The organism is Streptomyces sp. NPDC037083 (assembly GCF_055606485.1).
Map to the genome: position 1 here is coordinate 57,672 of NZ_JBVJSQ010000012.1, position 228,494 is coordinate 286,165.

The following is a 228,494-nucleotide window of genomic DNA, read 5'->3' on the forward strand; positions in this document are numbered from 1 at the left end:
CAGAAGGTCGTGGTCACTCTCTTTGACGACATCGACGGCTCGGAAGCGGCGGAAACGATCGCCTTCGGGCTGGACGGCAAGTCGTACGAGATCGACCTGAATGAAGCCAATGCCAAGAAACTGCGTAAGGCGCTCGCGCCCTACGTGGACGCCGGCCGCAAGCGGTCGAGGTCCGGCAAGGCGTACAAGCAGACGGAGGTCGCACCCGACCCGGCGGCGGTCCGCGCGTGGGCCCAGGCCAACAAGATGGAGGTGCCGGCCCGCGGCCGCATCCCCAAGAAGGTCTACGAGGCGTTCGCCGAAGCCCAGTGAGCAGCGTTGCGTGAACCGCGCCCGTCGGCCCGTTCCGGGCCGGCCCGTGGGCCGACGGCCGGTCACGCGCCCCTCGAACGAGTCGACTTGCGCTGCACCCCTCCCGGTCGGCTAGAGTCTGGAGCACGCCGAGGGGCACGGCCGAAAGGCCCAGCTCACGGAGTACACGCGGGTGTAGTTCAGTAGTAGAACATCCCCCTTCCAGGGGGAAGGCGCAGTGTGCAATTCCTGTCACCCGCTCTGCACCGCCGATCTGACCAGTCCTCTGGATCAGGTAGGCTGGTGCTCGCGCCGATCGGTGAGAGCCGGTCGGAGGCAATGCGGACGTAGCTCAGTTGGTAGAGCGCAACCTTGCCAAGGTTGAGGTCGCGAGTTCGAGCCTCGTCGTCCGCTCGGGAATCAGACCCCGGTCCACTGGACCGGGGTCTTTTCGTGCGCCCGCACAGCGGTGGGGGCCGCACGGCATCGTCTGACATTTGTCACACGCACACGTGACACCTCGCACTGCCGACGGCCTCCGTCCCCGGGGAGCCTGGAGGCATGGACACGAAAGAACACGTGATCGAGGTCACCGACCTCCGGCGTGTGTACGGGGGCGGGTTCGAAGCGGTCCGTGGAATCTCCTTCCACGTCGGCCGCGGTGAGATCTTCGCGCTGCTCGGCACCAACGGCGCCGGAAAGACCTCGACCGTCGAGCTGCTGGAAGGGCTCGCGCGGCCCGACGGCGGACGGGTCGCGGTGCTCGGCCACGACCCGTACACCGAGCGGGCCGCCGTACGGCCGCGCACCGGCGTGATGCTCCAGGAGGGCGGCTTCCCCTCCGAGCTGACCGTCGCCGAGACCGCGCAGATGTGGGCCGGCTGCGTCAGCGGGGCCCGTCCGGTCGGGGAGGCGCTGGCGCTCGTCGGGCTCACCGGGCGGACCGGCGTCCGGGTCAAGCAGCTGTCCGGCGGCGAGCGGCGACGCCTCGACCTGGCGCTCGCGGTGCTCGGCGACCCCGAGGTGCTGTTCCTGGACGAGCCGTCGACCGGCCTGGACGCCGAGGGCCGGCGGGACACCTGGGACCTGGTGCGCGCCCTGCGCGACGCGGGCACCACGGTGCTGCTGACCACCCACTACCTGGAGGAGGCCGAGAACCTCGCCGACCGGCTGGCCATCCTGCACCAGGGCCGCATCGCCGCCACCGGGACGCCCGCCCAGGTCACGGCCGCCCAGCCGTCCCGGATCGCCTTCGAACTGCCCGAGGGGTACTTCGTGGGCGACCTGCCGCCGCTGGGAGAGCTCGGCGTGTGCGGCCACGAGGTCGACGGCCGTGTCGTACGGCTGCGCACGCGGGAGTTGCAGCGGGCGGCGACCGTACTGCTGGTGTGGGCCGAGCGGGCCGGGGTCGAGCTGCGCGGACTCGACGTGCGGTCGGCCTCGTTGGAGGAGGCGTTCCTGGGGATCGCCCGGGCGGCGTCGGACAGCGACAGGACCGAGGGGGTCGCGGCATGAGCGGGGCGACGGCGAAGGACACGGCCGGCCGTACGGCCACCGGGACGGTCACGACTCCGGTGAGCCGGATGGCCGCGCTCGCCCGGGCGGAACTGACGCTGCTCGGCCGCAGCAGGAGCTCGCTCCTCACGGCCGTGTTCGTACCGCTGGTGCTGCCGGTCAGCCTGGGCCTGGTGGTCGACGACATGGGCGTGGAGGACGTCGGCCTCAGCGTCGGCCTGGTGCTGATGCCCGCCGGGATCGGCTTCTCCCTGCTGTTCGGGGTGTACTCGGCGCTGTCGGCCATCTACACCGCCCGGCGCGAGGAGTTGGTGCTCAAACGGCTGCGCACCGGCGAGCTGCGGGACGGCGAGATCCTCGGCGGTGCGGCGCTGCCCGTCCTCGCCACGGGGCTGGCGCAGTCACTCGTGCTGATCGTCGGCTCCACCGTCCTGCTCGACGTACCGGCCCCGAAGGCGCCTCATCTCGCCGTGCTGGGACTGCTGTCGGGCCTCGTGATGTGCGCGGCGTTCGCGGCGGTCACGGCGTCGGCGACCCGGACCGTGGAGAGCGCGCAGGTCACCACGATGCCGCTGGTGCTCGTGTCGATGGTCGGCTCCGGAGTGACCGTCCCCCTGGAAATGCTGCCCGACCGGCTCGCCTCCGTCTGCGAACTGCTGCCCCTGTCCCCGGTGATCACCCTGGTACGCGGCGGCTGGACCGGGAGCCTGTCGGCGTACGAGGCCCTGGGCGCCGTGGCGACCGCACTGGCCTGGACCGTGCTCGCGGTGTTTGCTGTACGGCGGTGGTTCCGGTGGGAGCCGAGGCGCTGACATACACGGAGCGCCGGGGGTACGGGGAAACGGGGGGCGTGCGGATGCGCAGGCCGTGGGGCTGGTGGCGGCGGAAGAGCACGCCCGCGAAGGTCGAGACGTACACACGGTGGTCGTTCCACTTCTTCGCCGTGGCCGAGTTCATGGCGGTGGGCCTGCCGTTCACCGGCGGGCACGGGGCCGGGCTCGGGCCGTTGCTGCCGGTGCTGGCGCTCGCGCACTGCACGCTCGGTGCGGTGACGGCGTCACGGGCGCTGGACTGGACCCGCGGGCGCCGGCCGCAGCCGGTCCGGCTGCTGTGGAGCCTGGCCGCGGTCACCGCGGCCGTGGCCGTCGTCGCGGTCTGGATCGCGGAGCGCGGCCCGGACCACGAGGACGTCGCCGCCGCCGCGGGCGGGGTCTTCGGAACCGTCCTCGTCTTCGGGGCCGGCTTCACCGCGCTCGGCGTGCGCAGGCGGAGACGGGTGTTCGCCGTCGTCGTCGGCTTCGCCCTGGGCGCCGGAGTCGTCGCGTTCCCGATCGGGCTGCCCGGCGCGGCCGCTCTGGTGACGATGGCGGCGGTGTTCCTCGGAGCCGGCTTCCTCGCCTTCACCTCCGTCTTCTCCGTGTGGCTGCTCGACGCCGTCTACCGGCTCGACGAGGCCCGTGACACCCGGGCCCGCCTCGCCGTCGCCGAGGAGCGGCTGCGGTTCGGACGGGATCTGCACGACGTGATGGGCCGGAATCTGGCGGTGATCGCCCTGAAGAGCGAGCTGGCCGTGCAGCTGGCACGGCGCGGGCGGCCCGACGCCGTGGAGCAGATGATCGAGGTGCAGCGCATAGCGCAGGAGTCGCAGCGCGAGGTGCGCGATGTCGTACGCGGCTACCGGGAGGCCGACCTGGGCGTCGAACTCGCGGGTGCACAGGGGGTGTTGAAGGCGGCCGGGATCGCGTGCGAGGTGAGTGCGGAGACCGGCGGGCTGCCCCCTGAGGTGCAGTCCGCGCTCGCCTGGGTGGTACGCGAGACCACCACCAACGTGCTGCGGCACGGAGACGCCGGCCGGTGCGCGGTGGCGCTGCGGCGGTCGGAGGGGAGTGTGGTGCTGACGGTGGAGAACGACGGCGCGACGCCCACCGCCGAAGGCGGCGGGTCGGGGCTCGCCGGGCTGCGGGAACGGTTGCGGGCGGTCGAGGGGACACTGAGCGCCGGACTCGTCGACGCGGGCATGTTCCGGGTGGTCGCCGAGGTACCGCTGAGCGATAAGGACGCTGTGAGAGAGGTCACTTCATGACGGTGCGGGTGTTGCTCGCCGACGACGAGCACCTCATCCGGGGTGCGCTGGCCGCGCTGCTCTCCCTGGAGGACGACCTGCTGATCGTCGCCGAGGCGGCCACCGGACCGGAGGCGCTGGCGATGGCCCGGGCTCATGAGCCCGACGTGGCAGTCCTGGATCTTCAGATGCCGGGCGCCGACGGTGTGAAGGTCGCCACATCCCTGCGGGCCGAACTGCCCGGCTGCCAGACACTGATCGTCACCAGCCACGGGCGGCCCGGGCACCTCAAGCGGGCGCTTGCGGCAGGTGTGCGCGGGTTCGTCCCGAAGACAGTGAGCGCGCAGCGGCTCGCGGAGATCATCCGCACCGTGCACGCCGGGAACCGTTACGTCGACCCGGAGTTGGCGGCCGACGCGATCGCGGCCGGGGACTCGCCGCTCACCTCGCGCGAGGCGGAGGTCCTCGAACTCGCCGCCGACGGGGCGCCCGTCGCGGAGATCGCCGAGCGGGCCGCGCTGTCGCAGGGGACCGTGCGGAACTACCTGTCCTCGGCCGTCTCCAAGCTCGGGGCGGAGAACCGGCATGCGGCGGTGCGGCTCGCCCGGGAGCGCGGTTGGGTATAGTTGGCCTCGCGCCACGGCGCAGTGCGGACGTAGCTCAGTTGGTAGAGCGCAACCTTGCCAAGGTTGAGGTCGCGAGTTCGAGCCTCGTCGTCCGCTCCATCGCAAAGGCCCCGGTCATCGACCGGGGCCTTTCGCGTCGGCGCTCACGCCCAGGCGGTGCCCGTCAGACGCTCGTAGGCCTCCACGTACTTCGCGCGCGTCGCGTCCACGATGTGCTGGGGCAGCGGCGGCGGGGGCTGCTCGCTCGCACGGTCCCAGCCGGACTCGGCCGAGGTCAGCCAGTCGCGCACGAACTGCTTGTCGTACGAGGGCTGCGCCCGGCCCGGCTGCCACTGGTCGGCCGGCCAGAAACGGGACGAGTCCGGGGTGAGGACCTCGTCGGCGACGACCAGGGTCTCGCCCTCGAAGCCGAACTCGAACTTGGTGTCGGCGAGGATGACGCCCCGGTCGCGGGCGATGTCGCGGGCACGGCTGTACACGGCCAGGGTCGCCTGGCGGAGCTGGGCCGCGGTGTCGGCGCCGACCTGGCGGGCGACCTCCTCGTAGGAGACGTTCTCGTCGTGTTCGCCGACGGCCGCCTTGGTGGCGGGGGTGAAGATCGGCGCGGGCAGCTCGCTGCCGTCGACCAGGCCCTCGGGGAGGGCGAGGCCGCACACGGTGCGGGACTCCTTGTACTCGGCGAGGCCCGAGCCCGTGAGGTAGCCGCGGGCCACGCACTCGACGGGGACCATCTGCAGCGACTTGCAGATCAGCGTGCGGCCGGCCCAGTCGGCGGGGGCCCCGGCCGGCAGCTTCGTGCTCAGCACGTGGTTCGGGATCAGGTCGGCGAGCTGGTCGAACCACCACAGGGAGAGCTGGGTGAGGACGCGGCCCTTGTCGGGGATCTCGGTCGGCAGCACCCAGTCGAAGGCGGAGGTACGGTCGCTGGCGACCATCACGAGGTCGCCCGCCTCGTTCTGGTACAGCTCGCGCACCTTGCCGGTGTGCAGATGCACCAGGCCCGGCACCTGAAGCGGCTCGGGCTTTTCTACGAATCCGGACACGGTTCCTCCCCGTGGTTCTGTCCTAGAGGCTTGATTGTCCCTTACATCAGGATTGATCTAGGACAGCGGGTGGGACGGAGACGGAAACCGGGGGGCACGGACACCGGGTGGGGCGGGGACGGAGAACGGACGCGGCGGGGTGGACGGGCGTCAGGCGCGCTTGCAGATGCGGTCCAGGAGGTTCGCCGTGGCGCGTTGGATGCGGGGGTCCACATGGCCCGGGCGGTCCAGGGCCGGGGACCAGGCGAACGTGCCGGAGGCGAAGACCAGGGCGCCCGAGGGGGCGCGGTAGAGGGACGTCTCCTGGTGCCGCTGGACGCCCTCGCCGTCGCGGTAGGGGGAGTGGGCGAGGAGGATGCGGTCCTCGTGCGGCGGGAGAGGAGTGCGCGGGAAGTAGCGGTCGGCCTCGCCGGCGACCAGGTCCTCGATGCCGTCGCCCTCGCTCGCGCCGGTCGCCTCCCACAGCCAGTGGCCGGCGTTGCGGACGATCAGCGGGTGCGGCTCCGGCACCCGGCCCGCGTACTGGATGCCGACCAGTTGCTGCTCGGCCCGGTCGATCTCCCGCCACAGGACGGGCCTGCCCGGCCCCTTGCGCTTGCGGCAGGTGAGCAGGCGGCTGGGGACGCCCGACGGCGACGGCCCCAACTCCACCTGCCAGTACAGAGAGTTGGCGGACAGGAACACCAGCGAGGTGCCGCTGTCACGGGCGAGTTCCACGGTCCGGCGCATGTTCGTCGACCAGTACTCGTCGTGGCCCGGGAAGACCAGGCCCCGGTAACGGGTGGGGTCGACGTGACCGGCGTGCAGATCGCGGGCGTCGGCGTAGGCGAGGTCGTAGCCGTAGCGCTCGGCCCAGCGGATGAAGTCGTAGGCGTGGCCGACGTGGAGGGGTAAGCCCGCGCCGGCGTACGGCCGGTCGAAGGAGACCGTGGTCGCCGCGTCGGCCTCGCCGAGGAGACGGCCCTTCTCGTCCCAGGCGTGGTAGAGGCTGGCGCCGGTGCGGCCGTCCTCGGGGTAGAGGTTGTAGGCCTGCCAGGTGATGTCGGGCAGGAGCAGGAGCAGGTCGGCGGGGCGCCGGTCGCTGACCGTGAAGGGGATGTGGGAGCGGTACCCGTTGACGGTCGTGAGGACGGCGACGTACGCGCCCGCGTTCCAGTACGAGGGGACCTGCAGGCGCCAGGAGAGCCACCAGTGGTGGCAGGAGACCGTGCGGTCGGCGGTCAGCGGCGGGGGCTGGACGATGCCGGAGAGGCGCGGGCTGGTGGTGATCTTCGCGGCGCCGTCGCCGTCGTAGTGGCCGATGCGGTAGATGTCGACGCTGAATTCCTGGGGCGGGTCGACGGTGACGTGGAAGTCGACGGCGTCCCCGGGAGCGACCGCGCCGGTGGAGATGAAGCCCTTGATCTGGCGGCGCACGTCGTCGGCGGAACGGGGGCCGCCCACCCCGGGCGCGGTGCGGGGACCGGGGACGCGGGGGGCGTCCTGCGCAGGTGCGGGGGCCGTCGGGTCGACGTACCAGGGGACCACCTGGCCGGTGTCGTCGAAGTACGTCTCACTGCCGCGCAGCCAGGGCACGGGGCCCTGTCCGAAGGGGTCGGTCACGGCGTGGGCCAGCGCTCCCGACTCCCATCGACGGATGTGCTCCGGTCCTGGTCCGGGTCCCATGGTGCTCCCCTCCCTCGTGCCCCCGTGATGGTTCGTACGGACGTGACCGCCGTGCGCGTCCGGTCTTCTGCCGACTGTCCTATGTCGCAAGCCCTTGCCATGGGCTCTATCGATCCCAGCACATCACATAACGCGCGCAGGCAGTCACTATTCGTTGCGAATTGGCCGAAAGTGGAATCCGGCACTCCATTCGGTGCGACGCGCGGCGCGGGGCTGCGGGGGGCGGCGGTGCGGGGGGTGGTGCTTGGGGGGGGTGGGGCGTGGAGCGGTCTCTTGGGATGGGTGGGGCGGGCGTGGGGGTGGCTTGGGTGGGTGGGGCGGGCGTGGGGGGTGGGGATGGCATCGGGTTCGGCTGGCAGGGGGCTGGCGTGGGGTGGTGGGGAGGGCATGGGGCTGGCGTGGGGTGGTGGGGAGGGCTGGGGGCTGGGGTGGGGTGGGGTGGGGTGGGGTGGTGAGGCTGGCTGGGGGCTGGGGTGGATGGTGGGGCTGGCGTCGTCGTGTGGGCTGGCTGGGGCCGCCCTGGGGCGTGTGCGCCGGCTTGGGACGGCGGAGCCGGTGCGGATGGGGTGGCCCCGGGGCCTGTGCGACCGGCGTGGGCCGGAGCCCGTGCGACTGATGCGGCTGATGCGGGCGGGGCCGGTGCGGCTGGTGCGGCTCGGGGCCGGTACGGGTCGGTGCGGCCCGGGGTCGGCGCGGCCGGTGCGCCCCGGGGTGGCCCAGGCGGGGGTGGCCCGGGGTGGCCCGGGGCGCACTCAGCCGAGCCGCACCGGCTTCTCCGGTCGTATCCCCAGCGACACGAGCCAGGTGCGCAGCGGGCCCGCGTCGCCGTCCTCCACGAGGCTGAGAACCCGCGGGGTCAGGTCGGCCACGCGCTCGCCGTCGACCAGGAGCGTGGGACCGTCGAGCCAGTCGAGGCCCGGCGTCGCGCCGACGGTGTCCATCGCGGCGCAGCAGACCATCGCCGTGACGTGGTCGGCGAGGAGCTCACGATCGGTACGTGGGGGCTGGAGCGGGAACAGGGGGAGCGCGGCGTCGTCCCAGAGGGCCGCGTCGGGCCCCTGCCCGGCCGCCGACGGCCCGGCGGAACCCTGCGGCACGACCGCCGCCTCCTCCTTGCCGACCTCGACACCGAGCCGAGCGGCAAGTGCGGCACTGCGGGGATTGGCGGGCGGAGGGTCGTCCTCGCCGTCGCCGAGGTCGAAGGGGAAGCCGAGGGCCCGGGCCAGGGGATCAGGGACGCCGTCGGGGTCGGGGGCGGGCAACGGGGCCGGGGCCGGGGAGTCGGGGGCGGCGCCCGGTTCGACGGGGGCGGTCGCGCCCCGTTCCACGGGGGTCGGGCGCGATGAGTCGGGGACGGCGTCGGCAGCGGGGGTCGGGGCCGGCGACTGGGCTGCGTCCGCCGGGTGGCCCGGGCCTGTCGGAGTGGGGCCGGCAGGCAGTCGGCCCGGTCCCGGCGCGTCAAGCGTCTCCCCTTCGGCCGCCGGGGCCGTCGTCGGATCGGGCGGGTCCGTCGGGTGGGCCGAGCCGGTCGGGCGGGCCGGGTTCCCCGGGGCGGGTGTGGCCGGTGGGGCGGCCGTCTGTCGGCGCGGGGGTGACGCCGGGGGCGTGGAGGCCGGGTGGGGGTCCGCCGCGGTGTGGGGGCCGTCCGTCAGGTGTTCCAGGACTCGGGCCAGGGTGGGGCCGCCGGGGTGGTGGACGGTCGTGGGGTCGGGGGCGCGGCGGACGCCGAGGGCGTCGAGGACCCGGTGGAGCCGGGCCGCGTCGGTGCGCCACTTGCGGTCGACGACCTCGTCCGGGTAGTCCTCCCAGGCCACCGGCGACCAGTCCGGGCCGGGGTCCGCGGGACCCCCGTGGAAGAGACGGGCGGCGAGCAGCGAGGCGGCCTCGTCGACGGTGCCGGGCTCTTCGAGCAGGTCGCAGGCGGGGCGCTCGCCGAGGCGGGAGGCGAAGCCCTCGGCCAGCCGGTCGCGCCGGGACAGCTCGGTGAGGGCGGCGACGACCCCCGCGTCCAGCCGGGAGGGCCAGCGGCCCATCCGCCAGGCGGGCAGCGCCACCCGGGTGAGCAGCCGGTCCCAACCCGCGTACGCGAGGCCCACCTGCTCCTGGGCGACGATGCGCAGCCCGTAATCCACAGACTGTGCACGCTCGGCGGCCGCGGCGGCCACCCCCCGCTCCATCTCGACGGCGTGTGCCTGGCAGCCGCGCAGCATCAGGCGCGCCACCCAGCCGATGCCCGAGCAGGCCGGCCGCAGGACGAGACGTCGGCCGCCGCGGTGGGCGCAGACGGCCACCGCCGCGTCCAGCCCGCGCACGAAGCGCCGGGCGGCCGCTATGTCGGGGTGCGCCGAGGGGCCTGTACCGGCGACGACCGGGGCGAGGACGGCGCGCAGCTCGCCGACGCGCATCCACCACAGGAACGGAGAGCCGATGACGAGGACGGGCGCCGCCGTCGCGCGGCGGTGGAGCGGTCCGTGGGAGCCGCCCGGGCCGGCTATCTCGTCACGGTCGCGGGGCGGGGGCGCGCCATGGGCGGGGTGGGTGCGGTCCTCCAGCCAGCTGTCGCAGTCCGGAGTGAGCGCTATCGCCGAGGGCGCGGGGACCTCGAGCCGGTCGGCCAGGTCGCGGACCAGACGGTACAGATCGGGTGCCGCCGTCTCGGCGATGGTCACCGTGGGACTGACGGCGGGCCGGGACCGGGCGACGACCAGGGCGATCACCCCGGCGGCGAGCAGGACGACGACCGCGACGACGGACACCACCGCACGTGCCGCGTCCCAGCCCGGGCCCACGAGGTGCCCGGTGGAACCGCCCGCGAGCAGGATCACGGCGGCCGCAGCGGGCAGCAGCGCGACGGCCAGCGCCCGGCTGCGGATGCGCAGCACGGCCAGTGCCCGGGCGCGCGCTGCGTGCGCGCCCACCTCCACACCCATACCGGTCACGACTGGACGTCACCCCCTCCCTGAAGTCCTGTTTCCCCCGGCTGTCTTCGCAGTGGTCACTCCCCCACTGTGGCACCGCCCACTGACATCGCAATGCCGGTGGGCCAAGTGCCGGAACGAGCGCCGGGACGCTTGCGCCGCACCCTAGTTGGCGGTCCGGCCCTCGTCAGCTGGATAGCTCAGGGTCACTCGATGGAATGGCTCTGGGGAAAGGTGTATGACGGTGGGCAACGATCAGGCCCCGGGTTCCCCGGATCCTCGGTGAGGGGTTCCAGAGTGGCCCGGGGCCTGTAAAACGCCTGATGAGACGCGGTTACGCGCCCGCTGCCGCCTTCGCGGCGATGTCCGTACGGTGCTGGGAGCCGTCCAGGCCGATGCGTGCGACCGCCTGGTAGGCGCGGGTGCGGGCCTCGGTGAGGTCGGCGCCGGTCGCGGTGACGGACAGCACGCGGCCGCCGGCGCTGACGACCGCGTCGCCGTCCCGCTTCGTGCCGGCGTGCAGGACGTACGCGTGCGGGGCGTCCTCGGCGGCCACCTCGGCGAGGCCGGTGATCGGGTCGCCGGTGCGCGGGGTGCCGGGGTAGTTGTGGGAGGCGATGACGACGGTGACGGCCGCGTCGTCGCTCCAGCGCAGCGCCGGCAGGTCGGCGAGGTCGCCGGTGGCGGCGGCCTTGAGGACGCCGGCCAGCGGAGTCCTCAGCCGGGCCAGGACGACCTGGGTCTCGGGATCGCCGAAGCGGGCGTTGAACTCGATGACCCGGACACCGCGGCTGGTCATCGCGAGGCCGGCGTAGAGCAGCCCGGAGAACGGGGTGCCGCGGCGGCGCATCTCGTCGACGGTCGGCTGGAGAACGGTCTGCAGGACCTCTTCCACCAGCTTCGGGTCGGCCCAGGGCAGCGGCGAGTAGGCGCCCATGCCGCCCGTGTTCGGGCCCTCGTCGCCGTCGAGGGCGCGCTTGAAGTCCTGGGCGGGCTGGAGCGGGACGACGCTCACGCCGTCGGTGATCGCGAAGAGGGAGACCTCCGGACCGTCGAGGAACTCCTCGATGACCACACGCTCACAGGCCGCCGCGTGCGCCGCGGCCGCCTCCAGGTCGTCGGTGACGACGACGCCCTTGCCGGCGGCCAGACCGTCGTCCTTGACGACGTACGGCGCGCCGAAGGCGTCGAGGGCCTCGGCGACCTCCTCCGGGGTGGTGCAGACGTAGGAGCGGGCGGTCGGCACGCCGGCCGCGGCCATCACGTCCTTCGCGAACGCCTTGGACCCCTCCAGCTGCGCGGCCTCCTTGGAGGGGCCGAACACCGGGATGCCCGCCTCGCGCACGGCGTCGGCGACCCCGGCGACCAGGGGCGCCTCCGGGCCGACGACGACCAGCTCGGCGCCGAGCTCCACGGCCAGCGCGGAGACGGCGGCGCCGTCCAGGGCGTCGACCTGGTGCAGCTCGGCGACCTCGGCGATGCCGGCGTTGCCGGGCGCGCAGTGCAGCGCGGTGACGGCGGGGTCGAGGGACAGTGAGCGGCACAGGGCGTGTTCGCGGGCGCCGCTGCCGATGACGAGGACGTTCACGGGGGTCAGCCTAACCGGCGCGGGCCGGCGTGATTTGTGCGGGCTTCCGAGGACCGGGCCCCGGGAACACTGTGCGTTCCTCCAAGGCGGCCGCGACGGAGGGGGCGACGAGGCCCGCTACTCGTTGGTGAACTCCTCCACCACCGTCGCTCCCAGCTCACGCACGATCAGTTCGTAGCCGGAGAGGGCGGACTCGTTGAGGTCGGGATCGTCGTCCTCGGGGATGTCGTCCTCGGGGGACACCGGTTCCGGGGCGGGCGGCCGGGACGGGGCGGGGGCGGAACCCGCGGGACCGGAGCCCGACGCCGACGTCGAGGGAGGTCTGTGCTGGGCCGGGGCGCCCGATACGGCGGCCCGCGCGGACGCCGAGGGCGAGGAGGAGGGGGAGGTGCCGGCGGAGGCCGAGGAGGCCGTCGCACCGTCGCCGCCGGAGCCACCGTAGCCACCGTGACCGCCATGGCCGCCGGAGCCGCCCGGGTTTCCGTATCCGCCCGCGCCGCCGGGTCCGCCGGGACTGCCGTAGCCGCCGGGAGCGCCGCCCCCGAAGCCACCGCCGCCGCCACCGAAGCCGCCGGACTGCTGGGGCGCCGAGCCGCCGGACGGGTCGACGACGGCGTCGATCTTCCACTGCACGCTGAACTGCTCGGCCAGCGCCTGCCGCAGCACCTCCTCGCTGCCGCTGCTCGCGAAGTTGTCGCGGGCGCCGGCGTTGACGAAGCCGAGCTGCAGGGTCGTGCCGTCGAAACCGGCGACGTGGGCGTTCTGACTGAGCAGGATCCACGTGAAGCGGCGACGGTTCTTGACGGCCTCGAGGATGTTCGGCCACAGCATGCGGGGGTCGAGGCCCCCGGCGGGGGGCGCGTACCCGGCCGGCGAGGCGGCGGGCGCGGGGGCGGCGGCCGGAGCCGGGGACGAGGTCGCAGGGCCCGCCGGTGCGGCGGGGGCTGGTGTCGCCGGGGGGCGTCCGCCGCCGCCCGCGGGCGCGGCCGTGGGCCAGCCGCCGGGTCGGCGACCGCTGCCCGCCGCGGTGGCGGTGGGCCAGGCGCCCGGGGCGGGCTGGGCGGGAGTCTCGTCCGCAGGCGGGGCGGGCTGGGCGGAAGCGGGCGCGGAAGCCGGGGTCGGCGTAGGCGTCGGCTCCGGCGTATGGGTGGGCGCGGGCATGTGCGCCGCAGGGGCCGCGGGCGTAGCGGCGGGGGGCTGGGCGGCCGGGGACGCCGGGGAAGGGCCGACGGCCTGGCCCGGCCCCTGGCCCCGCACCGCCGCGCGGGCGGCGGCAGCGCCGGCCCCCGGCGGGATAGACACGTCGCCCGCCATGGCGGCGCCGCCGTGCGCCTCGGGCCCGGGCACGTACCCCATCGCGGGCATCGCCGGCGTCGCGGGCGCTCCCTGTGCGAACCCCTGCCCGGGCACGGCGCCGCCCGGCGCGAAGTTCACGCCGCGCTCGATGCGGTCCAGGCGGGCCATGACGGACCGCTCGTCCCCATAGGCGGCGGGCAGCATCACGCGCGCACAGATCAGCTCCAGCTGGAGGCGGGGCGAGGTGGCGCCGCGCATCTCGGTGAGGCCCTCGTTGACGAGGTCGGCGGCACGGCTCAGCTCGGCGGCGCCGAAGACGCCGGCCTGGGCCTGCATGCGCTCGATGACGTCCGCCGGGGCGTCGATGAGCCCCTTGTCCGCCGCGTCGGGAACGGCGGCGAGGATGACCAGGTCCCGCAGCCGCTCCAGCAGGTCCGCGACGAACCGGCGCGGGTCGTTGCCGCCCTCGATGATCCGGTCCACCACCTCGAAGGCGGCGGCCCCGTCCCCCGTGGCGAAGGCCTCGACCACGGAGTCGAGCAGCGAGCCCTCGGTGTAGCCGAGCAGGGAGGTCGCCATGGCGTACGTCACACCCGCGTCGCTCGCGCCGGCGAGCAGCTGGTCCATGACGGACATGGAGTCACGCACCGACCCCGCGCCGGAGCGCACGACGAGCGGCAGGACGCCCTCCTCGACGGGGATGCCCTCCTTCTCGCACACCTCGCCGAGGTACTCCCGCAGCGTTCCCGGCGGCACGAGCCGGAACGGGTAGTGATGGGTACGCGACCGGATGGTCCCGATGACCTTCTCGGGCTCGGTGGTGGCGAAGATGAACTTCAGATGCTCCGGCGGCTCCTCGACGACCTTGAGGAGCGCGTTGAAGCCGGCCGACGTGACCATGTGGGCCTCGTCGATGATGTAGATCTTGTAGCGGCTGCGGGCAGGCCCGAAGAAGGCCTTCTCGCGCAGGTCACGAGCGTCGTCCACACCGCCGTGCGAGGCGGCGTCGATCTCGATGACGTCGATGGACCCCGGCCCGTTCCTGGCCAGGTCCTTGCACGACTCGCACTCCCCGCACGGGGTCGGCGTGGGCCCCTGCTCGCAGTTCAGGCACCGGGCCAGGATCCGCGCGCTGGTGGTCTTCCCGCACCCACGCGGCCCGCTGAACAGGTACGCGTGATTGACCCGGTTGTTCCGCAGCGCCTGCTGCAGCGGGTCGGTGACATGCTCCTGCCCGATGACCTCGGCGAATGACTCCGGGCGATAGCGGCGGTACAGCGCGAGAGACGACACGCTTACGAGGTTATAGGCGACCGCTGACATCGGTCCCATGCCCGGTTCCCGCCGGACCCCCCGCCCCAGCCCCCGGGGAACGCAAGCGCCCCCCACGCACCCGCCAGAGCCAACCTACCCTTGCTGCCTTCCGGCCCTGGGGGAGTTCAGTCAGATAGCGCCGCGTGAGGGGCTCCGCACAGGCTACAGGATCTGAGCGGGAGGAACGAGTTCGCGAGCACTCCTCAACGTCTTGTATTGTTTGCGGCGGAGGATTCGCCTAGAGGCCTAGGGCGCACGCTTGGAAAGCGTGTTGGGGGCAACCCCTCACGAGTTCGAATCTCGTATCCTCCGCCAGTGCCTCACCGGGCACGATGTCGAAGGGCCCCGCTGCTTGCAGCGGGGCCCTTCGTCGTTGTCCGTCTCAGTTCCCGGCTGCCGCCCGTTGAGGACGGCCCGGCACGCGCGGCAGTACATCGCCGCGTACCGTCCGTATCCGCGCATGAGCTGACCGCAGCCGGGCAGCTCATGGAGGGCCGAGGGTCGTCCGACAGTGGCGGTTGAGCAGGGATTCGGCGGCAAGCGGGGGCCACGCTGGTGAGGGGGCCGGTTCGGATCTCGTGTCCTCCGCCGGTGCCTCACCGGGCAGGAGGTCGAAGGAGGTGCTCGGGCTCCGGGCGGTCCAGCTTGTGGGGGACCGGAGCGGATAAGGGCCCGGTGAAGCGACGAAGCCGGCCCCGTCGAGGACAGGGCCGGCCGGCTGTGCGTCTCCGTCTACTTGAGCGCTGCACCGCCCGAGTTGTCATAGGCGATCGTCTTGTTGATCAGGTTGCCGCCGTCGGTCTCGACCGATGTCTGTTCCCCGTGCCCCGCACCGAACAGCAGGCCGGCGATGTGCGCGTTCGCCACCTGGTCCATGTGCGCGAAGAACCAGTCCACCTTGTCGTCCTTGTAATGGTTGAGGGTGTTGTTCTGCGCCATGTTGCCCACGGGGATCTGCCACAGGACCACGGGCTTGCCCACGGACTCGGCCATCGTCTTGTAGAACCCCAGCTGGGCCTTGGCCTTCTGGTCGGTCCAGAAGTTGTCGTAGCCGCCGTGGGCGGGCTGTGCGTACCAGCCTGCGTCGCGGTCCGACACATCGGCGACCAGGAAGTCGGCGTCCTTCGCACCGAGGTTCGCGTAGTCCTTGACGCATCCCTGGATGTTGTTCTGCCAGTCCCAGCAGGAAAGGTGGAATCCCACGGTGGTCTTCGGCGCGTACTTGTGCGCCATCGTGATCAGGCAGCGGGAGAGTCCGGCGGCGCTGTTCTCCTGCGATCCGCAGTCCGTCGGATTCGCGGACGAGACCTTCGCGGCCACCTTGTGCGGATCGCCGAGCGACCGGACGTAGCCCCAGAAGTCAGGCTCGAGGTCGATCATGTTGTCCGAGTTGCCGATCTTCTGGAGGAAGAATCGGTAGTCGTTCATGTAACGGGTGAGCAGGTCGACCCTGTTGATGGCCTGGACCTCGCCCGGACCGTCGCCCTGGCCTGCCAGGTCCCCGAGGTCGCGCAGCGAGTACCAGGTCCAGAAGAACTTCTGCGGGCGCGCGCTGCCCTTGTAGGTCGCCTTGGCCACATGGTCGTTCCACCAGGTGACGTAGTTACCGGGCGGTGTCGTGCTGCCTTGCCAGCAGCCCCACCAGCTCTTCCACTCGTCCTTGCACTTCGCTGCCGTGTAGTAGTCCGACGAGGGCGCGGGCTGGCTGTGAACGTAGGCGTATCGCGCGTCGAACGGTGCGGCGTTCGCCGACTCGTCGGACATCGAGCCGCCGATGAGCACCTTGTTGCTGCCCATGAAACCGGTCGTCGAGCTGCCGCCACCGGCCGCGGGAGACGACGCCGGCGACGGGCGCGTGCCGCTCGGGGCCTGTGTGGCGCTGTCGACGCTGCCGGCCGGGACGAGTTGCCATTGCTGATTGGCTCCGCCCCGGTCACGGTTCTGGACGACTTTGCCCCCGTCGGCCTTGGAGGCGTTGTTGACCTCGACGGCCATGCCGCTGAAGCGATTGACCAAACGCACGTAGCCCGACGACTCCGCCAGCTTGAACTGCTGGTTGGTGCCGTTGCGGTCGCTCCACTGCACGATCTCGGAGCCGGCGGTCTTCGACCAGTTGTGGTCGTCCAGCACCTTGCCGGAGTTCCGGTTCTGCAGCCGGTAGTACCCGTCACCCGCGTCGACGAACCGCCACTGCTGGTTGGCCCCGCCGTGACGGCCCCACTGCACCACCGCCGCGCCGTTGTTCGTGGCGAAACCGCTGCCGTCCAGCACCTTGCCGCTGTTGCGGTTGACCAGCACGTACCAGGCCTTGGGATCCACGGTTCCCGCTGAGGCCGTGTTGACCACGACAACGGAGCCGGTCACGACGGCCATGACGATGGCCGCCCAGACACTCCGACGCGCGAACAACCGACGGGCACGATGCATCACTTTCCGCCGGCCCGTGACGGCTGAACCGGACGACCGGCGACGACCGCGGGCGCGACCGCGCGGCACTGCGGCCGCCAGCGCGGTACGCCACCGATGACGCGGGTGGGCGTGGGACATGTCTGTGCTCACTTTCAGCCGTTGCATCTGACCGGACCACCTGGCCGGACGACTCCCAGTGGTCCGCGGAGGCCGAAAAGGTTGCCGCGCGCGCGAAGATTCACAGATTTTTCTGCCGAGGCACGTTGGTCAGAGATCGGGGCCGTCCCGTGAGGGCCGTCTCAGCAGGGCCGTCTCAGCAGGGCCGGCTCAGCGGCTGCGCTCCGCCAGGAGGGCCAGTTCGTCGAGGAAGGCTTCTGCCAGGAGAGCGGCGTCCTGGCTGCCCGAGTTGGTGGCGACGCTCAGGGTGTGGCCCTGGGTGCAGCCTCCCAGGGCGAAGGTGACCGTGTCCGCCGGGGGCACCATGGGGACGATGTCCAGGTGGCGCAGCGGTCGTCCGGCCAGGGTCTGTCCCTGTTCGCGCAGATGGACGTAGGAGCAGGCCGCGGGCGCGTAGGCGGGCGCGAAGATCTTGCCGCCGGCCAGTGCCATCGTCGCCCCGGGAACCGTGGCGAGCGTTCCCTCGACCAGTTTCTCCGAGGTGCGCCGGGGGCGGGTGACGGTGGTCAGCAGGCCGGTGCACGCGGTCAGCCGGGCCGCGGGGTCGGCCAGCGTCACCGGCGCGGGGATCCGCACGTTGGCGAACGCGTTGCCCAGGAACTCCCCGCAGTCGTCGGGGCGTTCGTCGACGGGGACCGACAGCCAGACCTGTCGCCGCTCAAGGGGCCCGCCGGCGGGCCGGGCGGAGTCGGCGGCGGACAGGCGGGACCTCAGGACCCCGGAGACCGTCGCCAGGAACACCTCGTTGGTGGTCGCCGTGCGCGTCGCGGCGGCGTCCCGCGCGGCCCGCAGGACGTCGGTGCGAAGCCGTACGAGGGCGAAGGCGGGCTCCCGGCAGCCGCGGTGCGGCAGGGGCACGGCACGTCCCGTGGTCAGCAGACCGGGCGGGCCGCCCGCCGCCGGGACCGGGCGGGCCGTCCGGCGGCGTGGTCCGGGCACCGCCAGCGAGGCGGCGCCGTCCAGCGGCCGGCCGTCGTCGAAGAGGGCGCGCAGCAGGGTCGTCAGGGAGCGTCCGTCGAGCAGGCTGTGGTGCATCCGGAACAGGAGGGAGAACTCGCCCTGCGTCGAGCCCCGCAGGAGGTGCAGACCCCACGGCGGGCGTCCGGCGGGGAAGGGGGTGTGGAACCACTGCCGCACGGCGTCCCGGAGGGTGCAGTCCGCGCCGCCGACCTGTCGTCCCAGCTCGTGGCCGTCCGCGCGGGCCCAGCGGTGCCGGCCGGTCCACCAGGCCAGGCCCGTCCGGGCGGCGCCCGGGGCGACCAGGGTCTGGGTGAGCCTCGGCAGCGCCTTCCACCGCTCCTCCACCAGCGTCCGCAGCTCGTCCAGCGTGGGCGGGTCGCCCGCGAAGTCCAGGGCGATCCCGGCGTTGGGCGGGCCGAACGGCCAGCGGGCCATCCCCTCTTCCATCAAGGGCAGATGCGATCCGGGCATGAGACTGCTCCTGTCGTGGGCCGTCCCTGTCGTTGGACCGGTCCTGTCGTGGGCCGGCCGCTGGAGGACGACGTCCTGTACCCCCAACGGCCGATGCGACCGCCGGTCACGTGCCGCGCCTCCTCCAGGTGTCAACGCGCGGGCGCTGAGGCTCCCTGATGGGGTGACACTGCAGCAGGTTTGCGGCCGGGAGCGGTGTGCGAGCGCCTTTAATCGGGACTCCGCGTCCTCGTCGGGACGCCCCCTCACCCGTCCTCGGTCCCCGCCCCGGCTCCGCGCCGGACAGGAGTTGCGTGTCGTGCCTGGTACTCGTCCGAATCCCGCGCACATCGCCGTGTTCAACGTCCCGATGCACGGACACGTGAATCCGACGCTGGGGGTCGTCGAGGAGCTCGTACGGCGGGGCCACCGGGTCAGTTACGCCGTCACCGAGGACTTCGTGCACCAGGTGAAGGCGGCCGGCGCCGAGCCCGTGCTCTACCCGGACAGCGGGGACGGCTCGGAGGCGCCCGAGGAGATGGGCGAGGGGTTCGCGCGCGTCGTCCAACTGGCGCTGGCGTCCCTGCCCGCCCTGAACAGGGCGTTCGACCGGGACCGACCGGACCTGGCGCTGTGCGACGTCTACGGTTTCGCGGGCCTGCTGCTGGCAGCCCGCTGGCAGGTGCCGACCGTCGTGGCGTCGCCCACCCACCTCGCCTACGACGGCATCGTCCCCGAGTTCTTCGACGTGCCCGGGCTCCCCCAGATCCAGGGCTTCGGGGAGCTGGCGGCCGCCTTCGCGCAGCACGGGGTCGACGGCGCGCGCATCCACGATCTCGTCCATCCGGAACACGCCGTCGCGTTCTTCCCGCGGGCCTTCCAGCGCAGGGCGGACACGGTCATGGCGCGGAACGTCGCCTATGTCGGGCCCGCGCTGGGGGACCGTTCGTACCAGGGTTCCTGGCGGCCCCCGCGGCCGGACGTGCCGGTCCTGCTGGTGTCCCTGGGCTCCCAGTTCAACCGGCGGCCGCAGTTCTACCGGTCCTGTGTCGAGGCGTTCGCCGAGCTGCCCTGGCATGTGGTGATGTCCGTCGGCTCCGGCGTCCCGGCGGACGAGCTGGGGCACCTTCCCGACAGCGTCGAAGTGCATCCGCACGTGCCCCAACTGGCCGTGCTCGCGCAGGCGAACGCCTTCGTCACCCATGCCGGGATGGGCGGCACGATGGAGGCGCTGTACTACGGCGTGCCGCTGGTGGCGGTCCCGCAGATGGCCGAGCAGCGGGTCAACGCCGCGCAGATCGAGCGACTCCGGCTCGGAGTCCACCTGCCGCGCGAGACGGTCACGCCCGAGGCGCTGCGCGAGGCCGTCCTGCGGGTGTCGTCCGACCGGGACGTCCGCGCGGCCGTGGCCGCCATGCGCCGGGAGATCGTGGAGGCGGGCGGGGCGGGCGCCGCCGCCGACCTGATCGAGCGGGCCCTGTAGCCCCGCAGCCCTTTTCTAGGAGTGACGTCTTGACCCACGCCCTGGCGGCCGACATCCGCCGCGCGAGCACCGTGCCGGACTGCCGACCGCATCTGTATCTGCGCCAGGTCCGCATGAGCGACCTGGACTCCATGAACCATGTGAACAACGTCCGGCTGCTGGAGATGATCCAGGACGCCCACATCGACCTGTTCTACCTGCGCCCCGGACTGCCCGGGCAGGAGGTCCGGCCCCGGTTCGTGTACGCGCGCCACGAACTCGACTACTCGGAGCCTCTGGTGCTGCAGCCGGAGCCCGTCACCATCACGACCACGATCGGGGATCTGCGCCGCTCGTCCTTCCGGCTCACCAGCCGCGTCACCCGCGACACGCAGGTCTTCTGCACGTGCGTGAGCACGGCCGTCGCCTACGACCCGGACGCCCGCCGCACCCGTCGTCTGGAGGAGACGGAGCGCATCCTGGCGGCCCGGCACGCCACGCCGCAGGCGTGACGCGGAGCCGCCGCTCGTCCCCGTTCGGGTCCGCCGGTCGTCCCCGTTCGGGTCCGCCGGTCCGCCGGTAGCCGGTAGCCGGTCCGCGCACGAGCAGGCCCCCGGGGTCGGCTCAGCGTTCGATCCGGACCGGCTGCGACTCGGTGACCTGGTCGACGTCCGACACCCGGATCGTCACCTTCATCTCCCACTCGCCGGGCATGGGCAGGTTGACGGCGTCGGCCGCCCAGTAGCCGCCCCTGTTCGTGATCCTGGAGTCGAGGGGACCGACGTCCTGGTCGGGGAGGCTGAAGGAGATGCGCAGTTCGGGGACGCTGGCGAAGCCGCCGTCGGGGCCGTAGACCACGGCCTGGAGGCTGTTGTCGCCGACCCGGCCCGGGTCGAGGGTGATCTGCACCTTGCCGCTGACGGTGCCGGCGCCCGGGGACCCGAAGGAGAAGGGGACGTTGGTCACGGACGCCACGGGCAGCCCCGCGGACTGCTCCGCCGACGCCGCCTCGGCCGCCGCCCGGCCCGGGAGGGTGCCGGTCAGCACCGTCGTCAGCACGAGGACGACGACCGCGAGCGCGACCTCGGCCAGCACGGAGTGGCGCAACGCCCGCCGCCGGGCCTCGCCGGCCGGGGCCAGGGGCGAGGCGGAGGGTGAGGCGGGGTGCGGGGCGGGGTGCGGCTGTTCGGACGGGAACCTCGCGGAGGACGAGGGGGACGCGGAGGACGAGGGGGGCGAGGAGCCGGCGTCCGGTCCCGGGGGCGTTTCCGCGGCGGAAGCCTTCGCCGACGTCTCCCCCGGCTCTTCCGTCGGCGCCTCCTTTGACGCCTTCGCCGACGCCTTCGTCGACGCGTCCGCGCGGCCGTCCGCCGCGTCGTCCGGCTTCGCCGCACGGTTCGTCTCGTCGTCCGGCAGCTCGTCCGGTGTCCCGTCCGCCGCGTGGCTCGACGAGCCGCCCACCGGCACCGGGACCCGGACTTCCTTCCGCGCCGCCACGGCCGCGGCGGCCGTCACGTTCGTCGTGGCACGCGCCGTCCTCGCGCCGCCGGTCACCGTCCGCCGCGACCACGCCCCCGCGACCAGCAGCAGCGCCACCGCGGCCAGCTTGGCCAGCAGGACCCGGCCGTAGGTCGTGTCCGTCAGGGAGGACGCGGAGCCGAGGCCGCGCCAGGACTGGTAGACGCCCGTCACCACCAGGACCGTCACGGACAGACCCGCCAGCCGGGAGAAGCGGGCGACCACGTGGGAGGGGACGGACGCCCGGTGGAGCAGGGTGAGCAGGGCCGTCAGGCCGCCCAGCCAGGCCGCCATGGCGAGCAGATGCAGCACCGACGACGTCATCGCCGCCGGGACCTGGAGGCCGGCCGACGCGTGCTCGGCGGACGCCCAGGTCAGGGTCAGGCCAACCGCCAGGACCGCCCCGGTCACGAGCGCCGCGCGCGACGGCCGCTCTCCGTTGCGCTCCCGGAGGAGCTCTCGCTGCCGCAGGAGGAGGACCGCGGCAGCCGCCAGCAGGACCAGGCGCGCGACCAGGGCGAGGCCCGGACGGGTGCCGAGCGTGCGGGTGAGGCCCGAGGGGTCCAGCGCCTGCGCCGGGCCGGCGCCGGTCTCGTAGGGGGCGCGCAGGAGGAGCAGGAACACCGTCGATCCGGCGAGTGCCCACCAGCCGGCCTGCAGCAGCCTGCGCAGCGGCCGGGCGTCGGGCGGCCCGCAGACGGCGACGAAGACGGCGGTGCCGATGAGGAGGGCCGCGGCGATGTACGCGATGTAGCGGCCGATGTTGAACAGGCCGCTGGTGGCCGGGTTCTCCACGGAGGCGCCGGGCAGGGCGGGCGGAACGGCGGAGGGCCGGCCGACGGAGAAGGTGAAGGCGCCGGCGATCGGGTGGCTGTCCGCCGACACGACCCGCCAGGCCACCGTGAACGTGCCGGTGCCGAGGCTGTCGGGCAGGGTCACCCGGGCGGTGTCGGCGCGGCCGTCCGCGTGCTCGGACCTGCCTGTCGTCACCCGCTGGTTGTCGGGGTCGAAGACGCGGAAGGAGTCGTCGAGCAGGCCCACCGACTCGGTGAAGGTGAGGGTGATGGAGGCGGGGGCCGTCTTGACGACGCTTCCGTCGGCGGGGTCGGCGCTGCGGAGGGCGGCGTGGGCCGAGGCCGGTCCGCCGCCGAGGAGGAGCAGGACCAGCACGGAGCCCAGCAGCACCAGCCCCTGAAGCCGTCGTCGGCCTGCGCCGCGGGGACCGCCGCCGGCTCGATCCCCGTCCCGGCGACCGCCGTCCCGACGACCGGTGTCCCGGCGACCACCGTCGTGTCGGCCGTCGTCGTGTCGGCCGTCGTCCCGGCGACCACCGTCGCGGCGGCCGTCGTCCTGCCGGCTGCGGCCGTGGCGGCTGCCTTCGCCTTCGTGGCGACCGCCTCCGTGTCGTCCGTCATCGTGGCCTTCGCTCACGTCACCGCTCCGCCTTGCTTGTGACCCTGCCCGACATCGAGACCCGAGCCTCGCGTGCTCGGGATACGTACGCATGCACAGGGCATCCGGTTCACCACGTCGGCCGGGCCGACACCCCGCCGTCCACCACCAGGTCGTGCCCGGTGATCCAGGACGCGAGCGGCGAGGCCAGGAACACACAGGCGTCGCCGACGTCCTCCGGGCGGCCCAGCCTGCCGACCGCGGCCGCCTCCCGCCAGCGCCGTACCCCTTCCGGCCACGCCTCGGCCAGGCCCTCCCGGTCGATCAGCCCCGGCGAGACCGTGTTCACGCGGATGCCGGACGGCCCGTACTCCTGGGCCGCCGCCCGCGCGTGCATCACGACCGCGGCCTTGGAGGCGCAGTAGTGGGCGTGACCGGAAGCCGGCCTTGCCGCCTCGACGGAGGCGATGTGGGTGATGGTCCCGCCGCGTTCCCGCATCACCTCGGCAGCGGCCTGCGTGCAGGCGAACACGCTGGTCAGATTGGTGTCCACGACCGCCCGCCAGTGGGCCGCCGTCATCCCGGGCAGCGGCTGCACCGGCTGGACGCCCGCGTTGTTCACCAGGGCGTCCAGGCGGCCGCCGCCCCAATCGGCGGCCTGCGCCACCAGGCTTCGGCACTCGTCCTCGACGATCAGATCGGCGCCCGGCAGCACGACGGCCCGCTCGCCGGTCTCCCGGATCTCCCGCGCGAGCCGCTGTGCCGCCTCCACACCACTGCGGCAGTGCAGCGCCACCGCCGCGCCCTCCTGGGCGAACCGCAGCGCGATGCCGCGCCCGACACCGCCGGACGCACCCGTGATCAGGGCCACCCGGCCCGCCAGCAACGTCATGGCCGGCACAGTTCCCTGATCAGCGACGCCCGGTCCGGATGACACGCCGTGAGGTGGGCGGCGTCACCGTGTTCGTAGTCCCCGTAGGTGAAACCGGGGGCCATCGTGCAGCCGAAGAAGGTCCAGGCGCCTCCGGCGAGCACCCGCGCGCCCATCCAGGTGCGGGCGGGCACGGTGAGCTGCGGCTGCTGCCCGCCGAGGACGTCCGGGCCGAGCACCGCCGTGCGGGAGGTCCCGTCGGGAGCCAGGAGCAGCAGTTCGAGCGGGTCGCCGAGGTAGTGGTGCCAGACCTCGTCGGTGGGCAGGCGGTGCAGGGCCGAGTAGTCGTCCGCGGTGAGCAGCGCGACGATCGCGGAGCCGGCGGGGCGGCCGTCCGGCCCCTCGGGGCCCGCCCATGTACGGCGGAACAGGCCGCCCTCGCGCGGGATGGGTTCCAGGCCGTAGTGCGCGACGAGGGCTTCCGCGGTGATCGGGGCCGCGGCCGGGACTGCGGCCGGGACCGGAGCCGAGACTGCGGCCGGGACTGCGGCCGGGACTTGGGATGTCACCCGGGGAACGCTACCTCCCGGCGCAGAAATGCCAGTTGAGCCTTCTTCTCCGACAGGTACACGTCCGGCAGGTCGATCTCCGGCAGGGTCACGACCGGGCCCGCCTCGAAGCCCTGCCGCAGGAAGCGGGCCACGGCCTTCTCGTTGCGCACGTCGGGGTCTACCACGACCCGTCGCCGGTCCAGGTCGAGCAGGACGTACGAGGCGAACACGCCCATCAGCGCCGCCGACCAGCCCGGCCGCGCGCCCCGCTCGCCCGCCGGCGCGATGAGGACGTGGACGCCGATGTCGCCGTCCTCCACCTCGTAGACCTCGCCGACGCGGTCCTCGGCCGGCTCGTAGGTCTGCAGGAGGGCGACCGGGACGCCGTCCAGCTCGGTCAGGAAGGCGTGGTGGGTGTCCAGGGTCTCCATGTGGGCGTAGATCTCGGCGACCTGGTCGCACGTCAGGCCGTTCATGCCCCAGAACGCGGCCCGCTCCTCGCTCACCCACCCGTGGACGGTCTGCGCGTCGCCCTCGGGGTCGAGGGGGCGGATGCCGACGGCGCCGAAGCCCTCGACGGCGCGCTCGTGGACGTACGCGCGGGGGCCCTCGTGGCCGTCGACGCGGGGATCGTCGCGGACGTCCCCTTCCCCGTGCTCGTGCTCGTGCTCATGCGGGCGGCGGTCAGCCATGGTCGCTCTCCTTCGTCAGCTGTGCCCAGTCGGTGACGACCGGGGCCAGCTCGCCCTTGAGCCACAGGGGCAGCTGGTCGTGGTGGTGGGGGTGGTCGGGGAGGCCGGACGCGCCGTACGGGACGACCCACAGGCTGTCCTCGCGTCGGGCCAGGTCCCACACGTAACGGGCGGCGGGGCCGCGCGCGGCGAGGTCGGTCCAGCCGGGTACGGCCGAGGTGCACAGCACGCAGTCGTGGTCGCCGTCGAGGGCCGGTGCCTCCTGCGCGGGAGCGGGCAGGGCCCGCCAGGGGGCGAGGCGGTGGGTGTCGCCCCAGCGGGCGGCCGGCCGCCCGGCCGTCTCCCCGGCGATCTCCTCGACGGCCTCCCGTACCAGCCGCTGGCGGTCGATTCCGTACAACTCCCGTGCGCGCATGAGGTGTTCGAGGGCGAAGCCGACGCGCGGGAGGAGGGCCAGCCAGGGGAGGAAGACCTCCGGGTAGGCGGGCGGGGCGGCCAGCGCCGCGAAGGCCGGCTGCGCGGCGAGGCGGCGGACCAGGGCGCTGCGCAGGGCCGCGAAGCGGGCGGCTTCCTGGCTGTCGGCGTCCATGCGGCGATCCCAGCGCAGGAGTCGGTCGCGCAGCTCGGCGGCCGGTGCGCTCAGGTCGTCGAGGGCGGACAGGCGGTCCAACAGGGGTGCCGCGGAGGCGAGATGGGTGTCCGTGTGGATGGCCGGCATGTCGGCGGCCGACCACGTCCGGCGTGCCTCCAGCAGCGCGCGGATACGGTCGGCGCGGTGCGGCGGGGCGAACTCGACGCCCAACTCCGCGGCGGGGCCTCGCTGGTTGGCCATCACGGCGACGCCGTCGGTCAGTCCCGCGCGGGGCATCTCGTGCCAGCCGGTCCACTCGTGGCCGGGCTCCCAGGCGGGCACGAGACGGACGCCGTTGGCCTCGGCGCGCACCGGCACCCGGCCGGCGACCCGGTGCAGCAGGCCGCCCTCGACGTCGGCGGCCTGGACGACGTTCACCGGCTCGGCCCAGAGGTCGAAGGCGCGGTCCACGTCGGCGACCCGGCGGGCCCGGAGCAGGGGCAGGAGCGCCTGGAAGCCCAGGTCGGCGGTGACGCGGGGCGGGTAGCGCAGGGCCAGCGCGAGCGGTGCGCCGTCCTCGAGGCCCTCCGGGCCGCCGGCGATCACCGGCCCCCGTCCGGTCTCCAGGACCTCCACCTCGACGGTCTCCTCACCCGCCACGCGCACGAGTTCGGTGTGCCGGGCCACCCGCCGCCAGACCCCGTCGGGGTCCAGCGCCTCGACGCCCGCGCCGGTGCGGCGCAGCCGTTCGCGGTAGAGGTCCTGGTAGTCGGCCATGGCGTTGGTGATGGCCCAGGCGACCGTGCCGGTGTGGCCGAAGTGCGCGATGCCGGGGACGCCGGGGACGGCGAGGCCGACGACGTCGAACTCGTCGCAGGCCAGGCGGATCTGCTGGTAGACGCCGGGGTCCTCGATGAAGCGGTGCGGGTCGCCGGCGATGACCGCCTGCCCGGTGACCGTGCGTGCGCCGCTCACCAGCCAGCCGTTGCTGCCGGAGGTGCCGGGTCCGTCGGCGGCGAACAGACCGACCGCCTCGGGGCCGAGGTGCCGGGCGGCCTCCTCGCGCCACAGCTTGGCGGGGAACCCGGCGAACAGGATGTGCGTGGCCAGCCAGACGGCCAGCGGGGTCCAGGGCTCCCAGCGGCCGGGGGCGAGACCGACGCGCGTGAACTCGGGGGCGTCGGCCGTCCGGAGCCCTTCGTTGACGCCGTCGACGTACGCGCGGACCCAGTCCGCCGTCTCCGGGTCCCGGCGGTCCAGTTCGTCGAAGCAGCGTCTCGCCGTGTCTTCGATGCGGGCGCGGCGCACGAAGAGGTCCCAGGGCAGGGCCTCCGGGCCGAGGAAGGCGGCCGAGGCGCCCCGCGCGCGGTGGCGTTCGACCTCCAGCTGCCAGGCGCGGTCGCGGGCGGTGACCAGCCCCTGGAGGCGGGCGAGCGCGAGGGCGGAGCCGGCACGCAGATGCGGAACGCCCCAGGCGTCGCGGTGGATCTCGGTGGTCACCCTGCGGCCCCTTTGAGCTTTAGGTTAGGCTTCCCTAAGTAGGTTGTGTCGAAATCGTACGCGAGGGGTGCACAGGACATGGCGCAGGGGCGGGGCTGGGAGGGCGCGGTCCTCAGACTGATGCGGGCGAAGGACTTCACCCTCACGGTGACGGGCACGGAGGAGGTCACCGGCAGCTACCGCCGGCTGCACCTCTCCGACGGCGGACTGCTCGCCGCCACCGGCGTCCATCCGACGATCTGGGTGCGGCTCTGGTTCGAGAACGCGGGCCGGCCCCACCAGCGGGCCTACACCCTGGTCGACCCCGACCCGGCGGCCGGAACCTTCAGCCTGGAGTTCGCCCTGCACGACGGCGCCGCCAGCGACTGGGCGCGGGCGGCGAAGCCCGGCGACACGATCGACGCGACCGTCCAGGGCACCGCCTTCGAACCGCCGGCCCCGGCCCCCTCCCACGTCCTCGTGATCGGCGACCCGGCCGCGCTGCCCGCCATCAACTCCCTGCTCGGCGACGGCGAGGGCGCGCTCGGCTCCGCCCCCGCGACCGTCTGGTTCGAGGTCTCGCCCGACGGCCCCGACGGCCTCCCCTTCCGGACGGACCCCGCCCGCCACGAGATACGGCACGTGCCGCGCGTGGACTCGGGCGCGCACCTCGTCGAGCGGGTCAGGGCGGAGCTGCCCGACCTGTGGCGGGCCACCCCCGACCCGTACGTCTGGATCGCCTGCGACACCCACACCACCCGGACGCTGTCGACGTACCTGCGCAAGGAACTCGGGGTCCCCAAGGAGCGGATGCACGCGCTGGGGTACTGGCGCGCGAGCTGAGGTCCCAGGCGGGATCATCGACGCATGGACGTCACCCTTCACCTCTCCCAGGATCCCGAGGCCGACGAGCTCCTCGGGCGCTCCCCGCTCGCCGCGCTGGTCGGGATGCTGCTCGACCAGCAGGTTCCGATGGAGTGGGCGTTCAAGGGACCCCGGACGATCGCCGACCGCCTCGGCGCCGACGACCTGGACGCGCACGACATCGCCGCCCAGGACCCGGAGTCGTTCGCCGCGCTGCTCTCCGAGAAGCCGGCCGTGCACCGCTACCCCGGCTCCATGGCCAAGCGCGTCCAGCAGCTCTGCCAGTACCTCGTCGAGCACTACGACGGCGACGCCGGCGCCGTCTGGCACGGCGTGGACACCGGCAAGGACCTGCTCAAGCGCCTCGAGGAGCTGCCCGGGTTCGGCAAGCAGAAGGCGCAGATCTTCCTGGCGCTGCTGGGCAAGCAGCTCGGCGTGCGGCCCACGGGCTGGCGGGAGGCGGCCGGCGCCTACGGCGAGGCGAAGTCCTTCCGGTCCGTCGCCGACATCACCGGCCCGCAGTCGCTGGCGAAGGTACGGGCCCACAAGCAGGAGATGAAGGCAGCGGCAAAGGCAGCGAAGGCAGCGAAAGCTGCAACGCCCCCCAAGCCCTGAGCCCCCGGCACCCGGCCCGTACGGCCCACCCCGGGCGGTGCCGCATGCCCGACGGCCCCGCCCGCGCGCCGGGCAGCCCTGTCGTACACCCCCACGCCCCGCGCAGCGCGGTGCCGCATGCTCGACGGACCCGCCCGCGCCCGGCGGCCCGGCCGTACACCCCACCTGCGCCAACGCCCCGCGCTCGACGGACCCACCCCCGCCCGGCCACCCGTCGCCCGCCCCACCCCGGGCGGGCATGTTCGACAGGCCCGCCCGTGCCCGCCCGTGTCTGGTGTCCGCCCATGTCCGCCGATCGGGTGCATCCGGCCCCCGCCGTGCTGAACCCCGAGCGTGTCGTGGGGAGATGACCTCTCATGAGCGCCGCACGCAGTCACTCCCGCAGCCGCGCCTGGCTGCGTGTGCTCGTGCTGCTGCTCGCCCTGCTGGCGCCGAGCGCGCCCGCCGAACTCTCGCCGCCGCCGGTCGCCGCCGCCGAGATCGCCGAGTACGACGTCCTCGACACGGCGCTGCGGCCCGCGCCCTGCACCCATCGCCCCGCCGCGCCCCCGCGTCCCGCACCCCTCCCGGCTCCGGCGCCCGCTGTCGCAGCGGAGCGGCCGCACCCCGCGCCGCCGAGCCCTCCGCACACCCTGCGCGCCCTGCGCACCGTGGTCCTGCGCTGCTGACAGACCCCGCACCGAGGTCAGTCAGTACGACGCCAGGAGCACCAGGAGCACAGCCATGCCCACCGACCCGTACGCGGTCCTGCGCGCCCTGCTGCGCGCGGAGGCCGTCCGCAACACACCGAAACCGCAGGTGAAGCAGCCGAGCCCGCAACAGCCCCCGCAGACGCGGGACCGCTGACCGGTCGGCGGGGGCGGTTTGCCCGGAGCGAACCGCCCCCGCCGGACCGCGCCGCGTCCTGCCCTGCACCCTGCCCCGTGCCCGGGCCGCCCGAGCGCCGGCGACCGGGCGGGCGGTCAAGCGCCCGTCTCGGCTTCGTGAACGCCAATCCTTCGTCCACAGCCTGTGCATACCGGCCGCGTGGAGCGGCCACCCCCGTGCCGGGCCGGCCGAGCGCGTCCGACGCGCCGCCACGCACTTGCGGGACGAGGATGTCAGGATGCGTCCTCCCCGGCCCGCGTGGCAAGACCGTCCGGACGCGCCCACCGGGGCCTGCGTGACGAAGAACACGCCGCCCCACCCCGCCCTGCCCCCTCATCACCCCTTCTCACCCCCGGCCCGGCCCGGCCGCCTCGGGCGGGAGCAGGGGCCGAAGACGGTGGACCGGCGCCGGCCCGCGGCGTGCCATGGCCGGGCCTGCCGAGGTGGGGGACTCGGCCGGAAGCCGTTCGCCGCCCATTTCCGGCCGACTTCACCACCCACTCCCACATCCTCTCCCGCCCTGTCGGCCGCGGTCCGGGGCACCGAGCCCGGGATCCCGGCCTCCTCGTCAGCACGCAGGACCGGCGTGTCCCGCGCCGCGAGCCGCGCAGCGGTCAGGCTGGAGCGTCGTGGCCCGGCCGGGGCCGGTGACGCCCCAACCAGACCCCGACCAGCCCCCAACCGGACCATGCGCGTCCAGTGCCGGAACGGGCTCGCGCACCGGAGCGGCCGTTCACTCGCCGGTGGACCACCGTTCCCGTTTTAACCATGTTCATCACGTCTTTTCCAACGCCGCACTCCGTCTCCATGGCTGCGCCCGGAACGTCTGGACCGGTAGGCTTTCCGTGTGATCTTCAAGCGCATCGGAAACGGCCGGCCGTACCCCGACCACGGCCGGGAAAGCACCCGGCAGTGGGCGGACGTCGCGCCGCGCCCGGTCCGCCTCGATCAGCTGGTGACCACCAAGCAGCAGCTCGACCTGGAAACCCTGCTCGCGGAGGACTCCACGTTCTACGGCGACCTCTTCGCGCACGTCGTGAAGTGGCAGGGCGACCTGTACCTGGAGGACGGACTCCACCGCGCGGTGCGGGCGGCGCTCCAGCAGCGCCAGGTGCTGCACGCGCGCGTGCTCGAGCTGGACTGACCCGGCCGGAAACCCGCCGAGCGAGGCCGCCGCAAACCCGACCGGGCCCCCGGATTGACCCTTTCGGGTTCTTTCCCGCGTCTCCGCGCGGTGTCGGATGATCGTTTATTAGTCACGGCCGCCCGTGCGCACTACGCTGCGCCCATGAGCATGCTGACTCCCCCGGGCATGGGCGGTAAGTACCGGATCACGGGGGACAAATACCCCCGCATGCGCCCCCACCGGCGACGCGGCAGGCTGGTCGCCGTGGTCGTGGCCTGCGGCGCCGTGCTCGGCGTGGCCGGCTGGGGCACCCTGCAGCTCATCGACGTCTTCACGGGCGGCGGCGGGACGGCCACGGCCGCCGGTGCCGCCTGTTCGAAGAACGCGACGAAAACGGACTCGTTGGGGGTGAACACCGCCAAGGCGAGCCCCGCGGCCTCCGCCGCCTCCACGTCCGCCGTGGGGACCGGCGCGGGCGCGGTGCCCAAGCCCGCACAGATCACCGTGAACGTCTTCAACGCCACGACCCGCAGCGGTCTGGCCAAGACCACCGCGGACGAGCTGAAGAAGCGCGGGTTCCGGATCGGCGAGGTCGGCAACGCCCCCAAGCAGTACGACAAGAAGGTCACCGGCGCCGGGATACTGCTCGGCCCCGCGTCCTCGCTCAACACCTCGCTGCCGGTCCTGGCCACCCAGCTCACCGCCGCCGAGCGCCGCACCGACGCCGCCCGCCAGGGCACCGCCGTCGACCTGATCATCGGCAACGGGTTCAAGACGCTGACCAGCCAGGCGGAGGCGACCAAGGCGCTGACGGCCCTGGCCGCGCCGCGGCCCACGGCGTCCACGAAGAAGGGCTGCTGACAGTCAGACCCACCGCCGGAGCGCGCGGAGCCCGTCGGAGAGCCCGCTGAGACCCACCGCGGGAGCCCGTCGAAGAGCCGGCCGAGGCCCACTGACGGGAGCCCGTCGAAGAGCCCGCCGAAGTCCCCCGACGGACAGGCCGGGCCGCCGCCGAAGCCGGCTGCGGGCCCCCGCGGGGACCTGCCGGACCTACTCGGCCGCTCCGTACAGCCGGTCGCCGGCGTCTCCCAGACCCGGGACGATGTAGCCGTGCTCGTTGAGGTGGTCGTCGACGGCCGCCGTGACGACGGTGACCGGAGTGCCCGCCAGCTCGCGCTCCATGATCGCCACGCCCTCGGGGGCGGCGAGCAGCACGACGGCCGTCACGTCGTCGGCGCCACGCCGGATCAGCTCGCGGATCGCGGCGACCAGCGTGCCGCCGGTGGCCAGCATCGGGTCCAGGACGTACACCTGGCGGCCGGAGAGGTCCTCCGGCATGCGCGTGGCGTACGTGGAGGCCTCCAGCGTCTCCTCGTTGCGGATCATGCCCAGGAAGCCCACCTCGGCGGTCGGCAGCAGCCGGACCATGCCGTCCAGCATGCCCAGTCCCGCACGCAGGATCGGCACGACCAGCGGGCGCGGGTACGAGAGCTTGACGCCGGTGGTCGAGGCGACCGGCGTCTTGATGTCGACCTGTTCGGTGCGCACGTCACGCGTGGCCTCGTAGGCGAGCAGGGTGACCAGCTCGTCGGCCAGCCGGCGGAAGGTCGCGGAGTCCGTGCGCTGGTCGCGCAGCGTGGTGAGCTTGTGGGCGACCAAGGGGTGGTCGACGACGTGGAGACGCATGTCCACAACAGTAACCGGGCCGAACCCGCCCGGCGCCACCACGCACAGTGAGCCTCTCCCCCCGGCCTGGTCCGTTCGCTGGCATCAAACCGCCCGTCGGAGGGAAAGTGAGGGGGAGGTATGGAGACGGACCGGGGTACCCGGGGTGGTGTGCTGATGCCTGAGCTGCCCGACTTGCCCGACAAACGGTCGCCGGAAGCGGCCGAGACCGACGCCGAGCGCCGCCGACGGCGCGCCCGGTTTCTGCGCGAGCTGGCCGAGGCCCGCGAGCTGCGCGACCGGGTCCAGCCCCGCCGTGCGAAGACCGCCCGGCTGCGCCACGCGATGCGCATGCGCACCTTCCGCTGGTAGCCGCGGCCGTACGGGACTTGGGGCATACGGCCGTACGGGACTTGGGGCATACGGGGAAGATCGCCACCGCCACGGGTGTCGCGCGGGGGTGGGCGTGCCGGGCGCACGGGAAAGCCGCGTACGATCCGCTCGTGGCCGCAACGAGTGCGCTGGTGAGTCGCTCACGGACGTCACTGCGGACGTGCGATCAAAACCACCGGACACAGGGAGCCGAAGACGTCCCCTGAACGCCTTGTTTCTGCCACGATTCCGAGTGGGTGGGGCTCGGAGCCTGAGCTCTCTCCGCCCGCAACCTCCGCCGGGGGGACCCCCAACCGGCACGCCTAAGACCAGTGGGAGAGTCACGGTGTACTTCGCCGCACTGCTCGCGCGCACCGAAGACGGGTGGGAAGCGAGCGACACAGAGCTCGACGATGTGGAAACCCTGTCGGATCTCGCCGACCTGGCCCGGGAAGCCTCTCCTGACGAGGACACGGTGCTCGTGCTGATCGAGCAGGAGGACTCCTGGTTCGGGGTCGTCCGCATCGACGGCGAGGAGGACCCTCGCATCTACGTGTCCGACGCGGCCGCCGCCGCCCGCAGCTCGTACGGCGAGATCCTGCTCACCGACGAACTGCTCGGAAGAGATCCGGGTGACGAGGACGACCTGGACGCCCTCGACCTCGACGGCACCGAGGACGGTGAGAACGAGGACGACGACGAGGAACCCGCCGGCGCCGTGGGCGGCGGCTCCGCCGATGCCGTGCCGCACGGCCCGGTCGGCGACGCCGCCATCCTCGACGACCTCGGCGTCGGCGAGAAGGAACTGAGGTCGCTGTCGGCGGACGCGGTCACCGAGATCGCCGAATCCCTCGGCGCCTCGGAAGTCCTGGAGACCGTCCGCTGACCGCACCGCAGAAGCCGTCGGACCCCGTACGCGACCGCTGGCGGGCCGCGATGCGGCTCGCCCTGGACGAGGCACGGCTGGCCGCCCGGGGCGGGGACGTCCCGGTCGGCGCCGTCGTGCTGGCCGCGGACGGCACGACGGTCCTCGCCACCGGCCACAACGAACGCGAGGCGGGCGGTGATCCGACGGCCCACGCCGAAGTGCTCGCCATCCGGCGGGCGGCCGAGAAGACCGGGGAGTGGCGGCTGTCCGGCTGCACGCTCGTCGTGACCCTCGAACCGTGCACGATGTGCGCGGGCGCGATCGTGCAGTCCCGGGTGAACCGGGTCGTCTACGGCGCGCGTGACGCCAAGGCGGGCGCGGCCGGCTCCCTCTGGGACGTCGTCCGCGACCGTCGGCTCAACCACCGCCCGGAGGTCGTCGAGGGAGTCCTCGCCGAGGAGTCCTCGGGGCTGCTCACGGAGTTCTTCCGAGAGCGCTGAGCCCGCCGCCGCATACCGATTTCAAACCGGGCCCGACCTTGCTGTAAGGTCTCCCTCGGTAGCGTGTCCGAGCGGCCGAAGGAGCTCGCCTCGAAAGCGAGTGTGGCGCAAGTCACCGAGGGTTCAAATCCCTCCGCTACCGCTGGTGGACGAAGGGTCCGGCTCGATGAGTCGGGCCCTTCTCCGTGTTCGGTATGCCCTTCCGTGGAGCGGGGAGCTTGCCGAAGTAGATCCAGGCGAGGCCGCCGACGAACGGGGCGCAGAGCATGAGGAGCAGCCACAGCGGCCTCGCCCCGTAGCGGACGCGTTCGCCGGGCGTGTGGACACAGTCGATCAACATCCCCAGGTACAGCGCGACCACGATGATCACCGGCGCCGGCGCCAGCAGTTCCAGCACGCGTCTCCCCCTCCGCTCCGCCCGCCGCTTGCGGGCGTTCACCTCTTCATCGGACGAGACCCCGCGATCGGTTCACGAACGCGCCGCGATGTTCAAAAGCGGTATGTAAATCGCACTTACAGATACACTCGCGGCCGTCAACAGGGGCCCGTGCGGGCACATCCAGGGGAGGCCAGGTGGCGGTGAACGCCAAGAAGATCGCCGTCTACATGCTCGTGGTCTTCGTGCTCTACGTGATCATCACGGACCCGGCGAAGGCGGCGGACTACGTCCAGATAGGCTTCGAGGGCATATCGGACGCCGCCAAGGCCATCGGCGACTTCTTCACTTGGCTCGCCGACGGGGCCCAGTAGCCGAGGCCGCCGCACGCAGTGGGAGTGCCCATGATCCGCCATCTGGTCCTTTTCAAGCTCAACGAGGGCGTCGACCGCGACGACCCCCGGGTCGTGCGGGGCGAGGCGGCCTTCCGTGCGCTGGACGGGCAGATCGAGGAACTGCGCTTCTGGGAGCTGGGCTGGAACGTCAGCGACCGCCCCATCGCCTACGACTTCGCCATCAACTCGGCGGTCGAGGATGCGGACGCCCTCAAGCGCTACCTCGAACACCCGGCCCACCAGGCGGGCGTCGCCCTGTGGCGGGAGTTCGCCACCTGGGTGGTCGCCGACTACGAGTTCTGAGCCGCCCCCGAGCCACCCCTTCAGTCAGGAGGGGAGCCCTCCGCTCGGTCGATACGGAAGCCCTCCGCCGTTCCGGCGGGGGGCTCTCGCGCGTCCCGCACGCCCGGTGACGGCCCAACTTGTACCTCAACACGGGGTTATGGGGTGCTTGCACACAGTGCACATGTCTTGTGATGCTATGACCGCTTTTGACGGATGAGTTGACCGATGTTGACCTGACGAAGAGGTGGCGTTGACCGTGTCGGCCAGTACTGCGCCGCCTCAGGAAGAGGCACCCCCCGCACCGGCTCCGGCACCGGCGTCCACCCCTGCACCCGCTCCCGCTCCGATGCCCACCCTGGAGACCGTCCAGGCGGCCGCCGCCGAGGCCGCCGAGGAAACCGCCCCGACGCCCGAACGCCGCCGCGGCGCCGACACCCGGGCGCTGACCCAGGTGCTCTTCGCCGAGCTCAAGGAACTGCAGCCGGGCACGCCGGAGCACAACCGGGTGCGCGGGGCGCTCATCGAGGCCAACCTCCCGCTCGTGCGCTACGCGGCCGCCCGCTTCCGCTCCCGCAACGAGCCGATGGAGGACGTCGTCCAGGTCGGCACCATCGGGCTGATCAACGCCATCGACCGCTTCGACCCGGACCGGGGCGTGCAGTTCCCGACGTTCGCGATGCCGACGGTCGTCGGCGAGATCAAGCGGTACTTCCGCGACAACGTCCGCACGGTCCACGTACCGCGCCGACTGCACGAGTTGTGGGTGCAGGTCAACAGCGCCACCGAGGACCTGACCACCGCCTTCGGCCGCACTCCGACGACGGCGGAGATCGCCGAGCGGCTGCGCATCGGTGAGGACGAGGTCCTCTCCTGCATCGAGGCGGGCCGCTCGTACCACGCCACCTCCCTGGAGGCGGCCCAGGAGGGCGACGGCCTGCCGGGCCTGCTGGACCGCCTCGGCTACGAGGACCCCGCGCTGGACGGCGTGGAACACCGTGACCTCGTCCGCCACCTCCTCGTCCAACTGCCGGAGCGCGAACAGCGCATCCTCCTGCTGCGCTACTACAGCAACCTCACGCAGTCGCAGATCAGCGCCGAACTCGGCGTCTCCCAGATGCATGTGTCCCGGCTGCTCGCGCGCAGCTTCCAGCGGCTTCGCTCGGCGAACCGCATCGAGGCGTGACGGGACACGTCACTCGATCGGGGATCGCAAGCACGACCGAGCTGTCACCGATGAGAGCGAATCGCTCACCGGGGCTGTTGCCGACAGAACTGCGCTGAAAAACCGTCAGACCCCCTCTTTCCAGGGCTGATTCGTCACTCACATGTCGACATGTCACTACAGCGTGTTGCCGACATGTGACATTCTGCCGGAAGCGCGTTTGCCGGGGCTTCGGCTCCGGTATTCAGGTGAAGGCTGACGTTCCTCAAGCGGGGGCGTTCGCCGCGACCGTCCCGCGACCCAAAGGGGGTGGCATGTCCGCAGAACAGGGCAGCTCGAAGGTGCTCACACTCGCGCAGAGCGAGTCCGCGCCCGCCGTGCCCGTCGAGCCCGATGTGCTCGACGACGTCACGGCCCCCGAGGCCGCTCCGGCCCCGGCCCTCACGGCCACGGGGGCCATCGACACCCGCACCCTGTCCCGCTCCCTGTTCCTGCGACTGGCCGCCCTCGCCGAGGACAGCCCCGAGCGCATGTACGTCCGGGACACTCTCATCGAGCTCAACCTCCCCCTCGTGCGCTACGCGGCGGCCCGCTTCCGCTCGCGCAACGAGCCCATGGAGGACATCGTCCAGGTCGGCACCATCGGCCTGATCAAGGCGATCGACCGCTTCGACTGCGAACGCGGCGTGGAGTTCCCGACGTTCGCGATGCCGACGGTCGTGGGCGAGATCAAGCGCTTCTTCCGCGACACGTCGTGGTCGGTGCGCGTGCCGCGCCGGCTTCAGGAGCTGCGCCTGGCCCTCACCAAGGCCAGCGACGAGCTCTCCCAGAAGCTCGACCGCTCCCCGACGGTCGCCGAACTCGCCGCGGTGCTGGGCGTGTCCGAGGAGGACGTCGTCGACGGCCTCGCGGTCGGCAACGCCTACACGGCATCGTCGCTGGACTCCCCGGCCCCGGAGGACGACGGCGGCGAGGGCTCCCTCGCGGACCGCCTCGGCTACGAGGACACGGCCCTCGAGGGCGTGGAGTACCGCGAGTCCCTGAAGCCCCTGCTGGCCAAGCTGCCGCCCCGCGAGCGCCGCATCATCATGCTGCGCTTCTTCGCCAACATGACCCAGTCGCAGATCGGCGAGGAGGTCGGCATCTCCCAGATGCACGTCTCACGCCTCCTCACCCGGACACTCGCCCAGCTGCGCGAGGGCCTGATCTCCGACTAGCCGACAGGCGGACTGACGGACGAGAGGACGGGCGGACTGGCCGACCAGGCATGTCCGCCCGACCAGGCCTGTCCGGTTCCGGAACTGTCCGGACAGGACCCTCCCGACCTCAGAGGACCCAGAGGACTCAGAGGACTCAGAGAGCTTCGGAGGATTTCAGAGGGCTTCCTTACTGACGGCCCGTCAGCCAGACTGTCGCGATGCGAAGTCCGACACGGGCACGTGGGCGGCGGGTCGCCGTATGGAGTGCCTCGGCGGTCGCCGTCGTCGTGGGAGCGGCTGGACTGTCGTCCGGCTGCGGAGGCGACGGCAAGGGACGCGACTACGTCGCGATCGGCGGGGCGGGCGATCCCGCGCAGCCGGGCGCGGACCTGTCTGCCGAACCGACGGGCGGAGTGCGGCTCGTCCCGCTGGACGGGGAGAGCGGCTCCCCCGGCGGCCTCTCCGGTCCGGGGGCGACGCCGAAGAGCCCCGCGGAAGCGAAGACCACCGCCGACCCGCCCGGCGACGTGCCCGGCGTTCCGCACGCTTCCGGCACCGGGCCGGCTCGGCAGCGGGCTCCAGGGCAGGGCACGCCCGCCGAGGGCGGCTCCGCGGGCGGCGGTCACACGCCTTCTGACGCACCGTCGGCCACGCCTTCGCCGACGTCCTCCGCTCCGTCCGGAGAGGCCTCCGCCGAACCGGCTTCCCTCGCCGTGAGCGAGCCCGTCCGCGCGGGAACGGATCACCGGTGGTGCGAGGACGTGACCCTCACGTTCACCAACTCCGGTGGGACGGACGTCGGTTCCGGGACGGTCACCTTCGGGACGCATGTCGTGGACGCGCTCGGGATCGACTGGGCCACCCGGGAGTCGACGGCCCCGCTGCCGACGCCGATCGCCGCCAGGACGCGCAGGGAGCGGACCTGGACGGTGTGCGTCGACGCGTGGCGCGTACCGCTGGGGATGCACATCGAGACGCGGGACGTGTCGGTGCGGTGGAAGTGAGGTAGGGGCGGGACGGGGAGCGCCGAACCCTCGCACGCCGTGGGTGCCGGTACCAGCACCCGCCCCCGTAACCAGCACCAGTACCAGTACCAGTACAGACGACACCGACGCCCGGCACGGGCCGCCGGGGCCGGCACAGCACCGGCACCAGCAGCCCGTACGGGAGTTACTTCAGCGCCAGCCAGGCGACGGCCGCGACGATCACGACCGCGGCGACGATGCCGACGATCAGGCCGATGCGGGGGCCGGCCGGCGCGGGGGCCGGCTGGGCGGCCCGAGGGGCGCCCTCGTCGACGAACGCGCGGAACATCTGGGTGCTGCCGGCGGGGTCGTGGTTGCCCTGGGGGCCCTGGGTGTTAGCCATGGGCCGAGACACTAGCGAAAACGGGCGGGCGGGCCCAAGCGGGGGTCGCCACAGAGGCCCCGGCGCCACCCCGGGCGAGCAGGCCGAGCGCACTTCGCCCGCCTCGGTCGGCCCACACGGCCGCCACCGACTCCAGCTGCATATTTACCGCAGCAATACTTGCCTTTGCCAACTTTTTGCGGCCTCTGTGACCCTCTTTATTTGCCTGCAGCAACCAACCGCTTCTATGGTTGCCCTAAGCAACGATAACGGGAGGTGCGATGGCAGGGCAGGCGCAGTACGAGGAGCTGGCGCGTCAGCTCAGCGCCGTCGGGGCCGTGAAGCGGGACCTCGGACGGATCCTGCCGCAGGACTGCTCCGCCGGCTCGGCCGCCGTGCTGGCCCTGCTGGGCAGTCACGGCGACATGCGCATGAGCAACCTCGCCGAGCTGCTCGCCGTCGACATGTCCGTGACCAGCCGGCACGCCGCGCACCTCGCCGACCGGGGCTGGATCGAGCGCTCCCCCGACCCGGCGGACAAACGCTCACGCATCCTGCACCTCACCCCCGAGGGCCACACGATGCTCGTCGACCTGTCCCGCCGGAGCGCCGGCCTCCTGGCCGAGCGGCTGAGCGACTGGACCGACGCCGAGGTCGGCCAGCTCATCGGACTGCTGACCCGGCTGCGCGCCAGCTTCGGCGACTGCCGGACGGTCGCGCACCGGCCGCCGCCCCCGCCCGACCCCCCGCCTCCCGTATCCCCCGCACTTCCCGTTCCCGCAGGCGAACGGACACAGACCACCCGTACACCCGCACAAGCAACGTAAGAGAAGGAAGCCCATGGCAACGACCACACCAGCCGGTGTGCGGGCTCACGCGAAGCACGGCGGAGGGTCCCACGGCTCCGCCGAGGCCGCTCCGATGACCCACCGGCAGATCATGGAGGCCCTCTCCGGGCTGCTGCTCGGCATGTTCGTCGCGATCCTGTCCTCCACGATCGTCTCGAACGCCCTCCCGGAGATCATCGGCGACCTCGGCGGCGGCCAGTCCGCCTACACCTGGGTCGTCACCGCCGCCCTGCTGTCGATGACGGCGGCCACCCCCCTGTGGGGCAAGCTCTCCGACCTGTACAGCAAGAAGGCGCTCGTCCAGATGGCGCTCGTCATCTACGTGCTCGGGTCGGCCGCCGCCGGACTCTCCCAGAACGCCGGCATGCTGATCGCCTGCCGAGTCGTCCAGGGCATCGGCGTCGGCGGTCTGTCCGCCCTCGCGCAGATCGTGATGGCCGCGATGATCTCCCCGCGTGAGCGCGGACGTTACTCCGGCTACCTCGGCGCGACCTTCGCCGTCGCCACCGTCGGCGGCCCGCTGCTCGGCGGTGTCATCACCGACACCTCGTGGCTGGGCTGGCGCTGGTGCTTCTACGTCGGTGTGCCGTTCGCGGTCATCGCGCTGATCGTGCTGCAGAAGACCCTGCACCTGCCCGTAGTGAAGCGGGACGTCAAGGTCGACTGGAGCGGCGCCTTCTTCATCTCCGCCGCGGTCTCGCTGCTGCTGGTCTGGGTCACCTTCGCCGGTGACAAGTACGACTGGCTGTCCTGGCAGACGGCCGCGATGGTCGGTGGCTCCCTCGTGCTCGGCCTGGTCTTCGTGCTCGTCGAGTCGAAGGCCGCCGAGCCGATCATCCCGCTGCGGCTGTTCCGCAACCGCACCATCACGCTGTCGTCGCTCGCCTCGATGTTCGTGGGCGTCGCGATGTTCTCCGGCACGGTCTTCTTCAGCCAGTACTTCCAGCTGGCCCGGGACAAGTCCCCGACCATGTCGGGCGTCATGACGATCCCGATGATCGGCGGCCTGTTCATCTCCTCCACCGTGTCCGGGCAGTTCATCACCCGCACCGGCAGGTGGAAGGCCTGGCTGGTCAGCGGTGGCGTGCTCGTCACGGCGGGGCTGGGCCTGCTGGGCACCATCCGCTACGACACGGACTACTGGAAGACCGCGGTCTTCATGGCCCTGCTGGGTCTCGGCATCGGCATGATGATGCAGAACCTGGTGCTGTGCACGCAGAACCAGGTCGACCCGTCCGACCTCGGCTCGGCCAGCTCCACGGTCACCTTCTTCCGCTCCCTCGGCGGTGCGATGGGCGTCTCGGCGCTGGGCGCCGTCATGGCCCACCGCATCACCGACTACGCCAAGGACGGCATCGCCGACCTCGGCCCCAAGTACGCCTCCCTCGCCTCCGGTTCGAGCTCCTCCGGCTCGATCCCGGACATGGACAAGCTGCCCGCGCCGCTGCGCACGGTCATGGAGAGCGCGTACGGCCACGGCATCGCGGACGTCTTCATGATCGCCGCTGCCCTGGCCCTGCTGGCCTTCCTGATCACCCTGTTCATCAAGGAGGTTCCGCTGAAGACCCGCGGCGCGATGGCGCAGGCCACGGACTCGGACGCCTCGGACGTCTCGGACGCGGACGCGGTGACGGACGCGGACGCGGTGACGGGCTCGAACGCGATCACGGGCACGAACGCGGACACGGGCACGAACGCGGCCACGGCGTCCGTCGCCGCCACGGCCGGTGGCAGTGCCGGTGGCGGTGCCGGTGAGAGGGTCCCCAGCTGGGCCGTCGCCGACTCGGCCGCCGAGGCCGGTCCCGAGGCCGGTCCCGAGGGGACGCAGCGGCTCGCCGCCGTCGCCACCGTCGAAGCCCCGCGGACTCCCGCGGGCGGCGTCCCGGTGCACGGCTTCGTCCGCGGAGCGGAGAGCGCTCCCGTCCCGCAGGCCGCCGTCACACTCATCTCGCTCGCCGGACGGCAGCTCGGCCGCTCGGTCGCGCAGGGCGACGGTTCCTACGCGCTGGACGCGCCGGGCACGGGTTCGTACGTGCTGATCGCCTCCGCGGACGGCTTCCAGCCGCAGGCGTCCACGATCGTCGTGAACGGCGAGCCGGTCGCGTACGACATCCTGCTCAGCGGGACCAGCGGGCTCAGCGGAGTCGTGCGCGCCGCCGAGTCGGGCGAGGCCGTCAAGGACGCGATGGTGATCGTCACCGATGTGCGCGGTGACCTGCTGGCCACCGCGGCCACCGGCGAGCAGGGCGAGTTCGCCTTCGCCGAGCTGGTGCCGGGCACGGTGACCGTCGCCGTGAACGCCGTCGGGTTCCGGCCGCGCGCCCTGCCCGTCGAGATCGGCGCGACGGGCGTGACCCGCACGGAGGTAGTCCTCGACGCGGGCGCCCGGCTGCAGGGCGTCGTCCGGGCGCCGCACGGTCCGCTGGCCGATGCGCGCGTGACGCTGGTGGACGCGGCCGGCAACGTGGTCGGCACCGCCACCACCGGCGTGGACGGCGCGTACGCCTTCGCCGACCTCGACGGGGGCGACTACACCGTCATCGCGACCGGCTACCCGCCGGTGGCCACCGCGCTGATCCTGGCGGGCCCCGGCGTCGACGGCCACGACATCGAACTCGCCCACCCCGGCGAGTAGTTCGGACAGTTGTCGACTCCGGCCCGGTGCGGGGCGAACCCCCGCACCGGGCCGGTTCCAGTGTGAGGAGCAAGTGAGATGGGACTGACCGCGAAGATCCGCACGCGGGACGGGTGGGCCGTGTCGCACGCGGTCGTCACGGTGGCCGACATGGCGGGCGGCCAGGTGCTGCGCGCCGAGGCCGACGCGGAAGGAGCCGTACGGGACGCGACCGAACTCGCCCCGGGCGCGTACACGGTGATCGTCACGGCCGTCGGATACGCGCCCACCGCCGCCAGCGCGATCGTCACGGCCGGGGGTACCTCGCGCTCGAGCGGAGCCGCGAGTGGGGGAGGCCGGATCGAGGTCGGGACGGTGACCCTGGCCCGGCAGGGCGGCACGGAACTGCCCCCGCCCGGCCCCTGGGCCGTCGACCCCGCGCACTCGACCGTCGGCGCGGTCGCCCAGCACCTGGGCATCTCCAGCGTCCACGGCCGGTTCAGGGACTTCGCGGCGGCGATCGAGGTCGCCCCGGACGACGTCGCCAAGTCCCGTGTGGAGGCGGTGATCCGGGCGTCCTCCATCGACACCGGCAACGCCATGCGCGACACCCACCTGCGTTCGTCGGACTTCCTGGACGTGGAGAGGTACCCGGAGATCACCTACCGTTCGACCGGCCTGGCCCCGGCCGGGCCCGGCCGCTGGACCGTCCACGGCGACCTGTCCCTGCACGGCGTCGCCCGCCCGGTGGACCTGGACCTGGCCTACCTCGGCACCGGCGCGGACCCGTGGGGCGGAACCCGGGCGGCCTTCCGGGCCACGACCCAGCTGCGGCGCGAGGACTTCGCCATGAACTACAACCAGGTCGTCCAGGCGGGCATCGCGGCCATCGGCACCACCCTGAGGGTGGAGCTGGACGTCCAGGCGGTACAGGGCGACGCCCTGCCGACGGCCTAGCGGAACCCGCCAGAGGCCTGACGGAACCCGCCGGGGCCTGACGGAACCCGCCGGGGGCCTGACGGAACCCGCCGAGGTCCTGGCGAACCCGCCGGAGGACGGGCGGAAGGGGCGCCCGCCTGCTCGTCCGTGCGGGCGCGGTCATAGGCCCGGCAGGGTCAGCCGGAACCGGGGCCCCGCCGCCTAGGCTGAACCCATGGCACCGAACATCGCGACGAACACCAAGGTCTCCCTGGACGAGTTGCTGGACTTCGTCCGCCCCCGTCACCGCGCGATCCTGCTGACCCGGCGCACCGACGGCAGCTCCCAGGCCTCACCGCTGACCTGCGGGGTCGACGACTCGGGCCGGATCGTCGTCTCCACCTACCCGGAGCGGGCCAAGACGCGCAACGCCAAGCGGGACGACCGGGTCGGCGTCCTCGTGCTGAGCGACGACTGGAACGGTCCCTGGGTCCAGATCGACGGCACGGCCGAGGTGATCGACGCGCCGGACTCCGTCGAGCCCCTGGTCGAGTACTACCGCAACATCGCCGGCGAGCACCCGGACTGGGACGAGTACCGGCAGGCCATGCTGAAGCAGGGCAAGTCGATCATCCGGATCACCCCGCGGCGATGGGGCCCGGTGGCCACCGGCGGCTTCCCGGCCCGCCTCGCACAGCAGGACTGAGCACCGGCGGGGGGATCGGCGAAGGGCCGGAGACGCTACGCCGGCGCCCTGCCGACCGGGCGCCGGCTCAGCCGCGCAGGACCATCGCCTCGATGCCCGCCACCAGCAGGTCCAGGGCGAAGGTGAAGTCGCGGTCCATCATCTCCGCGACCGTGTCGCCGCCGCGGGCCGCCATGAGGTTCCTGGACTGCTCGATGATGTCCGCGGTCTGCGGGGCCTCGGCCGTCGCGGTCATGGCGTCGCGGAAGTACTCGTCCGGGGTCAGGCCGGTGTCCGCGACCCGGGCGAAGAAGTGGCCCTCGATCGTGCCGTAGCCGTACACGAACTGGAAGACGGCCGAGATGGCGCCGGTGATGCCGTGCGCGGGCAGCCCGGTGCGCAGCACGACCTGCTGGACGGTGCGGGAGAAGCGCACGGAGTTCGGGCCGATGTTGAGGTAGCGGCCGGCGAGCGGCGACAGCCAGGGGTGCCGGACCAGCAGTCCGCGGTAGGCCGTGGCCAGCGCCCGGAGCTGCTCGCGCCAGTCCGCGTCCTCGTCCGACGGGTCGGGCAGTTCCTCCAGCTCGCCGAAGGCCGTGTCGAGGGCGAGTTCGAGCAGGTCGTCCTTGGTGTCGACGTACCAGTAGACGGACATCGCCGTCACGTTCAGTTCGGCCGCCAGCCGCCGCATGGAGAACTTGGCCAGCCCCTCGGCGTCCAGCAGGCGCACGGTGACCTCGGTGATCCGGTCCCGGTCGAGCCCCGAGGGCTGCCCCCCGCCACGGCCCCGCCGACGCGCCTTGCCCTCCAGCCACACACTGTGCTGCGCGGCATCCTTGGCGGTCTCGGCCATGGCAGGGCACCTCCTGGACGTCCGGTCACTGATGAAGATGCTAAGCGGCAGGTGGTCCCGGGCACGGCGGCAACCCGACACCATCGCAGGTCGCACAGTCCGGCAGACGGCCCACCGGCTGCTCCACCGTGCGCCCCGGCATGCGGCCTCTTCCAGCGCGCGGAGGCGAGACGGCCGGGCCGCACGCCGCACCGGCAACCCCACGCCGTCGGCACGTCCGCCGTATGCGCGAGCGCGCCCCACCGCCGTCGCACGCCCGCCACACGCCCCGCATCGCACGCCCCACCACACCCCGTCGCACGCCCCGCCGCGTCCTCCCGGCGTTCAGGCGGCCAGAACCGGCGGCTTGTCCTTCCGTTCCTCACGCTCCGCCCGGCGCAGCAGCCCCGCGGCCAGCACTCCGCCTGCCAGGACGGCCGCGGCCCCGAGCAGCTGGCTGGTCCGGAGGCCGGACGAGAACGACTCGACGACGCGTCCGCGCTCCTGCGCCGACCCGGCGGCGGCCAGCGCGGCCGGCAGCGACTCCGCCGCGAACCGCGCGGTCAGCACCGCGCCGAGGACGGCGACGCCCAGCCCGTTCCCGAACTCGGCCACCGTGCCGTTGAGCCCGGCCCCCACCCCCGCCTTCGCCGGCGGTATCGAGCTCATGATCGCGTGGGCCATCGCCGGGCTGGCGACCGCCGTCCCCGCGCCGATGAGCACCAGCCCCGCCATCATCGCGGGGTATCCGTCGGCGGCCACCGCGATGCAGACCAGGCCCGCCGACATCAGCACCATCCCGACCAGGACCGACAACGGCCCGCCGAGCCTGGCCATCACCCTGGCCGACACTCCGGTGAAGTTGAGGGCCACGACGGTCAGCGCCAGCGGCGCGGTCCGCAGGCCCGCCTCCAGAGGGCCGTACCCCAGGACGAACTGCAGGTGCTGCGTGAGCAGGAACAGCGCGCCGGCCATCCCGAAGGTGACCAGCACCGCGCCGGCCACCGCGCCCGTGAACCGGCGGTTGCGGAAGAAGGCCAGGTCGAGCATGGGATACGGGACCCTGCTCTCCCAGTGGGCGAACAGCGCCAGGACGACGACCGCCACCGCCGCGCTCACCAGCACCCGCGACGACGTCCAGCCCTGCGTCGGTCCGGAGATGATCGCGAAGACCAGCGAGGCCATGCCGATCGTGGAGAGGAACGCGCCGAGCAGGTCGGGACGCTCGCCCTGCGGGTTCTTCGATTCGGGGACCATCGTGACGACGGCCACCAGGCCCAGCGCCGCCACCGGCAGGTTGATCAGGAAGACCGCACCCCACCAGAAGTGGTTCAGCATGAAGCCTCCGATGAGGGGACCGGTCGCGAAGCCCAGCGAGTTCACCGCGGCCCAGATGCCGATCGCCTTCGGCTGCTGCTCGGGCGTGAAGATCTGCATCGCCACCGCGAGGGTGGTGGTGAACAGCAGCGCGCCTCCGACTCCCATGCCCGCCCGTGCCGCGATCAGCTGGGCGGTGGAGTCCGCGAGGCCGGCCACCAGGGAACCGATGCCGAACAGCGCCAGACCCGCTGCCAGCATCTTCTTCCGGCCGTAGAGGTCGGCGGCACTGCCCGCGGTGAGCAGCAGACCGGACTGCACGAGCGAGTAGGCGTTGATCATCCACTGGATGTCGGAGGTGGCCGCGTCCAGTTCGCGGGTGAGGGAGGGGATCGCGACGTTCAGGATCGTGTTGTCGAGCAGCACGGTGAGCTGGGCGAGACAGATCACGCCGAGGATCAGCCAGCGCCGGGGGTGGCCCTGCGGGGACGCGGACGGGGGCGAAGACGGGGTCGGGGACAGTGTCATGTCGTACACCGTAGAAGAGTCCCCATACGGTGTACAACGAATTGCCGACGAAGGGCGGTGGCATCAAGCCACCGCCCTTCGTCGAACTTCTCGGGCTTCTCGGGCTTCTCGGGCTTCTCGGGCTTCTCGGACTCAGCGACGCGTCAGCCGCTCGCCTTCTGCGTGAGGTCGTAGAAGGTGGCCGAACCGACCGTCACCTTCTTGAAGTTGGCCTCGACCCAGGAGGTGATCTGCGAGGACGTCCCGGTGCCGCTGCCGCCCATGCCGCCGCCCGAGCCACCGGCGATGAAGTAGTGGACCCTGCCGTCCGTCACGTACTGCTTGAACTGCGCGAGCGTCGGGGACGGGTCGGTGCCGTTGAACCCGCCGATCGCCATCACGGCGTCACCCGTGGCGAGTTGGTAGCTCGCCGCGTTCTGGGCGCCGATCGCGGCCGCGGCCCAGGTGTACTCGCCGGAGTCGGCCTCCAGCAGCTTCTTGGCCTCGTCGGAGACGCTCGCGCCGTTCAGCAGACCGCCGACGCCACCGCCCGTCCCCCCGCCGCCCATGCCGCCGTCGCCGGTCTGGCCGCCGGGACCGACCTGCTGGTTCTGGCCCTGGCCTTGCGTGCCGCCGTTGCCGTTCTGCTGGTTCCGGCCGGGCATGCCGCCGCCCATCGGACCGCCGCCGGGGAAGCCGCCCGTGCCGCCGCCCTGCGGGCTCTGGCCCTGGGTTCCGCCGTTGCCGTTCTGCTGGTTCCGGCCCGGCATGGCGCCGCCGAAGCCGCCGCGGCCGCCGCCACCCGGACCGCCGCCCATCATGGCCGCGCCCGCCGGGCCCGCCGTGACGATGGAGCCGGTGTGGCCCTCCCGCAGCGTGCTCACGGTGTACGCCGTCGGCCCGGCCAGCGCGGCCACGACGCCCACGGAGGCCGCCGCGAGGGCGAGCTGACGGTTGATCCGGCCCGCGAAGACCAGGCCGAGCGCGGCGACCAGGCCGCCGATCAGGACCAGCCACTTCAGCCAGGGCAGGTAGTCGGGGGTGCGGTTGAGCAGGACGTAGCTCCAGGCCGCGGCCGCCACCACCGAGGCCGCCAGGGTGATCGAGGCCCAGATCTCCGACCGCTTCTCCCACAGGATCGCGGCGCCCATGCCGATCACGGCCGCCATGTAGGGGGCGAGGGCCACCGTGTAGTACTGGTGGAAGATGCCCGCCATGTAGCTGAAGACGACCATGGTGATCAGCAGCGAGCCGCCCCAGACCAGGAACAGGCCACGGGTGGCCGAGTCGCGACGCAGCCTCCGCGTCGCCACCAGACCGCCGACCAGCAGGATCAGCGCGGCCGGCAGCAGCCAGGAGATCTGACCGCCGATCTCGGAGTTGAACATCCGGTCCCAGCCGGTCTCGCCCCACTGGCCGGTGTTGCCGCCGCCACCGCCGCCCCCGACACTGCCGGTCTCCTCGCCGTTCAGGCGGCCGAGACCGTTGTAGCCGAAGGTCAGCTCGAGGAAGGAGTTGTTCTGCGAGCCGCCGATGTACGGACGGGAGGACGCGGGCCACAGCTCGACGATCGCGACCCACCAGCCGCCGGACACGATCAGCGCGCCCGTGGCGACGGCCAGCTGGCCCAGCCGCTTCCGCACCGGCACCGGCGCGCAGACCGCGTAGACGATCGCGAGCGGCGGCAGGATCAGAAAGGCCTGCAGGGTCTTGGCGAGGAACGCGAAGCCGATCGCGACCCCGGCCCACACCAGCCACCTCGTCCGGCCGTCCTCGACCGCACGGGCGACGAAGTAGCAGGCCACGGCCATCAGCAGGGCCAGCAACGCGTCCGGGTTGTTGAACCGGAACATCAGCGCGGCGACCGGGGTCAGCGCGAGCACGGCGCCCGCGATCAGACCGGCCGCGGGGCTGAACCGGCGGCGCACGGAGGCGTGAACGACGGCGACGGCGCCGACGCCCATCAACACCTCGGGAGCGAGGATCGCCCACGAGTTCAGGCCGAAGATCCTGACCGACAGCGCCATCGGCCACAGCGAGGCCGGCGGCTTGTCGACGGTGATGGCGTTGCCCGCGTCCAGCGAGCCGAAGAAGAAGGCCTTCCAGGACTGGCTGCCGGCCTGGACGGCCGCGGAGTAGAACGAGTTGGCGTAGCCGGAGGCGCTCAGGTTGTAAAGGTAGAGGAGGAGCGTGGCCGCCAGCAGGCCGAGGAAGGCCGGGCGCGCCCATCGGGGGTCCTCGGGGCGGCCGCGCCACAGTCTGCGGTGCAGGGGCTGCTTCGGCTCGCCCGAGTCGGGGGCCGGGACGGCCGGTTCCCGCGGAGGCGCCACGGTGGGGGGCGGGCCCCAGGTGGCCGTCGGCTGGTCGAGGTGGGCGGTCATCGGGCGTCCCCCGGGTCGGTGTCGTGGGGGCGCACCGGCTGCAGCCGCATCGTGGCGTCCCTCCAGGTGCCGTCCGCGGCTTCGCCGGCGCGGAGGTGATGCGTGGTCCGGGCGGGGTCGTGCGGGTGGGCGGGGTCGTGCGGGTGGGCGGGGCCGTGCGGGTGGGCGGTGCCGTGCGGCGGGGCGACCGGGCGCTGCGGCAGCGGCACGAAGGGGCCGTCGGCCTGCGCGGACGCGGTCGGGTACGTCGCCGAAGGCGGACCCGCGGGAGAGGCGGGCGCGGCGGCGGCTGCGGCTGCGGGCGCGGGCGCGGGTGCCGCGGTCGTCGTCGCCGGGTCGTCGCCGTCGCGCCGGTCGGAGAAGACCCACACGCGGAAGAGCAGGAAGCGCAGCACGGTCGCCGCGAGGTTGGCGGCGACGAGCACCGCCAGCTCGGTGGAGTGCGCGGGGTCGGAGGTGGCCGCGCCCAGCGCGACGAGCGAGCCGCTGGTCAGCGCCAGACCGATGCCGAAGACGACGAGGCCCTGCGCCTGGTGCTTGACGGCCCCGCCGCGGCCCCGCACCCCGAAGGTGAGGCGCCGGTTGGCGGCGGTGTTGGCGACCGCGGACACCAGCAGGGCGAGCGCGTTGGCGATCTGCGAGCCGCTGAACTGGCGGAAGCCGCTGTAGAGCAGGAGGTAGAAGAGGGTGGACAGACCGCCGACGACGCAGAATCCGACCAGCTGACGGGCCAGGCCCTTGGGCACGTCCTGGATGTCGCGGTCGCGCGGGTCGTCGCCGAACGGGCGGGTGAGCCGGTCGAGGGACAGCGAACCGGTGGCCAGGGCCTTGCCCACGCGCCACACCCCTTTCAGGTCGTCGGACGCCGTCTTCACGATGTGCACCGTGGAGTCCGGGTCGTCGACCCAGTCGACCGGCACCTCGTGGATACGGAGACCGGCACGCTCGGCGAGCACCAGCATCTCAGTGTCGAAGAACCAGCCGGTGTCTTCCACCAGCGGGAGCAGAACTTGTGCGACATCACGCCGGATCGCCTTGAACCCGCACTGCGCGTCCGAGAAGCGGGCCTGTAGCGAGCCGCGCAGGATCAGGTTGTACGCGCGGCTGATGAACTCCCGCTTCGGCCCGCGCACCACACGGGAGTCACGGGCGAGCCGGGAGCCGATCGCCAGGTCGGAGTGACCGGAGATCAGCGGCGCCACCAGCGGCAGCAGCGCGTTGAGGTCGGTGGACAGGTCCACGTCCATGTACGCGAGGATCGGGGCGTCCGAGGCGGACCAGACGGTCCGCAGCGCACGGCCGCGGCCCTTCTGCTCGAGCCGGAAGTTCCTCACCTCCGGAATCCGCGCCTCCAGCCGCCGCGCCACCGAAGGCGTCGTGTCGGTCGACGCGTTGTCCGCGATCGTGATGCGGAAGGAGTACGGGAACGTGCGCGTCAGGTGGTCGTGCAGTCTCCGGACGCAGGGCTGGAGGTCCTTCTCCTCGTTGAAGACGGGGATCACTACGTCCAGGACAGGCGTACCGGCTGTGGCGGCCGGGAGGTGCTCCCGCGCCGGCAGGGTGCCGGGAGAAGAGTCGGTTCGCATGTCGTCGACTTTCGTCAGGAGCCCTGTTGCACCCATGTGGTGGCACTGTGCTCGACCTGTGAGTCCCGTTGCCAGTTCGTTTCGGGAGCCGGCTGGGGCACGGCCGGGCCGAGCGCGGGCAGGTGCACGGTGAACACGGTCTGCCCGGGCACGCTGTCGACGGTGACGGCGCCGCCGTGCGCGGTCGCGACGGCCTGCACGATGGCGAGGCCGAGGCCGGTCGAGCCGGAGGCACGGGAGCGCGAGGAGTCGCCGCGCGCGAACCGTTCGAAGACGTGCGGAAGCAGGTCGGGCGGAATGCCCTGACCGTTGTCCTGGACGTCCACGCACAGCCACGGCCCGCGCCGCTGCACGCGCGCGGTGACCGTGGTGCCGGGCGGGGTGTGCGTCCGGGCGTTGGCCAGCAGGTTCACCAGGACCTGCTGCAGCCGCGCCGAGTCGGCGGACACCAGTGCGGGCTCGTCGGGGAGTTCAAGGCGCCAGACGTGTTCCCGTCCGGCGGCGCGGGCGTCGCTCACGGTGTCGATGACCAGGGGGACGAGGTCGGTCGACTCGAACTGCAGCGGACGGCCCGCGTCGAGCCGGGCGAGCAGCAGCAGGTCCTCGACGAGGAAGGTCATCCGGCCGGCCTCGGACTCGATACGGCCGAGCGCGTGCCTGGTGTCGGGGCCGACCTCCTCGCGTCCGCGCCGGGTCAGCTCGGCGTACCCGCGGATGGAGGCGAGCGGCGTACGGAGCTCGTGACTGGCGTCCGCGACGAACCGGCGGACCCGCATCTCGCTCTCCTGGCGGGCGTGCAGGGCGCCGTGCACGTGGTTCAGCATGCGGTTGAGCGCCGCGCCGACCTGCCCGACCTCGGTGTGCGGATCGGTCTCGGACTCCGGCACCCGCTCGCTGAGGTTGACCTCGCCGGTGTGCAGGGGCAGCTCGGAGACCCGGGTGGCGGTGGCGGCGACCTTGCGCAGGGGGCGGGTGGCGACGTTGACCATGACGATGCCCGCGAGCCCGGCCGCGACGAGACCGGCGACGGTGAGGCTGATCTCGACGATGATCAGGGTGTTGATGGTGTTGTCGACGTCGGAGGTGGGGACGCCGACGTAGTAGTCGCCGTTGTTGCCGTTGATGTACTGGACCCGGTAGGAGCCGAGTCCGGGGATGTCGACGGTGTGCTGCCTCTGGTCCTGGGCGACCGAGCCGAGCGCCGTGATCTGGGCCTCTTTGAGGGGCACGGGCGTCATGTCCGTGTAGCCGGCCGCGTTGCTCTTCTTGTTGCCGACCTTGGCGCTGGTGATCGAGCCGTTGACCACCGTGGCCGCGAGGGTCTTCTGCGGCCCGGGCCCGGTGACCAGCTTGTCGATGCCGTACGTCTTCTGCACGGGCGGGGTGCTGTTCCCGGCGGTGCTTCCGTTCTCGGCGCCGTCCCTGCCGCCGGGGCCTCCGACCGGCCCGCCGGAGGCGCGCATGGCGGCCTCCTTCAGGGAACCGTCCAGCTGGTCGTACAGATGGTCCCGCAGCACGAGGGTGGTCACCGCGCCGATCACCGCGCAGACCACGGCGATCAGGGTGACGGACACGACGACGAGCCGGGTCCGCAGGGTGCGCGGCTTCCCCGCTCGTCTCTTCTGCGGACGCGGCCGTCGTCGTCCGCTCATGACACGGCGGGCTTGATCAGATAACCGGCCCCGCGTCGTGTGTGGATCATCGGCTCCCGGCCGGCGTCGATCTTGCGCCGCAGGTAGGAGATGTACAGCTCGACGACGTTTGCCTGGCCGCCGAAGTCGTACGACCACACCCGGTCCAGGATCTGCGCCTTGCTGAGCACGCGCCGCGGGTTGCGCATCAGGAAGCGCAGCAGCTCGAACTCGGTGGCGGTCAGGTGGATGTTGTCCCCGGCCCGCGAGACCTCGTGGCTGTCCTCGTCGAGGGTGAGGTCCCCGACCACGAGCACGGAGTCGGAGCGCCGGTCGGCGGCGCCGGAGCGCCGGATGAGCCCACGCAGCCGGGCCACGACCTCTTCGAGGCTGAACGGCTTGGTGACGTAGTCGTCGCCGCCGGCGGTGAGGCCGGCGATACGGTCCTCGACGGCGTCCTTGGCCGTCAGGAAGAGCACCGGAACGTCCGGGAGCTCACGGCGCAGCCGCCCCAGGACGGTCAGCCCGTCCATGTCGGGCAGCATCATGTCGAGGACGACGGCGTCGGGCCGGAACTCCCGGGCCGTCTGGATGGCGCCGGTACCGTCTCCCGCACTCCGGATCTGCCATCCCTCGTAGCGCAGGGCCATGGACAGCAGTTCGGTGATCGACATCTCGTCGTCCACCACAAGCACTCGGACGGGGCTCCCGTCCGGCCTCAGCAGTTCGGTGCGCCCCTGGGGCGAGGTCGTGGTCATGGTGGACACCTTGTCGGGGCGCCCTGAGAGCACTCTTTCACCAGTCTGTGATTTCCCTGAGAAACGCACAGGCGACTCTCAGGCAACACCTGGGAACCGCTTGCTCCGCGCCGGCCCCGCCCCGGCGCACGGGCCGGAATCGCTCAGAACAGACCGTCCTGACGATGATCCGCCGGAACTTCGAAGTGCCGTACGGGAAAAGCGACTTCCCCGCTCGCGGCCGGGACCAGCTCCCACCCCCGCAGCAGCCGTGTGTCGAGGACGACCACCCCGCCCTCGGCGGCCAGATGGAGATCGGGCCCGGCGGCCGCCACCAGTTCCCCGCTCACCGACCCCCCGGCGACGAGTTCGCGCACCTCTGCGACAGCGGCCGGCGCGTCCGTCAACCCGAACGCCCGCACGTGGTCGACGGATCGGAACGGCTCACGCGCCAACGACTCGGGCCAGCCGCCCAGTTCCACCGCCCGCGCGTACACCTCCCGCACCTCGGCGGCCCGTTGCTCCTCACCTTCCGGCAGCGCGGCCCGCACCGCCCGCTTCTCGGCGTACGGGATCCGGTCCGGCACCCGCAGCGCGGCCCGCAGCAGCTCCTCGGTGCGCCGGGCGGCCATCAGCGGCCCCGCGCCGAGCCAGGTGAAGCAGACGGCCCCCTGCTCCAGAAGCCGCGCAGACCCGCGCTCGACCGCCGTGATCCCGACCTTGACCAGGCCGGGCCCGAACCAGGCGAGGTACACGTGGTACGGCCGCGGATCGTCGGCGATCCCGTCCGCGGCGACCGAGTGCGCCCGGTCCAGGCGTGCGCACTCCTCGCACCGGGCCCCCGTGCTCCTCCCGGAGACGCCCGCCCGCAGGGGACACGGATGCCCCCGAGCCCCGACGCACTGCCGCACGCCCCCGGCCACGACCCCGAAGGCGACCCGCTTCCCCCAGGACAGCGCGCTACGACGCCCCCCGTCCCACATCAGCACGGGACCCTGCGCCGACCACCGCAGTCCCGAGCACTTCCATGCCTGTGCCATCACCAGCAACGGTAGGCCCGGGCACTGACAGCGGGGCCCCGGCCCGACGTCCCCGCCCCGCGAGCCGGCACCCGACGCACCCGGGGTGCCCCGCCCTGGCCTCCGTGTCCCGCACCCGCATCCCCCACTCCGCCCGGGGCCGCACCCCCGGCGGCTTGCCCCACCCGGCCAGATGCAGCCCCCAGGTGACCAGCGCGCTCACCGCGACGACGACGCCTCCGCCGACCAGCGCGGGCCCTGAGACCGCGCAGACCCCGACGCCCATCAGGGAGGCCCCGGCGGTCGCGATGGCGACGCCGGTCCAGCCGGCGATCGTGTGCCCCTCGTCGTACAGATGCCCAGCCACAGGATCTCTCACCACCTAAGAAGTTATGAATGGAAACCTCTTACAAGGTAAGACAAGTCGAAGTCGGATAACAAGGAGCCATCAGAAACGCACGCGCAGGAGTGCCCAGGCGGGCACATGAGCGTGCGGCAGCGTGCAGGAGAGGAACCAGCCCCCCGCAATGACCCCACCCGAGCCACCGCCGTCCGGCCGCCCCGCGGCAACTCCCGCGCAAGCGCTCGCGGCGATGGACGACCTCATCGCGGCCAGCATGGTCGGCCAGCAGGAGATGGCCCAGCGGCTGGGCCTGAACGTCACCGACCTGATCTGTTTCGCCTACGTCATCCAGGCCGGCGACGACCTCCTCACCGCCGGCGATCTCGCGAACCGCGTCCGCGTCACGACTGGCGCGGTGACCGGCATCCTGAACCGTCTGGAACGCGCCGGCTACGTCACCCGTCGCCCCGACCCCCGGGACCGCCGACGGGTCCGGGTGGCCGCCGAACCCGCCGCGGTGGCCAGGGCCTACGCCCTCTACGAGCCGTACTACATCCGTCTCAACGCCCTCTTCGCCGACTACTCGCCGCAGGAGACCGCCGTCCTGACGGACTGGTTCACCCGAGCGACCGCCCTGGCCCACGCCTACCGGGAAGAACTCCGCCAACGGACCGACAACCCCGAGCCCACGAGCGAGGCAGAGACGGGGAGGGGGGGCGAGGCCGGGACGGGGGCAGGGGGCGAGGCCGGGACCGGGGGCGAGGCCGAGGCCGAGGCCGGGACCGGGGTGAGGGGCGAGGCCGGGACCAAGGCAGAGGCCGAGTAGGGCGGACCCGAGGGCTGAGGGTGAACGCCCGCGGCCCTCGCCCTCAGCCCTCGCGGCCCGCTCCCCGACGTCTCACCGCAGCCCCCCACCGCCGCCGCCCCCCTCACCGCGGCCGCCCCCTCACCGCCGCCCGCCGAACTCCCACTCGTGCACCTCGACATCGTCGTACCGCCCCTGGACAAGGTGCCCGCCCGGCCCCCTCCCTCGGTCCTGGCCCTGGCCCCGGTCGCGGTCGCGGTCCTGGTCCTGGTCCCGGTCCTGGCCTCCGGTCAGAACGGCCCGCGCCGCATCCGGGCCGGACGCCCGGACCAGGGCCGCGGTGCCGAGCCAGGCGGTTCCGTCGTCGGACAGCAGCGGCCCGTACGCGATCAGGTCGTCCTGGTCCGCGGGCACGTCGAGGTCGACGGCCTCGCCCCGGCCGAAGCCGAGCACCAGGTACCGGTTCCCGCCGCTGCGCCCACCGGGAAAGTCCCACATGGTGCGCCCCAGCAGATTGCGCCACCGGCGCAGCAGCACGTCCCGGTACACGCCGGCCTGGTAGTTGGGCTCGTCGAAGGCGAACGCGCGGGCGGCGGCGGGGTCGGGGAGATCGACGATGTGCACGCTGCCGGAGGGCACGTCGCCGTCCTCACCGAACGTCGGCCCGCGAGCGATCAGTTCCTTCGTGTACCGGTCCATGTAGGCCCAGTGCTGCTCCACCAGTTCGCCACGCAACGCCATGGCCCCGACCCGATCACGGTGATGACAGAAGAACTCCATGCGGGAAGTGTCCACCGCCCCCGGCGATCGCGTGGATGGCGACCTCACCAGGAACGAGGGGGGCTCGACGAGGCGGGGCTCGACGAGACGGGAGCCGAGAGGGGAACCGCGTCCGCGCCCCCGGCCATGGTCCTAGAACCGCCCCATCCACCACGGCACCTCCGGGTTCTCGGCCGGGATGACCTTGGCTCTCGCCAGAATCTTCTGGTCGAGGGCTCGCACGAGGGCGCGCAGCTCCCGCGCGCTCTTCCTGGGCAGTGCGTGAAGCACGGCTTCGAGGTGACCGCGGAAGTAGCCACCGTGACACCCGCACTCAGCCAGGCCGCAATCAGAACCTGAGGGTGGATCTACAAGTTTCCTGAGAGGACCGTGGGCAAGCGCCTTCCAGTGCCGGAACGCTTCTTCCGTGGCTCCGGGCCAGAAGCGGGTCCGCTCCAGCCGACGCAGGTCGGCGGTGCAAGATCCGGAAAGGTGATCGATGAACGGGTACCGTCCCCGCTTCAGGGGGCGGACAGGGACATCGCCCCGCAGGGCTGACGGGCGCCTACGCGGCATTGCCCTTTCGGTTGTCGGTCATGGGGGCAAGCTACAGAACCGCGTATCGGATGGCCACCGCTATCCGATACGGCCGAGGACCCGAGCACGGGAAGCTCAGGTCATCCAGAGCGGACCGGGCCGCTGAGCTGCGGCGGGTCGCCGACGGCGCTGGGCCATCTCCCTCATGCGCTCCCCGCTGCAGCCCGCGGCCGCCACAGCATCCGGCACCCATCTGACGCGGGGTCACAGCAATGGCGCTCGGTGCATCCCGCTGGACGGTTTTGTCCCCTGCCCCATGGGCACACGGCGAGTGAGACTCCGCGGAGGTACCGAGATGAGTGCCGGAGAAAGAACCAAAGCAAAGGTCGAGCAGGTCGTCGGAAAGACCGTGCGGAAGGCGGCCCACGCGGTGCACAGGGAAACCCTCGCAGCCAAGGGCGCCGCTCTCGAGGCACGCGGCAGGATGCGGGGCACGAAGGAACAGACCAAGGGTCCTTTCAAGGGCTAGCGGGCACCGGTGCCCTTCGACATCGACCGTGGCTGTACTTCGCTGCAGTGCGAGCCGAGGACGCCAAGGGCCCCGGATCTCTCCGGGGCCCTTGACCTGGGTGCCGTCAGCCGACGAGGCCGACCGCCGACAAGGTCTACTCCACCCGCGCGGCGGCGCCCCTGCCACACGCGATCACTGCGTGTCGAGTTGGCCGCTCAGCTCCATGACGAGGTGGTATCCCCCGGCAAGATCGATGTCGGTCCGTTCCCTGAGCAGTTTGATCGCGGAGTCGCGGTGACCGCTGTTGAGCAGGGCAGTCATTTCCGCGACAAGCGGGGCATCGAGTTGTCGCAGGGCGTCCAGCGCTTGGCCATAGGTAGTGGGCAATGTGTGCCCCTGAGCGAGCAGGTCCATTGCCACCGGGGCCGTGGCCAGGCCGAGGCCCGAATCCTTGCGCAGCCGACGGATGGCTTTGGCAGTACGCCCTTCACCGGCCAGCGCCGTCGCCTCGTTCTGGGCTTGCTGCTCGATGGGCGTGATCAGTGCGGTCGTACGTGCCTTGGTGCTCGTCATATCGCTCCAGAACTCCCCGTCACTTGCAGTTCTTCTTGATCCCGTCGATCCCGAGTACCACCGAGGCAAGGCCGCCGAGCGTGGCACCCAGTTCGCTGATCTTCTCCTCACCCTTGGCGACGCGGATGAGGAGGTAGGCGGCTTCCTTGACGGAACCGGCCTTCTTGATGAACGCCCTCAACTTGAGGATCTTGGCAACGGGGACCGCACCGCCGGCGACGGCAGCCGTGATGGAGCCCACGCACTTTGCCGTCTGCCACCAGCCGAAGGCCGCGAAGGCCGGCTTCGCACCGGCGAGGTGTGAGTCAAGGTATGCCTGGACCGCAGCCTCTCCCTGCTGCTCGACGCTTTCGGGCATCCCGTCCAGTACCTTCAGCACGGCGAGGAGCTTCTCCCCGTCAGCTGATTTCAACTCCTCCGCAGCGGTCATGGACTTGTTCGCGGCAACAACCGCCGACCCTGCCGTGGCGTCTCGATCGGCGGCCACAGCAACCTGGCTGAGACCCGTACTGAGAATCGCGGCTGCGGTTATCGCAGCAGTGGCGGCGGTCAGTCTCTTTATCTTCAAGGTGTTCCCCCTATCACAAACGTCCAGCTGGTCATCACTGGACCTGACGCAGAATCTCCGCTGGTCAGGCGGGAGTTCGCGGCACGCATGTGATCATCGGGCCCATCGGCGCGCTATGGCAAGAAATTTGAGGGACTACTGAGGTGACGCACAAATGCAAAGGCGATTCAACTAATCGGACTCACTGTCACGACCTGCGGCACACCTGCGCGGCCCTGCTCCACCGGAAGCTGTCTGACGCCATGGGCGGGAAGTGGCATCGACCAGTCGAAGCCTGTTGCTGTACTTCGCTGCTGTACGTCTCCGAAACGCCAAGGGCCCCGGATCTCTCCGGGGCCCTTGGCCCTGTGTGCACTCGGCAGGATCCGAACCTGCAACCCGTCAGGCAGATGCCCCCGGCGGACCGTCGTCAGAGAGTGTCAGCCCACAAGGCCGACCGACACCAGGCCCCCGCCGGCGGCGACCGCACAGGCGATCCCGCGCTGCCACCAGGTGACCGATTCGGGGCGACCTCGCGTCGCCATCACCATGACGGAGTTGGCGGCAAACGCCGGAAGCAGGATGCCGAACAGCGCGAAGGTACCCACCGCGGACAGGGTCAACTCCACCCGCGCCATCAGGGCACCAACAGCCATCGCGACAGCGGCGAGCGCGTACAGGGCTCCCGACACGAGCGTGATGTCGTCCCTCTTCAGCGGAACAGGACCACGGCGCTTGTGGTGGTTCCAGTGGCGCCGCTCGGTGCCAAACCGCGCCAACACCATGATCGCCACCTCCACCGCGAGAGCGATCACCGCTACATGCTCGATATTCATCACGTCACCTCACTTGGCGAACTGTTCCTCGTTCACCCCGAGTTCAGCCACGCTCTGCGCGAGCAGCGCGCCCTGCTCCTGCTCCTTGGGCGTGAAGCCCGAGGCGTCTGCGGCCAGAGTGGTACTGACACTGGTCCGCGATATCGGCTCCGCAGCATGGGCACCGGTGGCGGTGGAGAAGAGAGCACCGGCGGTCACCGCAGCAACGATCATGGTGCTGATGCGATGGAACATGCTGCACGGCCTGGTACTGGTGGTCATGCGAGATTCCCCGTGTTTTTGTATTCAATTGAGTGAGGCATTGTTCGCCTCGTTGGTCGAAATGAACTTATGACCTTGGTGAAGACAACATGAAGGGTCCTGAGCAAGATCAGAGCTTGGCGCTCCGTGGACGGCAGGCTCGCCGTGGGCGAACCTGTGTCCGATCGACGTCCAGCGCCCTGGCCCTGTAAGCCGCTGGACCTCAACTCGTCTCCGTCTGCGTCGGTCTGAGAGCACGCATGACGGCGAAGTGCGAGACGCCCATCGAGCCGGCCGACCTCACCCGCATGGTCGCCCTGCGCGCCCGCCGGGCCGGCCTCCGCAGATCCCGCCGCGGAACACTCGGCACACGTGCGGCTCGCTGCTTGTCGCCCTCAAGGTCCACCCGAAGGCGGCACAGCGCATCGTCCGTCACTCGCAGATCGCCATGACGGCGGAGATCCACGCGGAAGTCGGCGAGGAGGAGGGGTGGGCCGCGCTCGGCAAGCTGTCGGCGGCGAGGCGGGCTGACCTCAAGGCCTGACATCAACCGTTGCTGTACTTCGCTGCTATACACCCTGGCAAAACGCCAATGGCCCCGGATCTCTCCGGGGCCTTTGATCTGTGTGCACTCGGCAGGATTCGAACCTGCACCTTCTGATCCGTAGGATCGGGCAGGCTGCTTGGTGGGGGCTCCGCCGTCCTCCCGGATGATTGCCAGCGATCGCGATCAACAGCCTATGTGTGCCGTCGTTGCCGTCAGGGTTGCCGTCGGTTCTGGACGGCGCACACCGACCAGCGCCGGCTCCCAGCGTGCGGCAATGACGGTCACAGCGGCCGCAGGCGTCTGGAGCGGCTGCGAGTGCCGAGCCTGCCCTGAGGCCAACTTCGACACCTCACCACACCAGACACCCGCTCCGGCAATCAGAAAATCTCGACTCTCGAAAAGGGCATCGTTTCGCGTTTCCCTCGGCAAGAATTCACTCGTCTGTCGTATGTCAGCTGTCTACGAACGGCGAGTTGATCGGATGATTTCCTCTGAACCGGCACTAGCGTCCGTTCCGGCCGGTCGGATGATTCTCCTCAGGAGGGCAAGTGCGCGGGGTTTTCGATAGATGCAGGCGTGCTGGAGTGGCGAAAAGGGCAAGCCATACCGCTGCCTTGCTCACCTCGGCAGTGGTCGTGTTGGCCGGAGCCGGGGCCGCCGTGGCCCAGGACCCGGACCCCATCGCGGGGCTCCTGGGAGGCGTCCTTTCCCCTCAGTACTGCGTCTCTGGCCAGGTAGGCGCAGCCAACACGGTTCAGGGCAATCAAGAAAACGACTGCCACCAGACCTCGGCGAGCGGGGGGCTCCTGGGCCCCATTCTTTCTCCGCAGTATTGTATTTCCGGGCAGGTCGGCCACGCCAACACGGTCCAGGGCAACCAGAAAAACGACTGCCACCAGAACTCGACACACACGCCCGGACCGACGCCCACGCCAACCACGCCGCCGACAACTCCGCCTCCGACGCCGACAGCCGTGCCGATCTACAATTCGATTCCGGACGTACTGCCCGGGAATGTGGCGGCCCAGGCTTTTCAGGCGCAGCGCACGAGCGAGTTCGGTGACGAAGTTCAGTTCGGCGGTACCGAGCGTGAACTGGCTTCCATGGAAGTCGTGATGTCGAGCTGGGCCTGCGAGAGCGGCAGCATGACCACCTGCACGACCACGCCGGGTGCCACGTTCACCCACCCCATCACGATGAACATCTACGCGGTGGACGAATCCGGAACCACCCCGGCGCCGGGTGCCCTGCTGGCCTCCAGGACCGAGAACAGCAGCATCCCGTTCCGCCCGTCGGCCGACAACGTCAACTGCACCGGCGGCAGGTGGTTCAACACCGCCAACAGCACCTGCTACAACGGCTTCGCCTTCCGGCTGAAGTTCGACTTCCCCGGCGGCACCACCCTGCCCGAGAGGGTCATCTGGACGGTGGCGTTCAACACGACGAACGCCGGAGCGAACCCCATCGGCACCGGTGCACCCTGCTACAGCACCCCGACCGGTTGCCCCTACGACAGCCTGAACGTCGGAGCGCAGACCTTCCCCGGCGCGCCGTACCAGGGCATCGACGTCGACCCGGACGCGGTATTCCTCAACTCCTCGGACCCCGCGGCCTACTGCGACGGCGGTGCCGGCGGCACCGGCGTCCTCAGGTTCGACTCCCCCTGCTGGACCGCCAACAAGCCGCTCGCCAAGATCACAGCGGTCTGAGAACGAACCGGCTTTCCGGATCCCGCACAGGGCGACACCTTCACCATCGCCTCGGCGGATGACCCGCACTGGCCGGTGACCACCGCACGGTGGTCACCGGCCGACTGTCTTCCGAGAGCTATCGGGCCATGCAGCGCTGCGAGGCATACGCGTGCTGTCCGGCCGACGCACCCGCCGCCGTGGCTGACAGCCGTCGGCCGAGGTTCGTGCCACTGCAGACGCCTGCGGACCATCAACCGAGATAGGGCCGCTCACGCTGCTCCAGGATGTGCCGGATTCGGAGCCGCTGCGTATGGTGCATGGGCAGTTGATCAATCTCCTCGGGCTGGACGAACCTCAGCGCTGTGGACTCGTCCGAGAGAGCAAGCCGCCCGCCGAGCACACGGGCGGTGAAGCAGACGTTGAACTGTCGACGCACCTCTCCGTCCGTGTAGACGATGACGTGGCGCGGGTCGGTGTACGTCCCTACCAGCCCGATGATCTCCACGTCCAGGCCCGTCTCCTCCTTCACCTCGCGGACGGCGGTTCCTGGCAGGGAGTCAGTCATCTCCATGGCGCCGCCGGGCAGCGCCCAGAGATCGTTGTCCCGCCGGCGCTGTAGGAGGATGCGGCCCTCGTCGTCAGTGACCACCGCGGACGCGGCGACTACCCGACTGTTGGTCAGGCTGACCGCCCGCGATATCCGCGCCTTCCTCGCGAAGACGGCCGTCACCTGCCAGTGCTGCGCGCAGGGCAAGGACAAGAAACGGCCGGAACACAAGCGGCGCTGCTGCGCCCTCGGCCAGTGCTGCAAGAAGCTCCCGTCAGACCGGACCGTGCGCTTCCTGCTGGTGATCATGCGTGCAGCTCTCCAGCACGCCGTTCGTGAGGACGAGCTGCCCCGCAACGTGGCCCGCAACGTGGAGTTGAGCATGGGAACGAAGCGAGAGATCGAACCGCTCACCGTCGGGGAAGGACGTCAGCTCTTGGCGGCGGCTCGGGAAAGCCGGCTCTGGGCGGCATATGAGCTGGCGGTCCGCATCGGCCTGCGGTGGGGCGAAATTCTCGGGCTGCGCTGGTCGGACGTGGATCTCCACGAAGGTGTCCTCACCGTCCGGCAGGCCCTGCAGCGGGTCGGCGGTGAGCTGCTGATCGTCGCTCCGAGCCACGCAATCTGAACCGCTCCTTCGAGGCACTGTCCATCCGGGCCGGCGTCCGCAAGGTCCGCTTTCACGACCTGCGCCACACTTGCGCGTCCCTGCTTCACGAACAGGGCGCCGACGCCCGCATGATCATGGAAGTCCTCGGCCACAGCTCGATCCGCGTGACCATGGACATCTACACCTTCGTCCGGCTCGACTCGCAGCGCTCGGCGTTCGACCGGGTGGGTGATGCCCTGAGAGGTGACGGCAACGATCCAGACGATGACGATGGCTCGGCCGGTGCCCTCACAGCTGTCTAGCCGCCTTCAGTCCATGAATCAGCAAGGAAGCGCACGGTCAGCTGTTGTCCGAAATGCGATCACTCGTTCGCAGGACTTCGGCATATAGGGCCGATTTGGTGACAAGCCTCCCGTCAGCCGCCGAAGACGGCCAGGTAATCGCACCCCTCACACGAAGGAAGTCGACCATGAGCTTCATCCAGACCGGCAAGATCGACCTGAGGTCTGACGACCCGATCGAGACGAGCGGCGGTAACACCTCGACCTTCACGCGCGTCACGTTCCCCAGCCCGTTCCCGCCGGGTTCCAACGTCGTCGTCTTCCCGCTGACCCAGACCTTCAACGGCCCGGAGACGCCGGGCATCCGCGTCCATGACGTCACCAACACGGGCTTCCTCATCCGCCTGAACGAGGTGTACGCCGGTGCCGCCAAGAGCGACGGCAAGCACACCACCGAAACCATCGGCTGGCTGGCCGCGACCGTCTGACGCACACGCTCCGGCCGGGTGCAGGTATCCCCGCTTCTTCAACCAGTGGCCGGCCAGAGTACTTCCCGTCGGCTGAGGCGGTTGCCGTCAAACACTGCCGTCAACGCAAAAGCCAGAGGCCCTAAGGAGTGATCCTTAGGGCCTCTGGACTGCTGTGCACTCGGCAGGATTCGAACCTGCAACCTTCTGATCCGTAGTCAGATGCTCTATCCGTTAAGCTACGAGTGCTTGTTATTCGGTTTTTCTGTCTTCGCTTCTTGCCCTTCCGGGCCGCTCGCGGCGACAGGAAGAACATTACATGACTGCCGCCGACATGTGAAATCCGTTTGCAATACCCCTTGTGACCTGCGGAAACGTCTCCGTGGGGGCTTCCGGGGGGTGAGGTCGCGGGTGCCGCGCGTGGGCCGGGGAACGACGAAGCCCCGGTCGCTTGGACCGGGGCTTCGATGTTCGAGCGGAGGCGGAGGGATTTGAACCCTCGATGGGATTGAAGTCCCAAACCGCATTAGCAGTGCGGCGCCATAGACCGGACTAGGCGACGCCTCCAGCACAGCCGCTCGCGTGTGTGCGAGTGGTGCGTGCAGATGATGACACAGTCGAGCGGCGTGTCACCAATCGGCCTCTACGGTACTAGGCAGTCGGGTCGCAGGGCAAAGGCGTTGTCGGGGCGCAACATCATGGGCGGGTCGGCGTTAGTCCGGTCATGTTCCAGGTCACCCCGCTCGGACGGTTCGCCGTCACCGCCTCCGCCGCCTGCGCCGCCGTGATCGCCTCCTCGGGCGCGGGCCCCGGCGCCGCGTACGCCGGGACGGTCGACGCCCTCACCGCCGTCACGCCACTCGATGACGGCGCCTCCTTCGCGCCTCCGCCCGTCCGGGAGGAGGACCGGATCTCCGGCGACCGCCTCACCGTCACCGTCCGGCACGCCGGCGGGCGGGTGGACGGGACCATCGAGGTGCAGTGCCACCCGGACGGCGGCAGTCATCCGCACCCGAGCGGCGCGTGTCGTGCCGTGGACCGCAACACCCGGTGGGGCCGGGACGCCTTCGCGCCCGTGCCCGACGGCGACGTCTGCACGATGCGATACGGCGGGCCGGCCACCGCGCATGTCACCGGACGCTGGGCCGGGCGTCCGGTCGACGCCACGTACGACCGCAGCAACGGCTGCGAGATCGAGCGGTGGGACCGGCTTGTTCCGTTGTTGCCCGATCTGAGCCCGGAGGCCGGCCGCTGACTCCGCCGACGGGGTCGGCGGCAGCGGCAGCAGCAGTGCCGGCGGAGGCGGACCGAGACGCGGGCAGGAACGGGAGGGGCGGGACACGGGTCCTGACACGGTCCGAAGCGGGGGGCGCAGGGCGCGGGCCCGAGGCGGGGGCCGAGGCCCGGGGGGCCGGGGCGGTGGTTGCCGGGGCCGGGGGCGGGGGCGGTCTCGTACCGGGGTCGCATGACGGAAGCACCCGTTCCGTAAAGGTCGCGCGAAGGTCCCGCGAAGTCACAGGAATCTTCGGATCCGGCGTCGGACGCGCTTCGCGGCAGGCCGACGGGGGACGGGGCCGGTGGGGACGGGCGCGGACACACGTTCTGTGCCGCTTCGTCGTGCGAGCTCCCTCTCATCCGGCGTCGCCGACGGGACCCCAGCCCTTAGACTCCCTCGCGTGACACGCTGCGGACCGGTTGGCAATATGGCCCGAGCGGTCGGCAAGGTGCGGTAACAGGGAGGAAGCGACTCGTGAGCAGCAGGCCATCCCGAGGCGCTGCTCGCCTCGCAGCCATACTCGACGCGCTTCCCGACGCGTTGGTGCTGGTCAACGCCAACGGGACGGTCGTCAACGCGAACACCATCGCGCTCGAGGCCTTCGAGACGCCGGGCACGGCGCTGGTGGGGCGGGGGCTGCTCGACCTGCTGCCGCAGTTCGACTCCAAGCTCATCCCGGGGTCCATGCGGCGGCCCGATCACATGGACCCGCGCGGCCAGACCAAGCCGACCCGCATGGTCGCGCGCCGGACCGACGGCACCGAGTTCCCGGTCGAGGTCACCAGCGCCAACCTGGAGAACGGCCAGCAGGCCTACGACGGCTACGGCTACACGTCCGCCTCCGACGAACTGCTGATGCTCGTCGTGCGCGATCTCTCCGGCACCGTCGACACCGAGGCCGAGCTCGCGCGTTCGCAGCGGCAGACCGAGATGATCCTGCGGGCCGCCGCCGAGGGCGTCGTCGGCACCGACACCGACGGGCGGATCGTGCTCGTCAATCCGGCCGCCGCCCAGATACTGGGGTACCGGGCCAGCGACCTCGGCGGCAAGGAGCTGCACGACCTCGTGCTGCACTCGCGCGCCGACGGCTCGCCGTTCTCGTACGAGGAGTCGCCGCTGGCCGACACCCTGCGCTCCGGGCGCAAGCACCGGGTGCGCGGGCAGGTGCTGTGGTCCAAGGGCGGGGAGAGGGTCTCGGTCGATCTGACGACCGCTCCCGTGCGCGACGGGGACCAACTCGTCGGCGCGGTCATGACCTTCACCGACCGGCGGCCCTACGACGCGCTCGCCGAGGAGAAGGACGCCGTCGAGAAGCGGCACGCGGCGGAGCTCGAGAAGCTCTCCGAGGAGCACGCCTCCGACCTCACCGCCCTGCGCCAGCAGCACGTCACCGAGCTCGAGGAGCTGCGCGAGCGGCACGAGGAGGAGCTCGCGGCGGGCGAGGAGCGCTACGCCGCGCTGGGCGAGCGGGAGAAGGACCGCTACGAGGCGCTCGCCGGCCGGCACGAGCAGCTGCTCACCCTGCTCGGGGGCTCCCTGCGCGGTCCCCTGGACGAGCTGCGCCGCGAGCTGGCCGCGCTCGCCGCGGACGACGCCGGCCAGCTGTGGCCCGAGGCCAACCAGGTGCTGCATCACCTGTCGGCGGGCTACTCGCGGATCACCACGCTCATCGACAACGTCCTCGGGTACCAGCGGCTCGACACGGGGGCGGAGACCGTCGCCCGTACGAAGGTGATGCTCGACGCCGTCGTCGCCGCCGGCGTCGACGGTGCGGTGGAGCTCATCGGGCCGGGGCGGGTCCAGTTCGCCGTGCACGCGCCGCCGATCGAGGCCGAGGTCGACTCGCGGCTCCTCGCGACCGCGCTCGCACATCTCGTGGCCGACGTCGCGGGCGTCGACGCCACCGGCAACGCGCCCGTCTCGGCGGGCGGTTACATGGACAACACCGTCGTGGTGGCGGCCGCCCAGCGGGGCGAGGTCGTGCGCATCGAGGTGCGCGGGCCGTACGCCGGCGGCGACCCCGTGCACGAGCCGATCGTGCGGGGCATCGTGCGGGCGCACGGCGGCGTGCTGCAGACGCACGAGGTGCCGGGCATGAGCGGCAGCGCCTACGTGCTCGAGGTGCCGTTGGGCGGTGGGGCGGGCGCCGTTCCGGCTCCCGCGGCCATGGCTCTGCCCGCCCTCGCGGCCGGTCCGGGCGCGGGCTCGGAGGAAGAGGTTCCGGGCGGGCAGGGCGCCGGTGGGCGCCGGCGGGCCCGGCGGTCCTCCGTGGACGCCTTCCTGGAGGGCGACTCCTCCGGCGCGGACGGCGGTGCGGAGGCGGAGTCCGCGGCTCCCACCGGACGTCGGCGCAGGCGCGGCCCGGCCGCGCAGGAGACGCCGGGTGAGCTTCCGCCCGCGGTGGGCGAGGCCGAGGGCGCCGACGGCGCGGAGGGTTCCGGCGGCACCGGACGACGGCGTGGGCGGTCTGCCGAGGTCGCGGTCGCGGGGGCCGACGCGGGCTCGGGCGTCAGCGAGGGCGCGGTCGTCACCGCCGCGGAGCACGCGGCGGGGACCGCCGCCGCGGGCACGGGACTCGGCGGCACCGTTCCGCCGCAGGGCGTGCCGGCCCCGGGCGGACGACGGGCCCGCCACGCGCCGGACGACCAGCAGCCGCAGAACGCGTTGCCGCCCGCCGCCCTGCCGGCGCTCGCGGGCGCACCGGCCGAGGTTCCGGGGACGCCGAACACGGGCCCGGGCGGAACCGGCTCAGGCACCCCGGGCACCGAGGCGGAGAGCGGGCAGCCGACCGGTCGCCGTCGGCGTGCGCTGGCCGCCGCGAACGAGCGCGCCGCCGCCCAGGAGGCGGGGCCCCGCGCGGTGTTCGCCCTGCCGCCCGCGGAGGCGGACCGGGTGACGGACGGCTCCGACGGCCCCGACGGAAGCAACGGGTCCAACGGGTCCAACGGGTCCAACGGATCCGGCCACCCCTCCCACCCCGGCGACTCCGGCCATCCCGGTGAGCTGAGTGCGGCGGTCCAGGCCCGGGCGATGGGGCCGGTGCCTCCTACGGGCGCAGGTCCGTTGCCCGCACAGGCACCGGCATCCGGGGGTGCGCCGGGGGCGGTGACGGCTCCGGGAGCGGCTCCCGCAGCGGTGCACGTTCCGGCGCAGCCCCCGATTCCGGCCCAGACTCCGATGTCCCCGCAGGTCGCTGTCTCTCCGCAGGTTCCTGCCCCCGCTCAGGCCCCGATTCCCGCTCAGGGTCAGGCACCGGGTAGGGGTTCCGCCGAGGACTCGTTCGACCACGGGCGGCACGACGCCGTCCCGCACGACCAGGCCGGCGACCACACCCCGCCCCAGCCGCACCCCACGAACGCGCCCACCGGCCGACGCCGCCGCGCCGTCGCCCAGCCGCCCGCCGAAGCCGTCGGCGTGCCCGGACAGGGCGTGCAGGCCGGGCCCGCGGTGGCGCAGGCGGCCGTCCCGGCGCAGGGCCAGCCCCAGCCTCAGCCCGCGTCACCGGCACAGGCACAGGCACAGGCACAGGCGCAGGCGCAGATTCAGGCTCAGGCGCAGGTCGGGCAGCCCGTCGCCGGTGTTCAGCCCGCTCCCTCTCCCGCTTCCGTCCCCGCGCCCGGACAAGCCGCCCCCGGCCAAGCCCTCCCGGGTCAACCCCTCCCCGGTCAGGCGGCCGTCGGCCAGGCTGTTCCCGGAGACCCCGCGGGCGCGGCCATGCCGAACGCGACCGGGCAGGGTCAGCCGCTTCCGGCCGAAGCGGCGCCGGGGTCCGTCCCGGGCGCCCCCGTGCCGCCCCACGCCACGCCGGCCCCAGCGCCCGCCCCCGCCGCACCAGCCGCGCCGACCCCCGGTGGAGGCACCCCGCTTCCGCCCGAAGCCGCCGTCGGACAGCCGCGAGCGGCGCAGCCGTTGCCCGCCGAGGCCGCCGCCGCGCCGTCCATCGACCCCAACTCCACTCAGGGGCGCGCGATCAGCGTGCGCACCCTGGGCCAGGGCGTCCCCTTCACCCGGCAGGCCGCGCAGGTCCAGCAGGCTGCTCAGCAGACGGCCACGCCCCCTCCGCACTCCCCCGGCGGCTCCGGACGACGCCGCAAGCTGGGCACCCCGCCCGACCCGGGGACCCGCCCGGAGCAGACGGCCCGGCCGCACCCGTCGGCCGAGCAGCCCGGCATGCCGCAGGCCTCGCAGGCCCCGGCGGCGGCGCAGACGCCGATGGCCCCGCCGATCCCGATGGTGCCGCAGGCCGTCGTCGCCCCGCAGCCGCAGGCCGCCGGGGCGCCCGCGTCCGTCCACGGGTCCACCGCCACGCCCGCCTCGACGCCCCTGCCGCAGCCGCATCCCTCCCTCGCGGGTCAGTCGCGGCTCGCGCCCGGCGGTTCGGGCACCGAGGGCGCCGGACGGTCGTACGCCATAGGAGCGCCGGACGAGAACGCCGCCGAGGGGCCGGAACCGCTGGACGGGCCCGGAGGGGCCGTCGAGGTGGCGGATCCGCCGCGTCCGCAGCCCCTGGACGACGAGCTGCCCCCGGAGCCGCTGGACAATCCGCGCCGGCTGCTGGTGTGGCCGGCGCCGGACGTCCACACCCAGCAGGCGCTCAGCGACCGCGGCTACCGTCCGGTGATCGTGCACTCGCGCGAGGAGGTCGACGCGCAGATCGCCGCCTACCCGGCTGCGCTGTTCGTGGACCCGCTGACCGGGCCGATCACCCGCACCGCACTGCAGTCGCTGCGGACGGCCGCCGTCGCCGCCGAGGTGCCGGTCCTGGTCACGGCCGGGCTCGGGCAGGCGACGCGCGAGGCGGCCTACGGCGCCGACCCCGCCGTCCTGCTGAAGGCGCTCGCGCCCCGGGACAGCGAGCAGCACCCGCCGCGGGTGCTGCTGATCGAGGAGCACGCCGAGATCGCGCTCGCGCTGACCTCGACGCTGGAGCGGCGCGGGATGCAGGTGGCGCGGGCCGCCAGCGACGCGGACGCCGTCACCCTCGCCGGGCAGCTGCGGCCGAACCTGGTGGTGATGGACCTGATGCAGGTGCACCGCCACCAGTCCGGGATCCTGGACTGGCTGCGGGCGAACGGGCAGCTCAACCGCACCCCCCTGGTGGTCTACACGGCCGCCGTCGATCAGGCGGACCTGCCGCGTCTGGCGTCGGGGGAGACGGTCCTCTTCCTCGCCGAGCGGTCGACGAGCCCCGAGGTGCAGAGCAGGATCGTGGACCTGCTGGCGCGGATCGGCACCAACTAGGACGACGGGGAAAAGGACTTCGCGACGATCCTGCGGGCCGCCTCCTTGATGGAGGTCCGCAGGCGGTCGCGGTCGGAGTCCTCGGCGCCCGCGAGGATGCGGCTCATCTGGGGTACGACGGTGGCCCAGTTGGCGATCGCGATCAGCAGGAAGAGCAGGTCACGGGCCGGAATGGCGTCGGTGATCACACCCCGGTCCTGACCGTCCTGCACCGCGCCGACCTTGAGCGCGTAGTGCTGTCGGCGTGCGGCCTCGTCGGGCAGCTCGGCGGTGCCGTACTCGATGCCCTCCCAGTAGAGGAGACGCAGCAGCTCGGGGTGGGCCGCGTGGTAGTCCATCAGCCGGTCGATCCAGCCCTCGACGTCGTCCGGGTCGACGGGGACGGCGGCGGCCAGGTGGACCATGCTGCGGCCGAGGACCAGGGAGAACAGCTCGGCCTTGTTGCCGAAGTAGGCGTAGATGAGCTGCTTGTTCGCCTTGGCCTCGGCGGCGATGCGGTCGATGCGCGCGCCCGCGATGCCGTAGCGGGCGAACTCCGCGACGGCGGCGTCGAAGATCCGGGCTCGGGTGGCCTCGGGATCCCTGGTGGTTGCCATGGGGACATCGTAGCGAGGCACATAACCAACTAGTTGGTTGACAGGGAATTCGCGCCCGCCCCAGACTGTTGCACCTGCCGTTCCAACCAACTGGTTGGTTATTAGAGTCGCCTCTAAGGAGCGCCTCCCCATGCCGTCCGCAGCCAGCGCCGCCCAGCAACAGCAACAGCAGACGAACCAGAGCCCACAGCAGAGCCCGGAGCAGAGCTCACCCCACAGCACGGACCAGCGCTCGAACCAGCGCACGGACCAGCGCATGGACCAGAGGCCGGGCCCCCACACGAGCCGGATCACCCTGAGGTCCGGGAACCCGCTCCTCGTCCTCATCGCCCTCTGCACCGCCGTCACGGCCGCCAACATCTACCTCGCGGCCCCGCTGCTCCCCCTCATCGCCCGCGACTTCGGCTCGACGCCCTCGGCCGTGGCCTGGATCGCGTCGGTGGCCCAGTTCGGCTACGCGGCCGGACTGCTGCTCTTCGCTCCGCTCGGCGACAGCGTGAACCGACGCCGGCTGGTCGCCGTCCTCTCGCTGGTCACCGCGGTGGCACTGACCGCCGGAGCCGCCGCCACCGGGACCTCGGGCCTCGCGGCGGCCGTGCTCCTCGCCTCCGCCGCGACCGTCGTCCCGCAGCTCCTCGTCCCGTTGGTCGCCCAGCGGGCCCCCGCCGACCGGCGCGCCCGGCACGTGGCCGCCGTCATCGCCGGACTGTTCACCGGCATCGTCGCGGCCCGCGTCCTCGGCGGACTCGCCGGACAGGCCTTCGGCTGGCGGGCGGTGTTCGTGGGCGCGGCCGTCCTCACCGCGGTGCTGGGTCTGCTGACCGCGTTCGCACTCCCCGCCGAAGGCCGGTGCACCCGTGAGGGACGCCTCTTCGCCGGTCTCACCGCGATGCCCGGACTGGTGCGCCGCTCGCCCGACCTGTGGCGGGCCTGCGTGCGACAGGCCGGCATGTACGGCGCCTGGAGCGCCCTGTGGACCTCGCTCGCGCTGCTGCTGACGGGCGGGGCGTACGGCCTGTCGACCGCGACGGCCGGCCTCTTCGGGCTCTTCGGCCTGGCCGCCAGCGTCGTCGCGCCCCTGGCGGGCGGGCTGGTCGACCGCTTCGGCGCGGCGAGGACGGTCCGTGACGCATACCTTCTCGCGGCCGTCTCGGTGCCGTTGTTCTGGCTGGGCGGGCATGTCCTCGCGGCGCTGTTCGTGGCCGCGATCGTGATCCACGCGGCTCTCGTCGCGTCCCACGTCGCCAACCAGACCCTCGCCCTGACCACCACCTCGGCCCCGGCGACCGCCAACAGCGCGTACGTCGTCGCGGGCTTCGCGGGCGGCGCCACCGCCTCGGCCCTGGCCGGCCTCGCCTTCGCCCACTTCGGCTGGAGCGGGGTCGTCGCGGTGGCGGGCACCTGGCTGGCCCTGGGATGGAGCACCACGGCCGGACGCCGGTGACCAGGTCGGAGTCCGCCGACGGGACGACGGCGATCCACCGGCGTGAAGCCGGGGCGCGCCGGACGGGTGCCGCGAGGTGACCTGTCCGGCGTTCCGACGTGAGGGCCGTAGGGGGCTCCGCGCGGAGGGCCGGTAAGGAGCCCCGCGTGGGGGCCGAATGGGGCCCGTGCGGGAGGCCAGTAAGGGCCCCCCGCGGGGGCCGTGCCTCAGAGCCGGGTGATGTCCAGCTCGCCCTCCGCGTACTGCCGGCGCAGCACCTTCTTGTCGAACTTGCCCACGCTCGTCTTCGGGACCGCCTCGATGATCGTCCAGCGCTCCGGGAGCTGCCACCTGGCGATGCCGCCCTCGGCGGCGAGGAAGGCGCGCAGGGACTCGAAGTCGGCCGTGGCGCCCTCCTTGAGGACGACCGTGGCCAGCGGGCGCTCGCCCCACTTCTCGTCCGGGACGGCGACGACGGCGGCCTCGGCGACGGCGGGATGGGACATCAGCGCGTTCTCCAGGTCCACCGACGAGATCCACTCGCCGCCGGACTTGATGACGTCCTTGGCGCGGTCGGTGAGGGTGAGGAAGCCGTCGGGGGAGATGGTGCCGACGTCGCCCGTCTTCAGCCAGCCGTCCTCGCTGAACTTGTCGGCGGGACGCAGCGGTTCGGCGTCGGGGCCGTTGTAGTAGGCGCCCGCGATCCACGTGCCGCGCACCTCCAGCTCGCCCGCGGACTCGCCGTCCCAGGGCAGGCGCTCGCCGCCGGGGCCGGTGAGCCGGGCCTCGACGCCGGCCGGGAAGCGACCCTGGGTGAGGCGGTAGGCGAATTCCTCGTCCGTGCCGACCGCGTGGGCCGGCGGGCGGGCGATGGTGCCGAGCGGGGAGGTCTCCGTCATGCCCCAGGCGTGACAGACGCGCATGCCCAGGTCGTCGAAGGCGGTCATCAGGGAGGGCGGACAGGCCGAGCCGCCGATCGTGACCTGAGTGAGGGTGGAGACGTCCCGGGGCTTGGCGGTGAGTTCGGCGAGCAGGCCCTGCCAGATGGTGGGCACGGCCGCCGCGTGGGTCGGCCGCTCGCTCTCGATCATCTCGGCGAGCGGCCCGGGCTGCAGGAAGCGGTCCGGCATCAGCATGTTCACGCCGGTCATGAAGGTGGCGTGCGGCAGGCCCCAGGCGTTGACGTGGAACTGGGGGACCACGATGAGGGAGGTGTCCTGGTCGGTCAGTCCCATCGACTGGGCCATGTTGACCTGCATGGAGTGCAGGTAGATCGACCGGTGGCTGTAGACCACGCCCTTGGGGTCGCCCGTGGTGCCCGAGGTGTAGCACATGGCGGCCGCCGAGCGTTCGTCGAGCTCGGGCCAGTCGTAGCTCTCGGGCTTCCCCGCGAGGAGCTCCTCGTACTCGTGCACGCGCGCGTGGGCGCCGTCGAGGAGGGAGCGGTCGCCGGGGCCGGTGACGACGACGTGCTCGACCGTCCTGAGGTGCGGGAGCAGCGGCGCGAGCAGCGGCAGCAGGGATCCGTTGACTATGACGACCCTGTCGGCGGCGTGGTTGACGATCCACACGAGCTGCTCCGGAGGCAGCCGCAGGTTGAGGGTGTGCAGCACGGCGCCCATGGCGGGGATCGCGAAGTAGGCCTCGACGTGCTCGGCGTTGTTCCACATGAGCGTGGCGACCCGGTCGTCGCCGGTCACCCCGAGGTCGTCGCGCAGGGCGTGCGCCAGTCGGGCCGCCCGGTCGCCGATCTCGGCGAAGGAGCGGCGCTGCGGCTCGCCCTCGCCGGTCCAGGTGGTCACCTGCGACGTGCCGTGGATCTTCGCCCCATGGGTGAGGATCCTCGAGATCAGCAGCGGTACGTCCTGCATGGTGCTCAGCACGGCGTCCTCCCAGGGCGGCGACATTGCCTACGCGGTGGTAACTGTTGCGCTGATTCTGCGCACATACCGCGCGGTATGTCACTAGTGGGCGATGATCGATCACCTCACGACAAAGCCCAGGTCAGCACACCATGTCTCCCCTTTATCGAACAAGCCCCAGCTCAGGGTCCTCGCGGAGCTTGCCCAGGGCCCGGGAGACCGCCGACTTCACCGTGCCCACGGAGACCTTGAGCACCTCGGCCGTCTGGGCCTCACTGAGATCCTCGTAGTACCTGAGGACGACCATCGCCCGCTGCCGCGCGGGCAGCTTCATGATCGCCCGCCACATCGCGTCGTGCAGCGCCTGCTGCTCGGCCGGGTCGTCCCCGCCGGTGACCGGTTCCGGCTCCGGCAGCTCGTCGCACATGTACTCGTCGACCTTGCGCTTGCGCCACTGCGACGTGCGCGTGTTCAGCAGGGCCCGGCGGACGTAGCCGTCCAGCGCCCGATGGTCCTCGATCCGCTCCCACGCGACGTACGTCTTGGTGAGCGCGGTCTGCAGCAGGTCCTCCGCGTCGCTCGGGTTCGCGGTGAGCGACCGGGCGGTGCGCAGCAGCACCGGCTGACGAGCCCTGACGTACGACGCGAAGGACGGGTACGGTGCAGGCCGCGTCATGCCGTTCGAAGCGCTGGTGCAGACGGGTGTGGTCATGGGTCCACGCTAGGTTCGCCCCCCGCTCGGGCGGATCGGCCGCAGGTCCCTAAGGCGAGTCCCTCTCAGGTTGTAGGGGTGGTGCCCGCCCCACCTCCTGAAGGTGGACGAGAAGCAGACCGGCTCCTACTGGATGACCCCTGGGGGCTCAGCCGGCTCAGCCGTCCGCCGTGAGGACCAGGCCCGACGTCGGCACCCCGGTCCCCGCCGTGACCAGCGCCCGAGCGGCCGCCGGCAACTGGTTCACGGACGTGCCGCGCACCTGCCGTACGGCCTCCGCGATGCCGTTCATCCCGTGGAGGTACGCCTCACCGAGCTGACCGCCGTGGGTGTTGAGCGGCAGCCGGTCCTCCGCAACGAAGTCCGCGGCCTCCCCGGGGGCGCAGAAGCCGAACTCCTCCAACTGCATCAGCACGAACGGCGTGAAGTGGTCGTACAGGATGCCCACGTCGATGTCGGCCGGCGCCAGCCCGGAGCTGCGCCACAGCTGACGGGCGACCACGGACATCTCCGGCAGGCCCGTCAGGTCGTCGCGGTAGAAACTGGTCATCTGCTCCTGGGCCCGGCCCGCCCCCTGCGCCGCCGCGGCGACCACGGCGGGCGGCCGCGGCAGGTCACGGGCCCGCTCGAGCGAGGTGACGACCAGCGCCTGACCGCCGTCCGTCTCCTGACAGCAGTCCAGCAGCCTGAGCGGCTCGGCGATCCAGCGCGAGGCGGCGTGGTCGGCGAGGGTGATCGGGCGGTCGTGGAAGTACGCCGCCGGGTTGGCCGCCGCGTACCGCCGGGCCGTGACGGCGACGGGGCCGAAGGCGTCCTCCGCCCGCAACCCGTAGGCGTACAGGTAGCGCTGCGCCGCCATCGCCACCCAGGAGGCCGGGGTGAGCAGCCCGAACGGCAGGCTCCAGCCCAGCGCCGCCCCCTCCGCCGAGGGCTCGCGGCGCTGCACCCCCGACCCGAAACGGCGCCCGGAACGCTCGTTGAAGGCGCGATAGCAGACGACGACCTCGGCCACGCCCGTCGCGACGGCGAGCGCCGCCTGCTGCACCGTCGCGCAGGCCGCCCCGCCGCCGTAGTGGACCCGCGAGAAGAAGGACAGCTCACCCATGCCGCAGGCCTGGGCCACGGTGATCTCCGGGCTGGTGTCCATCGTGAACGTCACCAGGCCGTCCACGTCGGCGGGGGTGAGTCCCGCGTCGGCGAGGGCCGCCCGCACCGCCTCCGCCGCCAGCCGCAGTTCGCTGCGCCCCGAGTCCTTGGAGAACTCCGTGGCCCCGATCCCGACGATCGCGGCCCGGCCGCCGAGGGTGTCCCGCGTGCGCACGCTCATTCGCCGGCCTCCTTCGGGAGGGTGACCGTGGCCGTCCCCGTGACGTGCCGGCCCACGCCGTTGTCCCCGGTGATCCGCACCACGGCCGTGTCGCCGTCGACCTCCTCGACCGTGCCTCTCAGCACCATGGTGTCCCCCGGGTGGTTGGGCGCCCCGAGCCGGATGGCGAGCCTGCGGAGCACCGCCGCGGGGCCGAGGCAGTCGGTGAGGTAGCGGCCGACCAGGCCGTTGGTGGTGAGGATGTTCATGAAGATGTCCGGGGACCCCTTCCGCCGGGCCAGCTCGGGGTCGTGGTGGACGTCCTGGTAGTCGCGCGAGGCGAGCGCGCCGGCGACGATCAGGGTCCGGGTGATCGCGATCTCCAGCGGCGGCAGCTCGTCGCCGGCCCTCACGCGGCGCCCTCCCGTGCGCGGAACACGGGCAGCGTCAGCTCGTCGTCGTAGACGCGGAACTCCAGCTCCACCGGCATCCCGATGCGCACCTTGTCGTAGGGCACGTCGACCACGTTGCTGATCACACGGACGCCCTCGGCGAGCTCGATCAGGCCCACCGCGTAGGGAGGGGAGAAGGCCGGGAAGGGCGGGTGGTGCATCACGACGTACGAGAAGACCGTGCCCGCGCCGCACGCCTCGACGGTGTCCCACTGCGCCGACCCGCAGCCGTTGCAGCCGGGCAGCCAGGGAAAACGCAGGGTCGCGCAGTCGACGCAGCGCTGGATGAGGAGCCGGTGGCCGCGGACTCCCGCCCAGAAACCGGCGTTGTCGCGGTTGACGACGGGACGCGGCCGATGCGCCTGCGGCTGCGCGGCTCCCCCCGGGGGATCCGTCTGCCGTGCGGCCGGCGCGTACTTGAGGATGCGGAAGCGGTGGGTGCCGACGAGCGCGTCGTCCACGCGGACGTCCGTCCGGGTCGTCACGAAGTACCCGGTGCCCAGCCTGGTCGTCTTGCGTCGCGAGACCGACTCGATCACCGTGTCGAAGGCGACCTCGTCCCCCGGCCGCAGCGGGCGCACGTACTCCTGCTCGCAGTCGGTGGCGACGACCGAGGTGCAGCCCGCCCCGTCGAGGAGGGCCAGCAGTTCGTCGTAGGCCTGCGCCCGTCCTGCGTGACCGCTCAGCCCGCCCATGATCCACGCCTGCAGCATGGTGGGCGGCGCGACCGCGCCGGGGCCGGTGTACGCGGGGTTCGTGTCGCCCATCGCCTCGCACCAGTGCCGGATCATGGGCGCGTTGACGGGGTCCCGGCCTCTGCCGGCGACCGCTGCGGGGCGGCCCTCGTAGACCTTGAGCCGCGGGTGGAGATCGTCGTCGTCATCCACGTCCGCACTCCTTCCGGGACCGGTAGGGGAGTTTCTGACTGTCCGTCAGATACCGTGCCCTGTCAAGGTCGTCGCCGCACACCACGAGCCACATGGAGCCGCACGGGTCCGCATGGAGCCGCACGCGTCCGCATGGAGCCGCACGCGTCCGCATGGAGCTGCATGGAGCCGAGAGGGACGACTGCCCGACCCGCCCCGACCCGGCCCGCCACCGCCACCGCGCCCGCCGTCACCCCCTTCCCTTTATCGAACACACGTACGACACTACTTTCATGGCCACCACCGACCGGTACCCCCGGCAGGCCGCCACGCTGGCCCTCGCCCACGCTCTGTCGGCCGCCGAGCGCGGCCTGGCCGTCATCCCCCTGTCCCGGACGAAACTCCCGGCCCTGCGCTCCCCCCACCGGGACGCCCCCGAGCCCACCGGACCGCCCTGCCACGGCGAGTGCGGCCGCTTCGGCCACGGCGTGTACGACGCCTCGACCGACCCGGCCCGCATTCGCGAGCTGTTCGCCGCCGCGCCCTGGGCCACCGGCTACGGCATCGCCTGCGGCCTGCCCCCGCACCACCTCATCGGCGTCGACCTGGACACCAAGTCGGACACGGACTCCGCGGCAGCGCTGCGCGAACTGGCCCTGCGCCACCTCTTCACCATCCCGCCCACGATCGTCGTCCTCACCCCGTCCGGCGGCCGGCACCTGTGGCTCACCGGCCCGCCGGACGTCGTGGTCCCCAACTCCGCGGGCCGCCTCGCCCCCGGCATCGACATCCGGGGCGCCGGCGGATACCTGGTCGGCCCGGGCTCCCGCACCGCCCACGGCGTCTACACCACGGCCCCCGGCAGCGCGCACCTCGCACCCGCCCCCTGCCCACGGTCGCTGCTGCGCCTGCTGCTGCCACCGCCGCGCTTACCCCGCCCCAGCGGCTCCGGAGGCTCCGGCGGCCGGGGCGCCCCCGGCAGCTCAGGCAGCTCCCGCAGCTATGGCGATCTCGGTTCGTCGGCGGGCGGCGCACACGGCCGGGGCCTGGTCCAGTTCGTCCTGGCCGCCCACGAGGGGCAGCGCAACACGCGGCTGTTCTGGGCGGCTTGCCGCGCCTACGAGGACGGCATCGGACCTGAACTGACCGAGGATCTCGTCGACGCCGCCGTACGCACCGGCCTGACGGCACGGGAGGCACGGGGGACGATCGCGTCGGCAGCACGCATGACCGCACCCCGCCCCGACCCGTGACCGGCGGGTCGCGGCCACCGTCAGTACGAGCGCCGTACCGCCCGGCGACGCAGCGCGAGGACGATGGCCCCACCCACCACACCCGGTGCGCCGGCGACGCCTGCAACCATCGGCGCACGGCTGTCCACACCCCGGTCCGGGTCCTAGCGTCTTGGGGTAGGGCCGCCTGTTTTACTTTTGCGCATGATGCCCACGATCTATGTCTTCATTGGCATGGCGATCGGGACGATGCTCGTGGCACGGCGAGCCCGGCGCACTGCTGCTCGGGCTGCGGCAGGGGAAGCAGTCTTCTTCCCGGTCGGGGCCAACGTGCCGGACGAGGGACGCCGATACAGCGTTGGCCGGGTGCGAGCCGGAAGCGAGTTCCGATGGGAGCCTCGCTGGTCGTGGACGCGGCTGCGCGAACTCCCGACAGATCTGCGCTTTGTCCGCGCACGTCATGCGACGTCCGGCGAAACGTGGTGGATCCCGCCGGGCGCGCTGGTGATCGAGTGTGAATCGTCTCGAGGGCCGGTACGGCTGTGGGCTCGCGCGCAGCAGGCGGGGCAGGTTGTGGAGATGATCCGGCGTACAGGTGCCCCGGACTTGTCGAAGCCATAGCCGGCTACCGGCCGGGGGCGGCGAACAGGAAAGGCCGTGCCCCCTGACGTGCCCGACAGGCGGGGAACCCACGAGGGAACAGCAGTGTCCGACAGGCAATGCCCATGACGACGGCCCCCGACCGATATACCTGGTCAGGGGCCGTTCACCTGCGGTGGGTGTGGGATTTGAACCCACGGTGACTCGCGCCACGACGGTTTTCAAGACCGTTCCCTTAGGCCGCTCGGGCAACCCACCTGCGCCCCGGCCCACCTGGGGTGGAGCGGGTACAGACTACCGGGCGCGGGCACTGCGCGGGGGGCGTGGTCCACACGGGGTCCAGGCTCTCGTCTCGGGTGCCGCCCCTCCACAAGCATGAGCAGTACCCCACTTTGGTACTGCGCCGGCAAGCAGCCAGTCGCTGGGGCACCCACGTTCCTCCCCCCTCGAACACGAGTTCCTGATCCGTAGGATTGGGCAGGCCGTTGGGCGGGGCTCCGCCTTCTTATCGGCTCATGCTTGGCGGTCGTGATCAAGACCTCTGTGTGCCGTCGCTGCTGTCGGTTGCCGTCGTTGCTGTCGGTTGCCGTCGTTGCTGTCGGTTGCCGTCGTTGCTGTCGGTTGTTGACGGGGAAGAGCACCGGCTGGCGCCGGCCTCCAGCGTCGGCTGACTCCAGGCCCAGCCCGGCTGAGAGCGCGGACAGGTTGGAGCGTGGCCGTAATTGGGACTTCGCGTTCAATGGCGCACTGGGTGCTCCGGCGGGATCCCCGGCCGGTCCTTCGGCAGCAACACACGCAGGGCGCCCGGCCGGATTCCGCACACGACGGGGAGAGGAAGCCGCACCGCTTCGCCGTCGACCCCCGCGTCCAGGTGCCGCACGTCACCGTGCAGCGTGATGCCGGGAGTCGACCAGACGACAGCTCCTTCCCCCGGCGGGCCGGCACCGCGCTTGTGCTGTCGCAGTTCGCCGCGCAGATGTCGCAGGAGATCCGGAGGCGCCTGCACCGGGCGCTTGAGGACAACGGCACCCAGCTGTCCCGTGGTGAGGGAGAAGCGACGCCCCAGCCAGCGCGGTGTGGCGAAGTGGTAGGGATTGTTGGAGATCAGCACCACCTGCGGGGACTCGACGGTCCCCCAGGGGGTGTCCACGCGGGCCTCGACCCACTGCTTGCCCCTGAGATAGTCGGGGGCCACCGTGGCGAACGCGCGCGGCTTGTCCTCCCGGTACCCGGGCTCCAGCAGAGCGTCCGCGTACATGCCGAACGAGACGTTGTTGACGAAGACACGCGAGCCGAGCACCCCCAAGTCCACATGTGCGGGCTCACCGTCGACCAGGGCGTCCAGGGCCAGCCCCGGATCGCGGAGGTCGAGGCCGAGGTCCCGGGCGAAGTGGTTCCGAGTGCCCGCCGGGACGACGACCAGCGGGAGGCCCTCGTCGGCGGCCACTGCGGCGACGGCCGATACGGTGCCGTCACCGCCCGCCACCCCCAACACCTGCGCCCCCTCCTCGACGGCGTTCCGGGCGAGCGACGCCGCGTCCCGTTCCGCGCTGGTCATCCAGACCTGGGCTCCCATGTCCTCGGCCCGCTGCACCAGGCCGTAACGAGCAGTCTTGCCGCCGCCCGAGCGTGGGTTCGTCACGATCACCACCTGGGCACGCGTCCGAGCGCCGGCCATCACCGCACCCACTCTGGCCCTTCGGGCCAGCCTGCGGCGGCCCACTGGTTGACGTAGGACATCGCTGCCTCCTGACGACATGGCGGCGGTACTGAGCAGCGCCGGTTGGCGGCGCGTCCCTGCGCTGCGGGCAGCTGGGCAGATGCTGTCTGCCGCAGACGCCCGGTAGGGCGGGCGCTGCAGCAGCGGGGCGGCCGAAGTCTGTGCCGCGCTCAGTGCTGAGGGTGCGGTTGGGAGCGGAACGCAGGCCGCCGCTTGGCAGTCCTCCCGGGAGCGAGACGGCCGACTTCGATGCGCATCCTGATGGCGTGGAACACCTCGATCACGCCGAGGACGATGGCCATGATGCCCGCCGCCAGGGTGAGCGCGCCGATCGAGGTGAAGGGCGAGACGATCAGCACGATGCCCGCCAGCATGCCGATGATCCCGGTGAAGAGCATCCAGCCGCGCGCCGGCGTGTCCGGGGCGGAGGCGGCCGTGGCCGTGACCGTGGTCCCGCGCAGCAGCCAGCTGAAGCCGATCCACAAGGCGAGCAGCAGGATCGACTGCAGGGTGCCGCGGAAGCAGATCAGCCCGAGCAGGACGGATAGCGCGCCCGTGAGGAAATGCAGCGCCCGAAGATGCCCGGGAATATGCGTGCCAAAGGCGGCGGCCAGCTGGAAGACACCGATGACCAGCAGATAGATGCCGAAGAGCACACCGACGACCCGCAGCGTCTCCTCCGGCCAGGCAAGGACAACGACGCCGAGGGCGATGGCAGCCAGGCCCGTGGTGAGAAGGATCTGCCAGCCCATGTTCGCCAAGGCCGCCAGGCTTCCGCCGGGGGAGGCGTCTGATGGCCCGGTGCCGTGCTGGGGTGCGGTGCCGGTGCCTGATGGGGAATCGGAGGGAGGTGTCATACCAGCTCACCCTTCCGAGAACACAGGGGACGGATCGGTTCCCCTCCATCGTCACCCCGCCCGGCCCCCTGTCGCCTGGCGAAGACGGAGATGCCCAAGTGAGATCCGGTGTGCGGGTGCCGTCGCCCGAGATGCCGCGTCGCGCGATCACCGTGCGTTGCTCGCAGTGCGCTCGCACAGCTTCGGCAGCGCCTTCGGGTCTCGGTCAGGTGCACGGTGCTGACGAATGAAAGCGGGCGAGCACGGACACCGGATCACTCGTAGATTGACAGGGCAGGCAGTCGCGCTCGCAAGCAAGGGAGAGCGCGTGATGACAGCGGATATCGACTTCACGGCGTTCCTCGACGCGACACCAAGCCCGCACCTGGTGCTGGACGCGGACCTGGTGATCCGCTACGTCAACCCTGCATGTCTGAGGACCGCCGGCCGGACCAAGGACGAGTTGATCGGGAAATACTTCTTCGACGTCCTGCCGGAAAATCCCGGCATCCGCCACGACGCAGAACGGAACCTGAAAGCGTCCCTGCACCGGCTTCTGGACACCGGGAAGCCAGAAACCGTGGTGCTGCAGCGGTACGACATTCCCCGCCGCGACCAGCCGGGCGGGTTCGAACAGCGATGGTGGTCCGTGGTCCACACCCCGCTCTCCGGACCGGACGGCAAAGTGAAGTGGATCATCCAGCAGGTAGAGGACGTCACGGCCTTCGTCCACTCACCCCAGGGACGTCAGCTCAGCGAGGAGTTGACCGACCGGTCGAAGGACATGGCAGCCGGGCTATACGCGCGGACCCGCGAGCTGGACCGGCTGAACCTGGAATTGCGTCAGGCCCATGCCCGCGAACGACAGGTCGCCGTCACCCTGCAGGAAGCCATGCTCTCCGTCCCCGACCTGGACCGGCACGGCAACATCACCGTGCGCTACCTGCCGGCGACCGCGTCACTGAATGTGTGCGGCGACTGGTACGACGTCGTCGACCTGCCACCCGACCGCTACGCCGTGGCGGTCGGAGACGTCGTCGGCCACGGTCTGCCCGCCGCGGCCGTCATGGGCATGCTCCGCAGCGCCCTGAGCGCCGTCATCCGCGCCATCCCCAGCCCCGCCCAGGCCCTGGAGATCCTCGGCCTGTATGCCCGCTCCGTGGACGGCGCGATGGCCGCAACCGCGGTCAAAGTCCTCATCGACACGCGAAGCAAGCTGATCATCTACAGCAACGCCGGGCACCCCCCGCCGATCCTGGTCCACACCGACGGGGCATGCGAACTGCTGGACAAGGCCACGGATCCGCCACTGGGCGCACGCGAGCACCACGTTCCCCGTCCGCAGGCCGGCCTCGCCTACACCCCGGGAGACACCCTCGTGATGTACACCGACGGCCTCATCGAACGCCGCGACGAGGACATCGACACCGGCCTGCAACGCCTGACCACAGCCCTGGCCCAAGACCCGACCCTCTCCCCCGACCTCCTGGCCGACGCGCTCCTGGACCGCCTCGACGTCGCTGGTGGCGCCCCCGACGACATCGCCTTTGTCATCGTCCGCCTTTGACCTGTGCGCCTTCTGGACAGTTCCCGGCGGCACTCCGGCCGCGTTCAGGAACGGACGCTCAGACTCAGCTTGTCCTGCCTTCCCAGCGGGGACGTGAGCTGGTCATTCGTAGGATCCGCGGGACGACCGCTTGACCGTCGAGCAGGCCCGGCTGATTCCCGCTGGCCCGTGGTCCACGCCTGGTCCACACGGCCTGATCCACACCGCGACAGTGCTGGATCAAGGTGAGACAGCCCCATGCAGAAGGGGCGCCCCTCGTCTCCTGTCAGTCCCGGACGAGGCAGAAGGGGTGGCCTGCGGGGTCCGCGAAGATGCGCCAGCTCCGCTTTCCGTCACCCCCGTCGAGCAGTGTGGCGCCCTGTTCGAGGACCTCTGCCTGGGCCTGGTCCAGGTCCTCGACCCCCAGGTCCAGGTGGAATTGCTGGGGCCGAGCGGGGTCCGGCCACCGCGCCGGCCGGTGATCCTCAACCCGCTGGAAGGCCAGCACGAACCCGCTGTCGGTGTGGAGCGTCGCCCAGCCGTCGCCGAGCGACCACCGCGGATCGGGCTGGTTCACCACGCCGCCGAGGAGCGACCGGTAGAACCGGGAGAGTTCGACGACGTCGGCACAGTCCAACACCACACACTGCAGCTTCGCGATCACGAGAGGCAGCGTAGAGCAGCGCCGTACGCCGTCTCTCGCGATCCTGATCACGGACTCCAAGTGGACGGCTAGCGGTGGGAGACCTGCCGCCATCCGGCCGCAAAGGCGTACGTGCTGTCCGGGGCGTACGCGCGCGGCCCGCGCACCTTGTCCTTGTACTGCGGTTCCTCGGTCACCTTCCAGTCGTCGTCCTCCCACTTGACGATCAGGTAGGTGGTCTCGTCCTTCAGCGACTTGTTGTCGGCGCTCTCTTCGCCGTCGGCGACGAGTCGGTCGTAGAACATCCAAACGACGACGACGTCGCCGCTGTCGTCAAGGCTGCGGGCGAGAGCCGCCTTCACGACTGTCCTCCCGTCCTTCGGCGTTGGTGTCAGAAGCGGCGCTCCGACCGTTCCGCCGACCCCTCTGTCGACGGTTTCGGGGGAGTCCTCGGAAGTGACCGCCGTCCACTGTCCGCGGGCGACCGCCTCGTCCCGCAGGTCGAAGTCCTGCCAGTAGGAGACGGCGGCGGAGACCGCGCCGAGCGACGAGTGCTCGAAGCCGGTCCCGATGCCGTCGGCGTTCGACCGCGGATCGAGCACGGGAATCGGGGCGGCGTCGGCCGGCGTGAACTCCCGGTCCTGGGCAGCGGGCTGAGAGCCTTGGCCGCCCCCCGGGCGGGGGGACGCGTTCGGGCCCGTCCGGGCATGCCCGTTCCCGCCGGTGATCGACGTTACGGCGAGGACGCCTCCGACAGCCAGAGCAGCCCCGGCCACGACCCCGATCGCCAGAAGCCGGACCCGGTGCTTGCGTGCTCCGCTGTCGTGGGCATCCGGATCAGGCCGCGTGCCGGGGCCGTGGCCGGTGTCCGCTTGGTGGCGCATCGTGTCTCCGAATCCGAAATCGCCGGGGGCTGCGAGACACACCGACCCTGGGCAGGCCGGCCACATGTCGCATGGGAGCCGGATCAAGGTGTGACATCCCTGCGCCCCGGCCCTCCTGGGACGGAGCGCGACACCGCGCTAGCGTCAGGGCCCATGATCGTATGGATCAACGGGACCCACGGTGCAGGCAAGACGACGACCAGTGCGCTGGTGCAACAACTGATCCCGGACTCACGGGTGTTCGACGCCGAGAAGGTCGGCGAGACGCTCATGGACATCACGCCCGGGCTGCCCGGGCCCGGGGCCGAGAACTTCCAGCACTGGCCGCCCTGGCGGCCGCTCGTCGTCGAAACCGCCCGCCACGTACTCGCTTACGCCGGCGGCACCTTGGTGATGCCGATGACCGTCCTGGTCGAGCAGTACTGGCGTGAGATCAGCGCGGGTCTCGCCCAACATGGCGTCCCGGTGCGGCACTTCGTCCTCCACGCAGACCAGGACACCCTGCGCGGACGCATCGAGGGGGACACGGTCCTCGGCCCCTCCTCGTTCCGCCTCGCCTACCTCGAGCCCTACGCCGAGGCGGCCCGCACATGGCTGCACCGGGAGGCCGAGGTCGTCGACACCACGCACCTCACGCCGGCCCAGGCCGCCCTGCGGATCGCGGAGGCCGTCAGGGGCTGAAGTCCACGGGTCTCGGCCAGGTCCGGTCCACCCGCGATGCGAGCGGTGCGCATGGGTCGGGCAGCCCGCTCCATGCGAGCAGTGCGCGTCGGCCGGGCAGCCCGCCCCGCGCCGTCCGTGACCGGCGGCGCGGGGACAGGGGCTACGGGTGCGCACGCGCGCGGGGGCGAACGTGCGTCAGTTGTCGCCCTTGCGGGAGCCGAGGGTGAGTTCGACGGTGTGGGACTTGCCGCCGCGCTCGTAGGTGATCGTCACCTTGTCGCCGGGCTGGTGGGTCCAGATCTCGCCGATCAGGGTCGGGCCGCTGTCGATCACCATGTCGTCGAGCTTGGTGATGACGTCGCCGGGCTTGAGGCCGGCCTGGTCCGCCGGGCCGCCGGACTCGACCGCGGACGAGCCGCCCTCGGCCGTGTCGGTGATCTTCGCGCCGCCCGTGGACTCCTGCAGGGAGACGGAAGCGCCGATCTTGGCGTAGACGGGCTCACCGGTCTTGATCAGCTGCTGCGCGACGTACTTGGCCTGGTTGATCGGGATGGCGAAACCGAGACCGATCGAGCCGGACTGGGTGGTGCCGCCCAGGCCGCCGCCACCGGTGGACTGGATCGCGGAGTTGATGCCGATGACATTGCCCGAGGCGTCCAGCAGCGGGCCGCCGGAGTTGCCCGGGTTGATCGAGGCGTCCGTCTGCAGGGCGCTCATGTAGGAGGAGGAGCTGCCGGAGCCGTCGCTGGAGGCCACCGGGCGGTTCTTCGCGCTGATGATGCCCGTGGTGACCGTGTTGGACAGGCCGAAGGGGGCGCCGATCGCGATCGTCGAGTCGCCCACCGCCACCTTGTCGGAGTCGCCCAGGGCGAGCGGCTTCAGGTCGGACGGGGCGTTCTTGAGCTTGATGACGGCGACGTCGTAGCCCTGGGCGTGTCCGACGACCTCGGCGTTGTACTTCTTGCCGTCCGGGAAGGTGGCCGTCACCTTGCCGCCGTCGACCGCCTCCGCGACCACGTGGTTGTTGGTGACGATGTGGCCCTGCGTGTCGAAGACGAAGCCGGTGCCGGTACCGCCCTCGCCGCTGCTGGACTCGGCCTCGATGGTGACCGTACTGGGCAGTGCCCTGGCGGCCACGCCGGCGACCGTGCCGGGGTCGCGCTTGACGTCGCCGCCGTTGGTGGAGGCGGAGACGGTGGTGGAGCCGGTGTCGTCGTCGTTCTTGGCGAGGGTGTAGCCGAGGCCGCCGCCCAGGCCGCCCGCGACCAGCGCGGCGACCAGGACCGCCGCGACGAGTCCGCCTCGGCCACGGCCGGACTTGGGCGCGGGCTGCTGGTAGGAGGCCCCCCAGACGGTACCGCTGCCCCCTCCGGCCCCGCCGGCCTCGGAGGCTCCGGGTCCCGCATCGCTGTACGCGTGCGTGGCCGTCCCTCCGTCGCCGTACGCGTGCGTGGCCGTGCCTCCGTCGCCGTACGCGTGCGTGCCCGCGGCCGCGTCGGCGTACACAGGGGTGGCCGGGGACTGGGTGTGCCAGTCCGCCCCGGGGCCCGGGGAGCCGTGGGGCGCCGAGGTCTCCGGTGCCGAGGAAGCCTGGGGGGCGGTCGGCGGCGGCCAGTCGGCGCTGACCGGGGCGGGCGCCCCCTGCGCGGTGGGCGGCGGCCAGCCGCCCTCGGGTGCGCCGGCCGGGGTGGCCGGAGCGGCCTCCGGCGCCTGCGGGGGCGCCGCCGGGAGCGGGGTCGTGGGCGCGCCGGGGTCCGGCGCGGGCGCCTGCGAGGCGGCCGAGGGAGACTCCACCGGCACGGGGGGTGCGGACGGGGCCGGGGGTACCTGAGTGCCCTCGCTCTTGCCCTCGTTCTCGGTGCTCACAGCTCTTCTCCTCGATCCACGGCTGTTTTCGTCGGTCGCACTGGGTCGCACTGGGTCACGCTCGGCGGCGCTCGGCGTGCTCCGTCGCACGCTTCGTCGTCGACCCGGCGCGCTGAAGCTGTGCATGTGCTTTTGTACGTCTCAGCTTTTCCCACGGGCCGTCAGAGCACCATAAGCGGTGCCTGTGGGTCCACGGTCATTCTTTATATGGGTCAATACGCACAATAAGCGCGCATCTTCGAAACATCTCAGAGGGTTCTCAGACGACGGGGCACCGGTGGCACGATGACGCGGTGACCCAAGCACGGCAGCACCACATTCAAGTCGTCGCTCATCGAGGCGCCTCCGAGGATGCCCCCGAGCACACTCTGGCCGCGTACAGAAAAGCGATCGAGGACGGTGCGGACGCCCTCGAGTGCGATGTACGGCTGACCGCGGACGGCCATCTCGTCTGCGTGCACGACCGCCGTGTCAACCGTACGTCCAACGGGCGCGGCGCCGTCTCCGCCCTGGAGCTCGCCGACCTGGCGGCGCTGGACTTCGGCTCCTGGAAGACGCGGGAGGCACGCGAGGCCTGGCACGCGCGCGAGGAGGACCCGGACTGGGAGGTCCGGCCCGAGGACCGCGAGGAGACCTCGGTCCTCACCCTGGAGCGGCTGCTGGAGCTCGTGTCCGACGCGGGACGGCGGGTGGAACTGGCCATCGAGACCAAGCATCCGACCCGCTGGGCCGGCCAGGTGGAGGAGCGGCTGCTGGTCCTGCTCAAGCGGTTCGGCCTGGACGCGCCCGCCTCGGCGGACGAGTCCCCGGTGCGGATCATGAGCTTCTCCGCCCGCTCGCTGCACCGCGTGCGTGCCGCCGCGCCCACGGTCCCGGCGGTCTACCTGATGCAGTTCGTCTCGCCCCGGCTGCGCGACGGGCGGCTGCCCGCGGGGGTCGGCATCGCGGGCCCCTCGATCCGGATCGTGCGCAACCACCCGACGTACATCGAGCGCCTGAAGCGGGCCGGCCACCGGGTGCACGTCTGGACCGTGAACGAGCCGAAGGACGTCGACCTCTGCGTCGAGCTGGGCGTCGACGCCATCATCACCAACCGCCCGCGTGCGACGCTCCAACGCCTGGGCCGCTGAGCCCCGAACCGACCCAAGTCGGCCGGGGCCCCTCGCGCGGGAGTCACAGAAGTCACAGAAGCCCCCTCCATAACTCTTGACCCGCGGCACCACCTGCAGCATCCTCCGTTCTCAGCCATACCGTTCAAATCCAGCCACTCGCTGACCAGGCCCTCACAGGGAGTGCTCCGGCGCGTTCGGTCCGTGTTCGGTCGTTCCGAATGCGTCGCCGGACCTGCATTGGCCGGTTTCCGGTACAGGCCAATGGGGCATCCACACCGTGGCGTGGGGCGAAGGAGGTCTCGGGGGTGGCGTTGGTGGTGGCACAGGAGGTGCCCGCGTCGTCGAGCATGGCCGTACCCCATGGCCCTGCGGGCGTGGGGAACGCGAGACACCGCATGCGCGATCAACTGCGCAGGGGCGGGGTGTCGGAATCGGTCATCGACGACGCCGTACTGATCCTTTCCGAACTTTTGAGCAACGCCTGCAAGCACGGCAGACCCCTGGGCGACGCCCTGGCCGGGGACGGCGACGTCCGGGCGGCCTGGCGCGTCGATCCGGGCGGCCGGCTGGTGGTCGAGGTGACCGACGGCGGGGGCCCGACCCGCCCGGCCCCGGCGACCCCCTCCGTCACCGCGCACGGCGGCCGTGGGCTCAACATCATCACGGCGCTGGCCGACGACTGGGGCGTCCGGGACGACGCCCGCGGCGAGGTCACGGTGTGGGTCGTCGTCCACACCGACGTGTACGACCCCGACGCGGGCTGCCGGCGCGACGACTTCGCGTCCCGGGTCGCGGCCCCCACGGTCGCGTCCATGCCCGGCCTGGACTTCGCCGACGCGTTCGACGACCTGGACTAGACCTGCGGACGACGCGGGGGCGGCCGTCCGGCCGCGAACCCTGCGTCGTCCACGGGTCGGGCGACGTATACCGGTCGACGGCGTCGGCCGCGAGCGCTGCGCCGCCCACGGGGCCCCGCGTCGTCGACAAGCCGTGCGTTGTCCACAGGTTCCCGTGACGGAGCGTACGAACGGCTAGGCTCCCGCCGTACCAGACGAGCCGTACCCGGGAGACACCCAGTGGCCAAGAAGCGACCCCAGACGAAGGCCAAGCGGCCGCAGCTCACCGACGCGGACATCCCGGTCGTCGGCGCGCGGGAGCCCTGCCCGTGCGGCAGCGGCCGCCGTTACAAGGCCTGTCACGGCCGGGCCGCCGCGCATGCCGTGACCGAGCTGGTGCACCGTCCCTTCGAGGGACTGCCGGGCGAGGGCGACTGGGTGGCGCTGCGCGAGCTGGTGCCGGCCGCCACGGTGGAACTGACGCTGAAGGACGGGCTGCCCGAGGGCGTCCCGTCGGTCACCCTCGCCACGGTGCTGCCGATGGCCTGGCCCGCCCTGCGCCGCGACGACGGCTCCGTGCTGCTCGGTCTGCAGAACGACACGCCGTCCGGCGACATCAGCCGCGACCTGGCCGACACCCTGCAGCGCGCCCTGGAGGCGGACCCGGGCACCCCGGTGCAGGCCCGCCGGGCCCCCGCCGGCGGTCCGCGGATGCAGGATCTGCTCGACCCCGAAGGCGCCTTCGAGCCAGTTGTGCACAGCGGCTTCGAGTTCTGGGTGCCGGACCCGGAGAACGCCGCGCCGGAGGTGGCCGCCTCCCTGGAGCGGGCCAACGCAGCGGCCATCCCGACCGTGAAGCTGAGCGGTGTGGACGCCGCGTACTGGTGCGAGACGCCGGACAAGAACCATCTGCGCTGGGTCATGCCCCACCCGGAGGAGCAGCTTCTGGACGCTCTCGCGCGGCTGCACGCCGCGGGCCGTTCCGGCCTCGGGGAGGGCACGCGTCTGGTGGGCTCCTTCCGTGCGCACGGCCTGACGGTGCCGGTGTGGGACTTGCCGAGCGCGGTCACCGCCGACGACGTGGAGAAGCCGGCCGCCGAGTTCGCCGAGCGGCTCGCCGCCGCCCTGGCCTCGGACGCACCGCTCACGGCGGACGAGCGTCGCGCCCGTGGCGGCCTGACCAACCGACAGGTGACGCTCAGCTGACACGCAGGGCCGCGCCCGGCGCTGCTGACCGGTCGGTCAGTAGCCCGGTACGGGCGGTCTGCGTGAGCCCGCTCACAACTGCCGCCCGAACAAGGCGAGTCGACGCGAGGAGAGCGGACTCGCTCGTGTCCGGAAAGCCGATGAAGACAAGAGATCGAATTTGCTTGAGGCCGATCTCTTGTTACCGTTCGAGTAGCCCGGTTGCTGGTGCATCCCCCGTCGCCAGCAACCGGGTTTTTCCGTGCGCGACTCCGTTCACACCGCGGCGGCGCTCCTCAACTGCCCGTGTTCTCCTGGGAGTTGCTTCCGGAGCGCAGTAGCAGCGGTCCGTCGCCACCCGCCGCGGCGAACTCCGCGATCGCCGTGTAGGCCGCCAGCTGCCCCCGGGCCCGCTCATGGGGCGTCTCGCACGACTGCGGTTCGTCCTCGGCGCCCAGCGCGCAGTTCGTCTGCACCGTGCGCCCCGCGGGCCCCATGAGGCTCAGGAAGGCGTCCAGGGCGCGTCCGGTGGCGTTGCGGTAGTAGGTGCGCGCCCAGGTGTCCTCGCCCTGGGACAGCACACAGGTCTGCGCCTCCACGCCGTCGGGAGAGGTGAGCTCGGGACCGCAGCGGGCGGCGGTGGCCAGGCCCAGGCCGAGCAGCAGCGGGGATCCGGACGCCGCGACCGGGGGCGCCTTGGGGTCCGTGCCGTCCGCCGCGCGCGGACCCGGACTCCGTGCGGAACGCGGATCGGCCGCGTCGGCGGCGCCGCGGCCGGTCGCCCCGGTGGTGCGCGGGCCACCGGTCCCGGCGGCGCCGCGGCCGTTCGTCCCGGCCGTGCGCGGGTCGCCCGTGTCGAGCGCGCGGGTGTCGGTCCCGCCGACCGCGCGCCCTTCGTCACCGACCGGCCCCGCGGACGCCATGGCCAGAGGCAGTGCGATCGCGCCTGCCACGGCGCCCACGAGGGCGAGGAGACGAAGGTTCATGTAGCGGAAGATAGAGGGCGAACACCGGCGGCCCGCCCGGCGCGCGCCCGACACCCCTACAACTCGGGGGCGCTCACACCCGTACGAGTGAGGGCGTCGACGACGGCGTCCACCACGGCCTCGACGTCGGGCACCCAGGGTGAGGCCGAGCCGGGGAGCGGCGCGCGCTCCCACCGGATGTCGCCGCGGCCGGTCTCGGACGGGGGCAGCGGGATGTAGCCGCCCTCGCCGTGGAAACGCAGGGAGCCGGGGACGAAGTCCTTGGCGTAGAGCAGCTCACCCAGCTGCTCCATCGAGTACGGCCGCACCAGGACGAACCAGCGGGTGGGCGAGGCGGCGACCGGACCGAGGCGCATGCCCTGCCGGTCGAGCGCCACGAGCGCGCGCGAGGCCGCGAGGGCGGGGAGGCTGACCGCGCAGGGGGCGGCGCCCCCGGTGGCCAGGATGATCGGGGCGGCCGGCCGGTTGCCCCACCACCAGCGCACCATGCGCGCGTCGGTCGTGGCCGCGAGGAGGCCGGGGTCGAAGGGGTGAGCGCCGGGGACCGTGCACTCCGGGTCGGGGCAGCTGCAGCGGGACGTGCTCCGCTGGTCCGCCGTCGCCCCCGGGAGGACGGGCCACTGCCATTCCGTCGCGAAGGTGAGGGCCGAGTCGATCAACTCGGGCCCGCCGTCGCTGCGCTGGGACAGGAGCCTGCGTCGCTTTCCGAGGATCTCGCGCATGAGCGCTCGTTCCTTTCCGTTGCACCGCTGGCAACACCGTGGGTCACATCACACCATGTGTCGATCACTTCACTGTGCGTACCTTTTGGCGCATCACACCCCTGTCCTGGACAAGGGGGACCCCTCAGGGTCGAGGTGGTGGCTGCTTCCGCGGCCACTCCGTCCGACTTGCGTCCATCTAATGCCTGGGCGTGGCGTGGGGTGGCGAAGTCTGGCGTTTAGCGTCGCGCGTATTTCTCTCCGCCTCCGCCACGGGAGGATGGGGCACGGTCGTCGATGACTATGACGCCCGGTCCGGTCACCAGGTTCCGGGATGCCCCCTACGAGCTCCCAACGACCCCTGGCCCTTACCGAGTACGTACCCATCACGACCGCTGTGACGCTCCGTGGAGCAAACCCAGTCGACCGCAATCACCCGTTACCCGAGGCAGTTTTAAGCCAATTTTGCAATTTTGCAAGGGAGCCGGAAGAACCGTGCGCGATTCTCCCAAAGACCCCACGGACACCAGCAATCCCAGCAGGACAATGCTGGACATCCCCTCACGAGTGCGTGTACATGTGGAGACACCGCTAGCGGCGCAGAATGACATGGGGGTTTGCGATGCTTTTGAGCAATACGCTCCGGTCCGAGAGCCGGACGCCATGAACGCCCCTCACCCTCCGAAAGTGGCTGGAATCGATTCAACGGTTCCCTCGCCCGCACACACTGTCCCGCCCGCGCCTGCCACCCCGGGCTCCCCGACGGTCTCCGCGGCCCCCGCCGGCCCCCCGGTCCCCGCCGGGCCGGGAGCCGTTCTCACCGACCGGCTCGCCGGCTGGGTCTCGGACCTCACCACCCTCCACGAACTCACCGAACGCCTGGCCCGCACGGACACGTTGCCGACCGCCCTGACGGAGCTGCTGCACGCCGGAGCCGCCCTCGTGGGCGCACGGCGCGGCCTCGTCGTCCTCGAACCCTCCGACCGGCTCGGCCCCGACACCACGATCGGCCTGGGGCTCGGCCGCGCCGACCTCGGTCACATCGAGACGGTGCCGCGCAGCGCCCTGTCCTACGGCCGGATCCTCGACGGGCTGCCCGGCGGCGAGGGGGAGATCGCCGAGCCCGACCTGCTCGCCGGGGACGGCCTGGACCCCCGCCAACGCGAGGTGGCCGCCCGCCTCGGCTACGCCGCCAGCTACGCCCTGCCGCTGAAGGCGGACGGCGCGCCCGGCCGCCTGGGCGCGGCCGTGTGGCTCTACGACGAGCCCGCCGAGCCGGGCGAACGCCAGCGCCACCTGGTCGGCCTGTACGTCCGGTACGCGGCCGAGCACCTGGCCCGGCTCGTGGAGATCGAGCGCACCCGCGCGTGCATGCGGACGATGACCGAGGAGCTGCTGCCGTCCCGGCTGCCGCGGCTGCCCGGCGTCCAGCTCGCCGCCCGGCACCGCACCGGGCCGCGCGGGGGCGGCGACTGGTACGACGCGCTGCCGCTGCCGGACGCCGCGCTGGGCCTGGCCGTGGGATCCGTCACCGGGTCCGGGCCGAGCGCCGTCGCCGCGATGGGCAGGCTGCGCGCCTCGCTGCGGGCGTACGCGGTGATGGAGGGCGAGGACCCCGTCGCCGTCCTGTCCGACCTGGAGCTGCTGCTGCGGCTGACCGAGCCCGCCCGCTCCGCCACCGCCCTGTTCGCCTACTGCGAGCCCGCCCTGCGCAAGCTCACCCTGGCCGGCGCCGGGCACTGCCCGCCGCTGCTGGTCGGCGAACGGCGCACGGAGTTCGTGGAGACCTCCGTCTCCGCTCCGCTCGGCATGCTGGCCTGCTGGGAGGCGCCGAGCGTGGAGCTGGAGGCCGAGCCCGGCGAGACGGTTCTGCTCTACACCGACGGCCTGCTGCACCGCACCGGGGATCCCGCCGACCGTGCCTTCGCCCGGCTGCACGCGGCCGCCGCCGGGGTGCCGAAGCCGCTGCGCCACGACCCGGGCGCGATTGCCGACCACGTGCTGCGCACGGTCCTGCCGGACGGTCTGGCCGAGCAGGACAGCGACGAGGACGTCGTGCTGCTGGCGGCCCGCTTCGAGTAGGCCGGCGGTGACACCGGGTAGCGGTTCCGGTGACAGGTCCTTCACCCCTGGGCCCCCTTACGTACGACCGTACGATGGAGGGGGTCCAGTGCCGTATCTAGGAGGATGACCGTGGCCGACGAGCTCACCCCGGCTGTACCGGATGACGCTGCCACCGCAGCGGGCCCGGAAGCCGAGTCCGAGGAGCCCATCAAGCAGCGGAAGAACGGCCTGTACCCGGGCGTGTCCGACGAGCTGGCCGAGAACATGAAGTCCGGCTGGGCCGACACGGAGCTGCGCGATCTCCAGCCGATCGCCCAGGCCGCACAGACCGCCGCCCGCCGCGCCGCGCTCTCCGCGCGCTTCCCGGGCGAGCGCCTGGTGATCCCGGCGGGCAACCTGAAGACGCGCTCCAACGACACGGAGTACGCCTTCCGCGCCTCCGTCGAGTACGCGTACCTGACCGGAAACCAGACCGAGGACGGCGTGCTCGTGCTGGAGCCCGTCGCCGACGGCCACAAGGCCACGATCTACCTCCTGCCGCGCTCGGACCGCGAGAACGGCGAGTTCTGGCTGTCCGGCCAGGGCGAGCTGTGGGTCGGCCGCCGCCACTCGCTCGCCGAGGCGGAGCAGCTGTACGGCATCCCGGCCTCCGACGTGCGCGAGCTGGCCGGCACGCTGCGCGAGGCCACCGGGCCCGTGCGGGTGGTGCGCGGCCACGATGCGGGCATCGAGGCGGCCCTGACCGACAAGGTCACCGCCGAACGCGACGCCGAGCTGCGCGTCTTCCTCTCCGAGGCCCGTCTGGTCAAGGACGACTTCGAGATCGGCGAGCTGCAGAAGGCCGTCGACTCGACGGTCCGCGGCTTCGAGGACGTCGTGAAGGTCCTCGACAGGGCCGAGGCCACCAGCGAGCGCTACATCGAAGGCACGTTCTTCCTCCGCGCGCGGGTGGAGGGCAACGACGTCGGCTACGGCACCATCGCCGCCGCCGGCCCGCACGCCTGCACGCTGCACTGGGTGCGCAACGACGGACCCGTGCGCTCCGGCGATCTGCTGCTGCTGGACGCGGGCGTCGAGACCCACACGTACTACACCGCCGACGTCACGCGCACGCTGCCGGTCGACGGCCGCTTCACCGGGATCCAGAAGAAGATCTACGACGCCGTGTACGACGCCCAGGAGGCCGGCATCGCCGCGGTCCGGCCGGGAGCCAAGTACCGCGACTTCCACGACGCCGCGCAGCGCGTGCTGACCGAGCGGCTCGTCGAGTGGGGCCTCGTCGAGGGTCCGGTCGAGCGGGTCCTGGAGCTCGGCCTGCAGCGCCGCTGGACGCTGCACGGCACCGGCCACATGCTCGGCATGGACGTCCACGACTGCGCCGCCGCGCGCGTGGAATCGTACGTCGACGGCACACTGGAGCCGGGCATGGTGCTGACCGTCGAGCCCGGGCTGTACTTCCAGGCCGACGACCTGACGGTGCCCGAGGAGTACCGGGGCATCGGCGTGCGGATCGAGGACGACATCCTCGTCACGCAGGACGGCAACCGGAACCTCAGCGCCGCGCTGCCCCGGCAGTCGGACGAGGTCGAGAGCTGGATGGCTTCGCTGACGGGCTGACGCCGGATCGACGGCCGGGCACCGGAGCGGTGCCCGGCCACGTCGCGGTCTGCGGGGTGCGGGGGCCTGCTCGCGCGGTCCCCTCGGCCCTGGGGGGTTGTTGTGGAGCTGCATGTGGAAGCCGACCCCGCCGAGGGGCGTCGTGCCGGGCTCGAGCGTGCCCTGCGCGACGCCGTTCGGGACGGGCGGCTGTCGCCCGGAACACGGCTGCCCGCCACGCGACGGCTCGCGGACGAGCTCGGGATCTCACGGAACACGGTCAAGGCCGCCTACGACCAGCTCGTCGCCGAGGGCTACCTCACCGCCCGGCAGGGGTCCGGCACCCAGGTCGCGCCGCTGCCCTCCGCCGCCGCCGAACCGCCCGAGGCGGCCGCACGCGCGCGTGCGCCGCGTTTCGACCTGCGGCCCGGCAGCCCGGACGTCGGAGCGTTCCCTGCCGCGGCCTGGCTGCGCGCGCTGCGCCGCGCCATCGCGACGGCGCCCTCGGTCGCGTACGACTACGGCGACCCGCGCGGCCGCATCGAGCTACGCACCGCGCTGTCGGGGTATCTGGGACGGGCGCGGGGCGTCGTCGCGCCGCCGGAGCGGATCGTGATCACCTCCGGGTACGTGCAGGGTCTCGCCCTCCTCACGCGCGTGCTGGACGGCGCCCCGATCGCGATGGAGGACCCCGGGCTGCCGTTCCACCGCGAGGTCGTACGACGCAACGGCGGGACCGTGACCCCGGTGCGGGTCGACGAGCGCGGGGTGCGCGTCGACGGACTGGGCGACGCGCGAGCCGTCGTCGTCACGCCCGCGCACCAGTACCCGACCGGTGTGACGCTGCATCCGAACCGGCGGCGCTCGCTGACGGAGTGGGCACGCGCGCGTGACGGGCTCGTCGTCGAGGACGACTACGACGGGGAGTTCCGCTACGACCGGCAGCCGGTCGGCGCGCTCCAGGGCATGGCACCGGTGCAGGTCGTCTATCTGGGCACCGCCTCCAAGACGCTCGGTCCCGCGCTACGGCTCGGCTGGATGGTGCTGCCGCCGCGGCTGGTCGACGCGGTGGCCGACGCCAAGCTGCACAGCGACCACCACACCGAGTCCATCGGCCAGCTGGCGCTAGCCGAGCTGATCGGCAGCCACGCCTACGACCGTCATGTGCGCGCGTGCCGCCTGCGCTACCGGCGCCGCCGCGACCTGCTGCTCGACCGGCTGGGCGGGCGCCGGGGCGTGCGCGGGATCGCGGCCGGACTGCACGCGCTGGTGGAGGTGGACGACGAGGCGGACGTCCTCGCGCGGGCGCAGGCGGAGGGGCTCGCGGTGGGCGGCCTGGGAGAGCACTGGCACGATCCGGGCAAGGACCGTGGGGGACGGCCGCAAGGGTTGGTCGTCGGCTACGGAACGCCCGGGGAGCGGGTGTATCCCGAGGCGCTGGCGGTGCTGGCGAAGGTGCTCGACGGAAGCTGAATTGGACCACTGGGACGGCGTCGGATTGGTGCTGCCGACCGGCCCACCGGATCTCTACCGTCGAAGCCATGACGACGAAGACTCCCCTGCGGCGGACCGCGACACGCCGGGCCGTCCCGCAGCGGCTGCTCGCTCTCGCCCAGTTGAGCAACTCGGTCGGGGACGGCGCCTACTACACGACGTCGGCCCTCTACTTCACCCAGGTGATCGGTCTCGCGCCCGCGCGCGTGGGGCTCGGGCTGACCGTCGGCTGGGCGGTGGGTTCGCTGGCGGGAGTGCCGCTGGGACGGCTGGCCGACCGTCGCGGGGCGCGCGGTACGGCGGTGCTGCTGGCGCTCGCGACCGGGCTCGCGGTGGCGTCGTTCACCCTCGTGCGCGGGTTCGTGCCGTTCGTCCTCGTGGCGTGCGGCTACGCGGCCGCCCAGTCGGGGCTCGCGGCGGCCCGCCAGGCCCTGCTGGCCGGTCTGGTCCCGGCCGGGGAGCGGACGGGGCTGCTGGCGCGTCTGCAGGCGACGTTGAACGCCGGTCTGGCGGTGGGCGCCGGCCTCGGCGGGCTGGCGCTGCACGCCGGGACGAGGCAGGCCTACCTCGCGGTGTTCGCGGTCGACGCGGTCGGCTTCGCGGTGTGCGCGCTGCTGCTCGCCGGTCTCCCCCTGGTCGCTCCCGTCGCCGTCCGGCCGAGCGGAAGGGGGCTGGGGGTGCTGCGGGACCGGCCGTACACGCTCGTGGCGCTCCTCAACACCGTGCTGCTGCTGCGGATGCCGCTGCTCAGCCTTGTGCTGCCGCTGTGGATCATCGAGCGGACCGGGGCGCCCGCCTGGCTGGTGTCCGCGCTGTTCGTGCTCAACACGGCCGCGGTGACGCTGTTCCAGGTGCGGGCGGCGCGTGGCGTGACCGGATTGGCGAGCGCCACGCGCGCGGTGCGCCGTTCGGGCTGGGTGATGTGCGCCGCGTGTGCGGTGTTCGCCCTGTCCGCGGGGGCCTCGCCGTGGGTGGCGGCGAGCGTGCTGGTGCTGGGGTCGGTGTTGCAGGCGGCGGCGGAGATGGGGCAGTCGGCGGGCTCCTGGCAGCTCTCCTTCGACCTCGCCCCGGCCGACCGTGTCGGCGAGTACCAGGGGCTGTTCGGCACCGGTGTCACGGTGGCCCGCACGCTCGGCCCGCTGGTCCTGACCTGGCTGCTGGTCGAGTGGGGCACCCCGGGCTGGCTGCTGCTGGGCGCGGCGATGGTGGCGGCGTCGTACGCGATGGGCCCGGCGGCACGACGGGCGGCCGCCGGCCGGAAGCCGAAGACACCGACGAGCCCGCCGGCACTGGTACCGACGACCTGACCCCGCTCGTCCATACGCCCTGACCCCACTCGCCCCGACGACCCCGCCCCCGCCCGCCCCGGCGGCCACCCCGCGCTCGTCCCAAGGACCGCACCCCCACTGGTACCGACGACCTGACCCCGCTCGTCCTGACGGCCTCAGCCCCACTCACCCCGACGACCTGACCCCGCCGGTCGCACTTCCGCCCCACCGGACCGTCGGTGTCCGCCGCCCGGTCTCATGCCGTCCGTGCGAGCGTGGTTGCGGGCAGGGAGTCGACGAACAGGGCGCCCGCCAGGAGGCCCGCGCTGCCGCGGGGGCTCCACGCGCGCGTGTGGAGGTCGGTGTCGAGGTCGGCCAGTGCAGTGCGGCCCGCCGGGGTCGCCGTGCCGCCGGCCTCGAGGACCGCGCGGGCGCCGGCCTGCACATGGCGCAGGCCCAGCGGGCCCGCGGTGTGCAGGAGTTCGGTGTCCTGGAGGGTGGACATCACGGTGAGCAGGGCGTCCAGGCGGGCCTCGGGCTCGTCCGCGCCGGCCGCACGGGCCGCGGCGAGCGCGTCCAGGGCCCGCCGTACGTGCGGGAATCCGGCGCGGGCCTCGCCACGGGCTCCGGCCGCGCCGTACTTCGCCGAGACCGTCGCGCCCCGCGAGGGCCGCCGCGGGGCGGCCCGGTCGGGATGCGCCGCGATCCGCTTGGCGGTCGCGGCCACCTCGACGCCCCGCGCGCGGGGGTCGAGGGCGGCCGCCGCGACCAGCAGGCCGAGCGTCCACAGGGCGCCCCGGTGCCCGCCGCCGACGAGACCCACCGAGTGCTCGGTGCACCGCCCGATCGCGCCAAGTTCCGCACGGAGCCGGGGCGTGGGTTCGCCGGTGCGGCGGGCGGCCGCGGCCATTGCCGCGAGTCCGGGTGCGAGTGCCTTGGCCGACCAGCGCAGCCCGCGGTGGTCCCTGCGGGTGACGCGGGCGGCCAGGTCACGGGGGTCGGGTAGGCCCGGCTCGGGGGCCAGGGCCAGTTGACCGGTCAGCGCGGCCACCGCGGCCTGCGCGAGTTCCTCGTCCGCACGGCTCGGCACGGCCCGGCCCTACGAGGACGCGGAGGCCGACGGGGCGTCGCTCGGCGGGGCGCCCGTCGGGGCGTCGCCGGGCGCGCCGCTGGGGGCCGAGCCGCCCCCGGTCAAGGGCGCCGCCGTCGAGATGGCGGCGGACGCCGACGCGCTCGCCGCGGCCTGCGTCCCCGTGTCGGCGAAGGCCGACTGGTAGCCGGCGACGGCGAGCCCTCCGGCCGCCACCGTGCCGCCGGTCACCGCGAGGGCGCGGCGCCGGGTGAGGGTGGTCTCCTTGTGATGTCCCGTCATGGGCAGGACGCTAGGAAGGCCGCCCATCACTTGCCTGGAAGAACGCTGAGAGGAACCTGTGAGTGCCGCGGGACCCGGGGTACCGAGGCGCTCGGCAGATCTGAAAGCGGGTCATACAGCCATCAGGGGGGCGCCCTTGCGCCACTTCAGGATCTTGTCGAAGCTCACCACTGCCCCGGCGCGCCCCGGCTTGTTGCCGATGTGGACGTGGTCGGCGAGCTCCTGGATGAGGAAGAGGCCCCGGCCCTGCTCGGCGTCGGTGCTCATGTGCACCGGTGCGGGCGGGGGACGTTCGGCGGTGAACCCCGGGCCCGAGTCGGCGACCTCGATGCGGCACTTCTCGCCGTCGAGGTAGGCGGTCACGCGGTACGCCTCCGAACAGCCGCCGTGCGCGGTGTCCCCGCCGTGTTCGACGGCGTTGGCACAGGCCTCGCTCAGGGCCACGGAGAGGTCGTAGCTGACGTCGGGATCGACGCCCGCCGTCTCCATGGTGCCGAGCAGCAGGCGGCGGGCGAGCGGAACGCTCGCGGCCTCGCGCCGCAGATGGAGTGACCACCAGATGCTCATGCTCCAGCCTCCTGGCTGCGGCTCGACATACCGATACGTATTGCCGCCCAGGGCCCTATGTAAGCGCGATTTCCACGTGATGCCGCCCATATGGGGGATGCACGCAGGCCTGAAATCGGTGTATGCGGGACTCGGCAGCATCAGTCGTACCAGTCATATCAGAAGGTGATCTTCCAGATCGTGGGGAACCTTGTGGACCTGCCGTACGGCCGCGGTGGGGCCAGTGCGATGATGAGCCCGCCATGACTGCCCCCCACAGCGAACGCTCCGGTCGCGATCTACGGCTGCTACGGGCCGCGGTGTTCGCCGCGGTCTGCGTCGTGCTGGCCGCGGCCGGGCACGTGACGGCCTCGTGCGCCACCGTTCCGCTGTGGACGCTGGGCGCGGGCTTCCTGGGCGTCCTCGCGGTCGTGGCACCGCTCGCCGGACGCGAGCGCTCACTGCCGGGCATCGCGGCACTGCTGGCGGTCGGACAGACCGCGCTGCACACCCTGTTCGGACTCGGACAGCACACCGCCGCCGCGTCCGTGTCGGCGTCCGCCTCCGCAGCGTCGTCGACGTCCGACGCCACCCTCGTCGCCCGGGCGGCCCGGCTGGTGTGCGGGGCCACGACGGCCGCGATCAGCCCGGCCCAGGCCCAGAAGATCCTCGTCGACGCGCGGCTCTACCCCGACGGGGCCGGCGGCACCACGGCCATGAGCGGCATGCCCGGGATGGTCTCCACGCACCATCCCGCGGACGCCCTGTCCACGGCCGGCTCGCCGATGTCCCTGCTGCCGTCCCTGCCGATGCTGCTGGCCCACGTCCTCGCCGCCGTCGCGGCCGGCTGGCTGCTCCGCCGCGGCGACAGGGCCCTGCTGCGGCTGCTCGCCCTGTCGGCCCACGGGGTCGCCGAGGCGGCGCTCGTCCGGTCCCTGCGCGGGGCGCTCGCGCTGGTGCGCGCTCTGCTCGCGGGGCTGCCCTGCGCGCCCGCGACGGGACCGCGCGTCCCGCGCACCGCGCCGCCCGCACCGGCCGCACCCCGCATCACCGCACTCCAGCACTCGGTGATCAGACGAGGCCCGCCGCGCGTATCCGTTCTCGTCCTCGCTGCCTGACGCGACACGACCACTCCACCACCACCGGGGAGGCGGCCGCTGCCGTGCGGCACGCGCGCGTGCGCACAACCGTGCACACGCCCCTCACCCACAGACTCATCCAGAGTGGAGCGCTCCCTGCCATGAAGGCCTCTCGTATCGCCGCCCGCGTCGCCGCCGCCGCTGCCGTCGCCGGGTCCGGCGTCCTCGCCCTGTCCGCCCCCGCCTTCGCTCACGTCAGCGTCGCCGCCGAGGGCACCGCGGCCAAGGGCGGTTACGCGGTCGTCGACTTCAAGGTTCCCAACGAGCGGGACAACGCCTCGACCGCCAAACTCGAGGTCACCTTCCCCACCGACCACCCGCTGGCCTCCGCGATGCCGGAGCCGATCGACGGGTGGAAGATCGACGTCACCAAGGCCAAGCTCGCCAAGCCCCTCGAGGTGCACGGCAAGCAGATCTCGGAGGCCGTCTCCAAGATCACCTGGACGGCCACCGGCGGCGGCATCAAGCCCGGTTTCTTCCAGAAGTTCCCGGTCTCCGTCGGCGCCCTGCCCGAGGACACGGACGAACTCGTCTTCAAGGCGATCCAGACGTACTCCAACAAGGAGGTCGTGCGCTGGATCGAGGTCCAGGAGGACGGCGCCGAGGAGCCGGAGAACCCGGCCCCCGTGCTCGCTCTGAGCGCCGCCGCCGAGGGCGGCCACCACGGCGCCGCCGCCGATGACGACTCCGACGAGTCCCACGACGCCAAGGCCACCGCCAAGACGACCGAGGCGGCCTCCGCCTCCGACGGCAGCGACACCACCGCCCGGGTCCTCGGCGTGGTCGGCATCGTCGTCGGCGCGGCCGGCGTCGCCTACGGCGTGCTCGCCGGCCGCCGCCGCACCACGGCCCCCGAAGCCTGACCCGCACCGGCGCCGGACGGCCCCCGCCGCCCGACGCCGGTCCCTCGACAGTGCGCACCGGGGTGCACGGCTTCCGTACACGGCCTCCGTACACCCCTGCCGTACGCCCCACTCCGTACCCCCGGCGCGCACCGGATTTCACACATCTGGGACATTTTCCTATGCGCAAGAAGACGTTTGCCGTGGCTGCGCTGCTCGCCGCCGCCACCCTCACCCTCTCCGCCTGCGGCGGCGACAGCGACGGCGGCAGCCCGGTCGCCGTCGTCTCCGAGAACGGCGAGAAGCATGCCGCGACCGTGCTCGACCAGCCCTTCGCCAAGCCCGCGCTGGTCCTCACCGACACCCAGGGCAAGCCGTACGACCTCCGCAAGGAGACGGCCGGCCGACCGACCCTGGTCTACTTCGGCTACACCAACTGCCCGGACGTCTGCCCGCTGACGATGAACAACATCGCCGTCGCCAAGAAGCAGCTGCCCAAGGCCGAGCAGGACGAACTGCGCGTCGTATTCGTCACCACCGACCCCGAGCGCGACACCCCGGCCGCGCTCGGCAAGTGGCTCAAGGGCATCGACCCCCAGGTCGTCGGCCTGAGCGGGAAGTTCGCGACCATCCAGGCCGCGGCCCGCACCCTCGGCATCTCCGTCGAGGCGCCGCACAAGGACAAGAACGGCAAGACCGTCTCCACTCACGGCACGCAGGTCATCGCCTTCTCCCCGAAGACGAACGGGGGCTACCTCCTGTACGGCGAGGAGGCCAAGGTCGATGACTACATCAAGGACCTCCCCAAGATCATCAAGGGTGAGAACCCGTGAGCCGTCGGCCCTCGACGCGTCCTGAGCCGCCCACCGGCTCCAGGGCGTCCGCGAGTCCGGCACGACGCCCCGTCCGGCTGCTCGCCGTGCCCGCCGCGCTGGTCACCGGAGCACTGCTGCTGACGGGATGCGGGTCGGACGCGGACGGCAGGGCGGAGCTGTCCGTCCGGGCCGCCTACATCCCGCAGCCCGTCTCCGACACCATGGCCGCCGGTTTCCTGACCATCGTCAACGACGGCGGCGCGAAGGACGAGCTGACGTCCGTCACCAGCACCGACGCGGACAGCGTGACCCTCCACGAGACCGTCGGGTCGTCGATGGAGCAGGTCACCTCCCTCGACGTGCCCGCACACGGTCAACTCGTGTTCAAGAGCGGCGGGAACCACCTGATGTTCGAGAAGCTGAAGAGCAAGCCGGTGCAGGGCGAGACGGTGACCGTCGAACTGCGCTTCGCCGCGTCCGACCCCGTCAGGGTCGCGATCCCGGTGAAGGCCGCCACGTACAGCCCGTCGACCGGCCACTGAGGGAGGGACCACCTTGACGCAGACCATCGCCCCCCGCGTCCGGACGCTCGTGCTGCTGTTCCTGGCGGTCGCCGGCGCGCTCCTGGCCGGCGCCGGACCCGCGTCCGCGCACGCCGCGCTGACCGGCAGCGACCCCGCGCAGGGGGTGGTGGTCGACAAGGCGCCCACGCAGGTGTCGCTGACGTTCTCCGAGACCGTCTCGATGGACGACGACTCGCTGCGCGTCCTTGATCCCAAGGGCACGCGGGTCGACGCCGGCAAGCCGTCCGAGGTCAGCGGCACCACCTACGCGGTCCAGCTGCACTCGGGGCTGCCCGACGGCACGTACACCGTGACCTACCAGGTGGTGTCCGCCGACAGCCACCCCGTCGCCGGCGCCTACACCTTCTCCATCGGGTCCCCCTCCGAGACCAGCGTCTCGGTGTCCGGTCAGGAGGCCGGCGGCGGAGTCGTCGGCTGGCTGTACGGCTTCGGGCGGTACCTCTCCTACGCCGGGTTCATCGTGATGGTCGGCGGGGCCGCCTTCGTGCTGGCCTGCTGGCAGCGCGGCACCGGGGTGCGGGCGCTGCAACGGCTCGTCGTCTCCGGCTGGCTCGCGATGACCGCGGCCACACTGTTCCTGCTGCTCCTGCGCGGCTCCTACACTCGCTCGGGAGAGCTCGGGGACGTCTTCGACCTCGACCTCCTGGGACAGGTCCTGCAGACCAAGACCGGCGCGGCCCTGGTCTCCCGGCTGCTGCTGCTCGCCGCGGCCGCGCTGTTCATCGCCGTGCTCTTCGGCGCCTACGACAAGCGGGAGGACGAGGAGAAGCGGGACCTGACCTTCGGTCTCGCCGTCGGCGGGACCGTCGTGGCCGCCGGGCTCGCGGCGAGCTGGGCCATGGCCGAGCACGCCTCCACCGGATTGCAGCCGGGCGTCGCGATGCCCGTCGACGTGCTGCACCTGCTGGCCGTCGCGACCTGGCTCGGCGGGCTCGCCGCGCTCCTCGTCGCGCTGTACCGGGCGCCCGCCGACCGGCCCGTCGAGGCCGCCGCCGTGGCCCGCTTCTCCCAGGTCGCCTTCGGCAGCGTCATCGCAGTGGTCGCCACCGGCGTCTACCAGTCGTGGCGCCAGCTCGGCTCCTGGTCCGCCTTCACCGGCACCCGCTACGGACAACTGCTCCTCGTCAAGATCGGACTCGTGGCGCTGCTCGTCGGCATCGCCTGGATCTCACGGCGCTGGACCTCGCGCCTCACGGACACGACGACCGCGAACCCCACGGCCGGGAAGGAGCCCGTCACCGCTTCGGCGACCGTGGCGGGCGACGCCGTCACGACTGCCTCGGGCGACGGCGACAGCGGCTCCCGCGAGGACGCGAAGCCCTCCAGGGACTCCGGGACCGCCGCCGGAGGCGAGGAGCGAGCCGCGCAGCTCGCCCGGCAGCAGGCCGCCGTCGACGCCACGCGCCACAAGCGGCTGCGGGACTCCGACACCGACCGCTTCGGCCTTCGGCGCTCCGTGCTCGCCGAGGCGGGCGTCGCCGTCGTCCTGCTCGCCGTCACCACCGTCCTGACGTCGACCGAGCCGGGCCGTACGGAGCAGGAAGCCGCCGAGGCCACCCGTTCCTCGTCCGCCTCCTCCTCGTCGTCGGACTCCGCCTCCGGCGCCCTGACGCTGGACATGTCCTTCGACACCGGCGGAACGGACGGCAAGGGCGTGGTCAGCGTCGACCTCGATCCCGCGCGCACCGGCGCCAACGAGATGCACGTCTACGTGACCCGCCCCAACGGCCGTGCCTTCGACGTGCCCGAGGTCAAGGTCGCCTTCACCCTCGAGGCCAAGAGCATCGGGCCACTGCCCGTCGCCCCCGACCACATCACCACCGGCCACTGGTCGGCGAACGCGGTGCAGATCCCCATGGCCGGCGAGTGGAAGATCGCGGTGACCGTGCGGACCTCCGACATCGACCAGGTGACCGTCTCCAAGAACGCGCAGATCGGCTGAACCCCACCATGCCCGACCAGTCCACCCCCCAGGCCCGCGCACCGAAGGCCCGTACCCCAGAGACCGCTCACGCCCGCGTCGACGAAGGCGTCCCGGCCGCGTCCCCCTCCGCCGAGGGCCTGACGCGGCGCAAGCTGCTCGGCACCGCCGGCGCCACCGGGCTCGTCCTCGGCGCGGCGGGCGCGGCCGCCGGCTACGCGGCGGCTCCCGCGCAGGCGACCCCGCTCTCCTCGATCGGGTCCGGGCAGGCGATGTTCCACGTGAAACATCAGCCCGGGATCACCCAGGGCCTCCAGGCCCGCGGCCATCTCGTCGCCTTCGACCTCGCAGCGGGTGCGGGCCGCAAAGAGGCCGCCGCACTGCTGCGCCGCTGGTCGGAGACCGCCCGGCGCCTGATGGCGGGCGAGGCGGCCGCCCACGACGACACGGATGTGGCCCGGGACGCCGGCCCCTCCTCGCTGACGGTCACCTTCGGCTTCGGCAACAGCTTCTTCGCCCGCACCGGTCTGGAGAAGCAGCGCCCGGTCGCCCTCGATCCGCTGCCGGACTTCTCCTCCGACCACCTCGACAAGGCGCGCAGCAACGGTGACCTGTGGGTGCAGATCGGTGCGGACGACGCCCTGGTCGCCTTCCACGCCCTGCGCGCCATCCAGAAGGACGCCGGCAGTGCGGCGAAGGTCCGCTGGCAGATGAACGGCTTCAACCGGACGCCGGGCGCGACCGCCCACCCCATGACGGCCCGCAACCTGATGGGCCAGATGGACGGCACGCGCAATCCCAGGACGACCGACTCGGACTTCGACGAGCGCATCTTCGTCCCGGCCTCCGGCACGAAGGACCCGGCATGGATGGCGAACGGTTCCTACGCGGTCGTACGCCGTATCCGCATGCTCCTCGACGACTGGGAGAAGCTGTCGCTCAAGGCGCAGGAGCAGGTCATCGGGCGGCGGAAGTCGGACGGCGCGGCCCTGTCCGGGGGAACCGAGACCAGCGAGATGGACCTGGAGAAGACCGACGCGAACGGCGATCTGGTCGTCCCCATCAACGCGCACGCCCGCATCACCCGTCCCGACCAGAACGGCGGCGCCGCCATGCTGCGGCGGCCCTTCTCCTACCACGACGGCATCGACCCGGACGGCACCCCGGACGCGGGTCTGCTGTTCGTCTGCTGGCAGGCGGACCCGCTGCGCGGCTTCGTCACCGTGCAGCGCAAGCTGGACCGCGGCGACGCCCTGTCGAAGTACATCCGCCACGAGTCCAGCGGCCTGTTCGCGGTACCCGGCGGAGCCGCGGAGGGCGAGTACGTGGGCCAGCGACTACTGGAGGCGTGAGTCAAGTCGGGGGCAGCGGCCCGCACAAGACGGGGGCGGCTGCCCATGCGAGCCGGCGCGGTGGGCGTGGGCCGGGAGGCCCGGGGGCCGGAAGGCCCGGGGGCCGGAAGGCCCGGGGGCCGGAAGAACCGGGGGCCGGAAGAACCGGGGGCCGGAAGAACCGGGGGCCGGGACGGAAGTTACGCCCTGTGCCGTGGATTCATTCATGTGTGGGGCAGTCATGAGACGCGTGGGCCCGGATACGCAAGGGCCATTAGGGTGAGGTCATGCCAGCGAGCTATGCGTATCTCGGCCCCGAGGGCACCTTTACGGAGGTCGCCCTGCGCACGCTTCCGGAGGCGGCCACTCGGCAGCTCATCCCATACGTGTCCGTGCAGTCCGCGCTCGACGCGGTGCGCGTCGGTGAGGCCGAGGCCGCTTTCGTGCCGATCGAGAACTCGGTCGAGGGCGGGATCACCACGACCCTGGACGAGCTGGTCGCGGGCGCGCCGCTGATGATCTACCGCGAGGTGCTGCTGTCGATCACCTTCGCGCTGCTGGTGCGCCCCGGCACGAAGCTGGCGGACATCAAGACGGTCTCCGCGCATCCGGCCGCGCAGCCTCAGGTGCGCAACTGGCTGAAGGCGAACCTCCCTGACGCCACCTGGGAGTCGGCCGCGTCGAACGCGGACGCCGCCCGTCTGGTCCAGGAGGGCCGCTACGACGCCGCCTTCGCGGGCGAGTTCGCGGCCGCCCGCTATGGGCTGACCGCCCTGGAGACCGGGATCCACGACGCCGAGAACGCCCAGACCCGGTTCGTGCTGGTGGGCCGGCCCGCCCGGCCGGCGGCGCCGACCGGCGCGGACAAGACATCCGTCGTGCTGTGGCAGCGCGACGACCACCCCGGCGGCCTGCGCGACCTGCTGGGCGAGTTCGCCACCCGGGGCGTCAACCTCATGCTGCTGCAGTCCCGCCCGACGGGTGCCGGCATCGGCAACTACTGCTTCTGCATCGACGCCGAGGGACATATCTCCGACCGCCGGATGGCCGAGGCGCTCATGGGGCTGAAGCGGATCTGCCGCGAGGTGCGTTTCCTGGGTTCGTACCCGCGTGCGGAAGTCGACGCGGCCGACGTTCCGGCTCCGCTGCCCGGCACCTCGGACGGGGAGTTCGTGGCGGCGTCGGACTGGGTGGCACGCTGCCAGGACGGTCGCTTCTAGTCGGTCCGGCCCGGCCTCGCACCGGTCCTACCTGCATATCTTCGGTAATCTTCGTTATCCACAGAAGTTATCCACAGGGCGGCTTCTCGACCTGGGGACAAGTCGACAACGAAGCACCATTCAGTCGACATATCGGCCCCTACTCCCTCCGGGTGACTCGCCACCCGCACGTCACCCCTCGTCCACCTGTTTCCTTCGATCAATCCTTTAGGGCGACCCATTTCCACCCGAAAGTGGGTGCGGGCCGGGTTTGAGCAAGGAATTCTCCCGCGCGCGAAGAGGCCTCGGAATGATCAATTCCGATGTCCACAGACCTTTCGCACACCCTGTGGATAACTCGCACGGGGTGTGGATTCCTGTGGACAACCCGGCCCCCAAATCCCGTTGACCACAAGGAAGTCGAGTCAAGGCGACGCCTCACGCCTGCTCCGTCCCAGGAAGTGAGACGCTTTTGTTGACACGCTCGGCAATTACCTCATAACGGAACGTAAGTAGCGATTCGGAACACGCGCCGCCCGCCACCGGAATGTGAGTCGTGAGCCGCAACCCCGCACGGGTAGCCTTGGCCGCGTGATTGACCTTCGCCTGCTCCGTGAGGACCCCGACCGTGTGCGCGCGTCCCAGCGCGCCCGTGGAGAGGACGTCGCGCTCGTCGACTCCCTCCTGTCTGCCGACGAGCGGCGCAGGTCGTCCGGCGTCCGCTTCGACGAGCTGCGCGCCGAGCAGAAGTCGCTCGGCAAGCTCATCCCCAAGGCCTCCGCGGACGAGAAGGCCGAACTGCTGAAGAAGGCGAGCCAGCTCGCCGCCGACGTCAAGATCGCCGACGCGGAGCGCGACGCCGCCGACACCGAGACGCAGGAGCTCCTGCAGAGGCTCGGCAACCTCGTGCACCCCGACGTGCCCGTGGGCGGCGAGGAGGACTTCGTCACCCTCGAGACGCACGGCACGATCCGCGACTTCGGCGCCGAGGGTTTCGAGCCCAGGGACCACCAGGAGCTCGGCCAGATCCTCGGCGCGATCGACGTCGAGCGCGGCGCGAAGGTCTCCGGCGCCCGCTTCTACTTCCTCACCGGCGTCGGCGCCCTGCTGGAGCTGGCCCTGGTGAACGCCGCGATCGCGCAGGCCACCGCGGCCGGCTTCACGCCGATGCTGACCCCGGCGCTGGTGCGTCCGCAGTCCATGGCGGGCACCGGCTTCCTCGGCCAGGCGGCCCAGGACGTCTACCACCTCGACAAGGACGACCTCTACCTCGTCGGCACCTCCGAGGTCCCGCTCGCCGCGTACCACATGGACGAGATCATCGACGCGGCCAAGCTCCCGCTGCGCTACGCGGGCTTCTCGCCCTGCTTCCGCCGCGAGGCCGGCTCGCACGGCAAGGACACCAAGGGCATCTTCCGCGTCCACCAGTTCGACAAGGTCGAGATGTTCTCGTACGTCCTGCCCGAGGACTCCCAGGCCGAGCACCAGCGCCTGCTGGCGTGGGAGAAGCAGTGGCTGTCCTCGCTGGAGCTGCCGTTCCGCGTCATCGACGTGGCGACCGGCGACCTCGGCTCCTCGGCCGCACGCAAGTTCGACTGTGAGGCCTGGATCCCGACCCAGGGCAAGTACCGCGAGCTGACCTCGACCTCGGACTGCACCGAGTTCCAGTCCCGCCGCCTGTCGATCCGCGTCCGCGAGGGCAAGCAGGTCCGGCCGCTGGCCACGCTGAACGGCACCCTGTGCGCCGTCCCGCGCACGATCGTCGCCATCCTGGAGAACCACCAGCAGGCCGACGGTTCCGTGTACGTGCCCGAGGTGCTGCGCCCGTACCTCGGCGGCCGGGAGGTCCTGGAGCCGGTCGCCAAGTGAGCGCCGTGTCCTCCCCGGGGGAGTTCCCCTACCGCCTGATCGCGACCGACCTCGACGGAACGCTGCTGCGCTCCGACGGGTCGGTCTCGCGGCGCACCCGTGAAGCCCTCGCCGCGGCCACCGCGGCGGGCGCCGCGCACATCGTCGTGACGGGCCGCGGGGTTCCGTGGACCCGGCACATCCTCGACGACCTCGGCTACGACGGTCTCGCCGTCTGCGGCCAGGGCGCCCAGGTGTACCACGCGGGCGAGCACCGCCTGCTGACGTCGGTGACCCTGGACCGGCAGCTGGCCGGCGTGGCACTGGCCAAGATCGAGGCGGAGGTCGGCCCGCTGTACCTGGCGGCCAGCCGCGACGGCCTCGACGGAGACGTGCTGGTGGGGCCCGGCTACGCGCTCACCGGCTCCCTCCCGGCTACGCCGTTCACCGACGCGTCCGACCTCTGGTCGGCGCCGCTGAACAAGATCTACATACAGCATCCCGAGCTGTCGGACGACGCGCTGGCCGAGGCCGCGCGACGGGCCGCGGGCGGCTTCGTCACGGTCGCGATGGCCGGCGAAGGCATCGTGGAACTGCTCCCCCTGGGCCTGTCCAAGGCCACGGGCCTCTCCCTGGCCGCCCGCCGCCTGGGCCTGAAGGCCGCCGAGACGATCGCCTTCGGCGACATGCCCAACGACATCCCGATGTTCGCCTGGGCCGCCCACGGCGTGGCCATGGCCAACGCCCACCAGGAACTGCGGGCGGTGGCGGACGAGGTGACGTCCTCCAACGACGAGGACGGAATCGCCACCGTCCTGACCCGCCTCCAGAGCCGGCCGACCAGCCCCTGATCCCTCCCGGAGCAACGGCCCCGATCGCCGCAGGCGACCAGAGGCGCAGGTGATCAGGGGCGCAGGTGATCAGGGGGCAGGGATCACGCACGACCCCGAGAAACGACGGCCCCGATCGCCGGGAGGCGAGCGGGGGCGCTGGGTGGCGATCAGGGGCGCGGGGTGGCGATCAGGGGCGCGGGGAACCGCGCGGCCGGCCACGACGCTCCCGCACCTGCCCGCCCGCTTGCTTGCTTATCTGCCACCTGCTCCCGGCCTGCCGGCATGCCTGCCCGCCGGGGCAGCGGTCCGCACGCAACTCGCCAGGACCCGGCCCGCATGGGCCGCTCGCCGAGGCAAGACCGGCCGCACGGCCGCCTGGCCCCGAATAGAGACCGAGCCCGTCCGACGGAGCCCGTCCGGCGGAGCCCGTCCGACGGGGCCCGTCCGACAGAACTCTCTCCACCAGGACTCTTCAACCGGCCCCCGCCACAAGCCCGGCCAAGTCCCAGTGACAACGTCTCGCGGAGGATGCACGGATCGAACGTGCGCGAGGTGTGACCCCCGACCACGGCTTAGCAAGCCGGTGCCTTGCCACTCGGCCAATCCTCCGGGTGGGCGGCCCACGCGAGAGCGACATCGCGTGCTCGAAGCGGCCGCCCCGGGCAGCTCCCCTGTGCGGGGTGGGTTCGACGGAGGGGTAACTACTCCGGAACCCGCCACTGGCTGCCCTGAAGGGAGCTCGACGGACTGCCGTGCATGGGCATCGTCAGGCTCCTCTCCCGGTCTGCGACGCCGGATCCCGTCCGGCCGCCCGCGCTCTGCGGGTACAACCACTGTGCCCGGGGGACGAGTTGGACGCCACCGAATAAAACGTCCGTGCGACGGCCGCGGACGGGTGGCGGTTACCGGCGGCGCCACCTGCGCCGACGCGCCTTGCTGAAGAACCAGCCCGCCGGCGGCTCGTCGGAGCGCCAGGGCTGCGGCTCGGGCTCCTCCGCACGCCAGCGCGCGGCGAGCATCCGAGCCCGGGCGGACGGCTCGGACGTCTCCGCGGCCCGTATGAAGTCCTCGTCCAGGACGAGGCCGTCCAGGGCCTCGTCCTCGGGTCGCTCACGGCCGTCGTTCACCGCGTCCTCGTCCGCCATCCCGTCCTCCCCGCGCTGTCCGCTTCGCCCAGTCTGCCGGGGCGCGGGTGAAGTCACCGTCAGGAACGGCCGCCCCGCGCCCCGGCAGAGCCGGTCACTCCTCGCCCGCGAGCTTCAGCGCCCGCAGCTTCTGGCCCGCGTACCAGGTGGCCAGGACGGTCACCACGACCAACAGCACCGTGGCCGTGGTCAGTCCGACGTCCGAGGTCACCAGGTCCCCGCCCGCCACCTTGTGCGCGACGGCCAGCGACCACTGCTGGACGCTGAGCGTGCGGGCGCCCGGCACCAGGGAGCCGAACAGCGCTTCCCAGACGAGGGCGTAGACGAGACCGAAGACCACGGCGTGCCGGGACACGGTGCCCAGCAGCAGGAAGACGGCCGCGTAGGCGATGGAGGAGACCAGCGCCGCCACGGTGTAGGCGACGGCGATCTGCTGGCCGTTGCCGTTGAGGATGAACCCGGCGATCAACGTCGGCAGGGCCGAGAACACCATCGTCACCGCGATCGCCACGATCAGCTTGGTGAAGATGATCGTCGGCCGCTTCAGCGGCTTGGACAGCAGGTACACCACCGAGCCGTCGTCGATCTCCGGGCCGATTGCGCCGGTGCCCGCGATCACGCCGATGATCGGGACCATGGTGGCCAGCGCGAGGCCGCCGAGCAGGTCGGCCGCCGTCTGGTCGTCGGCTCCGGCGAGGCCGCGCACGACCACGGAGATCGCGATCAGCAGCAGGGGCAGGGCGCCCAGGATGAGGGCCCGGCGACGGCCGAGCAGGGCCCGGTAGGTGAGTCGGGCGACTGTGGGGTCGTACATCTTGGCCTCCTACGCCGCGACGAGATACGAGAAGACGGACTCGAGGGACTCGTCGGACGGCGAGACCGTGAGCAGCCGGATGCCGTGGTCCCTGGCGACCCTCGGCAGCAGCGCCGTGAAGCGGCCGAAGTCGACGGCCTGGATGCGCAGCGCGCCCTCGGCGAGGTCGACCTCGATGCCGGAGGTCGACGGGTCGGCGATCAGCGCGGCCGCGAGGGCGCGGTCGTCGCTGGAACGCACCAGGTAGCGGTGCGGGCGGTCGGTCATCAGGCGGCGGATCTTGCGGAAGTCGCCGCTCGCCGCGTGACGGCCTGCGACGACGACCTCGATGTGCCAGGCGAGCTGCTCGACCTCTTCGAGGATGTGCGACGAGAACAGCACGGTGCGGCCCTCGTCGCCCATGCGCCGCAGCAGGTCCATGAGCTGCATGCGCTGGCGCGGGTCCATGCCGTTGAAGGGCTCGTCCAGCAGGAGCAGCGACGGGTCGTGGACGAGGGCGCTGGCCATCTTGACGCGCTGGCGCATGCCCTTGGAGTACGTCTGGATCTTGCGGTCCTGCGCGTACTCCATCTCGACGGTGGCCAGCGCCTTCTGGGCGGCCTTCGCGCCCAGGCCGTGCAACTCGGCGTTGGCCACGACGAATTCACGGCCGGTGAGGAAGTCGTACATCGCCTCGCGCTCGGGGACGATGCCGATGTGCCGGTAGATGTCCTCGTTGCGCCAGACCGGCTGTCCGTCGAGGGTGACCGTGCCGGTGGAGGGGGCCAGGAAGCCGCCCATCATGTTGATGAGGGTGGACTTTCCGGCGCCGTTGGGGCCGAGCAGGCCGGTGACGCCGGGGCCGATGCTCATGGTGATGTCGTTGACGGCCACCACGTTGCCGAACCAGCGGGAGACGTGGTCGATGCTGAGCGTGGTCACAGGCCCACCTTCCGGTAGCGGCGGATCAGAAGGCCGTAGCTCGCGGCGATCAGGCCGAGGACGACGAGGACGTAGACCACGCCCTCCCCGTGGGAGGGGCCGACCGCGCCCGGGAAGGCGGAGGAGGCGCCCAGGAAGGCCGACTGCACGCCGTCGATCAGCGTGACCGGCGAGAACAGGCCGATCCAGGGGATGGAGCCGGTGCTGTCCTGGGCCTCGGCGATGGCCTGGAGGGTGGAGACGGCGCCGTAGGAGATCGTCAGCACGGCGATGACGGCGGCGATGCCGAAGCCGCGGCGCGGGGTCACCGAGGCGATGACCAGGCCGATGCCGGCGAAGAGCAGTGAGAGCAGTGCCACCGAGACGAGTCCTTGACCGAATCCCTTGGTCTGGTCGGCGAAGTCGAGCTTGGCCAGCAGCGCGCCGACGTACAGCACCAGCAGCGGGGCCGCGGTGAGGACGAAGAGCGCGGAGGCCAGTGCGGCGAACTTGGCGCGCACGTAGTCCGCGGTCTCGATGGGCCGCGAGAAGTACAGCGGAACGGTCTTGAAGCGCAGGTCGCGGGAGACGGACTGGGGCGCCTGCGAGGCGACGTACAGGCTGATGACGGCCTGCATGACGATCGCGTAGCGCGTGTAGTCCAGCGGGAGTTCCTTGGCCTTGGTGGCGACCGCGACGGCGACCATGATGGCCGCGGGCACGCACATCACCACGAAGAGCAGCATCGGCAGCACCTTGGACTTCACCGAACGGCCGAGGCCGTAGGCGCCGCGCAGGGACTGCGAGTAGAGGGAGCGGCGGGCGTAGGCGCGGCCCAGCCGGGGGCCGTCGTAGCTGCGGTAGCCGATGTTGTGGATGCGGGTCTGGTCCCCCGCGGGGGCGGTGACCGGGTGCTCAACTGCCATGGCCGACGGCCTCCTTCCGCTGCTGGTCGTTTTCGGCGTCACTGTCGGTGAAGACCTCGGAGATGTGGTGTCTGCGCTGTTCCATGCGGACCAGGCCGAGGCCCAGTTCGGCGACGGTGTCCCGGACGACGTCGTACGTCTCCTCGCCCAGCGCGGTCAGCAGCAGGACGTGGCCGGCGCCCGGCAGGGCGCTGTTGGCGTCGAGGACGTCGACGCCGCGCGCGTGGAGCGCCTCGCGCACCGCGCGGGTGCCGTCCGGGTGCTCGTCGGTGTCGGTGACCTCGATCGCGAGGGTGGTCGTGATCTGGGTGAAGTCGGTGGTGGAGCTGGAGCGCAGGAGCTTGCCGCCGTCGATGACGACGACGTGGTCGCAGGTGCGTTCCAGTTCGCCCAGCAGGTGCGAGGTGACCAGGACCGAGATGCCGAAGTCGGTGTGGATGCGGCGGATCAGGCCGAGCATCTCGTCGCGTCCGACCGGGTCGAGGCCGTTGGTCGGCTCGTCCAGGAAGACCAGCTGCGGGTCGTGGACGAGGGCCTGGGCGAGTTTCACGCGCTGCTTCATGCCGGTCGAGTAGCCGCCGATGGGGCGGTAGCGCTCCTCGTACAGACCCACGTGACGCAGCGTGTCCGCGGTGCGCTCGCGCGCCGCGGTGGGCGGGAGGCCGGACATCCGGGCCATGTGCACGACGAACTCGGTGGCCGACACGTCGGGCGGCAGGCAGTCGTGTTCCGGCATGTAGCCGACCCGCTCGCGGATGGCGGCGCCCTTGCTCGCGACGTCGAGGCCGAGCACCTCGGCTCGGCCCTCCGAGGCGGGCGACAGACCCAGCAGGATCTTGATCAGTGTTGACTTGCCGGCCCCGTTGGCTCCGACGAGCCCGGTCACACCGGGTCCGACGTCCACGGAGAGCCGGTCAAGAGCGGTCACCCGGGGGAACCGCTTGCTCAGGCTTTCGGTCGCGATCACAGTCACGTCTTCAAAAATAGTGACGCACACCACGAAAATCGTCAGACCTCAGAGCCGTCTTCGCCTCAGACCTCAGATGTACGGGCCCGTAGGGGATGCCATGCCTGAGAGCTACGGGCTGCTCCGGCCGGGCTTTCCACAGGCCGGGTCCCCTCTATTGACGCAGCCTCTAACAACTGTCACATTCGGCGATGTCACGTTACGGGTACGCAGCGCAGCCGACGGGGACGGGTGGGACGGGTGGCATGACGACGGCATCCACGGCATCAAGGGCATCGACGCGCGAACTCTCCGCTGAACTGCGGGGGTTCAGGCAGGTGCAGCGGCTGGCGTACGCGTGCGCGCAGGCCGTCGCCGCCGAACTGCGACCGGGCGTCACCGAGCGGGAGGCCGCCCGGAGGATGCGGGAGTGGCTGCGCGAGCGGGGTGTGCGCGACTGGTTCCACCTGCCGTTCGCCTGGTTCGGGGACCGCACGGCGTTCACCGGCTTCCGGATCCCGCTGCAGTTCTTCCCGACCGACCGACGGCTGGCTCCCGGGATGCCGTTCATCCTGGACCTGGCCCCGGTGTACGAGGGCTTCACGGCCGACATCGGCTACTCGGGCGCGTATGGCGCCCACCCGGTGCAGGAGAAGCTGATGGCCGACCTGGAGGCGCACCGGGAGCTGATCCTGCGCGAGGTGCGCGAGCGGCGGTCGCTGCGCGAGATCTACGCCGACGTCGACCGCCTCATGGTCCGCCAGGGCTACGCCAACCGGCACCGCGCGTACCCCTTCGGCGTGATCGCCCACAAGGTGGACCGGGTGAAGGAGCGCCGCTTCTCGCCCCGCCTGTTCGGGTTCGGCACGCAGTCGCTCAAGGGTCTGGCGTCGGACGCGCTGCACGGCCACCGCGAGGGCTGGTCGCCGCTGTGGTCGCCGTACCGCTTCTCCGACCATCCGCCGCAGCCGGGGCTGTGGGCGGTCGAACCCCACCTCGGGTTCCGGGGCACGGGCGCGAAGTTCGAGGAGATCCTCGTCGTCACCGACTCGAGGGATCCCCGGGAGAGCGCCTTCTGGCTGGACGACGATCTACCGCACGTGAGGCGCTGGGCGGAAAGGAAGGCGGAGCGGAAGGTGGAGAACACGTGACATTGCCTGAAGGCGCGCGTGAGCGCCGGGTGCGAACCGGTGGGATCGAGCTGTGCGTGACCGAGCTCGGCGATCCGCAGCGGCCGACGGTCGTCCTGGTGCACGGCTATCCGGACAGCAAGGAGGTGTGGTCCGAGGTCGCCTCGCGGCTGGCCGATCAATGCCGGCTGCACGTGGTGCTGTACGACGTCCGGGGCCACGGCCGTTCCGGCGCGCCGAAGCCGCTGCGGGGCGGGTTCACCCTGGAGAAGCTCACGGACGACTTCCTGGCGGTCGTGGACGCGGTCAGCCCGGACCGGCCGGTGCACCTCGTGGGGCACGACTGGGGTTCGGTGCAGTCCTGGGAGTTCGTCACCGTGGCACGCACCGAGGGCCGCGTCGCGTCCTTCACGTCGATGTCCGGCCCGTCCCTCGACCACTTCGGCCACTGGATCAACAAGCGCCTGAGCCGCCCGACTCCGCGCCGGGTCGCCCAACTCCTCGGCCAGGGCGCCAAGTCCTGGTACGTGTACCTGCTGCACACCCCCGCGCTGCCCGAACTCGCCTGGCGCGGACCGCTCGGCCGACGCTGGCCGGGCATCCTGCGGCGGTTCGAGAAGGTCCCCGGGGGCGCGTACCCCACGCCGTCCCTGCCGTCGGACGCGGCACACGGCGCCTGGCTGTACCGGGACAACGTGCGGACCCGGCTGCGCCGCCCGAGGCCCGACGCGTACGCGCACGCGCCCGTGCAGCTCATCACGCCCCTGGGGGACAAGTTCCTCTCGGAACGGCTGTACGACGAACTCGAGCAGTGGGTGCCGCGGTTGACGCGGCGCACCCTCGCGGCCGGTCACTGGATCCCGCGCACCCGTCCCGACCAGCTCGCCTCCTGGATCCACGACTTCGTCACGTCGGTGGAGCAGGAGCGGGCGGGCGGGACGGCCGGGAAGGCTCCGGCGACCGACGTCCGTCCGGTGCGCAAGGGGGCCGCCGCCCGGTACGCCGAACGCTTCGGCGGCCAACTGGTGCTGGTCACCGGCGCGGGCAGCGGCATCGGGCGGGCCACCGCGTTCGCGTTCGCCGAGGCCGGCGCACGTGTGATCGCCGTGGACCGGGACGCGGAGGCCGCCGCCCGCACCGCCGAGATGGCGCGGCTGATCGGAGCGCAGGGTGCGTGGGCGGAGACGGCGGACGTCTCCGACGAGCAGGCGATGGAGAAGCTCGCGGCGAGGATCCACACCGACCACGGCGTGCTGGACGTGCTCGTGAACAACGCGGGCATCGGCCTGTCGGGCTCCTTCTTCGACACGACGTCCGACGACTGGCGCAGGGTCCTGGACGTCAACCTCTGGGGTGTCATCCACGGTTGCCGTCTCTTCGGCCGGCAGATGGCCGAGCGCGGGCAGGGCGGCCACATCGTCAACACCGCGTCCGCGGCCGCCTACCAGCCCTCCAAGGCGCTGCCCGCCTACAGCACCTCCAAGGCGGCGGTCCTGATGCTGAGCGAGTGCCTGCGCGCGGAACTGGCCGGTCGCGGCATCGGCGTCTCGGCGATATGCCCCGGCCTGGTGAACACCAACATCACCGCCACGGCGACCTTCGTGGGGGTGGACGCGGAAGAGGAGCAACGCCGCCGGCAGCGCTCCACGCGCGCGTACGGGCTGCGCAACTACCCGCCGGAGAAGGTCGCGGACGCGATTCTGCGCGCGGTCGTGCTCGACGAGGCGGTGGTCACGGTGACCGCGGAGGCGAAGATCTCCCGTGTGCTGGCGCGGTTCCTGCCCGGGGCGGTGCGGGCGCTGGCGCGGGTGGGACCGCCGCTGTGAGCCGGCGAACCGTCCGTCCGCGCCCGGGAGAAGCGCTGGGCGCGGCCGCGGTGTTGACCAAGACGGCCCGGGGAGCCACGCGTTGACCGCGTCCCCGCCTCCCCGGCCGCCGTACCGCATCGAGGCCCTCGCTCATCTCTCCGGCGCCACCGTGCGCACCATCCGCGCCTACCAGGACCGCGGCCTGTTGCCCCGCGCCGAGCGTCAGGGGCGGGCCAACCACTACTCGGACGCCCATCTCACCCGCCTCCACCAGATCGCCGACCTCCTCGACCGCGGCTACACCCTGGCTTCCATCAAAGAGCTCCTCGACGCCCATGACAGCGGACGCGGCCTCGGCGGCGTCCTCGGTCTGGTCGCGGAGGTCGACGGTCCGTGGAGCGACGAACAGCCCTCCCGTGTCTCCCGCGCCGAACTGACCGCCCGCTTCGGGGGTGTGCCGGACGACACCGCGATCGCCGACGCCGTGGCCCTCGGTGTGCTGGAGCCGGCGCCCGGTGAGGAAGACGTCTTCCTCGTGCCCAGCCCTCAAGAGCTGGCGGTGGCCGTGGAGTTGCATGCGGCCGGGGTTCCGCTCGGTGCGATCACCGCGCATCTGCGGGAGTTGAGGGCTCAGGTCGAGCACATCGCTGCCCGCTTCCTGGAGTTCACCGCCGAGCATGTCTTCGCGCGCTACCTCGACGGCCCGCACCGTCCCACCGACGCCGACGCGGCCGAGGCGGCCTCTCTCGTACGACGGCTGCGCCCGCTCGCCCGCCAGACCGTGGACGCCGAACTCGCCCGGGCCATGCGCCTGTTCGCCTCCCTGCATCTGCGCCGCCACCTCGGCTCCGGCGAGGTGCCGACCACCCCCCCGCGGTCGCGTTCCGTGACGATCCCGGCAGACACAATGCGGGCCGTGGAAGCGCTGGTCGGCCGGGAAGGAGCCGCCGCGTTCCTCACGCTCGCCGCCGAACGCGAGGTACGAGCACGCGCGTTGGACGCCCTTGTCTCAAGCTCCCCTGCGGACAGCAAGGTTGGCGAACGCCCCTGAAAAAGCCCGTTGGTTGTCCACAGATCCGCCAATTGGCCTGTGGATAACCACAGTTGGCTGTGGACCAAACCTGGGACCCAAAACTAAATGCGTGATCCGCGTCTCTCGCGCCATGCTTTACGGATGAACGAGAAGGACAGAGCCGAGAGCCGCACCGTGAAGGTGTCGAAGTACCTCTCGAAGCACCTGCGGCATCAGCCCGAGCGCATCGGCCTGACCCTCGACGAGGCCGGCTGGGTCGAGATCGACGAGCTGATCGCGGCGTGCGCCGCGCACGGCTTCCGCTTCACCCGCGACGAGCTGGACCACGTCGTCGCCGCCAACGACAAGAAGCGCTTCGCGATCGAGGGCACGCGGATCCGCGCCAGCCAGGGCCACAGCGTCGAGGTCGACCTCGGACTGCCCCCGGCGACCCCTCCGCCGTACCTCTACCACGGGACGGTGGACCGATACCTGGACGCGATCCGGGCCGAGGGGCTGCGGCCCATGAACCGGCACGACGTGCACCTCTCGGCCGACCGGGAGACCGCGACCCGCGTCGGCGCCCGCCGGGGCCGCCCTGTGGTGCTCTCCGTCGACACGGGGGCCATGCACCGTGACGGCCATGTCTTCCACGTCAGCGCGAACGGCGTGTGGCTGACGAAGGCCGTACCGCCGCAATACCTGCGGTTTCCCGAACGGCACTGAGCCGCCGTTCAGCGCGACGACGTCCCTGCCGGGCAACCGCGTGCGCAAGGAGTACATCCTGGTCGGACTCAGGCCGTGGCCGGCCCGACGCGCACGGTGACGGTTTCACGTGAAACACGGGCGTCCGCATACGCTCGATGACATGAGTCTGCGCCTGAGCACCGTGATCCTCCCCTACCGTCGCTGGCACGAGGGGGGTCGTTCCGCATGGACGCGGGCAGAGCAGCTCGGCTTCCACACCGCGTACACCTACGATCACCTCTCCTGGCGCAGCTTTCGCGACGGGCCCTGGTTCGGCGCGATCCCGACGCTGACCGCCGCCGCGTCCGCCACCGAGCGGCTGCGCCTGGGCACGCTGGTGACCTCGCCGAACTTCCGGCACCCGGTGACCCTCGCCAAGGAACTGATCTCCCTGGACGACATCTCGGGCGGCCGGGTGACCCTGGGGATCGGCGCCGGCGGCACCGGCTTCGACGCCACCGCTCTCGGCCAGGAACCGTGGACGCCGCGCGAGCGGGCGGACCGGCTCGCCGAGTTCGTACCGCTGCTCGACCGGCTGCTCACCGAGGACTCCGTGTCCTACGAGGGCGACTACTACTCGGCGCACGAGGCGCGCAACATCCCCGGCTGCCTCCAGCGCCCCCGGCTGCCCTTCGCGGTCGCCGCGACCGGACCGCGCGGGCTGCGGCTCGCGGCCCGGTACGGACAGGCATGGGTGACCACGGGCGACCCCAGGCTGTACGAGAACGGCACGCCCGAGCAGTCGGTTCAGGCCATTCGTGGCCAGGCCGAGAAGCTCGCCGACGCCTGCGCCGCGCGTGGACGGGACGTGACGGAACTGGACAAGATCCTCCTCACCGGCTTCACCCCGGACCGCGGTCGGCCGCTCGAGTCCCTGGACGCCTTCGTCGACTTCGCCGGGCGGCACCAGGAGCTCGGCTTCACGGAACTCGTGGTCCACTGGCCCATCCCGGACTCCGACTTCGCCGCCGACGAGAAGGTCTTCGAGCAGATCGCCATGGAGGCCCCGGCCCAACTGCGCTGACCTCGGCATCAGGTCAGCCGCGCACCGCCCGGACCTCATGTGCGCGGGCTCTCGCACGATCGTGCGGGCATATGCGCGAGAATGGCCCGGTGACCTCAGCGACTAGACAGCCCGAGACCCCGGCCGCCGCCCTCCCGCCGCGACTGATCGCCACCGATCTCGACGGCACTCTGCTGCGCGACGACAAGTCGGTGTCCGCCCGCACGGTCGCCGCCCTCGCCGCCGCCGAGGAGGCGGGCGTCGAGGTCTTCTTCGTCACCGGCCGACCGGCCCGCTGGATGGACGTGGTCAGCGACCACGTCCACGGGCACGGCCTGGCGATCTGCGGCAACGGCGCCGCCGTGGTCGACCTGCACGGCGGCCCCGGCGCCCACCGGTTCGTGAAGGTGCGCGAGCTGGCGCGGGAGAACGCGCTGGACGCCGTACGGCTGCTGCGTGAGGCCGCGCCCGGGACCATGTACGCCGTCGAGCAGACGTACGGCTTCTACCAGGAGCCGGAGTACCCGAAGATGCACATGGAGATCCCCGACTCCCTCGCCCCGGCCGAGCGGTTGCTGGCGCCGGACGCGCCCGGGGCCGGCGAGCCGGTGCTGAAGATCCTCGCGTTCCACCCGACGATCGACCCCGACGCCTTCCTCACGCTCGCCCGGCTGGCCATCGGCGACCGCGCCAACGTCACCCGCTCCAGCCCCAGCGCCCTGCTGGAGATCAGCGGCCCCGAGGTCTCCAAGGCCAGCACGCTCGCCCTGTGCTGTGCGGAGCGCGGCATCTCCCACGAGGAGGTCGTCGCGTTCGGCGACATGCCGAACGACGTCGAGATGCTCACCTGGGCCGGGCGTTCGTACGCCATGGGCAACGCCCACCCGGACGTCCTCGCGGCGGCCTCAGGCCATACGGTCGCCAACAACGAGGACGGGGTCGCCGTCGTCATCGAGCAGCTGCTCGCCGAGCGGGTGTAGCGCTCACGGCCCGACGGGCGCCCCGCGAGCCGCCAGCCAGGGCACCGGGTCCACCGCCGACCCCGCCTCGGGCGTGACCCGCACCTCGAAGTGCAGATGCGGGCCGGTCGAGTTGCCGGACGTGCCCGACTGCCCGATCCACTGCCCGGTGGACACGCGGTCGCCCTGGTCGACGGTGACCGCGGCGAGATGGGCGTACTGCGTGAAGTAGCCGTCGGCGTGCCCGATCACGATCTCGATCCCGAACGGGCCCCCGCACGACACCCGGACCACCCGGCCCGCACCCACCGCCCGCACCGGCGTCCCGATCGGCACCGCGAAGTCCTGACCGGTGTGCCGGTTCGCCCAGCGATCGCCGCCGCTGCCGAAGGCCGCGGACAACGCGTACGTCTCGACCGGTGCGACCCAGCCGCTCACGACGTGCGTCGTCGAGGGCTGGTCGAGTCGCACGGCGCCGCGGCAGGCTCCTGCGGCGACCGCGACGTCCGCCCGCCCCTGCAACTGCTCCCGCGCCTGCTCGAGCTTGTCGTCGATGTCCTTCTTCAACGCGGCGAGTTCGAGCCTGCGCCGCTCCACCGACCGCCACGCCACGACGGCCTTCGACTCGTCCGCGGCCAGCCGCGCCTCCGCCCGCCGGCTCTTGCCGATCGCGTTGTCGACGGCGAGATTCGCCTGCGAGAAGACGTGCTGACCGCGCATCAGCTCGTCCGGACTGCTCGCCAGGACCATCTGCGCGGCGACCGGCAGCCCGCCCCCGCCACGGTACTGGGCACGGGCGATACGACCCAGGTCCTCGCGGAGCGCGCTCATCTCCCGCCGTTCACGGACGAGGCGGCCCTCCAGCCGCAGAGCCCGCCCCTGCTGCGCCTCCGCCTCGCGTCGCCCGGTCTCGTACCGCTGCGTCGCCACCGCCGCGTCCTCGTACAGCCGCAGCACCCGCCCGCCCAGTTCGGAGTCGGTGCCGTCGCCGGACTCCCCCCGGGCGGGCGCGGGCGCGGCCGCCAGCATCCCCGCCACGCACAATAGGGCCGGAACGAGGAGCGCACGACGGCGAGATGAGCACATGTCAGCGATCGTGCCCCGGCTGAACGCCCCCGGTCCTGTTCAAGTCATACACCTGGGGGACACCACACCCCTGATGGCCCAGTACGGCCGTCAGCGCGCCCCCGCCGGCGCCTCCGCGGCCTCCTCCCGCTCGGCCATCCTCCGCAACGGCCCGTCCACGACGGCCAGCTCCGCGTACGGCCCCCGCTGAACCACCCGGCCGCCGTCCAGCACGATCACCTCGTCGACCGCCTCCAGTCCGGCCAGCCGGTGCGTGATGAGCAGCGTCGTCCGGCCTTCGGTGGCGGCCAGCAGGTCCTGCGTGAGCGCGTCGGCGGTCGGCAGGTCCAGGTGCTCGGCCGGCTCGTCGAGCACCAGGACGGGGAAGTCGGCGAGCAGCGCCCGTGCGAGAGCGAGCCGCTGTCGCTGCCCGCCGGACAGTCTCGCCCCGTGCTCGCCCACGAGGGTGTCGAGCCCGTCGGGCAGACCGTCGGCCCATTCCAGCAGGCGGGCACGCGCCAGCGCGTCCCGCAGGTCCTCCTCGCCGGCCCCCTTCCTCGCGAGCAGCAGGTTCTCGCGGACCGAGCTGTCGAAGAGGTGCGCGTCCTGTGCGCACAGCCCGACGAGGGCGCGCACGTCGTCGCCGTCCAGGGAACGGGCGTCCACGCCGCCCAGCGTGTACGAGCCTGCGCCCGGGTCCAGGAACCGCAGGAGCACCTGGGCGAGCGTGGTTTTGCCGGAGCCGGAGGGCCCCACGACCGCGATCCGGCGACCCTGGGTCAGGGTCAGGCCGACCGCGGTGAGCGCGTTGCGTTCCTGCCCGGCATGTCGCGCGGCCAGGCCCTCGACGACGAGCGGGAAGGGCGACACGGGAGCCTGACGGGGCCGCTCCGGCTCTCGCACCGGCACGGGGGAGTCGAGCACCTCGAACACCCGCTCCGCGCTCCTGCGCACCCGCTGGCGGTACTGCACGGCCATCGGCAGTCCGAGGACGGCCTCGAAGGCGGCCAGCGGGGTCAGGACGACCACCGCCATGGTCACGCCGCCCAGCCTCCCGTCGGCCACCGCCTGGGCCCCCACGAGTGCGGCGGCCGTGACGGTCAGGCCGGAGACCAGGGCGGTCAGCCCGTCGCCGAGCGCGGTGGCGGTCGCTGCACGCGACGCGATCCGGGTGAGCACGCCGTCGGCCGCGCGCACCTCGGCGGTGCGGGCGGGAAGGGCTCCCGCGACGGTCAGTTCGGCCGTGCCGGTGAGCAGGTCCGCCGTGCGGGTGGCGAACGCCCCTCGTGCGGGGGCCAGCCTGAGCTCCGCCCGGCGCGCCACGGCACCGGTGACCAGCGGGACGCCCAGCCCGGCCGTCAGCAGACCGGCGGCGAGCACGGCCCCGGCCGCGGGCAGCAGCCATGCCGTGAAGGCCACGGACCCGGCCGAGACGACGACGGCCGCGCCGACGGGCAGCAGCCAGCGCAGCCAGTAGTCCTGCAGGGCGTCCACGTCGGCGACCAGCCGGGTCAGCAGGTCGCCCCGGCGCGTCGCCCGCAGCCCGGCGGGCGCCAGCCGCTCCAGCCGCCGGTAGACGGCGACCCTGGTGTCGGCCAGCATCCGCAGCACGGCGTCGTGCGAGACGAGCCGCTCCGCGTACCGGAACACCGCCCGCCCGATGCCGAAGGCCCTGGTCGCCGTCACCGCCACCATCAGGTACAGCACCGGCGGCTGCTGCGAGGCCCGTGAGATCAGCCATCCCGAGGTGGCCATGAGCCCCACGGCGCTGCCCAGGGCGAGGCTGCCCAGCAGCAGCGCAAGGCCGAGGCTGCCCCGCCGGGCGCCCGCCATGGCGCGGACCCGGGCGAGGACACTGCCGCCGGCCGCGTCGGCGTCCGGCTGGGCCCCGGTCTCCACGGGCGCCGCCACCGCCTCTTCCGGCAGCGCGGGGGCGTCCTTGGGAGCGGCCTGCGCGGGCCCACGCGCCTCGGTCCCGGTCAACCGCACCACACGGTCCGCCACTGCCAGCAGCGCCGGCCGGTGCACGACCAGCAGGACCGTCCGGCCGGCCGCGAGCCGACGCACCGCCGCCACGATCTCCGCCTCGGTCTCCCCGTCGAGCGCGGCCGTCGGCTCGTCCAGCACCAGCACGGGACGGTCCGCGAGGAACGCCCGGGCGAGCGCGAGTCGCTGCCGCTGTCCGGCGGACAACCCGGTCCCGTCCTCGCCGAGCACGGTGTCGGCGCCGGCGGGCAGCGCGTCGACGAACTCCAGCGCGCCCGCGTCCGCCAGCGCCGCGCGCAGGGCCGCGTCATCGGCGTCGGGGCGCGCCAGCCGCACGTTCTCGGCGATCGTCCCGGCGTAGAGGTGAGGGCGCTGCGGCACCCACGCGATCCGCGACCGCCACTGCTCCAGATCGGCCTGAGCGAGGTCGACTCCCCCGGCCAGCACCCGTCCCCCGGTCGGCCGCACGAAGCCGAGCAGCGCGTGCAGCAGGGTCGACTTGCCCGCGCCGCTCGGTCCCACCAGCGCGACCGTCTCACCGGGTTCGACGGTGAAGCTCACGTCCGAGACGGCGTCGGCGGAGCGCCCCGGGTAGCGGACGGTCACCCCCTCGAAGGCCACTCCGCCCCCGGCCACCGAAACGCTGCCCGACGTCGGCACCGGCGTCTCCAGCACCTCGAAGATCTCCTCGGCGGCCGCCAGACCCTCGGCCGCCGCGTGATACTGCGCGCCGACCTGCCGCAGGGGGAGATACGCCTCGGGGGCCAGTACGAGGATCACCAGCCCGATGTACAGGTCCATCTCGCCGTGCACGAGCCGCATGCCGATCGTCACGGCGACGAGGGCCACCGAGAGCGTCGACAGCAGCTCCAGCGCGAACGACGAGATGAAGGCGATCCGCAGCGTCCGCATGGTCGCCTGCCGGTACTCGCCGGTGATGCGCCGGATCGACTCGGCCTGCGCCTTGGCCCGCCCGAACACCTTCAACGTGGGCAGCCCGGCGACGACGTCCAGGAAGTGGCCGGACAGCCGGGACAGCAGCCGCCACTGGCGGTCCATCCGCGCCTGTGTGGCCCAGCCGATCAGCATCATGAAGACCGGGATCAGCGGCAGAGTGCCGACGATGATCGCGGCGGACACCCAGTCCTCGGTCACGATCCGCGCCAGCACCGCCACCGGCACCACCACCGCCAGCCCCAGCTGCGGCAGATAGCGCGAGAAGTAGTCGTCGAGAGCGTCGACGCCCCGCGTGGCGAGGGCGACCAGCGAACCGGTGCGCTGACCGCCGAGCCAGCCGGGACCCAGCGTGGTGGCCCGCTCCAGCAAGCGTCCTCGCAGCTCCGACTTCACGGCGGCGCTCGCGCGGTGCGCGGCGAGTTCGGTGAGCCAGGCGACCAGGGCGCGACCGCCCGCGACGGCCGCCAACAGCAGCAGGGGAGTGCGCAGTTCGTCGACCGACATGCCGTGCTGGAACGCACCGGTCACCGCTTCGGCGATGAGCATGGCCTGGGCGATGACCAACGCCGCTCCGACAACGCCCAGACCGACGACCGCCACCAGAAAGAGGCGAGTGGCGCCGGCGTACCGGAGCAGACGCGGGTCGATCGGTTTCACGTGAAACACCCTCTTCTCAATGAGCACGTTTCACGTGAAACACGCTCTCTCCTCATGGGGTGCGTTTCATGTGAAACACGCCCCAACCCGGATTCAGTGAACAGACTCCGCGATGTGCTGCGTGCCGATCCGCTTGCGGAACACCCAGTACGTCCACCCCTGGTAGAGCATCACCAGCGGGGTGGCGACCGCCGCACACCAGGTCATGATCTTCAAGGTGTACGGACTCGACGAGGCGTTGGTCACCGTCAGGCTCCAGTCCTCGTTGAGCGAGGACGGCATGACGTTCGGGAACAGCGTCAGGAAGAGCATCGCCACGGCGGCCACGATGGTGACGCCGGAGAAGGCGAACGACCAGCCCTCGCGCCCCGCCTGGTTCGCCACGAGCGCCGCGACCAGGGCGGCGACCGCCACGACCAGCGCGACCAGGCTCTTGGCGTCACCGCTGTCGACCTGCGTCCACAGCAGGAAGACCAGCGCGAGCACAGCGGTCGCGAGCCCCACCTTCAGTGCGAGGTTCCGCGCCCGCTCCCGGATCTCACCGACGGTCTTGAGCGCCGTGAACACCGCGCCGTGGAAGGTGAACAGCGTCAGCGTCACCAGACCGCCCAGCAGCGCGTACGGATTGAGCAGGTCCCAGACGTCGCCCACGTACTCGAAGTGCTGGTCGATCTTCACTCCCCCGACGATGTTGCCGAAGGCGACGCCCCACAGGAACGCGGGGAGCAGCGAGGTCCAGAAGATCGCGGTCTCCCAGTTGCGCTGCCAGTCCTCCTCGGGCCGCTTCGCCCGGTACTCGAAGGCGACACCACGCACGATCAGGCAGACCAGGATGAGCAGCAGGGGCAGGTAGAAGCCGGAGAAGAGGGTGGCGTACCACTCGGGAAAGGCGGCGAAGGTCGCGCCGCCCGCAGTGAGCAGCCAGACCTCGTTGCCGTCCCACACCGGCCCGATGGTGTTGATGAGCACCCGCCGCTCGGGCCGGTCGCGGGCGAGCAGCTTGGTGAGGATGCCGACCCCGAAGTCGAAGCCCTCCAGGAAGAAGTAGCCGGTCCACAGGACGGCGATCAGGACGAACCAGACGTCGTGCAGTTCCATGACTGTGCAGCTCCCTCGGCCTAGTAGGAGAAGGCCATCGGCTTGTCGGCGTCACGGGAGTCGCCGCCGATCTTCGTGGGCGGGTTGAGGTCGGCGTCGGTGAGCTCGGGCGGGCCGGCCTTCACGTACTTGACCAGCAGCTTGACCTCGACGACCGCGAGGACCGCGTACAGCGCCGTGAAGACGATCATCGACGTGAGGACCTCGCCCTGGGAGACCCCGGGGGAGACCGCGTCGCGGGTCTGCAGGACGCCGTAGACGACCCAGGGCTGGCGGCCCATCTCGGTGAAGATCCAGCCCCAGGAGTTCGCGATCAGCGGGAAGCCGAGGGTCCAGATCGCGGCCAGCCAGTAGAGCCTGGTGAGCTGGGGGCCGAGCGCCTTGTTGCGGAAGAGCACCACATGGGGCACCTCGTCCTCGCCGACCCGCAGGTGGGACGGCAGCAGGAACTTCTTGCGGGTGAGCCAGAGTCCGGCCAGGCCGAGCGCGAAGGACGTCATGCCGAAGCCGATCATCCAGCGGAAGCCCCAGTAGGCGACCGGGATGTTGGGCCGGTAGTCGCCGGGCCCGAACTTCTCCTGCTCGGCCTTGTTCACGTCGTTGATGCCGGGGACGTACGAGCTGAAGTCGTCGTTCGCGAGGAAGGACAGCAGGCCCGGTATCTCGATGGCGACCTTGTTGTGCCCCTTCTCGACGTCGCCGTAGGCGAAGACCGAGAAGGGCGCGGGCGCCTCGCCGTCCCACAGCGCCTCGGCTGCGGCCATCTTCATCGGCTGCTGCTTGAACATGACCTTGCCGAGCACGTCACCGCTGACGGCGGTCAGCAGACCGGCGATGACCACGGTGACCAGGCCCAGTCGCAGTGAGGTCTTCATCACGGGGATGTGCTTCTTGCGGTACAGGTGGAAGGCGGCGATGCCGACCATGAAGGCGCCGCCGGTGAGGAAGGCGGCGGACAGGGTGTGGAAGACCTGGCTGAGCGCGGTGTTCTGGGTCAGCACGGCCCAGAAGTCGGTGAGCTCGGCGCGACCCTTCTCCTTGTTGATCCGGTAGCCGACCGGGTGCTGCATCCACGAGTTGGCCGCGAGGATGAAGTAGGCCGACAGGATCGTGCCGATCGAGACCATCCAGATGCAGGCCAGGTGGATCTTCTTCGGCAGCTTGTCCCAGCCGAAGATCCACAGACCGATGAAGGTGGACTCGAAGAAGAAGGCGATCAGGGCCTCGAAGGCCAGCGGAGCACCGAAGACGTCGCCGACGAAGCGCGAGTAGTCGGACCAGTTCATGCCGAACTGGAACTCCTGAACGATGCCGGTGACGACGCCCATCGCGATGTTGATCAGGAAGAGCTTGCCCCAGAACTTCGTCGCCTTCAGGTACTTCTCGTTCTCTGTGCGCACCCAGGCGGTCTGCAGCCCGGCGGTGAGGGCCGCGAGGGAGATCGTCAGGGGAACGAAGAGGAAGTGGTAGACGGTCGTGATGCCGAACTGCCAGCGCGCCAGTGTCTCCGGCGCCAGAGCCAGGTCCACGTCGTAACTCTCCTTACGTCGCCAGGTGGCGGCAAGTTGCCCCGGTATGTCACACCCATCACTGGAGCAACCCGTACACGCTTGTGAACGCGTTCACATTCACAAGCAATTATGCCGCATACCCGTTCGACGGCGAATGGCCGGGGGGTCCCCCACCCGGACCGAGGGTCCCGGCCAGGCAGGGCCGCCCGGCCCCTGGCGCGCAGAGAAGCGCCCCGGTTCCACGTGAAACCGAGGCGCTCAGCCGCTCTGTCCAGCGCTTACAGGTCCTTGCGGAACCCTTCCGCCGCCTTCAGGAAGATGTCGTTCGCCTCGTTCTCCCCGATCGTCACCCGCACACCCTCGCCCGGGAACGGCCGCACCGTGACGCCGGCCTGCTCGCACGCCCCGGCGAAGGGGACCGTGTGCCCGCCCAGCCGCAGCCACACGAAGTTGGCCTGCGTCTCGGGCACCGTCCAGCCCTGCGCCCGCAGCCCCTCCACCACGCGCTGACGCTCGCACACCAGGGAGCCGACCCGGCCGAGGAGCGCGTCCTCGGCGCGCAGCGAGGCGATCGCGGCCTCCTGGGCGAGCTGGCTCACTCCGAACGGCACCGCCGTCTTGCGCAGCGCCTCCGCCACCGGCTCGTGGGCGATGGCAAAGCCGATGCGCAGGCCCGCGAGGCCGTATGCCTTGGAGAACGTCCGCAGGACGCACACGTTGGGGCGCTTCCGGTACAGCTCGACGCCGTCGGGCACCTCGGGGTCGCGGATGAACTCCCGGTAGGCCTCGTCGAGCACGACCAGCACGTCGCTCGGCACCCGGTCGAGGAACCGTTCCAGCTCGGCCCGCTTCACGACGGTGCCGGTGGGGTTGTTGGGGTTGCAGACGAAGATCAGCCGGGTCCGGTCGGTGATCGCGTCGGCCATCGCGTCCAGGTCGTGCACGTCACCCGGCGTCAGCGGCACCTGCACGGCCTTGGCGCCGCTGATCTGCGTGATGATCGGGTAGGCCTCGAAGGACCGCCAGGCGTAGATCACCTCGTCGCCGGGGCCCGCCGTCGCCTGGACGAGCTGCTGGGCGACGCCGACGGAACCGGTGCCCGTGGCCACGTGGGAGGCGGGGACACCGAAGCGCTCGGCCAGCTCGTTCACCAGGCCCGTACAGGCCAGGTCCGGGTAACGGTTGAAGGAGGAGGCGGCGGCCGTCACGCTCTCCATCACGCCCGGCAGCGGCGGATACGGGTTCTCGTTGGAGGACAGCTTGTAGGCCACGGGACCACCGGCCGCGGCCGGCCTGCCCGGCTTGTAGGTGGGGATCCCCTCCAGCTCGGCGCGCAGCTTGGGGCTCGTCTCGCTCACCGCAGTCCTCCTCATGACCACCACCGGGTTCAATACTGCTCACCTTATGAGGATTCGGCGCGGGAGCGAACAGGTGAGCAGGGACCACTGCAGGAACCGAGGGACCTCTGTGACGTCTGAGGACGAACGTGCACGAAGGCGTACGCGCCAGGGGGCGCGCTGTACATATATCTACGCGCCGGTGGCTCACGCCGTGGCGCGCATCCCTCGTGCAGGTGAGTTGAGACCTCTTCGAGACATCGGCGCCTTGGCAGGCTCATGCGCGTCGACACGACACGTCCTGGCATAGGAGCAAGCAATTGCCTTGATTTCCAAGGTACTTGACCCCAGAAAGCCTTGCAGAAACGTGCCTGTCAACGCGTGCATATGCGTCCGCCCTACCCCACCTGATGAGCCCTACTATCGGCTCGCCATGACAGCAGCAGGGAAGCACCAGGTGAGCCGCGCGGAAACCTCACGCCGAGGCAACCGGCCGGGCCGGGCGGGCATCAGGGACGTGGCCGCCGCCGCCGGAGTCTCCATCACGACCGTCTCCGACGCCCTCAACGGCAAGGGCAGGCTCCCCGACGCCACCCGACGCCATGTCCGCGAGGTCGCCGACCGACTGGGCTACCGCCCCTCAGCGGCCGCCCGAACCCTCCGTACCGGCAAGTCAGGACTCATCGGCCTGACCGTGACCACGTACGGGGATGAACCTTTCACCTTCACCGAGTTCGCGTACTTTGCGGAGATGGCGCGCGCCGCGACCTCGGCCGCGCTCGCCCGCGGCTACGCGCTCGTCATCCTCCCGGCGACCTCACGTCACGACGTGTGGTCGAACGTCGCCCTGGACGGCACGGTCGTCATCGACCCGTCGGACCAGGATCCGGTGGTCAGCGAGCTGGTCCGGCAGGGCTTACCGGTCGTCTCCGACGGCCGCCCGGCGGGCTCGCTCCCGGTCACCGCATGGGTGGACAACGATCACGAGACCGCCGTTCTCGACATCCTCGACCACCTCGCCGACGCCGGCGCCCGTCGCATCGGACTGCTCACGGGCACCACGACCGACACGTACACCCACCTGTCGACCAGCGCGTACCTGCGGTGGTGCGAGCGGGTCGGCCAGGATCCGGTCTACGAGGCCTACCCCGCGCACGACCCGTGCGCGGGCGCCGTGGCCGCCGACCGGTTGCTGGCCCGGCCCGACCGCCCCGACGCCGTCTACGGCCTGTTCGACCCCAACGGCACGGATCTGCTGGCCGCCGCCCGCCGCTACGGGCTGCGGGTGCCGGAGGACCTGCTGATCGTCTGCTGCAGCGAGTCCACGGTGTACGCCAACACCGAGCCACCTGTCACCACCCTCTCGCTGAAGCCGCGCCGCATCGGGACGGCGGTCGTCCAACTCCTCATCGACGCCATCGAGAGCGTGGAATCGAACGGACCGGTCGAGCAGGTGATACCGACCGAACTGATCGTGCGGACCTCGTCCCAGCGACGCCCGCCTCGGACGACGGTCAGCCCGCCGAGGGCCCCGGAGGAGAAGTGATCCGAGCCGCCGCCCTCGCCACCCCCGCTCGTGCGGGTGGCGAGGGCGGCGGCTCGCGGGGTTCCGGAGGGTGGAGAGCCGCGTCAACGCAGGTAAGCGGAAGGGCACGTACGGGCGATTTCCGACGGCGGCGATCAGGTCTCGGACGGCAGCGGCTTCTGCGGGGGCCGACCGAGGGAGCTGACGGCTCCGAGGAGCCGGCGGCGCCTGCGGGCACGGAGACCCGAGGGACGGAGCTGACGGCTCCGAGGAGCCGGGCGACGCCTGAGGGCAGGCAGACCTGAGCGGCAGCTGACGGCCTTGGGGAGCCGGGCGACGTCCGACGGCCCCGGGAAGCCGGGCCGCAGGGCAGACGGCCGGGCCCGTGGCCCACGGCCGAAGATCCACGCCCGACTCCGCCACCCGGGAGAACCCGTCTCGCGACGGCCGCCGAGATCGCCCTCTCCGCCAGCCGAGAACCCTCACCTCCCGCCGCCGAGGTCGCCCTCGCCGACCGGCTGGGCCGCCCGCGGGGGTGGTGCACGGGTGCGGGCACGGTGTGAGCCGGGTGAGCGCGGGCCGCCGAAGCCCGGGCCAATCGGGGCGAAAGCCGCGATGAACTGGAGCCTTGCTCCGATTCACCACCCCTGGGTCATCACACGGCGCGATCCGCATTCCTATGATGGGCGCACGGCACCGCGGGCCGCTGCGACCAAGCAGCCCGAAGTGTGCAGATGCGGCGCGATGGTGGAGGGGTCTGATGACTCAGGGGGCCGGTCAGGGACCCGAGGTGGAGCGGACGGCGACGTTGCGCGACTTCCGGGTGCCCGCGTACGTCAACGAGACCGGTCCGTACGACCACGGCACACACCCCGGCAATGCAGCGCCGCCCCTCGAGGAGCCCCTGGAGCACCCGGAGGGCTACACGCCCACCCAGCGCGACCTGCCCGTCATCAGCCGCCGCGGCGACACCCTCCAGGTGGCCGTGGACCCGGCGACCGCGCAGGCACCGCTGCCCGCGACCGGCCCGGGCCCGCTGTTCGTCGTCGGCGACGTGCACGGCTACCTCGACGAACTGGTGGCCGCACTGCAGGAGAAGGGCCTGATCGACGCCGCCGGCAACTGGTGCGCGGGCACCGCCCGGCTGTGGTTCCTCGGCGACTTCACCGATCGCGGACCGGACGGCATCGGCGTCATCGACCTCGTCATGCGGCTGTCCGCCGAGGCCGCCGCGGCCGGCGGATACTGCAAGGCCCTCATGGGCAACCACGAACTCCTGCTGCTCGGCGCCAAGCGCTTCGGCGACACCCCCGTCAACTCCGGCGCGGGCACCGCCACCTTCCAGGCGGCCTGGCTGCTCAACGGCGGCCAGAAGTACGACATGGACCGTCTCCAGGACCACCACCTGCAGTGGATGTCCCGTCTCGACGCCGTCGAGGAGGTCGACGGCCACCTGCTCGTCCACTCCGACACCACCGCCTACCTCGACTACGGCGACTCGATCGAGGCGGTCAACGACACCGTCCGCGAGACGATCACGCGCAACGACGCGGACGAGGTGTGGGATCTGTTCCGCAAGTTCACCAAGCGCTTCTCCTTCCGCGACGAGGGCGGTGCCGACGCCGTCCGCTCCCTGCTCGATACGTACGGCGGCACCCGCATCGTTCACGGCCACAGCCCGATTCCCTACCTGCTGGGCGAAGTGGGCTCCGAGGAGGGCGAGGACACCGGCGGTCCCCACGTCGAAGGACCGCACGTCTACGCCGACGGGCTGGCCATCGCGATGGACGGTGGCGTGACGATGGCCGGAAAACTGCTGGTCCAGCAACTGCCCCTGGATATCTGAATGTTCCCGGGGCACGGCGTGCCCCGTTCCGGCACCGCCGGCGGCACCGCAGGCCAGGGGCCAATTTCGGCAAACCCCCTGTCACCCCATGCCGTCGCCGCTCTACCATCGGCTTATCCGTAGCAGGCTCCCCTCCGTTTCTGCCCGACGGCTCGTTGGCATGCGAGCCCCAAGCCCTACGGAGCATCGGGGGATGCACATGAACAGCGTTCCGCAGCACCTGCACAGCGAGGACCGCCAGGAATTCGAGCGGATCCTCGACGAGGCGCTGCGCTCCGCACCACGCCACCCGGATCTGGCCGCTGTGGGACAGCGGCTCAACCCCGAACAACTGCGCACCATGGCACTCAACGCCTCCGCGCTCATCACCGTGGCCGCGGCAGCCGAGTACCAGCACTACGTGAAGATCCGCGAGGAACTGCGCCACCCCGCGCCGTCCATCCAGTCGTCCACGCCCGAGTCCGGTTCCGCCGAGCCGGGCGAGGCCGCGATGGGACTCGCCACCACCGTGGGCGATGCGGCCGAAGCCGCCGGGGCGGGCGCCGTCGCCGCCGTCCTCACCCCCGTACTCGCCGGGACCGCCGCGGTGATCTTCCTGCTCGTCGGCTACGTCCTCAGGGCAGTCGATCCCGAACAGGCGTTCGCCCGGACCATGGTCGCGGCCGGCTGGGCGTTCGGGGCCGTGGCCGCGGCCGCGATCCTCGTCGCCACCGTCGCACTGCTGCTCACCGCCCTGCGCAACCGGCCCTCCCTGACGGCCGAACCGTACGGCGAACTGAACGAGGAGGTCACCCGGGCCAAGGAAGCCTGGCGTGAAGCCCTGCTGGAGCGCGGCATCCTGCCGTTCCTCCGGGAGGCTCTCGCCGCTCCCGGCACAGCGGCCGCCCTGCACACCGATCCGGCCCCACCGGCCCCCACCGGCCGGCTCCCGAAGATCGGTTACGGGCGCCCGGGCTTCAGCAGCCCCGACGACGGGCGCTCGACCGGCCCTCGGCCGAGCTTCAGCAGCCCCGACTACACCAGCCCCGAGTTCGGCGGCCCGGAACACCAGCCGGAATAGGCCCGGGCGCACAGGCCGGCCCGGGCCGTATCGGGTTCGGGCCGTATCAGGCCTGGGCCATGTCGAGCCCGGGCCTCATCGGACCTGGGCCATGTCGAGCCCGGGCCGCATCGGGCCTGGGCCAGGGTGTGCTCGGGCCGGAGCGAGCTTCATGCTGCTCGCTGCCGCCTAGCGGTGGTTGTTGGGTGGTGGGTGGTGGGTGGCGTTGTTCGGTGACGGGCGGCGGGCAGTGGGTGGTGGGCGGCGGGTGGTGGGGAGCCTGATCCGGGTTCCGGCCGTTCGGGGCAAGGCTGGACGCCTCAGAGAATGCCGGCCCGCGTCGCTGCCGTGATCCAACTGGGGAACTCGGACAGGAGCCGGTCGTAGAGTTCCTGGTCCGGGACGGTGCTGATGTCGTCCACGGCGAAGAAGCCCACGTTGTCGACGCGTCGTCCCGGCAGCGTGTCGAACCGCTCCAGGACCCCGTAGTTGGACCGGCCGAGCCCCACGAACTGCCAGAAGATCGGTTCCTCGACCGCCTCCCTCAGCTCCCGCTCGATCGCCGCATCGCGGTACACCCCTCCGTCGGAGAAGAAGAGCACCAGGGTCGGGGCGGCCGCCGGATTCTCCCGCACATACGACCTGACCTGGGCAATCGCCTTCTGCTCCTCGTTCTGGATGCCGACCGTGCGCATGTCGACCTGCCCCGGCTCCATCCCCTTGCGAGGCTTCTTCCCTCGCCGGAACAGACTGATCTCACCCACGCGCACATGCAGCCGCAGCCACTCGGGGAGTTCGCCCAGACTCAGGTCGGGGAGACGAGCGGCCTCGCTGGCAAACGTCCAGGCCTGCATCTCGCCGTCGTCGTCGAGCTGGGCCGCCACCGCTGCCATCCGCTCCACGACATCCGCCACCACCCCCCGGGAGTACAAGAACGCCATCGACCCGGAGGCGTCGAGGACGAGCACGATGCGCGCACTGATCCCGGTCGCTCCGCGCTTGCTCAGGCTGACCGCGACCTGTTCCTTCCGCAGCGACAGCCGTTTGCGCATGTCGACGGGCAGCCGCTCCTCGCCCTTGCTCAGGCGAGGCCCCGCAGGCGGGACGGGCGGAGGTGAGACCGGACGGGCGGGCGGAGCTGCGACAGCCTGGACGGGCGGTGGCGTGGCCGGCTGAACGGGAGAAGGTGCGGCCGCCTGGACGGGCTTCCCCGGGGCAGGCGGGGCAGACGCCCTCTCCGGCTCGTCGTCGACCGTGATCCCGAAGTCGGTGGCCAGCCCCGCGAGTCCGGAGGCGTACCCCTGCCCGACCGCCCGGAACTTCCAGCGGCCTTCCCGCAGGTACAGCTCACCGCCGATGAAGGCCGTCTCCGTGTCGGCCTGCATCTCGAAGCGCGCGAGCTCGGACTGACCGCCCGCACCGAACAGTCGCAGCGTCAGACCCGCCACCTGACCGAAAGTGCCGCCGTCAGCCGACGCACACAGCACCACCCGCGCGATCGCACCCTCCAGCGAGCGGAGGTCGACGTCGACCGCGTCGGTCATGACACCGCCGTTCCTCCGCTTGCCGACGTGCCTCACGGCGCCGGACGCGTGCTGCGGCTGGTTGTAGAAAACGAAGTCCGCGTCGTCGCGAACCCGCCCGGCGTCGGTCAAGAGCAGCGCCGAGACGTCGACGTCCGGCCCCCCGGTGCCCTCGGCCCAACTGAGTTCGACCCGGACATCGGGTGCATCGACGGGCAGATTGGCGCCCTTGCTCATGGATCGCGCTGTCATGGAGGCAAGTCTGCCGAGCCGACGGCCGAGTTCAACCGCACCGGCAAGAACTCCTTCCTCCGTGCCCTTCTGCCTCCCCGTACCCACGCCGGCTTTCCACGGGCCTTGCGGGCTTTCCCCGGCCCTTCCTCGGCCCTTCCCCGGCCCTCCATGGCCTTCCACGGCCCGTCCGCAGGCTCTCCGCAGCCCGTCATGACGCTGTCCAGGTCATCGAGCGTGATGGGGACTTCTCCAGCATCCCCTCGGCGATCTCCTCCGCCGAAGCGCGTCGGCCCACACCGAACCTCGCTCCCCGATCCGTGATCGGATAGCCCATGGTCGCCGGATGCCTAGATCACTGGCGTCGGCATTCTCATCCACACCCGTCCGGGGGGACTCATGCAAGCGCACACGACACGGCGCACAACAACAGCCGTGGCGGCTGTCATCGGAGTGCTCCTCGCTTCAGGGTGCACCGCGCAGGAGCCCAAGGCCGCCGGGAGGGCGTCGCGCAGCACCAGTTCGGCCAAGGCTCCGTTGGCACCCCTGACAGTGGCGCAACTCAAGAACCTTGCTTTCAAGGACGGAGAGGTGCCGCAAGCCCACGACCCCATTGTGGTGAACGAACCCCGACCGGAGGGAAGCGGACGCTCCTTCCCGCCCGTCTCCGTGCCTGCCTGCCAGCCACTTCTCGACATCCGCAGCGGCGAGGGGTCATTCGCTCACGTCTTCCAGATCTTCAACTGGAAGGAGAACATCATGGGCGGCGGCTCGACACTCGCCTCCTACGAGGAGGACGAGGCCAAGCAGCGCTTCGCGGAACTCAAGCAGTCCCTCACCACTTGCCGGTCATACGAGGGCGACAGCTACTCCGGACCGATCAAGGTGACGGTGACAACGGAGACACCGCCCCAGGTCGGCGAAGAGGCGGTGGCCTTCCGAGAGATCATCCCCATGGGACCGCCCGGAGACCACAACGAGCAGTTCGTCGTGGTCCGCACGGGGAACACCATCGCCACCTTCGCCGAACTCGGCGTAGGCGAAGGCCGCTCGTTCCCCGCCGAGCTGATCAGTCGGCAGGTGGAACGGCTACGGAACGCCCAACGGCCTTGAGCACCGGCTCAACGGCTGGCCGACGTCCGCGTAGCCGTAGGCCAGCCGTATGCCCAAGTCAGTCTGCGAGCGGCAGGTACACCCTGTTCCCGCTCGCCGCGAACTCCTTCGATTTCTGGAGCATCCCCTCCGCGACCTCCTCGGGAGATGCCCCCTCTGCCGCCGCACCACCGAACCGCTCGTTGATGCTCTGGCTGATCTTCATCGAGCAGAACTTCGGCCCGCACATCGAGCAGAAGTGGGCCGTCTTCGCGGGTTCGGCAGGCAGCGTCTCGTCGTGGAACTCCCTTGCCGTGTCCGGGTCGAGGGCCAGGTTGAACTGGTCTTCCCAGCGGAACTCGAAGCGGGCGTCGGACAGCGCGTCGTCCCATTCCTGCGCACCGGGGTGCCCCTTGGCGAGATCGGCCGCGTGAGCCGCGATCTTGTAGGTGATGACCCCGGTCTTGACGTCGTCACGGTTGGGCAGGCCCAGGTGTTCCTTGGGCGTGACGTAGCAGAGCATGGCCGTGCCCCACCAGGCGATCATCGCGGCGCCGATACCGGACGTGATGTGGTCGTACGCAGGCGCGACGTCGGTCGTCAGCGGGCCGAGCGTATAGAACGGAGCTTCATCACAGATCTCCTGCTGAAGGTCGATGTTCTCCTTGATCTTGTGCATCGGGACATGTCCCGGGCCCTCGATCATGGTCTGTACGTTGAAACGCTTGGCGATCGTGTTGAGTTCCCCGAGCGTCCTCAACTCGGCGAACTGTGCCTCGTCGTTGGCGTCCGCGATCGAGCCCGGCCGCAGGCCGTCGCCGAGCGAGTAGGTGACGTCGTAGGCGGCGAGAATCTCGCAGAGTTCCTCGAAGTTTTCGTAGAGGAACGACTCCTTGTGGTGCGCCAGGCACCAAGCCGCCATGATCGAGCCGCCGCGCGACACGATGCCGGTCTTACGGTTGGCGGTGAGCGGGACGTACGGCAGACGGACGCCTGCGTGGACCGTCATGTAGTCCACGCCCTGCTCGGCCTGCTCGATGACCGTGTCCTTGTAGATCTCCCAGGTCAGCTCCTCGGCGCGGCCGTCGACCTTCTCCAGCGCCTGGTACAGCGGCACCGTGCCGATGGGAACGGGGGAGTTGCGCAGCACCCATTCGCGGGTGGTGTGGATGTTGCGGCCGGTGGACAGGTCCATGACCGTGTCGGCGCCCCACCGGGTCGCCCAGGTCATCTTCTCGACCTCCTCCTCGATGGAGGACGTCACCGCCGAGTTGCCGATGTTGGCGTTCACCTTCACCAGGAACCGCTTGCCGATGATCATCGGCTCGATCTCCGGGTGGTTGACGTTGGCCGGCAGCACGGCACGGCCGGCTGCGATCTCCTCGCGGACCACCTCAGGAGAAACGTTCTCCCGGATGGCCACGAACTCCATCTCGGGTGTGATCTCCCCCCGGCGTGCATACGCGAGCTGGGTGACCGCCTTGCCGTCCCGGCTACGGCGCGGCATCCGGGGCCTTCCCGGGAAGACCGCATCGAGGTTGCGCAGGCCGCCGCGCGGCGAGGTGTGCTTGATGCCGTCGTCCTCGGGGCGAACCGGGCGGCCCGCGTACTCCTCGGTGTCCCCGCGAGCGACGATCCAGTTCTCGCGCAGCGGCAGCAGACCCCTGCGAACGTCGGTCTCGACGAGCGGATCGGTGTACGGGCCCGAGGTGTCGTACAGCGTGACCGACTGCCCGTTGGTGAGGTGCACCTGACGGACCGGCACGCGCAGGTCGGGGCGAGCGCCCTCGACGTACCCCTTGTGCCAGCCGATGGACTTCCCGGCCTCCGAGTCCTTCGCGTCGACCGCGTTCGCGTCGACGGCATTCACGTCGACCGCGTTCTCGCTGGTCGCGTTCTGCGTGGAGGCAGGCGTGCGTACGTCCTTGTTGGTCATGAGACCTACTCCCTACGCCGGCATTACCCGGTAACAGGTTCGGCGGTCGACGCAGCGGCTACCGCCTGCCGACGTTTCATGTGAAACATCACTCGATTCGAGAGACGTTCCACGTGAAACATCGCGAAGACGGAGGTCAGCGCCCTCTCAGCCCGGTGCTCCGAGCTCCCGCGTGTGCAAAAGTGCTTCCACGCTAGCGCCAATTCGGGCGCGGTGAACAGAGGGCCCCTGCCGTTCTTGGGATGATCGGTCGGTGACCACGACACACCAGCCCCCGTACCCGCCCGAGCCGCCGCGTCGGCCTGGTGCCGGAAACGGCCCCGCCAACGGCCCCCGCGGCGTCTCCGGACGTGGTCCCAGAGACGATCGCGACTTCGCCGGCGGTCACGGCCAGGGGAGCGTTCACGAGCCCGGACGACCTCACGGCAACGCTCCCGAGCGTGGACCGGGATACGCGGGAGGACTGGGCGGTCTGGCGCGCGGTGGAGCTCCTGGCGGTCGAGGCCCGAGCTCCGGCGCAGACCCCGGGCAAGGACACGGAGACGCGTTCGGATACGGCGGCAGAGGCAGCGGGAGCGGCAGCGGCAGCGGCAGCCACGAGGACCAGCAGGGATACGGGCAGGGGTACCGGCCGGAATACGGCTCCGACTTCGGGTCCGGGTCCGCTTACGGCTCCGCGTCCGGTTACGGCTCCGGTCACGGCCGTGACCGCGAGCACGATCACACGGAGAACCTCGCCGGAGGCCATGGCGGCGGCCACGGAAATGGCTCCGGAAATGGCTCCGGCGAGGGACACGACGGCCACGGGCACGACGGTCCTGGGCACGGCGGCCATGGACACAGCGGCCACGGGTACGGCGACGGTGGAGATGGGCCGGGGTCCGGCGGAGGACACGAACCAATCTCAGGCGGCGGGCATGGGCCCGGTGCCGGTCACGGGCATGGACACGGCCACAGCCACAGTCACGGCCCGGCCGCCCCCGTCTCCCAGCACCTGCGGAAGGTCATCGCGGCCATCCTCATCCCGTTCGGCGCCGCGGTGCTGGTCGGCCTGGTGGTGCTGTGGCCCGGCGGCGCCCCGGCGCACGAACGCACCGGCGTCGGCTTCGATCGGCAGACCCAGCAGGCAACGGTCACCAAGGTGGTGAGCGTGAGCTGCGCTTCCGTGAACGCCTCGGGCGACACCCCCACCGGCGACACCTCCACGGCCGAGGGCTCCTCGGCGCAGCAACAGGCGAGTGGCACCTGCAAGAAGGCCACGATCCGTGTGGACACCGGCAAGGACAAGGGCCGTACTTTCACGGAGATCGTCCAGCCGGACCAGTCACGGCAGTTGGACCAGGGCGAGAAGGTCGTGGTCGCCTACGAGCCCTCCGCGCCGAAGGACCTGCAGTACTCGGTCACCGACGTGAACCGTCGCATCCCGATGGCCGTGCTGGCCATCATCTTCGCGGTGGCCGTCGTGGTCGTCGGGCGGCTTCGGGGCGTGATGGCGCTGATCGCGCTGGCCATCAGCTTCCTGGTGCTGAACTTCTTCGTGCTGCCCGCGATCCTGCAGGGATCGAACCCGCTGGTCGTGGCCGTGGTGGGGTCGAGCGCGATCATGCTGATCGCGCTCTACATGTGTCACGGTCTGTCGGCCCGGACGTCGGTCGCTGTGCTGGGAACGCTCATCTCACTGCTGCTCATCGGCATCCTCGGTTCCCTGTTCATCGACTGGGCTGCGCTGACCGGCAACACGGACGACAACACCGGCCTGATCCACGGTCTGTACCCGTCCATCGACATGAGCGGTCTGCTGCTCGCCGGCATCATCATCGGCTCGCTCGGTGTCCTCGACGACGTGACCGTCACTCAGACGTCTGCGGTCTGGGAACTGCACGAGGCCAACCCGTCGATGGGCTGGCGCGGGCTGTACCGGGCCGGCATCCGTATCGGCCGTGACCACATCGCCTCCGTGGTCAACACCCTCGTCCTCGCTTACGCCGGTGCCGCCCTGCCGCTGCTGCTGCTCTTCTCGATCGCGCAGAGCAGCGTGGGCGGCGTCGCCAACAGTGAGCTGGTCGCGGAGGAGATCGTGCGCACGCTGGTGGGCTCGATCGGCCTGGTCGCCTCCGTGCCCGTCACGACGGCCCTGGCCGCCCTCGTGGTCTCCGCCGACCGCCCGGGCACGGACCGGCCGGCCGGCCGGCTCCCGGAGACGTCTCCGGCCGGTTCGGCGGGTTCTGCGGCTTCAGCGGCTGTGACGACGGCGGCGGCCGCGACGGCCACGGGTCCGGCCCAGGCCCGGGGCGGCCGGGGCAGGCGACGCAAGCGCTGAGACGCCGCTGCGCGAAGCCGGGCCCGCTGTGGAACCAGCCACGGTGGGCCCTGCGACCGAGCGAGCACTGGTGGCACCGGGTGGCACTTGGTGGCACCCGCTGACACCCGTGCCAAGGGCCGCCCCAGGCGCGCCCCGGCCCGCCCAGGGCCGCCCAGGGCCGCAATCCTTCTGGAGAAGACGCCCAGGGAGCCCACCCCCTGTGGAGAAGCGTTCCTGCTCATCCCCGTCCGGCGGCGAGGCTTTTCGGTCACCGCTCACCGGCACCTCGTCAGCCGGCGCTCTGCTCCTCCGCGAGGATCCGGTCCAACGCCTCGTCCAGATGCGCGTCGAAATCCGCAAGCGCAGCCTCCTGGCCCAACGGGACCAGTTTGTCGGTGCGGTCGAGGAAGGCCACGAGGGGTGCCGCCGAGGAGCGGAAGAGTGCCTGGTCCCCACTGACCTGAAGCCGGATCAGGACCTCTCCCAGCACGTCGGGATCGACGGGCGAGACGCGGACGTCGCCCTCACCGCAGGGTCTGCCCACTCCATCGATGAGCAGCTCACGACCGAAGGCCCAGGTCACCGGGGCGTCACCGGGCAGGTGGAAGGTGAGCCGCACGGCGTAGGGATCGCACGACTCGTAACCCAGTTCCACCGGGATGCGGAACGAGAGCTCCTCGGACACGAGGAAGCTCATCATGACCTCTGCCTGTACTGCCTGCACGGACTCGCGCATCGCCTAACCCCGTCATTTGCCGTCGATTGGCCGGGAATGAACCTTCTGACACTGCAGGCATCTTGCTGAACGTACACAACAGATCACAAGGAGTGAGTTTTCAGATACTGATAGAGATCGCGAGGGACCCCAGCAGTCGCCCTACCTCGTCCTGCAACTGACGGGCGGCGGGGATCAGACGGGCGGCGTGGTGGGCGGGCAGGGAGATCGCCATCGTCGACGCCGTAGTGCCCACGGTGATCGGGATGGCGGCGCACACGGTGCCCAGCGCGTACTCCTGTCGTTCGACGACCGGATCCATGCGCGGCATCCGTTCCAGGCGCCGCAACAGGGTGTGGTTGTCACGCACGGTGTACGGGGTGATCGACTGCGCCGGATAGCGACGCAGGTGGTCGCGCCGGGCGTCCTCGTCCAGTTGGGAGAGCAGGCACTGGCCGATGGCGTGAGCGTGGCCCGTCTCGCGGAAGTCGGCCCACTCCTCCACCGCCGGGTTGCCCGGGGTGTCGGAGACGCACATGATCTCGATCTCGCCGTCCCGGTACCGCGCGTAGTACACGGGGACACCGATCGAATCGCGCCACTGGGCGAGGGTGTCCGCGACCGTGCTGCGACGTTTCTGCGCCGCTCCGCTGCTGCCGAGCCGTTCGGCGGCCTCGCCGAGGAAGAACAGCCCTTTTTCGCGGCGCAGATAGCCCTCGTGCACGAGAGTGCGCAGCAGGTGGTAGGCCGTGGGCAGGGCGAGGCCGGTCTCGCGGGCCAGCTGTTTCGCCGGGGCTCCGTACTCGTGCTCGGCGACGGATTCCAGCAGGCGCATGGCGCGTTGCACGGAACCGATCAGGGTGGCTGCGGGGTTCGAAGGCTCGGGAACGGCCGTGTTCGGCGGGCGCTGGAGCGGAGGCGCGGCAGAACGCGGCCGGCTGGGGGGTGCGTAGGGTTCTGCGGTTGCGGTGTCAACCATGGGAAGGGTCACTCCCGAAGCGCGAGGGGGCGGTCCGTGCGGGGAACACGGGAGGGGGTGTACGCCGCTCGCGGGGCCTCGTCCCCGCGTCGAATTCCGGACTTTAACCCTCTGCCACCGCTTGCAGACGGGCTGTGGGAAAACTTCCCCCGGCCGAGGGAACCGGCGATTCCTGTTACCGATCACCGGTCTTCGGCACCGCTCTTCCGCCGCGCGCTACCAGTCGCCGCGCCTCACCAGTCGCTGCGCGACGACGAACTCGACATGAACTTTCGTACGACGTAGATCAGTCCGCCGACCAGCGCCACGAAGACCAGCAGCTTGAAGAGCAGGCCGATCACGAAGCCGACGACGCTGGCTATCAGCCCGCCGAACACGACCAGCGCGATGACCGGCACCGCGACCCACTTCACCCACCACGGCAGTCCCGAGAAGATCTCCTGCATCGCCCTCGTCCTCATCCTCTTCGGTCGACGTCCGGCACTCCTGACGGGCCGGATCCTTTCGATGTCCTGCCGTCGATGCTAGGTCCGAAGAGGGTCCCGACGGGGGCCTCGCACCCCTTGTCCTCCCCTGACCGATCCCCTAGGGAACCCCGAGACCGGGGGTCGGCTGTGAGACGGAGTCGCTCAGCCCTCGGGCGGCGAGAACACCACCAGAACCCGCAGATCCTCGCTGATGTGATGGAACTTGTGGGCGACCCCGGCCGGGACGTACACGACGCTCCCGCGGGCCACCTGTGTGGTCTCCATTCCGACGGTGATCGAGGCGCGCCCGCTCACCACGAAGTACACCTCGTCCTGCTTGTGCGGGTTTTGTGGATCATGCGTGCCGGCGTCGAGCGCGTACAGCCCGACCGACATGTTCCGTTCGCGCAGAAACTGCAGGTAGGCACCGTCGTTGGCGGCTCGCTCCGCCTCCAGTTCATCCAACCGGAATGCCTTCATCGACCTTGTCCGCCCTCGTCCGGTGCTCGTTACCGATCTCTCTGCCACGATCAGACACATGAAGAATTTCGTAGTCAAGACGATCGCCAACGCAGGCGCCCTGGCGGTCGCCGTCTGGCTGCTCGACAAGATCACCCTGACCGGTGACAGCACGGGCAAGAAGATAGGCACCCTCATCGTCGTCGCACTTCTCTTCGGCCTGGTGAACTTCCTGGTCAAGCCGCTTGTGAAGGTGCTGACCTTTCCCCTGTTCATCCTCACGCTCGGCCTGATCACCCTGGTGGTCAACGCCCTGATGCTGCTGCTCACCTCATGGCTGGCCGACAAGCTCGACGTGAGTTTCCACGTGGAGGGCTTCTGGACGGCCGTCCTGGGCGGCCTGATCATCTCCGTCGTCTCCTGGGCCCTCAACGTCGTCCTGCCCGACGGGGACTGAGCCCGCGATGACCTACCGCGTCTGCTTCGTCTGCACCGGCAACATCTGCCGCTCGCCGATGGCCGAGTCGGTCTTCCGCGCGCGCGTGCGGGACGCCGGTCTCGACGGACTGGTCGAGGTCGACAGCGCCGGCACGGGCGACTGGCACGAGGGCGAGAACGCCGATCCGCGCACCCTCTCCGTCCTGGAGGGGCACGGTTACGCCCTCGACCACACGGCCCGGCGCTTCGAGCCCTCCTGGTTCGCCCGCCTCGACCTGGTGATCGCCCTGGACTCCGGTCATCTCAGGGCGCTGCGCCTTCTCGCACCCACCGAGGAGGACGCGGCGAAGGTACGGCTGCTGCGCTCCTACGATCCCGCGGCCGCCGACGACGACCTCGACGTCCCCGACCCCTACTACGGGGGCCGGGACGGCTTCGAGGAGTGCCTTGAGATGGTGGAGGAGGCGAGCGCCGGTCTGCTCGTCGCCGTACGTGAGGACGTGGAAGGGCGAGTGGCATGAACGGTTCCGCTACGAACGGGGGGTTCTTGTCGGGCGACGGCACGCGCGCGGTGCGTGCCGGACTGCCCGAGCCGGTGAAGTACGAGCCGACCCTCCCCGGGCCGGTGTTCGCGGCGCACTTCCACCTGCCGGGCGAGCCCACGGGCCCGTACACCTACGGTCGGGACGAGAACCCGACCTGGACGCACCTCGAGCACGCGATCGCCGAGCTCGAGGCGCCGGGGCTGGACGACGTCGAGACGCTCGTCTTCGCCTCCGGCATGGCCGCGATCTCCTCGGTTCTCTTCTCCCAGCTGCGCGCCGGGGACACGGTCGTGCTTCCCAGCGACGGCTACCAGGCCCTGCCGCTGGCGCGCGCCCAGTTGGAGGCGTACGGCATCGAGGTGCGCACCGCGCCGACCGGCGGAGACGCCCAACTCGAGGTTCTCGACGGAGCGAAGCTGCTGTTGATCGAGTCCCCCTCCAACCCGGGGCTCGACGTGTGCGACATCCGCAGGCTCGTCGAAGCGGCACACGCGCGTGGGGCTCTGGTGGCCGTGGACAACACGCTCGCCACGCCTCTCGGGCAGCGCCCGCTGGAACTCGGCGCCGACTTCTCGGTGGCCAGCGGCACCAAGCAGCTCACGGGCCACGGTGACATCCTCCTCGGCTATGTCACCGGACGGGCCGGCGAGCCGATGACGTCCGTACGGCGCTGGCGCAAGATCGTCGGGGCGATCCCCGGGCCCATGGAGGCCTGGCTCGCGCACCGGTCGATCGCCACCCTGCAGATGCGCGTCGAACGGCAGAACGCCGGTGCCCTGGCCGTGGCCGAGGCCCTGCGGGGGAGGCCCGAGGTGAGCGGGCTGCGCTATCCGGGGCTGCCCGACGATCCCTCCCACAAGGTCGCGTCGCAGCAGATGCGGCGCTACGGGTGCGTGGTGTCCTTCACGCTCGCCACGCGCGCGCGTGCCGAGCGCTTCCTCGAGGCGCTGCGACTCGTGGACGAGGCGACGAGCTTCGGCGGGGTGCGATCCACCGCGGAACGGCGCGGGCGCTGGGGCGGGGACGCCGTGCCGGAGGGCTTCATCCGGCTGTCCGTCGGCGCCGAGGATCCCGAGGACCTCGTGGCGGACGTGCTGCGTGCGCTGGAGGAGTCGGAGCGGTGACCGGCTTACGGACGCCTCGCCGGAAACCCTCCACCTACGGCGGACGGTCCGAGCCTCCCCCCTCGTGGCTCGGACCGTCCTCGGTTCTGCGCGCGAAGAACCGCGCGAACCAGGCTAGTTGACTGTGTGTCAGTGTCCAATCACGGTAGCGACAGAGACCTATCGACATATTTATAGTTGGGCCCTGCCTCGAAGCCGGGACAAGGGCAGAGAGGGGAAGGACGCTCCATGGATCTGGCCTTGTTGCGCACCTTCGTGACCGTGCACCGGGCCGGCTCCTTCACCCGCGCCGCCGCCCTGCTGGGCCTGTCCCAGCCGGCCGTCACGTCCCAGATACGCACCCTGGAGCGACAGCTGGGCCGGCCCCTGTTCCTGCGCCAGGCCCGCGGTGTGACGCCGACGAGCATCGGGGACGAGCTCGCCCACAAGGCCGCACCCCATCTCGACGCCCTGGTCGAGATCGCCGAGACCGGTCTCGACGACGAGGCCGCCGACCGGACACTCCATCTCGCCGGGCCCCCCGAGTTCACCGCCGAGCGGGCCCTTCCCGCGCTCACGGAGCTGTCCGGCGGCGGTCAGGGCTTCGCCCTGCGCGCGTCCTTCGGGAACGCCGAGGAGGTCCTGGAGGGCCTCGCCGCAGGCCACCACGACCTGGCCATCAGCACGGTTCGGCCGCGCGGGGCACTGCTCACGGCCACCCCGCTGTGCGACGAGGAGCACGTCCTGGTGGCCGCCCCTCAGTGGCGCGGACGGATCGACGCCGGGATGCTGCACCGCAGGGGCGCGTCCGTGTTGGAGAACCTCCCCGTCGTCGAGGTCCACGAATCGCTGCCCCTGGTCTCCCGGTACTGGGCGTCCGTCTTCGACTCACGTCCGGCCGCCTCGGGCACCGTCATCGTTCCCGACCTGCGCGCGGTTCTCGCCTGCGCGGTCGCGGGAGCCGGTCTGGCGGTTCTGCCCCGCTATCTCTGCGCGGACGCCCTCGCGAGCGGTGACGTCGTCGCGCTGTACGAGCCCGCGGTGCCGCCGCTGCGGACATACGTCCTGGCGGTGCGCACCGGGACGCTGGCGATGCCCCATGTGGCGCGGGCGCACGAGTGGTTGCTGGGGGCGGCAGCCGAGTGGTGCTGACCGCTTCGGGCACGCTGTCACGCGATGAGCCCGCCCAATGACGTTTCGCGATGTTTCACGTGGAACCAGCCGGGCCACATTTCTCCCATGACCGTCCGACCCGTGGTCAAGCGCACCGCACGAGCCGTCCTGCTGGACGGCGACAACCTGATCCTGATCAAGCGCACCAAGCCCGGTGTGGATCCCTACTGGGTCACGCCCGGTGGCGGGGTCGAACCGGACGACGCGACGGTCGTGGACGCACTGCACCGTGAGGTGTACGAGGAACTGGGCGCCAAGATCAGCGATGTGGTGCCCTGCTTCGTCGACACCGTCGAGCACATCGGCGCGGACGGAGGCGCGACCGGTGTGAAGGTGCAGCACTTCTTCGTCTGCCGTCTGGCGTCCATGGACCCGGCGCTGCGGCACGGCCCCGAGGTCGAGGCACCCGCGGGCGAGTACGAGATCGTCCGCGTGCCGTTCACCCGCGTCGGCATCGCGTCCGTCCACCTCGTACCGCTGTCACTGCGGCACTACCTCGACGGCAACATCGAGGGCGTCCGTGCCATGCACGCCCCCGACCTCGGCTGAGGTCCGGGTTCGGTGCCCGGGTTTCGGTCTGGCGCTCGGGGGCCGGAGTCCGGTCCGGTGTGCGTCGCGGGGTCGCCGGTCAGCGCTCGGCGGCGACGAGCTCCTCCACCGAGTCATGGCGTATGCGCTTCGGGGGGATGCCCACCCCGCGCAGGGCGTCCACCCCGCTGCGGATCATGCCGGGCGGACCGGCGACGTAGGCGTCGTACTCGGTCCAGGGCCCGAAGGTGCGTATGGCGTCGGGCAGCTGGAGCAGACCGAGCCGGTCGACCACCGGGCGGACCTCCAGCCACGGGTGGGCCTGTTGGAGCCTGAGCATCGTGTCGATGTCATACAGGTCGTGCTCGCTGCGGGCGCCGTAGAAGACCTCGACCGGTCGCCGCGCTCCACGCTCCGCGACGTCCTCGACCAACGCCTTGATGGGGGCTATGCCGGTGCCGCCGCCCAGGCAGAGCAGTCCGCTGTCCTTGCTGTGGTCCACGGTCATCGAACCGGCCGGCGGCCCGAGCCGAACGACGTCGCCGGGCCGGGCTCGGTGCACCAGCGCGTTGGACACCCAGCCCGCGGGGACGGCCTTCACGTGGAACGTCAGCAGGCCGTCGGAGCGGGGAGCCGAGGCGAAGGAGTAGTGCCGCCAGATCCGCGGCCACCAGGGCGTCTCCAGACTCGTGTACTGCCCGGCGAGAAAGGGATAGGGCTGGTCGGGGCGGACGGTGACGATCGCGACGTCCTGGGTTCTGAGATCGTGCGAGACGACCTCGGCGTACCACCAGGCCGGTGCCCGCAGTTCGTCGGCCGCCGCCGCGTCGATCATGACCTGGGAGATCGTCGTGTAGGTCCGGACCCAGGCCGCCTCGGTCTCGTCGTCCCACACGGTCCCCGCGTACTTGCTGAGCGCACCGATGAGGCACTCGCCGACGGCCGGATAATGCTCGGCCCGCGTGCCGTACTTTCGATGGCCCCGACCGAGGTTCTGCAGGTACTCGACGAGAACCGGGGTGTTGTCGACGTGCTCGGCGGCGGTGAGCAGTGCCTTGAGGAGCCGGTCCCGCTGGGCGTCCATCGCGGGCGGGAAGAGCGAGCGCAGGTCGGGGTGTCGTACGAAGAGCATCGCGTAGAAGTACGAGGTGACCTTGTCGGCCACCGGGGCCACCTCGGTCATGGTGCGCCGGATGCGGACGGCGTCCGGGGACGCTTCCTTGGCGGCTACGGCCTGTGGGGCCGGCGCGAGAACCTCGACGGTCGAAGCCGAGGACTGCGCAGGCGGACCGGCCTCGGCGAGCACGGTCTCGACCGCCGTTTCGGGGACGGACGGACCTTGCGGTATTCGGGGTGCGACGTCCGCGACGGCCCTCTGGGGCGCGTCGCCGTGGGAGCCGGCCGTGCCCCGGCCCACTGGACGCAGTGCGGCGAGGCGCCGGCCGTCCGTGGCCTCCTGCTCGCCGCTCGCCCCCGGCTCGGGCTGCTTTCGCGGGGTGAACCATCCGTCCCCGCCGCCGGACGGGCCGCTGTCAGCCGACCTGGTGGTCGGAGCGTCCATGATGTGCCTCGCCTCGAACATCTTCTAGGTCGGTCTGCGCACTTCCTGGTTCGGAAGGCGCCTTGCTTCCCCCGCAGACGGCTTGTCTCTCCGCTCGGTTCCGCGACCGAGAAGGCCGCGGTCCACCCGGATTTCCGCTCCACACGAACACGTAAGGCAAGAGCGCGGCATGAGCGCAGCGCTCTCACCGCAGCATCCCATCCTGCCCGGACGCCGCGGTCGCATCACCGGAAATGCGGGGAATTCGATCTCTCCGTCCCGTTAGGCTGCATTGCCCTGCTCTCGGCTCGCACGGAATGTACGCATCAGGTCTCACGCGCCTCGTCCCGGAAGCGAACCGGAGTCGACCATACCGGCCGCCGCTCACCACACAAGTACCCCCTTGCCTCAATGGCGTTCACGTGTGCACGAGGTGGCGATGCGCTCAATTCCTCGGCCGGGCAGGCGAATTCAGAACTGGGGGCGTCGCCGTGCGCGACACGGGCGGGCCGAGACGCTTCGAACTCTGTGCGCCATCGTCGCCGTTTCACGTGGAACAGTTCCTCCGACCGGAACCGCTGTTTCACGTGAAACGCTCCCTGGTGTCGACGCACGGTGCGGTTGGCCAGGACATGGCCAAAAGCACGTACGTCCAGGGGAATCAGGTGGACGCCGACCACCCGCTTCGGACAGCCTGACCTGCGTGCCGACTCCTTCCCTCACCGCTCTGCCCATCCGTCGCCTGACGCATCGCGATCTCACCGCCTGCGCCGACTTGTCCGAGGACCGGGGGTGGCCACGCGAGGAGCACAAGTGGGGCCTCCTCCTGTCGGCCGGAAAGGGCTACGGCATCGACGATCCCGACGGAGGCCTCGTCGCCGCGTGCGTCGTCACCGAGTACGGCCCTCACGGCCGCCCCTGCCTCGGCGCCATCGGCATGGTGCTGGTCGCCGAGCGGCACGCCCGGCAGGGCGTCGGTCGGCGGCTGATGCGGCATGTCGTGTCGCTGATGGGCACGACCCCACTCACCCTGCACGCCACCCCGAACGGCCGTCCGCTCTACGAGGAGCTGGGCTTCAAGTCCACGGGCCGGGCAGAAATGGTGCGAGGGCATTTCACCGCACCGCAATCCGTCTCACGCGTCGCCACCCGTGCGGCGACGGCCGAGGACCTCACCGCGATCCTGCGGCTCGACGAGGAGGTGTTCGGCGCCGATCGCACGCATGTGATCACCCGGCTGCCTGCCTTCGCGGACCAGTTGCGAGTCGCCGAGGACGAGGGCAGGATCGTCGGCTTCGCGGCCGCGTGGCCCAACATGGACACCCAGGTCGTGGGCCCGCTGATCGCCCGGGACACGGAGACCGCGAAGGCGCTCCTGACCTCGCTCGCCTCCCGCACGGACCGACCGCTGCGCACCGACATCGACGTCCGGCACGAGGAACTGCTGGCCTGGGTGAAGGCGCGGGGTCTGGAGTCCGTCGCCTTCAACTCCGTGATGACCTACGGGATCACGGAGCTGCCGGGTGACTGGCGCCGTCGTTTCGCCCCGTTGACGGTGGCGGCCGGCTGACGGCACGCGTGCACGGACGGAGCGCCGGTTCCGTGGTCGTCGGGAACCGGCGCTCCGTGAGCGGGGAGAGCGGCGACCTCAGGCGAGCGCCTTCACAGCGGCCGTGGCGAAGCCGTGGTCCTGCTCCGGGGCGCCGCCCCCGACCCCGATCGCGCCGATCAGGCGGCCGTCGCGGTGTACCGGCACGCCGCCGGCGATGAACAGCAGCGGGCGGTCGAGTGCGGTGGGCAGGGTGTGGAAGGGACCGCCGGGCTGCACCGCGTCGACCAGGTCAGCGGTGGGGGCGTTCAGTTGCAGCGCCGTGTACGCCTTGCGCGTGCTCGTCTCTCCGGAGATCAGAACGGCTCGGTCGTCCCGCCGGAAGGCCAGCGGATGGCCGCCCGCGTCCAGGACGGTGACGCTGACCGTGACCCCGGCGGCCTCGGCGGCGCTGCTTGCCGCCGTGACGAGGGCTTCGGCGTCATGGATGGTCAGGGGCGCGACGGTGACGGTGCTCATGGCGGAGGTTCTCCTTGTGGTGCTGTCGGGGCCGGGCGGGGTTGCGCGTTGTTCCGCCGGGACTGCCTCGGCCCGGCGAGCGGGCGGGTTCAGTGCTGGACGGTCGCGTGCCGCTCGGCGGCGGCACCGCGGGCGGCGACGTGGCCGGAGTCGCCGCGGGCACCCTCCCGGCGCTCCAGCGCGGCCGAGACGAGGGCCAGGAGCAGAGCGCCCGCGGCGAGGGCGGCGCCGACCCAGTTCGGCGCGGTGTAGCCCAGACCTGCGGCGATGACGAGGCCGCCGAGCCAGGCGGACAGTGCGTTGCCGAGGTTGAAGGCGCCGATGTTCACGGCTGACGCAAGCGTTGGGGCGCCGTGCGCCTGGTCCAGGACGCGCTTCTGCAGCGGGGGCACGGTCGCGAAGCCCAGAGCGCCGATCAGAGCGATCGTGACGGCCGCCAGGAGCTTGTTGTGGGCGGTGAGCGTGAAGAGCCCCAGGACGACCGCCAGGGCCCCCAGGGACACGTACAGCATGGGCATCAGGGCTCGGTCGGCGTACTTCCCGCCGACCAGGTTGCCGCCGACCATGCCCAGCCCGAAGAGGACCAGCAGCCAGGTGACCGAGCCGTCCGCGAAGCCGGCGACGTGGGTCATCATCGGCGCGATGTAGGTGATGGCCGCGAAGACCCCGCCGAAGCCGAGCACGGTCATCGCCATGGCGAGCAGGACCTGGGCGTTCTTGAAGGCGGCCAGTTCGTGCCGCAGACGCACGCCCTCGGCGCGCGGCATCTCGGGCACGAGCTTGGCGATGCCGGCCAGTCCGACGACGCCGAGCGCGGCGACGAGGGCGAAGGTGACGCGCCAGCCGATGTTCTGTCCGACCAGGGTGCCCAGGGGTACGCCGACCACGTTGGCGACGGTGAGCCCGGTGAACATCATGGCGATGGCCCCGGCCTTCTTGTCGGGGGCGACCAGGTCGGCCGCGACGACCGCGCCGATGCCGAAGAACGCGCCGTGGGCGAGCGAGGCCACCACACGGCCGATCAGCATCACGACGAAGGCAGGGGCGACGGCGGAGAGCAGGTTGCCCACGATGAACAGGCCCATCAGCAGCATCAGCATCCGCTTGCGGGAGACCTTGGTGCCGAGAACGGTCATGAGCGGGGCGCCGAACATGACTCCGAGCGCGTAGCCGGTCACGAGGAAGCCGGCCGTGGGGATGGAGACTCCGAAGTCGCCGGCGACCTCAGGCAGCAAACCCATGATCACGAACTCGGTCGTCCCGATTCCGAAGGCCCCGATCGCGAGGGCCAGAAGCGCGAGAGGCATAGGGGGTGACACCTTCCCAAACGATTGCAGATGCGCTTTACGTGCTTCGACAATAGTTGCAGACGCTGGCTATACGCAAACGCCGTCTATTGCATGACTGCTCTATCCTGGTGTCAGCCGCTCCGGGACGGAGGAGAGAACGCCCATGACTGCGACGGACCCCGCGCTCACCGCCCTCGCCCAGGGCTGGTGCGCCCTCTCCCTGCTGCACGGCAGGATCGAGGCGCACATCGAACGCGCACTGCAGGCCCGGCACGACCTGAGCGTGCGCGAGTACTCCCTGCTCGACGTGCTCAGCCGACAGCACGACGGCGAGGGCGGTCATCTGCAGATGAAGCAGGTCGCCGACGCGGTCGTCCTCAGCCAGAGCGCGACCACCCGGCTGGTGACCAGGCTCGAGGACCGTGGACTGCTCGAGCGCTACCTGTGCCCCACCGACCGCCGCGGCATCTACACCAACGTCACCGATGCCGGTCTGAAGCTCCTCGGCGAGGCCCGGCCGACCAACGACGCCGCGCTGCGCGAAGCTCTCGACCAGGCCGCCAGGAACCCGGAACTGACCCCACTGGTACGGGTTGTGGAGTCACTCAAGGCGCCTGCCGCCCTCGGTGCATAGGGTTGCGGCCATGGGAGATCTTGAAATACGGGCCGCCGTCGCCGAGGACATCCCCGCGATCGTCGGCATGCTCGCGGACGACCCCCTGGGCGCCCAGCGCGAGTCACCCGACGACCTCGGTCCGTACCTGGCCGCGTTGGAGCGGCTGACCGCCGACCCGAACCAACGCCTGGTCGTCGCCGTCCGTGAGGGACGCGTCGTCGGCACCCTTCAGCTGACGATCGTCCCGGGCCTGTCCCGGCGCGGCTCGACCAGGTCCATCGTCGAGGGTGTGCGCGTGCACGCCGATGAGCGCGGCAGCGGTCTGGGCACCCGGTTCATCGAGTGGGCGATCGATGAATCCCGTCGGGAGAACTGCCAGTTGGTGCAGCTGACCTCCGACAGCACGCGCACCGATGCCCACCGCTTCTACGAACGGCTGGGGTTCGTGGCCTCGCACGTGGGCTTCAAGCTGCAACTCTGAGGTCCTGCCCTTCGAGGAGGACCCATTTCCTCGCGTGGAAGCGCCCTGTTTCACGTGAAACAGGGCGCTTGCGTGCCGTCGACGGCAAACGGCCACTGGGCCACCGACCGGCGGAGCTCGCGGTGCTCGCCTAGCCGATCCCGCGCCACCCCTCCGGGTCGACACCGCCGGGTACCGCAGCGCCCTCCTCGTACGGCTGGCGCGTGAACACGAACGACCCCAGGTCCAGGTGATCGACGCTGCCGTCCGGCCGCCGTACGGCCCTCAGGAGCTCCCCGGCGTAGTAACCCTCCAGGCCGGTCCAGGTGCCGTCGCCGTTCGCCCTGAACCGGGAGCGACGACCGCCGCCGGACAGGGGCCCCAGGGAGACGAGCCCGTCGGCCGTCACCCTCAGGGCGACAGGACTCGTCCCCCAGTACCACTGGCCCGCCAACTCCAGGACAGAGCGGTCGACCTCCCGCATCGGACGCCACGGCTCGGGAATGCGCGGCTCGGCCTCGGCGACGATACGCACGAGATCGGCCGCGACCTGCGAGATCAGCAGACCGGAGGTGCAGTTGGCGAGCACCACCGTGGCCACGTCGTCCGTCACGCCGACAGTGAGAGCGGCGAGGAAGCCCGGCACTGAGCCGGAGTGCCCCACGAGCAGCCGGCCGTCCCGGTGCTGGACCTGCAGTCCGAGTCCGTACGCCGCACCGTCCGCCAGATCCGCCGGTCCGGCCGGCGCGGCGGGCGTCCGCATCTCGCGCAGTGTCTCCGCGCTCAGCACCCGGTCGTCGCCCCGGGTGAGGAAGGCGGCGAACCGCGCGAGGTCGCCGGTCGTGGACCAGAGCTGGCCCGCCGGGGCCATCCGCCCGAAGTCCTCGGCAGGTTCGGGCAGCATGACGTCGGCCCAGGGATGCACCGCCCAGCCGCCCGCCGCCGGAGCCTGAGACCGGACACTCGTGCGATCGAGACCCAGAGGTTCGAGCACTTCGCGCCGTAGCACCTCTTCCCAGGGCGCTCCGCGAAGCTCTTCCACGAGAGCTCCGAGAAGGGTGTAGCCGGGATTCGAGTAGTGGAACCGGCGGCCGGCCGGAAACGGGGCGGCCTGGTCGCCGAGGACGTCGGCGAGCTCGGGCCGCAGGGACCCCGGGGTCCGCTCCCACCACGGTCCGGGCGTCTCGGCCGCCAGTCCGCCGGTGTGGGCGAGCAGTTCGGCCACCGTGGCCTCCCCCGCGCCGGTGCCGGGCAGGTGCTTCTCCAGCGGGTCCTCGAGGCCGAGCACTCCTTCGTCGCGCAACCGCAGGACGAGGACGGCCGTGAAGGTCTTGGTGATCGAGCCGATCCGGTACTGCACGTTCTCGTCCGGAGCGTGCCCTTCGACCGAGGTCCGCGCCCCGTGCCACACGGCCCGCCCGTCCCTCACGACGGCGGCGACGAGCGACGGCGCCCGCCCTTCGGCCTGGGCCACGGCGATCCGATGGAGCAGCGCACGCCGGGTGCCGGGCAGCAGCTCTTCCTGAGGTGTCGTCATGGGGCCAGTCCACCCGGCCCCACGACCGACGTCGAGTCCATTTCGCCCAGGGCGCGAGATCAGGTCTGCGCCATGTCCACGAAGCGCGAGTAGTGGCCCTGGAAGGCGACGGTGATGGTGGCGGTCGGGCCGTTACGGTGCTTGCCCACGATGATGTCCGCCTCGCCCGCGCGCGGGGACTCCTTCTCGTAGGCGTCCTCGCGGTGCAGCAGGATCACCATGTCGGCGTCCTGCTCGATGGAGCCGGACTCACGCAGGTCGGACACCATGGGCTTCTTGTCGGTGCGCTGCTCGGGACCACGGTTGAGCTGGGAGAGCGCGATCACCGGGACCTCCAGCTCCTTGGCCAGCAGCTTGAGGTTACGGGACATGTCCGAGACCTCCTGCTGACGGCTCTCGGAGCGCTTGGAGCCACCGGCCTGCATCAGCTGGAGGTAGTCGATGATCACGAGCTTGATGTCGTTGCGCTGCTTCAGCCGGCGGCACTTGGCGCGGATCTCCATCATCGACAGGTTCGGGGAGTCGTCGATGTAGAGCGGCGCCGAGGACACCTCGGGCATGCGACGGGCCAGCCGGGTCCAGTCCTCGTCCGTCATCGTGCCGGAGCGCATGTGGTGCAGGGCGACCCGGGCCTCGGCGGACAGCAGGCGCATCGCGATCTCGTTGCGCCCCATTTCGAGGGAAAAGATGACGCTGGGCAGGTTGTGCTTGATCGACGCCGCGCGCGCGAAGTCCAGGGCCAGGGTCGACTTACCCATGGCGGGACGGGCCGCGATGACAATCATCTGGCCGGGGTGCAGCCCGTTGGTGAGCGAGTCCAGGTCCGTGAATCCGGTGGGCACACCCGTCATCTCGCCGCTGCGCGAGCCGATCGCCTCGATCTCGTCGAGGGCGCCCTCCATGATGTCGCCGAGCGGCAGGTAGTCCTCGCTGGTGCGCTGCTCGGTGACGGCGTAGATCTCCGCCTGGGCCCGGTTGACGATCTCGTCGACGTCGTCGTCGGCCGCGTATCCCATCTGCGTGATGCGGGTGCCGGCTTCGACCAGGCGGCGCAGGACCGCGCGCTCGTGGACGATCTCCGCGTAGTACTCGGCATTGGCGGCCGTGGGCACCGTCTGGACGAGGGTGTGCAGGTAGGACGCGCCGCCGACCTTGTTGATCTCGCCGCGCTTGGTGAGTTCGGCGGCGATGGTGATCGGGTCGGCGGGCTCGCCCTTGGCGTAGACGTCGAGGATCGCCTGATAGATCGTCTCGTGCGCGGGCTTGTAGAAGTCGTGGCCCTTGAGCACCTCGACCACGTCGGCGATGGCGTCCTTGGACAGGAGCATGCCGCCGAGGACGGACTGCTCGGCGTCGAGGTCCTGTGGCGGTACCCGCTCGAAGGCGCTGCCGCCGCCCTCCCACTCGCCGCTGTCCCGGCCGCGGTCATGCTGTTCGTCCCGGCCGCGGCCACGGCCGCCGTCACCGCGCCGGCGGGAAGCAGGTAGACGATCACTGGGGCCGCTGTCGGCCCACGGGTCGTCCAAGGGCTCGGAAATGCTCACCGAGCCACCTCCTCCCGTCCGCCGAGCGGACCCTCGCCGTGCCTCTGTTCTACGGCACGACACTGACAATTGAGATGCCCAACTCCGTTTGTGAGGCGTCGTTTTTGTGAGGGTTTCCTCGGCCGACGGACGGAGCGGGCGCCGGACCACGGTAGGCCCGCGGGCACCTTCAGCCAATCTGGTTATCCACAGGCCATGTGGACGACGGCCCCGATGCTGTGGAGAACTCCGCAAAACCTGTGCACGACCCGGTGGACAGCGCTGTGAACAAGCCCTCTACTTTTCTTTTCGACCACCTCTGACCTGCAGCTTCCTCATCCACCGGCTGTGCAGAAGAAAAAGTTGCCCAGTCGGGCCAAGATCTCTTCGAACGGCGCGCGAGAGCGTGCACCGTGCACAGACGAGTAAGGGTCACAACACAATTGCATCTCTTACCTGTGGACGATTAGATTGGTGGCCATGACACAGGCTCCCGCGCCCCTCAGGGCCGCCCGACGACAGCACGATCGCGAGATCGTCGCGCTGGCCGTCCCGGCCTTCGGCGCGCTCGTCGCCGAGCCGCTGTTCGTCATGGCCGACAGTGCGATCGTGGGCCATCTGGGCACCGCTCAACTGGCGGGTCTCGGTATCGCCTCCGCGCTCCTCACCACAGCCGTCAGCGTCTTCGTCTTCCTCGCCTACGCCACCACCGCCGCTGTCTCACGCCGCGTGGGCGCCGGCGACCTCCCGGCCGCCATCCGGCAGGGCATGGACGGCATCTGGCTGGCGTTGCTGCTCGGCGCCGCTGTGATCACGGCCGTCCTGCCCACCGCCCCGGCACTGGTGGAACTCTTCGGCGCCTCGGACACGGCCGCTCCGTACGCGACCACGTATCTGCGCATCTCCGCACTCGGCATACCGGCCATGCTCGTCGTACTGGCCGCGACCGGTGTCCTGCGCGGCCTCCAGAACACGCGAACACCGCTCTACGTCGCCGTCGCGGGTTTCGTCGCCAACGCGGGCCTGAACGCCGGTCTCGTGTACGGCGCCGGTCTCGGCATCGCCGGATCTGCCTGGGGCACCGTCCTCGCCCAGTGGGGCATGGCCACGGTGTACCTCGCGGTGGTGGTGCGGGGAGCCCACCGTCATGGCGCGTCACTGCGGCCCGACGCCGCAGGCATAAGGGCCTGCGCTCAGGCCGGTGCGCCCTTGCTGGTCCGCACGCTCTCCCTGCGAGCGATCCTGATGATCGCCACCGGCGTGGCCGCCCGTCTTGGGGACAACGACATCGCGGCGCACCAGATCGCTCTGGGCTTGTGGAGCCTTCTCGCGTTCGCACTCGACGCCATCGCGATCGCGGGGCAGGCCATCATCGGGCGGTATCTCGGTGCCGACGACGCCCGGGGCGCCCGTGACGTCTGCCGGCGCATGGTCGAGTGGGGCATCGCCGTGGGCATCGTCCTCGGTCTCCTGGTAGTGATCGCCCGGCCGCTGTTCCTGCCGCTGTTCACCAGCGATCCGGCGGTGAAGGGCGCCGCGCTGCCGGCTCTTCTCGTGGTGGCGCTCGCCCAGCCGGTGTGCGGCATCGTCTTCGTGCTCGACGGCGTACTGATGGGCGCGGGAGACGGCCCCTATCTGGCCCGAGCCATGGTGCTCACCTTGGCTGTCTTCACTCCGGTGGCCCTGCTGATACCGGTCCTCGGCGGCGGACTCACCGCGGTCTGGGGTGCGATGACACTGATGATGATCGTCCGGATGCTGACTCTCTGGCTGCGTGCCCGCTCCGGCCGCTGGCTCGTCACCGGCGCGACCCGCTGACCGTTTCACGTGAAACCGGCTTCCGGTTCGCACCTGTGTTTCACGTGAAACGGACAAGCGGAAGGGGCCGCACCCGGTGGGTGCGGCCCCTTCTCAGCTCTTCGAACCGAGCGCAGCGATCAGGCCGCGACGACCTCGATGTTGACCTTGGCGGCAACCTCGGGGTGCAGACGCACGGACGTCTCGTGGGAGCCCAGCGTCTTGATCGGCGAGCCGAGCTCGATGCGGCGCTTGTCGACCTCGGGGCCACCGGAAGCCTTGATCGCCGAGGCGACGTCGGCCGGGGTGACGGAACCGAAGAGACGACCGGCGTCGCCGGAGCGAACGGCCAGACGGACCTTGACGCCCTCGAGCTGGGCCTTCACAGCGTTGGCCTGCTCGATGGTCTGGATCTCGTGGATCTTGCGAGCGCGACGGATCTGCTCGACGTCCTTCTCGCCACCCTTGGTCCAACGGATCGCGAAGTTCCGCGGGATCAGGTAGTTGCGAGCGTAGCCGTCCTTGACGTCGACGACGTCGCCTGCGGCGCCGAGGCCGGAGACCTCGTGGGTGAGGATGATCTTCATTTGTCGGTCACCCTTCCCTTATCGCGCCTGGGCGGTGTAGGGCAGCAGCGCCATCTCACGGCTGTTCTTCACGGCCGTGGCGACGTCACGCTGGTGCTGCGTGCAGTTGCCGGTCACGCGGCGGGCACGGATCTTGCCGCGGTCGGAAATGAACTTCCGCAGCATGTTCGTGTCCTTGTAGTCCACGTACGTGACCTTGTCCTTGCAGAAAGCGCAGACCTTCTTCTTAGGCTTGCGCACAGGCGGCTTCGCCATGGTGTTTCTCCTGTGTGATCAAGAAGTTGGGATACGACCCACCCTCGACCCGAGCAGACCCGGACACCCGGGCCCGCGGGCCTAGAAGGGGGGTTCGTCCGAGTAGCCGCCGCCGCTGGCGCCGCCGGAGTTCCCACCCCAGCCGCCACCGCCGCCGCCCTGGTTGCCACCGGCGGGAGCGCCGGTCGCCCACGGGTCGTCGGCAGGAGCGCCGCCGGCCTGCTGGCCGCCGCCGGAGCTTCCACCCCAGCTGCCGCCGCCCTGACCGCCACCGCCGCCGTAACCACCCTGGCCGCCCTGGCCACCGCGGCCGGAGGCCTTGGTGACCTTGGCTGTGGCACTGCGCAGGCTGGCGCCGACTTCCTCGACGTCCAGCTCGTAGACCGTGCGCTTGACGCCCTCACGGTCCTCGTAGGACCGCTGCTTCAGCCGGCCCTGCACGATGACGCGCATGCCTCGCTGGAGCGACTCCGCGACGTTCTCCGCCGCCTGACGCCAGACGGAGCAGGTCAGGAACAGGCTCTCGCCGTCCTTCCACTCGTTCGTCTGTCGGTCGAAGGTGCGGGGAGTGGACGCGACACGGAACTTCGCGACCGCCGCACCGGAGGGGGTGAAGCGCAGCTCGGGGTCGTCGACAAGATTGCCGACGACCGTGATGACGGTCTCGCCTGCCATGGGGGAACCTCTCGGCGGGTTTGCTGCTGGCTGCTGGTGCTGCTACTCAGAATCCCGAGATCAGCTGAGCTCGCGAGCTCAGTGGGTCTCGGGACGGAGGACCTTGGTCCGGAGGACCGACTCGTTCAGGTTCATCTGGCGGTCGAGCTCCTTGACGACCGCAGGCTCGGCCTGCAGGTCGATGACCGAGTAGATGCCCTCGGGCTTCTTCTTGATCTCGTACGAGAGACGACGACGGCCCCAGGTGTCGACCTTCTCGACCTTTCCGTTGCCCTCACGGACGACGGAGAGGAAGTTCTCGATCAGCGGGGAGACAGCGCGCTCCTCGAGATCGGGGTCGAGGATGACCATCACCTCGTAGTGACGCATGTGGAACCCACCTCCTTTGGACTCAGCGGCCACGGTCGATCCGTGGCAGGAGGGTTGTGATGCGTACGCAACGGTATCGGCCGCCACTGACAATCGGGGGTCGGCGAGCGACATCCCCGTTCTGAGCTGGACGGACTACCAGACTGTGCTGGGCAGACACCGGTGCAGACGGTACAGACTACCTGCACACCCGCTTCCGGTTGAAATCCGGCGTGGTTGCCCGTCAGTCTGTACACGACGGGTGTGTATGGCGCTACGATGCGCCGCCTTCCGCAGGAGGTGCCCCATGGCACAGGCATTGCGACCCAACACCGCCGGTTCTCTCTTCGCCACCGACGGCAAACCCCATCCGCTCCAGGACACGCTGCTCGCGGTGACGCTGGTGCTGGGACTGACGGCCTTCATCACGTCGTTCTTCCACAGCCTCCATCTGCTCAGCTCCTGGACCGGCCTGGTGGGAATCCTGACCGGGGCGTACGGGCAGTGGATCTCCGAGACCACCCGCGAGCGCTTCGGTCTGATCCTGGGTCTCGGTGCCGCGGGTGTCGGCTTCTTCATCGGCATGGCGCACGGCGGCCTCTTCGGAGGAGTCTGGTGACCCGACCGATGCCGATCGCGGCATCGGGGACACCGTCCGCGCCACAGGACGCGTAGGACACCTACGAACCCAGACGAAACGCCCCGGCCGCGCCGGAGCCGGGGCGCAGTTCCGTACGCCCAGTCAGGCCCCTCGTCAGGCGCAGTAGGCTTCGGCGCGAGAGCCGGAGCCCCTGAACCCATGGGGACACACCAGCCCGAGGAGCGCCCCGAATGAGCCTGACCCTGAGGACGATCAGTCGCGAGCAGCATCTGGCATACATCCAGAGCCTGCCGTCGGCTAGCCACATGCAGGTTCCGGCCTGGGCCGACGTCAAGGCCGAGTGGCGTTCGGAGAACCTCGGCTGGTTCGACGAGCGGACCGGCGAACTGGTCGGCGCGGGTCTCGTCCTCTACCGCCAACTGCCCAAGATCAAGCGGTACCTGGCCTATCTGCCCGAGGGCCCGGTCATCAACTGGTACGCGCCGAATCTGACCGAGTGGCTGGAACCGATGCTGGCGCACCTCAAGCAGCAGGGCGCGTTCTCGGTGAAGATGGGCCCGCCGGTGATCATCCGCCGCTGGGAGGCCACCTCCATCAAGGCGGGCATCCAGAACCCCGACGTGAAGCGGCTGCGCGACATCGAGGCCGACTTCATCGAACCGCGCGCCTTCGAGGTGGCCGACAAGCTGCGCCGCATGGGATGGCAGCAGGGGGAGGACGGCGGCGCCGGCTTCGGCGACGTCCAGCCGCGCTACGTCTACCAGGTGCCGCTGGCGAACCGTTCCCTTGAAGAGGTCCACAAGAACTTCAACCAGCTGTGGCGGCGCAACATCAAGAAGGCCGAGAAGGCCGGCGTCGAGGTCGTCCAGGGCGGTTACCACGACCTCGAGGAATGGCAGCGCCTGTACGAGATCACGGCTGTCCGCGACCACTTCCGGCCGCGCCCGCTGTCGTACTTCCAGCGGATGTGGACGGCCCTCAACACCGAGGACCCCAACCGCATGCGGTTGTACTTCGCCCGCCACAACGGCGTGAACCTGTCGGCGGCCACGATGCTGATCGTCGGCGGCCACGTCTGGTACTCCTACGGCGCCTCCGACAACATCGGCCGCGAGTTCCGGCCCTCGAACGCCATGCAGTGGCGCATGCTGCGCGACGCCTACGCGCTCGGCGCCACCGTCTACGACCTGCGCGGCATCTCCGACTCCCTGGACGAGACCGACCACCTCTTCGGCCTGATCCAGTTCAAGGTCGGCACGGGCGGCCAGGCCGCCGAGTACCTCGGCGAGTGGGACTTCCCGCTGAACAAGCTCCTGCACAAGGCCCTCGACATCTACATGTCGCGCCGCTGACGTCACGTCAGTGATTCCATACCTCTGACGCACCTCCCCACACGGAAGCCACGAGAAAGGTCCCAGGTCCGGCCATGGCGCTCACGCTCTACGTCGACACCGCGCGCTGGCGGGCGCACCACAAGCACGTGCAGGAGCAGTTCCCGGGGCTCGTCCCGGTCTGCAAGGGCAACGGCTACGGGTTCGGGCACGACCGGCTGGCGGAGGAGGCCACCCGGCTGGGCTCGGACGTCCTCGCCGTCGGCACGACGTACGAGGCCGCGCGCATCAAGGACTTCTTCGGCGGCGACCTGCTGGTGCTGACGCCGTACCGGCGCGGCGAGGAGCCCGTGCCGCTGCCGGACCGGGTCGTGCGCTCGGTGTCGTCGGTGGACGGCGTGTACGGCCTCGTGGGCGCCCGGGTGGTCATCGAGGTGATGTCGTCGATGAAGCGGCACGGCATCAGCGAGCAGGACCTGGCTCAGCTGCACGCCGCGATCGAGAACGTGCGGCTGGAGGGCTTCGCCATCCACCTTCCGCTGGACCGCACCGACGGCTCCGACGCCGTCGAGGAGGTCATCGGCTGGATGGACCGGCTGCGCGCGGCCCGACTGCCGCTGCACACGATGTTCGTCAGCCACCTCAAGGCCGACGAACTCGCCCGGCTGCAGCAGCAGTTCCCGCAGACCCGCTTCCGCGCGCGGATCGGCACCCGGCTGTGGCTGGGAGACCACGAGGCCACCGAGTACCGCGGCGCGGTCCTGGACGTCACCAAGGTCACCAAGGGCGACCGGTTCGGCTACCGGCAGCAGAAGGCGGCCTCGGACGGCTTCCTGGTGGTCGTGGCGGGCGGTACGTCGCACGGGGTGGGTCTGGAGGCCCCCAAGGCCCTGCACGGCGTCATGCCGCGCGCCAAGGGCGTCGCCCGCGCCGGCCTCGCCACCGTGAACCGGAACCTTTCACCGTTCGTCTGGGGCGGCAAGCAGCGCTGGTTCGCCGAGCCGCCGCACATGCAGGTGTCCATCCTGTTCGTGCCGTCGGACGCGCCGGAGCCGCACGTCGGCGACGAGCTGGTGGCCCACCTGCGGCACACCACCACGCAGTTCGACCGTCTCGTGGACCGCTGAGCGTCCCGCAGACAGCACCCGGAAGCGCCCCGACCGCGCCCCGCAGACAGCGCAGAGGCCGTACACGGAATCCGTGTACGGCCTCTGCCGTGTCCGTTGCCCCGCCCGGACGGCTACTGTTCGCTCACAGCGAACGGTCGACGGCGTCCTGTTTGCCCCATTCCACCTGCGGTCCGTCGAAGTGGGAGGCGTGCCGGGGCGGGTGCGCCGGGGCCCCGAGGACGAACACGTCCTCCGCGCCGTCGAGCACGCCGCCCGACGGATCGTCGTCGCCCGCCCGCCGCACCACGTCCCGTTCCGGCAGCAGGATGTCGCGGACGACCACACCGCACAGGTAGAGCGTCCCCAGCAGGTGCACACCGATGGCCCAGTGGTACCCGTCGGTCGGCAGCCCCTTGTGGGCGTCTCCGCTCATCGTGTACGCGAGGTACCCCCAGATGCCCAGGAAGTAGGCCACCTCGCACGCCTGCCAGATCAGGAAGTCCCGCCACTTCGGCCGGGCCAGCACCGCCAGCGGCACCAGCCACAGGACGTACTGGGGGGAGTAGACCTTGTTGGTGAGGATGAAGGCGGCCACGATCAGGAACGCCAGCTGGGCGAAGCGGGGGCGGCGGGGCGCGGTCAGTGTCAGCACCGCGATGCCCACGGCGCACAGCACGACGAGGAGCGTGGCGAGGGTGTTGACGCTCTCGGTGGTGAGCGGGTCGCTGGAGTTCTGGGCCAGGATCAGCCAGAAGGAGCCGAAGTCGACGCCCCGCTCCTGGCTGAACCGGTAGAACTTCGACCACCCTTCGAAGGCGAAGAGCATGACCGGCAGGTTCACCACCAGCCAGGCGACGAGCGCGCCACCCAGCGCCTTGCCGAAGTCCCGCCATTTCCCCGCGCGCCAGCACAGCATGAACAGAGGGCCGAGGAGGAACACGGGATAGAGCTTGGCGGCCGTTGCAAGCCCCAGCAGGACGCCGAAAGCCAGGGAACGCCCCCGGGACCACATGAGCATCGCCGCGGCCGTCAGAGCGACCGCCAGCAGGTCCCAGTTGATGGTCGCGGTCAGAGCGAAGGCAGGCGCCAGGGCGACCAGCAGACCGTCCCAGGGGCGCCGGGCGTGCGTTCTGACCACGCAGACGGCGATGACGGCCGCGCACGCCATCAGCATCCCGGCGTTGACCATCCAGTACCACTGCTCCTGGTCCTGGATGCTGCCGCTGCCCGGCGTCAGCCAGCTGGCCACCTCCATGAACACGCCGGTCAGCACCGGGTACTCGAGGTAGTCCATGTCGCCGGGGAGCTTGTCGAAGTACGGCACCAGCCCGTCGGCGAAGCCGCGCCCCTGGTAGAGGTGCGGGATGTCCGAGTAGCAGGCGTGCGTGTACTGGGACGTGGCGCCGAAGAACCAGCCCCCGTTGTAGCAGGGCGCCTTCTGGATCAGTCCTAGGGCGAACATCCCGATCGCCACGAGCGCGACGATCCGCACGGGGGTCCACCAGGACGTCCCCAGCAGGGCCCGCCGACCGAGGGGACCGCCGATCAGCTCACTGCCGGCCGCGGCGACCGGGTCGTCATGGGTCGGCCTTACCGGATCCGGCTCGTGCACGCGCGCCGGCGAGGATTCTGCACTGGGCATGGGCGCCATCCTGCCGTACGGACCTAGGAAAACGCCGAGGGCCGCCCCACCCGGTCCGGTGGAGCGGCCCTCGTTTCACGTGAAACATACGCATGTTTCACGTGAAACACCCAAGCCGGGCGACAGCGCGGCTAGCCGGCGGGGCCTCCGAAGATGCCGCCGTTTCCGTTGCCTCTGGAGTTGCCGTTCGACTCGGTGGTGGTCGGCGTCGGAGAGATGTCGCCTGTCCCACCGGTGTCGTTTCCGTTGGTCGCCCCACCGCCGGTGTTGTTGCAGTCGAAGAAGTTGGAGCAGGTCTCCGAAGCCGAGGGTGAGGGTTCCACCTGTGTCTCGCTCGGGGATGGGGAAGCCGACGGTTCCTCTTCCTCGGTCTCGGTCGCCGAAGGAGTCGGAGTCGGGGACGGTTCCGCGTTGACGACCTCACCGATGGGCTGGGGCTCCGGGAAGTCCTTCGCAGGCGTGCCCTTCAGCGCCTCCAACATGTAGTCGTGCCAGATCTGCGCCGGGAACGAAGCGCCGTGGATCTTCTTCTGGCCACCGGTTCCGAACATCTTCAGGAACGTACGGTCCTTCTTCGACTCGTCGTCGTCGTAGCGGAACATGGTGACGGCGGTCGACAGCTGCGGGGTGTACCCGACGAACCAGGCCGACTTGTTGCCGTCGGTGGTACCGGTCTTGCCCGCGACCTGGCGGCCCGGCAGCTGGGCGTTGGTACCGGTGCCGTCCTCGACCACGGTCTTCAGGACGTCGGTCACGTTGTCGGCGACCTTCGCGGTGAACGCCTGCTTCGTCTTCTTCTCGTGCGTGAAGATCTGGCCCTTCTCGCTCGTGACCTTCTCCACCGAGTACGGATCGGCCTGCTTGCCGCTGGCGGCGAAGGTGCCGTACGCGCCGGCCATCCGGATCGCGCTCGGGTCGGAGATGCCGATCGAGAACGACGGGAAGCCGCTGTTGGTCAGGCTGGACTCCTTCAGCCCCGCACTGACGGCGGACTCCTTGACCTTGTCCAGACCCACGTCCATGCCGAGCTGCACGAAGGCGGAGTTCACGGACTCGCGCATCGCCTCACGCAGATCGATCTTGTATTCCGGAGGGGTCCCGAGAGAGACGTTGCCGTCATTGGTCTGGAGCCACTCCTCGCCCTTCTCGTTCTTCCAGACCGAACCGTCGTAGTTCTTGATCTTGAGCTTGTTCTTGCCGCTGAACAGGCTCTTGGGCGAGACGATGGTGCGCTCGTCCTGCGCCTGCGAGGACCCCAGATCCGGGTCGCGCACGCCCCAGGTCATCGCGGCCGCCAGCACGAACGGCTTGAACGTCGAACCGACCTGGGCGCCGGTCTGGTCCGCGTTGTCGGTGAAGTGCTTGGTGGCGTCCTCACCGCCGTAGATGGCCCTGATGGCACCGGTGGACGGCTCCACGGACGCCCCGCCGAACTGGACGTGGGTGTCCGTCTCCGGTCGCTGCTCCGGCTTGATGTTGGCCTTCTGGACCTTCTTGACCGACTCCTCGAGCTTGTTGACCTTGTTCTTGTCGAAGGTCGTGTAGATCGAGTAGCCGCCCTGCTGCAGCAGGTCCTGGGTGATCCCGGTCTCCTTGCTGTGGGTCACCAGGTAACCGTTGGCGAGGTCGACGAGGTAGCCGACCTGGCCCTTCAGGTCCGTGTTGGAGCGGGGGTTCTGCCACTTGGGGAGCGTCGTGTACTTCGCCCGCACCGAGGCGTCGAGATGGCCGTACTCGACCATCTTTTCGAGGGTGTCCTGCATCTGGAGCAGGGCCCGCTTGCTGTTGGCCGCGGACGTGGCCCCGACCGGGTCGACGGAGGTCGTGCCGGCGGGGTCGTAGTACGTGGCGCCCTTCAGCATGGCGGCGAGGAAGGCGCACTCGCCCGGGTTGAGCTTGATCGCGTCCTTGTTGAAGTACGCGCGGGCGGCGGCCTGGATGCCGTAGGCGTTGCGCCCGTAGTACGCGGAGTTCAGGTAGCCGGCCATGATCTGGTCCTTGTCGACCTCCGCGCCCACCTTGATGGACACGAAGATCTCCTTGAACTTCCGGGAGATCGTCTGCGACTGGTCGTTCAGCATGGCGTTCTTGACGTACTGCTGGGTGATCGTCGATCCGCCCTGCGTCTGTCCGCCCCGGGCCATGTTGAACACGGCGCGGGCGATGCCCTTGGGGTCGATGCCGCTGTCGTCGTAGAAGGTCTTGTTCTCCTGCGAGATCACCGCCCAGCGCATCTCCTCCGGGATCTGCGAGAGGCCGATGTTCTGACGGTTCGTCTCACCACCGGTGGCAACCATCTGGCTGCCGTCCTTCCAGTAGTAGACGTTGTTCTGCGCCGTGGCCGTCTTGGCGACGTCCGGGATGCCCACCATGGCGTACCCGATGCCCGCCACGGCCACCAGGCTGCCGACGAAGCCGACGAAGAGGCCCGCGACGAGCCTCCAGGAGGGCATCCAGCGCTGCCAGCCGTACTTGTCGGCACGCGGATAGTCGATCAGACGCTTACGGTCGGGCGCGGACCGTCCTCTGCCCCGTCCGGGGACGGCCGGGCCGCCGCGGCGGCCCGCTGCGGGCTCGGCTGCCCTGCGCCGCCCGCCCGAGTTTCTCTGGGACGCGCGTCGGACGTCGGCGCGGCTGCCGTATGGCTGCTCCTCGCTCCCGGTCCCGTGCCCCAACCCGTAGTCGGAAGGAGATCCGGTCGCGCCTCGCGGTGCCGCGCGGCGGCCGGAGGACGGACCGGACTGGCCGCGTCGGGCCGCGGCACGTCCGCCTCCCTGCGGCTGCGGCGGTTTGCGACGGTGCTCGCTCATCGAACGATTACTCCTCGGGCAGGCGCATCCGTGCGCGCCTGGAAAAGGCGGCTGGTTTCCTGTCCCCCCGAAGTACGGATGCGGGCGGTCGCGCATTCACCCGTACTGCACCGAGGACCTCGACGCCCCCCGGCGTCTCATGGGTCCCGGTGGTGTGCATGGCGCACAGACTACGCACCGTCAAAACCCACCTAGCCCTGAAGTTCACCCTAAATAGGGCAATTCGCCTGCAACGAATCCGTGATGTGATCCCGTTCACCACCCCCCCTCTTGTCGCGACCGGAAGGCCGTTCTATCGTCTTGATGTATCGAGTCGATACATCAGCGCGACATAAGGACGAGAGGAGGCGACGATGAGCCGGCGTTCCGGCATCCTCGAGTTCGCCGTCCTCGGCCTTCTCCGCGAGTCCCCCATGCACGGCTATGAGCTGCGCAAACGACTCAATACGTCACTGGGCGTGTTCCGTGCGTTCAGCTACGGCACGCTCTATCCCTGCCTCAAGACGCTGGTCGCCAACGGCTGGTTGATCGAAGAGCCGGGGAGCACCCCTGAGGACGCCCTCACTGCTCCACTCGCAGGGCGCCGCGCCAAGATCGTCTACCGGTTGACAGCGGAGGGTAAGGAGCATTTCGAGGAGCTCCTCTCGCAGACGGGTCCCGACGCGTACGAGGACGAACACTTCGCCGCTCGTTTCGCCTTCTTCGGGCAGACGTCGCGCGATGTCCGCATGCGCGTGCTGGAGGGCCGCCGCAGCCGGCTGGAGGAGCGTCTGGAGAAGATGCGCGCCTCCCTGGCGCGCACCCGGGAGCGCCTCGACGACTACACGCTTGAGCTCCAGCGCCACGGAATGGAGTCCGTGGAGCGCGAAGTGCGCTGGCTGAACGAGCTCATCGAGAGCGAGCGGGCCGGACGGGACCTGAAGGGTTTTGCGTCCGGGGGGCCCGCTCAGCAGAACACCACATTTGGATCGACGGGCGGCCTGCCCCGTCCCGGGGACACCCCCGGGACGGATTCGCCCGACGAAACCGCCACGTGAGCGCCCACTCAGGGCCTCACTCGTACACACAGGGAGCAACCGGAATGGGTTCGGTTCGCGTAGCCATCGTCGGCGTGGGCAACTGCGCGGCGTCGCTGGTGCAGGGCGTCGAGTACTACAAGGACGCCGACCCGGCGTCCAAGGTCCCCGGCCTGATGCACGTGCAGTTCGGGGACTACCACGTCGGTGACGTCGAGTTCGTCGCCGCCTTCGACGTCGACGCGAAGAAGGTCGGCCTCGACCTCTCGGACGCCATCGGTGCCAGCGAGAACAACACCATCAAGATCTGCGACGTCCCGAACAAGGGCGTCACGGTCCAGCGCGGTCACACCCTCGACGGCCTCGGCAAGTACTACCGCGAGACCATCGAGGAGTCCGCCGAGACCCCGGTCGACGTGGTCCAGGTCCTCAAGGACAAGCAGGTCGACGTTCTCGTCTGCTACCTGCCCGTCGGTTCCGAGGACGCGGCGAAGTTCTACGCCCAGGCCGCCATCGACGCCAAGGTCGCCTTCGTCAACGCCCTTCCGGTCTTCATCGCCGGCACCAAGGAGTGGGCGGACAAGTTCACCGAGGCGGGCGTCCCGATCGTCGGCGACGACATCAAGTCCCAGGTCGGCGCCACCATCACGCACCGTGTGATGGCGAAGCTGTTCGAGGACCGCGGTGTCCGTCTCGAGCGCACCATGCAGCTCAACGTCGGCGGCAACATGGACTTCAAGAACATGCTGGAGCGCGACCGCCTGGAGTCCAAGAAGATCTCCAAGACGCAGGCCGTCACCTCCCAGATCCCCGACCGCGACCTGGGCGAGAAGAACGTCCACATCGGTCCCTCGGACTACGTGGCCTGGCTGGACGACCGCAAGTGGGCGTACGTCCGCCTCGAGGGCCGCGCCTTCGGTGACGTCCCGCTGAACCTGGAGTACAAGCTCGAGGTCTGGGACTCCCCGAACTCGGCCGGCGTCATCATCGACGCCCTGCGCGCCGCGAAGATCGCCAAGGACCGCGGCATCGGCGGCCCGATCCTGTCGGCGTCGAGCTACTTCATGAAGTCCCCGCCGGTGCAGTACTTCGACGACGAGGCGTACGACAACGTCGAGAAGTTCATCCGCGGCGAGGTCGAGCGCTAGGTCGGCACAGCGCCGCACAACGCCCCGGCACAGCATCGCGTGCCGAGGCGGCAGCCTGGAAAATTCGCTCCTGCCAGGGCTGAGAAGGGTCCCCGGGTCACATGACCCGGGGACCCTCCCCGTATGTGAGGCTGTGCCCCATGGCCGTCGTCCGTGATCTGCGCGTACTGCTGCGCCTGAGGAACTTCCGGCGCCTGCTCGCCGTACGACTGCTCTCCCAGTGCGCGGACGGCGTCTACCAGGTCGCGCTCGCCACCTACGTCGTGTTCTCCCCGGAGAAGCAGACCTCGGCCACCGCGATCGCGTCCGCCATGGCGGTCCTGCTCCTGCCCTACTCCCTGGTCGGCCCCTTCGCGGGCGTCCTCCTGGACCGCTGGCGCCGTCGGCAGGTTCTGCTCCACGGCAACCTGCTGCGCGCGCTGCTGGCGTCGGCGACGGCCGTCCTGATGCTCAGCCATGTCCCCGACTGGCTCTTCTACGCCTCCGCGCTGTGTGTCACCGCGGTCAACCGTTTCGTCCTCGCCGGACTCTCGGCCGCTCTGCCGCGCGTGGTCGACGGCGAGCGTCTGGTGATGGCCAACTCCCTCTCGCCGACGGCCGGAACGCTGGCCGCGGTCGCGGGCGGCGGTCTCGCCTTCGTCGTCCGCCTGGTGGTCGCGGACTCCGACGCGGCGGTGGTGTTGCTGGCGTGCGCCCTGTATCTGTGCGCCGCGCTCGTGTCCCTGTCGATGGCCGCGAACCTGCTGGGCCCCGACGACGATCTCGGCCGGACCCGGCTTGCGGACGCGCTCGGGGGGATCGCCCGCGGTCTGGCGGCGGGCGTACGTCACTTGACCGAGCCGAAGCGCAGGGAGGCCGCCTGGGCGCTCGGCGCGATCTCGCTGATGCGGTTCTGCTACGGCGCCCTGACCGTCATGGTGTTGATGCTGTGCCGGTACGCCTGGTCGTCCGACCCGGACGCCGGACTGGCCCTCCTGGGACTGGCGGTGGGCGTCTCCGGCGTCGGCTTCTTCGTCGCGGCGGTGGTGACGCCCTCAGCGGTGGGCCGGCTGGGTCCGGTGAAATGGATCGTCCTGTGTGCCACGGCGGCCGCGGTGCTGGAGCTCGTCCTGATGCTTCCCTTCACTCAGGTCACCACGTTCGTCGCCGCGTTCGTGGTGGGAGTGGTCACCCAGGGCGCGAAGATCGCCACCGACACCGTCATCCAGTCCTCCGTGGAGGACGCCTTCCGCGGCCGGATCTTCTCGCTCTACGACGTGCTGTTCAACGTCGCCTTCGTCGGAGCCGCCGGTGTTGCCGCCCTGATGCTGCCGCCTGACGGGCGCTCAGCGGCGCTGGTGGTCACAGTCGCCGTTATCTACGGAGCAATTGCTGGCACTATGGCCCGCTTTGCTCTCCAGTAAGTGTCACATCAATGACACAGACTCCCCCTCGGCTACAAGGTTGTCAGTGGCTCCCGGTAACTTACGTGCGTCTTACTTCGCGCGTTTAATTCGCGCCACACGTCCAAGTTTTCTAGGGGGACCCCAAGTGTCGACTCCGCCGCCCCAGGGCCAGAACCCGTTTGCGCAGCAGGGACAGCAGCCCTACGCCCAGCCCGAGGGCCAGGCCCCGTACCCGCCGCAGGGCGGCTACCCCACCGCTCCCTACGGCGCGGTCCCGCCGGAGCAGCCCCGTCGCAAGGTCAGCTTCAAGCTGGTCAAGAACGTCGTCATCGTGCTCGCGGTCATCGGTGCGGCCATCGCCGCCTACATATCCAGCCAGGACGACGCCAACACGGCGGCTGTCGGCGACTGCATGCACCGCGGTAGCAGCAACGACAACAACCCCGACCTCGAGGTCGTCAAGTGCGACTCGGGGAAGGCGCAGTACATCGTGCTGGCGAAGGTCGAGGGCACGTACACGCAGCTCACGGCCGACAGCAAGTGCGAAGAGAAGGCCAAGGACTTCCAGTACTCGTACACCGAGAGCGGCGACGGCAGCAACTTCCTGCTCTGCCTGAAGGACTACTCGAAGTAAGGCAGTCGCGGAGAGGGGCGGTGTTTCACGTGAAACACCGCCCCTTCGCATGTCCGCCCACCGCATCGACGGGGTCATGTTTCACGTGAAACATGACCCCGTTTCCCGCCTCAGCCCTGCTCGGCCCACCACTCCTTGAGAGCCCCCACCGCCGCGTCGTACTCCATCGGCCCGTTCTCCAGGCGGAGCTCCAGCAGGTGCTTGTACGCCTTGCCGATGGCGGGGCCGGGACCGACGCCCAGGATCTCCATGATCTGGTTGCCGTCGAGGTCGGGACGGATCGAGTCCAGCTCCTCCTGCTCCTTAAGCTGAGAGATCCGCTCCTCCAGCCCGTCGTAGGCCCGCGAGAGCGCCGTCGCCTTGCGCTTGTTCCGCGTCGTGCAGTCCGAGCGGGTCAGCTTGTGCAGCCGTTCGAGCAGCGGCCCGGCATCCCGCACATACCGGCGCACCGCGGAGTCCGTCCACTCGCCCGTGCCGTAGCCGTGGAAGCGCAGGTGGAGTTCGACGAGCCGAGAGACGTCCTTCACCAGCTCATTGGAGTACTTCAGCGCCGTCATCCGCTTCTTCGTCATCTTCGCGCCCACCACCTCGTGGTGGTGGAAGGAGACACGGCCGTCCTTCTCGAAGCGACGGGTGCGCGGCTTGCCGATGTCATGCAGAAGCGCGGCGAGCCGCAGCACGAGGTCGGGCCCGTTCTCCTCCAGGGCGATGGCCTGCTCAAGAACGATCAGGGTGTGCTCGTAGACGTCCTTGTGGCGGTGGTGCTCGTCGCTCTCCAGCCGCAGGGCCGGCAGCTCGGGCAGCACACGGTCGGCGATGCCGGTGTCGACCAGCAGCGAGAGACCCTTGCGCGGCTGGTCGGAAAGGATCAGCTTGTTCAGCTCGTCCCGGACCCGTTCGGCCGAGACGATCTCGATACGGGCGGCCATCTCCTGCATCGCCGTGACGACCTCGGGAGCGACCTCGAAGTCCAGCTGGGCGGCGAAGCGGGCAGCACGCATCATGCGCAGCGGGTCGTCCGAGAAGGACTCCTCGGGGGTGCCCGGGGTGCGCAGCACACGCGCCGTGAGGTCGCCGAGGCCGCCGTGCGGGTCGATGAACTCCTTCTCGGGCAGCGCCACGGCCATGGCGTTCACGGTGAAGTCCCGCCGCACGAGGTCCTGCTCGATGGAGTCGCCGTACGCCACCTCGGGTTTGCGCGAGGTGCGGTCGTACGCCTCGGAGCGGTACGTCGTCACCTCGATCTGGAAGCTCCGGTCGACGCCTTCGACGCGGGCGTCCTTCTGGGCGCCGACGGTGCCGAAGGCGATCCCGACCTCCCAGACGGCGTCCGCCCACGGCCGCACGATCTTCAGGACGTCCTCGGGCCGGGCGTCCGTCGTGAAGTCCAGATCGTTGCCGAGCCTCCCGAGCAGCGCGTCCCGGACCGAGCCGCCGACCAGGGCGAGAGAGAACCCGGCCTCCTGGAAGCGGCGTGCGAGGTCGTCGGCGACAGGAGCCACCCGCAGCAGCTCACTCACCGCGCGGTGCTGCACCTGGCTCAGGACACTGAGGTTGTCTTCGTTGGCGTTCGGCACAACAGAAGAGGGTACGTGGCCCGGCGAGCCACGGCCGCCCCGTTTTGGAGCACTGGGCCACCTCCATACATAAGAGGGCAAGAGAGGTTTTTGCCCCCTATTGCAGCCCTTCTCCTTATATGCATACATAGCGGACACCACGACCCTCTTCCGCGATCTTGGGGAGCAGTCCGCGGCACTTCCCCTCAGCGCGCATCGTTACGATGCGTGGACGCACATTCCGACGACCACTGACGACGACGAGGGACGGGCGAAGGCGTGGCCGAGGCGGCAGACTTTCCGGGGATGACTCCCTCACCTGCCCGCCGGTGGCTGCGGCGCACCGGCGCACTGCTCGCCGGGGCGCCTCTGCTGGCCGGCCTGCTCCAGCTGCCCGCCTCCACCGCTCAGGCCGCCGGCCAGGCCGCTCCCAGGGAGGCCTCCGACAGCGGCACGGTGGCCGTCGCCATCGACTCGCTCAGCCCTGCCGCCCCGGGCGACGGGGACACGCTGACGGTCTCCGGCACGGTCACCAACAAGGGCAAGCAGACGGTCACGGCCGCCCACGTGGACCTGCGGGTGGGCGACGCGCTCGCCACCCGCTCGGCGATCGACAGGGCCGCCAAGCGGGCCGACGCCCTCCCCGGCGACGACGGCTCCAAGGTGGGCGGCAAGTACGTCGCCAAGTTCGCCAAGCTCTCGCCCGGCGTGGCCCAGCACTTCAGCATCTCCGTTCCCGTCGACAAGCTCGACCTCCACGAGGACGGCGTCTACCCGCTGGGCGTCTCCCTCTCGGGCGAGACGTCCGCACAGCAGTGGGATCAGGTCCTGGGCGTCCAGCGGACCCTCCTTCCGTGGCAGGCCGGCGAGGCCGACACCCGGACACCGACGACCGTGCTGTGGCCGCTGACGTCCGCCGTCCACATGACCGCGGAGACCGGCTCGAACGCACAGCAGACACCGGTCTTCCTCAACGAGGACCTGGCCAAGGAGATCGCCCCCGGCGGCCGCCTGGACCAGATGCTGACGCTGGGCAAGGAACTCGACGTCACCTGGGTGATCGACCCGGACCTGCTGGCGTCCGTCGACGCCATGACCGGCAGCTACCGCATCCGCGGCGACGGCGACACCACGACGGCCGGCACCCACCAGGCGGTCGCCAAGCAGTGGCTCGCCGAACTGCAGGAGGCGGTGACCGGCAAGGAGGTCGTCGCGCTGCCCTTCGCCGATCCGGACCTGGCCTCGCTCGCGCACAACGGCACCGGTGTCGCCGGCTCGCTCAGCCAGCTCAAGGAAGCCACCGACGTCGCCGCCACCACGGTGGAGACGGTGCTCCACGTGACCCCGAACACCGACTTCGCGTGGCCGGTGGACGGCGCCGTCGACCCGTCGATCGTCAAGGTCGCCACCTCCGCCGGCGCCGACAAGGTGATCGCGCGCAGCGACAGCCTGGCGGAGACCGGCGACCTGTCCTACACCCCCTCCGCGGCCCGGCCCATCGGCGGCGGCACCACGGCGGTCGTCGCGGACTCGCGGCTGTCGACGGTGTTCGAGGGCGATCTCTCGACAGCGTCCGCGTCCACGCTCGCCGTGCAGGAGTTCCTCGCGCAGAGCCTTGAGCTGAACCTGCAGACGGACAAGGTGCGCAGCATCGTGGTCGCCCCACAGCGCATGCCGACCGCGAGCCAGGCCCGGTCGCTCGCGGAGGCCGTCGCGGCGCTCCAGGGCAGCGCCTGGTCGCAGCCCCAGCAGCTCGCGGCGGCCGCCAAGGCCAAGCCCGACCCGGCCGCCACCACGAAGGTGCCGTCGCGGGCGGCGTACCCCTCCTCGCTGCGCAAGTGGGAGCTGCCCCGGTCGGCCTTCGAGGAGATCGCGGACACCCAGAACAAGCTCGACAACTTCAAGGTGATCCTCGCCAACGAAGCCCGGGTGGTGACCCCCTTCGGGCGGGCCATAAACCGTGAGACGTCCACGTCGTGGCGGGGCAGAAGCACCGCGGCGAACGCGTTCCGCCAGAGCGTGCAGGTGTACCTCGACACCCTCACCGGTCAGGTGAAGCTGATCGACAAGTCGGACACCAAGCTCTCCGGACGCAGCGCGACCATCCCGGTGACCGTGCAGAACAACCTGGTGCAGGGCGTGGACCACCTCGTGCTGCGGCTCACTTCGACGAACCCGACCCGTCTGGAGATCGGCGGCGAAGCCTACGACGAGCAGCCGATCACGGTCTCCGGCGGCCACACCTCGACGGTGAAGTTCACCACGTCCGCCAAGGTCAACGGCCAAACGCGGGTGCTCGCCCAGCTGTACACCGAGGACGGTCAGAAGTACGGCACAGGGGTCGCCTTCGACGTGAAGGTCACCGAGATCACCGCCACGGTGATGCTGGTCATCGGCGGCGGTGTCCTGCTGCTGGTGCTGGCCGGCTTCCGCATGTACACCCAGCGCAAGCGTGCCGCGGCCCGCGAGGCCGAGGGGGCCCGCGCCGGCGGCTCCGACGAGCCGGACGGGGCGGCGGACGTGCCCCCCGCTCCGCAGGACCCGGCGGGACCCCGGGATCGTTCCGATGATGACGAGTCCGGCGCCGCGGCCGGGGCAGACGACCCTGAGCAGCCGAGTGACGGGACCCCGGACACCGCAGCGGAAAGCGCAGACCCGTCCGGCACGGGTGAGAGAGTGGACCGTTGAGGACTGTCGTGGCCGGTGGGCCCGGGACGATGAGGTGGGGTAGCCATGAACGCGCCGTACGACGGTGACCGCGGCCGGGCCGCGGGCGGCTCGGGGCACCCCGAGGGCCCGCCGCCCGAGCATGGCCAGGTGCCGCCGCAGCACCCCGCGGACATGTACCTCCAGGACGCTTACGACCAGGACCCCTACCGGGCTCAGGACCTCACCGCGCAGGACCCGGTCGCCGAGGCGCTCTACGACCGCGCCGCGCACCCCCCGCCGCCTCCGGAGGCCTACCAGCCGCAGCAGCCGCTGTACGGCCCGCCCCCGCAGTCCCCGTACGCCCCCGACCCCCACGTGTGGGCCCAGACACCGGCGCCCGAGCCGGAGGGCCCCACCCAGTACCTGCCGTACGGCGACGACCCCCGTACGACCCAGTTCGTGGGCGTGGACGACCTCGTGACGAACGCCGGCGAGCAGCAGCACCAGCCCGACGCCTTCGCCCACCTCTTCCGTGACCAGCAGCAGAGCGGCTACCAGCAGCAGGGCGACCACCGGGAGCAGAGCGGTTCCCGCCCGCAGGCGGAGCCCCCGGCGGTCCCGGGCCCGACGCAGGCTCCGGGCGGCCCGGAAGCCCCGCAGCACTACCAGGCTCCGGCGCCGGCCGGCCCGGCGACCGACCAGACCATGAACCTCACCGCAACACCGGACACGGCTCCCGCCGCGGTCGCCGCCCCCGCCACGGCGAAGAAGAGCGGTCGCGCAGCGGGCCTGCTGAAGTCCAGCGCCGTCATGGCGGCGGGCACGATGGTCTCCCGCCTCACCGGCTTCGTCCGCTCCGCGCTGATCGTCTCGGCGCTGGGCGTCGGCCTGCTCGGCGACACCTTCCAGGTCGCCTACCAGCTGCCGACGATGATCTACATCCTGACCATCGGCGGCGGCCTCAACTCCGTCTTCGTGCCCCAGCTCGTGCGGGCCATGAAGGAGGACGAGGACGGCGGCGAGGCCTACGCCAACCGGCTGCTCACGCTCGTCATGGTGGCGCTCGGCCTGCTCACGGTCGCCGCGGTCGCCGCGGCGCCCGTCCTGATCCGTCTGCTGTCCGGCTCGGTCGCCAGCGACCCGGCGGCCAACGAGGTCGGCATCACCTTCGTCCGCTACTTCCTGCCCTCGATCTTCTTCATGGGCGTCCACGTGGTGATGGGTCAGATCCTCAACGCGCGCGGAAAGTTCGGCGCGATGATGTGGACGCCGGTCCTCAACAACATCGTCATCATCGTGACGCTGGGCATGTTCATCTGGGTCTACGGCACCGCCGCCGACTCCGGCATGAAGGTCACCACCATCCCGCCGGAGGGCGAGCGGCTCCTCGGCATCGGCGTCCTGCTCGGCCTGGTCGTGCAGGCCCTCGCGATGATCCCGTACCTGCGGGAGACCGGGTTCCGACTGCGGCTGCGCTTCGACTGGAAGGGTCACGGTCTCGGCAAGGCGGCGACGCTCGCCAAGTGGACCGTCCTGTTCGTCCTGGCCAACCAGGCCGGCGCGCTCGTCGTCACCCAGCTGTCCACCTCGGCGGGCAAGGACTCCCCGGTCGACGGCACGGGCTTCGCGGCCTATGCCAACGCCCAGCTGATCTGGGGCCTGCCGCAGGCCATCATCACGGTCTCCCTGATGGCCGCCCTGCTGCCCCGCATCTCCCGCTCGGCGGCCGAAGGCGACGGCGGCGCGGTCCGCGACGACATCTCCCAGGGCCTGCGCACCACGGCCGTCGCGATCGTGCCGATCGCCTTCGGCTTCGTCGCGCTCGGCATCCCGATGTGCACGCTGATCTTCGGATCCTCCGGCACCAGCGAGGCCACGAACATGGGCTTCATGCTGATGGCCTTCGGCCTCGGCCTGATCCCCTACTCGGTGCAGTACGTCGTCCTGCGCGCCTTCTACGCCTACGAAGACACCCGCACCCCCTTCTACAACACGGTCATCGTGGCCGCGGTCAACGCGAGCGCCTCGGCGGTCTGCTACTTCGTCCTCCCCGCCCGCTGGGCCGTGGTCGGCATGGCGGCCTCCTACGGCCTGGCCTACGCGATCGGCGTCGGCGTCGCCTGGAACCGGCTGCGCAAGCGGCTCGGCGGCGACCTCGACGGCTCCCACGTCCTGCGCACGTACGCCCGGCTGTGCATCGCCTCCGTGCCCGCCGCCCTGATCAGCGGCGCGGCCTGCTACGCCATCGGCCACAGCCTGGGCCAGGGCGTTCTCGGCTCCTTCGCCGCGCTGCTGGCCGGCGGCGCCCTGCTGCTCGGTGTCTTCTTCGTCGCCGCCCGCCGCATGCGCATCGAGGAGCTCAACTCCCTCGTCGGCATGGTCCGCGGACGCCTGGGACGCTAGGGACGGCCAGACCGATCGGGACCGGGGAAAGGGAGCGGCGCCTGATGGACGAAGGTGAGCCGGGGTAGGCGCACAACCATCGTTCGCCGCCGCGTGTCGTGCATAGCGGCGGACTGTGGGCACAATTGGGTTCGGCGTCGGACGGCGCGCACGAGGTCGGGCGGCGCGCACTGAATGGGGAGGCAGGAACGACGGTGGCGGAACGGAGCACAGCTGCCGTCGACGTGGCAGACAACAGCGGTGACGAGCCGCTGACCGCACAAGCGGACCAGTCCACGGCCGACGGGGTGGTCAAGAACCGGGAGCAGGACACGGACATCGACGAGGCACAGGGGAGTGGCGGGACCGAGCGTCCCGGAAAGGCCTCACCGCCGGAACTGCACAGCGGTCACAAGCTCGCCAGACGCTACCGCCTCGAAGAGTGCGTCACCCGTCTGGACGGTTTCAGCAGTTGGCGTGCCGTCGACGAGAAGCTGCGTCGTGCCGTGGGCGTGCACGTCCTGCCCGCGGACCACCCACGGGCCCGTTCGGTGCTGGCCGCGGCGCGTTCCTCCGCCCTGCTCGGCGATCCCCGCTTCGTCCAGGTGCTGGACGCCGTCGAGGAGAACGACCTCGTCTACGTCGTCCACGAGTGGCTGCCCGACGCCACCGAACTGACCACGTTGCTCGCGGCCGGCCCGCTGGAGCCGCACGACGCCTACCAGATGGTCAGTCAGATCGCCTCCGCCATGGCCGCGGCCCACCGCGAGGGCCTGTCGCATCTGCGGCTCAACCCCAACGCCGTGCTGCGCACCTCCTCGGGACAGTGGCGCATCCGCGGACTCGCCGTGAACGCCGCCCTGCGCGGCATCGCCACCGACTTCCCGCAGCGCACCGACACCGAGGCGATCGGCGCGCTGCTGTACGCGGCGCTCACCCAGCGCTGGCCTTACGAGAACGACGCCTACGGCCTGTCCGGGCTGCCGAAGGACATCGGGCTGATCGCCCCCGACCAGGTGCGCGCCGGCGTCCACCGGGGCCTGTCGGAGCTGTCCATGCGCGCGCTCGTCAACGACGGCGCGACCGCCTCCCGTCACGAGGCCGCCTGCACCACGCCGGAGGAACTGGTGAAGGCGATCGGCGAGATGCCGCGCATCCGCCCGCCGGAGCCCACGTTCACCGCGCCTCCGGAGTACCAGCGCACGACGTACCAGCAGGGCACGTACGGCCGCGCCCCGTCGCATCCGGGCGCCACCCAGCCGGTGCCGACGCCGCCGCCCCCGCTGCAGAGCCGCACCGGCAAGGCCCTGAAGTGGGCGGTCTCCGCCCTCCTCATCGCCGCGCTCGGACTCGGCAGCTGGCAGCTCGCGGACGCCCTGATGAACCAGAGCAACTCCGACGACACCAACCAGACGCAGACGACGGACGACGGCGACAAGAACAGCGCCGCTCCCAAGCCGGTCAAGCCCCTGAAGATCCAGGACGCACAGGAGTACGTCGTCGCGGGCAGCGCCCAGCACCCCAACGACGTGGGCACGACCTACGACGGGGACAGCTCCACCTACTGGCGCACCGCCAGCTACAGGGACGGGCCGGACATGAACCCGGCCTACAAGCCGGGCGTCGGCATCATCTACGACCTCGGCTCGGCCCAGAAGATCTCGACAGCGACCATAGGGCTCTACTACGGCGGCGATCACACGACCGTGAACCTGTACGCCGCGGACTCCCTGACGCCGTCCCCCAGCGCCCTGTCATCGATGAAGAAGATCGGCACTCTCACCACGACAGGAACCACCGCCACGGTGAAGGCGTCCAAGTCGGTCCAGACGCGGTACGTGCTCATCTGGCTCACGGCTCTGCCCGAAGCCGCCGGCGACCAGTACAGCGACGCCGGCTTCAAGCAGGCCATCACGGACGTGAAGTTCACGGGCTGACGTCTCACCGAAGGGGAGAGGGGGTCCGATGGCGGGAGGCGCCGCATATGACGGAGTGAGCGACCAGGAACTCCTCACTCGTCACGTCGAGGGCGACCCCGACGCCTTCGGTGAGCTCGTGCGGCGGCACCGCGACCGGCTCTGGGCGGTGGCCCTGCGGACCCTGGGAGACCGCGAGGAAGCCGCTGACGCCGTCCAGGACGCCTTGGTGTCCGCCTACCGGGCCGCGCACACCTTCCGCGGCCAGTCCGCCGTCACGACCTGGCTGCACCGCATCACGGTGAACGCCTGTCTGGACCGCGCCCGCAAGGCCGCTTCCCGCAAGACCTCACCGGTCGACGACACCGAACGACTGGAGCAGCTGCTCGACCCGCACGAGTCGGCCGCTGCCCCCGCGGAACGCAACGACCTGCACCGCCAGCTCCTCGAAGCGCTCGGCACGCTCCCGCCCGACCAGCGGGCCGCCCTGGTGCTCGTCGACATGCAGGGCTATCCGGTCGCCGAGGCCGCCCGTGTGCTCGACGTGCCGACCGGGACGGTGAAGAGCCGCTGTGCCCGGGGCAGAGCGCGACTCCTGCCCCTGCTCGCCCATCTGCGACCAGAACGCTCCGGCGACGGGAGAGAAAGCGGCACAGGACGGAACCGGGCGCAGGGGACATCCGTCCCACCGGCAGCGGAACCTCGCGACGAGGGGCCGGACAACGCTGGGACAGGCGACTCAGCTGCTGTGAAGGGCGGAGGTGGGCGAACGTGAAATCGACGACGCACACGACCGGACACCCGGACGTCACGGAGATCTCCGACCTCACCGAGGGCCTGCTCACACCCGACCGAAGCGCCGCTGTACGCCGGCATGTGGACGCCTGCGAACTCTGTGCCGACGTCCGGACGTCATTGGAGGAGATCCGCGGCCTCCTGGGCACCCTGCCGGGCCCGCCGCGTATGCCCGACGACGTCGCCCACCGCATCGACGCCGCGCTGGCGGCCGAGGCTCTGCTCGGCGCCACCGCCCAGGAGAGCGAGACCACCCCCGAGAGCGAGAGCGCCCCGGTGAGCGAGAGCGCCCGGGACACGGCTGCCGCGGTCCCCGGGGACGCCGACGACGACGCATCCCATGTTTCACGTGAAACAGCGGTAGCGGGGGACCGCCCCTCCGGGCACGCCCGCGCCACCACCGGCCCAGGACGCAAGGACCGCAGGGACCGCAAGCGTGGCGGCCGCCGCAAGACCGCCGTCCTCGGCGCGGTCCTCACCGCCGCCGCGGTGGGGCTCACCACCGTCCTGGTGTCGTCCCTGACGGGCGGCGGTGGCCCGGGCAGCTCGGCCCACCAGTCCGCAGCGCCGGACACCTTCTCCGCGAGCAAGCTGGAGACACAGGTCACCGATCTCCTGGCCAAGGCCGGCGGCTCCCGTGCCCCGTCGAGCATGGGCATCCAGGGAGAACCCGAGAGCCAGTCCCCCAAGATCCTGCGGCAGCCGACGGTGCCCCCCTGCGTGCAGCAGGGCATCGGGCGCCCCGACACGGTTCTCGCCGTCGAGGAAGGGACGTACCAGGGCACGGAGGCACTGCTCGTGGTGCTCCCCGACGCCTCGGACAGCACACGTGTCGACGCCTACATCGTGGACACGGCCTGTGTGGATCATCCGTCGTCCAGCCCGGCAAGGGTTCTGCTGACGACCTCCTACATGCGCCGCTGACGAGCCGACGCTTCGTCTCGCTCCTGCGCGGTACTCCCTTGGCATCCCGCACGACGTCCTCCCTCCGTGTGCCCGGACACACCGGGAATGCGCGCCCCTTAGGATCCGTTGGGTGGGGTGAGAGTCCAAGAAGCTCCCCCGGTCGACCGACGCAGTCCAGAGACGAGGAAACAAGCCGTGAGCGACGTCCGTAACGTGATCATCATCGGCTCCGGGCCCGCCGGCTACACCGCGGCCCTCTACACCGCGCGCGCGTCCCTGAAGCCGCTGGTGTTCGAAGGCGCCGTCACCGCGGGCGGCGCACTGATGAACACCACCGAGGTGGAGAACTTCCCGGGCTTCCAGGACGGCATCATGGGCCCCGAGCTCATGGACAACATGCGCTCCCAGGCCGAGCGCTTCGGTGCAGAGCTGATCCCCGACGACATCGTCTCCGTCGACCTCACCGGTGAGATCAAGACCGTCACGGACACCGCCGGCACGGTCCACCGCGCCAAGGCCGTCATCGTGACCACCGGCTCGCAGCACCGCAAGCTCGGCCTGCCGAACGAGGACGCCCTCTCCGGCCGCGGAGTCTCCTGGTGCGCCACCTGCGACGGCTTCTTCTTCAAGGACCAGGACATCGCCGTCATCGGCGGCGGCGACACCGCGATGGAAGAGGCCACCTTCCTCTCCCGCTTCGCCAAGTCCGTGACGATCGTCCACCGCCGGGACACCCTGCGCGCCTCCAAGGCGATGCAGGAGCGTGCGTTCGCCGACCCGAAGATCAAGTTCGTGTGGGACAGCGAGGTGGCCGAGATCCAGGGCGATCAGAAGCTCGCCGGGCTGAAGCTGCGCAACCTCAAGACCGGTGAGCTCTCGGACCTGCCGGTGACCGGTCTGTTCATCGCGATCGGCCACGACCCGCGCACCGAGCTCTTCAAGGGCCAGCTGGACCTCGACGAGGAGGGCTACCTGAAGGTCGCCGCGCCCTCCACGCGGACGAACCTGACCGGTGTCTTCGCCGCCGGAGACGTGGTGGACCACACCTACCGCCAGGCAATCACCGCGGCCGGCACCGGCTGCTCCTCCGCTCTCGACGCCGAGCGCTACCTCGCCGCCCTCGCGGACGAAGAGCAGGCCGAGCCCGAGAAGACCTCCGTCTGATCCCCTCCCCTCCCGCCCCACCGCACAAGAATTAAGGAGCCCCCTGTGGCCGGCACCCTGAAGAACGTGACCGACGCCGACTTCGAAGAGGTCGTCCTCAAGAGCGACAAGCCCGTACTGGTGGACTTCTGGGCCGAGTGGTGCGGCCCGTGCCGTCAGATCGCGCCCTCCCTGGAGGCCATCGCCGCCGAGCACGGCGAGAAGATCGAGATCGTCAAGCTCAACATCGACGAGAACCCGAACACGGCCGCGAAGTACGGCGTCATGTCGATCCCGACCCTGAACGTGTACCAGGGTGGCGAGGTCGCCAAGACCATCGTCGGTGCCAAGCCGAAGGCCGCCCTCGTCCGCGACCTGGAGACCTTCATCTCCGAGTGACGCACTGAGCCGTCGTGGCGACGGTTGACGTTTCACGTGAAACCGTGAGCATGAATGGGCCGGCCCCTTGGGAGCCGGCCCATTTCGCTGTATCGATGCCTGCCGAGGCCGCTTAGAGCGGGCGCAGCGCAGGCTCCTTGTGGACTGCTCCCAGCAACCGGTCGAGCGCCATCTCCACGTCTTCCTTCCAGGAGAGCGTGCTCCGCAGCTCCAGCCTCAGTCGAGGATGAGCGGGATGGGTACGGACGGTCTTGAAACCGACAGCCAGCAGATGATCGGCCGGAAGCAGACAGGCCGGTTCCTTCCAGCGGGCGTCACCGAACGCCTCGATGGCCTTGAAGCCCCTGCGCAGCAGATCCTTGGCGACCGTCTGGACCATCACGCGGCCCAGCCCCTGCCCCTGGTAGCCCGGCATGATGAACGCGGTCATCAGCTGCACGGCGTCCGGCGACACCGGGCTCGTGGGGAACGCCGTCGAGCGGGGGACATAGGCGGGAGGGGCGTAGAGCACGAAGCCCACGGGGATGTCGTCCACGTAGACGACCCGGCCGCAGGAGCCCCAGTCCAGCAGGACCGCGGAGATCCAGGACTCCTTTTCCAGCGCGGACGTTCCCGCCTTTATCGCGGCCTCACCGCTGACGGGGTCCAGTTCCCAGAAGACACACGAGCGACAGCGCTTGGGAAGGTCCTGAAGGTTGTCCAGCGTGAGCGGTACGAGCCGACGCCCCATGAAGGCTGTTCCTCGCTTCCTTCGCCCGCGGCCTCGCGAGCGGCCGTCAGAGCGTTCCGTTCCCTGAGCAGACTGCCGACGAACCCGCCGACCGCTCCCAGGCCCAGTCCGGCGCTCACCAGTCCGATCCGGCTCATCGTTCGCATGGCCCCCGCCTCCCGCTCCGAGGTACTGCCAGGTGGATGCGTCCAAGGCTTACTCGCATCGTATCCACGATGCGATCCCATCGATACCGCCCCAAGCAAAGAGCGAGCCGTGTCCGGTGTGTACCGGACACGGCTCGCTCAGTGCGTCTCTGACCGACACGCCCCTGGCCGATCGTGGCTCAGCCGTCCGATTCCTCGGAGGCGCCGTCCACGAGGCCCTTCTGCAGGACAGGGCCCTCGCCGGGAGCCAGGGTGCCGAGGATGCGCTCAAGGTCCTCCATCGAGGCGAACTCGACGGTGATCTTGCCCTTCTTCTGGCCGAGGTCGACCTTCACCCGCGTCTCGAAACGGTCCGAGAGCCGGGTCGCGAGGTCGGTCAGCGCCGGGGAAACCCGACCGCCGGCCCGGGGACCCTTGGCCCGCTGAGCCGTCTGCGGACGCGAGCCCATCAGGGTCACGATCTCCTCGACGGCCCGCACCGAGAGCCCCTCGGCCACAATGCGGTGGGCCAGACGATCCTGCTCCTCCGAGTCGTCGACGGAGAGCAGCGCACGCGCATGACCGGCCGAGAGCACTCCAGCCGCCACGCGGCGCTGAACCGCCGGCGAGAGCTTCAGCAGACGCAGGGTGTTGGAGACCTGGGGACGGGATCGGCCAATGCGGTCCGCCAACTGGTCGTGCGTGCAGTTGAAGTCCTTCAGCAACTGGTCGTAGGCGGCTGCCTCTTCCAGCGGGTTCAGCTGGGCCCGGTGAAGGTTCTCCAGGAGGGCGTCCAGAAGGAGCTTCTCGTCGTCCGTGGCCCGCACGATCGCCGGGATCGCCTCCAGGCCCGCCTCACGGCAGGCCCGCCAACGCCGCTCACCCATGATGAGTTCGTAGCGCGCGGTACCCATCTGACGGACAACGACCGGCTGGAGAAGACCGACCTCCTTGATGGAGGTGATCAGCTCGTGCAGTGCGTCCTCGTCGAAGACCTCACGCGGCTGGCGCGGGTTCGGCATGATGTGGTCGAGGGGAATCTCCGCGAAGTGAGCGCCGATGGGCGGCGCGGGCGTCTCCAGGACGCCACTCGTCGGCAGTTCCTCTGTTTCACGTGAAACAGGCGGCAGCGTGGCCACCTTCGCCGCGGCCACCCCTCGGTCCGTCGTCAGAACCGGGACGGCTGCGGGGGATGTGGATCCTCCGCCTCCCACCGCGGCCTGCGCCGGATTCTTCTCCGTCGGGGCAGCAGGGATCAGTGCGCCAAGACCACGGCCCAACCCCCTCCGTCGCTCACTCACTGGATCCCCTCCACCATGTTCGGATTGTTCTGGGCGCCGACGTGGGCGTGCGTCGCGTCATAGCTGACGCCGACCCCCTTCAGCGCAAGCTCTCGTGCGGCCTCAAGGTAGGAGAGAGCGCCACTCGATCCCGGATCATAGGTCAGCACCGTCTGCCCGTAGCTCGGCGCCTCGGAGATGCGGACCGAGCGGGGAATGCTCGTCCGCAGCACCTCCTCGCCGAAGTGGGTGCGCACCTCTTCCGCGACCTGCGACGCTAGCCGCGTCCGGCCGTCGTACATGGTGAGCAGGATGGTCGACACATGCAGGGTGGGGTTGAGGTGCCCCCGCACCAGGTCGACGTTGCGCAGCAGCTGCCCGAGCCCCTCCAGTGCGTAGTACTCGCACTGGATCGGGATGAGCACCTCCGCGCCGGCCACCAGCGCGTTGACCGTCAGCAGGCCGAGCGACGGCGGGCAGTCGATGAGGATGTAGTCCAGCGGCTGTTCGTATGCCTGGATCGCTCTTTGCAGGCGGCTCTCACGTGCCACCAGGGACACCAGCTCGATCTCCGCACCCGCGAGATCGATAGTGGCGGGGGCACAGAAGAGGCCCTCCACATCGGGAACGGGCTGAACGACCTCCGAGAGCGGACGGCTGTCGACCAGGACGTCGTAGATGGACGGAACCTCGGCGTGGTGGTCGATCCCCAGAGCAGTGGACGCGTTTCCCTGGGGGTCGAGGTCGACCACCAGGACACGGCCACCGTGCAGGGCCAGGGACGCGGCAAGGTTGACGGTCGTCGTCGTCTTGCCCACCCCGCCCTTCTGGTTGGCGACCACGATCACACGGGTCTGCTCAGGGCGTGGCAGACCCTCGCCGGCGCGGCCCAGAGCCTCTACCGCGAGTTGGGCAGCACGACCGATCGGAGTGTCGTCCATGGGGGGCGGTGTTTCACGTGAAACATCCTCCCCGAAGGACGACTCGGTACGGGGACCGGGGACCGGATCGGTCATCGGTCCCGCGATGTTGGCGTCGGACCGCAAGGATTCACTCTCCTCGACTTCAGGCTCGCAATGAACAGAGCCTCCCATGTCTTCGGGGTGGTGAACCAGTGAGGCCTGTTGTTCTGTGGAGAAATCCACCTCTGTGGACAACTCCCGTCCCTCATCGAGTGACCCGAGAGGCTTACGGTCGCGGGGTTCGGCAGCGGCGCGGCCGCGGCTGATGATGCCGTGGAGCAGGGAGCGACGTTTCACGTGAAACACGATGCACAGCGCTCGCGGCCGGATCCCCGCGACACTCCGTGTCGTCCAGGTTTGGCAGCTTGTGTGGAGTACGTCTCAGCGGCGTCGACGCGTTCGCCCGGTACGGGCCGCCTTGGCCCGCTTGGCCGCGAACCGCACACCGCCCGGGCTCTCGCCGACCTCCACCCGCACCACCGTGGACAGCGGATCGACGATGCCCTCCCCGACATGGAGGATCGAGGTACCCACGGCACCGAGCTTGCTCAGGGCCGTGGCCGCGCTCTTCAGTTCCTCCTCGGCGGTGTCGCCCTTGAGGGCGAGCATCTCGCCGTAAGGGCGCAGCAGCGGGATGCCCCACGCGGCCAGCCGGTCCAGGGGCGCCACGGCGCGGGCGGTCACGACGTGGACCGGTGGAATCTTGCCCATGACCTCCTCCGCACGACCGCGCGCGACGGTCACGTGGTCCAGGCCGAGGAGCTCGACGACCTCGGTGAGGAAGTTGGTGCGTCGCAGCAGCGGCTCCAGCAGGGTGATCTTCAGGTCCTCCCGCACGAGCGCGAGGGGAATGCCGGGCAGGCCGGCGCCCGAACCGACGTCGCACACGGTCACACCCTCGGGCACGACCTCGGAGAGCACCGCGCAGTTCAGGATGTGCCTCTCCCACAGGCGGGGCACCTCCCGTGGGCCGATGAGCCCACGCTGCACGCCTGCCTCGGCCAGGAGCTCGGCGTATCGGACCGCATCGCCGAAGCGATCACCGAACACCTCGCGTGCCACTTCGGGCGCGGGGGGGAGCTCCGCTGCCTCCGTCACGGGGACCGTCCTTCCGTACCGCATCAGCGCTTCGAGCGCCGACCACCAGAACTACCAGGCTGACAAAGACCGGCCCCGTCTGCGCAACAGACGGGGCCGGGGATGCGTAAGTACCGAATCAGTTGGGCAGCACGACGACGAAGCGCTGCGGCTCCTCGCCCTCGGACTCGCTGCGCAGACCGGCTGCCTTGACCGCGTCGTGGACGACCTTGCGCTCGAAGGGCGTCATCGGGTTGAGCCGCACCGGCTCGCCGCTGTTCTTCGCGTCGGCGGCGGCCTTGGCGCCCAGCTCGGAGAGCTCGGCGCGCTTCTTGGCACGGTAGCCCGCGATGTCCAGCATCAGTCGACTGCGGTCGCCGGTCTCCCGGTGCACGGCAAGGCGCGTGAGCTCCTGCAGCGCTTCCAGCACCTCGCCGTCCCGGCCGACCAGCTTCTGCAGGTCACGGGTGCCCGCGTCGCTGATGATCGACACGGCGGCGCGGTCGGCTTCGACGTCCATGTCGATGTCGCCGTCGAGGTCAGCGATGTCCAGCAGACCCTCGAGGTAGTCCGCCGCGATCTCGCCCTCCTGCTCCAGGCGGGTCAGGGTGTCTACACCCTCGGCGGCGGCGGAGGTGGTGCCTTCCGTCACGGGATGGGCTCCTTCTTACTTCTTGGACGGGGACTTGGGGCGCTGCGGGCCGCCCTTGCGCTGCCCGGACTGGGCCTTGCTGCGGCCTCCGGAGCCGGGCTTGGGTGCGGCCTGCTTCTTGGCGGCGCCGGCGGCTCCGGAGGGCTGGGCGTCCTCCGGCTCGTCGGACTTGATCAGCGAGGTGGTCTCGCCGGCCGCCTTCGGGGCCGCGGACTGGCGCTGCGACTTCGACTGCCGCTTGGGCTGCTGGCGCTTGGCGGCGGCCGCGCTCGTCGGCGTGCCGTCCTCGGCCTGCACGGCGGCCTGGGCCTCGCTCCTGATCACGGTGCCGTCGGCCTGGGCCGCGAAGCCCACCTTGGACAGAGCGTTGATGAACTTGCGCTCGGCCTCGTTGCGGTCACGGCCCTTGGCCACGATGGCCTTGACGATGGCCTTCTCGCTGCGACGACGCGTCTTGCCGTGGTGCGTGACGTGCTTGTACAGGCGCTCCAGGTAGGCGGCCTGGGCCTTCGAACCCGGGGTCGGGTTGTTGCGGATCACGTACATCTGCTGGCCCATGGTCCACACGTTGGTGGTCAGCCAGTAGACGAGGACACCCACGGGGAAGTTGATGCCGAAGACGGCGAACATGACGGGGAAGACGTACATCAGCATCTTCTGCTGCTGCATGAACGGCGTCTTGACCGAGGTGTCGACGTTCTTCGTCATCAGCTGGCGCTGGGTGAAGAACTGCGAGGCCGACATCAGCACGATCATGATGGCGGTGACCACGCGGACGTCCGTCAGCGAGGCGCCGAGCGCCTCCACCTTCGCGGCGCCGTCGGTGAACTTAGCGGCCAGCGGGGCGCCGAAGATGTGCGCCTTACGCGCGCTCTCGAGCAGCTGCTCGTCGATGACACCGATCTTGTCGCCCGACGCGATGCCGTTGAGCACGTGGTACAGGGCGAAGAAGAACGGGGACTGCGCCAGGATCGGAAGGCACGAGGAGAGCGGGTTGGTACCCGTCTCCTTGTACAGCTTCATCATCTCTTCGGACTGGCGCTGCTTGTCGTTCTTGTAGCGCTCCTGGATCTTCTTCATCTCGGGCTGCAGCGTCTGCATGGCCCGCGTCGCCTTGATCTGCTTCACGAAGAGCGGGATCAGGCAGATTCGAATCAGAATCACCAGGGACACGATGGACAGGCCCCAGGCCCACCCGGAGTCGTCGCCGAAGAGGGCGCCGTACACCGTGTGGAACTGGACGATGACCCAGGAGACAGGTGTCGTGATGAAGCTGAAGAGGCTGGCAATCGTGTCCACTAATCATGCTCCTTGGGCATGGGACGGTGTCTCTGCGGCCGGGCTCGAAGGGAGGTTCTCTTCGGTGGCCGTTTCGGCGGCGGAGGTCCCGCCCTTGCGTGCACGCCAGGCGTCACGCAGCATTTCGTGCCACCGCGGTCGCTTGCGCGGCGGGACATGGTCCACGCCCCCGAGCGACCACGGATTGCACCGCAGGATGCGCCAGGCGGTGAGTGCCGTTCCCTTGATCGCGCCGTGCCGGTCGATGGCCGTGTAGCCGTAGTGGGAGCACGACGGGTAGTACTTGCACACCGGCCCGAGCAGCGGACTGATCGTCCACTGGTAGAGCTTGATGAGAGCCAGCAGCGGGTACTTCATCGCGCGCCCCCTCCCAGTAGCCGTTGAAGGGCGGCATCCAGGTCTTGGGCCAGCTGTGCGTGGTCGGCGTCGCCCGCCCCGGGCAGCGCCCGTACGACTACCAGGCTACCGGGGGGAAACAGGGTGACTCGATCGCGCATCAGGTGACGCAGCCTGCGCTTCACCTTGTTGCGCACCACCGCGCCGCCCACAGCCTTGCTGACGACGAAACCCGCACGCGTCGGGGGAGCGCTCTCCCCAGGCGCATGCGGGTCCGTGGCACCACTTCGAAGATGCACGACGAGCGTCGGGCGTCCAGCCCGGCGACCTCGTCGCACCGCGGTCGCGAAGTCCTCGCGCCGCCTCAGCCGATGCTCGGTAGGCAGCACGACGTCATGACCTGATCAGAATCAGGCGGACAGGCTCGCGCGACCCTTGCTGCGGCGGTTCGCGAGAATCGCGCGGCCGGCGCGGGTGCGCATCCGCAGGCGGAAGCCGTGGGTCTTCGCGCGACGACGGTTGTTCGGCTGGAAGGTGCGCTTGCTCACTCGGGGGCTCCAGAAATCAATCGGTGGTGGCGGGGTGCCGTCCTGGCTGTCACCGTGCGCCCACGAGTAGCTCGCGGATAACGCCCGAGTGCACCGCTTCCCGATCACCTGAAGCGATCTGTGCCCATCGGAGGCAGGCGGCAGCAGCCATCGACAACTCGACCTGGTTACGGTACGCGCGGCTACGCCATCCGGTCAAACCGGCGGTCACTGGGAGACACTATCCACAGGCTGGGGACAACAACTTGAACCGTACCCGCCGCCCTGACTACCGTGGCTGAACTCCGATTCGTTCCTTTGTCCCTGCCCCCGCCCGATATGAATCCCGACCGTCCCACAACCACACGTTCGTGGGACCCACGAGAGAGCGTGCCCTGTGGCTGACGTGCCTGCCGATCTTGCCGCAGTGTGGCCACGAGTACTGGAGCAGCTCCTCGGTGAGGGGCGTGGCCAGGGCGTCGAGGTGAAGGACGAGCACTGGATCCGGCGCTGCCAGCCCCTCGCGCTGGTCGCCGACACCGCCCTGCTCGCCGTCCCGAACGAATTCGCGAAGGGCGTCCTCGAGGGCCGCCTCGCCCCGATCGTCAGCGAGACGCTGAGCCGCGAGTGCGGACGTCCGATCCGCATCGCGATCACCGTCGACGACTCCGCCGGCGAGCCCGCGGCCCCACCGGCACCCCCAGTCCAGCAGCAGCCCCGCTACGAGGAGCCCGAACTCCCCGCCGGCCAGTACGACGGGCAGGACGGCCGGTACGACGCCGGATACGACGCCCCGTACGAGGGCCAGCGCCAGGGCTACGGCCGTCACCGTGCCGACCAGCTGCCCCCGACGCCCGGCGACCAGCTGCCCGGCTCGCGCTCGGACCAGCTGCCCACCGCGCGTCCCGCCTACCCGTCGGAGTACCAGCGCCCGGAGCCCGGCGCCTGGCCGCGGCCCCAGCAGGACGAGTACAGCTGGCAGCAGCAGCGGCTCGGTTTCCCGGAGCGCGACCCCTACGCGTCGCCTTCGTCGCAGGACTCCTACGGCGGGCCCGCCGGCCAGGACCCGTACGGCTCTCCGTCGCAGGACTACCGGCCCCAGTCGATGGAGCGGCCGCCCTACGAGTCCTCGCCGTACGAGCAGAAGCGCCCGGAGTACGACAAGCCGCGGTCCGACTACGACCAGCGCGAGTCCGGTCGGCGTGAGCTGCCCGAGCCGCCCTCGGGTCCCGGCGGTCATCCGCACCGCGGCGGTCCGGGCGGTCCGGGCCAGTCCGGCGCGGGCGCGCCCGGGCCGTCGTCCTCCCCGTCCTCGTCGCCGACGGCCGGCCCCGGTGAGCCGACCGCGCGCCTGAACCCGAAGTACCTGTTCGACACCTTCGTCATCGGCGCCTCCAACCGGTTCGCGCACGCGGCCGCCGTCGCCGTCGCCGAAGCCCCCGCGAAGGCCTACAACCCGCTCTTCATCTACGGGGAGTCGGGCCTCGGCAAGACGCACCTGCTGCACGCCATCGGGCACTACGCGCGAAGCCTCTACCCGGGGACCCGGGTGCGGTACGTGAGCTCCGAGGAGTTCACCAACGAGTTCATCAACTCGATCCGCGACGGCAAGGGCGACAGCTTCCGCAAGCGGTACCGCGAGATGGACATCCTGCTCGTCGACGACATCCAGTTCCTCGCGGACAAGGAGTCGACGCAGGAGGAGTTCTTCCACACCTTCAACACGCTCCACAACGCCAACAAGCAGATCGTGCTGTCCAGCGACCGGCCGCCCAAGCAGCTGGTCACGCTGGAGGACCGGCTGCGGAACCGTTTCGAGTGGGGCCTGATCACCGACGTCCAGCCGCCCGAGCTGGAGACGCGGATCGCGATCCTGCGCAAGAAGGCGGTGCAGGAGCAGCTCAACGCCCCGCCGGAGGTACTGGAGTTCATCGCCTCGCGGATCTCGCGCAACATCCGCGAGCTGGAGGGCGCGCTCATCCGGGTGACGGCGTTCGCGTCGCTCAACCGGCAGCCCGTGGACCTGGGGCTGACGGAGATCGTCCTGAAGGACCTGATCCCCGGCGGCGACGACTCCACCCCGGAGATCACCTCGACGGCCATCATGAGCGCGACCGCCGACTACTTCGGTCTCACGATCGAGGACCTGTGCGGCAGCTCGCGCGGCCGCCAGCTCGTGACGGCCCGGCAGATCGCCATGTACCTGTGCCGTGAGCTGACGGACCTGTCGCTGCCGAAGATCGGCGCCCTGTTCGGCGGCCGCGACCACACGACGGTCATGCACGCGGACCGCAAGATCCGCAACCTGATGGCCGAGCGGCGCTCCATCTACAACCAGGTGACCGAGCTGACCAACCGCATCAAGAACGGCTGACGGCGCGAAGAGCGCGGAAGGGCGCGTCGGAAGGCGATCCGGACGTCCCTGAGGGCGTCCCCGGAAGGATCCGGGGACGCCCTTCGCCGTTTCCGCGGGCCGCGGACGCGCCGGCACACGCCGGATGCAGCGACCGGCCGAAGCGCCCGGACGAAGCGCACGCACGAAGCGCCCGGACGAGGCCGCGGCGGGCCCGCACGAGGGTCGGCGGAGCCACCCGCGGCCACAAAGGGGCCCGGCGGGGTGCACCACGAGGGCCGCACAGGGGGCAAGGCAGGGGTGCCTCACAGGCCCGGCGAGGTGCCGGACGGAGGGGCGCGCGAGTGCCGGAGGGCGCCTGCGCGAGGCCCGGAGGGCGCCTGCGCGAGGGCCGGTGAGGTCTCGTGGAGCCCTGTGGGGGCCGATCGGAGCCGGGGCCGGGGTCGCGCAGCGGTCGTACGCCGGTCGTTCACCGCTCACCCGGTGTTCGATTACGGACCGGGGTTACGGCCACCCTCCACAGATTCGGTGACTTTTTCCCGTCCACACCCTGGGGACTGGGAAGTTGTCCAGACTGTGTCCACAGGCTGCCTCGGTGCGGGATCATCGAGCCAGGTCAACAGGCTGTGGATTCGTGGACGAACGATCTCCACAGGCTGTGGACAAAAAAATGATCCACAGGCTGTGCATGAAGTTGTCCACCGGCAACCCACAGGCTGAGGCCGGTTGTCCCCAGCGATCCCCGGCTTCTCCACATGGCTGTCCACTGTTCGGCAACCCGACGCGTCTCCTCACCGCGTCGAGTGAAAGGCGTCACACGAAGTTGCCGAGGGGGCCTGTGGGAAAGACACGCAAAGCTGGGGACGACGCTGGGGACAAGTCGCCCCTGCCTGTGCACGGAGTGTGCAGAACTTTCCGTTCTCCACAGAAGACCCCGGTTGTCCACCGCCTCCGCCCACAGGGCCAGTGGATAAAAAATCGCCTCTGAGCTGCGAAAACGAGGTTATCCACGGTATCCACAGGCCCTACTACTACTGACAACTAGAGAGAGCGAGGAATCCGTTTCGAAGTGGGTCCTGTGCACAACTCGCTCTTCGGTGCCCGGCTGCCCCTCGTCACGACTTGACCCCGAGGGGCACCGACTGTCAGTGCGGTGCGTCAGACTGGTCCCCGATGGTCCTTCCCCTCTCCGGGGCCGACCACACCGAGACAGACGACGAAGGCCAGGCAGGGCGAGAAGCGCCGGCAACAGCAGGAGGCGGCAAGAGTGAAGATCCGGGTGGAACGCGACGTACTCGCGGAGGCCGTGGCCTGGGCGGCGCGCAGCCTCCCGGCCCGTCCGCCGGCGCCTGTCCTCGCCGGCCTGCTGCTGAAGGCCGAGGACGGCCAGCTGAGCCTGTCGAGCTTCGACTACGAGGTCTCCGCCCGGGTCTCCGTGGAGGCCGAGGTGGAGGAGGAGGGCACCGTCCTCGTCTCCGGTCGGCTGCTCGCGGACATCTGCCGCGCCCTGCCCAACCGTCCGGTGGAGATCTCCACGGACGGTGTACGGGCCACGGTGGTCTGCGGCTCCTCGCGCTTCACCCTCCACACACTGCCTGTGGAGGAGTACCCCTCCCTGCCGCAGATGCCGAACGCGACGGGCACGGTCCCCGGCGAGGTCTTCGCCTCCGCGGCCGCCCAGGTCGCCATCGCCGCCGGTCGTGACGACACGCTGCCCGTCCTGACGGGTGTGCGCATCGAGATCGAGGGCGACACCGTCACGCTGGCCTCCACCGACCGCTACCGCTTCGCGGTCCGCGAGTTCCTGTGGAAGCCGGAGAACCCGGAGGCCTCCGCGGTCGCCCTGGTGCCCGCCAAGACGCTCCTGGACACCGCCAAGGCGCTCACGAGCGGCGACAGCGTCATCCTGGCGCTGTCGGGCTCGGGCTCCGGCGAGGGGCTGATCGGCTTCGAGGGCGCGGGCCGGCGCACCACGACCCGCCTCCTGGAGGGCGACCTCCCGAAGTACCGCACGCTGTTCCCGACCGAGTTCAACTCCGTCGCCGTGATCGAGACCGCCCCCTTCGTGGAGGCCGTCAAGCGCGTCGCCCTGGTCGCCGAGCGGAACACCCCGGTGCGGCTCAGCTTCGAGCAGGGCGTGCTCATCCTTGAGGCCGGCTCCAGTGACGACGCACAGGCTGTGGAGAGGGTCGACGCGCAGCTGGAGGGCGACGACATCTCGATCGCCTTCAACCCGACGTTCCTGCTGGACGGCCTGAGCGCCATCGACTCCCCGGTCGCCCAGCTGTCGTTCACGACGTCCACCAAGCCCGCGCTGCTCAGCGGCAAGCCGGCGCTGGACGCGGAGGCGGACGACGCCTACAAGTACCTGATCATGCCGGTGCGGCTGAGCGGCTGAGCAAGGGGCGCGGGGGCGGGCTCGGCCGGACTGCTGCTGGGGGTGTGGGGGGCGCCCCCCACAAGATCGCAGTATGCCGGTGCGGCTGAGCAGCTGAGCGGCTGAGCGCGCGTGTGTCCACTCGGTCGTCCACAGGCGGTGGACGACCGGGCCGGTCCCTGGGGACGAAGCCGGCGGTGAACCCGCAGGTGGGGCCGTACGTCTGAGCGCGTATGCCCACAGGTGTGCGTGAGGGTCCGGGTTTAGGCTCGGACGTGGGCACGAGGTGCCCCACACGCCACACAGCGACCTAAGGAACAACTGATGGAGCTCGGTCTCGTCGGCCTCGGCAAGATGGGCGGCAACATGCGCGAGCGGATCCGCCGCGCCGGCCACACCGTCGTCGGATACGACCGCAACCCGGACCTCGCCGACGTCCACAGCCTCGAAGAGCTCGTGGGCAAGCTCAAGGGCCCGCGGGTGGTCTGGGTGATGGTCCCGGCCGGCGCCGCCACCCAGTCGACCGTCGACGAGCTCGCCGAGCTGCTGGAGCCGGGCGATGTCGTCGTCGACGGCGGCAACTCCCGCTGGACGGACGACGAGAAGCACGCCGAGGAGCTCGCAGCCAAGGGCATCGGCTTCGTCGACTGCGGCGTCTCCGGCGGCGTCTGGGGCCTGGAGAACGGCTACGCGCTGATGTACGGCGGCGAGGCGGAGAACGTCGCCAAGGTGCAGCCGGTCTTCGACGCGCTCAAGCCCGAGGGCGACTTCGGCTCGGTGCACGCCGGCAAGGTCGGCGCCGGGCACTTCGCCAAGATGGTCCACAACGGCATCGAGTACGCCATGATGCAGGCCTACGCCGAGGGCTGGGAGCTGCTGGAGAAGGTCGACTCGGTCACGGACGTGCGCGAGGTCTTCCGGTCCTGGCAGGAGGGCACGGTCATCCGTTCCTGGCTGCTGGACCTGGCCGTCAACGCCCTCGACGAGGACGAGCACCTCGACAGGCTGCGCGGCTTCGCACAGGACTCCGGCGAGGGCCGGTGGACCGTGGAGGCCGCCATCGACAACGCCGTGCCGCTGCCCGCGATCACGGCCTCGCTGTTCGCGCGGTTCGCCTCCCGTCAGGACGACTCGCCGCAGATGAAGATGATCGCGGCGCTGCGCAACCAGTTCGGCGGCCACGCCGTCGAGAAGAAGTAATCCACAGGGTCGCACCGCGATCCACAATCCTGGGGGAGGTCGGCGAACGACCATGCACGTCACGCATCTGTCGCTGGCCGACTTCCGCTCGTACGCCCGGGTCGAAGTTCCGCTCGACCCGGGCGTCACCGCTTTCGTGGGCCCCAACGGGCAGGGCAAGACCAACCTCGTCGAGGCCGTCGGCTACCTCGCGACCCTCGGCAGCCACCGGGTCGCCTCGGACGCGCCCCTGGTCCGCATGGGCGCCGACCGAGCGATCATCCGGGCGCAGGTCAGGCAGGGCGAGCGGCAGCAGCTGATCGAGCTGGAGCTGAACCCGGGCAAGGCCAACCGTGCCCGCATCAACAGGTCCTCGCAGGTCAGGCCGCGTGATGTGCTGGGCATCGTGCGGACCGTGCTGTTCGCGCCGGAGGACCTCGCGCTGGTGAAGGGCGATCCCGGTGAGCGGCGCCGGTTCCTCGACGAGCTGATCACCGCGCGCTCGCCGCGGATGGCGGGCGTGCGCTCGGACTACGAGCGGGTGCTCAAGCAGCGCAACACGCTCCTGAAGTCGGCCGCGCTCGCGCGTCGGCACGGCGGGCGTTCCATGGATCTGTCGACGCTCGACGTGTGGGACCAGCATCTGGCGCGGGTGGGCGCCGAGTTGCTCGCGCAGCGCCTCGACCTGGTCGCGGCGGTCCAGCCGCTGGCCGACAAGGCGTACGAGCAGCTCGCGCCGGGAGGCGGTCCCGTGGCTCTGGAGTACAAGTCGTCCGCGCCCGGTGAGGCGCACACGCGTGAGGACCTCTACGGCCAGCTGATGGCGGCGCTCGCGGAGGCGCGCAAACAGGAGATCGAGCGGGGCGTCACCCTCGTGGGGCCGCATCGGGACGATCTGACGCTCAAGCTGGGTTCGATGCCCGCCAAGGGGTACGCCTCCCACGGCGAGTCCTGGTCGTACGCGCTGGCGCTGCGGCTGGCCTCCTACGACCTGTTGCGGGCCGAGGGCAACGAGCCGGTGCTCGTCCTGGACGACGTCTTCGCCGAGCTGGACGCCCGTCGGCGGGAGCGGCTGGCCGAGCTCGTCGCGCCCGGCGAGCAGGTGCTGGTGACGGCCGCGGTGGACGACGACGTGCCGCATGTGCTCGCGGGGGCCCGGTACAGCGTGTCCGAGGGGACGGTGGAGCGCGTATGAGCGCCGACGAGCCCGCCCCGAAGAAGACGCCGGAGCCGTCCGGCGTCGATCTCGCGCGTGTGGCGCTCAGGGCGGCGCGGGAGCAGGCACGCGCGCGTGGGGACGCGGCGCAGCAGAAGAAGCAGGCCCGGCGCGGGGGCGGCCTGCGTTCCGGCGCGGGCGCGGACGGCCGCGACCCCATGGCGTTGGGCGCCGCGATCAACCGGCTGCTCACCGAGCGGGGCTGGGAGGCGCCGGCCGCGGTGGGCGGTGTGATGGGCCGGTGGCCGCAGATCGTCGGCGAGGACGTGGCCAAGCACTGTGTGCCGGAGAGGTACGACGAGGACGAGCGGGCGTTGATCGTGCGCTGCGACTCGACGGCCTGGGCGACGAACCTGCGGCTGCTCGCCCCGACGCTCGTCGCGCGTCTCAACGAGGACCTGGGCCATGGCACGGTCCGGCTGATCAAGGTGCTGGGTCCCGGTGGTCCCCCGCGTCGCTACGGCCCCCTCAGGGCCCCCGGGAGCACCGGTCCCGGTGATACCTACGGGTGACGTGCGTCACGTCTTGTCGGCCGGGGCGGTCCTGTCGTGACCGCCCCGGCCGTCGTTTTCCGCGCCCGCGTGCGGGTGCTGACAGCGACCTGACTCCCAAGTAGCCAAGGGTTGACACCCGGAAGCGCTGAGTGCCGCTGTGAGCCTCTTGGAGCCCCCTTCCACATATCGGGACCCGGAAGAGACCGGTTGAGGGCGGCACATGCGGACTCAGGTACCGGCAAACCCCCATCAGTGTCAGTGCTACCGGTAGACTGGAAGCCAATCCCGCCCCAAACGTGGGGACCGCCCGGGAAAAGCTGAGCAACGCTGATCAAGGCTTACCAACGCAACATGCCGCAGCCGCTCCGGCAACCCGCCGACGAGCCTGGCTGGTGCTGTGCCAGAAAGGGCGCTTCGTGGCCGATTCCGGCAACCCCAACGAGAACATCCCGTCCACCGACGCCGGCGTGAACAGCGAGGCCAACGCCTCGGGTCACGAGGTCACCGCCTCGTACGACGCCAGCGCCATTACCGTCCTCGAGGGCCTGGACGCAGTCCGCAAGCGACCCGGTATGTACATCGGTTCCACCGGTGAGCGCGGTCTGCACCACCTCGTGTACGAGGTCGTCGACAACTCGGTCGACGAGGCGCTGGCCGGCCACGCGGACACCATCGACGTGACGATCCTGGCCGACGGCGGCGTGCGGGTCACCGACAACGGCCGTGGCATCCCGGTGGGCATCGTCGCCTCCGAGGGCAAGCCGGCCCTCGAGGTCGTGCTGACCGTGCTGCACGCGGGCGGCAAGTTCGGCGGCGGCGGTTACGCGGTCTCCGGCGGTCTGCACGGTGTCGGCGTCTCCGTCGTCAACGCCCTGTCGAGCAAGGTCGCGGTCGAGGTGAGGACCGACGGCCACCGCTGGACGCAGGACTACAAGATGGGCGTCCCCACGGCGCCGCTGGCCAAGCACGAGGCCATCGAGGACACGGGCACGTCGGTCACCTTCTGGGCCGACGCCGACATCTTCGAGACCACCGAGTACTCCTTCGAGACGCTCTCGCGGCGCTTCCAGGAGATGGCGTTCCTCAACAAGGGCCTGACGATCAAGCTCACCGACGAGCGCGAGTCGGCGAAGGCCACCGCCGGGGCGGACGAGGCGGGTGCGGACGACAAGAACGAGGTCAAGACCGTCACGTACCACTACGAGGGCGGCATCGTCGACTTCGTGAAGTACCTCAACTCCCGCAAGGGCGAAGCGGTGCACCCGACGGTCATCGACCTGGAGGCGGAGGACAAGGACAAGAGCCTGTCCCTCGAGGTCGCCATGCAGTGGAACAGCGGTTACAGCGAGGGCGTGTACTCCTTCGCCAACATCATCCACACGCATGAGGGCGGCACGCACGAGGAGGGCTTCCGTGCGGCGCTGACCAACCTGGTCAACAAGTACGCGCGCGACAAGAAGCTGCTGCGCGAGAAGGACGACAACCTCACGGGCGACGACATCCGCGAGGGTCTGACGGCGATCATCTCGGTCAAGCTGAGCGAGCCGCAGTTCGAGGGCCAGACCAAGACCAAGCTGGGCAACACGGAGGCCAAGACCTTCGTCCAGAAGGCGGTCTACGAGCACCTCAACGACTGGCTGGACCGCAACCCGGTCGAGGCGGCGGACATCGTCCGCAAGGGCATCCAGGCGGCCACCGCGCGCGTGGCGGCCCGCAAGGCGCGGGACCTGACGCGCCGCAAGGGTCTGCTGGAGTCGGCTTCCCTGCCGGGCAAGCTCTCCGACTGCCAGTCGAACGACCCGACCAAGTGCGAGATCTTCATCGTCGAGGGTGACTCCGCCGGCGGCTCGGCCAAGTCCGGCCGCAACCCGCAGTACCAGGCGATCCTCCCGATCCGGGGCAAGATCCTCAACGTCGAGAAGGCGCGGATCGACAAGATCCTGCAGAACCAGGAGATCCAGGCGCTGATCTCCGCGTTCGGCACCGGGGTCCACGAGGACTTCGACATCGAGAAGCTCCGCTATCACAAGATCATCCTGATGGCGGACGCCGACGTCGACGGCCAGCACATCAGCACCCTGCTGCTGACCTTCCTGTTCCGCTTCATGCGGCCGCTGGTCGAGGCCGGGCACGTGTACCTCTCCCGCCCGCCGCTGTACAAGATCAAGTGGGGTCGGGACGACATCGAGTACGCGTACTCCGACCGTGAGCGCGACGCGCTGATCGAGATGGGCCGCCAGCGCGGCAAGCGGGTGCGCGAGGACTCGATCCAGCGCTTCAAGGGTCTCGGCGAGATGAACGCCGAGGAGCTGCGCGTCACGACGATGGACCAGGAGCACCGCGTCCTGGGGCAGGTCACCCTCGACGACGCCGCCCAGGCCGACGACCTGTTCTCGGTCCTCATGGGCGAGGACGTCGAGGCACGCCGTGCCTTCATCCAGCGCAACGCCAAGGACGTCCGCTTCCTCGACATCTGAGTCGGTCTCAGCTGACCGGACCAGGAAGGATCATCACCAGCAATGACCGACGAGAACACTCCCGTCACCCCTGAAGAGGGCGGCGACATCGCCATGCGCATCGAGCCCGTCGGGCTCGAGACGGAGATGCAGCGCTCGTACCTCGACTACGCGATGTCCGTCATCGTCTCCCGCGCGCTGCCGGACGTCCGCGACGGCCTCAAGCCCGTCCACCGTCGCGTCCTGTACGCGATGTACGACGGCGGCTACCGCCCCGAGCGCGGCTTCTACAAGTGCGCCCGCGTGGTCGGCGACGTGATGGGCAACTACCACCCGCACGGCGACAGTTCGATCTACGACGCCCTGGTGCGCCTGGCGCAGCCGTGGTCGATGCGCATGCCGCTCGTGGACTCCAACGGCAACTTCGGCTCCCCGGGCAACGACCCGGCGGCGGCCATGCGGTACACCGAGTGCAAGATGGCGCCGCTGTCGATGGAGATGGTCCGTGACATCGACGAGGAGACCGTCGACTTCACGGACAACTACGACGGCCGTTCCCAGGAGCCGACGGTTCTGCCGGCGCGCTTCCCGAACCTGCTGATCAACGGCTCGGCCGGCATCGCGGTCGGCATGGCGACCAACATTCCCTCGCACAACCTGCGCGAGGTCGCCTCCGGCGCCCAGTGGTACCTGGAGAACCCGGAGGCCTCGCACGAGGAACTCCTGGACGCGCTGATGGAGCGCATCAAGGGCCCCGACTTCCCGACCGGCGCGCTCGTCGTGGGCCGCAAGGGCATCGAGGAGGCGTACCGTACGGGCCGCGGTTCGATCACCATGCGGGCGGTCGTCGAGGTCGAGGAGATCCAGAACCGCCAGTGCCTGGTGGTCACGGAGCTGCCCTACCAGGTCAACCCCGACAACCTCGCGCAGAAGATCGCCGACCTGGTGAAGGACGGCAAGATCGGCGGCATCGCGGACGTCCGTGACGAGACCTCGTCGCGCACGGGCCAGCGCCTGGTCATCGTCCTGAAGCGGGACGCGGTCGCCAAGGTCGTCCTGAACAACCTGTACAAGCACACCGACCTGCAGACGAACTTCGGCGCGAACATGCTGGCGCTGGTCGACGGCGTCCCGCGCACCCTCTCGCTGGACGCGTTCATCCGGCACTGGGTGACGCACCAGATCGAGGTCATCGTCCGCCGTACGCGCTTCCGGCTGCGCAAGGCCGAGGAGCGGGCGCACATCCTGCGCGGTCTGCTGAAGGCCCTGGACGCCATCGACGAGGTCATCGCGCTGATCCGGCGCAGCGACACCGTCGACATCGCGCGTACGGGCCTGATGGAGCTCCTGGAGATCGACGAGATCCAGGCCAACGCCATCCTCGAGATGCAGCTGCGCCGACTGGCCGCCCTGGAGCGCCGGAAGATCATCCAGGAGCACGACGAACTCCAGGCGAAGATCACGGAGTACAACGAGATCCTCGCCTCGCCGGTCCGTCAGCGGGGCATCGTCAGCGCCGAACTCGCCGCGATCGTCGAGAAGTACGGCGACGACCGCAAGACGATGCTGGTGCCCTACGACGGCGACATGTCCATCGAGGACCTGATCGCCGAGGAGGACATCGTCGTCACCGTCACGCGCGGCGGCTACGTCAAGCGCACCAAGACGGACGACTACCGCGCCCAGAAGCGCGGCGGCAAGGGCGTGCGCGGCGCGAAGCTGAAGGAAGACGACATCGTCGACCACTTCTTCGTCTCCACCACGCACCACTGGCTGCTGTTCTTCACCAACAAGGGCCGGGTCTACCGGGCGAAGGCGTACGAGCTGCCGGACGCCGGGCGGGACGCGCGCGGCCAGCACGTCGCGAACCTGCTGGCCTTCCAGCCGGACGAGGCGATCGCCGAGATCCTCGCGATCCGCAACTACGAGGTGGCGCCCTACCTGGTCCTGGCCACCAAGGGCGGCCTGGTCAAGAAGACGCCTCTGAAGGATTACGATTCGCCGCGTTCCGGTGGTGTCATCGCGATCAACCTCCGTGAGACGGAGGACGGTTCCGACGACGAACTGATCGGAGCTGAACTCGTCTCGGCCGACGACGATCTGCTTCTGATCAGCAAGAAGGCGCAGTCGATCAGGTTCACCGCCACGGACGAAAGTCTTCGGCCCATGGGCCGTGCGACCTCGGGCGTCAAGGGCATGAGCTTCCGTGAGGGAGACCAGCTGCTCTCGATGAATGTTGTTCGACCCGGTACGTTCGTGTTCACTGCCACAGACGGTGGGTACGCGAAGCGGACCGCCGTCGACGAGTACCGCGTCCAGGGTCGCGGCGGCCTCGGCATCAAGGCCGCCAAGATCGTCGAGGACCGCGGTTCTCTCGTCGGCGCGCTGGTGGTCGAGGAGACCGACGAGATCCTCGCCATCACGCTGGGCGGCGGTGTGATTCGTACGCGAGTCAACGAGATCAGGGAGACGGGCCGTGACACGATGGGCGTCCAACTGATCAACCTGGGCAAGCGCGATGCCGTGGTCGGCATCGCACGTAACGCCGAGGCGGGGCGCGAGGCGGAGGAGGTCGACGGCGACGTTGCCGTGGACGAGTCCGTCGACGGCGCCGCGACCACCGGCACGGACGAGGGTGAGGCGCCCTCGGCCGAGTAGCACGAGGAGAGAGTCATCGTGAGCGGAGCCACGGGCGCCGGTACGTCTGCCGGTACGGACAAGGACGGCGGCGGCCGTGGCTCCGCCGCGCCGGCGGGGGACGCGCGTACGACCGACGCGCGGGGCGCGGGGGCGGCCGAGGGGCGTGCGGCGGACACCCACACGACCCAGCTGAAGGCCATCAAGGCGCCTGTGGCGGACTCACCCTCTCCCTCGTCCTCGCCCAAGACGCAAGGACCAAAGGGATCCCAGGGGGGAACCGTGACGGACACCCGAGGCTCGCAGGCCAAGCAGCCAGACGCGTCTCCGCTTCCTGGTGAGCGGCAGCCGCAGCAGCCCGCCGGGCCCTACCACCCGCCGCAGGCCTACCCGACGCAGGCGGCCCCCGCGTCGGCCGGCGCGGTGCGCCGGCCGCGGACCGGCGCCCGCACCACGCCCCGCGTGCGCAAGGCGCGGCTGCGCGTGGCCAAGGCCGACCCGTGGTCGGTGATGAAGGTCAGCTTCCTGCTGTCCATCGCGCTGGGCATCTGCACGATCGTCGCGGCCGCCGTGCTGTGGATGGTCATGGACGCGATGGGCGTTTTCTCGACGGTCGGCGGCACGATCTCGGAGGCGACCGGCTCCAACGAGTCGAACGGCTTCGACCTGCAGTCGTTCCTGTCGCTCCCCCACGTCCTGATGTTCACGTCGATCATCGCGGTCATCGACGTCGTCCTCGCGACGGCCCTGGCGACGCTCGGCGCGTTCATCTACAACCTGTCCGCGGGATTCGTCGGCGGAGTCGAGCTGACGCTGGCCGAGGACGAGTGACCTCGTTGTTCCAGCGGTTCCGAACCCGCGCCGAGAGCCCCGCGACTATCGATTTTGGGACTGCCCAGGTCGTGCGCTAATCTTCAGGAGTCAGCGCGCGGGACACACACCGCAGAGCGCGGCGGGGCTATAGCTCAGTTGGTTAGAGCGCATCCCTGATAAGGATGAGGCCACAGGTTCAAATCCTGTTAGCCCCACCAGCCAGAAGGCCCCCGGACCATCGGTCCGGGGGCCTTTTGACGTCCATGGGTGACACCGACGGGGTCAGCCGAGGAGAGGTCTTCCACAGCTCTGCGAGCAGCGTCGCAGCTTCCCGCTGTAGGACCCCGCCCCGGTGCCGCCGACTTACTTCCTCATTCGCCGGTTTCCGCCTCGTCGTAGGCGGTGGTCATGGGGATCCAGCCATGGGGGTTGCGGTACCAGTAGTGCGGTAGCCCGTTGATGCTGGTGGTGCGGAACGGGCGGCCGTGGTCGTCGATGCGTACCGTGCCGGTTCGCCCCTGTGAGGACCAGTCGAGCTCGAGGTACCAGTCGCAGGTGCAGGACTCGGTGCGCGCGGAGAGCAGCAGGACCTCCGGCTCCCGCAGGGACACCTGGTAGGGGAAGCCGATCGCGGGGGCCGGTCTGTCCGGGTCGTTGCCGGGCATCGAACGGGCCAGGGGCCGGTGCGCGTCGAGGTTCACGGAGAAGTAGCGGGGGATGAGGACGGCGCCACAGCCTTCATACATGGAGTAGGCGATGCTCCCGCGGGCGGCGGGCGTGGTGCGGTCGACCACACGCACGTGCAGTGCCTCCAGGACGACGGCGGCGGAGCCGCGTCCCTGCACCGAGATCCGCAGGTTGGTGGTGCGCCCGTGCACCGCATCCAGGGACGCGGCCCACACCGCGGCGTCCGCCGGGGTCGGCGGCGGTGGGACCTGCTGCGGTGGCTTGGCGATGACGTAGTCATGGTCGCATTCGAGCTGCCAGAGCTGGGAGTTGGCCGTCCAGGTGAGCGGGGCCGACGACGGGACGGTCCCGGCGCCCGCCCGGTCCTTCTGCGGGCTGCCGTCGCTGTGCGTGGCCGACGCCGTGGGTTGTGGTGTGGTGCGGGCGGAGGCCGACGACCCATCGCTGCCGGAGGGAGGTCCGGCAGCGGATCGCGGGCTGCCGTCGCTGTGCGTGGCCGACGTCGAAGGTTGCGGTGTGGTGCGCGCGGAGGCCGACGACTCACCATTGCCGGAGGGGGGTCCGGCAGCGGATGCGGTGAGGCCGGCGAGCGCGATGGCGAGCGAGGCCGCCAGCGCCAACGAACGCACGGGCCGCCGGCGCGGGTGTCCGGCACGGGGTCGCCGGTCGGCCGGGGAGGGCGGCTCGGGGCGTGGGTCGGCCGGTGAGGGCGGCTCGGGTGTCTCGGGCGCCGGGCTGGTGCGGCTCGGGGATGCGGCCGGTGCCGCGGTGCTCGTGGTGTCGTGGGGCGTCCGTGCCCGCCGGGCATCGGAGGGGCGTGGCCGTTGCCGTGCCGCGGCTGCCAGGATCCACCGGCGGTGCAACTCCACGCGTTCCTCGCGGGAGGCTCCGCAGAGTGCGGCGAACCGCTCGATCCCGGTGAAGTCCAGGGGGACCGCCTCACCGGCGCAGTAGCGGTGGAGCGTGGAGGCGTTCATGTCCAGACGGCGGGCCAGCGCCGCGTAGCTGCGATCCGTGCGCTCCTTCAGACGCGTCAGCAGCAGCGCGAACTCCGTCACGTCGTCGTGGATTGCATCCATGTGGTCCGTACCCGCATCCATCCGTCGGCCTGTGCCGTCATGTCCTGGTCAGGGACGGCATGCCAGGCACTCCCCGTACCTGCACGTCGGTACGGCTGGGGATGGTTCCCGGGATACGCCGACGCTCTCTTCGAGACCGCCCTCACCCGCGCCGGGTGTCCGGATGCCGGCCTCGGGGAGTTCCCCATCCCGGACCGGCATCCCAGGCTTCCTTGTTCCTGCAGGTCATGGGGGGTGGGATCACCCCTCCGTTGCAGGTTGGGGGGCAGCCGTTGTCCCAGGCCCACGAGGCGTTCGACGCTATGGCCGTCGCACCGGCCGAGGCGTCCGACGGGACCCGGCATGCGACCTCGTACCGATCAGAAAAGGAACGTTCATATGAACATGAAGACCCTTGGGGCCCGCCGTGTGGCCGTGGCCGCGGGCCTCGTCCTGGCTCTCGGATGCGGTGTGTCGGCACAGGCCTCCGCCACCGGGCCGCGGACGATCAGCGGGAAGGCCGGCGACGCGGTGACGCACCGCTCGGCCGGCAGTGGGGACCAGGGCACCGTCGCCGCCTGCTCCCACGAGGTTCTCGGAGTGTCGGCGGTGAAGGAGCCCGCGGACAGCAAGGATGCCAGGCACCTCCTCCTCACCGTCCAGAACGCCGGCGACAAGAAGTGCAACCTCTACCGCTACCCCCTCGTGCGGCTTGGCGCGGGCCGGACCACGGCCCCCGTGATCAAGGAGAGCGACCCGAACCCGGGGGTGCCCGTCACCCTCGCTCCGGGTGAGGAGGCGTATGCCGCCCTGCTCGTCAGCGGTCCGATGGACGAGTACGAGGCGAAGAGCATCACCCTCGGCCTCCAGGGCCGTAAGCCCGGTAGCAGCGCGGGCAGGCCGATCGATGTCCCCATGCCCGTCGAGACGTTGTACGCCAACGACGGTCAGCGCGTCACCTACTGGACGACTGCTCCCGGGTACGCCCTGGATTTCATCATGTCGAAGTGAGCGTGCGGCACGGCGAAGGCCCGGTGGCTCCTGGGGGAGCCGCCGGGCCTGTTCCGTGCGGGCTGTACGCAAGTTCGCCGTTACGTCTTGGTGGGGAGGGCGCCTCGGGTTCAGCGCTGGAGGGGGACGTCCGGTTCGTCGGGGTCCGCCGGGTCGCAGGAGGCCGTGGTGTGCTCGGCCTGTTCCGTGTCCGGCAGGCCGCGGTGGCGGCAGCTGGGGGACTTGCCGTGGGCCTCGGCGTGGATGCGCTGCTTCATCGTGGGGGGAAGCGAGCGTGCCAGGGACCGGAGTGAGGGTGACGAGGCCGTCGGCCATGCCTGCGTGAGCGCGGTGGTCGCGCTCTCGCTGTTGCGCGCCGGCTCGGTTTGTGCCGTCGCCGTCGTGGCGGTCGTCGTGATGAGTCCGAGCGCAGTGCACAGCGCGATCACGGCGGTGACGATGGCGGTCCACAGCTTCATGACCCGGTTCTCGGTCATGGCCCCTCACTTCCAGGTCGGGCGATTTGCGTACTTTCCTCATGATGTGTATGGGGGGTGCGAAGTGGTGGATCGACGCTCGCGCCGTGGCGTTGTTCCGATGAACACCACTCGGATGGGTGCAAGGAGGTGGAAAAGGGGAGGAAAAGTGACCTTGAGGATGTTGTCGGGCGAAAATCACCCTCTGTGGAGGTGTGATCACCCTCCGATCGGAGCGGTGCGATCCGCTTCTACTGCGCTGCCGAGAGCGGCAGTTGAGGGGCGGACGCAGGTCACCGATCGGTATCGGTCGGTGTGTATAGTCGGGCGCCAGAGGTCCCCTACGTCAAGGAAAGACGAGGTCGCGCGGTGAAGAAGCTTCTCCTGGTCGCACTGGCCGCCATCGGCGGGCTCCTCGTGTACCGCCAGATCCAGGCGGATCGCGCCGAGCAGGATCTGTGGACGGAGGCGACTGACTCCGTGCCCACGGGTTCGTGAGAATCGATACCGAAGACTGAGCAGACCCCGGCCGCCGCTCGCGGTCGGGGTTTTGTGTTGCGCGGGCCCCGGTCCGGGGTTAGAAGCGGGCTTTTCGGACGCTCGTACGCAATGGCCGGGTGCCGCGCGCCCGAGCGGGGCAGGATGACCCACGTTCGGTCGAAGGCGAGGGGGCGGAGTCGATGGGCCGGCGTGCGGGACGTGGGGCGGTCGGGTGGCGGGCCGTCGTACGGATCACGGCCGTGGCAGCGGCGCTCTGCGCGTCGTCGGCCGCGCTGCCCGGACCGGTCGCCGTGGCCGCGCCGGACGCCACCTCGTACGCCTTCGCCGACGACGTCCGCCCCGTTCAGGCGGCGACGGGCACCACCGGAGCCGTACGGCTGGAACCCGGCGCCACCTACCGGAGCTCACTTCCGGGGCGGGGCCAGGGACAGGACGAGGGTCAGCAACCGGGTCAGGGCGACGGCGCGGGGCAGGGTACGGGTACGGCGGGCGGGGCTTCGAAGGTCTACTTCCGGCTCGAACTTGACGACGTCTCGAACGTCTACGTCGCCGTGACGGCGATCCCGCGCGCGGGGTCCACGCTCGCCGTCGGCGACGGGATCAGCGTCTCCGTGCAGAACGCCGACAGCGCCCCCTGCTCGCACGACTCGGCGACCATCGGGGCGTCCAAGAGCCCGCAGCCGATCACGGCCTGGGGCGCGCGCGAGCTCTCGCCGGGGAAAGGGACCTGCCAGGGGTCGGGTACGTACTACGTCATCGTCGAGCGCATCGGCAGAGGCATCGGTACGGGTACCGGTACAGGCACGCGCAGCGGTAGCGGTAGCGGCAATAGCAGTAGCAGTAGCGGTGGGGAGGAGCCCTGGGAGCTGGAGATCGCGCCCGTCTCCGAGCCCTCGCTGAAGAAGGCGGCCGCCACGAGCGTGCCCGAGGAGTGGGACTCCGCCACGCCCACACCGCTCGCCGGCGAGCCGGTCGCCGTCCGCGGAGGAGCCGGCTTCACCCGGGCGACCGCCGTGGAGCAGGGCGTCTGGAGCGACGAGATCGTGCCCGGTCAGACCCTCTTCTACAAGGTGCCCGTCGACTGGGGCCGTCAGGTGTCGGCCTCCGTCGACCTGGGAAGCGCGGACGAGGACTCCGGGTACGTGGTCGACGCCCTGGACATGACCCTGTACAACCCCGTGCGGGTCGAGGTCAGGGACGTGAACGTCGGCTACGGCGGCGAGCAGAAGTCGGCCGCTCTGGCCCCCGTGCCGCCGGTCAGGTACGTCAACCGGTACGCGCCCACGAACCCGACGAAGTCCCTGCGCTTCGCCGGCTTCCACTACCTCGTGGTGCACCTCGCGACGCAGGTCGGCGAACGCTTCGGAGCCGGGCCCTACGGGCTGACCCTGCGCGTCCGCCTCGACGGGAGCACACAGGCCGGCCCGGGATACGTGGGGCGGTCGGCGCCGCGCGGGTTCTTCGACGTCGGCGCGCGGGATCCGGAACTCTCGGCGGGGACGGGCCTTACGGTCGGCGGCGCGTCCGGAGACGGCGGTGCGTCGGACGGCGACCCCGCGATGAAGGCGGTCGCCGTGGGCGGCATCGGCGCCGGAAGCATCCTGCTGGCGGTGCTCGGCGTCTGGACGCTGACCGGCCGGCGCAGGGCCGCGGCTCAGATCCGCGCCAACGCCCAGAATCCCACCGCGTAGCAGGCCAGGGCGAGGAGCAGCATCGGCACCGCGACCCTGGCGGGCGGGCCGGGACGCCCACGGCGGACGGCACGGTGCCCTCGTCGACGAGCGTTCCGCGGCGGGATCGTCTGCGCGGACGACGGCATGGGCGGCGGCCCGTTGTACGGGCTCTGCGGGCTCGGCGGGATCTGCGGTGTGTGAGGGGTTCCGGGGTCCTGAGCGGTGTAGGAGGCCGTCGAGGCGTCCGGGAGCCGGCCGTGGGAGGGGAGCGCGAACGTCGAGTCGTAGGCGGAGGCGGCGGAAGGGGTGGGGGAGGCGGGAGCGGCCGGGTGCGGTGGGGGCGGGGGTGCGGGTGGCGGCGCGTAGGCGGGCGGACGGGGAGCGGAAGGCTGCGCGGGCGTGGGGGAGGAGGCGCCGGTGGGCTGGGGAGGCGGCAGATGAAAGCTTCCGGTGTCCGACATGGAGGGCTCGGGGGCGGCCGGCCGGGTCGTCCGATGGGCGGGCCGGCGTGGATCGATCGGCACGGAGTCCGTCCCGGGCCAGGCAGAGCCAGAACCGGTGCCGTTGCGGCTGCCGGTACCGGTACCGCCTCCCGTTCCGCCTCCCGTTCCCATACCCATACCCGTGCCGGTCCCGGCACCGGTACCCGTTCCCGTGCCGCTGACTCCCGGAGTGGGTCCGGCCGGCTGCCAGGGCGCGGCGCCCATGCCCGGGTGGGCAGGATCGGCGGCCGCCGCTGGGCCGGAGGGCCCGGATCCGGTGCCCGTAGGGGCCGACCCGGGGGCCGATCCAGGGGCTGACCCGGGGGCGAACCTCTCCGGATGCGAGGGCAGGGATCCGGCGTCCGGGCGGGCCGAGTCGTCGGCGGTTTCTGTGCGGGTGGGAAAGGAGTCGACGCCCCGTGCGCGCATCGAGGGGCCTTGGGGTCCGAACCCCTTGGGCAGCGGCCCCAGTTGGTCGAAGATCTCGATCATCTCGTCGTCCGGGCCCGGCTCGGGCAGGAGCTCGACGGCGGCCGCGAGCGCCTTGCGCGCCCCTGTGGCCGTGCGGAAACGTGCCTGCGGGTCCGGCTGCAGCAGGGTGGCCACCACCTGCCAGAGCGGTTCCGGGACGCTCTTGGGGGCGCTCGGCGTCCCGTGTTCCGTGAAGTACTGGACGAGTGCCTTGGCGTCGGGCTTGGCGCCCTCCAGCAGGTACAACGCCACCAGGCCGACGGCGAACAGGTCGGCGGGGAAGTCCGGGTCGGCGCCCAGCATCTGCTCGGGCGCGAGGTAACCGGGCGTTCCCACCACGAGGTTGGTGTCGGTCAGGCGGGGCTCGCCCAGCCGCATCGCGATGCCGAAGTCGGAGAGCCTCAGGCGCGGGCGGGCCGTACCGGTGGCCTCCAGCAGGATGTTGGCGGGTTTGATGTCGCGGTGCACGACGCCTTCCGCATGGACCGCGGTGAGCCCGGAGAGCAACTGGTCGAGCAGGGTGCACACGAACACCGGCGGCAACGGGCCGTAGTCGCCGACGAGATGGACCAGCGAACCGCCGGCGACCAGGTCCATCGTGAACAGGACCTTGTCGTCGTCGGCGGCCCAGCTGGCGGGCGCGAGCACATGGGGGTGGTCGATCCGCAGCGCCTGTTCACGCACGAAGCGCAGCAGCGCGTGCGCGTCGCTCTGCTGGAGCACCTTGGCGGCCACGTAGCGTCGGCGGCGGTGGTCCCAGGCACGCCAGACCGCGCCGACCCCTCCGCGGCCGATCGGATCGGCCAGTTCGTACCGTGCGGCGAAGACCTCACCCATGGCAGTGCGTCGCTCCTCCCCCTCGTCCCCCTGGTCTCCTCGTCCCCCTGGTCCCCCGTGGGTTCCCGTGGATCCCCCCTGGTCCCCCGTGGTCCTTCTCGCCCCCCTTGGACTCCCCCTTGGAGAGAGAAACAACCCCGTGACGAGCGACACGACCCCCCGTGTACCTCGCCGCGTCATCGCGTCCCGCCGAAGCGCTGAAGCGCCGACCGCCCGGCTGCCGAACCCCCTTCGGCGACCGGGCCGGGGCTCAGCTCTGGTGGGACTGGTAGTGCGTGACGGCGTCGGAGGTCCGGCCCGCGCCGTACACCCGGAGGAACTCTGCCAGTTCCGGGTGGGTCGGGGCGAGGCTGTCGGCGGCATCGATGATGTCGCCGGCGGCGGCCACCGAGCGCAGCAGGGACTGGATCTCGCGGACCACCCGCTTGACCGTCGGCGCCCCCGAACTGCTCGTCGACTGTGTGGTGTTGCTGAGCACCGAGCCCCCCTGCGACCGCTTGATCTCGTCCATGCGCTCGGTCGCCTCGGCGGCGCTGACGCTGCCGTCCGCGACCTGCGCCGCCAACTCCTGCAGCAGTTGCACCCGCTGCACCACGGCCGGGTTGCCGATCTTCGCCCGCTGACCGCTCATCAGCTGCGACAGCATCGGCGCCGACAGTCCAAGTACCCCCGCGAGACGAGCCTGGTTGAGGCCAAGATCGTCGATGAGCTTACGGAAGAGCGCCCCCAGCGGCTCCCCGTACCAGTTCCGCTGCAGTTCCCGCGCTCTCGCGGTCGCTTCCTGCTGTGCGGCGTCCATTGCGTCTCCCCATCGCTTCCCCAGAAACGCGGTTCGCTGTAGCGAACCACGTCCGAGCATCTTACGGAGAGTGGTCATCCGCGGGGACCCCCAATCTTTTTGCGAGATACCCCGGGTGACCCGGTACTCTGGTCTGCGGCGCCCACCGGTAGGAGCTTCTGCCGGCCGGACGTCCCTTCCGGGGCCTTAGCTCAGTTGGTAGAGCGCTGTCTTTGCATGGCAGATGTCAGGGGTTCGACTCCCCTAGGCTCCACACGAAGAAGACCCCTCTTACCTGCGCAAACGCAGGTAAGAGGGGTCTTTCGGCATTACGGGAGCGGTGTGCGGGAGCCGCTCGGGCGTCGGCCGCTCAGTCGCGGTCGTCGCGGTGCGCGGCCTCCTCCTCGGCCTGCTTGGCCTGTACCTCGGGGTCCAGGACGGAGGGGTCGGCGGTGCCGTCCACGGCTGTCAGGCCGCCCGGGACGGGGACCTCCGTGGCCTCCGGCGGCTCGACCAGCCAGTCCGGGTTGGCCTGCTTGTCCCACCACTTCCAGGCCGCGAAGGTGCCGCCGGCGACCACACCGAGCACGGCGAGCGCCTTGGCGAGCTTGCCCGCCCTGGCCCGCCGCCGGTGCTTGCGCACCAGCTTCTCGATCTCCTTCGGCGTCACCTGACCGCGCAGGGCGGCCAGTGCGGCGGCGGCACGGGCGGCGGCCTCGTCCTTCACGGGGCCGGCCGCGGCGACCGCCTGTTCGATCCGCGGTCGCGAGTAGACGGCCGCCTGGCGTGCGGCCATACGGGTACGGGCGGCCGCTTCGTGCGCGGCCAGGTCGACCTTCGGCGGGACGTGCGTCTTCGCCTGCTCCAGGCGCGGGGCGACGTGGGCGTCATACTGCACGCGGGCCTGTTCGGCGGCCTGCGACACCTTGGGCGCGAGCCGTACGCGGGCTTCATGCGCGTACAGCGCGGCCCGCTCCTTGGCCGTGTCGGCGTAGGGCGCCACCACTTCCGCGGCGTGCAGCACGCTGTCCTTCGCCGAGCCGGTCGCGGCGCGCACGCTGTCGATGCGGGTCACGGGTTCCTCCTCCTCGGTGGCGTACGGTATTTCGACTTTCCACCCTTTTACGGATCATGCCTGCGGATGGCTGTCTCGGCATGTGCGGACGGATATTCGGGTGCCGATCACATGCGATAGCGGTGGATTCTGTCGGATTCGGGGCAATGGCAACAGAGAGTCGACGGAGCGACAAAACCGACGATGCCACGGATTGGCCCCGCCCGCTCCCGTCCTGGGCGACTCGGGCGTATTTCCGCACCCGAACCGTCGGTTCTGATCCCGGAACGAGCCGTCGGGCGGAGCCTGCCGGGGAGCGTGCGAGGATCGGGGCGTCACAGGAAGACAACGGAAGGCAGATCGTGGCCGAGCAGCTGTACGCCACCCTGAAGACCAACCACGGCGACATCGAGATCCGGCTCTTCCCGGACCACGCCCCGAAGACTGTCAAGAACTTCGTCGACCTCGCCACGGGCGAGCGGGCGTGGGTCAACCCGGAGACGGGCGCGAAGTCCTCGGACAAGCTCTACGACGGCACGGTCTTCCACCGGGTGATCAGCGGATTCATGATCCAGGGCGGTGACCCGCTGGGCAACGGCACCGGCGGTCCCGGCTACCAGTTCGAGGACGAGTTCCACCCGGACCTGCGGTTCGACCGGCCCTACCTGCTGGCCATGGCCAACGCGGGTCCGGCCACCAACGGCTCCCAGTTCTTCATCACCGTCTCCCCCACGGCCTGGCTGACCCGCAAGCACACCATCTTCGGAGAGGTCACCGACGGGGCGAGCCAGAAGGTCGTGGACGCCATCGCGGCCACCCAGACCAACCCGCGCACCGACCGTCCGCTGAAGGACGTCGTCATCGAGTCGGTCGTCGTCGAGAGGCGCCAGGGCTGAGCGAGCCCCGCCCGGGGCCCCGCGGAGTCCGGGAGAGGGACCCGAGGGCGGGACGGCCCGGGCTGAGGTAGCCCCGCCGGCCTGACCCCGGGCTGAGCGGGACCCGCAGACCGGGGGCACGAACGCGCGCGGCGGGCCCCCGGGGAACCATGCGCCCTGTTCGTCCGTAAGGATGAGCAGGGCGGTTCCTTTCCGACTGCGCCGACTCGGACGACTCACTTGGGGGAGCCCATGGACCAGGCGCCTGGCAGCAGGCAGGACGACGCCCACAGCGGCCTGCCCGTCTGCTACCGGCACTCCGACCGGGAGACCGGCATTCGCTGCACCCGCTGCGAACGCCCGATCTGTCCTGAGTGCATGGTCAGCGCCTCCGTCGGCTTCCAGTGCCCCACCTGCGTCCGCGAGGGCTCCGGCACGGGCCACGCGCCCGGCGCCTCACAGCCCCGCACCCTCGCCGGGGGCGCGGTCGCCGCGGATCCCCACCTGCTCACCAAGATCCTCATCGGCCTCAACCTCGCGGTGTTCCTGGTCCAGCAGGCCGTCGGCGACAGTTTCACCGACCGCTTCGACCTGATCGGCCGGGCGATCATGCCGGCCCTCGGGTACGGCGAGCTCCAGGGCGTGGCCGAGGGCCAGTGGTACCGGCTGCTGACCTCGATGTTCCTGCACGGCAGCTACATCCACATCCTGTCCAACATGCTCAGCCTGTGGTGGATCGGCGGCCCGCTCGAGGCGGCCCTCGGCCGGGTCCGCTACCTCGCGCTGTACCTGGTCTCCGGTCTCGCCGGAAGCGCGCTGACGTATCTGATCGCCGCGCCCAACCAGGCCTCGCTCGGCGCCTCCGGGGCCATCTTCGGTCTCTTCGGGGCTCTCGCCGTGCTGGTGCGCCGGCAGCGTTACGACATGCGGCCGGTCATCGCCCTGCTGGTGATCAACCTGGTCATCACGTTCGGATGGAACGGGATCTCCTGGCAGGCCCACATCGGCGGCCTCGTCGCCGGTGTGGTGATCGGCTTCGGCATGGTCCACGCACCGCGCGAGCGCCGCACCCTGATCCAGTTCGGGACCTGTGCGCTGATGCTGGCGGTCGTCGTGGTGGTGACGCTCCTGAGGACCGTGCAGCTCACCTGAGCGGGTTCTCCGGCTCACCTGAGCGGGCTGTTGTCCACAGTCTGTGTCGAATCTTGTGCACAACGTGCGGGAAGCACTGCGCCCCCTGTTCCTGACCGATGTTTATGCAGGTCAGGCAGGGGGCGAACAGTCTTTCGAGTGAAGGTGACAGCCGGTAGTTAGGTCACACCGGCGTCAACCTTCGATGAGTTATCCACAGATCGTCTTTCTTTTCCCCATGTGGAAAACCGCTGTGGATAACTCAGTGGATAGCCCTGGGCAGAGCTGGTCGCGCTACTTCCACTGGGTGGAGACGCCGAAGCCCGCCGCGATGAACCCGAAGCCGACGACGATGTTCCAGTTGTCGAGCTGGTCGATGGGCAGCGACCCGTCGGTGACGTAGAAGACCACGATCCAGGCCAGTCCCACGAGGAACATGGCCAGCATCACGGGCGCGACCCAGGCGCGGCTGTTCAGCTTGATCGCGGTCGCCTGCTTCGCCGGAGGCGGCGTGTAGTCGGCCTTCTTGCGGATACGTGACTTCGGCACGAGGGTCTCTCCTGTCGATGCGCTGCGTGGCCGCGCAGGTGCTGGGTCGGGCTCGGGGGCTGCGTACTAGGGGACTGAAGGGCTCCCCCGGGCGTCCGTTAGCGTAGTGCTTCTACGGCGCTGAAGGAGATAAGGGTACGTTGAGCAATTCTGCCGACTCTCCCCGGACGGGTTCAACGGGCTCCACTCCGGATCCCATGCCCGTTTCCCCTCCCGTCCCCTCCCCCGGCCCTCCGGCCGACCGTCGGAGCGGCTTCCGGCCCGTGCGTGTGCTCACCGTGGGCGTCTTCGCCCTCGCCGGTCTCCTGTTCTTCACCAGCTTCAACACCGCCAAGGGCACCAACATCCGCACGGACGCCTCCCTGCTGAAGCTGTCGGACCTCATCCAGGAGCGCAGCCAGAAGAACGGCGAGCTGGACGAGACGAACGGCGCCCTGCGCGACGACGTGGAGTCGCTCGCCGAGGCCGACGACGGCAGCACGAAGGCCCAGGACGACAAGCTCGCCGGGCTGGAGAAGGACGCCGGCACCCAGAAACTCAAGGGCAAGGCGATCACGGTCACGCTGAACGACGCCCCGCCGAACGCCACCGCCAAGCTTCCCGGCTACCCGGAGCCGCAGCCCGACTACCTGGTCATCCACCAGCAGGACCTCCAGGCCGTGGTGAACGCGCTCTGGCAGGGCGGCGCCCAGGGCATCAAGGTGATGGACCAGCGGCTGATCTCCACCAGCGCCGTCCGCTGCGTCGGCAACACCCTGATCCTCCAGGGTCGCGTCTACTCGCCGCCGTACAAGATCCAGGCGGTAGGCGACCCGGAGAAGCTGCAGCAGGCGCTCGCGGAGGCCCCGGCGATCCAGAACTACATGGTCTACGTGAACGTCTACGGCCTCGGCTGGAAAGTCACCGAGGACGGGACGGTGACTCTGCCGGGCTACTCGGGCACAGTGGATCTGCACTACGCCAAGCCTGTGGAGTAGTCGAGCGAGGGCAGCCGGGGGGCGCCTGTGTCGGTGCGGGTGATCGTCAGGACGTTCAGCGAGCTGTGCATCACCGCCGGAGCCGTCATCGTCCTGTTCGTCGTCTACGTGCTCTTCTGGACCGGGGTGCGGGCCGACCGGGCCATGGACGACCAGATCGACGACCTCCACGACCAGTGGGCCCGGCAGAGTCCGGGAGCTGCCCCGAGCGCAAGCCCCGGCACCGCCGCGAGTACAGGCGCCGGCGGGCCGGCCGCGTCGTACCGCACCGGCAGGCCCTTCGCGGTGATGTACATCCCGCGTCTTGGTTTCACGTGGAACAAGCCCGTGCTGGAGGGCACCTCGACCGGCACCCTGAAGAAGGGGCTCGGGCACTACGGCGGGACCGCCCGGCTCGGCCAGACCGGGAACTTCTCGGTCGCCGGTCACCGCCGTACCTACGGAGACCCCTTCAAGGACTTTCCCCAGCTCAGGCGAGGGGACGCGGTGGTGTTGACGGACGGGACCACCTGGTTCACGTATCGGATCGACAAAGGCCCTTACAAAACAGTGCCCTCGGACGTCGAGGTGATCGACGCTGTGCCACGTAAGTCGGGGTACACGCGTCCGGGCCGGTACCTGACGTTGACCACGTGCGATCCCGAATGGGGCCACAGTCACCGGCTGATCGTCTGGGCGCACCTGGACTCCACACAGCCTGTGGAGGCAGGCGAACCGAGGGCCCTGCGCCGCTAGTCTGGTGGCGTACGGCGTGAGTCAGGTGCCGTGGTGCGACGGAAGGGACGGCATGTACGGCTGGATCTGGCGGCATCTGCCGGGAAACGCGTGGGTGAAGGCGCTGATCTCGATCATGCTGGTCGTGGCCGTGGTGTACGCGCTCTTCCAGTACGTCTTCCCGTGGGCCGAACCGCTGCTTCCCTTCAACGATGTGACGGTGGACAACCAGTGAGTGCGCGCATTCTCGTCGTGGACAACTACGACAGTTTCGTCTTCAACCTGGTCCAGTACCTGTACCAGCTGGGCGCCGAGTGCGAGGTCCTGCGCAACGACGAGGTCTCCACCTCCCACGCCCAGGACGGCTTCGACGGTGTCCTGCTGTCCCCGGGCCCCGGAACCCCCGAGGAGGCCGGCGTCTGCATCGAGATGGTCCGTCACTGCGCGGCCACCGGCGTGCCCGTCTTCGGCGTCTGCCTGGGCATGCAGTCGATGCAGGTGGCGTACGGCGGGGTCGTGGACCGGGCGCCGGAGCTGCTGCACGGCAAGACCTCGCCGGTGGAGCACGAGGGCAAGGGCGTCTTCGCGGGCCTGCCCAGCCCCTTCACCGCGACCCGCTACCACTCGCTGGCCGCCGAGCCCTTGACGGTGCCGGCCGAGCTCGAGGTGACCGCCCGTACGCACGACGGGATCATCATGGGCCTGCGCCATCGCGAACTGCCCGTCGAGGGCGTCCAGTTCCACCCGGAGTCGGTGCTCACCGAGCACGGGCACCGGATGCTGGCCAACTGGCTGGTGGAGTGCGGCGACCAGGGCGCGGTGGCGAGGTCGGCGGGGCTCGCCCCGGTGGTGGGCAGGGCCACGGCGTGACCGCGCTGCGCCCCGAGCGCGAGGACTCGTACGGCGCTTCGCCGTACGAGTCCTTCGGCGGTGATCCGTACGGAGCCGGGCCGGGCGCCTATGCGGCGGAGCCGTACCAGCCGCCCCTCGACGAGGAGACGGTGGCGCTGCGGATCCCGCCGATGTTCGGCGGCGAGCCCATATCCGCCTCTGGCGCCCCAGCGGCCTCTCCTGCCCCCGGAGCCCCTGGAACCCCGGCGGGTGGCCGTGCGGCCCGGAGAAAGGCCGCCAAGGGCCGTCATGGGCGTCATGGCGGCCCGGGGGAGGTCTCCGAGTCGTACGCGGGGCCCGACGCGCCGTCCCAGGACGAGCGGCCCCTCTCGCGCGTCGAGGCCCGGCGCCGGCAACGGGCTCGCAAGCCGAGCGCGGCCGTCGTCGCCAGCCGGGCGGTCGGCGAGGTGTTCATCACCACGGGTGTGCTGATGCTGCTGTTCGTCACCTACCAGCTGTGGTGGACGAATGTGCGGGCCCACGCGCAGGCGGACAAGGAGGCGAGCAGCCTCCAGGACGACTGGGCGAGCGGCCGGCGCGCCCCGGGCACCTTCTCGCCGGGGCAGGGCTTCGCCATCCTGCACATCCCCAAGCTGGACGTGGTGGTGCCGATCGCCGAGGGCGTGAGCAACAAGAAGGTGCTCGACAAGGGGATGGTCGGGCACTACGGCGAGGGACCGCTGACGACGGCGATGCCGGAGGCGAGGACGGGCAACTTCGGGCTCGCGGGGCACCGCAACACGCACGGCGAGCCGTTCCGCTACATCAACAGGCTGCAGGCGGGCGACGACATCGTCGTCGAGACGCAGAACGATTACTTCGTCTACAAGATGGCGTCCTTGCTGCCGGTGACCGCGCCGAGCAACACGAGCGTCCTCGACCCCGTCCCGCCGGACTCCGGGTTCACCGGCCCGGGCCGGTACATCACCCTCACCACCTGCACCCCGGAGTTCACCAGCAAGTACCGGTTGATCGTCTGGGGCAAGATGGTCGAGGAACGGCCGCGCAGCAAGGGCAAACCGGATGCGCTCGTCGAGTAGGCGTGCGGTCGGTAGGCATGCAGTCGTGGGGCATGCAGTCGAGTAGGGGCAGATTGAACGTGGCAGCGACCACCGGCGACACCGAGCACGAAGAGCACGCGCGCGTGGACGCGCCCCCGCCCGGGCCACGGCGCCGAGGGGGCGGCCGGATCGCGCTCGCCGTCAGCGTCTTCGGCGAACTCCTCATCACGGCCGGCCTGGTGCTCGGTCTGTTCGTCGTCTACTCCCTGTGGTGGACCAACGTCGTCGCCGACCGGCACGCGCACCGGCAGGGCGACAAGGTGCGCGACGGCTGGGCGCAGCAGGCCGGCGGTCCCGGCGCGCTCGACATCCTGGACGGCATCGGCTTCCTGCACGTGCCCGCGATGGGCAACGGCGAGGTGCTGGTCGAGAAGGGCACCTCTTCGAAGGTCCTCAACGAGGGCGTCGCCGGCTACTACACCGACCCCGTCAAGGCCGCGCTGCCGATGAGCGGCAAGGAGGGCAACTTCGCGCTCGCCGCCCACCGCGACGGCCACGGCGCGAAGTTCCACAACATCGACAAGCTGGAGAAGGGCGACCCGATCGTCTTCGAGACGAAGGACGACTGGTACGTCTACAAGGTGTACGCCGTGCTGCCCGAGACCTCGAAGTACAACGTCGAGGTCCTCGGCCGGATCCCGAAGGAGTCGGGCAAGAAGAAGGCCGGGCACTACATCACCCTGACGACCTGCACGCCGGTCTACACCAGCCGCTACCGGTACGTGGTGTGGGGCGAGCTGGAGCGCGTCGAGAAGGTCGACGCGGACCGGACCCCGCCGGAGGAACTGAGCTGACCGGGGCCGGTCCGGCCGGCCTCGGCCACGCCCGGGCCGTAACGAAGGAGTGGGCCCCACCGGATGCTTCCGGTGGGGCCCACGTCGTTCACCGCGGCGGCCGGCCGATGGGTCCGGCCTCGGTCCGGCCTCAGCCGAAGAGGCCTCCGCCGCCGTCGTTGCCGCCGTTGTTGCCGCCGGCCTTGAAGGCGATCAGGTTGACCGTCTGACCCCTGTTGACCGTGCTGCCGGGGGCCGGATCGGAGCCGACGACCTGGGCGTCGTCGTCCGAGGAGCCGGTGATCTGGCCGACGTTCAGGCCCGCGTCCTGCAGCGCCTTCTTGGCGTCCTTCACGGACATGCCCTGGAGGTTGCCCGGGACCTGGGTCTGCTGGGGCTGGCTGCTCTTGCCGATCTGGATCTGGACCGTGGAGCCCTTGTCGGCCTGGGAGCCGATGGACGGGACGGTCTGGACGACCTTGCCGACCTTGCTCTGGTCCTGGGTGTCGACCTCGACGCAGTTGCCCTTGAGGTTGTTCTGCTCCATCTGGGCCTTGGCCTCGTCGCAGCTCTTGTTGGAGACGTCGGGGACGGTCGCCTTCTCCTCGGCCTTGGCGATGGTGAGGGTGATGGTGGTGCCCTTCTCCACCTCGTCGCCGAGACCCGGCTTCTGCTCGATGACGCTGCCTTCCGGCTCGGAGGAAACCTCCTCCTTCGTCTCCACGTTGAACTGGTACTTGTCGCCCTCGAGGGTCGACTTGGCCTCTTCCAGGGACTTGCCGAGGACACTCGGCACGGCCACCTTCGGCGCGCCCGTCGACACGACCAGGTTGACCGTGGAGTCCTTCTTGACCTTGGTGGTCGGGTCGGGGTCCTGGTCGCAGATCTTGCCCTTGGGCTGGTCCTCGCAGGGCTTCTGGGTGACCGTGCCCAGCTTGAGGTCGCTGTTCGTCAGCTGCCTCTGGGCGTCGGCCTGGGTCTGGCCGAGCAGGCTGGGCACAGGCACCGTGTCGTTGTTGACGCCGCCGCTGAACACCCACTTGCCGATCAGCACCGCGCCGACGAGCACCAGCACCGCGGCGAGGACCAGCAGGATCGTCGAGGTGTTGGACTTCTTCTGCCGGCGCCGGTCGGGACGGTCGTCGTAGCCGTAGCCGCCGTCGTCCGGGTTCATGGGCGGCAGCATCGACGTGGCGCCGCCGTCCGCGGAGCGCATCGCCGTCGTCGCCTGGTCGTCGCCGTAACCGCCGTAGCCGACCGAGCCCATCGCCGCCGTCGCCGCGACCGGCTGGCCGTCGAGGCACGCCTCGATGTCCAGGCGCATCTCATCGGCCGACTGGTAGCGGTAGTTCGGGTCCTTGACCAGCGCCTTCAGGACGATGGCGTCCATCTCGGGGGTGATCTCGGGGTCGAAGACGCTCGGCGGCTGCGGCTCTTCACGGACGTGCTGGTAGGCCACCGCGACCGGGGAGTCCCCGACGAACGGCGGCCGGACCGTCAGCAGCTCGTAGAGCAGACAGCCCGTGGAGTACAGGTCGGAGCGGGCGTCGACCTGCTCGCCCTTGGCCTGCTCCGGCGAGAGGTACTGGGCGGTGCCGATGACCGCGGACGTCTGCGTCATCGTCATGCCGGAGTCGCCCATGGCGCGGGCGATGCCGAAGTCCATGACCTTGACCTGGCCGTTGCGCGTCAGCATGACGTTCGCGGGCTTGATGTCGCGGTGGACGATGCCGGCTCTGTGCGAGTACTCCAGGGCCTGCAGGATGCCGATGGTCATCTCCAGCGTCCGCTCCGGCAGCAGCTTGCGGCCGGAGTGGAGCAGCTCGCGGAGAGTGGAGCCGTCGACGTACTCCATGACGATGTACGGGATCGAGACCCCGTCGATGTAGTCCTCGCCCGTGTCGTAGACCGCGACGATCGCGGGGTGGTTGAGCGAGGCGGCAGACTGGGCCTCCCGGCGGAACCGGGCCTGGAAGGAAGGGTCGCGCGCGAGGTCCGCGCGCAGCGTCTTCACCGCCACGGTGCGGCCGAGGCGGGTGTCATGCGCGAGGTAGACCTCGGCCATGCCACCACGGCCGAGCACATGGCCCAGCTCGTACCGGCCGCCGAGGCGACGCGGCTCTTCCATAGCTACCTACCAGCCCTCTCCGTCGGTCCCGACCGGCACACGTGTGCGGCCGGAGGCTGCCGTCCGGGCATACCGTACCCGGACGGCGCTGTGTGACCTGGCCAAGCCCGTCACCCGATACGAGACCGGTATCGCAACGTGCACCGATGTGTAGGCGACGTGATGGGGGTCACTTCTTGCTGTCGATGACTGCCTTCATCACGTCCCTTGCGATCGGGCCGGCGAGACCGCCGCCGGTGATGTCGCCGCGGTCGGCCGCGCCGTCCTCGACGACGACGGCGACGGCCACCGGCGCACTGCCGTCGGACAGCTTGGCGTACGAGATGAACCAGGCGTACGGCTTCTCTTTGTTGTTGAGGCCGTGCTGGGCGGTACCGGTCTTGCCGCCGACGATGACGCCGTCGATCTTGGCCTTGCCGCCGGTGCCCTGCGGGTCCTTGACGACGGTCTCCATCATCTTCTGGAGGGCCTGGGCGGTCTTGGAGGAGACGGCCTGGGACAGCTGCTGGGGCTCGGTCGTCTCCAGGGTGTCCAGGTTCGGGGCCCTGAGCTGGTCGACCATGTACGGCTTCATCAGCTTGCCGTCGTTGGCGACCGCCGAGGCGACCATGGCCATCTGCAGCGGGGTGGCGCGGTTGGACCCCTGGCCGATGCCGTCCAGGGCGTTCTGCGGCCGGTTGTCCTCGGGGAAGATCGACTCCGCGGCGCGCACCGGGGTGTCCAGTTCGGCCTCGTTGAAGCCGAACTTCTTCGCCTGCGCGATCATCTTGGCGTTGCCGACGTTGTCGGCCATCTTCGCGAAGACGGTGTTGCAGGACACCATGAGCGCGTAGCGCAGGGTGGCGTTCTTGCACTCGCCGTGCTCGTTGGTGAGCTTGCTCGAGGACTGCGGCAGCGGGAACGGGTCCGGGGTGTCGGTCTTGTCGTCGACGCCGGAGACCTCGCCGTTCTCCAGCGCGGCGGCCGCGGTGACGACCTTGAACGTGGAGCCCGGCGGGTAGGTCTCGCGCAGCGCGCGGTTCAGCATCGGGTCGTCGGGGTCGTTCTTCTTCTGGACCTTGTTCCACGCCTCGGCGTCCGTGTCGGACGATCCGGCGAACTTCGACGGGTCGTACGACGGCGTGGAGACCAGCGCCAGGATCTTGCCGGTGGACGGCTCGATCGCGGCGACCGCGCCCTTCTTGCTGCCCAGGCCCTTGTAGGCGGCCTTCTGCGCGGCGGCGTTGAGGGTGGTGATGACGCTGCCGCCCGCCTTCTCCTTGCCCGTGATCATGTCCAGGGTGTTGCGGAAGAAGAGCCGGTCGTCGTTGCCGCTGAGGATGCCGTCCTCCAGCCTCTCCAGCTGGTTGGCGCCGAACGCCTGCGAGGAGTAGCCGGTGACCGGCGCCCACATCGCGCCGTCGGTCCAGGTGCGCTTGAACTTGTAGTCGCCGCTGGTCTCCACCGAACCGGTGATGGCCTTGCCGTCGACGACGATGTTGCCGCGCGGGGTGGAGTAGCGCGTGATGTTGACGCGGCGGTTCTTGGTGTCGCTGGCGAGGCTGTCCGCCTTGACGTACTGCAGGTAGTTGTCGCGCAGCAGCAGGGTGAGGATCAGGATGCCGCAGAAGATCGCGATCCGGCGCAGGGGCTTGTTCATGACGGGCGGACCACCTGGGTCATCTCGGCGTCGGGGTTGGAGGCGGGCGCGGGCGCCGGGCGGCGCGCGGTGTCGCTGATCCGGATCAGGATGCCGATCAGGGCCCAGTTGGCGATGACGGAGGAACCGCCGTAGGCGAGGAACGGCATCGTCATACCGGTCAGCGGGATGAGGCCCATCACACCGCCCGCGACGACGAAGACCTGAAGGGCGAACGCGCCGGACAGACCGATGGCGAGCAGCTTGCCGAAGGGGTCGCGGGCGGCGAGGGCGGTGCGCACGCCGCGCTCGGCGATCAGGCCGTACAGCAGCAGGAGCGCCATGATGCCGGCGAGGCCCAGCTCCTCGCCGAAGGTGGCGAGGATGAAGTCGGAGTTGGCGGCGAACTTGATCAGCTCCGAGTGGCCCTGGCCCCAGCCGGTGCCGAGGGTGCCGCCCGAGCCGAACGCCCACAGGGCCTGCATGGCCTGCTCGGAGTGGCCGGCGACGCCCTGCTGGGAGAGCGTGTACTCCTTCATCGGGTCGAGCCAGGCCTGGACACGCTGCTGGACGTGGCTCTCGAACTGGGCCACGCCGACCGCGCCGGCCGCGGACATCAGCAGACCGAAGACGATCCAGCTGGTCCGCTCGGTGGCGACGTACAGCATGATGACGAACATTCCGAAGAACAGCAGCGAGGTGCCGAGGTCCGTCTCGAAGACCAGGATCAGGATCGAGATGAGCCAGACCACGATGATCGGGCCGAGGTCGCGGCCGCGCGGCAGGTACAGGCCGAGAACACGGCGGCTGGCGAGGGCCAGCGCGTCGCGCTTCACCATCAGGTAGCCGGCGAAGAAGATCGCCAGCACGATCTTGGCGAACTCACCGGGCTGGATGGAGAAACCTGCGACCGAGATCCAGATCTTCGCGCCGTAGATGTTCTTGCCGAGGCCCGGGACGAGCGGCAGCAGCAGCAGGAAGAGCGCGCCGACCATGGAGATGTAGGTGTAGCGCTGCAGGGCCCGGTGGTCCTTGAGGAAGATCAGCACCACGACGAACAGCGCGATGCCCATCGCCGTGTACAGCAGCTGCCGCGGCGCGGCCGTGCCGGCCTGCTCGATCCGCTGCAGCAGCTTGGACTGGTCGAGCCGCCAGATGGCCACCAGCCCGAGCCCGTTCAGCAGCGTGGCCACCGGCAGCAGCAGCGGGTCCGCGTACGGCGCGAACTTGCGGACGACGAGATGGGCGACGCCGGCCAGCAGCCCGAGGCCGAGCCCGTAGCTCAGGAGGCCGGAGGGCACCTGCTCGTTGATGGCCAGGCCCACGTTCGCATAGGCGAAGACCGGGATGACGACGGCGAACACCAGCAGCGCGAGCTCGGTGTTGCGCCGGCTCGGCGTTCCGATCGAGCCGATCGTGGACGTGTGGTGCGTCGGCGAGTTGGTAGTACTGCTCATCGTGTGACGGGGCCTCTCACGGCTTGCCTACTGCTCACCGCACCGCGAGACGACCTTCTGCTCCTCCTCCGAAAGGCTGGGGCCGGGAGTGGGAGTGGGAGTCGCGGATACGGACGGGGACGCGGTTGCCGAGGGGCTCGGCGATGCCTTGGACGTGAGGGAGACGGGCGTGGTTCCCGTGGCGCCTTCGGCCGGGCCCTCACCGGTCTTCGAACCGGGCTTCGAGCCGGTCTTGGAAGGGGTCTTCGACCCGGTGGCCCCGGCGGTGGCGGAACCGGCCTGCTTCTTGCAGGCGGAGGCCTGGACGGCCAGCTCGTCGATCTTCTTCTGGGCGGTGTTCAGGTTGCCCTCGGCGATCGTCGCCTCGACCAGCTTCTGCTGGTACTCCGGGAGGTACTTGAGTTCGATCTCGGGGTGGTCCTTCTCCACCTTCGACAACGAGACCCAGGCCAGGTCCTGGCTGATGCCCCGGTACAGGGCCACGTGCTCGCCCTTGGTGCCGACGTAGTACTGCGTCTGCGTCCAGCGGTAGCCGCCGTAGAGGCCGCCGCCGATGATCGCGAGCGCGAGCACGCCGTAGAAGGATCTCTTCAGCCACCTGCGGCCCTTGCGCGGCTTGACGAAGTCGTCGTCGGTGTAGTCGCCGAAGCCGTCGGTGGGGATGAAGCCGGTGATGTCGCCGCCGGAGCCGGGCGGGCCGAACTCTCCGCCGCCGCCGCGCCCCTGCTGCCTGCGGCCGAGGCCCGAGGCGCGGCCGGCGGGGGTCTGCATGATGCCGTTGTCGTGCAGCTGGAGCTGGTTCTCCGCGACCGCGCCGACCACGACCGGGACGTCGGAGAGCTGCCCGGCGAGCGTGTCGCCGGTGTCCAGGTCGAGGACGTCCGCGACGATCACGGTGATGTTGTCGGGGCCACCGCCGCGCAGCGCGAGCTGGATCAGCTCCTGCACGGTCTCCTGGGGGCCCTGGTAGCTGGCGAGGGTGTCCTCGAGCGTCTGGTGGGAGACGACGCCGGACAGGCCGTCGGAGCAGATCAGATAGCGGTCGCCGGCCCTGACCTCACGGATCGACAGGTCGGGCTCGACGTGCTCGCCGCTGCCCAACGCCCGCATCAGCAGGGACCGCTGGGGGTGAGTGGTGGCCTCTTCCTCGGTGATGCGGCCCTCGTCGACCAGGCGCTGCACCCAGGTGTGGTCCTGCGTGATCTGGGTCAGGACGCCGTCCCGCAGCAGGTACGCGCGCGAGTCGCCGACGTGCACGAGGCCGAGGCGCTGACCCGTCCACAGCAGGGCGGTCAGGGTCGTCCCCATGCCTTCGAGCTGGGGGTCCTCCTCGACCAGGGCGCGCAGCTGATCGTTGGCGCGCTGGACGGCGGTGCCGAGCGAGGTGAGGACGTCGGAGCCGGGGACGTCGTCGTCGAGGGCGACGATGGTGGAGATGGCCTCGGAGGAGGCGACCTCACCGGCGGCGGCGCCGCCCATGCCGTCGGCGATGGCGAGCAGGCGCGGACCGGCGTAACCGGAGTCCTCGTTGCCCTCCCGGATCATGCCCTTGTGCGATCCGGCGGCGAAACGCAGTGACAGACTCATGCGCACCTCGCCCGTCGGCCCCGGGTACAGCCGGTCGTGTCGAGCCACACTGCCCACCCTCCGGTCGGGAGCACACCGGGGCCCTGGGTGCCGGCCGCCGCCGCGTGCTCGCTCCGCTCGCGCTCACTCATGATGTAGCACTACTTCCGAAGCTCGATGACGGTCTTGCCGATACGGATCGGCGCACCCAGCGGGATGGGTGTGGGAGTCGTCAGCCGCGATCGGTCGAGGTACGTGCCGTTGGTGGAGCCCAGGTCCTCGACGATCCACTGGCCGTCGCGGTCCGGATAGATCCTGGCATGGCGGCTGGAGGCGTAGTCGTCGTCCAGCACGATGGTGCTGTCGTGCGCCCGGCCCAGCGTGATGGTCTGGCCCTGGAGCGCGACGGTCGTGCCGGTGAGGGTGCCCTCGGACACGACCAGCTTGGTGGGCGCGTTGCGGCGCGTGCGGCCGGCGGCGGCCGACTGCTGGCGCTGCTGCGGTGGCGCCTGCTGGCGCTGGGCCTGCTGCTGCGCCCGTCCAGCCTCCCGGCGCGAGCCGCGCTGGGTGACACGCGTACCGAAGAGGTCGCTGCGGATGACCTGCACGGCCACGATCACGAACAGCCACAGTACGGCCAGGAAACCCAGCCGCATGACCGTGAGGGTCAGCTCTGACATTGCCCCCGCTTCACCCTTCGGCTTGCCGGTAAATGATGGTGGTGCTGCCCACGACGATCCGCGAGCCGTCGCGGAGCGTAGCGCGGGTGGTGTGCTGCCCGTCCACCACGATGCCGTTGGTGGAGCCGAGATCCTGGATCGTCGAGGGCGAACCGGTCCGGATCTCGCAGTGCCGGCGGGAGACGCCGGGGTCGTCGATCCGCACGTCGGCCTCGGTGCTGCGGCCCAGCACGAGCGTCGCGCGGGAGATCTGGTGGCGGGTGCCGTTGATCTCGATCC

At 70.8% G+C, this 228,494-nt stretch carries 200 protein-coding genes, 11 tRNA genes, 1 other RNA gene and 3 pseudogenes (2 of these 215 cut by a window edge); 115 read left to right on the plus strand and 100 right to left on the minus strand.

The features are described from left to right. From ACZ7DE_RS28705 to ACZ7DE_RS28740, 8 genes are all read left to right on the plus strand, one after another. On the plus strand, positions 1-312 hold the 3' portion of the coding sequence (locus ACZ7DE_RS28705; protein WP_470766157.1) for a histone-like nucleoid-structuring protein Lsr2. It extends 6 nt beyond the left edge of the window; only the last 312 of its 318 coding nucleotides appear in the window; its start codon lies beyond the left edge, outside the window; its stop codon occupies positions 310-312. Positions 313-480: 168 nt separating this feature from the next. Continuing rightward, positions 481-552: transfer RNA gene (locus tag ACZ7DE_RS28710), tRNA-Gly, on the plus strand. An 80-nt stretch (positions 553-632) separates the two neighbouring features. Next, positions 633-705 (plus strand) — tRNA-Gly (locus ACZ7DE_RS28715). Positions 706-852: 147 nt separating this feature from the next. Then, entirely contained in the window at positions 853-1,806 is a 954-nt protein-coding gene (locus ACZ7DE_RS28720) for an ABC transporter ATP-binding protein (RefSeq protein WP_470766159.1), read from the plus strand. Next, a complete protein-coding gene (locus tag ACZ7DE_RS28725; protein WP_470766161.1) occupies positions 1,803-2,618 on the plus strand; it encodes an ABC transporter permease in 816 nt (271 codons plus the stop codon). The genes ACZ7DE_RS28720 and ACZ7DE_RS28725 overlap by 4 nt, the downstream gene beginning before the upstream one ends. Before the next feature lie 44 nt (positions 2,619-2,662). Next, positions 2,663-3,889 (plus strand): sensor histidine kinase, encoded by a 1,227-nt coding sequence (locus tag ACZ7DE_RS28730; protein WP_470766163.1) that lies wholly within the window; start codon positions 2,663-2,665, stop codon positions 3,887-3,889. Next, positions 3,886-4,494, plus strand: a complete 609-nt coding sequence (locus ACZ7DE_RS28735; RefSeq protein ID WP_470766165.1) for a response regulator — start codon at positions 3,886-3,888, stop codon at positions 4,492-4,494. Before ACZ7DE_RS28730 ends, ACZ7DE_RS28735 begins: the two co-directional genes overlap by 4 nt. 23 nt (positions 4,495-4,517) lie before the next feature. Beyond that, positions 4,518-4,593, plus strand: a tRNA-Gly gene (locus tag ACZ7DE_RS28740). 44 nt (positions 4,594-4,637) lie between these two features. Here the strand turns inward: ACZ7DE_RS28740 and ACZ7DE_RS28745 are convergent. The 6 genes from ACZ7DE_RS28745 to ffs form a co-directional block, all read right to left on the minus strand. Beyond that, on the minus strand, positions 4,638-5,537 hold the full coding sequence (locus ACZ7DE_RS28745; RefSeq protein ID WP_470766167.1) for a phosphoribosylaminoimidazolesuccinocarboxamide synthase: 900 nt from the start codon (positions 5,535-5,537) through the stop codon (positions 4,638-4,640). Positions 5,538-5,687: 150 nt separating this feature from the next. Beyond that, positions 5,688-7,202, minus strand: coding sequence for a N,N-dimethylformamidase beta subunit family domain-containing protein (locus ACZ7DE_RS28750; protein WP_470766169.1), 1,515 nt, complete (start codon positions 7,200-7,202; stop codon positions 5,688-5,690). A gap of 752 nt (positions 7,203-7,954) precedes the next feature. Continuing rightward, on the minus strand, positions 7,955-10,132 hold the full coding sequence (locus ACZ7DE_RS28755; protein ID WP_470766548.1) for a M48 family metalloprotease: 2,178 nt from the start codon (positions 10,130-10,132) through the stop codon (positions 7,955-7,957). Between the two features lie 322 nt (positions 10,133-10,454). Further along, positions 10,455-11,708 (minus strand): phosphoribosylamine--glycine ligase, encoded by a 1,254-nt coding sequence (gene purD, locus ACZ7DE_RS28760; RefSeq protein ID WP_470766171.1) that lies wholly within the window; start codon positions 11,706-11,708, stop codon positions 10,455-10,457. Positions 11,709-11,825: 117 nt separating this feature from the next. Next, positions 11,826-14,297: a DNA polymerase III subunit gamma and tau gene (locus ACZ7DE_RS28765; protein ID WP_470766173.1), complete on the minus strand. Its 2,472-nt coding sequence runs from the start codon at positions 14,295-14,297 to the stop codon at positions 11,826-11,828. Positions 14,298-14,375: 78 nt separating this feature from the next. Next, an RNA gene (gene ffs / locus ACZ7DE_RS28770) (signal recognition particle sRNA small type) lies at positions 14,376-14,474 on the minus strand. A gap of 71 nt (positions 14,475-14,545) precedes the next feature. On the opposite strand from ffs, the gene ACZ7DE_RS28775 reads away from it, so the two are divergent. Beyond that, positions 14,546-14,633, plus strand: a tRNA-Ser gene (locus ACZ7DE_RS28775). Positions 14,634-15,050: 417 nt separating this feature from the next. On the opposite strand, the gene ACZ7DE_RS28780 is transcribed toward ACZ7DE_RS28775, so the two are convergent. Next, positions 15,051-16,691, minus strand: coding sequence for an RICIN domain-containing protein (locus ACZ7DE_RS28780; protein WP_470766176.1), 1,641 nt, complete (start codon positions 16,689-16,691; stop codon positions 15,051-15,053). A gap of 363 nt (positions 16,692-17,054) precedes the next feature. Beyond that, positions 17,055-18,335 (minus strand): wax ester/triacylglycerol synthase domain-containing protein, encoded by a 1,281-nt coding sequence (locus tag ACZ7DE_RS28785; RefSeq protein WP_470766178.1) that lies wholly within the window; start codon positions 18,333-18,335, stop codon positions 17,055-17,057. Positions 18,336-18,633: 298 nt separating this feature from the next. Between ACZ7DE_RS28785 and ACZ7DE_RS28790 the strand changes: the two genes are divergently transcribed. Both ACZ7DE_RS28790 and ACZ7DE_RS28795 read left to right on the plus strand, forming a co-directional pair. Next, the gene (locus ACZ7DE_RS28790; RefSeq protein WP_470766180.1) at positions 18,634-19,797 is read left to right on the plus strand and encodes a macrolide family glycosyltransferase; all 1,164 of its coding nucleotides are present in this window, start codon (positions 18,634-18,636) and stop codon (positions 19,795-19,797) included. A gap of 29 nt (positions 19,798-19,826) precedes the next feature. After that, positions 19,827-20,288, plus strand: coding sequence for an acyl-CoA thioesterase (locus ACZ7DE_RS28795; RefSeq protein WP_470766182.1), 462 nt, complete (start codon positions 19,827-19,829; stop codon positions 20,286-20,288). Between the two features lie 112 nt (positions 20,289-20,400). Here the strand turns inward: ACZ7DE_RS28795 and ACZ7DE_RS28800 are convergent, their stop codons facing one another. Further along, entirely contained in the window at positions 20,401-22,479 is a 2,079-nt protein-coding gene (locus tag ACZ7DE_RS28800) for a copper resistance CopC/CopD family protein (protein ID WP_470766184.1), read from the minus strand. Between ACZ7DE_RS28800 and ACZ7DE_RS28805 the strand changes: the two genes are divergently transcribed. Further along, positions 22,420-22,749 (plus strand): hypothetical protein, encoded by a 330-nt coding sequence (locus ACZ7DE_RS28805; RefSeq protein WP_470766186.1) that lies wholly within the window; start codon positions 22,420-22,422, stop codon positions 22,747-22,749. The two genes, ACZ7DE_RS28800 and ACZ7DE_RS28805, sit on opposite strands and share 60 nt — an antisense overlap. A 67-nt stretch (positions 22,750-22,816) precedes the next feature. Here ACZ7DE_RS28805 and ACZ7DE_RS28810 read toward each other — a convergent pair whose 3' ends face one another. From ACZ7DE_RS28810 to ACZ7DE_RS28825, 4 genes are all read right to left on the minus strand, one after another. Further along, a complete protein-coding gene (locus ACZ7DE_RS28810; protein WP_470766187.1) occupies positions 22,817-23,578 on the minus strand; it encodes an SDR family NAD(P)-dependent oxidoreductase in 762 nt (253 codons plus the stop codon). Then, a complete protein-coding gene (locus ACZ7DE_RS28815) occupies positions 23,575-24,048 on the minus strand; it encodes a cupin domain-containing protein (RefSeq protein WP_470766550.1) in 474 nt (157 codons plus the stop codon). The genes ACZ7DE_RS28810 and ACZ7DE_RS28815 overlap by 4 nt, the downstream gene beginning before the upstream one ends. Before the next feature lie 74 nt (positions 24,049-24,122). After that, the gene (locus ACZ7DE_RS28820; RefSeq protein WP_470766189.1) at positions 24,123-24,800 is read right to left on the minus strand and encodes a GNAT family N-acetyltransferase; all 678 of its coding nucleotides are present in this window, start codon (positions 24,798-24,800) and stop codon (positions 24,123-24,125) included. Next, entirely contained in the window at positions 24,793-26,871 is a 2,079-nt protein-coding gene (locus ACZ7DE_RS28825; RefSeq protein ID WP_470766191.1) for a penicillin acylase family protein, read from the minus strand. Before ACZ7DE_RS28825 ends, ACZ7DE_RS28820 begins: the two co-directional genes overlap by 8 nt. Positions 26,872-26,949: 78 nt before the next feature. Here ACZ7DE_RS28825 and ACZ7DE_RS28830 point away from each other — a divergent pair, with 78 nt between their 5' ends. From ACZ7DE_RS28830 to ACZ7DE_RS28855, 6 genes are all read left to right on the plus strand, one after another. Then, the gene (locus ACZ7DE_RS28830) at positions 26,950-27,693 is read left to right on the plus strand and encodes a siderophore-interacting protein (protein WP_470766193.1); all 744 of its coding nucleotides are present in this window, start codon (positions 26,950-26,952) and stop codon (positions 27,691-27,693) included. A gap of 24 nt (positions 27,694-27,717) precedes the next feature. Continuing rightward, positions 27,718-28,329: an HhH-GPD-type base excision DNA repair protein gene (locus ACZ7DE_RS28835; RefSeq protein ID WP_470766194.1), complete on the plus strand. Its 612-nt coding sequence runs from the start codon at positions 27,718-27,720 to the stop codon at positions 28,327-28,329. Positions 28,330-28,685: 356 nt separating this feature from the next. After that, on the plus strand, positions 28,686-28,997 hold the full coding sequence (locus ACZ7DE_RS28840) for a hypothetical protein (RefSeq protein WP_470766195.1): 312 nt from the start codon (positions 28,686-28,688) through the stop codon (positions 28,995-28,997). A 55-nt stretch (positions 28,998-29,052) separates the two neighbouring features. After that, positions 29,053-29,175: a hypothetical protein gene (locus ACZ7DE_RS28845; protein ID WP_470766197.1), complete on the plus strand. Its 123-nt coding sequence runs from the start codon at positions 29,053-29,055 to the stop codon at positions 29,173-29,175. Between the two features lie 868 nt (positions 29,176-30,043). Beyond that, positions 30,044-30,340 carry a type II toxin-antitoxin system VapB family antitoxin gene (locus ACZ7DE_RS28850; protein WP_004943146.1) on the plus strand — a complete coding sequence of 99 codons (297 nt, stop codon included), beginning with the start codon at positions 30,044-30,046 and terminating at the stop codon, positions 30,338-30,340. Positions 30,341-30,508: 168 nt separating this feature from the next. Next, on the plus strand, positions 30,509-31,183 hold the full coding sequence (locus ACZ7DE_RS28855; RefSeq protein ID WP_470766552.1) for a LytR C-terminal domain-containing protein: 675 nt from the start codon (positions 30,509-30,511) through the stop codon (positions 31,181-31,183). 189 nt (positions 31,184-31,372) lie between these two features. Here ACZ7DE_RS28855 and upp read toward each other — a convergent pair whose 3' ends face one another. After that, a complete protein-coding gene (gene upp / locus ACZ7DE_RS28860; protein WP_470766199.1) occupies positions 31,373-32,008 on the minus strand; it encodes a uracil phosphoribosyltransferase in 636 nt (211 codons plus the stop codon). A gap of 156 nt (positions 32,009-32,164) precedes the next feature. Between upp and ACZ7DE_RS28865 the strand changes: the two genes are divergently transcribed. The 4 genes from ACZ7DE_RS28865 to ACZ7DE_RS28880 all read left to right on the plus strand — a co-directional run bounded on the left by ACZ7DE_RS28865 (position 32,165) and on the right by ACZ7DE_RS28880 (position 33,869). Further along, entirely contained in the window at positions 32,165-32,359 is a 195-nt protein-coding gene (locus ACZ7DE_RS28865) for a hypothetical protein (RefSeq protein ID WP_470766201.1), read from the plus strand. A 346-nt stretch (positions 32,360-32,705) separates the two neighbouring features. Further along, on the plus strand, positions 32,706-33,245 hold the full coding sequence (locus tag ACZ7DE_RS28870) for a tRNA adenosine deaminase-associated protein (RefSeq protein ID WP_470766203.1): 540 nt from the start codon (positions 32,706-32,708) through the stop codon (positions 33,243-33,245). Positions 33,246-33,295: 50 nt separating this feature from the next. Continuing rightward, positions 33,296-33,727, plus strand: a complete 432-nt coding sequence (tadA, locus tag ACZ7DE_RS28875) for a tRNA adenosine(34) deaminase TadA (RefSeq protein ID WP_470766205.1) — start codon at positions 33,296-33,298, stop codon at positions 33,725-33,727. Positions 33,728-33,784: 57 nt separating this feature from the next. Then, positions 33,785-33,869 (plus strand) — tRNA-Ser (locus tag ACZ7DE_RS28880). Here ACZ7DE_RS28880 and ACZ7DE_RS28885 read toward each other — a convergent pair. Further along, positions 33,864-34,124, minus strand: a complete 261-nt coding sequence (locus ACZ7DE_RS28885; protein WP_470766207.1) for a PLD nuclease N-terminal domain-containing protein — start codon at positions 34,122-34,124, stop codon at positions 33,864-33,866. The two genes, ACZ7DE_RS28880 and ACZ7DE_RS28885, sit on opposite strands and share 6 nt — an antisense overlap. Before the next feature lie 176 nt (positions 34,125-34,300). Here ACZ7DE_RS28885 and ACZ7DE_RS28890 point away from each other — a divergent pair, with 176 nt between their 5' ends. The 5 genes from ACZ7DE_RS28890 (at position 34,301) to ACZ7DE_RS28910 (ending at position 38,148) form a co-directional block, all read left to right on the plus strand. After that, positions 34,301-34,477: a hypothetical protein gene (locus ACZ7DE_RS28890; protein ID WP_470766209.1), complete on the plus strand. Its 177-nt coding sequence runs from the start codon at positions 34,301-34,303 to the stop codon at positions 34,475-34,477. A 30-nt stretch (positions 34,478-34,507) separates the two neighbouring features. Continuing rightward, positions 34,508-34,801: a Dabb family protein gene (locus ACZ7DE_RS28895; RefSeq protein ID WP_470766210.1), complete on the plus strand. Its 294-nt coding sequence runs from the start codon at positions 34,508-34,510 to the stop codon at positions 34,799-34,801. A gap of 232 nt (positions 34,802-35,033) precedes the next feature. After that, on the plus strand, positions 35,034-35,966 hold the full coding sequence (locus ACZ7DE_RS28900; protein ID WP_470766212.1) for an RNA polymerase sigma factor SigF: 933 nt from the start codon (positions 35,034-35,036) through the stop codon (positions 35,964-35,966). A 293-nt stretch (positions 35,967-36,259) separates the two neighbouring features. Then, complete coding sequence (locus ACZ7DE_RS28905) at positions 36,260-37,162, plus strand: RNA polymerase sigma factor SigF (RefSeq protein WP_470766215.1); 903 nt, start codon at positions 36,260-36,262, stop codon at positions 37,160-37,162. Positions 37,163-37,362: 200 nt separating this feature from the next. Next, positions 37,363-38,148 (plus strand): hypothetical protein, encoded by a 786-nt coding sequence (locus ACZ7DE_RS28910; protein WP_470766217.1) that lies wholly within the window; start codon positions 37,363-37,365, stop codon positions 38,146-38,148. Between the two features lie 166 nt (positions 38,149-38,314). On the opposite strand, the gene ACZ7DE_RS28915 is transcribed toward ACZ7DE_RS28910, so the two are convergent. Continuing rightward, positions 38,315-38,512 carry a hypothetical protein gene (locus ACZ7DE_RS28915; RefSeq protein WP_351907849.1) on the minus strand — a complete coding sequence of 66 codons (198 nt, stop codon included), beginning with the start codon at positions 38,510-38,512 and terminating at the stop codon, positions 38,315-38,317. A gap of 260 nt (positions 38,513-38,772) precedes the next feature. Between ACZ7DE_RS28915 and ACZ7DE_RS28920 the strand changes: the two genes are divergently transcribed. The 4 genes from ACZ7DE_RS28920 (at position 38,773) to ACZ7DE_RS28935 (ending at position 43,577) form a co-directional block, all read left to right on the plus strand. Further along, positions 38,773-39,318: a MarR family winged helix-turn-helix transcriptional regulator gene (locus ACZ7DE_RS28920; RefSeq protein ID WP_470766219.1), complete on the plus strand. Its 546-nt coding sequence runs from the start codon at positions 38,773-38,775 to the stop codon at positions 39,316-39,318. Positions 39,319-39,412: 94 nt separating this feature from the next. Next, the gene (locus tag ACZ7DE_RS28925; RefSeq protein ID WP_470766554.1) at positions 39,413-41,974 is read left to right on the plus strand and encodes an MFS transporter; all 2,562 of its coding nucleotides are present in this window, start codon (positions 39,413-39,415) and stop codon (positions 41,972-41,974) included. A gap of 78 nt (positions 41,975-42,052) precedes the next feature. Then, positions 42,053-42,910 (plus strand): YceI family protein, encoded by an 858-nt coding sequence (locus tag ACZ7DE_RS28930; protein ID WP_470766220.1) that lies wholly within the window; start codon positions 42,053-42,055, stop codon positions 42,908-42,910. Positions 42,911-43,106: 196 nt separating this feature from the next. After that, entirely contained in the window at positions 43,107-43,577 is a 471-nt protein-coding gene (locus ACZ7DE_RS28935; protein ID WP_470766222.1) for a PPOX class F420-dependent oxidoreductase, read from the plus strand. A 67-nt stretch (positions 43,578-43,644) separates the two neighbouring features. Here ACZ7DE_RS28935 and ACZ7DE_RS28940 read toward each other — a convergent pair whose 3' ends face one another. The 8 genes from ACZ7DE_RS28940 to ACZ7DE_RS28975 all read right to left on the minus strand — a co-directional run bounded on the left by ACZ7DE_RS28940 (position 43,645) and on the right by ACZ7DE_RS28975 (position 53,933). Next, entirely contained in the window at positions 43,645-44,409 is a 765-nt protein-coding gene (locus tag ACZ7DE_RS28940; RefSeq protein ID WP_470766224.1) for a TetR/AcrR family transcriptional regulator, read from the minus strand. Positions 44,410-44,733: 324 nt separating this feature from the next. Beyond that, a complete protein-coding gene (locus ACZ7DE_RS28945; RefSeq protein WP_470766226.1) occupies positions 44,734-46,233 on the minus strand; it encodes an MFS transporter in 1,500 nt (499 codons plus the stop codon). Positions 46,234-46,376: 143 nt separating this feature from the next. Next, positions 46,377-48,593, minus strand: a complete 2,217-nt coding sequence (locus ACZ7DE_RS28950; protein WP_470766228.1) for an ArnT family glycosyltransferase — start codon at positions 48,591-48,593, stop codon at positions 46,377-46,379. Then, positions 48,590-50,179: a bifunctional glycosyltransferase family 2/GtrA family protein gene (locus tag ACZ7DE_RS28955; RefSeq protein WP_470766231.1), complete on the minus strand. Its 1,590-nt coding sequence runs from the start codon at positions 50,177-50,179 to the stop codon at positions 48,590-48,592. Before ACZ7DE_RS28955 ends, ACZ7DE_RS28950 begins: the two co-directional genes overlap by 4 nt. A gap of 14 nt (positions 50,180-50,193) precedes the next feature. Next, positions 50,194-51,831 carry an ATP-binding protein gene (locus ACZ7DE_RS28960; RefSeq protein ID WP_470766233.1) on the minus strand — a complete coding sequence of 546 codons (1,638 nt, stop codon included), beginning with the start codon at positions 51,829-51,831 and terminating at the stop codon, positions 50,194-50,196. After that, a complete protein-coding gene (locus tag ACZ7DE_RS28965) occupies positions 51,828-52,568 on the minus strand; it encodes a response regulator transcription factor (protein WP_458086033.1) in 741 nt (246 codons plus the stop codon). Before ACZ7DE_RS28965 ends, ACZ7DE_RS28960 begins: the two co-directional genes overlap by 4 nt. 143 nt (positions 52,569-52,711) lie before the next feature. Then, on the minus strand, positions 52,712-53,587 hold the full coding sequence (locus ACZ7DE_RS28970; RefSeq protein ID WP_470766236.1) for a DUF2797 domain-containing protein: 876 nt from the start codon (positions 53,585-53,587) through the stop codon (positions 52,712-52,714). Beyond that, positions 53,508-53,933: an HGxxPAAW family protein gene (locus ACZ7DE_RS28975; protein ID WP_470766237.1), complete on the minus strand. Its 426-nt coding sequence runs from the start codon at positions 53,931-53,933 to the stop codon at positions 53,508-53,510. The genes ACZ7DE_RS28970 and ACZ7DE_RS28975 overlap by 80 nt, the downstream gene beginning before the upstream one ends. Before the next feature lie 160 nt (positions 53,934-54,093). On the opposite strand from ACZ7DE_RS28975, the pseudogene ACZ7DE_RS28980 reads away from it, so the two are divergent. Then, positions 54,094-54,576, plus strand: a pseudogene (locus ACZ7DE_RS28980) (MarR family transcriptional regulator); the annotation flags it as partial. A 279-nt stretch (positions 54,577-54,855) separates the two neighbouring features. Here the strand turns inward: ACZ7DE_RS28980 and ACZ7DE_RS28985 are convergent. From ACZ7DE_RS28985 to ACZ7DE_RS29010, 6 genes are all read right to left on the minus strand, one after another. Beyond that, entirely contained in the window at positions 54,856-55,494 is a 639-nt protein-coding gene (locus ACZ7DE_RS28985; protein ID WP_470766239.1) for a YciI family protein, read from the minus strand. Positions 55,495-55,626: 132 nt separating this feature from the next. After that, positions 55,627-55,764 carry a hypothetical protein gene (locus ACZ7DE_RS28990; protein ID WP_470766241.1) on the minus strand — a complete coding sequence of 46 codons (138 nt, stop codon included), beginning with the start codon at positions 55,762-55,764 and terminating at the stop codon, positions 55,627-55,629. Positions 55,765-56,713: 949 nt separating this feature from the next. Next, positions 56,714-57,094 carry a hypothetical protein gene (locus ACZ7DE_RS28995; RefSeq protein WP_470766243.1) on the minus strand — a complete coding sequence of 127 codons (381 nt, stop codon included), beginning with the start codon at positions 57,092-57,094 and terminating at the stop codon, positions 56,714-56,716. A 19-nt stretch (positions 57,095-57,113) separates the two neighbouring features. After that, entirely contained in the window at positions 57,114-57,662 is a 549-nt protein-coding gene (locus ACZ7DE_RS29000) for a hypothetical protein (RefSeq protein ID WP_470766245.1), read from the minus strand. A gap of 419 nt (positions 57,663-58,081) precedes the next feature. Beyond that, on the minus strand, positions 58,082-58,477 hold the full coding sequence (locus ACZ7DE_RS29005; RefSeq protein WP_470766247.1) for a hypothetical protein: 396 nt from the start codon (positions 58,475-58,477) through the stop codon (positions 58,082-58,084). Positions 58,478-58,486: 9 nt separating this feature from the next. Beyond that, positions 58,487-58,738 (minus strand): hypothetical protein, encoded by a 252-nt coding sequence (locus tag ACZ7DE_RS29010; protein ID WP_470766249.1) that lies wholly within the window; start codon positions 58,736-58,738, stop codon positions 58,487-58,489. Between the two features lie 242 nt (positions 58,739-58,980). Between ACZ7DE_RS29010 and ACZ7DE_RS29015 the strand changes: the two are divergent. Further along, positions 58,981-59,261, plus strand: a pseudogene (locus tag ACZ7DE_RS29015) (site-specific integrase); the annotation flags it as partial. Between the two features lie 617 nt (positions 59,262-59,878). Further along, complete coding sequence (locus ACZ7DE_RS29020; protein WP_470766251.1) at positions 59,879-60,973, plus strand: hypothetical protein; 1,095 nt, start codon at positions 59,879-59,881, stop codon at positions 60,971-60,973. A 232-nt stretch (positions 60,974-61,205) separates the two neighbouring features. Here the strand turns inward: ACZ7DE_RS29020 and ACZ7DE_RS29025 are convergent, their stop codons facing one another. Beyond that, positions 61,206-61,655 carry an NUDIX domain-containing protein gene (locus ACZ7DE_RS29025; RefSeq protein WP_470766556.1) on the minus strand — a complete coding sequence of 150 codons (450 nt, stop codon included), beginning with the start codon at positions 61,653-61,655 and terminating at the stop codon, positions 61,206-61,208. Here ACZ7DE_RS29025 and ACZ7DE_RS29030 point away from each other — a divergent pair. The 4 genes and pseudogenes from ACZ7DE_RS29030 to ACZ7DE_RS29045 all read left to right on the plus strand — a co-directional run bounded on the left by ACZ7DE_RS29030 (position 61,597) and on the right by ACZ7DE_RS29045 (position 62,881). Further along, positions 61,597-62,130: a tyrosine-type recombinase/integrase gene (locus ACZ7DE_RS29030; RefSeq protein ID WP_470766253.1), complete on the plus strand. Its 534-nt coding sequence runs from the start codon at positions 61,597-61,599 to the stop codon at positions 62,128-62,130. The genes ACZ7DE_RS29025 and ACZ7DE_RS29030 overlap by 59 nt on opposite strands. A 23-nt stretch (positions 62,131-62,153) precedes the next feature. Further along, positions 62,154-62,237, plus strand: a pseudogene (locus ACZ7DE_RS29035) (hypothetical protein); the annotation flags it as partial. Between the two features lie 3 nt (positions 62,238-62,240). After that, positions 62,241-62,414: a hypothetical protein gene (locus tag ACZ7DE_RS29040; protein ID WP_470766255.1), complete on the plus strand. Its 174-nt coding sequence runs from the start codon at positions 62,241-62,243 to the stop codon at positions 62,412-62,414. Positions 62,415-62,581: 167 nt separating this feature from the next. Further along, on the plus strand, positions 62,582-62,881 hold the full coding sequence (locus ACZ7DE_RS29045) for a hypothetical protein (RefSeq protein ID WP_057603874.1): 300 nt from the start codon (positions 62,582-62,584) through the stop codon (positions 62,879-62,881). Positions 62,882-63,036: 155 nt separating this feature from the next. Here ACZ7DE_RS29045 and ACZ7DE_RS29050 read toward each other — a convergent pair. Both ACZ7DE_RS29050 and ACZ7DE_RS29055 read right to left on the minus strand, forming a co-directional pair. After that, positions 63,037-63,109, minus strand: a tRNA-Arg gene (locus tag ACZ7DE_RS29050). 227 nt (positions 63,110-63,336) lie between these two features. Next, positions 63,337-63,427, minus strand: a tRNA-Ser gene (locus tag ACZ7DE_RS29055). 157 nt (positions 63,428-63,584) lie between these two features. Between ACZ7DE_RS29055 and ACZ7DE_RS29060 the strand changes: the two genes are divergently transcribed. Next, positions 63,585-64,115 (plus strand): SSI family serine proteinase inhibitor, encoded by a 531-nt coding sequence (locus ACZ7DE_RS29060; protein ID WP_470766258.1) that lies wholly within the window; start codon positions 63,585-63,587, stop codon positions 64,113-64,115. Positions 64,116-64,610: 495 nt separating this feature from the next. Next, positions 64,611-69,377 (plus strand): PAS domain-containing protein, encoded by a 4,767-nt coding sequence (locus ACZ7DE_RS29065; RefSeq protein ID WP_470766260.1) that lies wholly within the window; start codon positions 64,611-64,613, stop codon positions 69,375-69,377. Here ACZ7DE_RS29065 and ACZ7DE_RS29070 read toward each other — a convergent pair. Continuing rightward, the gene (locus ACZ7DE_RS29070; protein WP_470766262.1) at positions 69,374-69,973 is read right to left on the minus strand and encodes a TetR/AcrR family transcriptional regulator; all 600 of its coding nucleotides are present in this window, start codon (positions 69,971-69,973) and stop codon (positions 69,374-69,376) included. The two genes, ACZ7DE_RS29065 and ACZ7DE_RS29070, sit on opposite strands and share 4 nt — an antisense overlap. A gap of 256 nt (positions 69,974-70,229) precedes the next feature. On the opposite strand from ACZ7DE_RS29070, the gene ACZ7DE_RS29075 reads away from it, so the two are divergent. Continuing rightward, positions 70,230-71,417 (plus strand): MFS transporter, encoded by a 1,188-nt coding sequence (locus ACZ7DE_RS29075; protein WP_470766558.1) that lies wholly within the window; start codon positions 70,230-70,232, stop codon positions 71,415-71,417. Between the two features lie 206 nt (positions 71,418-71,623). On the opposite strand, the gene ACZ7DE_RS29080 is transcribed toward ACZ7DE_RS29075, so the two are convergent. The 5 genes from ACZ7DE_RS29080 to ACZ7DE_RS29100 form a co-directional block, all read right to left on the minus strand. After that, positions 71,624-73,279, minus strand: a complete 1,656-nt coding sequence (locus ACZ7DE_RS29080) for a long-chain fatty acid--CoA ligase (RefSeq protein WP_470766264.1) — start codon at positions 73,277-73,279, stop codon at positions 71,624-71,626. Positions 73,280-73,421: 142 nt separating this feature from the next. Continuing rightward, a complete protein-coding gene (locus ACZ7DE_RS29085; RefSeq protein WP_470766266.1) occupies positions 73,422-73,970 on the minus strand; it encodes a SigE family RNA polymerase sigma factor in 549 nt (182 codons plus the stop codon). A 157-nt stretch (positions 73,971-74,127) separates the two neighbouring features. Then, on the minus strand, positions 74,128-75,297 hold the full coding sequence (locus tag ACZ7DE_RS29090) for a lipid-transfer protein (RefSeq protein WP_470766268.1): 1,170 nt from the start codon (positions 75,295-75,297) through the stop codon (positions 74,128-74,130). Further along, positions 75,294-75,689 carry a MaoC family dehydratase gene (locus tag ACZ7DE_RS29095; protein ID WP_470766269.1) on the minus strand — a complete coding sequence of 132 codons (396 nt, stop codon included), beginning with the start codon at positions 75,687-75,689 and terminating at the stop codon, positions 75,294-75,296. The genes ACZ7DE_RS29090 and ACZ7DE_RS29095 overlap by 4 nt, the downstream gene beginning before the upstream one ends. Continuing rightward, positions 75,686-76,615 (minus strand): bifunctional MaoC family dehydratase N-terminal/OB-fold nucleic acid binding domain-containing protein, encoded by a 930-nt coding sequence (locus tag ACZ7DE_RS29100; RefSeq protein ID WP_470766271.1) that lies wholly within the window; start codon positions 76,613-76,615, stop codon positions 75,686-75,688. The genes ACZ7DE_RS29095 and ACZ7DE_RS29100 overlap by 4 nt, the downstream gene beginning before the upstream one ends. Before the next feature lie 272 nt (positions 76,616-76,887). Between ACZ7DE_RS29100 and ACZ7DE_RS29105 the strand changes: the two genes are divergently transcribed. Beyond that, entirely contained in the window at positions 76,888-77,847 is a 960-nt protein-coding gene (locus ACZ7DE_RS29105) for a bifunctional DNA primase/polymerase (RefSeq protein ID WP_470766273.1), read from the plus strand. Positions 77,848-78,599: 752 nt separating this feature from the next. Here the strand turns inward: ACZ7DE_RS29105 and ACZ7DE_RS29110 are convergent. The 3 genes from ACZ7DE_RS29110 to ACZ7DE_RS29120 all read right to left on the minus strand — a co-directional run bounded on the left by ACZ7DE_RS29110 (position 78,600) and on the right by ACZ7DE_RS29120 (position 81,003). Beyond that, positions 78,600-78,684, minus strand: a tRNA-Ser gene (locus tag ACZ7DE_RS29110). A 478-nt stretch (positions 78,685-79,162) separates the two neighbouring features. Beyond that, positions 79,163-80,068 carry a diacylglycerol/lipid kinase family protein gene (locus ACZ7DE_RS29115; protein WP_470766275.1) on the minus strand — a complete coding sequence of 302 codons (906 nt, stop codon included), beginning with the start codon at positions 80,066-80,068 and terminating at the stop codon, positions 79,163-79,165. 248 nt (positions 80,069-80,316) lie between these two features. After that, positions 80,317-81,003: an HdeD family acid-resistance protein gene (locus ACZ7DE_RS29120; protein WP_470766277.1), complete on the minus strand. Its 687-nt coding sequence runs from the start codon at positions 81,001-81,003 to the stop codon at positions 80,317-80,319. A gap of 310 nt (positions 81,004-81,313) precedes the next feature. Here ACZ7DE_RS29120 and ACZ7DE_RS29125 point away from each other — a divergent pair, with 310 nt between their 5' ends. Continuing rightward, the gene (locus tag ACZ7DE_RS29125; protein ID WP_470766560.1) at positions 81,314-82,549 is read left to right on the plus strand and encodes a SpoIIE family protein phosphatase; all 1,236 of its coding nucleotides are present in this window, start codon (positions 81,314-81,316) and stop codon (positions 82,547-82,549) included. 265 nt (positions 82,550-82,814) lie between these two features. On the opposite strand, the gene ACZ7DE_RS29130 is transcribed toward ACZ7DE_RS29125, so the two are convergent. Beyond that, the gene (locus tag ACZ7DE_RS29130) at positions 82,815-83,192 is read right to left on the minus strand and encodes a VOC family protein (RefSeq protein ID WP_470766279.1); all 378 of its coding nucleotides are present in this window, start codon (positions 83,190-83,192) and stop codon (positions 82,815-82,817) included. 68 nt (positions 83,193-83,260) lie between these two features. After that, complete coding sequence (locus tag ACZ7DE_RS29135; protein ID WP_470766281.1) at positions 83,261-83,773, minus strand: hypothetical protein; 513 nt, start codon at positions 83,771-83,773, stop codon at positions 83,261-83,263. Positions 83,774-84,208: 435 nt separating this feature from the next. Between ACZ7DE_RS29135 and ACZ7DE_RS29140 the strand changes: the two genes are divergently transcribed. Then, a complete protein-coding gene (locus tag ACZ7DE_RS29140; protein ID WP_470766283.1) occupies positions 84,209-84,736 on the plus strand; it encodes an AAA family ATPase in 528 nt (175 codons plus the stop codon). 177 nt (positions 84,737-84,913) lie between these two features. Here the strand turns inward: ACZ7DE_RS29140 and ACZ7DE_RS29145 are convergent, their stop codons facing one another. After that, the gene (locus ACZ7DE_RS29145; protein ID WP_470766285.1) at positions 84,914-86,584 is read right to left on the minus strand and encodes a S1C family serine protease; all 1,671 of its coding nucleotides are present in this window, start codon (positions 86,582-86,584) and stop codon (positions 84,914-84,916) included. A 293-nt stretch (positions 86,585-86,877) separates the two neighbouring features. Here ACZ7DE_RS29145 and ACZ7DE_RS29150 point away from each other — a divergent pair, with 293 nt between their 5' ends. The 3 genes from ACZ7DE_RS29150 (at position 86,878) to ACZ7DE_RS29160 (ending at position 89,738) form a co-directional block, all read left to right on the plus strand. Next, entirely contained in the window at positions 86,878-87,714 is an 837-nt protein-coding gene (locus tag ACZ7DE_RS29150; RefSeq protein WP_470766287.1) for a glycerophosphodiester phosphodiesterase, read from the plus strand. Positions 87,715-87,914: 200 nt separating this feature from the next. Next, positions 87,915-88,553 carry an ATP-binding protein gene (locus ACZ7DE_RS29155; protein WP_470766289.1) on the plus strand — a complete coding sequence of 213 codons (639 nt, stop codon included), beginning with the start codon at positions 87,915-87,917 and terminating at the stop codon, positions 88,551-88,553. Positions 88,554-88,772: 219 nt separating this feature from the next. Further along, the gene (locus ACZ7DE_RS29160; RefSeq protein WP_470766291.1) at positions 88,773-89,738 is read left to right on the plus strand and encodes a DUF5926 family protein; all 966 of its coding nucleotides are present in this window, start codon (positions 88,773-88,775) and stop codon (positions 89,736-89,738) included. Between the two features lie 275 nt (positions 89,739-90,013). On the opposite strand, the gene ACZ7DE_RS29165 is transcribed toward ACZ7DE_RS29160, so the two are convergent. Together ACZ7DE_RS29165 and ACZ7DE_RS29170 are read right to left on the minus strand one after the other, a co-directional pair. Beyond that, positions 90,014-90,703 (minus strand): hypothetical protein, encoded by a 690-nt coding sequence (locus ACZ7DE_RS29165; protein WP_470766293.1) that lies wholly within the window; start codon positions 90,701-90,703, stop codon positions 90,014-90,016. 56 nt (positions 90,704-90,759) lie between these two features. After that, the gene (locus tag ACZ7DE_RS29170; RefSeq protein ID WP_470766295.1) at positions 90,760-91,425 is read right to left on the minus strand and encodes a bifunctional DNA primase/polymerase; all 666 of its coding nucleotides are present in this window, start codon (positions 91,423-91,425) and stop codon (positions 90,760-90,762) included. Positions 91,426-91,950: 525 nt separating this feature from the next. On the opposite strand from ACZ7DE_RS29170, the gene ACZ7DE_RS29175 reads away from it, so the two are divergent. From ACZ7DE_RS29175 to ACZ7DE_RS29190, 4 genes are all read left to right on the plus strand, one after another. After that, complete coding sequence (locus ACZ7DE_RS29175; RefSeq protein ID WP_470766562.1) at positions 91,951-93,486, plus strand: PP2C family protein-serine/threonine phosphatase; 1,536 nt, start codon at positions 91,951-91,953, stop codon at positions 93,484-93,486. A 111-nt stretch (positions 93,487-93,597) separates the two neighbouring features. After that, complete coding sequence (locus ACZ7DE_RS29180; RefSeq protein WP_470766296.1) at positions 93,598-95,085, plus strand: aminopeptidase P family protein; 1,488 nt, start codon at positions 93,598-93,600, stop codon at positions 95,083-95,085. Between the two features lie 102 nt (positions 95,086-95,187). After that, complete coding sequence (pdxR, locus tag ACZ7DE_RS29185) at positions 95,188-96,537, plus strand: MocR-like pyridoxine biosynthesis transcription factor PdxR (protein WP_470766298.1); 1,350 nt, start codon at positions 95,188-95,190, stop codon at positions 96,535-96,537. Positions 96,538-96,605: 68 nt separating this feature from the next. After that, on the plus strand, positions 96,606-97,865 hold the full coding sequence (locus tag ACZ7DE_RS29190) for an MFS transporter (RefSeq protein ID WP_470766300.1): 1,260 nt from the start codon (positions 96,606-96,608) through the stop codon (positions 97,863-97,865). Between the two features lie 217 nt (positions 97,866-98,082). Here ACZ7DE_RS29190 and ACZ7DE_RS29195 read toward each other — a convergent pair whose 3' ends face one another. From ACZ7DE_RS29195 to ACZ7DE_RS29205, 3 genes are all read right to left on the minus strand, one after another. Beyond that, positions 98,083-98,916 carry a triphosphoribosyl-dephospho-CoA synthase gene (locus ACZ7DE_RS29195; protein ID WP_470766302.1) on the minus strand — a complete coding sequence of 278 codons (834 nt, stop codon included), beginning with the start codon at positions 98,914-98,916 and terminating at the stop codon, positions 98,083-98,085. A gap of 9 nt (positions 98,917-98,925) precedes the next feature. Continuing rightward, positions 98,926-99,198 carry a hypothetical protein gene (locus ACZ7DE_RS29200; RefSeq protein WP_470766304.1) on the minus strand — a complete coding sequence of 91 codons (273 nt, stop codon included), beginning with the start codon at positions 99,196-99,198 and terminating at the stop codon, positions 98,926-98,928. Positions 99,199-99,309: 111 nt separating this feature from the next. After that, complete coding sequence (locus ACZ7DE_RS29205; RefSeq protein ID WP_470766305.1) at positions 99,310-99,765, minus strand: ATP-binding protein; 456 nt, start codon at positions 99,763-99,765, stop codon at positions 99,310-99,312. 242 nt (positions 99,766-100,007) lie between these two features. Here ACZ7DE_RS29205 and ACZ7DE_RS29210 point away from each other — a divergent pair, with 242 nt between their 5' ends. The 9 genes from ACZ7DE_RS29210 (at position 100,008) to ACZ7DE_RS29250 (ending at position 110,274) form a co-directional block, all read left to right on the plus strand. Then, positions 100,008-100,862, plus strand: coding sequence for a hypothetical protein (locus ACZ7DE_RS29210; RefSeq protein ID WP_470766307.1), 855 nt, complete (start codon positions 100,008-100,010; stop codon positions 100,860-100,862). A 122-nt stretch (positions 100,863-100,984) separates the two neighbouring features. Then, positions 100,985-101,746: a YcnI family copper-binding membrane protein gene (locus tag ACZ7DE_RS29215; RefSeq protein ID WP_470766309.1), complete on the plus strand. Its 762-nt coding sequence runs from the start codon at positions 100,985-100,987 to the stop codon at positions 101,744-101,746. Between the two features lie 161 nt (positions 101,747-101,907). Next, the gene (locus ACZ7DE_RS29220; protein ID WP_470766311.1) at positions 101,908-102,558 is read left to right on the plus strand and encodes an SCO family protein; all 651 of its coding nucleotides are present in this window, start codon (positions 101,908-101,910) and stop codon (positions 102,556-102,558) included. A gap of 77 nt (positions 102,559-102,635) precedes the next feature. Continuing rightward, positions 102,636-103,082, plus strand: coding sequence for a copper chaperone PCu(A)C (locus tag ACZ7DE_RS29225; RefSeq protein WP_470766564.1), 447 nt, complete (start codon positions 102,636-102,638; stop codon positions 103,080-103,082). 13 nt (positions 103,083-103,095) lie between these two features. Further along, positions 103,096-105,066, plus strand: coding sequence for a copper resistance CopC/CopD family protein (locus ACZ7DE_RS29230; protein WP_470766312.1), 1,971 nt, complete (start codon positions 103,096-103,098; stop codon positions 105,064-105,066). An 8-nt stretch (positions 105,067-105,074) separates the two neighbouring features. After that, positions 105,075-106,397: an iron uptake transporter deferrochelatase/peroxidase subunit gene (efeB, locus tag ACZ7DE_RS29235; protein ID WP_470766314.1), complete on the plus strand. Its 1,323-nt coding sequence runs from the start codon at positions 105,075-105,077 to the stop codon at positions 106,395-106,397. A gap of 266 nt (positions 106,398-106,663) precedes the next feature. Beyond that, on the plus strand, positions 106,664-107,596 hold the full coding sequence (gene pheA, locus ACZ7DE_RS29240) for a prephenate dehydratase (RefSeq protein WP_470766316.1): 933 nt from the start codon (positions 106,664-106,666) through the stop codon (positions 107,594-107,596). A gap of 570 nt (positions 107,597-108,166) precedes the next feature. After that, positions 108,167-109,444: a serine--tRNA ligase gene (gene serS / locus ACZ7DE_RS29245; RefSeq protein ID WP_470766317.1), complete on the plus strand. Its 1,278-nt coding sequence runs from the start codon at positions 108,167-108,169 to the stop codon at positions 109,442-109,444. 5 nt (positions 109,445-109,449) lie between these two features. Continuing rightward, entirely contained in the window at positions 109,450-110,274 is an 825-nt protein-coding gene (locus tag ACZ7DE_RS29250; protein WP_470766566.1) for an HAD family hydrolase, read from the plus strand. A 504-nt stretch (positions 110,275-110,778) separates the two neighbouring features. On the opposite strand, the gene ACZ7DE_RS29255 is transcribed toward ACZ7DE_RS29250, so the two are convergent. The 6 genes from ACZ7DE_RS29255 to ACZ7DE_RS29280 form a co-directional block, all read right to left on the minus strand. Continuing rightward, positions 110,779-110,865 (minus strand) — tRNA-Ser (locus ACZ7DE_RS29255). Positions 110,866-111,158: 293 nt separating this feature from the next. Next, positions 111,159-111,401 (minus strand): SGM_3592 family protein, encoded by a 243-nt coding sequence (locus ACZ7DE_RS29260; protein ID WP_470766319.1) that lies wholly within the window; start codon positions 111,399-111,401, stop codon positions 111,159-111,161. 94 nt (positions 111,402-111,495) lie between these two features. After that, the gene (locus ACZ7DE_RS29265; RefSeq protein WP_470766321.1) at positions 111,496-112,215 is read right to left on the minus strand and encodes an ABC transporter permease subunit; all 720 of its coding nucleotides are present in this window, start codon (positions 112,213-112,215) and stop codon (positions 111,496-111,498) included. A 9-nt stretch (positions 112,216-112,224) separates the two neighbouring features. Further along, positions 112,225-113,136, minus strand: a complete 912-nt coding sequence (locus ACZ7DE_RS29270) for an ABC transporter ATP-binding protein (protein ID WP_470766323.1) — start codon at positions 113,134-113,136, stop codon at positions 112,225-112,227. Beyond that, positions 113,133-114,041: an ABC transporter permease subunit gene (locus tag ACZ7DE_RS29275; protein WP_470766325.1), complete on the minus strand. Its 909-nt coding sequence runs from the start codon at positions 114,039-114,041 to the stop codon at positions 113,133-113,135. Before ACZ7DE_RS29275 ends, ACZ7DE_RS29270 begins: the two co-directional genes overlap by 4 nt. After that, positions 114,031-115,008, minus strand: a complete 978-nt coding sequence (locus ACZ7DE_RS29280) for an ABC transporter ATP-binding protein (protein WP_470766567.1) — start codon at positions 115,006-115,008, stop codon at positions 114,031-114,033. Before ACZ7DE_RS29280 ends, ACZ7DE_RS29275 begins: the two co-directional genes overlap by 11 nt. A 245-nt stretch (positions 115,009-115,253) precedes the next feature. Between ACZ7DE_RS29280 and ACZ7DE_RS29285 the strand changes: the two genes are divergently transcribed. From ACZ7DE_RS29285 to ACZ7DE_RS29310, 6 genes are all read left to right on the plus strand, one after another. Further along, positions 115,254-116,138: a M24 family metallopeptidase gene (locus tag ACZ7DE_RS29285; protein WP_470766327.1), complete on the plus strand. Its 885-nt coding sequence runs from the start codon at positions 115,254-115,256 to the stop codon at positions 116,136-116,138. Beyond that, entirely contained in the window at positions 116,135-117,943 is a 1,809-nt protein-coding gene (locus ACZ7DE_RS29290; RefSeq protein ID WP_470766329.1) for an SDR family oxidoreductase, read from the plus strand. Before ACZ7DE_RS29285 ends, ACZ7DE_RS29290 begins: the two co-directional genes overlap by 4 nt. An 82-nt stretch (positions 117,944-118,025) precedes the next feature. Then, positions 118,026-118,976 carry a MerR family transcriptional regulator gene (locus ACZ7DE_RS29295; protein ID WP_470766330.1) on the plus strand — a complete coding sequence of 317 codons (951 nt, stop codon included), beginning with the start codon at positions 118,026-118,028 and terminating at the stop codon, positions 118,974-118,976. A 123-nt stretch (positions 118,977-119,099) separates the two neighbouring features. After that, on the plus strand, positions 119,100-119,663 hold the full coding sequence (locus ACZ7DE_RS29300) for an RNA 2'-phosphotransferase (RefSeq protein WP_470766332.1): 564 nt from the start codon (positions 119,100-119,102) through the stop codon (positions 119,661-119,663). Between the two features lie 142 nt (positions 119,664-119,805). Beyond that, a complete protein-coding gene (locus tag ACZ7DE_RS29305; protein ID WP_470766333.1) occupies positions 119,806-120,708 on the plus strand; it encodes an LLM class flavin-dependent oxidoreductase in 903 nt (300 codons plus the stop codon). A 71-nt stretch (positions 120,709-120,779) separates the two neighbouring features. Further along, on the plus strand, positions 120,780-121,667 hold the full coding sequence (locus tag ACZ7DE_RS29310) for an HAD hydrolase family protein (RefSeq protein WP_470766335.1): 888 nt from the start codon (positions 120,780-120,782) through the stop codon (positions 121,665-121,667). Between the two features lie 3 nt (positions 121,668-121,670). On the opposite strand, the gene ACZ7DE_RS29315 is transcribed toward ACZ7DE_RS29310, so the two are convergent. The 5 genes from ACZ7DE_RS29315 to hisC all read right to left on the minus strand — a co-directional run bounded on the left by ACZ7DE_RS29315 (position 121,671) and on the right by hisC (position 130,278). Further along, a complete protein-coding gene (locus tag ACZ7DE_RS29315) occupies positions 121,671-122,732 on the minus strand; it encodes a M23 family metallopeptidase (protein WP_470766336.1) in 1,062 nt (353 codons plus the stop codon). Positions 122,733-122,822: 90 nt separating this feature from the next. Further along, positions 122,823-126,311 carry a thiol reductant ABC exporter subunit CydD gene (gene cydD, locus ACZ7DE_RS29320; RefSeq protein WP_470766337.1) on the minus strand — a complete coding sequence of 1,163 codons (3,489 nt, stop codon included), beginning with the start codon at positions 126,309-126,311 and terminating at the stop codon, positions 122,823-122,825. A gap of 93 nt (positions 126,312-126,404) precedes the next feature. After that, positions 126,405-127,409: a cytochrome d ubiquinol oxidase subunit II gene (gene cydB / locus ACZ7DE_RS29325; RefSeq protein ID WP_470766340.1), complete on the minus strand. Its 1,005-nt coding sequence runs from the start codon at positions 127,407-127,409 to the stop codon at positions 126,405-126,407. A 20-nt stretch (positions 127,410-127,429) separates the two neighbouring features. After that, a complete protein-coding gene (locus ACZ7DE_RS29330) occupies positions 127,430-128,938 on the minus strand; it encodes a cytochrome ubiquinol oxidase subunit I (protein ID WP_470766342.1) in 1,509 nt (502 codons plus the stop codon). Positions 128,939-129,198: 260 nt separating this feature from the next. Next, positions 129,199-130,278 carry a histidinol-phosphate transaminase gene (hisC, locus tag ACZ7DE_RS29335; protein WP_470766344.1) on the minus strand — a complete coding sequence of 360 codons (1,080 nt, stop codon included), beginning with the start codon at positions 130,276-130,278 and terminating at the stop codon, positions 129,199-129,201. 412 nt (positions 130,279-130,690) lie between these two features. On the opposite strand from hisC, the gene ACZ7DE_RS29340 reads away from it, so the two are divergent. From ACZ7DE_RS29340 to ACZ7DE_RS29350, 3 genes are all read left to right on the plus strand, one after another. Next, positions 130,691-131,803, plus strand: coding sequence for a LacI family DNA-binding transcriptional regulator (locus ACZ7DE_RS29340; RefSeq protein WP_470766346.1), 1,113 nt, complete (start codon positions 130,691-130,693; stop codon positions 131,801-131,803). Positions 131,804-132,542: 739 nt separating this feature from the next. Further along, positions 132,543-133,628, plus strand: a complete 1,086-nt coding sequence (locus tag ACZ7DE_RS29345; RefSeq protein ID WP_470766347.1) for a metallophosphoesterase — start codon at positions 132,543-132,545, stop codon at positions 133,626-133,628. 193 nt (positions 133,629-133,821) lie between these two features. Continuing rightward, on the plus strand, positions 133,822-134,688 hold the full coding sequence (locus tag ACZ7DE_RS29350) for a hypothetical protein (protein ID WP_470766349.1): 867 nt from the start codon (positions 133,822-133,824) through the stop codon (positions 134,686-134,688). Between the two features lie 299 nt (positions 134,689-134,987). Here the strand turns inward: ACZ7DE_RS29350 and ACZ7DE_RS29355 are convergent, their stop codons facing one another. Then, positions 134,988-136,442, minus strand: a complete 1,455-nt coding sequence (locus ACZ7DE_RS29355) for a VWA domain-containing protein (RefSeq protein ID WP_470766350.1) — start codon at positions 136,440-136,442, stop codon at positions 134,988-134,990. A 597-nt stretch (positions 136,443-137,039) separates the two neighbouring features. Between ACZ7DE_RS29355 and ACZ7DE_RS29360 the strand changes: the two genes are divergently transcribed. Further along, complete coding sequence (locus ACZ7DE_RS29360; protein ID WP_470766352.1) at positions 137,040-137,534, plus strand: hypothetical protein; 495 nt, start codon at positions 137,040-137,042, stop codon at positions 137,532-137,534. Positions 137,535-137,592: 58 nt separating this feature from the next. On the opposite strand, the gene thiC is transcribed toward ACZ7DE_RS29360, so the two are convergent. Beyond that, a complete protein-coding gene (thiC, locus tag ACZ7DE_RS29365) occupies positions 137,593-139,449 on the minus strand; it encodes a phosphomethylpyrimidine synthase ThiC (RefSeq protein ID WP_470766353.1) in 1,857 nt (618 codons plus the stop codon). A gap of 1,039 nt (positions 139,450-140,488) precedes the next feature. On the opposite strand from thiC, the gene ACZ7DE_RS29370 reads away from it, so the two are divergent. Next, positions 140,489-141,769 carry a YibE/F family protein gene (locus ACZ7DE_RS29370; RefSeq protein ID WP_470766355.1) on the plus strand — a complete coding sequence of 427 codons (1,281 nt, stop codon included), beginning with the start codon at positions 140,489-140,491 and terminating at the stop codon, positions 141,767-141,769. A gap of 271 nt (positions 141,770-142,040) precedes the next feature. Here the strand turns inward: ACZ7DE_RS29370 and ACZ7DE_RS29375 are convergent, their stop codons facing one another. The 4 genes from ACZ7DE_RS29375 to ACZ7DE_RS29390 form a co-directional block, all read right to left on the minus strand. Then, on the minus strand, positions 142,041-142,487 hold the full coding sequence (locus ACZ7DE_RS29375) for an SsgA family sporulation/cell division regulator (protein WP_470766357.1): 447 nt from the start codon (positions 142,485-142,487) through the stop codon (positions 142,041-142,043). 100 nt (positions 142,488-142,587) lie between these two features. After that, positions 142,588-143,445 carry an IclR family transcriptional regulator gene (locus tag ACZ7DE_RS29380; RefSeq protein ID WP_470766359.1) on the minus strand — a complete coding sequence of 286 codons (858 nt, stop codon included), beginning with the start codon at positions 143,443-143,445 and terminating at the stop codon, positions 142,588-142,590. 233 nt (positions 143,446-143,678) lie between these two features. After that, entirely contained in the window at positions 143,679-143,891 is a 213-nt protein-coding gene (locus ACZ7DE_RS29385; RefSeq protein WP_470766361.1) for a DUF5326 family protein, read from the minus strand. 183 nt (positions 143,892-144,074) lie between these two features. Then, positions 144,075-144,392: a cupin domain-containing protein gene (locus ACZ7DE_RS29390; RefSeq protein WP_470766363.1), complete on the minus strand. Its 318-nt coding sequence runs from the start codon at positions 144,390-144,392 to the stop codon at positions 144,075-144,077. A 58-nt stretch (positions 144,393-144,450) separates the two neighbouring features. Between ACZ7DE_RS29390 and ACZ7DE_RS29395 the strand changes: the two genes are divergently transcribed. The 5 genes from ACZ7DE_RS29395 to ACZ7DE_RS29415 all read left to right on the plus strand — a co-directional run bounded on the left by ACZ7DE_RS29395 (position 144,451) and on the right by ACZ7DE_RS29415 (position 148,179). Continuing rightward, complete coding sequence (locus ACZ7DE_RS29395) at positions 144,451-144,828, plus strand: phage holin family protein (RefSeq protein WP_470766365.1); 378 nt, start codon at positions 144,451-144,453, stop codon at positions 144,826-144,828. Between the two features lie 7 nt (positions 144,829-144,835). After that, positions 144,836-145,330 carry a low molecular weight protein-tyrosine-phosphatase gene (locus tag ACZ7DE_RS29400; protein WP_470766367.1) on the plus strand — a complete coding sequence of 165 codons (495 nt, stop codon included), beginning with the start codon at positions 144,836-144,838 and terminating at the stop codon, positions 145,328-145,330. Beyond that, positions 145,327-146,478: a cystathionine gamma-lyase gene (locus tag ACZ7DE_RS29405; RefSeq protein WP_470766369.1), complete on the plus strand. Its 1,152-nt coding sequence runs from the start codon at positions 145,327-145,329 to the stop codon at positions 146,476-146,478. The genes ACZ7DE_RS29400 and ACZ7DE_RS29405 overlap by 4 nt, the downstream gene beginning before the upstream one ends. Positions 146,479-146,706: 228 nt before the next feature. After that, positions 146,707-147,609: a LysR family transcriptional regulator gene (locus ACZ7DE_RS29410; protein ID WP_470766370.1), complete on the plus strand. Its 903-nt coding sequence runs from the start codon at positions 146,707-146,709 to the stop codon at positions 147,607-147,609. An 87-nt stretch (positions 147,610-147,696) separates the two neighbouring features. Then, the gene (locus ACZ7DE_RS29415; protein ID WP_470766372.1) at positions 147,697-148,179 is read left to right on the plus strand and encodes an NUDIX domain-containing protein; all 483 of its coding nucleotides are present in this window, start codon (positions 147,697-147,699) and stop codon (positions 148,177-148,179) included. A 79-nt stretch (positions 148,180-148,258) separates the two neighbouring features. On the opposite strand, the gene ACZ7DE_RS29420 is transcribed toward ACZ7DE_RS29415, so the two are convergent. Then, the gene (locus tag ACZ7DE_RS29420; protein WP_470766373.1) at positions 148,259-149,719 is read right to left on the minus strand and encodes a globin domain-containing protein; all 1,461 of its coding nucleotides are present in this window, start codon (positions 149,717-149,719) and stop codon (positions 148,259-148,261) included. A gap of 682 nt (positions 149,720-150,401) precedes the next feature. Between ACZ7DE_RS29420 and ACZ7DE_RS29425 the strand changes: the two genes are divergently transcribed. Beyond that, positions 150,402-151,268 (plus strand): GNAT family N-acetyltransferase, encoded by an 867-nt coding sequence (locus ACZ7DE_RS29425; RefSeq protein ID WP_470766375.1) that lies wholly within the window; start codon positions 150,402-150,404, stop codon positions 151,266-151,268. Positions 151,269-151,346: 78 nt separating this feature from the next. Here the strand turns inward: ACZ7DE_RS29425 and ACZ7DE_RS29430 are convergent, their stop codons facing one another. Together ACZ7DE_RS29430 and ACZ7DE_RS29435 are read right to left on the minus strand one after the other, a co-directional pair. After that, positions 151,347-151,766, minus strand: a complete 420-nt coding sequence (locus ACZ7DE_RS29430; protein WP_470766377.1) for a GlcG/HbpS family heme-binding protein — start codon at positions 151,764-151,766, stop codon at positions 151,347-151,349. Between the two features lie 89 nt (positions 151,767-151,855). Next, positions 151,856-153,073: an MFS transporter gene (locus ACZ7DE_RS29435; protein ID WP_470766379.1), complete on the minus strand. Its 1,218-nt coding sequence runs from the start codon at positions 153,071-153,073 to the stop codon at positions 151,856-151,858. Between the two features lie 145 nt (positions 153,074-153,218). Between ACZ7DE_RS29435 and ACZ7DE_RS29440 the strand changes: the two genes are divergently transcribed. Together ACZ7DE_RS29440 and ACZ7DE_RS29445 are read left to right on the plus strand one after the other, a co-directional pair. Continuing rightward, a complete protein-coding gene (locus tag ACZ7DE_RS29440) occupies positions 153,219-153,689 on the plus strand; it encodes a MarR family winged helix-turn-helix transcriptional regulator (RefSeq protein ID WP_470766381.1) in 471 nt (156 codons plus the stop codon). Positions 153,690-153,699: 10 nt separating this feature from the next. Next, positions 153,700-154,152, plus strand: coding sequence for a GNAT family N-acetyltransferase (locus ACZ7DE_RS29445; RefSeq protein ID WP_470766383.1), 453 nt, complete (start codon positions 153,700-153,702; stop codon positions 154,150-154,152). 130 nt (positions 154,153-154,282) lie between these two features. Here the strand turns inward: ACZ7DE_RS29445 and ACZ7DE_RS29450 are convergent, their stop codons facing one another. Then, on the minus strand, positions 154,283-155,668 hold the full coding sequence (locus ACZ7DE_RS29450; RefSeq protein WP_470766385.1) for a serine hydrolase domain-containing protein: 1,386 nt from the start codon (positions 155,666-155,668) through the stop codon (positions 154,283-154,285). A gap of 59 nt (positions 155,669-155,727) precedes the next feature. Continuing rightward, entirely contained in the window at positions 155,728-157,212 is a 1,485-nt protein-coding gene (gene dnaB / locus ACZ7DE_RS29455) for a replicative DNA helicase (protein ID WP_470766386.1), read from the minus strand. Between the two features lie 459 nt (positions 157,213-157,671). On the opposite strand from dnaB, the gene ACZ7DE_RS29460 reads away from it, so the two are divergent. Then, on the plus strand, positions 157,672-159,009 hold the full coding sequence (locus tag ACZ7DE_RS29460) for an MATE family efflux transporter (RefSeq protein WP_470766388.1): 1,338 nt from the start codon (positions 157,672-157,674) through the stop codon (positions 159,007-159,009). Positions 159,010-159,128: 119 nt separating this feature from the next. On the opposite strand, the gene rplI is transcribed toward ACZ7DE_RS29460, so the two are convergent. From rplI to rpsF, 4 genes are all read right to left on the minus strand, one after another. Further along, the gene (gene rplI, locus ACZ7DE_RS29465; RefSeq protein WP_470766390.1) at positions 159,129-159,575 is read right to left on the minus strand and encodes a 50S ribosomal protein L9; all 447 of its coding nucleotides are present in this window, start codon (positions 159,573-159,575) and stop codon (positions 159,129-159,131) included. Between the two features lie 18 nt (positions 159,576-159,593). Beyond that, positions 159,594-159,830: a 30S ribosomal protein S18 gene (gene rpsR, locus ACZ7DE_RS29470; protein ID WP_020130672.1), complete on the minus strand. Its 237-nt coding sequence runs from the start codon at positions 159,828-159,830 to the stop codon at positions 159,594-159,596. Positions 159,831-159,911: 81 nt separating this feature from the next. Continuing rightward, a complete protein-coding gene (locus ACZ7DE_RS29475) occupies positions 159,912-160,505 on the minus strand; it encodes a single-stranded DNA-binding protein (RefSeq protein WP_470766391.1) in 594 nt (197 codons plus the stop codon). A gap of 78 nt (positions 160,506-160,583) precedes the next feature. After that, a complete protein-coding gene (gene rpsF / locus ACZ7DE_RS29480) occupies positions 160,584-160,874 on the minus strand; it encodes a 30S ribosomal protein S6 (protein WP_006604399.1) in 291 nt (96 codons plus the stop codon). A gap of 286 nt (positions 160,875-161,160) precedes the next feature. On the opposite strand from rpsF, the gene ACZ7DE_RS29485 reads away from it, so the two are divergent. The 3 genes from ACZ7DE_RS29485 to ACZ7DE_RS29495 all read left to right on the plus strand — a co-directional run bounded on the left by ACZ7DE_RS29485 (position 161,161) and on the right by ACZ7DE_RS29495 (position 163,912). Further along, entirely contained in the window at positions 161,161-161,472 is a 312-nt protein-coding gene (locus ACZ7DE_RS29485; protein WP_470766393.1) for a hypothetical protein, read from the plus strand. 212 nt (positions 161,473-161,684) lie between these two features. After that, the gene (gene femX / locus ACZ7DE_RS29490) at positions 161,685-162,806 is read left to right on the plus strand and encodes a peptidoglycan bridge formation glycyltransferase FemX (protein WP_393347792.1); all 1,122 of its coding nucleotides are present in this window, start codon (positions 161,685-161,687) and stop codon (positions 162,804-162,806) included. Between the two features lie 74 nt (positions 162,807-162,880). Next, the gene (locus ACZ7DE_RS29495) at positions 162,881-163,912 is read left to right on the plus strand and encodes an alanine racemase (protein ID WP_470766395.1); all 1,032 of its coding nucleotides are present in this window, start codon (positions 162,881-162,883) and stop codon (positions 163,910-163,912) included. A 124-nt stretch (positions 163,913-164,036) separates the two neighbouring features. Here the strand turns inward: ACZ7DE_RS29495 and ACZ7DE_RS29500 are convergent, their stop codons facing one another. Together ACZ7DE_RS29500 and ACZ7DE_RS29505 are read right to left on the minus strand one after the other, a co-directional pair. Then, complete coding sequence (locus tag ACZ7DE_RS29500) at positions 164,037-165,536, minus strand: glycosyltransferase family 87 protein (protein WP_470766397.1); 1,500 nt, start codon at positions 165,534-165,536, stop codon at positions 164,037-164,039. Between the two features lie 131 nt (positions 165,537-165,667). Continuing rightward, positions 165,668-168,346, minus strand: a complete 2,679-nt coding sequence (locus tag ACZ7DE_RS29505; protein WP_470766399.1) for a transglycosylase domain-containing protein — start codon at positions 168,344-168,346, stop codon at positions 165,668-165,670. A 353-nt stretch (positions 168,347-168,699) separates the two neighbouring features. Between ACZ7DE_RS29505 and ACZ7DE_RS29510 the strand changes: the two genes are divergently transcribed. The 4 genes from ACZ7DE_RS29510 to ACZ7DE_RS29525 all read left to right on the plus strand — a co-directional run bounded on the left by ACZ7DE_RS29510 (position 168,700) and on the right by ACZ7DE_RS29525 (position 172,529). Continuing rightward, positions 168,700-169,383, plus strand: a complete 684-nt coding sequence (locus ACZ7DE_RS29510; protein ID WP_470766401.1) for a PadR family transcriptional regulator — start codon at positions 168,700-168,702, stop codon at positions 169,381-169,383. 44 nt (positions 169,384-169,427) lie between these two features. Next, on the plus strand, positions 169,428-170,510 hold the full coding sequence (locus ACZ7DE_RS29515; protein ID WP_470766403.1) for an inositol-3-phosphate synthase: 1,083 nt from the start codon (positions 169,428-169,430) through the stop codon (positions 170,508-170,510). Between the two features lie 140 nt (positions 170,511-170,650). After that, positions 170,651-171,913 carry an MFS transporter gene (locus ACZ7DE_RS29520; RefSeq protein ID WP_470766405.1) on the plus strand — a complete coding sequence of 421 codons (1,263 nt, stop codon included), beginning with the start codon at positions 170,651-170,653 and terminating at the stop codon, positions 171,911-171,913. Between the two features lie 127 nt (positions 171,914-172,040). Further along, positions 172,041-172,529: an LppU/SCO3897 family protein gene (locus ACZ7DE_RS29525; RefSeq protein ID WP_470766407.1), complete on the plus strand. Its 489-nt coding sequence runs from the start codon at positions 172,041-172,043 to the stop codon at positions 172,527-172,529. A gap of 110 nt (positions 172,530-172,639) precedes the next feature. Here ACZ7DE_RS29525 and ACZ7DE_RS29530 read toward each other — a convergent pair whose 3' ends face one another. Further along, positions 172,640-174,106, minus strand: a complete 1,467-nt coding sequence (locus ACZ7DE_RS29530; RefSeq protein ID WP_470766409.1) for a CCA tRNA nucleotidyltransferase — start codon at positions 174,104-174,106, stop codon at positions 172,640-172,642. A 258-nt stretch (positions 174,107-174,364) separates the two neighbouring features. On the opposite strand from ACZ7DE_RS29530, the gene ACZ7DE_RS29535 reads away from it, so the two are divergent. The 7 genes from ACZ7DE_RS29535 (at position 174,365) to trxA (ending at position 184,275) form a co-directional block, all read left to right on the plus strand. Then, positions 174,365-176,773, plus strand: coding sequence for a DUF6049 family protein (locus ACZ7DE_RS29535; RefSeq protein ID WP_470766411.1), 2,409 nt, complete (start codon positions 174,365-174,367; stop codon positions 176,771-176,773). Positions 176,774-176,818: 45 nt separating this feature from the next. Continuing rightward, a complete protein-coding gene (gene murJ, locus ACZ7DE_RS29540) occupies positions 176,819-179,137 on the plus strand; it encodes a murein biosynthesis integral membrane protein MurJ (protein WP_470766413.1) in 2,319 nt (772 codons plus the stop codon). A 194-nt stretch (positions 179,138-179,331) separates the two neighbouring features. Continuing rightward, positions 179,332-181,053 carry a protein kinase family protein gene (locus tag ACZ7DE_RS29545; RefSeq protein ID WP_470766415.1) on the plus strand — a complete coding sequence of 574 codons (1,722 nt, stop codon included), beginning with the start codon at positions 179,332-179,334 and terminating at the stop codon, positions 181,051-181,053. A gap of 28 nt (positions 181,054-181,081) precedes the next feature. Then, the gene (sigM, locus tag ACZ7DE_RS29550) at positions 181,082-181,807 is read left to right on the plus strand and encodes an RNA polymerase sigma factor SigM (protein ID WP_470766416.1); all 726 of its coding nucleotides are present in this window, start codon (positions 181,082-181,084) and stop codon (positions 181,805-181,807) included. Beyond that, positions 181,804-182,751 carry an anti-sigma factor gene (locus ACZ7DE_RS29555; protein ID WP_470766418.1) on the plus strand — a complete coding sequence of 316 codons (948 nt, stop codon included), beginning with the start codon at positions 181,804-181,806 and terminating at the stop codon, positions 182,749-182,751. The genes sigM and ACZ7DE_RS29555 overlap by 4 nt, the downstream gene beginning before the upstream one ends. A gap of 177 nt (positions 182,752-182,928) precedes the next feature. Beyond that, complete coding sequence (gene trxB / locus ACZ7DE_RS29560; RefSeq protein ID WP_470766420.1) at positions 182,929-183,897, plus strand: thioredoxin-disulfide reductase; 969 nt, start codon at positions 182,929-182,931, stop codon at positions 183,895-183,897. Between the two features lie 45 nt (positions 183,898-183,942). Continuing rightward, entirely contained in the window at positions 183,943-184,275 is a 333-nt protein-coding gene (trxA, locus tag ACZ7DE_RS29565; protein ID WP_109004575.1) for a thioredoxin, read from the plus strand. Between the two features lie 112 nt (positions 184,276-184,387). On the opposite strand, the gene ACZ7DE_RS29570 is transcribed toward trxA, so the two are convergent. The 9 genes from ACZ7DE_RS29570 to rpmH form a co-directional block, all read right to left on the minus strand. Further along, positions 184,388-185,005, minus strand: a complete 618-nt coding sequence (locus ACZ7DE_RS29570) for a GNAT family N-acetyltransferase (RefSeq protein ID WP_470766423.1) — start codon at positions 185,003-185,005, stop codon at positions 184,388-184,390. Between the two features lie 325 nt (positions 185,006-185,330). Next, positions 185,331-186,431: a ParB/RepB/Spo0J family partition protein gene (locus tag ACZ7DE_RS29575; RefSeq protein WP_470766425.1), complete on the minus strand. Its 1,101-nt coding sequence runs from the start codon at positions 186,429-186,431 to the stop codon at positions 185,331-185,333. Beyond that, on the minus strand, positions 186,428-187,504 hold the full coding sequence (locus ACZ7DE_RS29580) for a ParA family protein (protein ID WP_470766569.1): 1,077 nt from the start codon (positions 187,502-187,504) through the stop codon (positions 186,428-186,430). Before ACZ7DE_RS29580 ends, ACZ7DE_RS29575 begins: the two co-directional genes overlap by 4 nt. A 249-nt stretch (positions 187,505-187,753) precedes the next feature. Further along, positions 187,754-188,470, minus strand: a complete 717-nt coding sequence (gene rsmG, locus ACZ7DE_RS29585; RefSeq protein WP_470766427.1) for a 16S rRNA (guanine(527)-N(7))-methyltransferase RsmG — start codon at positions 188,468-188,470, stop codon at positions 187,754-187,756. Positions 188,471-188,588: 118 nt separating this feature from the next. After that, positions 188,589-189,101, minus strand: a complete 513-nt coding sequence (locus tag ACZ7DE_RS29590; protein WP_470766429.1) for a Jag family protein — start codon at positions 189,099-189,101, stop codon at positions 188,589-188,591. Positions 189,102-189,116: 15 nt separating this feature from the next. Then, on the minus strand, positions 189,117-190,400 hold the full coding sequence (gene yidC, locus ACZ7DE_RS29595; protein WP_470766431.1) for a membrane protein insertase YidC: 1,284 nt from the start codon (positions 190,398-190,400) through the stop codon (positions 189,117-189,119). 3 nt (positions 190,401-190,403) lie between these two features. After that, positions 190,404-190,757: a membrane protein insertion efficiency factor YidD gene (gene yidD / locus ACZ7DE_RS29600; RefSeq protein WP_470766433.1), complete on the minus strand. Its 354-nt coding sequence runs from the start codon at positions 190,755-190,757 to the stop codon at positions 190,404-190,406. Continuing rightward, positions 190,754-191,125, minus strand: coding sequence for a ribonuclease P protein component (gene rnpA / locus ACZ7DE_RS29605; protein WP_078615780.1), 372 nt, complete (start codon positions 191,123-191,125; stop codon positions 190,754-190,756). The genes yidD and rnpA overlap by 4 nt, the downstream gene beginning before the upstream one ends. 21 nt (positions 191,126-191,146) lie before the next feature. Next, complete coding sequence (gene rpmH, locus ACZ7DE_RS29610; RefSeq protein WP_005482975.1) at positions 191,147-191,284, minus strand: 50S ribosomal protein L34; 138 nt, start codon at positions 191,282-191,284, stop codon at positions 191,147-191,149. 376 nt (positions 191,285-191,660) lie between these two features. Here rpmH and dnaA point away from each other — a divergent pair, with 376 nt between their 5' ends. From dnaA to ACZ7DE_RS29655, 9 genes are all read left to right on the plus strand, one after another. Then, positions 191,661-193,637 carry a chromosomal replication initiator protein DnaA gene (dnaA, locus tag ACZ7DE_RS29615; RefSeq protein WP_470766436.1) on the plus strand — a complete coding sequence of 659 codons (1,977 nt, stop codon included), beginning with the start codon at positions 191,661-191,663 and terminating at the stop codon, positions 193,635-193,637. Positions 193,638-194,883: 1,246 nt separating this feature from the next. Next, positions 194,884-196,014, plus strand: a complete 1,131-nt coding sequence (gene dnaN / locus ACZ7DE_RS29620) for a DNA polymerase III subunit beta (RefSeq protein WP_470766438.1) — start codon at positions 194,884-194,886, stop codon at positions 196,012-196,014. A gap of 303 nt (positions 196,015-196,317) precedes the next feature. Further along, positions 196,318-197,193 carry a phosphogluconate dehydrogenase (NAD(+)-dependent, decarboxylating) gene (gene gnd / locus ACZ7DE_RS29625; RefSeq protein ID WP_470766440.1) on the plus strand — a complete coding sequence of 292 codons (876 nt, stop codon included), beginning with the start codon at positions 196,318-196,320 and terminating at the stop codon, positions 197,191-197,193. 52 nt (positions 197,194-197,245) lie between these two features. Then, the gene (gene recF, locus ACZ7DE_RS29630) at positions 197,246-198,367 is read left to right on the plus strand and encodes a DNA replication/repair protein RecF (RefSeq protein WP_470766442.1); all 1,122 of its coding nucleotides are present in this window, start codon (positions 197,246-197,248) and stop codon (positions 198,365-198,367) included. Beyond that, positions 198,364-198,900: a DciA family protein gene (locus tag ACZ7DE_RS29635; protein ID WP_470766444.1), complete on the plus strand. Its 537-nt coding sequence runs from the start codon at positions 198,364-198,366 to the stop codon at positions 198,898-198,900. The genes recF and ACZ7DE_RS29635 overlap by 4 nt, the downstream gene beginning before the upstream one ends. A 398-nt stretch (positions 198,901-199,298) precedes the next feature. Next, positions 199,299-201,359, plus strand: coding sequence for a DNA topoisomerase (ATP-hydrolyzing) subunit B (gene gyrB, locus ACZ7DE_RS29640; RefSeq protein ID WP_470766446.1), 2,061 nt, complete (start codon positions 199,299-199,301; stop codon positions 201,357-201,359). 42 nt (positions 201,360-201,401) lie between these two features. Further along, the gene (gene gyrA / locus ACZ7DE_RS29645) at positions 201,402-203,996 is read left to right on the plus strand and encodes a DNA gyrase subunit A (RefSeq protein ID WP_470766448.1); all 2,595 of its coding nucleotides are present in this window, start codon (positions 201,402-201,404) and stop codon (positions 203,994-203,996) included. 18 nt (positions 203,997-204,014) lie between these two features. Beyond that, positions 204,015-204,806, plus strand: coding sequence for a DUF3566 domain-containing protein (locus ACZ7DE_RS29650; protein WP_470766450.1), 792 nt, complete (start codon positions 204,015-204,017; stop codon positions 204,804-204,806). A gap of 123 nt (positions 204,807-204,929) precedes the next feature. Beyond that, a tRNA-Ile gene (locus ACZ7DE_RS29655) sits at positions 204,930-205,006 on the plus strand. Positions 205,007-205,159: 153 nt separating this feature from the next. On the opposite strand, the gene ACZ7DE_RS29660 is transcribed toward ACZ7DE_RS29655, so the two are convergent. Next, positions 205,160-206,554, minus strand: a complete 1,395-nt coding sequence (locus ACZ7DE_RS29660; RefSeq protein WP_470766451.1) for a helix-turn-helix domain-containing protein — start codon at positions 206,552-206,554, stop codon at positions 205,160-205,162. A 378-nt stretch (positions 206,555-206,932) separates the two neighbouring features. Here ACZ7DE_RS29660 and ACZ7DE_RS29665 point away from each other — a divergent pair, with 378 nt between their 5' ends. After that, complete coding sequence (locus ACZ7DE_RS29665; RefSeq protein ID WP_470766453.1) at positions 206,933-207,544, plus strand: DUF4232 domain-containing protein; 612 nt, start codon at positions 206,933-206,935, stop codon at positions 207,542-207,544. A gap of 110 nt (positions 207,545-207,654) precedes the next feature. Here ACZ7DE_RS29665 and ACZ7DE_RS29670 read toward each other — a convergent pair whose 3' ends face one another. Then, positions 207,655-208,020, minus strand: a complete 366-nt coding sequence (locus ACZ7DE_RS29670; protein WP_470766455.1) for a DUF6344 domain-containing protein — start codon at positions 208,018-208,020, stop codon at positions 207,655-207,657. Positions 208,021-208,368: 348 nt separating this feature from the next. Here ACZ7DE_RS29670 and ACZ7DE_RS29675 point away from each other — a divergent pair, with 348 nt between their 5' ends. Continuing rightward, positions 208,369-208,497 carry a DLW-39 family protein gene (locus tag ACZ7DE_RS29675; RefSeq protein WP_003999697.1) on the plus strand — a complete coding sequence of 43 codons (129 nt, stop codon included), beginning with the start codon at positions 208,369-208,371 and terminating at the stop codon, positions 208,495-208,497. A 242-nt stretch (positions 208,498-208,739) separates the two neighbouring features. Then, positions 208,740-210,191 (plus strand): hypothetical protein, encoded by a 1,452-nt coding sequence (locus tag ACZ7DE_RS29680; protein WP_470766457.1) that lies wholly within the window; start codon positions 208,740-208,742, stop codon positions 210,189-210,191. On the opposite strand, the gene ACZ7DE_RS29685 is transcribed toward ACZ7DE_RS29680, so the two are convergent. Both ACZ7DE_RS29685 and ACZ7DE_RS29690 read right to left on the minus strand, forming a co-directional pair. Further along, a complete protein-coding gene (locus tag ACZ7DE_RS29685; protein WP_470766459.1) occupies positions 210,155-211,963 on the minus strand; it encodes a serine/threonine-protein kinase in 1,809 nt (602 codons plus the stop codon). The genes ACZ7DE_RS29680 and ACZ7DE_RS29685 overlap by 37 nt on opposite strands. Before the next feature lie 250 nt (positions 211,964-212,213). Further along, positions 212,214-212,762 (minus strand): helix-turn-helix domain-containing protein, encoded by a 549-nt coding sequence (locus ACZ7DE_RS29690; RefSeq protein ID WP_470766461.1) that lies wholly within the window; start codon positions 212,760-212,762, stop codon positions 212,214-212,216. 180 nt (positions 212,763-212,942) lie between these two features. Here ACZ7DE_RS29690 and ACZ7DE_RS29695 point away from each other — a divergent pair. Then, positions 212,943-213,015 (plus strand) — tRNA-Ala (locus tag ACZ7DE_RS29695). 96 nt (positions 213,016-213,111) lie between these two features. Here the strand turns inward: ACZ7DE_RS29695 and ACZ7DE_RS29700 are convergent. Next, positions 213,112-213,816: a DUF5324 family protein gene (locus ACZ7DE_RS29700; RefSeq protein WP_470766463.1), complete on the minus strand. Its 705-nt coding sequence runs from the start codon at positions 213,814-213,816 to the stop codon at positions 213,112-213,114. A 341-nt stretch (positions 213,817-214,157) separates the two neighbouring features. Between ACZ7DE_RS29700 and ACZ7DE_RS29705 the strand changes: the two genes are divergently transcribed. Both ACZ7DE_RS29705 and ACZ7DE_RS29710 read left to right on the plus strand, forming a co-directional pair. Further along, on the plus strand, positions 214,158-214,691 hold the full coding sequence (locus ACZ7DE_RS29705; RefSeq protein ID WP_470766465.1) for a peptidylprolyl isomerase: 534 nt from the start codon (positions 214,158-214,160) through the stop codon (positions 214,689-214,691). A gap of 231 nt (positions 214,692-214,922) precedes the next feature. After that, the gene (locus ACZ7DE_RS29710; RefSeq protein ID WP_470766467.1) at positions 214,923-215,822 is read left to right on the plus strand and encodes a rhomboid family intramembrane serine protease; all 900 of its coding nucleotides are present in this window, start codon (positions 214,923-214,925) and stop codon (positions 215,820-215,822) included. Positions 215,823-216,095: 273 nt separating this feature from the next. Here the strand turns inward: ACZ7DE_RS29710 and crgA are convergent, their stop codons facing one another. After that, the gene (crgA, locus tag ACZ7DE_RS29715) at positions 216,096-216,350 is read right to left on the minus strand and encodes a cell division protein CrgA (protein WP_470766469.1); all 255 of its coding nucleotides are present in this window, start codon (positions 216,348-216,350) and stop codon (positions 216,096-216,098) included. A 140-nt stretch (positions 216,351-216,490) separates the two neighbouring features. Here crgA and ACZ7DE_RS29720 point away from each other — a divergent pair, with 140 nt between their 5' ends. Genes ACZ7DE_RS29720 through ACZ7DE_RS29745 form a run of 6 tightly spaced genes read left to right on the plus strand, consistent with a single transcriptional unit; the run spans position 216,491 to position 220,787 of the window. Next, positions 216,491-217,327 (plus strand): DUF881 domain-containing protein, encoded by an 837-nt coding sequence (locus ACZ7DE_RS29720; RefSeq protein ID WP_470766471.1) that lies wholly within the window; start codon positions 216,491-216,493, stop codon positions 217,325-217,327. A gap of 33 nt (positions 217,328-217,360) precedes the next feature. Beyond that, positions 217,361-218,062, plus strand: coding sequence for a class E sortase (locus ACZ7DE_RS29725; RefSeq protein WP_470766571.1), 702 nt, complete (start codon positions 217,361-217,363; stop codon positions 218,060-218,062). 16 nt (positions 218,063-218,078) lie between these two features. Continuing rightward, positions 218,079-218,276, plus strand: coding sequence for a hypothetical protein (locus tag ACZ7DE_RS29730; protein WP_256912138.1), 198 nt, complete (start codon positions 218,079-218,081; stop codon positions 218,274-218,276). Then, positions 218,273-218,911, plus strand: coding sequence for an aminodeoxychorismate/anthranilate synthase component II (locus ACZ7DE_RS29735; RefSeq protein WP_470766473.1), 639 nt, complete (start codon positions 218,273-218,275; stop codon positions 218,909-218,911). Before ACZ7DE_RS29730 ends, ACZ7DE_RS29735 begins: the two co-directional genes overlap by 4 nt. Beyond that, complete coding sequence (locus ACZ7DE_RS29740; RefSeq protein ID WP_470766475.1) at positions 218,908-219,972, plus strand: class E sortase; 1,065 nt, start codon at positions 218,908-218,910, stop codon at positions 219,970-219,972. Before ACZ7DE_RS29735 ends, ACZ7DE_RS29740 begins: the two co-directional genes overlap by 4 nt. Positions 219,973-220,031: 59 nt before the next feature. Beyond that, positions 220,032-220,787 (plus strand): class E sortase, encoded by a 756-nt coding sequence (locus tag ACZ7DE_RS29745; RefSeq protein ID WP_470766477.1) that lies wholly within the window; start codon positions 220,032-220,034, stop codon positions 220,785-220,787. Positions 220,788-220,917: 130 nt separating this feature from the next. Here the strand turns inward: ACZ7DE_RS29745 and pknB are convergent, their stop codons facing one another. The 6 genes from pknB to ACZ7DE_RS29775 all read right to left on the minus strand — a co-directional run. Continuing rightward, positions 220,918-222,894, minus strand: coding sequence for a Stk1 family PASTA domain-containing Ser/Thr kinase (pknB, locus tag ACZ7DE_RS29750; protein ID WP_470766479.1), 1,977 nt, complete (start codon positions 222,892-222,894; stop codon positions 220,918-220,920). A 169-nt stretch (positions 222,895-223,063) separates the two neighbouring features. Then, entirely contained in the window at positions 223,064-224,533 is a 1,470-nt protein-coding gene (locus ACZ7DE_RS29755) for a peptidoglycan D,D-transpeptidase FtsI family protein (RefSeq protein ID WP_470766481.1), read from the minus strand. Beyond that, a complete protein-coding gene (locus tag ACZ7DE_RS29760; RefSeq protein WP_470766484.1) occupies positions 224,530-225,969 on the minus strand; it encodes an FtsW/RodA/SpoVE family cell cycle protein in 1,440 nt (479 codons plus the stop codon). Before ACZ7DE_RS29760 ends, ACZ7DE_RS29755 begins: the two co-directional genes overlap by 4 nt. Positions 225,970-225,996: 27 nt before the next feature. Beyond that, positions 225,997-227,556 (minus strand): Stp1/IreP family PP2C-type Ser/Thr phosphatase, encoded by a 1,560-nt coding sequence (locus tag ACZ7DE_RS29765; RefSeq protein WP_470766487.1) that lies wholly within the window; start codon positions 227,554-227,556, stop codon positions 225,997-225,999. A gap of 140 nt (positions 227,557-227,696) precedes the next feature. After that, the gene (locus tag ACZ7DE_RS29770; RefSeq protein WP_470766490.1) at positions 227,697-228,215 is read right to left on the minus strand and encodes an FHA domain-containing protein FhaB/FipA; all 519 of its coding nucleotides are present in this window, start codon (positions 228,213-228,215) and stop codon (positions 227,697-227,699) included. A gap of 10 nt (positions 228,216-228,225) precedes the next feature. Then, positions 228,226-228,494: the 3' end of an FhaA domain-containing protein gene (locus ACZ7DE_RS29775; protein ID WP_470766492.1), read on the minus strand. Its footprint extends 595 nt past the window's final position; 269 of the gene's 864 nt are visible here — the last part of the coding sequence; its start codon lies off the right edge, out of view; it ends in the stop codon at positions 228,226-228,228.

What these genes read in the sequence shown, in the direction of transcription:
- ACZ7DE_RS29200 (WP_470766304.1), bottom strand. Translation starts at nt 99,198, where the DNA reads ATGACGGGACATCACAAGGAGACCACCCTCACCCGGCGCCGCGCCCTC.
- tadA (WP_470766205.1), top strand. Translation starts at nt 33,296, where the DNA reads ATGCGGCTCGCCCTGGACGAGGCACGGCTGGCCGCCCGGGGCGGGGAC.
- ACZ7DE_RS28865 (WP_470766201.1), top strand. Translation starts at nt 32,165, where the DNA reads ATGCCTGAGCTGCCCGACTTGCCCGACAAACGGTCGCCGGAAGCGGCC.
- ACZ7DE_RS29755 (WP_470766481.1), bottom strand. Translation starts at nt 224,533, where the DNA reads ATGAACAAGCCCCTGCGCCGGATCGCGATCTTCTGCGGCATCCTGATC.
- ACZ7DE_RS29120 (WP_470766277.1), bottom strand. Translation starts at nt 81,003, where the DNA reads ATGACACCTCCCTCCGATTCCCCATCAGGCACCGGCACCGCACCCCAG.
- ACZ7DE_RS29420 (WP_470766373.1), bottom strand. Translation starts at nt 149,719, where the DNA reads ATGGACGCTCCGACCACCAGGTCGGCTGACAGCGGCCCGTCCGGCGGC.
- rpsR (WP_020130672.1), bottom strand. Translation starts at nt 159,830, where the DNA reads ATGGCGAAGCCGCCTGTGCGCAAGCCTAAGAAGAAGGTCTGCGCTTTC.
- ACZ7DE_RS29500 (WP_470766397.1), bottom strand. Translation starts at nt 165,536, where the DNA reads ATGCCCAGTGCAGAATCCTCGCCGGCGCGCGTGCACGAGCCGGATCCG.
- ACZ7DE_RS28910 (WP_470766217.1), top strand. Translation starts at nt 37,363, where the DNA reads ATGCGAAGTCCGACACGGGCACGTGGGCGGCGGGTCGCCGTATGGAGT.
- ACZ7DE_RS28820 (WP_470766189.1), bottom strand. Translation starts at nt 24,800, where the DNA reads ATGGCTGACCGCCGCCCGCATGAGCACGAGCACGAGCACGGGGAAGGG.
- ACZ7DE_RS28950 (WP_470766228.1), bottom strand. Translation starts at nt 48,593, where the DNA reads ATGACCGCCCACCTCGACCAGCCGACGGCCACCTGGGGCCCGCCCCCC.
- ACZ7DE_RS28985 (WP_470766239.1), bottom strand. Translation starts at nt 55,494, where the DNA reads ATGGAGTTCTTCTGTCATCACCGTGATCGGGTCGGGGCCATGGCGTTG.
- murJ (WP_470766413.1), top strand. Translation starts at nt 176,819, where the DNA reads ATGAACGCGCCGTACGACGGTGACCGCGGCCGGGCCGCGGGCGGCTCG.
- yidD (WP_470766433.1), bottom strand. Translation starts at nt 190,757, where the DNA reads ATGAAGTACCCGCTGCTGGCTCTCATCAAGCTCTACCAGTGGACGATC.
- ACZ7DE_RS28965 (WP_458086033.1), bottom strand. Translation starts at nt 52,568, where the DNA reads ATGACCACGACCTCGCCCCAGGGGCGCACCGAACTGCTGAGGCCGGAC.
- ACZ7DE_RS29090 (WP_470766268.1), bottom strand. Translation starts at nt 75,297, where the DNA reads ATGAGCGTGCGCACGCGGGACACCCTCGGCGGCCGGGCCGCGATCGTC.
- ACZ7DE_RS28755 (WP_470766548.1), bottom strand. Translation starts at nt 10,132, where the DNA reads ATGGGTGTGGAGGTGGGCGCGCACGCAGCGCGCGCCCGGGCACTGGCC.
- ACZ7DE_RS29475 (WP_470766391.1), bottom strand. Translation starts at nt 160,505, where the DNA reads ATGGCAGGCGAGACCGTCATCACGGTCGTCGGCAATCTTGTCGACGAC.
- ACZ7DE_RS29660 (WP_470766451.1), bottom strand. Translation starts at nt 206,554, where the DNA reads ATGGATGCAATCCACGACGACGTGACGGAGTTCGCGCTGCTGCTGACG.
- ACZ7DE_RS29210 (WP_470766307.1), top strand. Translation starts at nt 100,008, where the DNA reads ATGACTGCCCCCCACAGCGAACGCTCCGGTCGCGATCTACGGCTGCTA.
- ACZ7DE_RS29665 (WP_470766453.1), top strand. Translation starts at nt 206,933, where the DNA reads ATGAACATGAAGACCCTTGGGGCCCGCCGTGTGGCCGTGGCCGCGGGC.
- ACZ7DE_RS28855 (WP_470766552.1), top strand. Translation starts at nt 30,509, where the DNA reads ATGGGCGGTAAGTACCGGATCACGGGGGACAAATACCCCCGCATGCGC.
- ACZ7DE_RS29400 (WP_470766367.1), top strand. Translation starts at nt 144,836, where the DNA reads ATGACCTACCGCGTCTGCTTCGTCTGCACCGGCAACATCTGCCGCTCG.
- ACZ7DE_RS29070 (WP_470766262.1), bottom strand. Translation starts at nt 69,973, where the DNA reads ATGGCAACCACCAGGGATCCCGAGGCCACCCGAGCCCGGATCTTCGAC.
- ACZ7DE_RS29430 (WP_470766377.1), bottom strand. Translation starts at nt 151,766, where the DNA reads ATGAGCACCGTCACCGTCGCGCCCCTGACCATCCATGACGCCGAAGCC.
- ACZ7DE_RS29770 (WP_470766490.1), bottom strand. Translation starts at nt 228,215, where the DNA reads ATGTCAGAGCTGACCCTCACGGTCATGCGGCTGGGTTTCCTGGCCGTA.
- ACZ7DE_RS29140 (WP_470766283.1), top strand. Translation starts at nt 84,209, where the DNA reads ATGATCGTATGGATCAACGGGACCCACGGTGCAGGCAAGACGACGACC.
- sigM (WP_470766416.1), top strand. Translation starts at nt 181,082, where the DNA reads ATGGCGGGAGGCGCCGCATATGACGGAGTGAGCGACCAGGAACTCCTC.
- ACZ7DE_RS28940 (WP_470766224.1), bottom strand. Translation starts at nt 44,409, where the DNA reads ATGGCCGAGACCGCCAAGGATGCCGCGCAGCACAGTGTGTGGCTGGAG.
- ACZ7DE_RS29440 (WP_470766381.1), top strand. Translation starts at nt 153,219, where the DNA reads ATGACTGCGACGGACCCCGCGCTCACCGCCCTCGCCCAGGGCTGGTGC.
- ACZ7DE_RS29570 (WP_470766423.1), bottom strand. Translation starts at nt 185,005, where the DNA reads ATGGGGCGTCGGCTCGTACCGCTCACGCTGGACAACCTTCAGGACCTT.
- ACZ7DE_RS29155 (WP_470766289.1), top strand. Translation starts at nt 87,915, where the DNA reads ATGCGTCGCCGGACCTGCATTGGCCGGTTTCCGGTACAGGCCAATGGG.
- ACZ7DE_RS29190 (WP_470766300.1), top strand. Translation starts at nt 96,606, where the DNA reads ATGACGACGAAGACTCCCCTGCGGCGGACCGCGACACGCCGGGCCGTC.
- ACZ7DE_RS29460 (WP_470766388.1), top strand. Translation starts at nt 157,672, where the DNA reads ATGACACAGGCTCCCGCGCCCCTCAGGGCCGCCCGACGACAGCACGAT.
- thiC (WP_470766353.1), bottom strand. Translation starts at nt 139,449, where the DNA reads ATGACCAACAAGGACGTACGCACGCCTGCCTCCACGCAGAACGCGACC.
- ACZ7DE_RS29445 (WP_470766383.1), top strand. Translation starts at nt 153,700, where the DNA reads ATGGGAGATCTTGAAATACGGGCCGCCGTCGCCGAGGACATCCCCGCG.
- ACZ7DE_RS29495 (WP_470766395.1), top strand. Translation starts at nt 162,881, where the DNA reads ATGGCGCTCACGCTCTACGTCGACACCGCGCGCTGGCGGGCGCACCAC.
- ACZ7DE_RS29760 (WP_470766484.1), bottom strand. Translation starts at nt 225,969, where the DNA reads ATGAGCAGTACTACCAACTCGCCGACGCACCACACGTCCACGATCGGC.
- ACZ7DE_RS29275 (WP_470766325.1), bottom strand. Translation starts at nt 114,041, where the DNA reads ATGGCAGTTGAGCACCCGGTCACCGCCCCCGCGGGGGACCAGACCCGC.
- ACZ7DE_RS29710 (WP_470766467.1), top strand. Translation starts at nt 214,923, where the DNA reads ATGGACCAGGCGCCTGGCAGCAGGCAGGACGACGCCCACAGCGGCCTG.
- ACZ7DE_RS28945 (WP_470766226.1), bottom strand. Translation starts at nt 46,233, where the DNA reads ATGACACTGTCCCCGACCCCGTCTTCGCCCCCGTCCGCGTCCCCGCAG.
- ACZ7DE_RS28845 (WP_470766197.1), top strand. Translation starts at nt 29,053, where the DNA reads ATGCCCACCGACCCGTACGCGGTCCTGCGCGCCCTGCTGCGCGCGGAG.
- ACZ7DE_RS28995 (WP_470766243.1), bottom strand. Translation starts at nt 57,094, where the DNA reads ATGACGAGCACCAAGGCACGTACGACCGCACTGATCACGCCCATCGAG.
- ACZ7DE_RS29485 (WP_470766393.1), top strand. Translation starts at nt 161,161, where the DNA reads ATGGCACAGGCATTGCGACCCAACACCGCCGGTTCTCTCTTCGCCACC.
- ACZ7DE_RS28835 (WP_470766194.1), top strand. Translation starts at nt 27,718, where the DNA reads ATGGACGTCACCCTTCACCTCTCCCAGGATCCCGAGGCCGACGAGCTC.
- ACZ7DE_RS29435 (WP_470766379.1), bottom strand. Translation starts at nt 153,073, where the DNA reads ATGCCTCTCGCGCTTCTGGCCCTCGCGATCGGGGCCTTCGGAATCGGG.
- ACZ7DE_RS28830 (WP_470766193.1), top strand. Translation starts at nt 26,950, where the DNA reads ATGGCGCAGGGGCGGGGCTGGGAGGGCGCGGTCCTCAGACTGATGCGG.
- ACZ7DE_RS28780 (WP_470766176.1), bottom strand. Translation starts at nt 16,691, where the DNA reads ATGGCCGTCGTGACCGGCTCCGTTGTCGTGGTCAACACGGCCTCAGCG.
- ACZ7DE_RS29205 (WP_470766305.1), bottom strand. Translation starts at nt 99,765, where the DNA reads ATGAGCATCTGGTGGTCACTCCATCTGCGGCGCGAGGCCGCGAGCGTT.
- ACZ7DE_RS28925 (WP_470766554.1), top strand. Translation starts at nt 39,413, where the DNA reads ATGACCCACCGGCAGATCATGGAGGCCCTCTCCGGGCTGCTGCTCGGC.
- cydB (WP_470766340.1), bottom strand. Translation starts at nt 127,409, where the DNA reads ATGGAACTGCACGACGTCTGGTTCGTCCTGATCGCCGTCCTGTGGACC.
- recF (WP_470766442.1), top strand. Translation starts at nt 197,246, where the DNA reads ATGCACGTCACGCATCTGTCGCTGGCCGACTTCCGCTCGTACGCCCGG.
- gyrA (WP_470766448.1), top strand. Translation starts at nt 201,402, where the DNA reads ATGACCGACGAGAACACTCCCGTCACCCCTGAAGAGGGCGGCGACATC.
- ACZ7DE_RS29410 (WP_470766370.1), top strand. Translation starts at nt 146,707, where the DNA reads ATGGATCTGGCCTTGTTGCGCACCTTCGTGACCGTGCACCGGGCCGGC.
- ACZ7DE_RS28840 (WP_470766195.1), top strand. Translation starts at nt 28,686, where the DNA reads ATGAGCGCCGCACGCAGTCACTCCCGCAGCCGCGCCTGGCTGCGTGTG.
- rplI (WP_470766390.1), bottom strand. Translation starts at nt 159,575, where the DNA reads ATGAAGATCATCCTCACCCACGAGGTCTCCGGCCTCGGCGCCGCAGGC.
- ACZ7DE_RS29005 (WP_470766247.1), bottom strand. Translation starts at nt 58,477, where the DNA reads ATGAATATCGAGCATGTAGCGGTGATCGCTCTCGCGGTGGAGGTGGCG.
- ACZ7DE_RS29315 (WP_470766336.1), bottom strand. Translation starts at nt 122,732, where the DNA reads ATGTGCTCATCTCGCCGTCGTGCGCTCCTCGTTCCGGCCCTATTGTGC.
- ACZ7DE_RS29125 (WP_470766560.1), top strand. Translation starts at nt 81,314, where the DNA reads ATGACAGCGGATATCGACTTCACGGCGTTCCTCGACGCGACACCAAGC.
- ACZ7DE_RS29635 (WP_470766444.1), top strand. Translation starts at nt 198,364, where the DNA reads ATGAGCGCCGACGAGCCCGCCCCGAAGAAGACGCCGGAGCCGTCCGGC.
- ACZ7DE_RS29390 (WP_470766363.1), bottom strand. Translation starts at nt 144,392, where the DNA reads ATGAAGGCATTCCGGTTGGATGAACTGGAGGCGGAGCGAGCCGCCAAC.
- ACZ7DE_RS29285 (WP_470766327.1), top strand. Translation starts at nt 115,254, where the DNA reads ATGACGACGGCATCCACGGCATCAAGGGCATCGACGCGCGAACTCTCC.
- ACZ7DE_RS28895 (WP_470766210.1), top strand. Translation starts at nt 34,508, where the DNA reads ATGATCCGCCATCTGGTCCTTTTCAAGCTCAACGAGGGCGTCGACCGC.
- ACZ7DE_RS29670 (WP_470766455.1), bottom strand. Translation starts at nt 208,020, where the DNA reads ATGACCGAGAACCGGGTCATGAAGCTGTGGACCGCCATCGTCACCGCC.
- ACZ7DE_RS29170 (WP_470766295.1), bottom strand. Translation starts at nt 91,425, where the DNA reads ATGCGCGAGATCCTCGGAAAGCGACGCAGGCTCCTGTCCCAGCGCAGC.
- ACZ7DE_RS28725 (WP_470766161.1), top strand. Translation starts at nt 1,803, where the DNA reads ATGAGCGGGGCGACGGCGAAGGACACGGCCGGCCGTACGGCCACCGGG.
- pheA (WP_470766316.1), top strand. Translation starts at nt 106,664, where the DNA reads ATGCCAGCGAGCTATGCGTATCTCGGCCCCGAGGGCACCTTTACGGAG.
- ACZ7DE_RS29060 (WP_470766258.1), top strand. Translation starts at nt 63,585, where the DNA reads ATGTTCCAGGTCACCCCGCTCGGACGGTTCGCCGTCACCGCCTCCGCC.
- ACZ7DE_RS28750 (WP_470766169.1), bottom strand. Translation starts at nt 7,202, where the DNA reads ATGGGACCCGGACCAGGACCGGAGCACATCCGTCGATGGGAGTCGGGA.
- ACZ7DE_RS28935 (WP_470766222.1), top strand. Translation starts at nt 43,107, where the DNA reads ATGGCACCGAACATCGCGACGAACACCAAGGTCTCCCTGGACGAGTTG.
- ACZ7DE_RS29350 (WP_470766349.1), top strand. Translation starts at nt 133,822, where the DNA reads ATGCACATGAACAGCGTTCCGCAGCACCTGCACAGCGAGGACCGCCAG.
- ACZ7DE_RS29265 (WP_470766321.1), bottom strand. Translation starts at nt 112,215, where the DNA reads ATGTACGACCCCACAGTCGCCCGACTCACCTACCGGGCCCTGCTCGGC.
- ACZ7DE_RS29300 (WP_470766332.1), top strand. Translation starts at nt 119,100, where the DNA reads ATGAACGAGAAGGACAGAGCCGAGAGCCGCACCGTGAAGGTGTCGAAG.
- femX (WP_393347792.1), top strand. Translation starts at nt 161,685, where the DNA reads ATGAGCCTGACCCTGAGGACGATCAGTCGCGAGCAGCATCTGGCATAC.
- ACZ7DE_RS29380 (WP_470766359.1), bottom strand. Translation starts at nt 143,445, where the DNA reads ATGGTTGACACCGCAACCGCAGAACCCTACGCACCCCCCAGCCGGCCG.
- ACZ7DE_RS29395 (WP_470766365.1), top strand. Translation starts at nt 144,451, where the DNA reads ATGAAGAATTTCGTAGTCAAGACGATCGCCAACGCAGGCGCCCTGGCG.
- ACZ7DE_RS29385 (WP_470766361.1), bottom strand. Translation starts at nt 143,891, where the DNA reads ATGCAGGAGATCTTCTCGGGACTGCCGTGGTGGGTGAAGTGGGTCGCG.
- ACZ7DE_RS29765 (WP_470766487.1), bottom strand. Translation starts at nt 227,556, where the DNA reads ATGAGTCTGTCACTGCGTTTCGCCGCCGGATCGCACAAGGGCATGATC.
- ACZ7DE_RS28915 (WP_351907849.1), bottom strand. Translation starts at nt 38,512, where the DNA reads ATGGCTAACACCCAGGGCCCCCAGGGCAACCACGACCCCGCCGGCAGC.
- ACZ7DE_RS28955 (WP_470766231.1), bottom strand. Translation starts at nt 50,179, where the DNA reads ATGCGAACCGACTCTTCTCCCGGCACCCTGCCGGCGCGGGAGCACCTC.
- ACZ7DE_RS28970 (WP_470766236.1), bottom strand. Translation starts at nt 53,587, where the DNA reads ATGGCACAGGCATGGAAGTGCTCGGGACTGCGGTGGTCGGCGCAGGGT.
- ACZ7DE_RS29260 (WP_470766319.1), bottom strand. Translation starts at nt 111,401, where the DNA reads ATGGCGGACGAGGACGCGGTGAACGACGGCCGTGAGCGACCCGAGGAC.
- ACZ7DE_RS29220 (WP_470766311.1), top strand. Translation starts at nt 101,908, where the DNA reads ATGCGCAAGAAGACGTTTGCCGTGGCTGCGCTGCTCGCCGCCGCCACC.
- ACZ7DE_RS29010 (WP_470766249.1), bottom strand. Translation starts at nt 58,738, where the DNA reads ATGACCACCAGTACCAGGCCGTGCAGCATGTTCCATCGCATCAGCACC.
- ACZ7DE_RS28960 (WP_470766233.1), bottom strand. Translation starts at nt 51,831, where the DNA reads ATGAGCGGACGACGACGGCCGCGTCCGCAGAAGAGACGAGCGGGGAAG.
- ACZ7DE_RS29520 (WP_470766405.1), top strand. Translation starts at nt 170,651, where the DNA reads ATGGCCGTCGTCCGTGATCTGCGCGTACTGCTGCGCCTGAGGAACTTC.
- ACZ7DE_RS29215 (WP_470766309.1), top strand. Translation starts at nt 100,985, where the DNA reads ATGAAGGCCTCTCGTATCGCCGCCCGCGTCGCCGCCGCCGCTGCCGTC.
- efeB (WP_470766314.1), top strand. Translation starts at nt 105,075, where the DNA reads ATGCCCGACCAGTCCACCCCCCAGGCCCGCGCACCGAAGGCCCGTACC.
- ACZ7DE_RS29305 (WP_470766333.1), top strand. Translation starts at nt 119,806, where the DNA reads ATGAGTCTGCGCCTGAGCACCGTGATCCTCCCCTACCGTCGCTGGCAC.
- ACZ7DE_RS29375 (WP_470766357.1), bottom strand. Translation starts at nt 142,487, where the DNA reads ATGCGCGAGTCCGTGCAGGCAGTACAGGCAGAGGTCATGATGAGCTTC.
- ACZ7DE_RS28720 (WP_470766159.1), top strand. Translation starts at nt 853, where the DNA reads ATGGACACGAAAGAACACGTGATCGAGGTCACCGACCTCCGGCGTGTG.
- gnd (WP_470766440.1), top strand. Translation starts at nt 196,318, where the DNA reads ATGGAGCTCGGTCTCGTCGGCCTCGGCAAGATGGGCGGCAACATGCGC.
- ACZ7DE_RS29345 (WP_470766347.1), top strand. Translation starts at nt 132,543, where the DNA reads ATGACTCAGGGGGCCGGTCAGGGACCCGAGGTGGAGCGGACGGCGACG.
- ACZ7DE_RS28930 (WP_470766220.1), top strand. Translation starts at nt 42,053, where the DNA reads ATGGGACTGACCGCGAAGATCCGCACGCGGGACGGGTGGGCCGTGTCG.
- ACZ7DE_RS28785 (WP_470766178.1), bottom strand. Translation starts at nt 18,335, where the DNA reads ATGCCCGGATCGCATCTGCCCTTGATGGAAGAGGGGATGGCCCGCTGG.
- ACZ7DE_RS29450 (WP_470766385.1), bottom strand. Translation starts at nt 155,668, where the DNA reads ATGACGACACCTCAGGAAGAGCTGCTGCCCGGCACCCGGCGTGCGCTG.
- ACZ7DE_RS29040 (WP_470766255.1), top strand. Translation starts at nt 62,241, where the DNA reads ATGATCATGGAAGTCCTCGGCCACAGCTCGATCCGCGTGACCATGGAC.
- ACZ7DE_RS29340 (WP_470766346.1), top strand. Translation starts at nt 130,691, where the DNA reads ATGACAGCAGCAGGGAAGCACCAGGTGAGCCGCGCGGAAACCTCACGC.
- ACZ7DE_RS28920 (WP_470766219.1), top strand. Translation starts at nt 38,773, where the DNA reads ATGGCAGGGCAGGCGCAGTACGAGGAGCTGGCGCGTCAGCTCAGCGCC.
- ACZ7DE_RS29165 (WP_470766293.1), bottom strand. Translation starts at nt 90,703, where the DNA reads ATGAACCTTCGTCTCCTCGCCCTCGTGGGCGCCGTGGCAGGCGCGATC.
- ACZ7DE_RS28905 (WP_470766215.1), top strand. Translation starts at nt 36,260, where the DNA reads ATGTCCGCAGAACAGGGCAGCTCGAAGGTGCTCACACTCGCGCAGAGC.
- ACZ7DE_RS29310 (WP_470766335.1), top strand. Translation starts at nt 120,780, where the DNA reads ATGCGCGAGAATGGCCCGGTGACCTCAGCGACTAGACAGCCCGAGACC.
- ACZ7DE_RS28810 (WP_470766187.1), bottom strand. Translation starts at nt 23,578, where the DNA reads ATGACGTTGCTGGCGGGCCGGGTGGCCCTGATCACGGGTGCGTCCGGC.
- ACZ7DE_RS29510 (WP_470766401.1), top strand. Translation starts at nt 168,700, where the DNA reads ATGAGCCGGCGTTCCGGCATCCTCGAGTTCGCCGTCCTCGGCCTTCTC.
- ACZ7DE_RS28730 (WP_470766163.1), top strand. Translation starts at nt 2,663, where the DNA reads ATGCGCAGGCCGTGGGGCTGGTGGCGGCGGAAGAGCACGCCCGCGAAG.
- ACZ7DE_RS29690 (WP_470766461.1), bottom strand. Translation starts at nt 212,762, where the DNA reads ATGGACGCCGCACAGCAGGAAGCGACCGCGAGAGCGCGGGAACTGCAG.
- pknB (WP_470766479.1), bottom strand. Translation starts at nt 222,894, where the DNA reads ATGGAAGAGCCGCGTCGCCTCGGCGGCCGGTACGAGCTGGGCCATGTG.
- ACZ7DE_RS29415 (WP_470766372.1), top strand. Translation starts at nt 147,697, where the DNA reads ATGACCGTCCGACCCGTGGTCAAGCGCACCGCACGAGCCGTCCTGCTG.
- ACZ7DE_RS29355 (WP_470766350.1), bottom strand. Translation starts at nt 136,442, where the DNA reads ATGACAGCGCGATCCATGAGCAAGGGCGCCAATCTGCCCGTCGATGCA.
- ACZ7DE_RS29075 (WP_470766558.1), top strand. Translation starts at nt 70,230, where the DNA reads ATGGACCAGAGGCCGGGCCCCCACACGAGCCGGATCACCCTGAGGTCC.
- ACZ7DE_RS29515 (WP_470766403.1), top strand. Translation starts at nt 169,428, where the DNA reads ATGGGTTCGGTTCGCGTAGCCATCGTCGGCGTGGGCAACTGCGCGGCG.
- ACZ7DE_RS29085 (WP_470766266.1), bottom strand. Translation starts at nt 73,970, where the DNA reads ATGACCACACCCGTCTGCACCAGCGCTTCGAACGGCATGACGCGGCCT.
- upp (WP_470766199.1), bottom strand. Translation starts at nt 32,008, where the DNA reads ATGCGTCTCCACGTCGTCGACCACCCCTTGGTCGCCCACAAGCTCACC.
- ACZ7DE_RS29175 (WP_470766562.1), top strand. Translation starts at nt 91,951, where the DNA reads ATGCTGGACATCCCCTCACGAGTGCGTGTACATGTGGAGACACCGCTA.
- ACZ7DE_RS29505 (WP_470766399.1), bottom strand. Translation starts at nt 168,346, where the DNA reads ATGAGCGAGCACCGTCGCAAACCGCCGCAGCCGCAGGGAGGCGGACGT.
- ACZ7DE_RS29405 (WP_470766369.1), top strand. Translation starts at nt 145,327, where the DNA reads ATGAACGGTTCCGCTACGAACGGGGGGTTCTTGTCGGGCGACGGCACG.
- rpsF (WP_006604399.1), bottom strand. Translation starts at nt 160,874, where the DNA reads ATGCGTCACTACGAGGTGATGGTCATCCTCGACCCCGATCTCGAGGAG.
- ACZ7DE_RS29580 (WP_470766569.1), bottom strand. Translation starts at nt 187,504, where the DNA reads ATGGGAGGCTCTGTTCATTGCGAGCCTGAAGTCGAGGAGAGTGAATCC.
- ACZ7DE_RS29105 (WP_470766273.1), top strand. Translation starts at nt 76,888, where the DNA reads ATGGCCACCACCGACCGGTACCCCCGGCAGGCCGCCACGCTGGCCCTC.
- ACZ7DE_RS29045 (WP_057603874.1), top strand. Translation starts at nt 62,582, where the DNA reads ATGAGCTTCATCCAGACCGGCAAGATCGACCTGAGGTCTGACGACCCG.
- ACZ7DE_RS29685 (WP_470766459.1), bottom strand. Translation starts at nt 211,963, where the DNA reads ATGGGTGAGGTCTTCGCCGCACGGTACGAACTGGCCGATCCGATCGGC.
- ACZ7DE_RS28735 (WP_470766165.1), top strand. Translation starts at nt 3,886, where the DNA reads ATGACGGTGCGGGTGTTGCTCGCCGACGACGAGCACCTCATCCGGGGT.